The organism is Tsukamurella pseudospumae (assembly GCF_001575195.1).
Classification (GTDB): domain Bacteria; phylum Actinomycetota; class Actinomycetes; order Mycobacteriales; family Mycobacteriaceae; genus Tsukamurella; species Tsukamurella pseudospumae.
In genome coordinates this window covers 785,061-1,008,156 of record NZ_LSRF01000058.1, presented here as the reverse complement: position 1 = coordinate 1,008,156, position 223,096 = coordinate 785,061, and the positions used below count along the sequence as shown (strand labels likewise).

Annotated in this window: 222 protein-coding genes, 3 tRNA genes, 4 pseudogenes and 1 riboswitch (1 of these 230 running past the window's edge); of the genes and pseudogenes, 103 read left to right on the top strand and 126 right to left on the bottom strand. The window is 70.5% G+C overall.

The window, feature by feature from the left end; translation table 11 throughout:
- Positions 1 to 354, top strand: the 3' portion of a protein-coding gene (locus AXK60_RS23440) for a TetR/AcrR family transcriptional regulator (protein ID WP_068575320.1). 261 nt of this gene lie to the left of the window's left edge; 354 of the gene's 615 nt are visible here — the last part of the coding sequence; its start codon lies beyond the left edge, outside the window; its stop codon occupies positions 352 to 354.
- Positions 355 to 417: 63 nt separating this feature from the next.
- Here AXK60_RS23440 and AXK60_RS23435 read toward each other — a convergent pair whose 3' ends face one another.
- Entirely contained in the window at positions 418 to 1,821 is a 1,404-nt protein-coding gene (locus AXK60_RS23435) for a lipase family protein (protein WP_068574935.1), read from the bottom strand.
- A 179-nt stretch (positions 1,822 to 2,000) separates the two neighbouring features.
- Here AXK60_RS23435 and mfd point away from each other — a divergent pair, with 179 nt between their 5' ends.
- From mfd to AXK60_RS23420, 3 genes are read left to right on the top strand one after another with little or no spacing between them, the layout of a single operon-like run.
- Positions 2,001 to 5,585: a transcription-repair coupling factor gene (gene mfd, locus AXK60_RS23430; RefSeq protein ID WP_231855654.1), complete on the top strand. Its 3,585-nt coding sequence runs from the start codon at positions 2,001 to 2,003 to the stop codon at positions 5,583 to 5,585.
- The gene (locus AXK60_RS23425) at positions 5,582 to 6,556 is read left to right on the top strand and encodes a nucleoside triphosphate pyrophosphohydrolase (RefSeq protein ID WP_068747029.1); all 975 of its coding nucleotides are present in this window, start codon (positions 5,582 to 5,584) and stop codon (positions 6,554 to 6,556) included. Before mfd ends, AXK60_RS23425 begins: the two co-directional genes overlap by 4 nt.
- Positions 6,557 to 6,602: 46 nt before the next feature.
- Positions 6,603 to 7,331 (top strand): lytic transglycosylase domain-containing protein, encoded by a 729-nt coding sequence (locus AXK60_RS23420; RefSeq protein WP_068574933.1) that lies wholly within the window; start codon positions 6,603 to 6,605, stop codon positions 7,329 to 7,331.
- A 4-nt stretch (positions 7,332 to 7,335) separates the two neighbouring features.
- On the opposite strand, the gene AXK60_RS23415 is transcribed toward AXK60_RS23420, so the two are convergent.
- The 5 genes from AXK60_RS23415 to AXK60_RS27250 all read right to left on the bottom strand — a co-directional run bounded on the left by AXK60_RS23415 (position 7,336) and on the right by AXK60_RS27250 (position 9,439).
- Complete coding sequence (locus AXK60_RS23415) at positions 7,336 to 7,638, bottom strand: MerR family transcriptional regulator (protein ID WP_068574932.1); 303 nt, start codon at positions 7,636 to 7,638, stop codon at positions 7,336 to 7,338.
- Positions 7,639 to 7,781: 143 nt separating this feature from the next.
- Positions 7,782 to 8,123, bottom strand: coding sequence for a hypothetical protein (locus AXK60_RS23410; RefSeq protein WP_068574931.1), 342 nt, complete (start codon positions 8,121 to 8,123; stop codon positions 7,782 to 7,784).
- A gap of 55 nt (positions 8,124 to 8,178) precedes the next feature.
- Positions 8,179 to 8,976, bottom strand: a complete 798-nt coding sequence (locus tag AXK60_RS23405; RefSeq protein ID WP_068574930.1) for a DoxX family membrane protein — start codon at positions 8,974 to 8,976, stop codon at positions 8,179 to 8,181.
- A 37-nt stretch (positions 8,977 to 9,013) separates the two neighbouring features.
- The gene (locus AXK60_RS23400) at positions 9,014 to 9,223 is read right to left on the bottom strand and encodes a CsbD family protein (RefSeq protein ID WP_068574929.1); all 210 of its coding nucleotides are present in this window, start codon (positions 9,221 to 9,223) and stop codon (positions 9,014 to 9,016) included.
- 45 nt (positions 9,224 to 9,268) lie between these two features.
- Complete coding sequence (locus AXK60_RS27250) at positions 9,269 to 9,439, bottom strand: hypothetical protein (RefSeq protein WP_156485786.1); 171 nt, start codon at positions 9,437 to 9,439, stop codon at positions 9,269 to 9,271.
- Between the two features lie 220 nt (positions 9,440 to 9,659).
- On the opposite strand from AXK60_RS27250, the gene AXK60_RS23395 reads away from it, so the two are divergent.
- Complete coding sequence (locus AXK60_RS23395) at positions 9,660 to 9,878, top strand: hypothetical protein (RefSeq protein ID WP_068574928.1); 219 nt, start codon at positions 9,660 to 9,662, stop codon at positions 9,876 to 9,878.
- 59 nt (positions 9,879 to 9,937) lie between these two features.
- Here AXK60_RS23395 and AXK60_RS23390 read toward each other — a convergent pair whose 3' ends face one another.
- Positions 9,938 to 10,315, bottom strand: coding sequence for a hypothetical protein (locus AXK60_RS23390; protein ID WP_068574927.1), 378 nt, complete (start codon positions 10,313 to 10,315; stop codon positions 9,938 to 9,940).
- Between the two features lie 197 nt (positions 10,316 to 10,512).
- On the opposite strand from AXK60_RS23390, the gene AXK60_RS23385 reads away from it, so the two are divergent.
- A complete protein-coding gene (locus AXK60_RS23385) occupies positions 10,513 to 10,959 on the top strand; it encodes a pyrimidine dimer DNA glycosylase/endonuclease V (protein WP_068574926.1) in 447 nt (148 codons plus the stop codon).
- Between the two features lie 6 nt (positions 10,960 to 10,965).
- On the opposite strand, the gene AXK60_RS23380 is transcribed toward AXK60_RS23385, so the two are convergent.
- Positions 10,966 to 11,037: transfer RNA gene (locus tag AXK60_RS23380), tRNA-Gln, on the bottom strand.
- Between the two features lie 131 nt (positions 11,038 to 11,168).
- On the opposite strand from AXK60_RS23380, the gene glmU reads away from it, so the two are divergent.
- From glmU to AXK60_RS23350, 6 genes and pseudogenes are all read left to right on the top strand, one after another.
- The gene (gene glmU / locus AXK60_RS23375) at positions 11,169 to 12,620 is read left to right on the top strand and encodes a bifunctional UDP-N-acetylglucosamine diphosphorylase/glucosamine-1-phosphate N-acetyltransferase GlmU (protein WP_068574925.1); all 1,452 of its coding nucleotides are present in this window, start codon (positions 11,169 to 11,171) and stop codon (positions 12,618 to 12,620) included.
- A complete protein-coding gene (locus AXK60_RS23370) occupies positions 12,617 to 13,594 on the top strand; it encodes a ribose-phosphate diphosphokinase (protein ID WP_068574924.1) in 978 nt (325 codons plus the stop codon). The genes glmU and AXK60_RS23370 overlap by 4 nt, the downstream gene beginning before the upstream one ends.
- Before the next feature lie 6 nt (positions 13,595 to 13,600).
- Positions 13,601 to 13,903 (top strand): DUF1905 domain-containing protein, encoded by a 303-nt coding sequence (locus AXK60_RS23365; protein ID WP_082778213.1) that lies wholly within the window; start codon positions 13,601 to 13,603, stop codon positions 13,901 to 13,903.
- 10 nt (positions 13,904 to 13,913) lie between these two features.
- Positions 13,914 to 14,255, top strand: a complete 342-nt coding sequence (gene arsC, locus AXK60_RS23360) for an arsenate reductase (glutaredoxin) (protein ID WP_068575318.1) — start codon at positions 13,914 to 13,916, stop codon at positions 14,253 to 14,255.
- 9 nt (positions 14,256 to 14,264) lie between these two features.
- Positions 14,265 to 15,152 (top strand): LysR family transcriptional regulator, encoded by an 888-nt coding sequence (locus tag AXK60_RS23355; protein WP_068574923.1) that lies wholly within the window; start codon positions 14,265 to 14,267, stop codon positions 15,150 to 15,152.
- A 134-nt stretch (positions 15,153 to 15,286) separates the two neighbouring features.
- Positions 15,287 to 16,466, top strand: a pseudogene (locus AXK60_RS23350) (NAD-dependent formate dehydrogenase).
- Positions 16,467 to 16,523: 57 nt separating this feature from the next.
- Here AXK60_RS23350 and AXK60_RS23345 read toward each other — a convergent pair.
- Positions 16,524 to 17,546, bottom strand: a pseudogene (locus AXK60_RS23345) (FUSC family protein).
- 28 nt (positions 17,547 to 17,574) lie between these two features.
- The gene (locus tag AXK60_RS23340; protein ID WP_068574922.1) at positions 17,575 to 17,766 is read right to left on the bottom strand and encodes a hypothetical protein; all 192 of its coding nucleotides are present in this window, start codon (positions 17,764 to 17,766) and stop codon (positions 17,575 to 17,577) included.
- Between the two features lie 176 nt (positions 17,767 to 17,942).
- Here AXK60_RS23340 and AXK60_RS23335 point away from each other — a divergent pair, with 176 nt between their 5' ends.
- The 5 genes and pseudogenes from AXK60_RS23335 to AXK60_RS23310 all read left to right on the top strand — a co-directional run bounded on the left by AXK60_RS23335 (position 17,943) and on the right by AXK60_RS23310 (position 24,758).
- Positions 17,943 to 18,950: a Dyp-type peroxidase gene (locus AXK60_RS23335; protein WP_425315231.1), complete on the top strand. Its 1,008-nt coding sequence runs from the start codon at positions 17,943 to 17,945 to the stop codon at positions 18,948 to 18,950.
- Complete coding sequence (locus AXK60_RS23330) at positions 18,947 to 19,744, top strand: family 1 encapsulin nanocompartment shell protein (RefSeq protein ID WP_068574921.1); 798 nt, start codon at positions 18,947 to 18,949, stop codon at positions 19,742 to 19,744. Before AXK60_RS23335 ends, AXK60_RS23330 begins: the two co-directional genes overlap by 4 nt.
- A gap of 62 nt (positions 19,745 to 19,806) precedes the next feature.
- Positions 19,807 to 22,392 carry an ATP-dependent Clp protease ATP-binding subunit gene (locus AXK60_RS23325; protein ID WP_082778212.1) on the top strand — a complete coding sequence of 862 codons (2,586 nt, stop codon included), beginning with the start codon at positions 19,807 to 19,809 and terminating at the stop codon, positions 22,390 to 22,392.
- A 2-nt stretch (positions 22,393 to 22,394) separates the two neighbouring features.
- Positions 22,395 to 23,138, top strand: coding sequence for a hypothetical protein (locus AXK60_RS23320; protein WP_068574920.1), 744 nt, complete (start codon positions 22,395 to 22,397; stop codon positions 23,136 to 23,138).
- 315 nt (positions 23,139 to 23,453) lie between these two features.
- A pseudogene (locus AXK60_RS23310) lies at positions 23,454 to 24,758 on the top strand (serine/threonine-protein kinase).
- Between the two features lie 49 nt (positions 24,759 to 24,807).
- Here the strand turns inward: AXK60_RS23310 and AXK60_RS23305 are convergent.
- Genes AXK60_RS23305 through AXK60_RS23295 form a run of 3 tightly spaced genes read right to left on the bottom strand, consistent with a single transcriptional unit; the run spans position 24,808 to position 26,986 of the window.
- Positions 24,808 to 25,647 carry a dienelactone hydrolase family protein gene (locus tag AXK60_RS23305; protein WP_068575315.1) on the bottom strand — a complete coding sequence of 280 codons (840 nt, stop codon included), beginning with the start codon at positions 25,645 to 25,647 and terminating at the stop codon, positions 24,808 to 24,810.
- A gap of 38 nt (positions 25,648 to 25,685) precedes the next feature.
- Positions 25,686 to 26,504 carry an LLM class F420-dependent oxidoreductase gene (locus AXK60_RS23300; RefSeq protein ID WP_068574917.1) on the bottom strand — a complete coding sequence of 273 codons (819 nt, stop codon included), beginning with the start codon at positions 26,502 to 26,504 and terminating at the stop codon, positions 25,686 to 25,688.
- A gap of 38 nt (positions 26,505 to 26,542) precedes the next feature.
- On the bottom strand, positions 26,543 to 26,986 hold the full coding sequence (locus AXK60_RS23295; RefSeq protein ID WP_175400098.1) for a limonene-1,2-epoxide hydrolase family protein: 444 nt from the start codon (positions 26,984 to 26,986) through the stop codon (positions 26,543 to 26,545).
- Between the two features lie 237 nt (positions 26,987 to 27,223).
- Between AXK60_RS23295 and AXK60_RS23290 the strand changes: the two genes are divergently transcribed.
- Genes AXK60_RS23290 through AXK60_RS23280 form a run of 3 tightly spaced genes read left to right on the top strand, consistent with a single transcriptional unit; the run spans position 27,224 to position 29,017 of the window.
- On the top strand, positions 27,224 to 27,814 hold the full coding sequence (locus AXK60_RS23290; protein WP_068574915.1) for a 50S ribosomal protein L25/general stress protein Ctc: 591 nt from the start codon (positions 27,224 to 27,226) through the stop codon (positions 27,812 to 27,814).
- Positions 27,815 to 27,818: 4 nt separating this feature from the next.
- Positions 27,819 to 28,397 (top strand): aminoacyl-tRNA hydrolase, encoded by a 579-nt coding sequence (pth, locus tag AXK60_RS23285; RefSeq protein ID WP_068574914.1) that lies wholly within the window; start codon positions 27,819 to 27,821, stop codon positions 28,395 to 28,397.
- A complete protein-coding gene (locus tag AXK60_RS23280; protein ID WP_068747037.1) occupies positions 28,394 to 29,017 on the top strand; it encodes a GNAT family N-acetyltransferase in 624 nt (207 codons plus the stop codon). Before pth ends, AXK60_RS23280 begins: the two co-directional genes overlap by 4 nt.
- Here the strand turns inward: AXK60_RS23280 and AXK60_RS23275 are convergent.
- A complete protein-coding gene (locus AXK60_RS23275; RefSeq protein ID WP_139058107.1) occupies positions 28,972 to 29,370 on the bottom strand; it encodes a type II toxin-antitoxin system HicB family antitoxin in 399 nt (132 codons plus the stop codon). The genes AXK60_RS23280 and AXK60_RS23275 overlap by 46 nt on opposite strands.
- Before the next feature lie 425 nt (positions 29,371 to 29,795).
- Between AXK60_RS23275 and AXK60_RS23265 the strand changes: the two genes are divergently transcribed.
- Entirely contained in the window at positions 29,796 to 31,400 is a 1,605-nt protein-coding gene (locus AXK60_RS23265) for a peptide chain release factor 3 (protein WP_068574910.1), read from the top strand.
- Between the two features lie 22 nt (positions 31,401 to 31,422).
- On the opposite strand, the gene AXK60_RS26670 is transcribed toward AXK60_RS23265, so the two are convergent.
- On the bottom strand, positions 31,423 to 32,037 hold the full coding sequence (locus AXK60_RS26670; protein ID WP_139058105.1) for a hypothetical protein: 615 nt from the start codon (positions 32,035 to 32,037) through the stop codon (positions 31,423 to 31,425).
- 124 nt (positions 32,038 to 32,161) lie between these two features.
- Complete coding sequence (locus AXK60_RS23255) at positions 32,162 to 32,836, bottom strand: TetR/AcrR family transcriptional regulator (RefSeq protein ID WP_068747039.1); 675 nt, start codon at positions 32,834 to 32,836, stop codon at positions 32,162 to 32,164.
- A 50-nt stretch (positions 32,837 to 32,886) separates the two neighbouring features.
- Here AXK60_RS23255 and AXK60_RS23250 point away from each other — a divergent pair, with 50 nt between their 5' ends.
- Positions 32,887 to 33,330, top strand: a complete 444-nt coding sequence (locus AXK60_RS23250) for a PaaI family thioesterase (protein ID WP_068574908.1) — start codon at positions 32,887 to 32,889, stop codon at positions 33,328 to 33,330.
- A gap of 64 nt (positions 33,331 to 33,394) precedes the next feature.
- Here the strand turns inward: AXK60_RS23250 and AXK60_RS23245 are convergent, their stop codons facing one another.
- Together AXK60_RS23245 and AXK60_RS23240 are read right to left on the bottom strand one after the other, a co-directional pair.
- Positions 33,395 to 34,039, bottom strand: a complete 645-nt coding sequence (locus AXK60_RS23245; protein ID WP_197466906.1) for a LysE family translocator — start codon at positions 34,037 to 34,039, stop codon at positions 33,395 to 33,397.
- 175 nt (positions 34,040 to 34,214) lie between these two features.
- Positions 34,215 to 34,757 carry a DUF6790 family protein gene (locus tag AXK60_RS23240; protein WP_068747040.1) on the bottom strand — a complete coding sequence of 181 codons (543 nt, stop codon included), beginning with the start codon at positions 34,755 to 34,757 and terminating at the stop codon, positions 34,215 to 34,217.
- A gap of 57 nt (positions 34,758 to 34,814) precedes the next feature.
- Between AXK60_RS23240 and AXK60_RS23235 the strand changes: the two genes are divergently transcribed.
- Positions 34,815 to 35,252 carry a MarR family winged helix-turn-helix transcriptional regulator gene (locus AXK60_RS23235; RefSeq protein ID WP_068574906.1) on the top strand — a complete coding sequence of 146 codons (438 nt, stop codon included), beginning with the start codon at positions 34,815 to 34,817 and terminating at the stop codon, positions 35,250 to 35,252.
- Here AXK60_RS23235 and AXK60_RS23230 read toward each other — a convergent pair whose 3' ends face one another.
- Positions 35,253 to 36,254, bottom strand: a complete 1,002-nt coding sequence (locus AXK60_RS23230) for an enoyl-CoA hydratase/isomerase family protein (protein WP_068574905.1) — start codon at positions 36,252 to 36,254, stop codon at positions 35,253 to 35,255.
- A 73-nt stretch (positions 36,255 to 36,327) separates the two neighbouring features.
- On the opposite strand from AXK60_RS23230, the gene AXK60_RS23225 reads away from it, so the two are divergent.
- Complete coding sequence (locus AXK60_RS23225) at positions 36,328 to 38,136, top strand: ABC-F family ATP-binding cassette domain-containing protein (protein ID WP_068574904.1); 1,809 nt, start codon at positions 36,328 to 36,330, stop codon at positions 38,134 to 38,136.
- A gap of 140 nt (positions 38,137 to 38,276) precedes the next feature.
- Here AXK60_RS23225 and AXK60_RS23220 read toward each other — a convergent pair whose 3' ends face one another.
- Together AXK60_RS23220 and AXK60_RS23215 are read right to left on the bottom strand one after the other, a co-directional pair.
- On the bottom strand, positions 38,277 to 40,844 hold the full coding sequence (locus AXK60_RS23220) for a heavy metal translocating P-type ATPase (RefSeq protein ID WP_082778209.1): 2,568 nt from the start codon (positions 40,842 to 40,844) through the stop codon (positions 38,277 to 38,279).
- Between the two features lie 29 nt (positions 40,845 to 40,873).
- Positions 40,874 to 41,824, bottom strand: a complete 951-nt coding sequence (locus AXK60_RS23215) for a heavy metal-binding domain-containing protein (RefSeq protein ID WP_068575314.1) — start codon at positions 41,822 to 41,824, stop codon at positions 40,874 to 40,876.
- Between the two features lie 431 nt (positions 41,825 to 42,255).
- Between AXK60_RS23215 and AXK60_RS27245 the strand changes: the two genes are divergently transcribed.
- A complete protein-coding gene (locus tag AXK60_RS27245; RefSeq protein ID WP_068574903.1) occupies positions 42,256 to 42,702 on the top strand; it encodes a hypothetical protein in 447 nt (148 codons plus the stop codon).
- A 31-nt stretch (positions 42,703 to 42,733) separates the two neighbouring features.
- Here AXK60_RS27245 and AXK60_RS23205 read toward each other — a convergent pair whose 3' ends face one another.
- From AXK60_RS23205 to AXK60_RS23190, 4 genes are all read right to left on the bottom strand, one after another.
- Positions 42,734 to 43,648: a 4-(cytidine 5'-diphospho)-2-C-methyl-D-erythritol kinase gene (locus tag AXK60_RS23205; protein WP_068574902.1), complete on the bottom strand. Its 915-nt coding sequence runs from the start codon at positions 43,646 to 43,648 to the stop codon at positions 42,734 to 42,736.
- Between the two features lie 10 nt (positions 43,649 to 43,658).
- A complete protein-coding gene (gene rsmA / locus AXK60_RS23200; protein ID WP_068574901.1) occupies positions 43,659 to 44,564 on the bottom strand; it encodes a 16S rRNA (adenine(1518)-N(6)/adenine(1519)-N(6))-dimethyltransferase RsmA in 906 nt (301 codons plus the stop codon).
- A gap of 18 nt (positions 44,565 to 44,582) precedes the next feature.
- On the bottom strand, positions 44,583 to 46,088 hold the full coding sequence (locus tag AXK60_RS27865; RefSeq protein WP_139058102.1) for a resuscitation-promoting factor: 1,506 nt from the start codon (positions 46,086 to 46,088) through the stop codon (positions 44,583 to 44,585).
- A 117-nt stretch (positions 46,089 to 46,205) separates the two neighbouring features.
- Entirely contained in the window at positions 46,206 to 47,054 is an 849-nt protein-coding gene (locus AXK60_RS23190; protein WP_068575312.1) for a TatD family hydrolase, read from the bottom strand.
- 121 nt (positions 47,055 to 47,175) lie between these two features.
- Between AXK60_RS23190 and AXK60_RS23185 the strand changes: the two genes are divergently transcribed.
- Entirely contained in the window at positions 47,176 to 48,339 is a 1,164-nt protein-coding gene (locus tag AXK60_RS23185; RefSeq protein WP_068574900.1) for a DUF7373 family lipoprotein, read from the top strand.
- 12 nt (positions 48,340 to 48,351) lie between these two features.
- Entirely contained in the window at positions 48,352 to 49,509 is a 1,158-nt protein-coding gene (locus AXK60_RS23180; RefSeq protein ID WP_068574899.1) for a DUF7373 family lipoprotein, read from the top strand.
- Between the two features lie 7 nt (positions 49,510 to 49,516).
- Here AXK60_RS23180 and metG read toward each other — a convergent pair whose 3' ends face one another.
- Positions 49,517 to 51,061 (bottom strand): methionine--tRNA ligase, encoded by a 1,545-nt coding sequence (gene metG / locus AXK60_RS23175; protein WP_068574898.1) that lies wholly within the window; start codon positions 51,059 to 51,061, stop codon positions 49,517 to 49,519.
- A gap of 183 nt (positions 51,062 to 51,244) precedes the next feature.
- Between metG and AXK60_RS27240 the strand changes: the two genes are divergently transcribed.
- Positions 51,245 to 51,718 (top strand): endonuclease domain-containing protein, encoded by a 474-nt coding sequence (locus AXK60_RS27240; RefSeq protein WP_068574897.1) that lies wholly within the window; start codon positions 51,245 to 51,247, stop codon positions 51,716 to 51,718.
- A 73-nt stretch (positions 51,719 to 51,791) separates the two neighbouring features.
- Here the strand turns inward: AXK60_RS27240 and AXK60_RS23165 are convergent, their stop codons facing one another.
- A complete protein-coding gene (locus tag AXK60_RS23165; RefSeq protein WP_068574896.1) occupies positions 51,792 to 52,097 on the bottom strand; it encodes a hypothetical protein in 306 nt (101 codons plus the stop codon).
- Between the two features lie 185 nt (positions 52,098 to 52,282).
- Here AXK60_RS23165 and AXK60_RS23160 point away from each other — a divergent pair, with 185 nt between their 5' ends.
- Together AXK60_RS23160 and AXK60_RS26020 are read left to right on the top strand one after the other, a co-directional pair.
- Complete coding sequence (locus AXK60_RS23160) at positions 52,283 to 53,386, top strand: aminodeoxychorismate synthase component I (protein WP_244881157.1); 1,104 nt, start codon at positions 52,283 to 52,285, stop codon at positions 53,384 to 53,386.
- Positions 53,387 to 53,444: 58 nt separating this feature from the next.
- Entirely contained in the window at positions 53,445 to 53,939 is a 495-nt protein-coding gene (locus AXK60_RS26020) for a hypothetical protein (protein ID WP_139058100.1), read from the top strand.
- A 16-nt stretch (positions 53,940 to 53,955) separates the two neighbouring features.
- Here the strand turns inward: AXK60_RS26020 and rsmI are convergent, their stop codons facing one another.
- Positions 53,956 to 54,816, bottom strand: coding sequence for a 16S rRNA (cytidine(1402)-2'-O)-methyltransferase (gene rsmI / locus AXK60_RS23150; RefSeq protein ID WP_082778207.1), 861 nt, complete (start codon positions 54,814 to 54,816; stop codon positions 53,956 to 53,958).
- 15 nt (positions 54,817 to 54,831) lie between these two features.
- Between rsmI and AXK60_RS23145 the strand changes: the two genes are divergently transcribed.
- A complete protein-coding gene (locus tag AXK60_RS23145; protein ID WP_068574894.1) occupies positions 54,832 to 56,430 on the top strand; it encodes a dolichyl-phosphate-mannose--protein mannosyltransferase in 1,599 nt (532 codons plus the stop codon).
- Between the two features lie 204 nt (positions 56,431 to 56,634).
- Here AXK60_RS23145 and AXK60_RS23140 read toward each other — a convergent pair whose 3' ends face one another.
- Entirely contained in the window at positions 56,635 to 57,846 is a 1,212-nt protein-coding gene (locus AXK60_RS23140; RefSeq protein ID WP_068574893.1) for an MFS transporter, read from the bottom strand.
- A 92-nt stretch (positions 57,847 to 57,938) separates the two neighbouring features.
- On the opposite strand from AXK60_RS23140, the gene AXK60_RS26015 reads away from it, so the two are divergent.
- From AXK60_RS26015 to AXK60_RS23115, 6 genes are read left to right on the top strand one after another with little or no spacing between them, the layout of a single operon-like run.
- The gene (locus AXK60_RS26015; RefSeq protein ID WP_074850389.1) at positions 57,939 to 58,028 is read left to right on the top strand and encodes a potassium-transporting ATPase subunit F; all 90 of its coding nucleotides are present in this window, start codon (positions 57,939 to 57,941) and stop codon (positions 58,026 to 58,028) included.
- Positions 58,028 to 59,686: a potassium-transporting ATPase subunit KdpA gene (gene kdpA / locus AXK60_RS23135; protein WP_068574892.1), complete on the top strand. Its 1,659-nt coding sequence runs from the start codon at positions 58,028 to 58,030 to the stop codon at positions 59,684 to 59,686. The genes AXK60_RS26015 and kdpA overlap by 1 nt, the downstream gene beginning before the upstream one ends.
- Positions 59,683 to 61,725 carry a potassium-transporting ATPase subunit KdpB gene (gene kdpB, locus AXK60_RS23130; RefSeq protein WP_068574891.1) on the top strand — a complete coding sequence of 681 codons (2,043 nt, stop codon included), beginning with the start codon at positions 59,683 to 59,685 and terminating at the stop codon, positions 61,723 to 61,725. The genes kdpA and kdpB overlap by 4 nt, the downstream gene beginning before the upstream one ends.
- Positions 61,726 to 61,736: 11 nt before the next feature.
- Positions 61,737 to 62,351: a potassium-transporting ATPase subunit KdpC gene (kdpC, locus tag AXK60_RS23125; protein ID WP_068574890.1), complete on the top strand. Its 615-nt coding sequence runs from the start codon at positions 61,737 to 61,739 to the stop codon at positions 62,349 to 62,351.
- A gap of 24 nt (positions 62,352 to 62,375) precedes the next feature.
- Positions 62,376 to 64,934, top strand: a complete 2,559-nt coding sequence (locus AXK60_RS23120) for an ATP-binding protein (RefSeq protein ID WP_068574889.1) — start codon at positions 62,376 to 62,378, stop codon at positions 64,932 to 64,934.
- Positions 64,931 to 65,605 carry a response regulator gene (locus AXK60_RS23115; RefSeq protein ID WP_068574888.1) on the top strand — a complete coding sequence of 225 codons (675 nt, stop codon included), beginning with the start codon at positions 64,931 to 64,933 and terminating at the stop codon, positions 65,603 to 65,605. The genes AXK60_RS23120 and AXK60_RS23115 overlap by 4 nt, the downstream gene beginning before the upstream one ends.
- Here the strand turns inward: AXK60_RS23115 and AXK60_RS23110 are convergent.
- The 7 genes from AXK60_RS23110 to AXK60_RS23080 form a co-directional block, all read right to left on the bottom strand.
- Positions 65,587 to 66,003: a hypothetical protein gene (locus tag AXK60_RS23110; protein WP_068574887.1), complete on the bottom strand. Its 417-nt coding sequence runs from the start codon at positions 66,001 to 66,003 to the stop codon at positions 65,587 to 65,589. The two genes, AXK60_RS23115 and AXK60_RS23110, sit on opposite strands and share 19 nt — an antisense overlap.
- Positions 65,963 to 66,604, bottom strand: a complete 642-nt coding sequence (locus tag AXK60_RS23105) for a hypothetical protein (RefSeq protein WP_139058099.1) — start codon at positions 66,602 to 66,604, stop codon at positions 65,963 to 65,965. The genes AXK60_RS23110 and AXK60_RS23105 overlap by 41 nt, the downstream gene beginning before the upstream one ends.
- 296 nt (positions 66,605 to 66,900) lie before the next feature.
- The gene (locus AXK60_RS23100) at positions 66,901 to 67,899 is read right to left on the bottom strand and encodes an RNA polymerase subunit sigma-70 (protein WP_068574885.1); all 999 of its coding nucleotides are present in this window, start codon (positions 67,897 to 67,899) and stop codon (positions 66,901 to 66,903) included.
- Between the two features lies 1 nt (position 67,900).
- Positions 67,901 to 68,326, bottom strand: coding sequence for a VOC family protein (locus AXK60_RS23095; RefSeq protein ID WP_068575309.1), 426 nt, complete (start codon positions 68,324 to 68,326; stop codon positions 67,901 to 67,903).
- 103 nt (positions 68,327 to 68,429) lie between these two features.
- Positions 68,430 to 69,725, bottom strand: coding sequence for an aspartate aminotransferase family protein (locus AXK60_RS23090; RefSeq protein ID WP_068574884.1), 1,296 nt, complete (start codon positions 69,723 to 69,725; stop codon positions 68,430 to 68,432).
- Positions 69,722 to 70,654, bottom strand: a complete 933-nt coding sequence (locus AXK60_RS23085; RefSeq protein ID WP_068574883.1) for a phosphotransferase enzyme family protein — start codon at positions 70,652 to 70,654, stop codon at positions 69,722 to 69,724. Before AXK60_RS23085 ends, AXK60_RS23090 begins: the two co-directional genes overlap by 4 nt.
- Positions 70,651 to 71,082, bottom strand: coding sequence for an Lrp/AsnC family transcriptional regulator (locus tag AXK60_RS23080; protein ID WP_068574881.1), 432 nt, complete (start codon positions 71,080 to 71,082; stop codon positions 70,651 to 70,653). Before AXK60_RS23080 ends, AXK60_RS23085 begins: the two co-directional genes overlap by 4 nt.
- 82 nt (positions 71,083 to 71,164) lie before the next feature.
- Here AXK60_RS23080 and AXK60_RS23075 point away from each other — a divergent pair, with 82 nt between their 5' ends.
- Entirely contained in the window at positions 71,165 to 71,824 is a 660-nt protein-coding gene (locus tag AXK60_RS23075) for an AzlC family ABC transporter permease (RefSeq protein WP_068574879.1), read from the top strand.
- A complete protein-coding gene (locus AXK60_RS23070; protein ID WP_068574877.1) occupies positions 71,817 to 72,143 on the top strand; it encodes a branched-chain amino acid transporter permease in 327 nt (108 codons plus the stop codon). The genes AXK60_RS23075 and AXK60_RS23070 overlap by 8 nt, the downstream gene beginning before the upstream one ends.
- On the opposite strand, the gene AXK60_RS23065 is transcribed toward AXK60_RS23070, so the two are convergent.
- The 6 genes from AXK60_RS23065 to AXK60_RS23040 form a co-directional block, all read right to left on the bottom strand.
- Entirely contained in the window at positions 72,128 to 73,714 is a 1,587-nt protein-coding gene (locus tag AXK60_RS23065) for an MFS transporter (protein ID WP_068982571.1), read from the bottom strand. The genes AXK60_RS23070 and AXK60_RS23065 overlap by 16 nt on opposite strands.
- Positions 73,674 to 74,981: a nucleotide disphospho-sugar-binding domain-containing protein gene (locus AXK60_RS23060; protein ID WP_175400096.1), complete on the bottom strand. Its 1,308-nt coding sequence runs from the start codon at positions 74,979 to 74,981 to the stop codon at positions 73,674 to 73,676. Before AXK60_RS23060 ends, AXK60_RS23065 begins: the two co-directional genes overlap by 41 nt.
- A 219-nt stretch (positions 74,982 to 75,200) precedes the next feature.
- On the bottom strand, positions 75,201 to 76,244 hold the full coding sequence (locus AXK60_RS23055; RefSeq protein ID WP_068982570.1) for a DUF7544 domain-containing protein: 1,044 nt from the start codon (positions 76,242 to 76,244) through the stop codon (positions 75,201 to 75,203).
- Between the two features lie 73 nt (positions 76,245 to 76,317).
- Positions 76,318 to 77,079, bottom strand: coding sequence for a lysophospholipid acyltransferase family protein (locus AXK60_RS23050; RefSeq protein ID WP_068574873.1), 762 nt, complete (start codon positions 77,077 to 77,079; stop codon positions 76,318 to 76,320).
- A gap of 58 nt (positions 77,080 to 77,137) precedes the next feature.
- Complete coding sequence (locus AXK60_RS23045) at positions 77,138 to 77,779, bottom strand: NAD(P)-dependent oxidoreductase (RefSeq protein WP_068574872.1); 642 nt, start codon at positions 77,777 to 77,779, stop codon at positions 77,138 to 77,140.
- The gene (locus AXK60_RS23040; RefSeq protein ID WP_068574869.1) at positions 77,776 to 78,216 is read right to left on the bottom strand and encodes a DoxX family protein; all 441 of its coding nucleotides are present in this window, start codon (positions 78,214 to 78,216) and stop codon (positions 77,776 to 77,778) included. The genes AXK60_RS23045 and AXK60_RS23040 overlap by 4 nt, the downstream gene beginning before the upstream one ends.
- Positions 78,217 to 78,319: 103 nt before the next feature.
- On the opposite strand from AXK60_RS23040, the gene AXK60_RS23035 reads away from it, so the two are divergent.
- Entirely contained in the window at positions 78,320 to 78,658 is a 339-nt protein-coding gene (locus AXK60_RS23035; RefSeq protein WP_082778204.1) for a winged helix-turn-helix transcriptional regulator, read from the top strand.
- Between the two features lie 19 nt (positions 78,659 to 78,677).
- On the opposite strand, the gene AXK60_RS27235 is transcribed toward AXK60_RS23035, so the two are convergent.
- A complete protein-coding gene (locus AXK60_RS27235) occupies positions 78,678 to 78,854 on the bottom strand; it encodes a hypothetical protein (protein ID WP_175400095.1) in 177 nt (58 codons plus the stop codon).
- Positions 78,855 to 79,105: 251 nt separating this feature from the next.
- Between AXK60_RS27235 and AXK60_RS23025 the strand changes: the two genes are divergently transcribed.
- Complete coding sequence (locus tag AXK60_RS23025) at positions 79,106 to 79,852, top strand: hypothetical protein (protein WP_068574863.1); 747 nt, start codon at positions 79,106 to 79,108, stop codon at positions 79,850 to 79,852.
- On the top strand, positions 79,846 to 80,436 hold the full coding sequence (locus tag AXK60_RS23020; RefSeq protein ID WP_139058095.1) for a hypothetical protein: 591 nt from the start codon (positions 79,846 to 79,848) through the stop codon (positions 80,434 to 80,436). Before AXK60_RS23025 ends, AXK60_RS23020 begins: the two co-directional genes overlap by 7 nt.
- Positions 80,437 to 80,539: 103 nt before the next feature.
- On the opposite strand, the gene AXK60_RS23015 is transcribed toward AXK60_RS23020, so the two are convergent.
- From AXK60_RS23015 to AXK60_RS22990, 6 genes are all read right to left on the bottom strand, one after another.
- Positions 80,540 to 80,878 carry a DUF1801 domain-containing protein gene (locus AXK60_RS23015; RefSeq protein WP_068574859.1) on the bottom strand — a complete coding sequence of 113 codons (339 nt, stop codon included), beginning with the start codon at positions 80,876 to 80,878 and terminating at the stop codon, positions 80,540 to 80,542.
- Between the two features lie 156 nt (positions 80,879 to 81,034).
- Positions 81,035 to 81,107, bottom strand: a tRNA-Ala gene (locus AXK60_RS23010).
- 42 nt (positions 81,108 to 81,149) lie between these two features.
- Complete coding sequence (gene sepX, locus AXK60_RS23005) at positions 81,150 to 82,400, bottom strand: divisome protein SepX/GlpR (protein WP_068574857.1); 1,251 nt, start codon at positions 82,398 to 82,400, stop codon at positions 81,150 to 81,152.
- 152 nt (positions 82,401 to 82,552) lie between these two features.
- A complete protein-coding gene (locus AXK60_RS23000; protein ID WP_175400094.1) occupies positions 82,553 to 83,182 on the bottom strand; it encodes a GNAT family N-acetyltransferase in 630 nt (209 codons plus the stop codon).
- Between the two features lie 5 nt (positions 83,183 to 83,187).
- Positions 83,188 to 84,429 carry a molybdotransferase-like divisome protein Glp gene (gene glp, locus AXK60_RS22995; protein ID WP_068574854.1) on the bottom strand — a complete coding sequence of 414 codons (1,242 nt, stop codon included), beginning with the start codon at positions 84,427 to 84,429 and terminating at the stop codon, positions 83,188 to 83,190.
- Between the two features lie 12 nt (positions 84,430 to 84,441).
- Positions 84,442 to 85,341: a UTP--glucose-1-phosphate uridylyltransferase gene (locus AXK60_RS22990; protein ID WP_068574853.1), complete on the bottom strand. Its 900-nt coding sequence runs from the start codon at positions 85,339 to 85,341 to the stop codon at positions 84,442 to 84,444.
- Positions 85,342 to 85,406: 65 nt separating this feature from the next.
- Here AXK60_RS22990 and AXK60_RS22985 point away from each other — a divergent pair, with 65 nt between their 5' ends.
- A complete protein-coding gene (locus tag AXK60_RS22985; RefSeq protein WP_244881156.1) occupies positions 85,407 to 85,964 on the top strand; it encodes a 5-formyltetrahydrofolate cyclo-ligase in 558 nt (185 codons plus the stop codon).
- Between the two features lie 543 nt (positions 85,965 to 86,507).
- On the opposite strand, the gene AXK60_RS22980 is transcribed toward AXK60_RS22985, so the two are convergent.
- Complete coding sequence (locus AXK60_RS22980; RefSeq protein ID WP_082778203.1) at positions 86,508 to 87,068, bottom strand: TetR/AcrR family transcriptional regulator; 561 nt, start codon at positions 87,066 to 87,068, stop codon at positions 86,508 to 86,510.
- Between the two features lie 72 nt (positions 87,069 to 87,140).
- On the opposite strand from AXK60_RS22980, the gene AXK60_RS22975 reads away from it, so the two are divergent.
- The 5 genes from AXK60_RS22975 to AXK60_RS22955 all read left to right on the top strand — a co-directional run bounded on the left by AXK60_RS22975 (position 87,141) and on the right by AXK60_RS22955 (position 89,943).
- Positions 87,141 to 87,401, top strand: a complete 261-nt coding sequence (locus AXK60_RS22975; protein WP_068574848.1) for an FmdB family zinc ribbon protein — start codon at positions 87,141 to 87,143, stop codon at positions 87,399 to 87,401.
- Positions 87,402 to 87,419: 18 nt separating this feature from the next.
- On the top strand, positions 87,420 to 88,223 hold the full coding sequence (locus AXK60_RS22970; RefSeq protein WP_068574846.1) for an acyl-CoA thioesterase: 804 nt from the start codon (positions 87,420 to 87,422) through the stop codon (positions 88,221 to 88,223).
- A gap of 99 nt (positions 88,224 to 88,322) precedes the next feature.
- The gene (gene cpaB, locus AXK60_RS22965) at positions 88,323 to 88,976 is read left to right on the top strand and encodes a Flp pilus assembly protein CpaB (protein WP_068574844.1); all 654 of its coding nucleotides are present in this window, start codon (positions 88,323 to 88,325) and stop codon (positions 88,974 to 88,976) included.
- A gap of 140 nt (positions 88,977 to 89,116) precedes the next feature.
- Complete coding sequence (locus tag AXK60_RS22960) at positions 89,117 to 89,590, top strand: hypothetical protein (RefSeq protein WP_139058094.1); 474 nt, start codon at positions 89,117 to 89,119, stop codon at positions 89,588 to 89,590.
- Complete coding sequence (locus AXK60_RS22955; RefSeq protein ID WP_139058093.1) at positions 89,590 to 89,943, top strand: hypothetical protein; 354 nt, start codon at positions 89,590 to 89,592, stop codon at positions 89,941 to 89,943. Before AXK60_RS22960 ends, AXK60_RS22955 begins: the two co-directional genes overlap by 1 nt.
- A gap of 53 nt (positions 89,944 to 89,996) precedes the next feature.
- Here AXK60_RS22955 and AXK60_RS22950 read toward each other — a convergent pair whose 3' ends face one another.
- Both AXK60_RS22950 and AXK60_RS22945 read right to left on the bottom strand, forming a co-directional pair.
- The gene (locus tag AXK60_RS22950; RefSeq protein WP_068574838.1) at positions 89,997 to 90,995 is read right to left on the bottom strand and encodes a PrsW family intramembrane metalloprotease; all 999 of its coding nucleotides are present in this window, start codon (positions 90,993 to 90,995) and stop codon (positions 89,997 to 89,999) included.
- The gene (locus AXK60_RS22945) at positions 90,995 to 91,519 is read right to left on the bottom strand and encodes a hypothetical protein (RefSeq protein ID WP_139058092.1); all 525 of its coding nucleotides are present in this window, start codon (positions 91,517 to 91,519) and stop codon (positions 90,995 to 90,997) included. Before AXK60_RS22945 ends, AXK60_RS22950 begins: the two co-directional genes overlap by 1 nt.
- A 68-nt stretch (positions 91,520 to 91,587) precedes the next feature.
- Here AXK60_RS22945 and mscL point away from each other — a divergent pair, with 68 nt between their 5' ends.
- Positions 91,588 to 92,031, top strand: coding sequence for a large-conductance mechanosensitive channel protein MscL (mscL, locus tag AXK60_RS22940; RefSeq protein WP_068574834.1), 444 nt, complete (start codon positions 91,588 to 91,590; stop codon positions 92,029 to 92,031).
- A gap of 74 nt (positions 92,032 to 92,105) precedes the next feature.
- Here the strand turns inward: mscL and AXK60_RS22935 are convergent, their stop codons facing one another.
- Positions 92,106 to 92,456, bottom strand: coding sequence for a hypothetical protein (locus tag AXK60_RS22935; protein WP_068574832.1), 351 nt, complete (start codon positions 92,454 to 92,456; stop codon positions 92,106 to 92,108).
- On the bottom strand, positions 92,437 to 93,021 hold the full coding sequence (locus AXK60_RS26655; protein WP_139058091.1) for a hypothetical protein: 585 nt from the start codon (positions 93,019 to 93,021) through the stop codon (positions 92,437 to 92,439). The genes AXK60_RS22935 and AXK60_RS26655 overlap by 20 nt, the downstream gene beginning before the upstream one ends.
- Positions 93,022 to 93,315: 294 nt before the next feature.
- Between AXK60_RS26655 and AXK60_RS22925 the strand changes: the two genes are divergently transcribed.
- Positions 93,316 to 94,932: an HNH endonuclease signature motif containing protein gene (locus AXK60_RS22925; RefSeq protein WP_068574828.1), complete on the top strand. Its 1,617-nt coding sequence runs from the start codon at positions 93,316 to 93,318 to the stop codon at positions 94,930 to 94,932.
- Between the two features lie 4 nt (positions 94,933 to 94,936).
- Here AXK60_RS22925 and AXK60_RS22920 read toward each other — a convergent pair whose 3' ends face one another.
- The 10 genes from AXK60_RS22920 to AXK60_RS22875 form a co-directional block, all read right to left on the bottom strand.
- On the bottom strand, positions 94,937 to 95,635 hold the full coding sequence (locus AXK60_RS22920; protein WP_068574826.1) for an MspA family porin: 699 nt from the start codon (positions 95,633 to 95,635) through the stop codon (positions 94,937 to 94,939).
- Between the two features lie 224 nt (positions 95,636 to 95,859).
- Positions 95,860 to 97,194: a hypothetical protein gene (locus tag AXK60_RS22915; RefSeq protein WP_068574824.1), complete on the bottom strand. Its 1,335-nt coding sequence runs from the start codon at positions 97,192 to 97,194 to the stop codon at positions 95,860 to 95,862.
- A 380-nt stretch (positions 97,195 to 97,574) separates the two neighbouring features.
- Positions 97,575 to 98,987, bottom strand: coding sequence for a hypothetical protein (locus AXK60_RS22910; RefSeq protein WP_068574821.1), 1,413 nt, complete (start codon positions 98,985 to 98,987; stop codon positions 97,575 to 97,577).
- Between the two features lie 151 nt (positions 98,988 to 99,138).
- Positions 99,139 to 99,837 (bottom strand): MspA family porin, encoded by a 699-nt coding sequence (locus AXK60_RS22905; RefSeq protein ID WP_068574819.1) that lies wholly within the window; start codon positions 99,835 to 99,837, stop codon positions 99,139 to 99,141.
- Between the two features lie 67 nt (positions 99,838 to 99,904).
- A complete protein-coding gene (locus AXK60_RS22900; RefSeq protein ID WP_082778202.1) occupies positions 99,905 to 100,564 on the bottom strand; it encodes an MspA family porin in 660 nt (219 codons plus the stop codon).
- A gap of 453 nt (positions 100,565 to 101,017) precedes the next feature.
- Positions 101,018 to 101,242 carry a hypothetical protein gene (locus AXK60_RS22895; protein WP_068574815.1) on the bottom strand — a complete coding sequence of 75 codons (225 nt, stop codon included), beginning with the start codon at positions 101,240 to 101,242 and terminating at the stop codon, positions 101,018 to 101,020.
- The gene (locus AXK60_RS22890; RefSeq protein ID WP_139058090.1) at positions 101,239 to 101,811 is read right to left on the bottom strand and encodes a MogA/MoaB family molybdenum cofactor biosynthesis protein; all 573 of its coding nucleotides are present in this window, start codon (positions 101,809 to 101,811) and stop codon (positions 101,239 to 101,241) included. Before AXK60_RS22890 ends, AXK60_RS22895 begins: the two co-directional genes overlap by 4 nt.
- 14 nt (positions 101,812 to 101,825) lie before the next feature.
- Complete coding sequence (locus tag AXK60_RS22885; protein ID WP_068574811.1) at positions 101,826 to 103,127, bottom strand: S1C family serine protease; 1,302 nt, start codon at positions 103,125 to 103,127, stop codon at positions 101,826 to 101,828.
- Positions 103,128 to 103,196: 69 nt separating this feature from the next.
- Complete coding sequence (locus AXK60_RS22880; RefSeq protein WP_068575307.1) at positions 103,197 to 104,642, bottom strand: HAMP domain-containing sensor histidine kinase; 1,446 nt, start codon at positions 104,640 to 104,642, stop codon at positions 103,197 to 103,199.
- Positions 104,643 to 104,733: 91 nt separating this feature from the next.
- Positions 104,734 to 105,420: a response regulator transcription factor gene (locus AXK60_RS22875; RefSeq protein WP_068574809.1), complete on the bottom strand. Its 687-nt coding sequence runs from the start codon at positions 105,418 to 105,420 to the stop codon at positions 104,734 to 104,736.
- Positions 105,421 to 105,549: 129 nt separating this feature from the next.
- Between AXK60_RS22875 and AXK60_RS22870 the strand changes: the two genes are divergently transcribed.
- Positions 105,550 to 106,611, top strand: coding sequence for a GGDEF domain-containing protein (locus tag AXK60_RS22870; RefSeq protein ID WP_139058089.1), 1,062 nt, complete (start codon positions 105,550 to 105,552; stop codon positions 106,609 to 106,611).
- Positions 106,612 to 106,653: 42 nt separating this feature from the next.
- Positions 106,654 to 107,673: a GGDEF domain-containing protein gene (locus AXK60_RS22865; protein WP_139058088.1), complete on the top strand. Its 1,020-nt coding sequence runs from the start codon at positions 106,654 to 106,656 to the stop codon at positions 107,671 to 107,673.
- Positions 107,674 to 107,714: 41 nt separating this feature from the next.
- On the opposite strand, the gene AXK60_RS22860 is transcribed toward AXK60_RS22865, so the two are convergent.
- The 4 genes from AXK60_RS22860 to mrf all read right to left on the bottom strand — a co-directional run bounded on the left by AXK60_RS22860 (position 107,715) and on the right by mrf (position 110,171).
- The gene (locus AXK60_RS22860) at positions 107,715 to 108,368 is read right to left on the bottom strand and encodes a trimeric intracellular cation channel family protein (protein ID WP_068574803.1); all 654 of its coding nucleotides are present in this window, start codon (positions 108,366 to 108,368) and stop codon (positions 107,715 to 107,717) included.
- Positions 108,369 to 108,448: 80 nt separating this feature from the next.
- On the bottom strand, positions 108,449 to 108,622 hold the full coding sequence (gene rpmF / locus AXK60_RS22855) for a 50S ribosomal protein L32 (protein ID WP_013127873.1): 174 nt from the start codon (positions 108,620 to 108,622) through the stop codon (positions 108,449 to 108,451).
- A 77-nt stretch (positions 108,623 to 108,699) separates the two neighbouring features.
- Positions 108,700 to 108,963 (bottom strand): type B 50S ribosomal protein L31, encoded by a 264-nt coding sequence (locus AXK60_RS22850; RefSeq protein ID WP_068574801.1) that lies wholly within the window; start codon positions 108,961 to 108,963, stop codon positions 108,700 to 108,702.
- Positions 108,960 to 110,171 (bottom strand): ribosome hibernation factor-recruiting GTPase MRF, encoded by a 1,212-nt coding sequence (gene mrf, locus AXK60_RS22845; RefSeq protein WP_139058140.1) that lies wholly within the window; start codon positions 110,169 to 110,171, stop codon positions 108,960 to 108,962. Before mrf ends, AXK60_RS22850 begins: the two co-directional genes overlap by 4 nt.
- 55 nt (positions 110,172 to 110,226) lie before the next feature.
- Here mrf and rpmB point away from each other — a divergent pair, with 55 nt between their 5' ends.
- The 7 genes from rpmB to AXK60_RS22810 all read left to right on the top strand — a co-directional run bounded on the left by rpmB (position 110,227) and on the right by AXK60_RS22810 (position 114,076).
- Positions 110,227 to 110,463 (top strand): 50S ribosomal protein L28, encoded by a 237-nt coding sequence (gene rpmB / locus AXK60_RS22840; protein ID WP_068574798.1) that lies wholly within the window; start codon positions 110,227 to 110,229, stop codon positions 110,461 to 110,463.
- The gene (gene rpmG / locus AXK60_RS22835) at positions 110,464 to 110,628 is read left to right on the top strand and encodes a 50S ribosomal protein L33 (protein WP_068574796.1); all 165 of its coding nucleotides are present in this window, start codon (positions 110,464 to 110,466) and stop codon (positions 110,626 to 110,628) included.
- Entirely contained in the window at positions 110,628 to 110,933 is a 306-nt protein-coding gene (rpsN, locus tag AXK60_RS22830; protein ID WP_068574794.1) for a 30S ribosomal protein S14, read from the top strand. Before rpmG ends, rpsN begins: the two co-directional genes overlap by 1 nt.
- Positions 110,933 to 111,160: a 30S ribosomal protein S18 gene (gene rpsR, locus AXK60_RS22825; RefSeq protein ID WP_068574792.1), complete on the top strand. Its 228-nt coding sequence runs from the start codon at positions 110,933 to 110,935 to the stop codon at positions 111,158 to 111,160. The genes rpsN and rpsR overlap by 1 nt, the downstream gene beginning before the upstream one ends.
- Positions 111,161 to 111,299: 139 nt before the next feature.
- Positions 111,300 to 112,238: an AEC family transporter gene (locus AXK60_RS22820; protein ID WP_068574790.1), complete on the top strand. Its 939-nt coding sequence runs from the start codon at positions 111,300 to 111,302 to the stop codon at positions 112,236 to 112,238.
- A gap of 138 nt (positions 112,239 to 112,376) precedes the next feature.
- The gene (locus tag AXK60_RS27230; RefSeq protein WP_068574788.1) at positions 112,377 to 113,369 is read left to right on the top strand and encodes a hypothetical protein; all 993 of its coding nucleotides are present in this window, start codon (positions 112,377 to 112,379) and stop codon (positions 113,367 to 113,369) included.
- 104 nt (positions 113,370 to 113,473) lie between these two features.
- A complete protein-coding gene (locus AXK60_RS22810) occupies positions 113,474 to 114,076 on the top strand; it encodes a DUF1707 SHOCT-like domain-containing protein (RefSeq protein ID WP_068574786.1) in 603 nt (200 codons plus the stop codon).
- On the opposite strand, the gene AXK60_RS22805 is transcribed toward AXK60_RS22810, so the two are convergent.
- From AXK60_RS22805 to AXK60_RS22790, 4 genes are all read right to left on the bottom strand, one after another.
- Positions 114,077 to 116,131 carry a VWA domain-containing protein gene (locus tag AXK60_RS22805; protein ID WP_068574784.1) on the bottom strand — a complete coding sequence of 685 codons (2,055 nt, stop codon included), beginning with the start codon at positions 116,129 to 116,131 and terminating at the stop codon, positions 114,077 to 114,079. It lies immediately after the preceding gene.
- Positions 116,121 to 117,548, bottom strand: a complete 1,428-nt coding sequence (locus tag AXK60_RS22800) for a sigma 54-interacting transcriptional regulator (RefSeq protein WP_068575306.1) — start codon at positions 117,546 to 117,548, stop codon at positions 116,121 to 116,123. Before AXK60_RS22800 ends, AXK60_RS22805 begins: the two co-directional genes overlap by 11 nt.
- A 75-nt stretch (positions 117,549 to 117,623) precedes the next feature.
- Positions 117,624 to 118,487: an SCO6745 family protein gene (locus AXK60_RS22795; protein WP_068574783.1), complete on the bottom strand. Its 864-nt coding sequence runs from the start codon at positions 118,485 to 118,487 to the stop codon at positions 117,624 to 117,626.
- A 42-nt stretch (positions 118,488 to 118,529) separates the two neighbouring features.
- Positions 118,530 to 118,994 (bottom strand): SRPBCC domain-containing protein, encoded by a 465-nt coding sequence (locus tag AXK60_RS22790; protein ID WP_068574780.1) that lies wholly within the window; start codon positions 118,992 to 118,994, stop codon positions 118,530 to 118,532.
- A gap of 16 nt (positions 118,995 to 119,010) precedes the next feature.
- On the opposite strand from AXK60_RS22790, the gene AXK60_RS22785 reads away from it, so the two are divergent.
- Positions 119,011 to 119,463 carry an ArsR/SmtB family transcription factor gene (locus tag AXK60_RS22785; protein ID WP_231855644.1) on the top strand — a complete coding sequence of 151 codons (453 nt, stop codon included), beginning with the start codon at positions 119,011 to 119,013 and terminating at the stop codon, positions 119,461 to 119,463.
- A 209-nt stretch (positions 119,464 to 119,672) separates the two neighbouring features.
- Here AXK60_RS22785 and AXK60_RS22780 read toward each other — a convergent pair whose 3' ends face one another.
- Entirely contained in the window at positions 119,673 to 120,437 is a 765-nt protein-coding gene (locus AXK60_RS22780; RefSeq protein ID WP_231855657.1) for a class II aldolase/adducin family protein, read from the bottom strand.
- A 143-nt stretch (positions 120,438 to 120,580) separates the two neighbouring features.
- On the opposite strand from AXK60_RS22780, the gene AXK60_RS22775 reads away from it, so the two are divergent.
- Complete coding sequence (locus AXK60_RS22775; RefSeq protein ID WP_068574777.1) at positions 120,581 to 121,201, top strand: hypothetical protein; 621 nt, start codon at positions 120,581 to 120,583, stop codon at positions 121,199 to 121,201.
- Positions 121,202 to 121,241: 40 nt separating this feature from the next.
- Here the strand turns inward: AXK60_RS22775 and purH are convergent, their stop codons facing one another.
- The 5 genes from purH to AXK60_RS22750 all read right to left on the bottom strand — a co-directional run bounded on the left by purH (position 121,242) and on the right by AXK60_RS22750 (position 127,195).
- The gene (purH, locus tag AXK60_RS22770) at positions 121,242 to 122,801 is read right to left on the bottom strand and encodes a bifunctional phosphoribosylaminoimidazolecarboxamide formyltransferase/IMP cyclohydrolase (RefSeq protein WP_068574775.1); all 1,560 of its coding nucleotides are present in this window, start codon (positions 122,799 to 122,801) and stop codon (positions 121,242 to 121,244) included.
- Positions 122,798 to 123,448 (bottom strand): phosphoribosylglycinamide formyltransferase, encoded by a 651-nt coding sequence (purN, locus tag AXK60_RS22765; protein ID WP_068574773.1) that lies wholly within the window; start codon positions 123,446 to 123,448, stop codon positions 122,798 to 122,800. The genes purH and purN overlap by 4 nt, the downstream gene beginning before the upstream one ends.
- A 78-nt stretch (positions 123,449 to 123,526) precedes the next feature.
- Positions 123,527 to 125,011: a cell division protein PerM gene (locus AXK60_RS22760; protein ID WP_139058087.1), complete on the bottom strand. Its 1,485-nt coding sequence runs from the start codon at positions 125,009 to 125,011 to the stop codon at positions 123,527 to 123,529.
- A 58-nt stretch (positions 125,012 to 125,069) separates the two neighbouring features.
- Positions 125,070 to 126,242, bottom strand: coding sequence for a DUF5336 domain-containing protein (locus AXK60_RS22755; protein ID WP_139058086.1), 1,173 nt, complete (start codon positions 126,240 to 126,242; stop codon positions 125,070 to 125,072).
- Positions 126,243 to 126,328: 86 nt separating this feature from the next.
- Entirely contained in the window at positions 126,329 to 127,195 is an 867-nt protein-coding gene (locus AXK60_RS22750; RefSeq protein ID WP_068574767.1) for a LysR family transcriptional regulator, read from the bottom strand.
- 77 nt (positions 127,196 to 127,272) lie between these two features.
- Here AXK60_RS22750 and AXK60_RS22745 point away from each other — a divergent pair, with 77 nt between their 5' ends.
- Positions 127,273 to 128,499 carry an MFS transporter gene (locus AXK60_RS22745; RefSeq protein ID WP_068982594.1) on the top strand — a complete coding sequence of 409 codons (1,227 nt, stop codon included), beginning with the start codon at positions 127,273 to 127,275 and terminating at the stop codon, positions 128,497 to 128,499.
- A gap of 140 nt (positions 128,500 to 128,639) precedes the next feature.
- Here the strand turns inward: AXK60_RS22745 and sucD are convergent, their stop codons facing one another.
- Together sucD and sucC are read right to left on the bottom strand one after the other, a co-directional pair.
- On the bottom strand, positions 128,640 to 129,542 hold the full coding sequence (gene sucD, locus AXK60_RS22740; RefSeq protein ID WP_068574764.1) for a succinate--CoA ligase subunit alpha: 903 nt from the start codon (positions 129,540 to 129,542) through the stop codon (positions 128,640 to 128,642).
- A gap of 16 nt (positions 129,543 to 129,558) precedes the next feature.
- Positions 129,559 to 130,722 carry an ADP-forming succinate--CoA ligase subunit beta gene (sucC, locus tag AXK60_RS22735; protein ID WP_068574762.1) on the bottom strand — a complete coding sequence of 388 codons (1,164 nt, stop codon included), beginning with the start codon at positions 130,720 to 130,722 and terminating at the stop codon, positions 129,559 to 129,561.
- 275 nt (positions 130,723 to 130,997) lie between these two features.
- On the opposite strand from sucC, the gene AXK60_RS22730 reads away from it, so the two are divergent.
- From AXK60_RS22730 to AXK60_RS22720, 3 genes are all read left to right on the top strand, one after another.
- On the top strand, positions 130,998 to 131,786 hold the full coding sequence (locus AXK60_RS22730) for an LppX_LprAFG lipoprotein (protein WP_068574760.1): 789 nt from the start codon (positions 130,998 to 131,000) through the stop codon (positions 131,784 to 131,786).
- 61 nt (positions 131,787 to 131,847) lie between these two features.
- Positions 131,848 to 132,228, top strand: coding sequence for a DUF4189 domain-containing protein (locus AXK60_RS22725; protein ID WP_068574758.1), 381 nt, complete (start codon positions 131,848 to 131,850; stop codon positions 132,226 to 132,228).
- 114 nt (positions 132,229 to 132,342) lie between these two features.
- Complete coding sequence (locus AXK60_RS22720) at positions 132,343 to 133,482, top strand: endo-1,4-beta-xylanase (protein WP_068574756.1); 1,140 nt, start codon at positions 132,343 to 132,345, stop codon at positions 133,480 to 133,482.
- Between the two features lie 6 nt (positions 133,483 to 133,488).
- On the opposite strand, the gene AXK60_RS22715 is transcribed toward AXK60_RS22720, so the two are convergent.
- The 8 genes from AXK60_RS22715 to AXK60_RS22680 form a co-directional block, all read right to left on the bottom strand.
- The gene (locus AXK60_RS22715; protein ID WP_068574754.1) at positions 133,489 to 135,351 is read right to left on the bottom strand and encodes an acetoacetate--CoA ligase; all 1,863 of its coding nucleotides are present in this window, start codon (positions 135,349 to 135,351) and stop codon (positions 133,489 to 133,491) included.
- A gap of 4 nt (positions 135,352 to 135,355) precedes the next feature.
- On the bottom strand, positions 135,356 to 136,981 hold the full coding sequence (locus tag AXK60_RS22710; protein ID WP_068574753.1) for an AMP-binding protein: 1,626 nt from the start codon (positions 136,979 to 136,981) through the stop codon (positions 135,356 to 135,358).
- Positions 136,982 to 136,997: 16 nt separating this feature from the next.
- Positions 136,998 to 137,840, bottom strand: coding sequence for an HpcH/HpaI aldolase/citrate lyase family protein (locus AXK60_RS22705; protein ID WP_068575304.1), 843 nt, complete (start codon positions 137,838 to 137,840; stop codon positions 136,998 to 137,000).
- A 2-nt stretch (positions 137,841 to 137,842) separates the two neighbouring features.
- Complete coding sequence (locus AXK60_RS22700) at positions 137,843 to 138,367, bottom strand: MaoC family dehydratase (protein WP_068574751.1); 525 nt, start codon at positions 138,365 to 138,367, stop codon at positions 137,843 to 137,845.
- The gene (locus AXK60_RS22695; protein ID WP_068574749.1) at positions 138,364 to 139,512 is read right to left on the bottom strand and encodes an acyl-CoA dehydrogenase family protein; all 1,149 of its coding nucleotides are present in this window, start codon (positions 139,510 to 139,512) and stop codon (positions 138,364 to 138,366) included. Before AXK60_RS22695 ends, AXK60_RS22700 begins: the two co-directional genes overlap by 4 nt.
- Position 139,513: 1 nt before the next feature.
- Complete coding sequence (locus tag AXK60_RS22690; RefSeq protein WP_082778201.1) at positions 139,514 to 141,562, bottom strand: acetyl/propionyl/methylcrotonyl-CoA carboxylase subunit alpha; 2,049 nt, start codon at positions 141,560 to 141,562, stop codon at positions 139,514 to 139,516.
- A gap of 6 nt (positions 141,563 to 141,568) precedes the next feature.
- The gene (locus AXK60_RS22685) at positions 141,569 to 143,128 is read right to left on the bottom strand and encodes a carboxyl transferase domain-containing protein (protein WP_068574748.1); all 1,560 of its coding nucleotides are present in this window, start codon (positions 143,126 to 143,128) and stop codon (positions 141,569 to 141,571) included.
- A gap of 293 nt (positions 143,129 to 143,421) precedes the next feature.
- Entirely contained in the window at positions 143,422 to 144,036 is a 615-nt protein-coding gene (locus AXK60_RS22680; protein ID WP_068574746.1) for a TetR/AcrR family transcriptional regulator, read from the bottom strand.
- A gap of 59 nt (positions 144,037 to 144,095) precedes the next feature.
- A riboswitch (M-box (ykoK) riboswitch) is annotated at positions 144,096 to 144,264 on the top strand.
- A 257-nt stretch (positions 144,265 to 144,521) separates the two neighbouring features.
- Between AXK60_RS22680 and AXK60_RS22675 the strand changes: the two genes are divergently transcribed.
- From AXK60_RS22675 to AXK60_RS22660, 4 genes are all read left to right on the top strand, one after another.
- The gene (locus tag AXK60_RS22675) at positions 144,522 to 145,226 is read left to right on the top strand and encodes an MgtC/SapB family protein (RefSeq protein WP_068575302.1); all 705 of its coding nucleotides are present in this window, start codon (positions 144,522 to 144,524) and stop codon (positions 145,224 to 145,226) included.
- Positions 145,223 to 146,986, top strand: a complete 1,764-nt coding sequence (locus AXK60_RS22670; RefSeq protein WP_175400093.1) for an ABC transporter permease — start codon at positions 145,223 to 145,225, stop codon at positions 146,984 to 146,986. Before AXK60_RS22675 ends, AXK60_RS22670 begins: the two co-directional genes overlap by 4 nt.
- A 27-nt stretch (positions 146,987 to 147,013) precedes the next feature.
- Complete coding sequence (locus AXK60_RS22665; protein WP_068574745.1) at positions 147,014 to 148,324, top strand: ABC transporter ATP-binding protein; 1,311 nt, start codon at positions 147,014 to 147,016, stop codon at positions 148,322 to 148,324.
- A 185-nt stretch (positions 148,325 to 148,509) separates the two neighbouring features.
- On the top strand, positions 148,510 to 149,517 hold the full coding sequence (locus tag AXK60_RS22660; protein ID WP_068574743.1) for a M23 family metallopeptidase: 1,008 nt from the start codon (positions 148,510 to 148,512) through the stop codon (positions 149,515 to 149,517).
- A gap of 95 nt (positions 149,518 to 149,612) precedes the next feature.
- On the opposite strand, the gene pcrA is transcribed toward AXK60_RS22660, so the two are convergent.
- The 4 genes from pcrA to AXK60_RS22640 all read right to left on the bottom strand — a co-directional run bounded on the left by pcrA (position 149,613) and on the right by AXK60_RS22640 (position 158,051).
- The gene (gene pcrA, locus AXK60_RS22655; RefSeq protein WP_082778200.1) at positions 149,613 to 152,039 is read right to left on the bottom strand and encodes a DNA helicase PcrA; all 2,427 of its coding nucleotides are present in this window, start codon (positions 152,037 to 152,039) and stop codon (positions 149,613 to 149,615) included.
- A gap of 159 nt (positions 152,040 to 152,198) precedes the next feature.
- The gene (locus tag AXK60_RS26645; protein ID WP_139058085.1) at positions 152,199 to 153,977 is read right to left on the bottom strand and encodes a hypothetical protein; all 1,779 of its coding nucleotides are present in this window, start codon (positions 153,975 to 153,977) and stop codon (positions 152,199 to 152,201) included.
- A gap of 261 nt (positions 153,978 to 154,238) precedes the next feature.
- Positions 154,239 to 156,038: a hypothetical protein gene (locus tag AXK60_RS22645; protein ID WP_068574739.1), complete on the bottom strand. Its 1,800-nt coding sequence runs from the start codon at positions 156,036 to 156,038 to the stop codon at positions 154,239 to 154,241.
- Between the two features lie 177 nt (positions 156,039 to 156,215).
- A complete protein-coding gene (locus AXK60_RS22640) occupies positions 156,216 to 158,051 on the bottom strand; it encodes a hypothetical protein (RefSeq protein WP_068574737.1) in 1,836 nt (611 codons plus the stop codon).
- A 43-nt stretch (positions 158,052 to 158,094) separates the two neighbouring features.
- Here AXK60_RS22640 and AXK60_RS22635 point away from each other — a divergent pair, with 43 nt between their 5' ends.
- A complete protein-coding gene (locus tag AXK60_RS22635) occupies positions 158,095 to 158,379 on the top strand; it encodes a chorismate mutase (RefSeq protein ID WP_068574736.1) in 285 nt (94 codons plus the stop codon).
- A 15-nt stretch (positions 158,380 to 158,394) separates the two neighbouring features.
- Here AXK60_RS22635 and AXK60_RS22630 read toward each other — a convergent pair whose 3' ends face one another.
- Positions 158,395 to 159,522, bottom strand: a complete 1,128-nt coding sequence (locus AXK60_RS22630) for an FAD-dependent oxidoreductase (RefSeq protein WP_068574734.1) — start codon at positions 159,520 to 159,522, stop codon at positions 158,395 to 158,397.
- A gap of 73 nt (positions 159,523 to 159,595) precedes the next feature.
- Here AXK60_RS22630 and AXK60_RS22625 point away from each other — a divergent pair, with 73 nt between their 5' ends.
- The 7 genes from AXK60_RS22625 to AXK60_RS22595 all read left to right on the top strand — a co-directional run bounded on the left by AXK60_RS22625 (position 159,596) and on the right by AXK60_RS22595 (position 165,654).
- On the top strand, positions 159,596 to 160,258 hold the full coding sequence (locus AXK60_RS22625) for a TetR/AcrR family transcriptional regulator (protein WP_068574732.1): 663 nt from the start codon (positions 159,596 to 159,598) through the stop codon (positions 160,256 to 160,258).
- 95 nt (positions 160,259 to 160,353) lie between these two features.
- Positions 160,354 to 161,151, top strand: coding sequence for a trehalose 2-sulfotransferase (gene stf0 / locus AXK60_RS22620; RefSeq protein WP_068574730.1), 798 nt, complete (start codon positions 160,354 to 160,356; stop codon positions 161,149 to 161,151).
- On the top strand, positions 161,148 to 162,089 hold the full coding sequence (cysD, locus tag AXK60_RS22615; RefSeq protein WP_068574728.1) for a sulfate adenylyltransferase subunit CysD: 942 nt from the start codon (positions 161,148 to 161,150) through the stop codon (positions 162,087 to 162,089). Before stf0 ends, cysD begins: the two co-directional genes overlap by 4 nt.
- A 61-nt stretch (positions 162,090 to 162,150) precedes the next feature.
- Entirely contained in the window at positions 162,151 to 164,040 is a 1,890-nt protein-coding gene (gene cysC, locus AXK60_RS22610) for an adenylyl-sulfate kinase (RefSeq protein WP_068574726.1), read from the top strand.
- Positions 164,037 to 164,945, top strand: a complete 909-nt coding sequence (locus AXK60_RS22605) for a formylglycine-generating enzyme family protein (protein WP_082778198.1) — start codon at positions 164,037 to 164,039, stop codon at positions 164,943 to 164,945. The genes cysC and AXK60_RS22605 overlap by 4 nt, the downstream gene beginning before the upstream one ends.
- Positions 164,946 to 164,974: 29 nt before the next feature.
- On the top strand, positions 164,975 to 165,226 hold the full coding sequence (locus AXK60_RS22600; protein ID WP_068574724.1) for a hypothetical protein: 252 nt from the start codon (positions 164,975 to 164,977) through the stop codon (positions 165,224 to 165,226).
- On the top strand, positions 165,223 to 165,654 hold the full coding sequence (locus AXK60_RS22595; RefSeq protein WP_068574722.1) for a PIN domain-containing protein: 432 nt from the start codon (positions 165,223 to 165,225) through the stop codon (positions 165,652 to 165,654). The genes AXK60_RS22600 and AXK60_RS22595 overlap by 4 nt, the downstream gene beginning before the upstream one ends.
- Position 165,655: 1 nt before the next feature.
- On the opposite strand, the gene AXK60_RS22590 is transcribed toward AXK60_RS22595, so the two are convergent.
- Both AXK60_RS22590 and AXK60_RS22585 read right to left on the bottom strand, forming a co-directional pair.
- Positions 165,656 to 167,101 carry a sulfatase family protein gene (locus AXK60_RS22590; RefSeq protein WP_068574720.1) on the bottom strand — a complete coding sequence of 482 codons (1,446 nt, stop codon included), beginning with the start codon at positions 167,099 to 167,101 and terminating at the stop codon, positions 165,656 to 165,658.
- 130 nt (positions 167,102 to 167,231) lie between these two features.
- Positions 167,232 to 168,695 carry an NAD-dependent succinate-semialdehyde dehydrogenase gene (locus tag AXK60_RS22585; RefSeq protein WP_068574718.1) on the bottom strand — a complete coding sequence of 488 codons (1,464 nt, stop codon included), beginning with the start codon at positions 168,693 to 168,695 and terminating at the stop codon, positions 167,232 to 167,234.
- 113 nt (positions 168,696 to 168,808) lie between these two features.
- Here AXK60_RS22585 and pgi point away from each other — a divergent pair, with 113 nt between their 5' ends.
- Positions 168,809 to 170,467, top strand: a complete 1,659-nt coding sequence (pgi, locus tag AXK60_RS22580) for a glucose-6-phosphate isomerase (RefSeq protein ID WP_068574716.1) — start codon at positions 168,809 to 168,811, stop codon at positions 170,465 to 170,467.
- A gap of 18 nt (positions 170,468 to 170,485) precedes the next feature.
- On the opposite strand, the gene AXK60_RS22575 is transcribed toward pgi, so the two are convergent.
- From AXK60_RS22575 to yczE, 3 genes are all read right to left on the bottom strand, one after another.
- Entirely contained in the window at positions 170,486 to 170,716 is a 231-nt protein-coding gene (locus tag AXK60_RS22575) for a hypothetical protein (protein WP_068574714.1), read from the bottom strand.
- Positions 170,717 to 170,852: 136 nt separating this feature from the next.
- The gene (locus AXK60_RS22570) at positions 170,853 to 171,590 is read right to left on the bottom strand and encodes an SDR family oxidoreductase (RefSeq protein WP_068574712.1); all 738 of its coding nucleotides are present in this window, start codon (positions 171,588 to 171,590) and stop codon (positions 170,853 to 170,855) included.
- Complete coding sequence (gene yczE / locus AXK60_RS22565; protein WP_175400092.1) at positions 171,509 to 172,225, bottom strand: membrane protein YczE; 717 nt, start codon at positions 172,223 to 172,225, stop codon at positions 171,509 to 171,511. Before yczE ends, AXK60_RS22570 begins: the two co-directional genes overlap by 82 nt.
- A gap of 61 nt (positions 172,226 to 172,286) precedes the next feature.
- Between yczE and yczR the strand changes: the two genes are divergently transcribed.
- Positions 172,287 to 173,732, top strand: coding sequence for a MocR-like transcription factor YczR (gene yczR, locus AXK60_RS22560; protein ID WP_068574708.1), 1,446 nt, complete (start codon positions 172,287 to 172,289; stop codon positions 173,730 to 173,732).
- A 1-nt stretch (position 173,733) separates the two neighbouring features.
- Here yczR and AXK60_RS22555 read toward each other — a convergent pair whose 3' ends face one another.
- The gene (locus AXK60_RS22555) at positions 173,734 to 174,534 is read right to left on the bottom strand and encodes a hypothetical protein (RefSeq protein ID WP_139058084.1); all 801 of its coding nucleotides are present in this window, start codon (positions 174,532 to 174,534) and stop codon (positions 173,734 to 173,736) included.
- A gap of 107 nt (positions 174,535 to 174,641) precedes the next feature.
- Between AXK60_RS22555 and AXK60_RS22550 the strand changes: the two genes are divergently transcribed.
- Positions 174,642 to 175,133 (top strand): hypothetical protein, encoded by a 492-nt coding sequence (locus AXK60_RS22550; protein WP_139058083.1) that lies wholly within the window; start codon positions 174,642 to 174,644, stop codon positions 175,131 to 175,133.
- A 60-nt stretch (positions 175,134 to 175,193) separates the two neighbouring features.
- Positions 175,194 to 175,814, top strand: a complete 621-nt coding sequence (locus tag AXK60_RS22545; RefSeq protein WP_068574702.1) for a DoxX family protein — start codon at positions 175,194 to 175,196, stop codon at positions 175,812 to 175,814.
- A 404-nt stretch (positions 175,815 to 176,218) separates the two neighbouring features.
- Here the strand turns inward: AXK60_RS22545 and efeB are convergent, their stop codons facing one another.
- From efeB to AXK60_RS22530, 3 genes are all read right to left on the bottom strand, one after another.
- Positions 176,219 to 177,487, bottom strand: a complete 1,269-nt coding sequence (efeB, locus tag AXK60_RS22540) for an iron uptake transporter deferrochelatase/peroxidase subunit (protein WP_068574700.1) — start codon at positions 177,485 to 177,487, stop codon at positions 176,219 to 176,221.
- Positions 177,477 to 179,516 carry an iron uptake transporter permease EfeU gene (efeU, locus tag AXK60_RS22535; RefSeq protein ID WP_068574698.1) on the bottom strand — a complete coding sequence of 680 codons (2,040 nt, stop codon included), beginning with the start codon at positions 179,514 to 179,516 and terminating at the stop codon, positions 177,477 to 177,479. Before efeU ends, efeB begins: the two co-directional genes overlap by 11 nt.
- 65 nt (positions 179,517 to 179,581) lie before the next feature.
- Positions 179,582 to 180,457: a DNA-formamidopyrimidine glycosylase family protein gene (locus tag AXK60_RS22530; RefSeq protein ID WP_068574695.1), complete on the bottom strand. Its 876-nt coding sequence runs from the start codon at positions 180,455 to 180,457 to the stop codon at positions 179,582 to 179,584.
- Positions 180,458 to 180,479: 22 nt separating this feature from the next.
- Between AXK60_RS22530 and AXK60_RS22525 the strand changes: the two genes are divergently transcribed.
- Positions 180,480 to 181,232 (top strand): 3'(2'),5'-bisphosphate nucleotidase CysQ, encoded by a 753-nt coding sequence (locus AXK60_RS22525; protein WP_068574693.1) that lies wholly within the window; start codon positions 180,480 to 180,482, stop codon positions 181,230 to 181,232.
- A 78-nt stretch (positions 181,233 to 181,310) separates the two neighbouring features.
- Here the strand turns inward: AXK60_RS22525 and AXK60_RS22520 are convergent, their stop codons facing one another.
- Positions 181,311 to 181,742, bottom strand: coding sequence for a DUF6463 family protein (locus tag AXK60_RS22520; protein ID WP_068747106.1), 432 nt, complete (start codon positions 181,740 to 181,742; stop codon positions 181,311 to 181,313).
- A gap of 93 nt (positions 181,743 to 181,835) precedes the next feature.
- Here AXK60_RS22520 and AXK60_RS22515 point away from each other — a divergent pair, with 93 nt between their 5' ends.
- Entirely contained in the window at positions 181,836 to 182,387 is a 552-nt protein-coding gene (locus AXK60_RS22515; protein WP_068574691.1) for a TetR/AcrR family transcriptional regulator, read from the top strand.
- Here the strand turns inward: AXK60_RS22515 and cobF are convergent, their stop codons facing one another.
- The gene (gene cobF, locus AXK60_RS22510) at positions 182,388 to 183,146 is read right to left on the bottom strand and encodes a precorrin-6A synthase (deacetylating) (RefSeq protein WP_068574689.1); all 759 of its coding nucleotides are present in this window, start codon (positions 183,144 to 183,146) and stop codon (positions 182,388 to 182,390) included.
- The gene (locus tag AXK60_RS22505) at positions 183,143 to 183,766 is read right to left on the bottom strand and encodes a TetR/AcrR family transcriptional regulator (protein ID WP_068574687.1); all 624 of its coding nucleotides are present in this window, start codon (positions 183,764 to 183,766) and stop codon (positions 183,143 to 183,145) included. Before AXK60_RS22505 ends, cobF begins: the two co-directional genes overlap by 4 nt.
- A gap of 144 nt (positions 183,767 to 183,910) precedes the next feature.
- Between AXK60_RS22505 and AXK60_RS22500 the strand changes: the two genes are divergently transcribed.
- Positions 183,911 to 184,909 carry a hypothetical protein gene (locus AXK60_RS22500; RefSeq protein WP_068574685.1) on the top strand — a complete coding sequence of 333 codons (999 nt, stop codon included), beginning with the start codon at positions 183,911 to 183,913 and terminating at the stop codon, positions 184,907 to 184,909.
- 31 nt (positions 184,910 to 184,940) lie between these two features.
- Here the strand turns inward: AXK60_RS22500 and AXK60_RS22495 are convergent, their stop codons facing one another.
- Positions 184,941 to 185,540, bottom strand: coding sequence for a pyridoxamine 5'-phosphate oxidase family protein (locus tag AXK60_RS22495; RefSeq protein ID WP_068574682.1), 600 nt, complete (start codon positions 185,538 to 185,540; stop codon positions 184,941 to 184,943).
- Between the two features lie 37 nt (positions 185,541 to 185,577).
- Here AXK60_RS22495 and rnhA point away from each other — a divergent pair, with 37 nt between their 5' ends.
- A complete protein-coding gene (gene rnhA / locus AXK60_RS22490) occupies positions 185,578 to 186,021 on the top strand; it encodes a ribonuclease HI (protein ID WP_068574680.1) in 444 nt (147 codons plus the stop codon).
- Between the two features lie 6 nt (positions 186,022 to 186,027).
- On the opposite strand, the gene AXK60_RS22485 is transcribed toward rnhA, so the two are convergent.
- A complete protein-coding gene (locus AXK60_RS22485; RefSeq protein WP_068574678.1) occupies positions 186,028 to 186,522 on the bottom strand; it encodes a DUF2510 domain-containing protein in 495 nt (164 codons plus the stop codon).
- Positions 186,523 to 186,540: 18 nt separating this feature from the next.
- Positions 186,541 to 187,683 carry a metallophosphoesterase gene (locus tag AXK60_RS22480; protein ID WP_068574676.1) on the bottom strand — a complete coding sequence of 381 codons (1,143 nt, stop codon included), beginning with the start codon at positions 187,681 to 187,683 and terminating at the stop codon, positions 186,541 to 186,543.
- Positions 187,684 to 187,765: 82 nt separating this feature from the next.
- On the opposite strand from AXK60_RS22480, the gene AXK60_RS22475 reads away from it, so the two are divergent.
- Positions 187,766 to 187,842: transfer RNA gene (locus AXK60_RS22475), tRNA-Arg, on the top strand.
- Positions 187,843 to 187,851: 9 nt separating this feature from the next.
- On the opposite strand, the gene AXK60_RS22470 is transcribed toward AXK60_RS22475, so the two are convergent.
- Genes AXK60_RS22470 through AXK60_RS22460 form a run of 4 tightly spaced genes read right to left on the bottom strand, consistent with a single transcriptional unit; the run spans position 187,852 to position 191,513 of the window.
- On the bottom strand, positions 187,852 to 189,438 hold the full coding sequence (locus AXK60_RS22470; protein ID WP_082778197.1) for a VWA domain-containing protein: 1,587 nt from the start codon (positions 189,436 to 189,438) through the stop codon (positions 187,852 to 187,854).
- A 27-nt stretch (positions 189,439 to 189,465) separates the two neighbouring features.
- Entirely contained in the window at positions 189,466 to 189,639 is a 174-nt protein-coding gene (locus tag AXK60_RS26005; RefSeq protein WP_082778196.1) for an antitoxin, read from the bottom strand.
- 10 nt (positions 189,640 to 189,649) lie between these two features.
- On the bottom strand, positions 189,650 to 190,777 hold the full coding sequence (locus AXK60_RS22465) for an MBL fold metallo-hydrolase (protein ID WP_068574673.1): 1,128 nt from the start codon (positions 190,775 to 190,777) through the stop codon (positions 189,650 to 189,652).
- A 1-nt stretch (position 190,778) separates the two neighbouring features.
- Positions 190,779 to 191,513: an enoyl-CoA hydratase gene (locus AXK60_RS22460; protein WP_068574671.1), complete on the bottom strand. Its 735-nt coding sequence runs from the start codon at positions 191,511 to 191,513 to the stop codon at positions 190,779 to 190,781.
- Between the two features lie 23 nt (positions 191,514 to 191,536).
- Between AXK60_RS22460 and AXK60_RS22455 the strand changes: the two genes are divergently transcribed.
- Entirely contained in the window at positions 191,537 to 192,655 is a 1,119-nt protein-coding gene (locus AXK60_RS22455; RefSeq protein ID WP_068574670.1) for an NAD(P)-binding domain-containing protein, read from the top strand.
- Between the two features lie 631 nt (positions 192,656 to 193,286).
- On the opposite strand, the gene AXK60_RS22450 is transcribed toward AXK60_RS22455, so the two are convergent.
- Positions 193,287 to 194,096 (bottom strand): aldo/keto reductase, encoded by an 810-nt coding sequence (locus AXK60_RS22450; RefSeq protein WP_139058139.1) that lies wholly within the window; start codon positions 194,094 to 194,096, stop codon positions 193,287 to 193,289.
- 65 nt (positions 194,097 to 194,161) lie between these two features.
- On the opposite strand from AXK60_RS22450, the gene AXK60_RS22445 reads away from it, so the two are divergent.
- The gene (locus AXK60_RS22445; protein ID WP_068574665.1) at positions 194,162 to 195,673 is read left to right on the top strand and encodes a carboxyl transferase domain-containing protein; all 1,512 of its coding nucleotides are present in this window, start codon (positions 194,162 to 194,164) and stop codon (positions 195,671 to 195,673) included.
- Positions 195,674 to 195,676: 3 nt separating this feature from the next.
- Here the strand turns inward: AXK60_RS22445 and AXK60_RS22440 are convergent, their stop codons facing one another.
- Positions 195,677 to 195,973: a LuxR C-terminal-related transcriptional regulator gene (locus AXK60_RS22440; protein WP_244881155.1), complete on the bottom strand. Its 297-nt coding sequence runs from the start codon at positions 195,971 to 195,973 to the stop codon at positions 195,677 to 195,679.
- 162 nt (positions 195,974 to 196,135) lie between these two features.
- Here AXK60_RS22440 and AXK60_RS22435 point away from each other — a divergent pair, with 162 nt between their 5' ends.
- The 3 genes and pseudogenes from AXK60_RS22435 to AXK60_RS26000 all read left to right on the top strand — a co-directional run.
- The gene (locus AXK60_RS22435; RefSeq protein ID WP_068574661.1) at positions 196,136 to 199,933 is read left to right on the top strand and encodes an nSTAND1 domain-containing NTPase; all 3,798 of its coding nucleotides are present in this window, start codon (positions 196,136 to 196,138) and stop codon (positions 199,931 to 199,933) included.
- Between the two features lie 370 nt (positions 199,934 to 200,303).
- A complete protein-coding gene (locus AXK60_RS26640) occupies positions 200,304 to 201,587 on the top strand; it encodes a hypothetical protein (protein WP_139058082.1) in 1,284 nt (427 codons plus the stop codon).
- Between the two features lie 69 nt (positions 201,588 to 201,656).
- A pseudogene (locus AXK60_RS26000) lies at positions 201,657 to 202,118 on the top strand (transposase); the annotation flags it as partial.
- 184 nt (positions 202,119 to 202,302) lie between these two features.
- On the opposite strand, the gene AXK60_RS22420 reads toward AXK60_RS26000, so the two are convergent.
- Together AXK60_RS22420 and AXK60_RS22415 are read right to left on the bottom strand one after the other, a co-directional pair.
- Positions 202,303 to 203,610 carry an MFS transporter gene (locus AXK60_RS22420; protein ID WP_068574657.1) on the bottom strand — a complete coding sequence of 436 codons (1,308 nt, stop codon included), beginning with the start codon at positions 203,608 to 203,610 and terminating at the stop codon, positions 202,303 to 202,305.
- Positions 203,611 to 203,786: 176 nt separating this feature from the next.
- Positions 203,787 to 204,095, bottom strand: coding sequence for a response regulator transcription factor (locus AXK60_RS22415; RefSeq protein ID WP_082778194.1), 309 nt, complete (start codon positions 204,093 to 204,095; stop codon positions 203,787 to 203,789).
- 186 nt (positions 204,096 to 204,281) lie between these two features.
- On the opposite strand from AXK60_RS22415, the gene AXK60_RS22410 reads away from it, so the two are divergent.
- The gene (locus tag AXK60_RS22410) at positions 204,282 to 205,601 is read left to right on the top strand and encodes a TetR/AcrR family transcriptional regulator (RefSeq protein WP_139058080.1); all 1,320 of its coding nucleotides are present in this window, start codon (positions 204,282 to 204,284) and stop codon (positions 205,599 to 205,601) included.
- Positions 205,602 to 205,636: 35 nt separating this feature from the next.
- Positions 205,637 to 205,906 carry a hypothetical protein gene (locus AXK60_RS22405; protein WP_068574655.1) on the top strand — a complete coding sequence of 90 codons (270 nt, stop codon included), beginning with the start codon at positions 205,637 to 205,639 and terminating at the stop codon, positions 205,904 to 205,906.
- A gap of 21 nt (positions 205,907 to 205,927) precedes the next feature.
- Here AXK60_RS22405 and AXK60_RS22400 read toward each other — a convergent pair whose 3' ends face one another.
- From AXK60_RS22400 to AXK60_RS27225, 3 genes are all read right to left on the bottom strand, one after another.
- Positions 205,928 to 206,452, bottom strand: coding sequence for a DUF4333 domain-containing protein (locus tag AXK60_RS22400; protein ID WP_068574654.1), 525 nt, complete (start codon positions 206,450 to 206,452; stop codon positions 205,928 to 205,930).
- Between the two features lie 109 nt (positions 206,453 to 206,561).
- Complete coding sequence (locus tag AXK60_RS22395; RefSeq protein WP_068574652.1) at positions 206,562 to 207,806, bottom strand: Nramp family divalent metal transporter; 1,245 nt, start codon at positions 207,804 to 207,806, stop codon at positions 206,562 to 206,564.
- Positions 207,807 to 207,884: 78 nt separating this feature from the next.
- Positions 207,885 to 209,543, bottom strand: a complete 1,659-nt coding sequence (locus AXK60_RS27225) for a hypothetical protein (protein WP_068574650.1) — start codon at positions 209,541 to 209,543, stop codon at positions 207,885 to 207,887.
- A 150-nt stretch (positions 209,544 to 209,693) separates the two neighbouring features.
- Between AXK60_RS27225 and AXK60_RS22385 the strand changes: the two genes are divergently transcribed.
- The 5 genes from AXK60_RS22385 to AXK60_RS22365 are packed head-to-tail and all read left to right on the top strand — an operon-like array spanning position 209,694 to position 211,881.
- Complete coding sequence (locus AXK60_RS22385) at positions 209,694 to 209,942, top strand: FitA-like ribbon-helix-helix domain-containing protein (RefSeq protein WP_068574648.1); 249 nt, start codon at positions 209,694 to 209,696, stop codon at positions 209,940 to 209,942.
- Positions 209,921 to 210,349 (top strand): type II toxin-antitoxin system VapC family toxin, encoded by a 429-nt coding sequence (locus AXK60_RS22380; RefSeq protein WP_244881154.1) that lies wholly within the window; start codon positions 209,921 to 209,923, stop codon positions 210,347 to 210,349. Before AXK60_RS22385 ends, AXK60_RS22380 begins: the two co-directional genes overlap by 22 nt.
- Positions 210,350 to 210,381: 32 nt before the next feature.
- Positions 210,382 to 210,639 (top strand): type II toxin-antitoxin system Phd/YefM family antitoxin, encoded by a 258-nt coding sequence (locus AXK60_RS22375; protein ID WP_068574643.1) that lies wholly within the window; start codon positions 210,382 to 210,384, stop codon positions 210,637 to 210,639.
- Positions 210,633 to 211,028, top strand: coding sequence for a type II toxin-antitoxin system VapC family toxin (locus tag AXK60_RS22370; protein WP_068574641.1), 396 nt, complete (start codon positions 210,633 to 210,635; stop codon positions 211,026 to 211,028). Before AXK60_RS22375 ends, AXK60_RS22370 begins: the two co-directional genes overlap by 7 nt.
- A gap of 49 nt (positions 211,029 to 211,077) precedes the next feature.
- Positions 211,078 to 211,881, top strand: a complete 804-nt coding sequence (locus tag AXK60_RS22365; protein ID WP_068574639.1) for a HugZ family pyridoxamine 5'-phosphate oxidase — start codon at positions 211,078 to 211,080, stop codon at positions 211,879 to 211,881.
- 56 nt (positions 211,882 to 211,937) lie between these two features.
- On the opposite strand, the gene AXK60_RS22360 is transcribed toward AXK60_RS22365, so the two are convergent.
- From AXK60_RS22360 to AXK60_RS22345, 4 genes are all read right to left on the bottom strand, one after another.
- Positions 211,938 to 212,297 carry an FKBP-type peptidyl-prolyl cis-trans isomerase gene (locus tag AXK60_RS22360; protein ID WP_068574637.1) on the bottom strand — a complete coding sequence of 120 codons (360 nt, stop codon included), beginning with the start codon at positions 212,295 to 212,297 and terminating at the stop codon, positions 211,938 to 211,940.
- 51 nt (positions 212,298 to 212,348) lie between these two features.
- On the bottom strand, positions 212,349 to 213,641 hold the full coding sequence (locus tag AXK60_RS22355) for a citrate synthase (protein WP_068574635.1): 1,293 nt from the start codon (positions 213,639 to 213,641) through the stop codon (positions 212,349 to 212,351).
- Positions 213,642 to 213,728: 87 nt separating this feature from the next.
- Positions 213,729 to 214,634, bottom strand: a complete 906-nt coding sequence (locus tag AXK60_RS22350) for an aldose 1-epimerase family protein (protein WP_068574633.1) — start codon at positions 214,632 to 214,634, stop codon at positions 213,729 to 213,731.
- Positions 214,635 to 214,705: 71 nt separating this feature from the next.
- Positions 214,706 to 215,374: a TetR/AcrR family transcriptional regulator gene (locus AXK60_RS22345; RefSeq protein ID WP_068574631.1), complete on the bottom strand. Its 669-nt coding sequence runs from the start codon at positions 215,372 to 215,374 to the stop codon at positions 214,706 to 214,708.
- A gap of 111 nt (positions 215,375 to 215,485) precedes the next feature.
- Here AXK60_RS22345 and AXK60_RS22340 point away from each other — a divergent pair, with 111 nt between their 5' ends.
- Entirely contained in the window at positions 215,486 to 216,403 is a 918-nt protein-coding gene (locus tag AXK60_RS22340) for an SDR family NAD(P)-dependent oxidoreductase (protein ID WP_068574629.1), read from the top strand.
- 9 nt (positions 216,404 to 216,412) lie between these two features.
- Here the strand turns inward: AXK60_RS22340 and AXK60_RS22335 are convergent, their stop codons facing one another.
- The 3 genes from AXK60_RS22335 to pdxH form a co-directional block, all read right to left on the bottom strand.
- The gene (locus AXK60_RS22335; RefSeq protein WP_082778192.1) at positions 216,413 to 217,087 is read right to left on the bottom strand and encodes a DsbA family protein; all 675 of its coding nucleotides are present in this window, start codon (positions 217,085 to 217,087) and stop codon (positions 216,413 to 216,415) included.
- A 21-nt stretch (positions 217,088 to 217,108) separates the two neighbouring features.
- Positions 217,109 to 218,335: an MFS transporter gene (locus AXK60_RS22330; RefSeq protein ID WP_068574625.1), complete on the bottom strand. Its 1,227-nt coding sequence runs from the start codon at positions 218,333 to 218,335 to the stop codon at positions 217,109 to 217,111.
- A 103-nt stretch (positions 218,336 to 218,438) separates the two neighbouring features.
- Positions 218,439 to 219,059: a pyridoxamine 5'-phosphate oxidase gene (pdxH, locus tag AXK60_RS22325; RefSeq protein WP_068575298.1), complete on the bottom strand. Its 621-nt coding sequence runs from the start codon at positions 219,057 to 219,059 to the stop codon at positions 218,439 to 218,441.
- A gap of 33 nt (positions 219,060 to 219,092) precedes the next feature.
- On the opposite strand from pdxH, the gene AXK60_RS22320 reads away from it, so the two are divergent.
- From AXK60_RS22320 to AXK60_RS22305, 4 genes are read left to right on the top strand one after another with little or no spacing between them, the layout of a single operon-like run.
- Positions 219,093 to 220,196, top strand: coding sequence for a citrate synthase 2 (locus AXK60_RS22320; protein ID WP_068574623.1), 1,104 nt, complete (start codon positions 219,093 to 219,095; stop codon positions 220,194 to 220,196).
- A 3-nt stretch (positions 220,197 to 220,199) separates the two neighbouring features.
- The gene (serC, locus tag AXK60_RS22315) at positions 220,200 to 221,324 is read left to right on the top strand and encodes a phosphoserine transaminase (protein WP_068574621.1); all 1,125 of its coding nucleotides are present in this window, start codon (positions 220,200 to 220,202) and stop codon (positions 221,322 to 221,324) included.
- Between the two features lie 25 nt (positions 221,325 to 221,349).
- Positions 221,350 to 222,132 carry a septation protein SepH gene (gene sepH / locus AXK60_RS22310; RefSeq protein ID WP_068574619.1) on the top strand — a complete coding sequence of 261 codons (783 nt, stop codon included), beginning with the start codon at positions 221,350 to 221,352 and terminating at the stop codon, positions 222,130 to 222,132.
- Positions 222,133 to 222,135: 3 nt separating this feature from the next.
- Positions 222,136 to 222,891 (top strand): DUF6928 family protein, encoded by a 756-nt coding sequence (locus tag AXK60_RS22305; protein WP_068982565.1) that lies wholly within the window; start codon positions 222,136 to 222,138, stop codon positions 222,889 to 222,891.
- The last annotated feature ends 205 nt before the right edge of the window (positions 222,892 to 223,096 follow it).

Below are 223,096 nucleotides of genomic sequence, written 5' to 3'. Positions count from 1 at the left end.
CTGCTCACCTACGTCGAGGAGCGCTCCGACGGTTTCCGCATCCTCACCCGCAACAGCTCCGTCGAGCACACCGGCGGCTATTCGACGCTGCTCAACGACCTGGTCGGCCAGGTGGAGATCCACCTCGAGAGCGAGTTCGAGAACAAGAACCTCGACCCCGAGCTCGCGCCGCTGTACGCGCAGGCCCTGGTCGGGATGGTCGCGATGACGGCTCAGTGGTGGCTGGAGGTGCGCAATCCGCCCAAGGAGGCGGTGGCGGCCCACATCGTGAACCTGTCCTGGTACGGGCTCATCGGCCTCAAGGAGAACCCCGTCGCCATCGAGCCCAGCCAGCGGAGCGAGCCCGAGGCCTAGAAGAACCGGACCTGCCGGACGGGGCGGGGCGACGGTGACGTCACCCCGCCTCCGCCTGGCCGACTACCGGGGTCCCGTCCCGATCGGCGCACCGACCAGCGAGGCGAGGATCGTGCCGATCGCCTGCCCGAAGGTGCCGATCGCCGCGGGCTCGAGGCCACTGCTGAAGACATTGCGGATGTCGCAGCCCGACGGTGCCGGCCCGGTCGAGTTCATCCGGTCCTTGAGCCAATTGAAGGCGCCGCCCGCGCCGGTCACCACGACGGTGCCATGGGTCGTCATGAGCTGCTTGACCGGGTTCGGCGGGAACTCCTCCCGGCGGTAGGTCACCGAGGCACCGCCCTTGCAGTAGGAGTTCACCAGCTTGTCGGTCCCGGTGATCGGCGCGACCTCCTCGGTGATGCCGTTGTAGACGTAGGCCGGCACCGTCGGGACGCGGCCGCTGACACCACGCTCACGAATGGTCTTGGCGATGATGGGGATCCGCAACACCTCGTCCACCGGCTTGGTCAGCATCCGGTTGTAGTCGAACCACAGGTTCGCGACCACGTTCTGCGGCATGCAGTGGCTGCGGGTCGCATTGACCCGCGCCCGGCCCTCCGGCGTGAGCACCTTGTCCAGCGCCGCCCGGAACTCCTCGGAGTCCTTACCGAGCGAGGAGAGGGCGAGCGGGATCAGGCCCGCGAGCAACGACGTGTTCACCGACCGCAGCGAGGCCTCCAGGTCGCGCTCCGGCGCACCGAAGGCCGCACCGCGGATGTTGAGCTCCGGCGCGTAGGTCGGCTGCTCCTCGATGGTCCAGCTGCTGGCGATCGCGCCGCCCGAGTAGCCCCACAGTGTGACGGGCGTCTTGGCGTTCATGCCGAGGCGAGTGAAGTTCTCGACGGCGCGGATGCCGTCGAGGACCGCCCACCCGGGCTGACGGGGCGTGAGGAACCTGTTGTCACCGCCGCCGTGATCGGGCATCGACACCGCCCAGCCCTCCTGCAGGCCGAGATTCGCGAACAGCAGCTCGGCGGCGGGCATGCCGAAGGTGAGCGGCCCCTCCTTCGCCGCGAGGTCGACCGGACCGCCCTTGGTCGCGGCGTACGACGACTGGCAGATCCGCAGGGTCGAGTCGGCGGCCGCCTGGTAGGACAGCAGCTTGGTCGGCTTCTTCCCTCGCGGCACCATCACCGTGGTCACCGTCATGTCCGGCGCACCGTCCATGCCCGTGGTCCGGTAGGCGAGCTGCCAGGCGTCCACGTTGACCGGCATGACCTGCAGCGACCGGATCGACGTGGTGCGAGTCCGCACGATCTCGCCCGGCTTCATCGATGCCAGGTCGGCCGGTCGGTCGTAGAAGGAGTCCGCGGGCGGGGCGGGCTCGACGATGGCCGGGACCGCCTGGGCGGCGGGGGTCGCGACGAAGCCGGTCGCGACCACGACGATCGCGCTGATCAGCGCCGCGATACTTCGCACACCCATCCGGAACGCTGATGTTTCATTCTCCATACTCAGGGAACTTAAAGGTGACCCACATCACCTGTCAAGGCCCGGGTCGAGATGTCGGACCCCGCCCATAGACTGGTCGGGTGTCCAACGCCGCCCCCACGCACGTTCCAGCCCTCTCCGGACTGACCAGGGCGGTCGCCGCCGATCCCGACATCGCCGCCTTCGCCGCCGCCGCGGGCCGGCGGAACCTCACCGTCACCGCGGTCGACGGTGCGCGGCCCTTCCTCGTCTCCGCCCTCGCCGACCGCTCACCCGTCCTCGTCGTCACCGCCACCGGGCGCGAGGCGGACGACCTGACGTCCGAGCTCCGCGAGATGCTGGGCGACGGTGCCGTGGCCCAGTTCCCCAGCTGGGAGACGCTCCCGCACGAGCGGCTCTCCCCCGGCGCAGACACCGTCGGGCGGCGGCTGCAGGTGCTGCGCCGCCTGGCGCATCCCGACGACGCGCAGTACGGCGAGCCGCTGCGCGCCGTCGTGGCGACGGTCCGCTCGCTGGTGCAGCCGATGGCGCCGGGGCTGGGCGACGCACCTTCGATCACGTTGCGGGAGGGCGTCGAGCACGACTTCGACGAGCTCATCGAGACATTGGTCGAGCTGGCGTACACGCGGGTCGACATGGTGGGCAAGCGCGGCGAGTTCGCCGTGCGCGGCGGCATCCTGGACGTCTTTCCCACGACCACCGATCTGCCCGTGCGCGTGGAGTTCTGGGGCGACGAGATCACCGACCTGCGCGCCTTCTCCGTGGCGGATCAGCGTTCGCAGCCCGAGGTCGAGGTCGGCACCGTGCACGTCTACCCGTGCCGCGAGCTGCTGCTCACCGCCGCGGTCCGCGACCGGGCGGCGGAGCTCAAGGCGGAGCACGCCGCCGACGCGGCGCTCGTGGAGATGCTCGAGAAACTCTCCCAGGGCATCCCCGTCGAGGGCATGGAGGCACTGATCCCCGCACTCGTCCCCGGGGAGTTGCAACTGCTCACCGACGTGCTGCCCGCGGCCGCGCACGCCCTGCTGCTCGATCCGGAGAAGATCCGCACCCGCGCAGCGGATCTCGGCCGCACCGGGCAGGAGTTCCTGGAGGCGTCCTGGACCGCGGCCGCGCTCGGCTCGGCCGCGCCGCTCGACCCGAGCGGAATGAACCTGGGCGCCAGCGCCTACCGCGACCTCGACGAGGTGCGGAAGTCGGCCGCCGCACGGGGTGTGCCCTGGTGGACGGTTTCCCCGCTGGCCTCCGGCCCCGAGGCCGACGACGACCACCTGATCATCCGCGCCGAACACGCGCCCGCGCCACGGGGATCCGAGGCGGAGGCGGAGAAGCTGTTCGCCACGCTGCGTGCGCACGCCGCGTCCGGCGGCACCGGCGTCATCGTCGTGGCGGGCCAGGGCACCCGCGCCCGCATCCTGGAGCGGCTGCGCGACGCCGAGGTCCCCGCCGCCGAGCTCGACGCGGGCGCCGCCCCGAAGGCGGGCACCGTCGGCGTCCTGCGCGGCAGCCTGCAGACGGGCCTGACCGTCCCGTCGGAGAAGCTCGTCCTGCTCGCCGAGCCCGACCTCACGGGTAACCGGGTGGCGGGCGTCGGCGACGGCCGGCGGCTGCCTGCCAAGCGCCGCAACCAGGTCGACCCGCTGGCCCTCACGGCGGGCGACCTCGTGGTGCACGACGAGCACGGCATCGGCAAGTTCGTCGAGATGATCGAGCGCACCGTCGCGGGCGCGCGGCGCGAGTACCTCGTCATCGAGTACGCGCCCGGCAAGCGCGGCCAGCCGGGCGACAAGCTCTTCGTGCCGATGGAGTCGCTCGACCAGCTCTCGCGGTATGTCGGCGGCGAGATGCCCGCCCTGTCGAAGATGGGCGGCAGCGACTGGCAGAACACCAAGCGCAAGGCGCGCAAGGCCGTCCGTGAAATCGCCGGCGAGCTGGTGCAGCTGTACGCCGCCCGCAACGCCGCGCCCGGCCACGCCTTCGCCCCGGACACGCCGTGGCAGCGCGAGATGGAGGACGCCTTCCCGTTCACCGAGACCGTCGACCAGATGACCGTGATCGGCGACGTCAAGGGCGACATGGAGAAGGCGGTCCCGATGGACCGCGTGGTCATCGGCGACGTCGGCTACGGCAAGACCGAGATCGCCGTGCGCGCCGCCTTCAAGGCCGTCCAGGACGGCAAGCAGGTCGCGGTTCTGGTGCCGACCACCCTTCTCGCACAACAGCACCTGAAGACCTTCGAGGAGCGGATGCAGGGCTTCCCCGTCACCGTGAAGGGTCTGTCCCGGTTCACCGACAAGCTCGAGACCCGGCAGGTCCTCGAGGGCCTGGCCGACGGCAGCGTCGACGTGGTGGTCGGCACGCACCGACTGTTGCAGACGGGCGTGCGGTGGAAGGACCTGGGGCTCGTGGTGGTCGACGAGGAACAGCGCTTCGGCGTCGAGCACAAGGAGCACATCAAGGCGCTGCGTACCAACGTCGACGTGCTCACCATGAGCGCCACGCCGATCCCCCGCACACTGGAGATGAGCATGGCCGGCATCCGCGAGATGTCGACGATCCTCACCCCGCCGGAGGAGCGCCATCCGGTGCTGACCTACGTGGGCGCGTACGACGACAAGCAGGTGGCCGCGGCGATCCGGCGCGAGTTGCTGCGCGACGGCCAGGTGTTCTACGTGCACAACCGGGTCAGCTCGATCGACCGCGCCGCCAAACACATCCGCGACATGGTCCCCGAGGCGCGCGTCGTGGTCGCGCACGGCCAGATGGGCGAGGAGGCCCTCGAGAGCACCGTGCAGGGCTTCTGGAACCGCGAGTTCGACGTACTCGTGTGCACCACGATCGTCGAGACGGGCCTGGACATCTCGAACGCGAACACGCTCATCGTCGAGCGGGCGGAGAACCTGGGCCTGTCCCAGCTGCATCAGCTCCGTGGGCGCGTGGGCCGCTCCCGCGAGCGCGGCTACGCCTACTTCCTCTACCCCTCGGAGAAGCCGCTCACCGAGACCGCGTACGACCGCCTTGCGACCATCGCCCAGAACAACGACCTCGGTGCGGGCATGGCCGTGGCGATGAAGGACCTCGAGATCCGCGGCGCCGGCAACGTGTTGGGTGCGGAGCAGTCGGGCCACGTGGCCGGGGTCGGGTTCGACCTGTACGTGCGGCTCGTCGGCGAGGCGGTGGAGGCCTACCGCGCCGCGGCGGACGGCAAGCCCATCGTCATCGAGGAGGAGCAGAAGGAGGTGCGCATCGACCTCCCGGTGGACGCGCACATCCCGCCCGACTACGTCACCAGCGACCGATTGCGCTTGGAGGCGTATCGCAAACTGGCTGCGGCGCACGACGATGCGGCCGTCGCCGAGGTGCTCACCGAGCTCACTGACCGCTACGGTCCGCCGCCCGTCGAAGTGGAACGACTGGCCGCGATCGCACGCCTGCGATCGCTGGCGCGTGCCGCCGGCGTCACCGAGATCATCGTGACCGGCACCAACCTGCGCGTCTCCCCGATGGAGCTGCTCGATTCGCAGCAGATGCGTCTCAAGCGGCTCTACCCCGGCGGGTCCTACCGCGCCGCGACGCGCACCGTCACCTTCCCGCTGCCGCGCGTCGGCGGTGGCGGCGTGGGCAGCGATCGGGTGCGCGACATCGAGGTCCTCCAGGCCGTCGCCGACTTCCTCGCCGCGATGGCGGGCAAGGGAGCCGGCTATTGGCGGCTCGACCAGCCGCCGCGCGTCGAGGCGACGTCCGGGGCGCCGGCGTGACCGGCGGGGGCGGCACCGTCGTCCTGGTGAACCCCGCGGTGCCCACCCTGCTGCCCGTGGCGGCCCTGAGGCACCTGGGCGGACCCGTGCACTACACGGAGGAATTGCCCGTGGGGCTCGTGTGGCATTTGCCCGCGGGGCGCCCGGTCCTCGGCGCGGACGTTCCGCCGGGGGCCACGATGCTCACCTCCGACGCCGGGCACCCGGCCGCGATCGCGCTCCGCGAGGCGGGCGCCGACGTGATCGCGGCGCCCGCGCCCGCCGGGCTCGCCGTGCTCGACACCGTCGCGCTGATCGATCGGCTGCGGCGCGAGGGGCCCTGGGAGTCCGAGCAGACCCATTCCAGTCTGTTGCGCTACCTCGTGGAGGAGACCTACGAGGTCGCCGATGCCGTCGCCGCGCTCGACGATCCCGAGACCGACGAGGAGGCCGGGTCGCGGGCGGCGGCGGAGCTGCGCAGCGAGCTCGGCGACCTGCTGTTGCAGGTCGTCTTCCACGCCCGGATCGCCGAAGAAGGTGCGCATCCGTTCGGCATCGACGACGTTGCCCGCACCCTGGCCGCCAAGGTGCGCAGGCGCACGCCGCACCTCGCCGACGGTGCCGCGGTCGACGTCGCGACGCAGGCCGAGAACTGGGAGCGCCAGAAGCGTCTGGAGCGCGGCGAGCGGGACTCCGTTCTGGACTCGATCTCGCTGAGCCAGCCCGCGTTGGCCCTGGTCGCGAAGGTCTTCGAGCGGCTGCGCACCGTCGAATTCCCCGCCGAGCTGGTCCCCGAGGATGTGCGCACGGTCACCGTCGACCCCGAGCAGCAGGACGCGGCTTTCGAACTGGACTACCGTCGGCGCGTGCTCGCGTTCATGGACCGGGTGCGCGCAGCCGAGACTGTGATGGCCGCGGGCGGGGTAGAATCATGGGTCGCCGCCTGGGACGACGATCACGTCGGGAACCCCGAGGCGCGAACCGGACGTTGACCTCGCGTTCGGTTTTCCGCAGTCGAAGAGAGTTCACGGCCTTCCCATGATCAGTTCCCGCATGCGTGCGGCGCTCGTCGTCGGCGTCGCGTCGACGGCGCTCGCCGCCTGCGGCGTGATCTCCCCGCGCCCCGAGATCCCGCAGGGCATCCCGCCCGGGGCCGGCGCGCCGGTGCCGCTGATCAACGTGAACGGGCCCGGCCGCACCGCCGAGCTCCTGCGCGACTGGGCCACCCCGATCAGCGTGGCCACCGGGATCCCCGTGATCTCCCTCGAGGCCTACGGCAACGCCGCCGAGGCATTGCGTCAGCGCACGCCCGAGTGCGGCATCACCTGGACCACGCTCGCCGGGATCGCGTTCATCGAGAGCAAGCACGGCACCTACCACGGGGCCACCGTCGCGGCGAACGGTCAGGTCTCCCCGCCCATCCGCGGCGTTCCGCTGGACGGGACGAACGGCAACCAGGAGATCCTGGCCACGGGCACCGATCCGCACCGCCCGAACGCGAAGTACGACGCGGCGATGGGACCGTTCCAATTCATCCCCGAGACGTGGAAGCGCTTCGGCGTGGACGCCAACGGCGACGGGAAGGCCGACCCCGACAACATCGACGACGCCGCGATGACCGCCGCGCGGTACCTGTGCGTGTCCGGGAAGGACCTCACCACCGCGGCGGGGTGGGAGAAGGCCGTGATGGTCTACAACCAGTCCCGCAAGTACGTGCTGGACGTGCGCGATGCCGCGGCGGCGTACTCGGTGAACGTCCAGCCCTAGAGGGCTATTCGGCTCCCGCGCGGCAGGTGTCGAGCTGCGCCCGCAGGTCCGCGCACTCGTCCTCGAGACTGAGGATCCGGTCGACGCCGGGCAGATTGACGCCCGTCGCGACGAGCTCGGTGATCCGCCGGATCCGTGCGATGTCGTTCTCGCTGTAGCGGCGCGTGCCGCCCGCGGTGCGGTGCGGCCGGATGAGGTTGCGCCGTTCGTAGAGCCGGAGCGTCTGCAGGCCGACCTCCGACAACTCCGACGCCACCGAGATGCTGTACACACCGAGATCGGAGCGCACGCGATGCGAGTCCGTCATCGCACTCCTCCTTCGGGTCCCTCCGCGCCGCATCGTCGATGCGATACGCCGCGAGGAAGCGAAAACCTGCTCCCGACACTGTAGATCTTCAGGACCGACCCGTGGTGGACCACCCGCCGATCCGGCCCGACGCGCGGGCCGGATCAGCTGTGCGGCGGGAGCTCCACCAGGGGCGGCAGGTCCGCGACCGCGGCGTCGTAGGCGTCGATCAGCCACGCGGCGGACCTGTCCGCCACCAGGGTCGACGGCCCGTCGGCCAACGCACCGTCGAAGAACCGGACCCGCCAGGGCCTGCCCGCGTCCTCGTCCGCGAGCCCGACCAGCTCGTCGTTGTTGGTGGCGAGCAGGTAGCGGCCGAGCTCGAAATCGACGCGCAGGGCGTACTGACCGTCGATGTTCTCCACCCGGGCGTCGCGCTCGGTCGAGACCTCGAGGGCGTGCAGGGCGTCCGTGTAGCGCCCGGTGAACTCTGGCCTGCGGGGCACGGGCACCTCGATTCGTGTAGCCCTACCCCGACCGAATCAGGCCGGGCGCCCCACATTACGCGATCGCACGCCGTCGATCCGCCACCACCTCGAACGCCTCGTCTCGCAACGTATGGAGCCGCTCGCTCGCCGCGCTGAGCAGATCCGACGCCGTGTCGGCGGCGTCTGCGAGCACGGGCCGTGCCCGCTCCGCGGCGTCGGTCAGCACCGGCTTGGCCTTGTCGACCGCGTCGGTGACCACGGGCTTGGCCCTGCCCACCGCGTCCGTGATCGCCGGCTTGGCACGCTCGATCGCGTGCGCACCGTATTCCTGTGCGGCATGTGCCCGTTCGCGCCAGACACTCTCGTCTCCGTGGTGCTCGCCGTGCGGCGCGATCGCGGAGACGGTGTCCGAGACCCGTTCCGACGCACGCTGCGCCGCGCGGCGGGCTCGCCAGGTGGCACCGGGCCTGCCCTCCGTGTCGAACCCCGCGATGAGCAGTCCGCCCAACAGCGACAGGTTCTTCACGAAGTGCAGCTGCTGTTCACGCCGGATCTCGGGGTCGGACTCCCGCCAGAACGGGTGGTCGACGGCCGTCGCGGGGACCAGGGTCCCCGCGAGGGTCAACGACGAGGCCCGAGGCAGCCGGCCGGTGGCGAGCAGCAGCCCGCCGCCGAGCTGAACACCCGAGTTGATCCGCAGCCAGGTCCGGGCACTTGTCGGGATCACCGTCGAGTCCGGCAGGGACTCAGTGGCCTTCTCGACGAGCGGCGCGACGGTATCCGCCTTGTGCCCCGGATCGCTCGTCAGACCGGTGTACCCGGTGTAGACGAAGAACGATCCGAGCAGGGGTCGTGCGATCCGTCGAATCATGTCCAGCTCCCATCGTCGTGGGGTCGGCGGGTGGCGCTCACTTGCCGGAGAGCTTGTCCTTCACCTCGTCGACTCCCTCCTTGACCTTGTCCGCGACGCCTGCGATCTTGTCCTTCACCGAGGCCTCCGCCTGGTCGCCGCGGCCCTCGTTCTTGAGGTCCTGATCGTCGAGTGCGGAGCCCGCCGCCTCCTTGGCGCGGCCCTTGATGTCCTGTGCCTTGTTCTTGGCGTCGTCGCTGAAGCTCATGGTTGTCTCCTTCGAGAAGAGGGTCCGTTGGGTACTGCTCGACGGTCAGCCGACCGGCGCGCCCAGCATGCTCACGATCAGGGGCACGATCATCAGCCCCAGAGTGAGCACGAGCAGGACGACGATCACGACTCCGCTGCGCGGATGAAGAACGAGGGGTGGAGCCGCCGGAGCCGGCTCGGCCGAGCCCGCTGCCGTGGTGCGATGCTTGTTCATCTCTCGCTCCCATCCGAAAATCTATGTCGTATCGAGCAGATTTCACGTTATGGCTGAAGCTCATTGTTGTCAACCTCTGCGACAGGAAATGGCGCGATCGCGATCGCCGAGCACCGGACCGACCTGCGCGGAAACGGTTCCTGAGAATTCGGGGAACACTGCCAGCGCAGACCCATGCCCCTGACAACCGACTGACAGGTTCGCGGCGCATCGTCGAATCATGAACATCAGCCGAAAGACCCTCGCCACGGCCGGATTCCTCGCGGCCACCGCCACCTTCGCCTTCACCCCGGCCATCGCGGCCGCCGACACCCCCTCGATGTACGACTCCTGCAGCTCGACCCAGGAGGGCCAGCGCATCACCACCGCGAACGGCGACGTGCTCGAGTGCGTCGAGGTGGACACGGGCACGGGATACGACTGGGAAGCGCCCAACTGACGACTCGACGGTGACGCGGTTCCCCCTTCCGCGTCGTCGTCCCGCCGAGGCGCGGGCCGCTAGACCTCGAGTCCGGCGGCCCGCGCCTGCTGCTTGATCCGGCCCATCTCGGACGTGTTGCCGATGAGCGCGATCCAGTTGTAGACCAGCAACGAGATCAGACCCCACCAGCCCGCGAGCAGATTGTGCGTTTGCGCGGCCCGGTACGCGGCGCGCACGTCCGCGTACGAACCGGTGACATAGGAGTCCTGCCACTGCGCCAGGATGATCAGCCCGGTGTGCTTGCGGAACTTCGCCTGGAACACGGGGCCCTGCGCGGGATGCGGGTACTGCTGCGGCGGGTACGGCTGCTGCGCGTACTGCTGATTCGGGTACGGCTGCTGAGGATGGCCGTTCTGGGGGTACGGCTGCTGCTGGTACGACTGCTCCGGATTCATGACGCCATTGCGCCACCGCGCTCTTACGCGGGGCTTGCAGCGGGGTTGGGCCCGTGGACATTCCGGACGATTCACCCGCGCCGCCGCGCGGGACGACCGGAGCGGGCGCTGAAATGTCACCCCAGGCGGCGCCGATCCGGCGTGTCGCGGTGCCGGCGCCGCCGGGCGCGACATCTCAGCGGGCATAGGTTGTAGCGATGAGGATCTGGTCGGTGCACCCGCGCTACCTCGACCGGCAGGCGCTCGTCGCCTGCTGGCGCGAGACGCTGCTCGCGCAGGCCGTGCTGGCCGGCCGGACGAAGGGCTACACGCAGCACCCGCAGCTGCAGCGATTCCGGGCGACGCCGGAGCCGCTCGGCACGGTCGGCTCCTACCTGGCCGCGATCGCCGACGAGGCCGATGCCCGCGGCTACAACTTCGACCGCTCCCGGATCGACGAACCCGCCGCGACCGTGTCGCCGATCGATGTCACCATCGGACAGCTCGACCTGGAGTGGGCCCACCTGATGGCGAAGCTCGACGTCCGCAACCCGGACGTCGCGGCGCAGTGGCGCGGCGTCGAACGGCCGGACCCGCACCCGAGCTTCCGGGCCGTGCCCGGCGAGGTCGAGAGCTGGGAACGGGCGCGACCTGCTGGAACGTGAAAACTGCTCTCCCGCCAGGACTCGAACCTGAAATGTCTGAACCAAAATCAGAAGTGTTGCCGATTACACCACGGGAGACCGGGACCGAATGCGATTCGGAACCGTCGCCAAGCATTGTGCCACGGACCGTGACCGGCGCGGACTCTCGTAGGATCGCACCCGACGCTCGACGCGAACGCACGACACGGCACGAGACCTCAGGAGCAGCGATGGCGAACGGTACAGCGGTGGTGATCCTCGCCGCGGGCGCGGGAACGCGGATGCGGTCGAAGACCCCGAAGGTGCTGCACACGATCGCCGGGCGCACCCTGTTGGGACACGCCCTGCACGCGGCCGCCGGGACGCGGCCGGACCACCTCGTCGTGGTCGTGGGCCACGATCGCGACCGCGTGTCGGCGGCCGCGCTCGGCACCGCGGACGAACTCGATCACGCGATCCTCGTCGCGGTCCAGGCGGAACAGCGCGGCACCGGCGACGCCGTGCAGGCCGGCCTCGGCGCGCTGCCGGACGATTTCGCAGGCACCGTCGTCGTGACGGCCGCGGACGTACCGCTTCTCGACACCACGACACTGCAGGAGCTCTTGGACACCCACACCGACGGTGCCGGCGCCGCGGTCACCGTGCTGACCACCGCCGTCGCGGATCCCACCGGTTACGGCCGGGTCCTGCGCACGCAGGACGGGCAGGTCACGCAGATCGTCGAGCAGAAGGACGCGACCCCGGAGCAGCTCGCGATCACGGAGATCAACTCCGGCGTGTACGCCTTCGACCACGTCCACCTCGTCTCCGCGCTCGCGCAGCTACGGCCGGACAACTCGCAGGGCGAGCTGTACCTCACGGACGTGATCGGCATCGCGCGCGCCGCGGGCCAGCTCGTCCGCGGCGACCACGTCGACGACGAGATGCTGGTGGCCGGCTGCAACGACCGGATCCAGCTCTCCCAGCTCGGCCGCGAGATGAACCGGAGGATCGTCGAGGGGCATCAGCTGGCCGGCGTCACCGTCATCGACCCGGAGAGCACCTACATCGACGTCGACGTCGAGATCGCCCAGGACGTCACCATCGAACCCGGCTCGCACCTGCGCGGGGCGACCGTCATCGCGGAGGACGCCGTGATCGGGCCCGACACCACCCTGGTCGACACCGAGGTCGGCGCCGGCGCGACCGTGCTCCGCAGCGAGGTGCACCTGTCGGCGATCCGCGAGAACGCGACGGTCGGCCCGTTCAGCTACCTGCGACCGAACACCGACCTGGGGCCGAGGGGCAAGATCGGCGCGTTCGCCGAGACCAAGAACGCGCAGATCGGCGCCGGGAGCAAGATCCCGCACCTGAGCTACATCGGCGACGCCACCGTCGGCGAGGGCAGCAACATCGGCTGCGCCACGGTGACGGTGAATTACGACGGGGTGAACAAACACCGAACGGTGATCGGCGACCACGCGCGCATCGGATCCGACACGATGCTCATCGCCCCGGTGGAGGTCGGCGACGGCGCGTACACGGGAGCGGGTACCGTGATCAAGCGCGACGTGCCACCGGGAGCCCTTGCGGTGTCCGCCGCGGATCAGCGCAACATCGAGGATTGGGTACTGCACAAACGCCCGGGCACGAGCTCGGCGGACGCGGCCCAGCAGGCTATCGCGAGGATTGACGAGCAGTGAGCAACTGGATCGATAACCAGAAGAACCTGATGCTGTTCGCGGGTCGTGCCCACCCCGAGCTGGCGCAGCAGGTCGCCGACGAGCTCGGTATCGAGGTCACACCGCAGACGGCACGCGATTTCGCCAACGGCGAGATCTTCGTGCGTTTCGAGGAGTCCGTGCGCGGCAGCGACGCGTTCGTCCTGCAGAGCGCTCCGTACCCGGTCAATCAGTGGATCATGGAGACGCTGATCATGATCGACGCGCTCAAGCGCGGCTCGGCGAAGCGGATCACCGCGGTGCTCCCCTTCTACCCCTACGCCCGCCAGGACAAGAAGCACCGCGGCCGCGAGCCGATCTCGGCCCGCCTGGTCGCGGACCTCTTCAAGACGGCGGGCGCCGACCGGATCATCACGGTCGACCTGCACACCGACCAGATCCAGGGCTTCTTCGACGGCCCCGTCGACCACATGCACGCGCAGACGATGCTCGCCGATTACGTGCGTGAGCACTACGGTACCGAGAACATGGTCGTCGTCTCCCCCGACGCCGGCCGCGTCAAGGTGGGCGAGAAGTGGGCCGACGCCCTCGACGGTGCGCCCCTGGCCTTCGTGCACAAGACCCGCGACCCGAACGTCGCGAACCAGGTCAAGAGCAACCGCGTCGTCGGTGACGTGGCCGGCCGCACCTGCGTCCTCATCGACGACATGATCGACACCGGCGGCACCATCGCCGGCGCCGTGGGCGTGCTCAAGGAGGCCGGCGCGAAGGACGTGATCATCGCGACTACGCACGGCGTCTTCTCCGAGCCCGCCACCGAGCGGCTCGCCAACTGCGGTGCGCGCGAGGTGATCGCCACCAACACGCTGCCGATCCCGCCGGAGAAGCACTTCGAGAACCTCACCGTGCTCCCGATCGCACCGCTGCTGGCCCGCACCATCCGCGAGGTCTTCGAGAACGGCTCGGTGACGAGCCTCTTCAACGGCAACGCGTAGCCCGCCGTGACGGGCGTGCGGGGCGACTTCCGGGCCGAGATCTGGCTCGCGGAATCGACCGGCGCCTGGCACTTCGTCTCGCTCCCGAACCACCTGGCCGACGAGATCGCCGACACCGTCGACGGATCCAGGCCGGGGTTCGGGAGCGTTCGCGTCTCCGTCACCATCGGCGCGACCACGTGGGCCACGTCGATCTTCCCGGACGCCAAGCGCGGCACCTACGTGCTGCCCGTGAAGAAGGCGGTGCGCGCCGCCGAGCGCGTGGAGGCCGGCGACACCGTCTCCGTCGAACTCACGGTGGCAGACTAGATTGGGCGACATGGACGCGACGATCTACCACAATCCCCAGTGCAGCAAGTCCCGCCAGGCACTCACCCGCCTCCAGGAGGCGGGGGCGACGGTGACGGTGGTCAAGTACCTCGATCAGGTCCCGACGAAGGCGGAGCTGACGAAACTGATCGACGATGCCGGGCTCACCGTCCGGCAGGCGGTCCGCACGCGCGAGGCGGAGTACAAGGAGCTCGGACTCGCGGACGCCACCGACGACGCCCTGCTCGACGCGATGGTCGCGCATCCGCGCCTCATCGAGCGGCCCTTCGTCGTGACGGCCAAGGGCACGCGCATGGCCCGTCCCACCGAGGCCGTCGACGAGATCCTGTAGCGCGGAGAGATGCTCTTCCGGCAGCTCGAGTACTTCGTCGCCCTCGCCCGCGAGCAGCACTTCGCCCGCGCCGCGAGCGCCTGCTACGTCTCGCAGCCGGCACTGTCCGAGGCCATCCGCAAGCTCGAACGCGAGCTGAAGGTGCCGCTCGTGCTGCGCGGTTCCTCCTTCGAGGGCCTGACCCCGGAGGGCGAGCGGCTCGTGCCCTGGGCGCGTCGGATCCTCGCCGACCGCGACGCCCTCGAGCACGAGGTCACCGCACTGCGCACGGGACTCACCGGCGAGCTCGCGCTCGGCGTGATCCCCGCCGCCGCGACCTCGGCCGCCCTACTCACCGACCCGTTCTGCACCGCCCACCCGCTCGTGCGGATCCGGGTGCGGGCGGGGCTGCGCTCCGCCGACATCGTCGAGCGGATCCGCCGATTCGAGCTCGACGCCGGCATCGTCTACCGGGACGGAGTCGACACCGACGGGCTGTCCGTGACCCCGCTCTACACCGACCGGCTCGCGCTCATCGCCCGCGAGGACCTCCTCCCCGACGGTGACGGTCCCCTCGCCTGGACGGATGCCGCGCAGTTGCCGATGTGCCTGCTGCACGAGGGCATGCACGGCCGGGACCTCGTCGACGGGGCCGCCCGTGCGCACGGGGTGCGACTGTCGCCGCGCCTCGAGGCCGACTCCGTCGCCACGCTCCTCGCGATGGTCGGGGCCGGGCGGTGGGCCTCGATCGTGCCCCGTGCCTGGATCGCGACGTACCGCGCACCGTCGGGCACGCGGACCGTCGAGCTCGAGGATGCGGACGGGCTCGCGACCCCGGTGGCCCTCGTCCGCGGCGCGGGTGAGCCCGAGTCGGTGCTCGCGCGGGCGCTTGCGGAGAGCGCGCGCCGCGACGCGTGAGCCCCGATCAGGGGTGATCGGCGCCGCCTATCGACCGAACGGATTCCGGTATTGGACGCGCCCCCGAAACTCGCGGGAGAGTGGTTGCAGAGGGACGAAATCAATTCTCCCCCTCAACTATTCGAGGAGCGATCATGGCGAAGATTCTGTGTGTACTGTACCCCGACCCGGTCACCGGCTACCCGCCCGAGTACGCCCGCGACTCCATCCCGCTGATCGAGGCGTACCCCGGCGGCCAGACGATCCCCCTCCCCCGCCGCGATCGACTTCACGCCCGGTGAGCTGCTCGGCTGCGTGTCCGGCGAGCTCGGCCTGCGGAAGTACCTGGAGGCCGCCGGCCACGAGTTGATCGTGACCTCCGAGAAAGACGGGCCCGAGTTCGAGCGACACCTGGCCGAGGCCGAGGTCGTCATCTCGCAGCCCTTCTGGCCCGCCTATCTGTCCGCGGAGCGGATCGCGAAGGCGCCGAACCTCAAGCTCGCGCTCACCGCCGGCATCGGCTCCGACCACGTCGATCTGGACGCCGCGATCAGGGCCGGGATCACCGTCGCCGAGGTCACCTACAGCAACTCGATCAGTGTCGCCGAGCACGCCGTCATGCAGATCCTCACGCTGGTCCGCAACTTCGTGCCCTCGTACAAGTGGGTGATCGAGGGCGGCTGGAACATCGCCGACTGCGTCGAGCGCGCCTACGACCTCGAGGGCATGGACGTCGGCATCATCGCCGCCGGCCGCATCGGCCAGGCCGTGATGCGCCGGCTCGCGCCGTTCGGCGTGCGGCTGCACTACTTCGACACCCGCCGCCTGCCCCGTGAGCTCGAGCAGGAGCTGAACCTGACCTACCACGACTCCGTCGAATCGCTGGTCCGCTCGGTCGACGTGGTCGACATCCACGCCCCGCTGCACCCGAAGACCTACCACATGTTCGACGCCGACCTGCTGGCGACGATGCGTCGCGGCAGCTACATCGTCAACACCGCGCGCGCCGAGATCGTGGTCCGCGACGACATCGTCGCCGCCCTCGAGTCCGGACAGCTCGCCGGGTACGCGGGCGACGTCTGGTTCCCGCAGCCGCCGGCCGTCGACCACCCGTGGCGCACCATGCCGCACCACGCGATGACCCCGCACGTCTCCGGCACCACCCTCTCCGCTCAGGCCCGGTACGCCGCGGGCACGCGCGAGATCCTCGAGGACTTCTTCGCCGGGTCCGCGATCCGCGACGAGTACCTCATCGTGGACGGCGGCGCGCTCGCCGGCGTGGGCGCGAGCTCGTACACGTCGGACGGTTCCGCCAGCCCCGGCGCGAAGGTCTGACCGGTTCGACGGTGCGCGGCCGAGCCCGGCGTCCTCCGACGGGGCGTCGGGCGCGGCTCAGGCCCGGCGTTCGGACGGGCTGCGCACCAGCAGTGCCACCGCGACGCCGACGACCACGCCGATCAGGGTGTCGATGCCGCGGTAGAGCAACATCCGCAACGGATCCGACGGGTCCGCCAGCTCGGTCATCAGCATGATCAGCGGGGTGAAGAAGCCGATCGCGACGGCGTAGTGCCGCGCCATGTACAGCTCGGTCGGAAACAGGAGCGCGATCGCGATCAGAGCCAGCGCGGTGGGCTCCAGGTCCAGCGCGAGCAGACCCGCTGCCACGGCGAGCCCCACGAAGGTGCCGATGGTGCGGTGGGTGGCGCGGGTCAGCACCAGCCCGGCCTCCGCGTCGGACGGTCGGCCGGCGTCGATGACGGCGAGCGGCACGGCGGCGGCCGCCATCGCCCAGTTCGCGTGGTCGACGCCGAGTAGGACACCGGCCGCACCCGAGAGGCCGACTGCCAGGGCGTAGCGCAGGGCGTGGATACCCACGCCGGGCGCGGGCCGGCGCAGCACCATGGCGATGCCGTCCAGCCAGGGCCGCCCGCGCAACGGGCCGGGTCGGCCGAACGCGCCGATGACGATCGCGAACACCGCGGTCGCGGCGCAGATCGCGAGGGCCTGCCAGGGCGGCGCGAGACCGGCGGGCAGCGTGGCGGTGGCACCCATCGCGAACAGGAAGAAGAACGGGCCTGCGGGGCGCAGCCGCACCGCATCGGACAGGACGGAGCAGACGGTGGCGAACACGACACCGACGACCACGAGCACCCAGGGCGGTGCGTGATGGTGCGCGAGCGTGATCCCCAGGGCCTCGCCCGCGACCAGCAGTCCACCGGCCTGCACCTGATGCACGATCCGGGGCCGCCCCTTCTCGCCGCGGCCGTACATGCCCGCGAAGGCGCCGAACTCGGCGTACACGAGAAGCTCGGGACGGCCTCAGGCGATCAGCAGCAGACCGGGGATCAGGAGCGCGACGGCGACGCGAAGGGCGTGTCCACTGTCGCGCAGGTCGGGTCGGAAGCGCTCGGGCAGCCGGATCGGGGCCGGCCGCGCGCCACCGCTATCCGGTCGCGACAAGGATCGCGGCGATCACCGCGAACAGGGCCGACCCCACGACCGCTCCGGCGGCCACGAGCGCGCTCGTCGTGTACGTCGCGTCGGACGCCGGGCGACGGGGCGTGGACACCGCACACGCGAATCCGAGCCCGGCGAGCGAAGCGATCCCCAGTACCACCACTGCGATCCACGTCATGTCCGGCTCCCTCCGGTCGTACGGATTCCACCCGCATCCGCCGGTGCAGAGCCGGCATCGGGTTCGCCGACCATCATCGCACGCGCGGCTTTTCGCAGCGCGGCGTACCGATCTGCTTCGACCTCCGCACCGTCCGGGGAAGGGCTAGGGTGATTTTCGTGGTTCCGAATCAAGTTGTGACATCACCGTTGACCGAGGCCGCGATGTTCGTCGTGCTCACCGTTTCGGACGGGCAGGAGGAGCGGGTTCACGACGCGTTGGACAACCTGTCCGGCCTCACCCGCTCCGTCGGATTCCGGTATCCGGACAAGCACCTCTCGCTCACCACCTCGTTCGGCTCGGACGTCTGGGATCGACTCTTCGCCGGCCCCAGGCCCACGGGGCTGCATCCGTTCATCGAGCTCGACGGTCCGCGGCACCGCGCCCCGTCGACACCGGGCGACGTGCTGCTGCACGTCAAGGCGAGCACCCTCGACATGTGCTTCGAGTTGACCTGGCGCATCCTCGACTCGTTCGGGGACGCGGTCACCGTGGTCGACGAGGTGCACGGCTTCCGCTTCTTCGACGCCCGCGACCTGCTGGGCTTCGTCGACGGGACGGAGAACCCCGAGGGCGCTGCCGCCGTGAACGCGACCGCGGTCGGATCCGAGGATCCCGACTTCGCGGGCGGCAGCTACGTGCACATCCAGAAGTACCTGCACGACATGACGGCGTGGCGGGCACTGTCGGTCGAGGACCAGGAGAAGGTCATCGGGCGCAGCAAGCTCGAGGACATCGAGATGGCCGACGACGTGAAGCCGAAGAACGCACACATCGCCCTGAACGTGATCAACGACGAGGACGGCAACCAGCTGCAGATCGTCCGGCAGAACATGCCCTTCGGCGAGCTCGGCAGTGCGGAGTTCGGCACCTACTTCATCGGATACTCCCGTGACCCGGAGGTCACGGAACGCATGCTGCGCAACATGTTCCTGGGCGACCCGCCCGGCAACACCGACCGCATCCTCGACTTCTCGACCGCACACACCGGATGCCTCTTCTTCACCCCCACCGGAGACTGGCTCGACGCCCCACCGGACCTCCCCGCCGGCGGCGCACCGTCGTCGGAGGAGACCGCGACCACCACGCCCGCCGCAACCGGCGGCTCGCTCGAGATCGGCAGTTTGAAAGGAAGTCAAGCATGAACAACCTGTACCGGGAACTGGCGCCCGTCACCCCCGAGGCTTGGGAGCAGATCGAGGACGAGGCGGCACGGACTTTCAAGCGCAACATCGCCGGCCGCCGCGTCGTCGACGTGACGGGGCCGGACGGCCCGACCGCCGCCGCCGTCGGCACCGGCCACGTGCGTTCGGTCGACGGTCCCGCGGACGGCGTTCAGGCGGACCTGCGCGAGAGCGTGCCACTCGTCCGCCTCCGCGTGCCCTTCACGTTGAGCCGCTCCGCGATCGACTCGGTCGAGCGGGGCGCGCAGGACGCCGACTGGGATCCGGTCAAGGCGGCGGCGAAGCAGCTCGCCTACGCCGAGGACCGCGCCGTCTTCGAGGGCTACCCCGCGGCGTCGATCGGCGGGATGCGCGCGTCGTCGTCGAACGCCGCCATCGCACTCCCCTCGGATCCGCTCGAGACACCGGACGCTGTGGCGAAGGCGCTGGAGGATCTGCGTCTCGCGGGCGTCAACGGCCCGTACTCCGTGGTGTTGTCCGCCGACGTGTACACCAGCATCAGCGAGACCTCCGATCACGGCTACCCCGTCCGCGAGCAGCTCAACCGGCTCGTGGACGGTGAGATCATCTGGGCGCCCGCGATCGACGGAGCGTTCGCGCTGACCACCCGCGGCGGCGATTACGAGCTGCGGTTGGGCACGGACGTCGAGATCGGCTACCTCAGCCACGACGCCGAGTCGGTGCAGCTGTACCTGCAGGAGACCTTCACCTTCCTCGCGTACACCGCCGAAGCCTCCGTGCCGCTCACCAACTGACTTCTGCGACAGAACCTCCCGTTCGAACCCGAGCCCCCGAGTACCGGAGAAAGGCAATTCCCATGAGTGAACTCGACGGCGTCTTCGACGACATCTTCCAGCGCTTCTTCGGCAACTCGGTCGGCCGCCCGGCGACGGCGCGGGTGGACCTCAACCGACTCCTCAACGACCAGGCGAAGAGCCTGCTCGCGGAGGCCCAGGTGGCCGCGGCGGACTGGGACAATTCGGAGATCACTCCGGAGCACCTGCTCTATGCGGCGGCGATGAACGAGCCGACGCGCGACGTGATCGCTCGGCTCAAGCTCGACCCGGACAAGGTCGCCGCCGCGATGCAGGCGGCGGCGCAGGCGAGCGCGAACCCGGCCGCGATGGACGGCGCACCGTCGCTCAGCCCGGCCTCGCGGCGCGCGCTGCGAGTGGCTCAGCAGCACGCGGCGCAGAACGGGCAGTCCTACGTGGGACCCGAGCACATCCTGCTCGGCATCGCCGACAACCCGGATACGGTTGCTGCGCAAGCACTCTCGGGTGGCGGTATGTCCGCGACGTCGGCGCCGGGCAAGCCGGGCAAGCCCGTCGGCGCCGGCCAGGCCACGCAGCAGGAGAGCACGACCCCGACGCTCGACGAGTACGGCCGCGACCTCACGGCCGAGGCCCGCGCGGGCAAGGTCGACCCGGTCGTGGGCCGCGCGGAGGAGATCGAGCAGACCATCGAGATCCTGTCTCGGCGACGTAAGAACAATCCGGTGTTGATCGGCGATCCGGGCGTCGGCAAGACGGCCATCGTCGAGGGGCTCGCACAACGGATCGTCAACGACGACGTGCCGAAAACCCTTGCGGGGCATCGGGTCGTCGCGCTCGACGTGAGCTCGATGGTGGCGGGCAGCAAGTACCGCGGCGAGTTCGAGGAACGGCTGACCAAGGTTCTCGACGAGGTGCGCGAGCACTCCGACGAACTGGTCGTGTTCATCGACGAACTGCACACGATCATCGGCGCCGGCGGTGGCGGTGAGGGTTCCATGGACGCCGGCAACATGCTCAAGCCCGCGTTGGCGCGCGGGGAGCTGCACGCGATCGGCGCCACCACCATCGACGAGTACCGCAAGTACATCGAGAAGGACGCGGCGCTCGAGCGACGGTTCCAGCCCGTGATGGTCAGCGAGCCCTCCGTCGACGACACGATCGAGATCCTGCGCGGCCTCATCGACGTCTACGAGGAGCACCACCAGGTGCGGTACGAGGACGCCGCACTGGTGGCGGCCGCGGAACTGTCGGACCGGTACATCACCGACCGGTTCATGCCCGACAAGGCGATCGACCTCGTCGACCAGGCCGGCGCGCGGGTCCGCTTGCGCACCAAGACCCCCGACGCCGACACCCGGTCGATCGAGGACGAGTTGGCCGCACTGCGGCGCGAGAAGGACAGCGCCGTCGAGGGCGAGGACTACAAGACCGCCGACGACCTCAAGGAGAAGATCAGTGCGGCCGAGGAGCGGCTCGCGGCCGCGGGCGGAGGCGAGCCCGAGCCCGAGGTCACCGTCGTCGACATCGCCGAGGTCGTCTCCCGGCGCACCGGCATCCCCGTCGCGGACCTCACGTCCGAGGAGCGGGAGAAGCTGCTGCGCCTCGAGGACGACCTCCATGACCGGGTGATCGGCCAGGACGAGGCCGTGCTCGCCGTCGCCGAGGCGGTCCGTCGCGCTCGCGCCGGGCTCAAGGATCCGAGCCGGCCGATCGGCTCGTTCCTGTTCCTCGGCCCCACCGGTGTCGGCAAGACCGAGCTGGCGAAGTCCTTGGCCGCCACGGTGTTCGGCGATGAGGATCGGTTGATCCGGTTCGACATGAGCGAGTTCCAGGAGAAGCACACCGTCTCTCGGCTCGTCGGCGCGCCTCCCGGCTACGTGGGCTACGAGGAGGCCGGTCAGCTCACCGACAAGGTGCGCCGCCAGCCCTACTCGGTGATCCTGTTCGACGAGGTCGAGAAGGCGCACCCCGATGTCTTCAACGTGCTGTTGCAGCTGCTCGACGACGGCCGCGTGACCGACGCGCAGGGCCGCACCGTCGACTTCAAGAACACCATCGTGATCCTGACGTCGAACATCGGGGCCGACCTGATCCTGGACGCGCCGGACGACGACTTCGAATCGGTGATCCCGAAGGTCAAGGACCGGCTGCGGGTGCACTTCCGGCCCGAGTTCCTCAACCGGATCGACGACACGGTGATCTTCCACCGGCTGGACAAGGCGCAGCTGCGCAACATCGTCGAGCTGATCCTGGACGGCACGCGTCGGCTGCTGCGCGCACAGGATGTGGAGCTGGACGTCAGCTCCACCGCGGAGGACTGGCTGGCGGACGAGGGCTTCCAGCCCCAGTTCGGAGCCCGACCCCTGCGCCGGACGGTGCAGAAGGAGCTCGACAACCGGCTGTCATCGATGCTGCTGCGCGGCGATGTCGTCGGCGGCGACACCGTGCGGGTGGACGCCGGCGACGACGGGCTGGTGCTCTCGGTCGTGGAGAAGCACGCCGACGGAACGGTCTCGGAGGGTTCGCTGCCTGCGAACGAGAAGCAGGCCGAGGCGCGCGAGGCGATCGGCGAGGAAGTCGGCGGTGACGGCGAGGGCGTCATCGCCGAGGAGGAGGGCACCTCCTAGTCGTGGACGGGCTCACCCAGTGGTGGCACGACGAGGTCATCGGCGCCCAGAAGGGCCCGTTGCTGTTGAGTTTCGTCGCGTTCGTGATCACGTTCACGGCCACCCGGACCATCACCCGGATGATCCGGGCGGGCCGCGGCCCTTTCCACAACGTCAGCGCCGGCGGGGTGCATCTGCACCACTCGACACCGGGGTTGATCCTGCTGGTGGCCGGCGCGTTCACTGCCGTCGGCGCGGTGGGCCGCCCGCCGTGGGCCTACCTGGCTGCGCTGCTCGTCGGCGTCGGCGCATCGCTGGTGCTCGACGAGTTCGCGATGATCTTCCACCTCAAGGACGTGTACTGGTCGCAGGAGGGCCAGCTGTCCGTGAACATGGTGACGCTGGCGGCGGCGTGCGTCGGGCTCGCGGTGGTCGGGGTGTCGCCCGCGAACGTTGCGGGGCTCGGCGACACCGAGCGGTGGGTACGCGGCGGCGTCGCCACGCTGCTCGTGGTGCACCTGCTGCTTGTGGCCGTCACCGCGCTCAAGGGCAAGTACCCGACGGCGCTCGTCGGGCTGTTCGCGTGGCCCGTCACCTGGGTCGCGGCCGTGCGCCTCGCCCGCCCCACTTCCCCTTGGGCCCGCTGGTTCTACTCCCCTGCGAAGATGGCCTGCGCGGCGACGCGGGCCAAGGATTTCGACAGGCGGTGGGGACCGGTCCGGAAGCGCTGGGACGACGTCATCGGAGGGCGGCCGACGAACGGCTAGGGCGCCGACGGTGCCGCGGGGCGACCGCACCGCAGGCCCGGGGCGCGGGCGGGACGTGGGATGGGGACGCGGACTGACGCGCGAACGATCGGGGGTGTGTCAGTCCTGTCGGCGATGCGCGCGGCGCATATCCTCTGACCTGCACGAACACCCGGAGGTCATACGCCGGGTGCATAACCTTGCGGCGCAAGCTGCGAACAACCGCACCGCAAGGTCGAGTCGATACCGTCTCCGACGGCGACGATCGCCGGGCGATCGGGCGGACCGTCGCGCAGGGCGAGTAGCGTGCTCGCCGAGGGACGGGGGAACGGCGCGATGGATCTGCGTGAGGGTGGCGAGTTCGCCGGGTATCGGGTCGTGCGCAAGCTCGGCGCGGGCGGCATGGGCCAGGTCTGGCTCGTGGAGAACCCGAACCTGCGCCGGCTGGAAGCGATGAAGGTCGTATCCACATCCGGCGCGGGCGACGACTTCGCCCGCCGGTTCACCACCGAAGCCCAGACCGCCGCCGGGCTCGACCACCCGAACATCGTGACCGTCTACGCGTACGGCATCGAGAGCGATGCCGCGTGGTTCACCATGAGCCACCTCGAGGGCGAGGATCTCGTCCGCGCCGGTGCGCTCCCACCCGCCGAAGTGGCCACCATCGTCGAACGCGTCGCCGACGCCGTCGACTAAGCCAACTCCCGCGGCGTCATCCACCGAGACATCAAGCCCGCCAACATCATCGTCCGGCGGGACCTCACCGGCCTGATCGTCAGAGTGACTGTTCTCGACTTCGGCATCGCCAAACTCATGGACGGCACCCATCTCACGGCCACCAATGCGTTCATCGGCACCCTCACCTACGCCCCACCCGAGTCGCTGACCGGCGGCGGCGTCGTCCCCCAATCCGACCAGTACTCCCTCGCCGCCACCGCGTATCAATTACTCACCGGCAGGCCACCTTTCGCCGGCCAAAATCCAGGCGCGTTGATGATGGCCCACATCACCGGCCCCACCCCCCACGTCGGAGATGCCGACCCCGCACTCACGCCACTCAACGACGTCATAGCCCGTGCGCTGGCCAAGGAGCCGCTGCAGCGGTTCCGCACCTCTCGCAAGTTCTCGGAAGAATTGACCGCAGCGGTCGCGCGCATGTCACATGCCACACTGTCACCGTCCGAGCAGCCAGACCCACGCGACGTCCCCACAATGATGCGGGCGCCAGCTTCCTCAACGCCCCCAATCCCTCTGGGCGCAACGAGGGTGGATCCCGCTCCTACTGACGACCGCACGGTGGATGACGCAACGATCCGGCAGATCGTGGAGCTACTCGTCGCACAGGGATCGCAGTACTGGCAATCGCTCCACGGAGAGTTTCAATCTGTGGGCGAACGCCACCAATCGGCATCGGTCACAATGGCAACCTCCTCCGGAACCTTCCGAGTTCCGGTCACGGCCCGAGTTCAGCAACTGCTGACAAGGCACCGGTATCGCGGCGGCAGCGATACCGGTGCGAGATGGAACACGCTGACGATCGACGCGAGCCCCGCCCACGGCGTAACCGTGCGGCTCGACGACAGTGACATCTCCCAGTTGCCTCCAGCAGAGGTCGCCCCCACGTGGTGGACATCGGGTTAGGTATCTCCCGCTATCCAGCCCAGGCGACCCGCTTCGGCGAGTTGCGCCCTCACACCAGCGTGTCGTGGAACAGCTGGATCACATCGTCCAGGGCCCGACGCGTGGGCTGCCCGGGCTCGTCGATGAGGTGCTCCGTCAACACCGAGTGCGGCGGGGTCAGGGCGTCGGGGTTGGCGTCGGCGTCGTCGAGTTCGACGGCGATGAAGCCGTCGCCGAGCTGTTCGCGGAGGAAGTCGAAACGCTCGCCGGGCACCATGAAGTCGCTCTTGAACCGCAGGCCCATGACCTTAAGCCCCTGCTTGGCGCACCGCACCTTCACCGTGTCGAGGTCCTGGGGCGAGATGTCGATGGTGCGGCCGGTGCCGGGGATGGGCCGGAAGGGCAGCGAGGGCTGGCTGAGCACGGGCGCGAGCATCACGTCGTCGACGGCCATGCCGAGCGCGAAGCCGCCGGTGAAACACATGCCCACGGCGCCGACGCCCTTCCCTCCGCAGCGCTCGTGCTCCTTCCGGGCGAGCGCGCGCAGCCACGTCACCACGGGCGAGGACTTGCCGGTCGCGAGGATGGTGAACTCGCGGCTCACGCACAGCGAGCCGGCGAGCTTGGCCATGCTCTTCGCCGTCCCGGCATAGCCGATCGCCTTGGGGTTCGCGGCGTCCAGGCCGGGCGTGCCGAACAGGTGCGGCAGCACCGCAGTGAACCCCGCGTCCACGACCTTGCGCGCGAAGTCCAGCACCTTCGGGGTGATGCCGGGGATCTCGGCGATCACGATCACCGCAGGTCCCGTTCCCTTTCGGTACAGGTCGTGCGTCACGCCGTCCGACGTGAAGGACTCCTTCGTGAAGTCGATGAGATGAGCGGCAGCTTCGGCTTTGAGATCCACGAGCATCATCGTGCCCCATCCACGCGGAGTCCGGGCGGCGGAACTCAGGCCAGACGGTGCGCCACGGCCTCGAGCGCCGGCCACGGATCGTCGCCCAGCGCCTGCACCGCCACGTGGTCGGCACCGGCGTCGAGATGGGCTCGAACGCCCGCCGCAACGGCGTCGCCGTCGCCGTGCACGGCCAGCACGTCCACGAGGCGGTCGCTGCCCGGTTTCGCGAGGTCGGCATCGTCGAAGCCGAGACGGCGCAGGTTGGCGACGTAGTTACGCAGGCCCAGGTAGAACTCGACGGTGCGCCGTCCGGTCGCCCGACCGCGAGCGTCGTCCTCGTCGAGGACGATCTTCTGCTCCGGCGCGAGCAGCACCCCGACGCCGAGGATCTCGCGGGCCTGCCGCGTGTGATCGGGCGTGGACAGGTACGGATGCGCCCCGGCGGTGCGGTCGGCGGCGAGCCGCAGCACCTTGGGTCCGAGGGCCGCGAGCACCGTCTGCTCCTTCGGCACGCCCTCCGCGGCGAGCACGTCCAGGTAATCGACGAGCGCCTGGTAGGGGGTGCGGTAATCGGCGGTGGCCTCGCGGTGGCCCGCGCCGATACCGAGCACGAACCGGCCCGGGTGCAGCTTGTCGATGCGGTGGAAGGCGGCGGCCGCCGAGCGGGCGTCGTCCTGCCAGATGTTGAGGATGCCCGTCGCGACCACCAGGTTCTCGGTGGCCTCCAGCAGGGCATCCACCACCGCCAGGTCGCCGCCCGGCGACCCGCCCAGCCACACCGTGCCGTAGCCCAATCGTTCCGCCCGATCGGCGAAGGCACCGTCGACCTGCGTGGCGCCGCGCCAGATTCCCAACCTGCCCAGAGTCGTCATGCTGGGTGCAACGCCGGGCCGGGGTCGGATGCTTCCCGTCACACCGCGGCGCGCGGAAGGGTCGGCCGCGCCGGGGCGTAGACGGCGCCGGCGACGGCTCGGGCGACCGCTTTGGCCACGTCGCGCACGTCGGCCTCGTCGCGCCACGCGACGATGCGGCCCCCGTCGACCTCGAACGTGCCGTGCACCCGGAACTGGAAGCACAACGGTCCGTAGACGAGGGCGGTCACGCGCTCGGTGAGCGCGGCACCGTCGGACTGCTCGGAGGCGAGCAGGACCGCCTGCATGGCGACCCGCGTGCGCGCGTGCCAGCGGAAGTGCCGCGCGATCGCCGCGCGGCCCCGCAGCGGCCTGCCGCCGGTACGCCGGTAGACCACGTTCTTCGCCAGGAGCTGCTCGGCGATCTCGTAGTCGCCGCTGCCCAGGGCATCGACGAAACGCTCGGCGACGTCCTGCGGCGACCACAGCGGGAAGTTGTTCACGGGGTCGATGGTGCCGATGTGGCGTGGACGCCGCACGAACTGGACATGACGGAACGGCGAAACTTCGATTTCACTCCTGAGCGGGGCGTTCGGTAGACTCTCCTGCGACCTTCTCGGCGAGGGCGGCCCCGGCCGCCGTGATCGACGCGAACGGCACTTCTCCCCGCGGATTCCGCGAGCGATGCAGTGCGGGCCGCCTCGACATCGTCGAGGCCGATACACCGCAGCAGGAGCATCATGTCTGACACCAACAAGCTCGTCGCCACCGTCCGTACCGAGTTCGGCAAGGGCGCCGCGCGCCGCGCCCGCCGCGACGGCCTCGTGCCCGTCGTGCTCTACGGTCACGGCACCGACCCGCAGCACTTCACCGTCGTCGCCCGTGAGTTCTCGGCGATCCTGCGCAAGGACGGCGTCAACGCCGTGCTGAACCTGGACATCGACGGCAAGGAGCAGCTCGCGCTGACCAAGCAGGTCGTCGTGCACCCGCTGCGCAACTACATCGAGCACACCGACCTCCTGGTGATCAAGAAGGGCGAGAAGGTCACCGTGTCCGTCGGCGTCGTCGTCGAGGGCGAGCCCGCCGGCGGCACCCAGGTCGCGCAGGAGCTCAACGAGGTCGAGATCGAGGCCGACGCGCTGAGCATCCCCGAGAACATCGTGGTCAACGTGCACAAGCTCGAGGCCGGCACGCAGATCACCGCCGGTCAGCTCGAGGTGCCCGCGGGCGTCTCCGTGCTCACCGACGCCGACGCCCTGGTCGTCAACGTCACCGAGATCGCGGCCGCCGCCGACGAGGCCGACGAGGCCGCCGCCGAGGCTGCCGAGTAGTTCGATGACCGACCGGCCACTCATCGTCGTGGGGCTGGGCAACCCCGGCGAGAAGTACGCCGGGACCCGGCACAACATCGGCTTCGACGTGGTCGACGAGCTCGCATCGCGCGCCCGCACCTCCTTCTCCCGGCACAAGAAGTCGGGGGCGGAGGTCGCGGGCGCGCGGCTCGTCGGCCGCCAGGTGTACCTGGCGAAGCCGCAGTCCTACATGAACCTCTCCGGCGAGCCGGTGGGCGCGCTGGCCCGGTTCTACTCGGTCGAGCCGACCGACGTCATCGCCGTGCACGACGAGCTGGACATCGACTTCGGTCTGGTCCGGCTCAAGCGCGGCGGCGGCGAGGGCGGGCACAACGGCCTGCGCTCGCTGACCCAGCACCTGGGCACGAAGGACTACCTGCGCGTGCGGGCCGGGATCGGCCGGCCGCCGGGCCGGCAGGATCCCGCGGACTACGTGCTCAAGCCCTTCGCCAAGACCGAGAAGCCCGAGGTGCCGCTCCTGGTCACCAACGCCGCCGACGCGGTCGAGCTGCTCATCCGCGACGGCCTCGAGGCCGCGCAGAACACGGTGCACGCCTGGTGATCACCTTCCGCCGGGTCACCCGCGAGGACTTCGGTCTCCTCGCGGCGTGGCTCGGCGAGTCGCACAATCGGCGGTGGTGGAACCACGAGACCTCCCTCGAGGCCGTCGAGCGCGACTTCGGGCCGTCCGTCGACGGTGCCGAGCCCTCGCTGGACTTCCTGGCATTGGGCGCCGGGAGCGGAGCGAGCGGGCCCGATCGGGTCGACGGCGGCGCGGGAACCGAGGCCGACGGTGCCGGGGCCCCGTTCGGGCTGATCCAGCGGCAACGCTGGATCGACTACCCGGACGAGCCCGAGACCGTCGCGGTCGGCACCATCGTCGACCTCGGCCCCCGCGACTGGGGCATCGACTACCTCATCGGCTCCCCCGCTGCCACGGGACGCGGCCTGGGCACGGCGATGATCGCGGCGATGTGCTCGACCATCTTCGGTGAGCTGGGCGGCGACAGGGTGGTCGTGGCCGTCGCGGCCGGCAACCGCCGTTCCTGGCGGGCCCTCGAACGGGCCGGCTTCACCCTCGTGGGACACGTCGACATCCCGCCCGACAACCCCGTCGACCCGCCGGACCACGTGGTCTACCTGCTCGATGCCCCGCCGATCTCGGACGTGAGCAACTGCTGAACCCGCTGGTGCGACAGTCCGATGGCCGCGCCGATGTCACGAACGGTGAGGCCCGCTGCCCGCAGATCGGCGACCGCGGCGCGGCTCTCCCGCGCGGCCACGCGATTCGCCTGCTCGGCGACGCGGCGTTGCTCCTCAGCGTTGTCCAGGTGAACGCGAACCGGTGCCGGTAGCTCGATCGTCGTCCCCACCAGGTCGACCTGATCAAGAGGAATGTCGAGCCAGGTCGCCGTGAGGTCGCGCGCCATCTCGGCGGCCTCCTTGAGGTTCCGCCCCTGCGTGTACTGGTCGATCTCGGGAACGTGGACCAGCCAGAAACGGCCGTCGCGACTCATCGTGGCCGTGATCTTCACCGCCACCACCCCTTTCCGAGCTTGGGCTCACACTGCCGATAGACCATCTCCGCGTAGCGGTTTCCGACCTCGCCGGGGTGCCGACCGATCGGGATCCGCAGCCCATCGAGCGAGTAGATCGAATGCCGGCCGCCCTCGCGTTCGAGATCCCACGTCAACCCCGCTTCTCGCGTCGCCTTTCGGATCTTTCTCACCATGTCGTCTCGCGTTGTCACGGTACGCGTCCAGCCCACACTAGACAACTACGTCTAGTGGCACTTGACAACTGCCTGATCGGCGCGTCTTCGGCTCTCGACATGAGATTTCCCCCTCCGGCGACTCGTCCCCCGACTCGTCATGACACCGAGAGTAGAGCGACCCACTGACAGAATTCGGGCGACGGGCGTGGCGGGGTCTACCTGCGCGGACGGGTAGACTGGCTGCTCGTGAGTTCCATTGCCGACGAGGTCTCCCGCCGCCGCACCTTCGCCATCATCAGCCACCCCGACGCGGGTAAGTCCACGATGACAGAGGCCCTGGCGCTGCACGCCCGGGTGATCAACGAGGCGGGCGCGATCCATGGCAAGTCCGGCCGCAAGTCGACGGTCTCCGACTGGATGGAGATGGAGAAGGCCCGCGGCATCTCGGTGAGCTCGACGGCGCTGCAGTTCAACTACACCTCCTCCAGCGCGGCCGCGGATTCCGAGCCGTCGGTGATCAACCTCGTCGACACCCCCGGCCACGCCGACTTCTCCGAGGACACCTACCGCGTACTCACGGCTGTCGACGCGGCGGTGATGCTCATCGACGCCGCGAAGGGCCTGGAGCCGCAGACGCTCAAGCTGTTCCAGGTGTGCCGGCACCGCGGCATCCCGGTCATCACCGTGATCAACAAGTGGGACCGCCCGGGTCGCACCCCACTGGAGCTGCTCGACGAGATCTCCGAGCGCATCGGCCTGACGCCAACTCCCCTGTTCTGGCCCGTCGGCATCGCAGGCGACTTCCGTGGCCTCCGCGACGTGCGCAAGGACGAGTACGTCCACTTCACCCGCACCGCCGGCGGCGCGAAGATCGCACCGGAGGAACACCTTTCGACCGATGCCGCCCTGGACCGCGAGGGCGATGTGTGGGCCGAGGCGGTCGAGGAGACCGAGCTCATGACCGAGATGGGGCAGAGCCACGACCAGGAGATGTTCCTGGCCGGCCAGACCTCGCCGGTGATCTTCACCTCGGCGATCCTGAACTTCGGTGTGCGCCAGCTTCTCGAGTCGCTCGTCGAGCTCGCGCCGCCGCCCGCAGCGCGCGAGAGCATCGCCGGCGAGGAGCGCGAGGTCACCGATCCGTTCAGCGCCGTCGTCTTCAAGGTGCAGGCCGGCATGGACTCGGCGCACCGGGATCGCTTGGCGTTCATGCGGATCGTCTCCGGAGAGTTCGAGCGGGGCATGGTCGTGCAGCACGCGCAGACCGGCAAGCCCTTCGCCACCAAGTACGCGATGACGGTCGTCGGCCGTGACCGTGAGACCGTCGAGACCGCGTACCCCGGCGATGTCGTGGGCCTGGTCAACGCGAACGCCCTCGCCCCCGGCGACACCCTGTACGACGGTGCCAAGGTCCAGTTCCCGCCGATCCCCTCGTTCGCGCCCGAGCACTTCGCCGTGGTCCGCGCCGACTCGGCCGGCAAGTACAAGCAGTTCCGCAAGGGCATCGAGCAGCTCGGCACGGAGGGCGTGGTCCAGTTGCTGCGCAACGACGTCCGCGGCGACGCCTCCCCTGTGATGGCCGCGGTCGGCCCCATGCAGTTCGAGGTCGTGGTCGCCCGGATGAAGACGGAGTTCAATGTCGACGTGCAGGTCGAGAACCTCGGCTACTCCGTTGCGCGGCGGACGGATTCGCCGAGCGCGGACGAGCTGAACCTGCAGCGCGGCGTGGAGGTCTTCGAGCGCAACGACGGTGCCCTCCTCGCCCTGTTCTCCGACAAGTGGCGGCTGCAGTACATCGAGAAGGAGCACCCCACTCTTACGCTCCAGCCGCTGGTCGCCGCGGCGGATTAGCCTGCAACAGCCTGTGGCGGGGTCAGCCGCAGTGCGTGCGACGTTCCTCGTCGGTCATGGAAACGGGAACCAGAGGCGACACGGTGGCCTGCCACACGCGGACCTGGATCTTCGCAGCGGGACCAGCCACACTCCGCGCGACGGAGTATTCGATCAGCCGATACGCGCGCCCCATGCCATGGCGTCGGAACTGAGTGCCCGTGAAGCCCGAGTCCGTGGACTTGACCGTCCAGCGCGTCGTCGGATCCTCGCGGGCCATCACGGCTTTCCACTCCTTGACGGCTTGCTGCACGAAGAAGAGTTCTTTCGGCAGTGGCGTATTGGCGACCGGAATCGTATCCGCCGCCCATGGCGTCAGGCCTGAAGCGCTCGTAGTTCGTCCGTCGACGATCTCGGCGCTGTCGACCGACCGCGACAGCGAGATCGTCCATTCAGAGAACGGCTTTCCCGGGCACTCGAATCGGATCAGGTCGGGCGCGCTGCGGCCCGTTTTGTCGTAGCCCGTGGATTCGCGAATGTCTGCGACACAGTGCGCCCCGGCAACCTGCGATCCGACCGCACACGTGATGGGCTCGACATCACGGCTTCCACACCCTGACAGCACCAGAAGTGAAGTTATCACTATGGATGCCCGCATGCGGTTAACGTACACCCGATGGGGCGATTTCGTCACTGACCAGCCGGGCGCTCGCTGCGTTACTCAAGGAGAATTACATCGACACGGACTGCACCGGGGTCGCTGCAGGCAAGGGCTTCTACGACTACTCGTAGCTCGCGACACTGCGGTCACGAACTCGTGCTGTACGCGGGTTCGCGACCGAAGCCTTGAGCGCCGTCCCCAGATTCGCGGCGCACCGCCGCCGCACCTCATCGATGAGATCGTCGGCCTCGGCGGAGTCGATCAGGCCGCGAACGGCAAGGGCGAGCAGCCCGTTGATGCCGGCCCAGCACTGGACCACCTCCGCCCGCGCGGTGTCTGCGGGCTCGCCGACCGCGTTAATCACGACGTCGAGAGCGCGGGCCAGGTAGCCGCGGACCTCGGCGCGTGCGGCGCGCACAGTCTCCGAGTCCTCACCGTGCACGTCGGTGAGGCCGAGCAGTCGGAAGGCGATCGGTTCGCGACGATGGAAGTCGAGGTACTCGTCGAAGGCCAGGCGCGCGGCCTCCTCGCCTCTTGCGCCGGCGACCGCAGCGGCCATCGCATCGACGTGCTCACTACCCACCCGACACGCGAGCACCGCGTAAAGGTCGGCCTTTCCGCCGGGGAAGTTCGAGTAGATGCTGGTCAGGGCGATATCCGCCTGCGCGGCGAGCTCGTCGACCGACGTTCCGCGGTAGCCACCGGGACGCGCGAACAGCACGCGCGCCGCATCGAGCAGCGCCGAGCGGGTGCGCCGGCGACGCTTGTCAACGGGTTCCGCCAGGAGCGATTCCATGACACTATCCTAGTCATATTTCGTTTTCATAGTCAGCCTAGGAGATCAAGATGACCGTGTCCCCCGACCAGCTCGACGCCGGCGCCGCCGACGGCTCCGAGATCATGAAGCAGTTCGTGCCGGCCTCACCCTTCGTCGCGCTGCTCGGCGTGCAGTTGGAGGACATCTCCGACGGTGCCGCCACCCTCCTTGTGCCGTACCGACCGGACCTGACGACGGTCGGCACGATGATGCACGGCGGGCTCATCGCCGCGGCCGCGGACATCGGCGTGATGGTGGCCGCCTGGGCCGGACGCCCGGTGCCGGACAAGCTGCGCGGGGTGACCGCGTCGCTGTCGCTGAACTTCATCGCGCCGCTCATCGAGGACGGGCTGCGGGTACGCGCCCACCGTCTGTCGACGGGACGGAAGACGAGCCACGTGCGGTGCGACATGTACTCCGAGTCGGGCGACGTGCTGGTCGCGAGCGCCACGGGCACGTACCAGATGGGCTGACGCGAAATGTGCGGTCGTTCGTCTCGACGATCATGAGTACGAACGACCGCACATTTCGCGGCGGTCAGACTCGAGCCCGCTGCGGGACCTCGCGCGCCAACAGCAGGGCGACGGCGCCGAGCAGCGTGCCCGTGATCCGGCGCTGCCAGACGGCCCACTCGGGACGGCGGGCGATCAGAGCGGCCACCGCGCCGGCCGCGATTACGATGGCAGCGTTGACCAGCATCGACACGGTGATCTGCACGCCGCCGAGGAGGAAGCCCTGCGCGGTGGTGTGTCCACGGCTCGGGTCGATGAACTGCGGGATCAGCGCGAGGTACATGATCGCCGCCTTGGGGTTGAGCAGGTTCGTGACCAGCCCCATGCGGAACAGCTTGGCGTTCGAGTCCCGCGGTAGGTCGGTGGTCTCGAACAGCCCGCGCCCGCCGGGCCGCAGCGCCTGCCAGGCGAGGTAGCCGAGGTACAGCGCTCCCGCGGCCTTGAACCCCATGAACAGCCAGGGCACGGCCACGAACACCACGGCCAGCCCGACATTGGCCAGCGTGAGGTAGACGACGAAGCCGACGGCGGTGCCGGACAGCGAGATCAGGCCCGCCGTGCGCCCCTGGCTGATACTGCGGGAGACGAGGTAGATCATGTTCGGCCCGGGCGTGAGCACCATGGCCAACGCCGTCACCACCATTCCCGCCATCGCGGTCCACGAAACGATCATGGGATCCATCCTCACGAGAACTGGCCTCGCCGTACATAGCCAGTTGACTGTGACTGGCCTGACGTCCGGGCGGCCACAGCCGACTGTGCAATCGTGACCGCCAGTGCCATATCGGTCATGTGTCCGATATGGCGCTGGCGGTCACGTTTTCATAGTCGCCGAACCGACGTCCTCATGCGATCGAGGTCGCGCCCGTCGGCGGATGCGCCGCCACCGTCTTCGACGGTGCGCCGCGTCGTCGGTCCAGCAGCGCCAGGACGATGATCACCGCCGGGACCATGATGTCGACGACGAGGATCCCGCCGGTGTTGCCCGGCTGATGATCTCCGTGCGCGAACCACTGGAAGAGATGCCCGAAGGCCGCGCCCCACAGGAAGATCGCGTACCCGACGCCGTACATCAGCCGGAACTCCGGGTACCGGAACGCCAGGACGAGAGCCATGGCCGCGAAGCCGAGATTGGTGAAGGCGATCTCGAACTGGAAGGGGTTGCCAATGGGGAAGCCGATCTCGTGCGCCATCATGTCCGGCGCGACGAGGAAGCTGATGCCGACCCAGGCGGCGCCGACACCGGCCCAGGTGAGCCACCAGCGCTGCCAGGTCTCCAGCCGGCGGCCGGGGCGGCGCGCCGAACGGATCGACGCCCCGATCACGGCGATGACCGGGAACAGCACGGGCGTTGCGGAGTGGATGAGGTATTGCGTCGATGTGTTCATGACATCAGTCTTAACAAGTTAATATTAAGTCGTCAAGACTCAGGTAGGATTCCAATCATGAGCGAACCCACCGAGGGCCTGGGCGACGTCTTGAGCCACATCACGATGCTGCTGGGCATCGTGACCCGCGAGCACGGCGAGCGCGGGGCGCCGAGCTACAGCCGGATGCGACTGCTCGGCACCCTGGAGGAGATCCAGCCGGCCACGCAGCACGAACTCGCACAGGCCATGCTCGTCTCGGATGCGGCCGTGAGCCGCATGTTGACCGCGCTGGTGCCGGAGGGACTGGTCACCGTCGAACCCGATCCCGCACACGCCCGGCGGCGCCTCGTGCGCCTCACGGACGACGGCGCCGAGCTGTTCCACGCGTCGAGCAACGACTATGCGGCACAACTGAAGAAGGCCCTCACCGAGAGGGACTTCCCCTACGATCGCTACCTCCGCGACAGCATCGCGCTGCGCGACTTCCTCGCGGCCGCAGCGGGCCGCGGCTGATCAACTGCCGAGGATCGTCTCGATCTCGGACTCGTCGACATCGTTCACGGACGCGGGCGAGAACTTCGGGTCGCGGGTCTTGTCGATGAGGACGGCGCGGATGCCCTCAACGAAGTCGGGGCGACGCACGAGGCGCGCGCCGACCACGGCCTCCTCCGCCAGGCACTGCGCCAGCGTGCGGTTCGGGGACTCCTGGATCAGGCCGAAGGTGACGAACACCGAGGTCGGGCACGCTGTGGACAGCTGCTCGCGCGCGGTGTCCGCCCACGCCCCCTCGGTGGTCGCCAGCGCGGAGAGGATCTCCGGCACCGCGCCCAGGCCGAAGACCTCGGCGATGGCGTCGAGCGGCAGCGTCGGCGCGGGGGCCGGGCCGGCGAACTCGGCGAGGACCACGTCGAGGTCGCGGCCGGCGAGCAGGGCCGTCTTCACGTCGGCCATCGCGGCCGAGGGCACGAAGTGCGTCGCGAGCCCGACGGCGAGCGCGTCTCCGGCTCCGATCCGCGCGGCGGTCATGCCCATGAGCTCGCCGACACCCTTCGGCAGCCGGCCCAGGATGTGGGTGGCACCCACGTCGGGCAGGAAGCCGATGGCCACCTCGGGCATCGCGATGAGCGCCTTCTCGGAGACCACCCGGTGCGAACCGTGGATCGAGACACCCACGCCGCCACCCATGTTCACGCCGTCGATCAGCGCGACCACCGGCTTGGGGAACTCGGCGAGGCGCAGGTTCATGTCGTACTCGTCGCGGAAGAAGGGCGTGAAGTCCTCCCCCGCCACGACCTGATCGCGGATGGCACGGATGTCGCCGCCGGCGCAGAAGGCCTTGGGCGAGGCGGAGGTGATGAGGACGCGCGCGACGGCATCGTCGGACTCCCAGGCCTGCAGGGCCTCGTCGATCGCATGCACCATGTCGCTCGTGAGCGCGTTGAGCGCCTTCGGACGGTTCAGCTCGATGTGGCCGGTGCCCCCGACCACGGTGGTGACGATCTCGGCGTCGCTCACAGCTCACTCCTCGCGATTGGTCGCATATCCAACTAAATCAGTATGCCAGGTGCCCGCGTAATCTGGACCGGCGATGGCGAATCTTCTCGGCGCGGATGCGCTGCACCTCGAGTACCCGACCAAGACGGTCTTCGATTCGGTGTCCCTCGGCGTCAACGAGGGCGACCGGGTCGGCATCGTCGGCCGCAACGGCGACGGCAAGTCGAGCCTGCTCGGCATGCTGGCCGGTACGCGCGAGCCCGACTCCGGACGCGTGACCCGACGGGGCGGCGTCCGCGTGGGCGTGTTGACCCAGACGGACCTCTTCGACGACGGCGACACCGTCGGGCACACGGTCGTCGGCGACACCCCCGAGCACGTGTGGGCGGGCGACCCGAAGGTGCGCGACATCCTCTCCGGCCTGCTCCTGGACCTACCGTGGGACGCGCGGCTCGGGGAGCTGTCCGGCGGGCAGCGCCGCCGCGTGCAGCTCGCGCAGCTCCTCGCGGGCGAGCACGACGTGCTGATCCTGGACGAGCCGACGAACCATCTCGACGTCGAGGCCATCGAATGGCTCGCCGGCCACCTCAAGACCCGCTGGCCCGCGAACCAGGGCGGCCTGCTCATGGTGACGCACGACCGGTGGATCCTCGACGAGGTGTGCACCGCCACCTGGGAGGTGCACGACCGCATCGTCGAACCCTTCGAGGGCGGGTACGCCGCGTACATCCTGCAGCGCGTCGAGCGGGACCGGCAGGCCGCGTCGATCGAGCAGAAGCGGCAGAACCTCGCGCGCAAGGAGCTGGCCTGGCTGCGTCGCGGCGCTCCGGCCCGCACCTCCAAGCCGAAGTTCCGGATCGACGCGGCGAACGCCCTCATCTCCGACGTCCCCGAGATCCGCGACAAGACGGAGCTGCAGTCGCTCGCCGTCTCGCGGCTCGGCAAGGACGTGGTCGACATCCTCGATGTCTCGGTCTCGTACGGCGAGAAGCAGGTGCTCAGCGACGTCGAATGGCGCATCGCCCCCGGCGAGCGCACCGGCGTCCTCGGCGTCAACGGGGCCGGCAAGTCGACCCTGCTCGGGCTGATCGACGGTGCCACCGAGCCCACGTCCGGCACCGTCAAGCGCGGCAAGACCGTCAAGGTCCAGACACTCACGCAGCGCCTCGACGAGCTCGAAGAGCACTGGAACGACCCCGTCCGCGTGGTCCTGGCGAACCTCGCCACCAGCTTCACCGTGGGCAGCGGCTCCAAGGCGCAGGACCTCACCCCGTCGCAGCTGCTCGAGCGGCTGGGCTTCGCGTCGGCCCAGCTCTCGACGCCGGTCAAGGACCTCTCCGGCGGGCAGAAACGGCGCCTGCAACTGCTCCTCATCCTCCTGGACTCGCCGAACGTGCTGATCCTCGACGAGCCCACCAACGACCTCGACACCGACATGCTCGCCGCGATGGAGGACCTCCTCGACTCGTGGCCGGGCACACTGATCGTGGTCAGCCACGACCGCTACTTCCTCGAGCGCGTCACCGACCAGCAGTACGCCATCCTCGAGCGGCGCCTGCGGCACCTGCCCGGCGGCGTCGACGAGTACCTGGCGCTGCGGCGTGCCGAGCGCGGCGCCGGCTCGGCCTCCGTGTCCGGTTCCTCCGGTTCGACGGTGACCGCGCCCGAGTCGGGGCTGAGCGGCGCGGAGCTGCGGGCGGCGCAGAAGGAGGTCACCGCCGTCGAGCGGCGGATGGCCAAGCTCAGCGAGCAGATCCAGAAGGCGAAGAACGCCCTGGCCGATCACGACCAGGGCGACTACGCCGGCCTCGCCGACGAGATGAAGAAGATCTCCGCCCTCGAGGACGAGCTGGCCGAGCAGGAACTGCGCTGGCTGGAGCTGTCGGAGTCGCTGGAGGGCTGAGAGTCGCGGCGGTCATCCGGCCGCCGCCGATTTCTCCCCTTCCCGCAGAAATCGCCGCTCCCCGCAGGTATCTTCGCTCGCCCCGCGGATACACGCGGGGCGGGGCGATTTCTGAGGGGAGCGGCGACTTCTGCCGCGCGTCAGGCGACGTTCGCCGCGTACTTCGCGGGATCGGCGTCGAACTTCGGGGCGCACGAGGGGCAGCAGAAGAAGTACCGCTCGCCGTCGTAGTCGCGGAACAGGCCGCGCGCCTCGGCGGTGGACTTGACCACGGGGTTCCCCACCATCACGGGGCAGGTGGTGGAGTCGTCCGCGGACGCGGTGGTGGGTGCGGCGCCCAGCCGGATGTCCTCGGGCCCGCTGGAGTTCGTGCTGCAGCAGCTCATGTCGGCGGTGTCCTCTCGATCAGTGGAAGTGGTGGAAGGATTCGGGTTCTCGGTTGCGCCGCTCTCCGCCGTACTGCGGAACCCGCGCAGCCGCAGGCTGTTCCCCACCACGAAGACGCTGGAGAAGGCCATCGCCGCACCGGCGAGCATCGGGTTGAGCATGCCCAGGGCGGCCACCGGGATCGCGGCGACGTTGTAGGCGAAGGCCCAGAACAGATTGGTCTTGATGGTGCGGAGGGTGCTGCGCGACAGGCGGATCGCGTCCACCGCTGCCCGCAGGTCGCCGCGGACGAGGGTGATGTCCGAGGCCTCGATCGCCACGTCGGTGCCGGTGCCCATCGCCAGGCCGAGGTCGGCGGCGGCGAGCGCGGGGGCGTCGTTGACGCCGTCGCCCACCATCGCGACCACGCGGCCCTGCGCCTGCAGTCGGGTCACCACATCGACCTTGTCCTGCGGCATGACCTCCGCGATCACCTCGTCGATGCCCACCTGCGCGGCGATGTGCCGGGCGGCGGCCACGTTGTCGCCGGTGAGCAGCACCGGAGTCAGGCCGAGAGCTCGCAATTCCCGGATCGCCTGCGCACTGGTCGGTTTCACGGTGTCGGAGACCACGAGGATCCCCCGCGCCGCGCCGTCCCAGCCGACTGCTACGACGGTCGCGCCGCGGGCCTCGGCCGCGGCCTTGGTCGCCGCGAGACCGTCGCTCAGCGTCAGCGCCCAGTCGGCGAGCAGCGATTCGCGGCCCACGATCACGCCGTGGCCGTCGACGACGCCCTGCACGCCCTGTCCCTCGACGTTCGCGAATCCCTCAACGGGCGAGAGCGTTCCGACCTTCTCCCGAGCGCCCGCCGCGATGGCCTGCGCGATCGGATGCTCGGAAGCGTCCTCGAGCGCGCCGGCGAACCGCAGCACGTCCTGCGCCTCGACGCCCGGCTCGGCCACGACGTCGACGAGGGTCATCCGCCCGGTGGTCACGGTGCCGGTCTTGTCGAGTACGACGGTGTCCACGCGCCGGGTCGATTCGAGGACCTCCGGCCCTTTGATGAGGACGCCCAGCTGGGCGCCGCGGCCGGTGCCGACGAGCAGCGCCGTCGGGGTGGCGAGGCCGAGCGCGCACGGGCAGGCGATCACCAGGACCGCGACCGCGGCGGTGAAGGCCGCCGCGACGGGGAAACCCGCGCCCAGCCAGCCGCCCAACGTGATCGCGGCGATCGCGATGACGATCGGTACGAAGAACCCGGAGATCCGGTCGGCGAGGCGCTGCACCTCGGCCTTCCCGGTCTGCGCGTCCTCGACGAGTCGCGCCATCTGCGCGAGCTGCGTGTCCGATCCGACGCGCACGGCCCGGACCACCAGGCGCCCACCGGCGTTCACGGTGGCGCCGGTGACGGCGTCTCCCGCACCGACCTCGACCGGCACGGACTCCCCCGTCAGCATCGACGCGTCGACGGCCGAGCTACCGGCGACGACCACGCCGTCGGTGGCGATCTTCTCGCCGGGGCGCACGACGAACTCGTCGCCCACCGCGAGCAGGTCGACGGGGACCTTCACCTCGGCCCCGTCACGCAGGACCGAGACCTCCTTCGCGCCGAGCTCCAGCAGCGCGCGCAGCGCCGCGCCCGCCCGGCGCTTGGAGCGCTTCTCGAAGTACCGCCCGGCGAGGATGAACATCGTCACACCCGCGGCCACCTCGAGGTAGATGTTGGCGGCACCGGCGGACGGCGCGAGCGTGAAGCTGAAGGGGTGCACCATCCCCGGCTCCCCCGCGGTCCCCAGGAACAGCGCGTACAGCGACCACAGGAACGCGGACAGCGTGCCCATCGAGATGAGCGTGTCCATCGTGGCCGTGCCGTGCTTGAGGTTGGTCCAGGCCGCCTTGTGGAAGGGCCATGCGCCCCAGAGGATCACGGGCGCGGCGAGCGCCAGCGATGCCCACTGCCAGTAGGTGAACTGCAGGGCGGGGACCATCGCCGTGGCGATCACGGGCACGGCGAGCACGACGGCGCCGATCAGCCGGGTGCGCAGGGACTCCAGTTCTCGGTCGGCCGGGGAGAGCTTCTCGCCGCCCGAGGCCGACGGCGCCGCGGGCCCGGACGGCGTTGCGCTGTAGCCGGTCTCGGCGACCTCGTCGATGATCCGCTGCACGTCCACGCCGTCGGGCGCGGTGACCTTCGCCTTCTCCGTGGCGTAGTTGACCGTGGCGCTCACACCCTCGATCTTGTTGAGCCGGCGCTCGATCCGGTTCGCGCACGATGCGCAGGTCATGCCGCCGATGTCCAGTTCGACGTGTGATCCGCCGGTAGCGGCCTCGGTGCTGCTCATGGTCGATTCCTCCTCGTCGCGTTCTCGGGTCAGTGGCCGCTGTGATCGGCGGCCGGCGGGGTGGCGATCGGCGCCGATCCCGCTCCCGCGGCATCGACCACGAAGCTCGCGGTGCGGACGGCACCGTCGACCTGGAAGTCCAGGTACAGCAGGTAGCGACCCGCCGTGGGCGCCTGCACTTGGAAGGAGATCGACGGTCCGCCGGTCTCGCCCGGCTTCGGCGCGTTCCCCTCGGGGTGTACGTGAAGGAAGGCCAGATCGCCCTGGCGCAGCGCCACGAGGTGCCCGAAGGCGCCGAGGTAGGGCTGCAGCGTCGTGACCGGCGCACCGTCGCGGGTCACGCGCAGCTCGACCGGGCTCGACGCACCGGCGACGAGGTCGCCGTCGAGGGTGACGGTGAACCCGTCGACCTGCGCGGTCCGCGTAGGCGCGGGATCCGCGGGCTCGACGGTGCCCGCGGCGTCCACCGTGCGCGAGAGAGTGACCGCGTTGCCGACGGCCGGGGCGAAATCGGCGTAGACGCGGTACGAGCCGGCCTCGGCCCAGCTCCACGGCACGGACCACGTGCCCGTTTCCCGGTCGAGCGTCGGGTGGACGTGCCGGAAGTCCCGCCCGTCGGACCGCACGACGATCAGGTGCAGGTCCTTCTCGTGGGTGGTGGTGTACGCGGCGACAGGGGCGCCCGCAGCGTCCTCGATCCGGAAGCTCAGCACGCCCGCCTCCCCGACGCCCCGCGGCGCGGCGACCGGCGACAGCGTCAGTCCCTCGGCGCTCAGCGCGACGCCCTTGAGGCTCGGCACCGCCGTCCCGGTCTCGCTGGTCGCCCCGCCGTGTCCCGCATGCTCGTTCATCTGTCCGCTCTCCTGATTCCACTGCGCCACCACGCTGTCCGGCACCACCGCGCCGGCCAGGCCGTAGGCACCGCCGAAGGCCACGACCAGCCCGGCGCCGTAGACCGCCAGCCGTGCCGCCGGGTTCATCGAGCGCCGCTTCCGCCGGCCGCCGTCCATCGGATCCTCCTCGGTAGCTGATACCCCTACTGGGTATCTGACACACCGAACGTTATACCCCTAGGGGGTATATGACAAGGGCCGGTTCCGCACGAATCCCGGCGTCCTCGTCCGCCACCGCCAACACCGCCGGCGAATTCTGTTCGCGCCGCACAATCCGATCGCGGAACCGGACAGACATTCGGGCGGATTCCGTCTGAATCCGCAGCTCCATACCGGTTTGCGGTCTTGCGTGAAAGCGATTGCGATACAGCATTTTCCGAGGGAACCTGGCCGAACGGCCGGTGTTTTCGAGCACCCCGACCACAAATGTCGACGGCGACCGAAACATCGAGCACAGTCGGATACCTTCACCCCGAGTGCCATTCGCACCGCCACCACAAGATGGGAACCGAGATTCGATGATCCGCCTCCGTGTCGCCTCCGCCGCCGCTGCGCTCGCAGCGGGCACCGCCCTCCTGCTCCCCGGAACCGCGTTCGCCGCCCCGCACGGCACCGCCCCCGCGCCGCATCCCGCGCCCGCGCCCGCAGCGAAGGCGGCGCCGAAGCCCACGGCGAAGCCCGCCGCCGCAGCGAAGCCGGCCGCCCCGAAACCGGCGGCGAAGCCCGCAGCAGCCGCGCCCGCGGACCCGCTGACCGGATTCGTGTGCACCGTGATCCAGTTCATCCCGGGCGGCCTGCAGACCGTGCAGTCCACACTCCAGACCGTGGGTACCGCCGAGAAGGAGCTCGTCGCCGGCGCCCGGCAGATCGCACCCGGCGCCGCCGACGCCTACACCGCCTTCCGCGCCCCGATCGACCAGCAGATCACCGCGGTGCTGACCGCCTGCGCGGGCGCCGCGAAGTAGCCCGGCGCCGTCGGGCCCGGGTCCGCACGGACTACGGGACGACGGTGGCGCCGGGCACCGGACCGGAGGCGACGCGCACCGTCCGGCACACCCCCGCGCCGGCGAGCTCGGTGCCCACGTCGACGGCATCGTCCGCGCTCGCGCAGAGGAAGGCGCAGGTGGGGCCGCTGCCGGAGACGATGCCGGCCAGCGCGCCCGCCTCCACGCCCGCGCGCAGCGTGCGGCGCAGGCCCGGCTGCAGGGACAGCGCGGCCGCCTGCAGATCATTGGCGAGCAGCGGCGCCAGCCGGTGCGGGTCGCCCGACGCGACGGCGGCGAGCAGCTCGTCGGGACTGCCGGCGCGCGGCGGGGCCCCCGCCTCCCGCAGCCGGTCGAGCTCGCGGTACACCGCCGGCGTGCTCAGGCCCTCGCGGGCCAGCGCCAGGGTCCAGTGGAACTCGCCGCGCGCGAGCGCGGGGATCAGCCGCTCCCCGCGGCCCGTGCCCAGCGCGGTGTGCCCGTGCAGCGAGAAGGGGACGTCGGAGCCCAGCGTCGCGGCGACCTCGTCGAGGTCGTCCCGGGTGACCTCGAGCCCCCACAGCGTCGCGGCGCCGAGCAGCGCCGCCGCGGCATCCGCGGACCCGCCCGCCATACCGCCGGCGACGGGGATGCCCTTGACGATGTCGATGCGCATCGCGGGGTCGCGGTCGTACCGCTCGGCGAGGGCTACCACGGCCCTGGCGGCCAGGTTCGTCGGGTCGGTCGGCACGTCGCGCACGCCCTCGCCGGTGACGTGCAACGAGAGCTCGTCCGCCGGGGTCAGGGTCACGTCGTCGTGCAGCGACAGCGCCTGGAACACCGTCACGAGCTCGTGAAAACCATCGGGCCGCACGTCACCCACCCCGAGGTGGAGGTTCACCTTGGCGGGCGCACGCACGGTCAGGGGCGTCGGGACCACGGAGAGCACGCGTTCCAGACTACGGTGCCGGCGACCGTGGTCCGGCCGCGGACTTCGCGGCGGCGAGCGCGGCGAACTGCTCCACACCCAGCTTCTCGCCGCGTTCCCGCGGATCGATGCCCGCGGCGACCAGGATCTCCTCCGCCGCGGCGGGAGATCCGGCCCAGCCCGCGAGGGCGGCGCGCAGCGTCTTCCGACGCTGCGCGAAGGCGGCGTCCACGGCGGCCCAGAGCTGCGCGCGGTCCACATCGGCGCGACCGTCCGGCCCGTGCAGGTCGATCCGTACCAGCCCCGACTCGACATTGGGCTCGGGCCAGAACACCGCCCGCCCGACGGTGCCGGCCTTGCGTACGCGCCCGTAGTACGCCGCTTTGACCGACGGGACGCCGTACACCCGCGAGCCCGGCGCGGCGGCGAGGCGGTCCGCCACCTCCAGCTGCACCATGACCAGCACGGTGCGCAGCGTCGGGACCTCGGCCAGCAGGTGCAGCAGCACCGGGACGGAGACGTTGTACGGGAGGTTCGCGACGAGCACCGTCGGGGATCCCGCGACGGAGACCTGCGAACCCGAGACCTTGAGCGCGTCCTCGCCGATCACGGTGAGGTTCCCCGCCAGCTCGGGCGCGCGGTCGGCCACCGTCTTCGGGAGTTGTTCCGCGAGAACCGGATCGATCTCGATCGCGGTCACGGCGGCGGCGGCGTCGAGCAGCGCCAGCGTCAGCGATCCCAGACCCGGGCCCACCTCGAGGGCGATGTCGTCGGGCCGGACGTCCGCCGCGGCGACGATCTTGCGGACCGTGTTCGGGTCGTGCACGAAGTTCTGCCCCAAGGTCTTGGTGGGGCGAACGGACAACTGCCCGGCCAGCGCGCGGATCTCCGCGGGGCCGAGCAGTCGTGCCTTGTTCTTGAAGTCGGCGCCGGTCACCGGTGTGACTCTACCGAGCTACTCCGAGTTGCCGGACAGGCCGAGGCGCGACGAGCAGGCGGGCCAGGCGCCCCAGCCCTGCGCGGAGAGGGTCTTGCGGGCGATGTCGATCTGCTCCTCGCGGGTGGCGAGGTCGGCGCGGGGCGCGTACTTGCCGCCGCCGTGGCGCAGCCAGGTGCCGTAATCGAACTGGACGCCGCCGTAGAAACCGTTGCCCGTGTTGATGGCCCAGTTGCCGGTGGACTCGCACTGCACGAGGCGGTCCCACACGGAGCCCGGCGCCACGTACGGCGCGCCCGGCGCGGTGCCGACGGCGGTGACGCCGGCGACGCCCGCGTCGAGGATCTTCGAGGCGATCTTCTCGCGGGAGACGACCTTGCCGTCCACGATCTTCTCGCGGTACTGCACGCTCTGCGTGCCCGGCTTGCCCGGGTTCGTGATCTGGGTCTTGCCGTTGGTCAGCTTAGGATCGTCGACCTTCTTCGGCGGCGCGGTGTACGGCTCGGTGACCGTGACGTCCGAGACCCGGTTGCGGCTGACCTTGATGGTCATGTCCGGCGTGACCCGCGAGTTCGCGCTCGGGGTGACGGTGTCCTGCTGGATCAGCGGGACGCCCATCTTCGCCAGGTACTCGCCGACGGTGCGCCCGGCCGCGTCCGCGCGGACCGTCTTCCCGGCGTCGATGACGGTGGCCGCGACCGGGGTGGTCACGGACACCGCGGCGCCCGCGAGCGGGACCTGCGCGTCGAGCGGCAGCGAGACGAAGTTCTTGGCGTCGCCGAGGCCGGCGTCGGCGAGGGCTGCGCCCATCGTGAGGTCGGTCGTCTTGACCGTGCGGACAGCGCCGTTGACGTTGACCGCGATGTCACGGGCGTGCTGCACGGAGATCGGCTGGCCCGAGGCCACCGACTCGTTCAGGCCCGGCGTCACCTTGTCGGCGGCGCCGGCGTCGATGCCCGCGGACTCCAGGATGGACTTCACCGAACGGCTCATCGTCGAGACCTCGCGGGCCTGCCCGTCGACGGTGACGGTGACGTCCTGGTACAGCGCCGCGGCGGTGCCGCCGGCGGCCATCAGGGCCACGAGCATGGCGCCGGTGACGGCGCGGACCGGCGTGTTCTCCAGGCGGGTGCTGATCCCGCCGAGCACGCCGCCCTTGGCGTCGTCGGCTGCGACCTCAGGAGCCTCGACCTCGTCGTCCTCGTCGAGGATCTCGAGGGACGGAGCCGGCTCGACCTCGTCGTCCTCGTCGTAGACCTCGAGGGACGGAAGGGGCTCGACCTCGTCGGCCAGGTGGGTGAGGTTCTCGGCCTCCTCCACCGCCTCATCGCCGTAGACCTCGGCCTCGAGGTCGATGATCGCGCGGTCGACCGTCTTCTCGTGCAGGTCGCTGAACCGGGCGAAGACCCGGGTGACGTCGAACTCCGCGGTGCGCTCCCCGGTGGGGGCGAAGGCACCTCGGCGGGAGTGGGCGGTCGGCTGATCCACCATGGTGGAGTTGTCGTCTGCGTCGAACTCAGGCACTGGTGACTTCCCTACGGGTACTGCGGATGGGCTGCCGGGTACGGCGGTCGGCGACGTTTCGGTCGCCGTTACATCACAGTACGGTAACGGAGAAGTGGGTGGCGTGCCAGCTTCTGTTCATTTCGACGCCGCGAATGTGGCGCCGAACACACGCTCCGCAGTCGCCGTGGTGGCCGCCGCGACCTCCTCGGGAGCGACTCCGCGCAGGTCAGCGAGGAATCGGGCGGTGTAGGGGATGCAGTACGACTCATTGGGGGCACCCCGGTACGGGTGGGGTGTGAGATACGGCGCATCGGTCTCGACGAGTAGTTGATCGTCGGGAACCAGGCGCGCCGCCTCCTGCAGCGCCGTCGCGTTGGTGAAGGTGACGGTGCCGGAGAAGCTGAGCACGTAGCCGCGGTCCACGCACTCACGGGCCATGGCAGCGTCGCCGGAGAAGCAGTGGAAGATCACGGTCTCCGGGGCGCCGAAGCGCTCCAGGTCCGTCAGGATGTCGGCGTCGGCCTCGCGGTTGTGGATCATCAGCGGCTTGCCCAGGCGCTTGGCCAGGTCGATGTGCCACTCGAACGCCGCGTGCTGCTGCGCCGGCGTGGCCACGTCCTCGCGCTTGCCCAGCCAGTACCAGTCCAGCCCGGTCTCCCCGATCGCCACGCACCGCGGATCGGCCGCGAGCCGCTCGAGCTCCTCCGGTGCACCGTCGACCTCGAGCTGGTGCGCATCCGTGGGATGCAGGGCCACCGCGGCGAAGACCCGATCGTCCCAGCGGGTCGCGTCGATGACGTACCGGGCCTGCTCGAGATCGCAGGCGACGGTGACGACCCGGCCCACGCCGACGGACGCCGACCGATCGACCAGCTCCCGCACGGCCTCGGGCGTGCGGGCGCGGCAGCCGTCGAGGTGCGTGTGCGCGTCGACGAGGCCCGGGAGCGGATCGGGCAGCGGAGGTGGCGGCTTCTTCTTCCCCATGCCGCCCATTGTTCCGGTAGTCCCCGCACCGCGTCTCTTCAGACCATGTTTAATCCGGTGTTAAGCGGAGACGAAGCGGCGGCTGATCTGATCGCATCAGCCCCTTCGAAGAGGAGAACAGATGAGCTCGAAGTTCGTGACCGGTCTCGTCGTCGGCTGCGCCGCCCTGGTCGCGGCCTGCAGCACGACCACCGGCGGCACCCCGACCGTGTCCGACAGCAGCGCCGCACCCAGCACGGTCGCGGTTCCCGCCGGACTCGACGTCGGACGGTTCCCCACCACGATCCGGGAGGTCCCGTCACCGTCGAACGAGAACGCCTGGATCATCGAGGGCAACCGGATGGCCGACGCGCTCATCCAGGTCAACGAGGTCGACCCGCGGATGAAGATCGGCGGTGCCGGGCTGCGGTCCTACCCGGTACTCACCGGCATCCAGCTCAAGCAGCGGGTTCCCGACGCGACCTACAACGCCTTCTACGACAACAAGATGCGCGTCGGTATGACGACCACGCGCGGCGACTCCTTCGACAACCCGACCGTGGCCACCCGCATCGGGTTGTACCGCTTCGACACCCCCGACGCCGCGGCCAAGGCGCTCGCGGCGATCAAGGCCGCGACGGCCGGGCAGCGGCAGATCCCGATCACGGGCACCGACGGCGTCAGCGCCACGGAGTTCAAGCCCGGCACCGTGGACAGCTACCGCGTCGAGGGCCCGTTCGTCATCAACGTCAGTGGGACCGCCCCCGCCACGGACGACGCGGCGAAGTTCGTCGCCAAGGCGTACACACTCGAGATCCCCAAGGTCAAGAGCTTCAGCCCTACGCCCGTGGCCTCGATCCAGTCGCTGCCGGGCGACAAGGACGGGATCCTCTCGCGCACCCTCATGCAGCAATCCAGCGCGCTGAGCAGCCTTTCCAACGCCTACTACGGCCTCGACGCGATGCTGCACCGCATCCGCGACATCTCGGACGCGGACATCTACCGCAAGGCCGGCGTGGACCTGGTCGGTGAGGGCGCTGCGATCGTCTACCGCACGCGGGACGCCGCGGCCGCGACCGACATGGCCGCAGCGCTGGTGTCCACGACCCGCGCGGACAAGAACCACGTGGCCGCCGCCTCCCCCACGGCTCTGCCGCAGGCGCAGTGCACCGAGCGCCGGGAGACGCAGACCTTCAACTGCGCCGTCGCGGTCGGCCGGTGGGCGGCGACCGCCGGCGGCGAGAGCCTCGCGGAGTCGCAACAAGCGATCTCGGCCCAGTTCACGATCCTCGCGAAGAACCCGTAGGGATCGAAGGCCGTGAAGCGCAGCGTCGTTCCAGCACTCGCCCTCGCACTCGCCGCTGCGACCCTCACGGCCTGCAGCACGACGGTGCCCGGCATCGCCAGTGACAGCGCCGGGAACTCGCCCGGCCCCGTCATCCCGACGGGACTGGACGTCGGGCAGAACCCGACCACGCTGCGAGACATCCCACCGTCGTCGACGGACGGCGGCTGGATCGTCGAGGGAAACCGCATGGGTGACGCGCTGATCCAGGTCAGCGACGTCGACCCGCGCCTGAAGATCGGCGGGGTCGCGCTGCGCTCCTACCCCGTCCTCGACGGGCTGAACCTCTCCGACCGGGTGCCCGACGCGACCGCATCGGCATTCAGCCGCAACAAGATGCACGTCGGCATGACCACGACCCGCGGCGACAAGCTCGAGAAGCCGACGGTCGCGCTGCGCGTCGGGCTGTACCGGTTCGACGACGCCGCGACCGCCGCGAAGGCGCTCGACGCGGTCGAGGCGGGCGCCGGATCGCAGCGGCGGATCGTCGGGATCGACGGGGTGTTCGCGACGGAGTTCAAGCCCGGCACCGTCGACTCGTACCGTGCCGAGGGCCCGTTCGTGATCAACGTCAGCGGCACCGCCCCGACCACAGGCGAGGCGACCGGATTCGTCTCCAAGGCCTACGCGCTGCAGGTGCCGAAGGTCCAGCGGTTCCAGCCGACCCCGGTCTCGTCGGTGCAGACGCTGCCCAGCGACGACGGCGGCATCCTCGCCCGCACGGTCTACGAGGCGAACCCGCCGATCTATGCGAAGGAGATCGCGAACAACTACTACGACCTCGCCGGGCTCGTGCTGCGGGTCGAGGACGTCTCCGATGCGGAGATGTACCGCGCGGCGGGCGTGGACGCCGTGGGACAGGGGAAGACCGTCGTCTTCCGGGCCCGGGACACGGCCGCGGCGGCGAAGCTGCTCGCCGACCGCCGGAGCCACGCCGATCCCACCAAGACCACGCCGGTCGCGGTGCCCGCCGGCCTGCTCACCGTCAACTGCGGTCAGTACACCGACGACGGGACCGTCGGATGCAGCGGCCAGGTGGGACGCTACGTCTTCTCCCTCTCCACCGACACCGCGCTCGACGCCGTCCAGACCGCCGCCGCGCAGTACACGATCCTGGCGAAGAACCCGTAGGCGCCCGCTACTCCGGTTCGACGTAGCGGGGGAAGACGCCCTGCGGCTTGGGCAGTGCGGTGCCGGGCCGCAGCCGGGTGGCGATGGCCTCGAAGGTCCGCTCGTCCTTCGGCTGCTCGAGCAGCGTGAGCAGTTCCTCCGACGACTCCGGCATCACCGGCTGCAGCAGCAGCGCGACCTGTCGCACGACCTCGGCGGTCACGTACAGCACCGTCGCCATGCGGTCCGGGTCGCTCGCCTTGAGCTTCCACGGCTCCTGCGCGGAGAAGTAGCGGTTGGTGTCGGCGAGGACCTCCCAGATCGCCTCCAGGTACAGGTGCAGCGCCTGGTCGTCGACGCGGCGGCGCACGACCGCCAGGAGGCCGTCGGCCTTGGCGAGCAGGGCATCGTCGGCCTCGGTGAGCGGGCCGGGCGACGGGACCATGCCCGCGCAGTTCTTGTTGATCATCGACAGCGAGCGCTGCGCGAGGTTGCCGAGCTCGTTGGCGAGGTCGGCGTTGATCCGGCCCACGATCGCCTCGTGGCTGTAGCTGCCGTCCTGGCCGAAGGACACCTCGCGGAGCAGGAAGAAGCGCAGCGCGTCGAGGCCGTACTCGGCGATGAGGGCGTGCGGGTCGACGACATTGCCGACCGACTTGCTCATCTTCTCGCCCTTGTTGAACAGGAAGCCGTGGGCGAAGACCCGCTCGGGCAGCTCGATCCCGGCGCTCATCAGGAACGCCGGCCAGTAGACGGCGTGGAAGCGGATGATGTCCTTGCCGATGATCTGCAGCTTCGGGGGCCAGAAGCGTTGGTACTGCTCCGATTCCGTGTCGGGGTAGCCGGCGCCGGTGAGGTAGTTGGTGAGCGCGTCGACCCAGACGTACATGACATGGTCCGGGTCGCCGGGGACGGGGACGCCCCAGTCGAAGGTGTCGCGGCTGATCGAGAGGTCCTTGAGGCCGCCCTTGATGAAGCTGACGATCTCGTTGCGGCGGGTGGCCGGCTCGAGGTAGCCGCCCTCGCGCTCCAGCAGCGCGAGCAGCCTGTCCTGGTAGGCGGAGAGCTTGAAGAAGTAGGACGCCTCCTCGGTCCACTCCACCTCGGTGCCGGTGCCCGTGGACACGCGGACACCGTTCTCGGTGACGGTGGTCTCGTCCTCGGCGTAGTACGCCTCGTCGCGCACCGAGTACCACCCCGAGTACTTGCCCAGGTAGATGTCGCCGTTGGCCGCCATCCGCTCCCAGATGGCCTTCGACGCCTCGTAGTGGTCGGCGTCGGTGGTGCGGATGAACCGGTCGAAGGTGGACCCCACGGCGCGCTGCAGCGCCTCGAAGGCGGCGGCGTTGCGGTCGGCGAGGGCCTTCGTCTCGATGCCCTCCTTGGCCGCGGTCTGCTGCATCTTCAGACCGTGCTCGTCGGTGCCGGTCAGGTAGAACACGTCGAAGCCGTCGAGGCGCTTGAACCGCGCGATCACATCCGTGGCGATGTACTCGTACGCGTGCCCGATGTGCGGAACACCGTTCGGGTACGCGATCGCGGTGGTGAGGAAGAAAGCCTTGTCTGCAGCCATGGTGGGGTCAGCTTATCGGTGCGTTCCCGGGGTCCGGCAAGCACGTTTCGGCACGCCGGTCAACGGCCCGACGGTCCCCTGTGGAAAGTCAGGATCCCTCCACAGGCGGCGCTCGCGGGCGGGGTTCGTGGGCCGGGCGCACCGATCGGCGCCATCGATGATCCGACGACCGCACTCCTCGCGGTGATCGACTGCGTGCACGGCGACGAACTCACCGCCGTGCTCGACTCGCTCCTGCATCGACGAGTCTTCCAGCCGGGCGAACTCGCCGGGCTGCTCCGCGGGCAGCCACGTCGTGTCGCGCGAGCACTCGCCGGCGTCGACGGCGCGGCCGAGTCGGGCACCGAGACGCACGTGCGACTGCACCTGCGCCGCTCACAGCTCCCGTGCCGCACGCAGGTGTTCATCCCCGGCGTCGGCCACGTCGACCTGTTGGTCGGCCGGAGCCTGGTCATCGAGTGCGACAGCGAGGAGCATCACGCGGGCGACGCGATCGAGACCGATCGAGAACGCGATCTCGTGCTGCAGACGCTCGGCTTCGAGGTGCTCCGCGTCTCCTACCAGCAGGTCTTCCACCAGTTCCCCAAGGTCGTCGCGGCGATCGATCGCAAGATCGCCGACCGAGACCATCGGCGGGCCACGGACTACGCAGCGTGACGGACTACACGGATGCGCGCTGAAACGTCCGCCGGAGCGGCGGCGACCCGGCGTGTCGCGGAGGCGGCGCCGCTCAGGCCGACATCTCAGCGGCCACCCCGAGTACCCGCGGCCCGACGCCGGAGTCGGGAACCGCGTCGAGAGCGACGACCGCGCCGGACTCGTCCAGCCGGAATCGGGCGATGTCGCGCCCGTAGCGCACGTAGACCACGTCGTAGTCGACGCCGATGACCTCGGTCTCCGCGGTCGGCGCGTCCGCGGCGGTGCCGGCGAACTCACCCCCGGCGTAGAAGCGGACCTGGCTCAGATCGCCGTGCGCCACGTGCACCCAGGTCAGCCGACCGCCCAGGTCGGTACCGCCGTCGATCACCGGGTTCATCGCTCCTCCTCGTCGTGCGGGTGCGGTTCATAGGTGTGGGTGGCGGGCGGATCGGGTGGGAGAGGATCCGCCTGCCACGAAGCACTCTTCCGTCTCGCGCCGCTGCGCACATCAGGCGAATTCCCTATTTCTCCCCGACATCCGTCCCCCATTCGGCCGATGCGGGCGCATGACAGGATGGCGCGGTGCATCCGGTCGACATGCTGCGGGCGCTGCGGGATCGCGGCCATCGTCCCGCCGCGCTGCTCGGTGGCTGGGGTGGCCTTCGCGCTGTGATCGCCCCGGTGCCCGCGCTCCGCCCCGGTATCGGACCCGACGGTGCGCCGTGGCTCGGCATCGTCGGCTATCCCGACGTCACCGGGGAGTCGCGGCTCGTGCCGGAGGTCGTCGGCGGCGACCCCGGTCCGCTGCTGCTGTTGGACACAGGCGGGCGCTGGACCTGCACCGATCCGACCTTCCCGGTGCCGGATTCGCCGCCGCGGGCAGGACCATGGGCCGCCCGCTGGTCACCCCCGGATCGGGGCGAGCACCGGGCGGCGGTACTCGCCTGCCAGGAGGCGATCCGGGCGGGCGACGTGTACCAGGTGAACGTGTGCACGCGCTTCGACGGCGTCCTCACCGGCGACCCGCTGGAGATGTTCGCCGACATCGCCGCCGCGACCCGACCTGGGAAAGCCGCCTACCTCGAGGGTGACTGGGGCGCGATCGCCTCCTTCTCCCCCGAGACCTTCCTCACCGACCGCGACGGCCTGCTCACCGAGAGACCGATCAAGGGCACGCTGCCGGCGGACCGGCGGCCCGAGGAACTGCGGGCCAGCGTCAAGGACGTCGCGGAGAACGTCATGATCGTGGACCTGGTGCGCAACGACCTCAGCCGGGTCGCCGCGACCGGCACCGTCCGGACGCCGGAGCTGCTGCGGGTGGAACCGGCGCCCGGCGTCTGGCACCTCGTCTCGACGGTGACGGCGCAGCCGCGGCCCGGAACCACCCGACGGGAGCTCCTCGACGCGACCTTCCCGCCCGCCTCCGTGACCGGCACGCCCAAGCTCGCCGCCCGCGATCGGATCATTCACTGGGAGAAGCACACCCGCGGCAGCTACTGCGGCGCGATCGGTATCGACCATCCGCTGACGGGTCTGGATCTCAATGTCGCGATCCGCACCGTCGAGGCACGGGAAGGGACCCTCCGGCTCGGAGTGGGCGGCGGCATCACGATCGACTCCGAGCCCGACGCGGAGTGGCGCGAGTGCCTCGACAAGGCCGCGTCGATCGTGGGTTTCCGGCCCTGACGGGATCTCCCCCGCACGGGTGATGCCGACGCGCGACCCGGCGCGGCACGGTGGGACCATGATCGACGTACGCAGCCCCGTGGTCCGGCAATTCTCGGCCCTCCTGGCGGTGGCCTTCGCCGCCGGACTGGCCTTCGGCGGCTATCTCTTCCTGCACCGCGATCCGCACGTCGCGGGGTTCGTCCCCTGGACCGCGGCGTGGCCGCAGCACGCGGTGGTGGCAGTGGTCGGTGCGCTGCTCGTCCTCGGTGTCCGGGCCCGACGGTGGCCGCCCCGCACGCCCGCACCCACGCCGGCGCGGCTCGTGCTCGCGGCGCCACTGCTTGCGTTGCTGGTCTTCGCCGCGTTCCGGGCGGGCGTCCAGGTGCTGGCGGGTCTGGACCCGAACTTCACCGTGAACGCGTGGGGCGGGCCGACCTACCTCGGCGCGATGGCGTGCCACTACCTCGACCTCGCGGTCGGTGGGATCGTCGTGGTCGGGGCGCTCCGGCTGATCCTGACACGGCCGGTGGTTCAGTCGGGTCCGGCGCGCCGCTCCGCGAGTGCCGCCTGAGCCTCCGCGACCTCGCTCAGTGGTCGGGACCCGAGCGCCGCTCCGCAAGCGCCGCCTCGTAGAGCTCACGCTTGGACGCCCCGGTCTCCGCGGCGACGGCGGCGCACGCGTCCTTGAGGCGCTCCCCCGCGTCGACGCGGCGCAGGACCGCGGCCACGTGGTCGGCGGGGTCGGCGGAGACGGGGTCGGCGCCGGCGAGCACGACGGTGATCTCGCCCCGCACCCCGTCGGCCGACCAGGCCGCGAGCTCGCCGAGCGTGCCGCGCCGCACCTCCTCGTAGGTCTTCGTGAGCTCGCGACACACCGCGGCGCGTCGACCGGATCCGAGGACCTCGGCGGCGTCGGCGAGGGTGTCGGCGAGGCGGTGCGGCGACTCGAAGAAGACCGCGGCGCGGCGCTCCGTCACGAGCTCCTGCAGCCACGCCCTGCGGGCGCCGGACTTGCGCGGGGCGAAGCCGTCGAACAGGAACCGCTCGACGGGCAGCCCGGACAGGGCCAGCGCGGTGGTGACCGCCGACGGCCCGGGCAGGCAGGTGACCCGGTGGCCGGCCTCGACGACCGCAGCGACCAGGCGATATCCAGGGTCGGACACCGAGGGCATGCCGGCGTCGGTGATGAGCAGGACGGTTTCGCCGGCGGCGAGCGCAGCGAGCAACTGCGGGATGCGACCGGCCTCGTTGTGGTCGTAGAAACTGAGGATCCGGCCGCGCGGCTCGACGTCCAGGGAGGCGGCCAGCGACCGCGCCCGGCGGGTGTCCTCGGCGGCGATCACGTCGGCCGTTCGGAGCGCCGAGACGAGCCGGGCCGTGGCATCACCCGGGTTGCCCATCGGCACCCCGGCGACGATCAGCACACCGCGCGCTTCCTCAGCTCCCACGACTGACACCCTACGATGGGTCGCGTGACAGCCGTGGCCACCCCTGCAGCCGACGCCGACCGCGACGTCGTCAGTCCCGGCCCGACACTGCCGCCCGCGGTGTTCGGCGCGACCGACCGCGGTTTCGGCTGGACCGTGACGCTGCTCCTGACTGCCGTCGCGGCCGCCACCCGGTTCTTCTACCTGGGCACACCGAGCAACAACGGGTTCATCGGCAGCGCTCCCGTGCAGACCCCGGTGTTCGACGAGAAGCACTACGCGCCGCAGGGCTGGCAGGTGCTCACGGGCGGACACTGGATCGAGGACAACCCCGGATTCGGGCTGATCGTGCACCCGCCGGTGGGCAAGTGGATGATCGCCATCGGCGAGTGGATGTTCGGGTACACGCCGCTGGGCTGGCGGTTCATGTCGGCCGTGTGCGGGACGCTGCTGGTGTTCCTCGTGATCCGGGCGGCCCGTCGGCTGTCCCGGTCCACGCTGATCGGCGGCCTGGCCGGCCTGTTCCTCATCTGCGACGGGCTCACCATGGTGTCCTCGCGGGTGGCCCTGCTCGACATCTTCCTCGTGTTCTTCGGCTTCGCCGCGTTCTCGATGATCCTCGTCGACCGCGACCAGATGCGCGCCCGCCTGCACCGCGCCGCCGTCGAGGGCCGGATCACGGATTCGCTGTACGGCCCGCGCCTGGGCTTCCGCTGGTGGCGGTTCTCCGCCGCGGTCATGCTCGGCCTGGCGTGCGGGGTGAAGTGGTCGGGCATCTACTTCCTCATCGGGATCCTCGCGCTCTCGCTCGCCTTCGACATCGCGGCCCGGCGGCAGTACGGCGTGCTGCGGCCCTGGCGCGGGGTGATCCTGCGCGACCTGATCCCGTCCGGCATGTCACTCGGGGTGCTGCCCGTGCTGATCTACCTCGGCACCTTCTGGGCCTGGTTCACCTCGGAGACCGCCGTCTACCGGTACGCGGTGGGCAATCAGATCGGCGACGGCGGCACCTTCGGCTGGGTGCCCGCGGCGCTGCGCTCGCTGTTCTACTACGAGGACAGCGTCCTGAAGTTCCACGACAGCCTCACCAACTCCGCCGGCAACCACCATCCGTGGGAGTCGAAGCCATGGACCTGGCCGATGGGCCTGCGCCCGATGCTCTACCACTACACCGCCGATCAGTCGGGTGGGATGTGCGGCGACGGCCCCTGCGTCCGGGCCGTGATGGCCGTGGGTACGCCCGCGCTCACCTGGATCGCCGTCCCGGTGGTGCTGTGGGCGCTGTGGAAGATGTTCGTCAAACGCGACTGGGCCTACGCCGCGCCCGTGACCATGTACTTCGCGACCTACCTGCCGTGGTTCCTCAACCTCGACCGGCAGATGTACTACTTCTACGCGCTGACGCTGATGCCCTTCCTCTGCATCATGATCGCCCTGATCTGCCGCGAGGTGCTCGGGCTGGACGGCCGCGCGCGGTTCTTCGGGTTCGAGCGGCTGCAACTGGGCCGCTGGCTCGTGGTCATCTACGCCACGATCGTGGTGCTCGACTTCGCGTGGCTCTGGCCCATCCTCACCGCGGCGCCCATCCCCATGTGGTGGTGGCGCCTCGAGCTCTGGTTGCCGAGCTGGCAGTAGTCTCCCGTTCCCGGTCCGACGGTGCCTCCGCGCCCGGTCCTCGAGTCCGACGGTGCCGCTTCCGCCCGGCACTCGGATTCTGACCGGTTCGGACACGCTGTCCGAAGTGGACAGAATCCGAGTGTCACACAACACGTGCACGTGATGTCTCAGGACAGGGGTGACAGTTCGCTATCAGGACATCGGTGACGGTTCCGAACGATGTCAGACCTTCGCGACGGTGCGGGTCTCGCGGGCCAGGAGCCACGCCCCCGCGGCGGCGACGCACAGCGCCGCGGTGATGGCGAAGGCCCAGGTGAAACCGAGGTACTGGGCGATCGCGCCGGCCAGCAGCGGGCCGGAGATCGTGCCCGCGTCCTGCGCCATCTGATACGCCGACAGCGCACCGCCGCTGCGCCCCTTCCCCTGGAGGACGTCGGCGAGGGTGGCCTGCATGGTCGGCGCGACGAGGCCCGTGCCGATGCCGGCGACCACCGTCACCAGGAACGCGACGAGCACCGAATCGGTGAAGCCCAGGGCCAGCGTGCCCGCGGCGATGACGAGCATGCCCGTGATGATGAAGGGCTTGCGCCCGTACCGGTCGGAGGCGCGGCCCGCCGGGAACATGGCGAGCACGTCGCCCGCGGCGTACGCGGCCAGCGCGTACCCGGCGATCGCGGCGGGCTGGTCGAGCACCGCGGCGAAGAACAGCGGCAGCAGTGACACCCGCATCGAGTACACCCAGCCGAACACCACCGACGAGAACAGCGCCGCCCGGTAGGCGGAATCCGCGAGGGCCTCGCGAACCGTCGTACCGGGTTCGGAGGAGGCCTCCTCCCGGCCCGCCAGCGTGCTGCCGCGCAACGCGACCCCGACGACGAGCGTGGCCACCACGAGGGCGATCGCGTAGACGACGAAGGGCACGCGCAGGCCGAACCCGACGAGGGCGCCGCCCAGTAGCGGACCGCAGATGCCGCCGAGAACGAAACTCGACGAGTACACGCCGCTCACCCGGCCGCGGATCTCGGCGGGCGCGATGCGGATCATCAGCCCCATCGCCGAGACGGTGAACATCACCGAGCCGACGCCGCCGAGGCCGCGGAAGAGCATCAGCTGCCAGTAGCTCTGCGCGAAGGCCACCGCGAGCGTCGACGCCGCCACGATCAGCAGTCCCGCCATGTAGATCCAGCGTTCGCCGAAGGCCTTCACCAGGGGCCCGGTCGCGGGCGCGAAGGCGAGCCGCATGATCGCGAAGGCGCTGACGACGGCGGACGCGGCGCCGATCCCCACGTCGAAGGTGCGGGCGAAGGCGGGCAGGGCCGGCGCGACGACGCCGTAGCCGAGGGCGATCACGAAGCTGGCGGCCACGAGCACCCAGACCTCGGCGGGCACCCGCTGCGGGGTCGTGTCCGCGGTGGCGGCTGGGTCGTGAGTCACCGAAACATCATCCGCTAAGAACGCGTCAAGACCCGCATGGGGGCCGTTAACGCCGCGCGAGAACCGTCGTTCCCGGTGGTCTGGTGGACCCCATGGACATCTCCAACGCGCTGGCCCTCGCCGCGACGATCCTCACTCTGGCGTACCTCCTGTACGCCCTGCTGCGCCCGGAGCGCTTCTGATGAGCGGTACTCTCGCCGGGCTGCTGACGATCGGCACGCTCGTCGCGGCGCTCGCGATCGCGTACCGCCCGCTGGGCGACTACCTCGCGCACGTCGTCACCACGCCCCGGCACTGGCGGGTCGAGAAGGTGGTCTACCGCCTCGTCGGCGCCGACCCGGAGGCCGAGCAGGGCTACCGCGTCTACGCGGTCGCGGCGCTGGCGTTCAGCGCGGTGAGCATCATCGCCCTCACGGGCCTGCTGCTCGCGCAGGGCCTGCTGCCCGGTTTCCATCCGAAGCAGTGGCGCTTCGACGAGGCGCTCAACACCGCGATCTCCTTCGTCACCAACACCAACTGGCAGTGGTACTCCGGCGAGACGGCGATGAACCTGGTCGCACAGGCCATCGGCCTCGCGGTGCAGAACTTCGTGTCCGCGGCCGTCGGCATCGCCGTCGCCGTAGCGCTGATCCGCGGCTTCGTCCGCTCCCGCACCGACCGGCTCGGCAACTTCTGGGTGGACCTCACCCGCATCACGCTGCGCGTGCTCCTGCCGATCGCCGTGATCGGCGCGGTGATCCTCATGGCGCAGGGCGTGGTCCAGACGCTGTGGCAGCGACACGAGATCGTGGGACTCGACGGCCAGAAGCAGGTGCTCACCGGCGGCCTCGTCGCGAGCCAGGAGGTGATCAAGCTCCTCGGCACCAACGGCGGCGGCTTCTTCAACGGCAACTCGGCGCACCCGTTCGAGAACCCGACGGCCGCGACCAACCTCTTCCAGATCTTCCTCATCCTGCTGATCCCGGTCGCGCTGCCGCGCATGCTGGGCAACCTGGTCGGCAACCACCGGCAGGGCTACGCGATCCTCGGCTCGATGACGATCATCTTCGCCGTCTCCACCGCGATCTCGATCGGCTCCCAGCTGGGCGGCCAGGGCACGGCGTCGCGCGCCGCGGGCGCCGCCCTCGAGGGCCAGGAACTGCGGTTCGGCCAGTGGGGCACCGGCCTGTTCGCGACCGCCACCACCAGTACGTCGACGGGGGCCGTCAACGCCGCGCACGACAGCCTCACGCCCGGCGCCGGCGGCGCCGCGCTGGTGAACATGCTGCTCGGCGAGATCAGCCCCGGCGGTGTGGGTTCCGGCCTGTACGGGATGCTCGTCATCGCCGTCCTGACGGTGTTCCTGTGCGGCCTCATGGTCGGCCGCACCCCCGAGTACCTGGGCAAGAAGATCGGCCGCAAGGAGATCACCCTCGCCGCCCTCTACATCCTCGTGATGCCCGCGCTGGTGCTGGTCGAGACCGCGGCCACCGTCGTGCAGGAGCAGGGCGTCGCCGCGATGACCAATTCCGGCGCGCACGGCCTGTCGGAGGTGTTGTACGCCTACGCATCCGCGGCCAACAACAACGGCAGCGCGTTCGCCGGCCTCGCCGTCGACACCCCGTGGTTCAACTACACGCTGGGCGCGGCGATGCTGCTCGGCCGGTTCGCGCCGATGGTCGCGATCCTCGCCCTCGCAGGCACTCTCGCGCGACAGCACCCCGTGCCCGCCACCGCGGGCACCATTCCCACCCACCGCCCACTGTTCGTGGGCCTCACCGTGGGCGTCGTGGTCCTGGTGGCCGGACTGACCTTCGTTCCCGCCCTCGCGCTCGCACCGATCTCGGAGGTCACCCAGTGAATTGGGAAGAAATCCGCTCGGCCCTGCCCCGCGCCGTCCGCAAGCTCGACCCGCGCACCCAGATCCGACAGCCCGTCGTGTTCGTGGTGTGGATCGCGTCGGTGTACACGACCGCGCTCGCCATCACGAAGCCCTCGGTGTTCGCGTGGGCCGTCGCGTTCTTCCTCTGGGCGACGGTGCTGTTCGCGAACCTCGCGGAGGCCGTCGCCGAAGGGCGCGGCCGCGCGCAGGCGGAGTCGCTGCGCAAGGCGAAGACCGAGACCGTCGCCCGCAGGCGCACCTCCACCGGCGAAGAGGAGGTCCCCGGTTCGCAACTCAAGATCGGCGACCTCGTGATCGTCGACGCCGGCGAGGTCATCCCCGGCGACGGCGACGTCGTGGAGGGCATGGCCACCGTCGACGAGTCCGCGATCACCGGCGAATCCGCGCCCGTGGTCAGGGAATCCGGCGGCGACCGCTGCGCCGTCACGGGCGGCACCCGCGTACTCAGCGACCGCATCGTGGTCGAGATCAAGACGGAGCCGGGCAAGAGCTTCATCGACCGGATGATCGGGCTCGTCGAGGGCGCGAACCGGCAGAAGACGCCCAACGAGATCGCGCTGAACATCCTGCTGACGGTGCTCACGATCATCTTCCTGCTGGCCGTCGCGACGCTGCAGCCGATGGCGATCTACTCGGGCGGAGCCGTCGACGTGGTGGTGCTCGTGGCGCTGCTCGTGTGCCTGATCCCCACGACGATCGGCGCGCTGCTCTCCGCGATCGGCATCGCCGGCATGGACCGGCTGGTGCAGCGCAACGTGATCGCCAAGTCGGGCCGCGCCGTGGAGGCGGCGGGCGACGTGTCGACGCTGCTGCTCGACAAGACCGGCACCATCACCTACGGCAACCGCCGGGCCACGTCGTTCCACCCCGTGACGGGCCTCGGAGACGAGGATGAAGCGGAGCACGCGTTGGCCGGCCACGCGCTGCTCGCCTCGCTCGCCGACGAGACGCCCGAGGGACGGTCCATCGTCGACCTGGCGACGACGCTCGGCCACGAGGTCCCGACGGTCCGCCTCGGCTCCTTCGTGCCCTTCACCGCGCAGACGCGCATGTCCGGCGTGGACCTGCCCGACGGCACCCGCATCCGCAAGGGCGCGTCAGCGGCCGTGCTGGCCTGGGTCGCCGCCGAGCGGCAGGGCGAGGGGACCGACGACGAGTCGCTGAGCACCGTCGACGTGCGGCTGGCCGTGGACGAGATCTCCGCGTCCGGCGGCACCCCGCTGGTCGTGGCGCACGCCGAGCCCGGCGCCGCCCCGACTCTGCAGGGCGTCGTGCACCTCAAGGACGTCGTGAAGGCGGGCATGCGGGAGCGCTTCGCGCAGCTGCGCGAGATGGGCATCCGCACCGTCATGATCACCGGCGACAACCCGCTGACGGCGAAGGCCATCGCCGAAGAGGCCGGCGTCGACGACTACCTCGCGGAGGCCACCCCCGAGGACAAGCTGGCCCTGATCAGGCAGCAGCAGGAGGGCGGCCGCCTCGTCGCGATGACGGGCGACGGCACCAACGATGCGCCCGCGCTCGCGCAGGCCGACGTGGGCGTCGCGATGAACACGGGCACCTCCGCCGCGAAGGAGGCCGGGAACATGATCGACCTGGACTCCGACCCGACGAAGCTCATCGACATCGTGGAGATCGGCAAGCAACTGCTCATCACCCGCGGCGCGCTGACGACCTTCTCCATCGCCAACGACATCGCGAAGTACTTCGCGATCATCCCCGCGATGTTCGTGCCGCTCGCCCCAGGACTGGACGTGCTCAACGTGATGCGGCTGCACAGCCCGCAGTCGGCCATCCTCTCGGCGGTGATCTTCAACGCGTTCATCATCGTCGCGCTGATCCCGCTGGCCATGCGGGGCGTGAAGTACACCGCGAGGTCGGCGGACAAGCTGCTGGCACGGAACCTCACGATCTACGGCCTCGGCGGCATCATCGCGCCGTTCATCGGGATCAAGCTCATCGACCTCGTCGTGAGTTTGCTGCCGGGACTCTCCTGAAAGGCACCGACATGTTCTCCGGATCCCTCTCCGCCGCGCCCCGCCAGCTCCTGGCCGGGCTGCGCATGCTGATCGTCATGACCGTCGTGCTCGGCGCCCTGTTCCCGCTCGTGGTGTGGGGCGTGGGGCAGGCCGCCTTCAGCGACAAGGCGAACGGCTCCCAGATCGAGCGGGGCGGCACCGTCGTCGGATCGTCGCTGCTGGCCAGCACGTTCGACGGTCCGCAGTGGTTCCATCCGCGCCCGTCCGCGGGCGAGTACGACACGCTCGCCTCCGGCGGCACCAACCTCGGGCCCAACAGCGAGAAGCTCGTTGCGCTCATCGCCGAGCGGCGCGCGAAGGTCGCCGCGGAGGACTCCGTGCCGGGCGCGAGCGTGGCACCGTCGGACGTGCCGACCGATGCGGTGACGGCGAGCTTCTCCGGCCTCGATCCGGACATCTCCCCCGCGTACGCCCGGCAGCAGACGGCCCGCGTCGCCCGGGCCCGCGGCGTGTCGCCCGAGCGGGTGACGGCGCTGATCGCGCAGCACACCGAGGGGCGTCAGCTCGGCTACCTGGGCGTCGAGCGGGTTAACGTGGTGACTCTGAACGCCGCACTCGCCGATCTCGCCGCCACAGCGAAGTAGTCCGGGCCCGACACAGGAGGACACATGCCGAAGGGGCAGCTGCGCGTCTACCTGGGCGCCGCGCCGGGCGTGGGCAAGACCTACGCGATGCTCACCGAGGGCGCGCGCCGCGCGTCCCGCGGGACTTCCGTGGTGGTGGGATACGTGGAGACCCACGGCCGGCCGCAGACGGAGGCGCAGCTGCAGGGGCTGGACGTGATCGCCCGGCGGCGCGTCGAGTACCGCGGTGCGGTGCTGGAGGAGATGGACGTCGACGCGGTGATCGCCGCGCACCCGACGGTGGTCCTGGTGGACGAGCTCGCGCACACCAATGCGCCGGGTTCGCGGAACGAGAAGCGCTGGCAGGACATCGCCGAGCTGCTCGACGCCGGGATCGCCGTGGTCACCACCGTCAACATCCAGCACCTCGAGTCCCTCGGCGATGTCGTGGAGTCGATCACCGGTGTGCGGCAGCGCGAGACGATCCCCGACACCGTCGTGCGCCGCGCCGAGCAGGTCCAGCTGGTGGACATGACGCCGGAGGCGCTGCGGCGCCGCATGGCGCACGGGAACATCTACCACCCGTCCAAGGTCGACGCCGCGCTCTCGCACTTCTTCCGCATCGGGAACCTCACGGCGCTCCGGGAACTCGCGCTGCTGTGGCTCGCGGACCGGGTGGACGAGCGCCTCGAGCAGTACCGTTCCGAGCAGGGCATCTCGGCGGCGTGGCCCACGCGCGACCGCACCGTCGTCGCGCTGACCGGCGGACCGGAGGGCGGCACGCTGCTGCGCCGCGCCGCGCGGATCGCGGCGAAGGGTGCGGGCGGCGAGCTGCGGGCCGTGTACGTCGCGCGCAGCGACGGCCTGTCGGGCGCCTCGCCCGCGGCGCTGACGAAGCTGCGGCAGCTCACCGAATCCCTCGGCGGCACCTTCCAGATCGTCACCGGCGACGACGTGGCCGCCGCGATCCTGCAGTACGCCACGTCGGTGAACGCGTCGCGGATCGTGCTCGGCAAGTCGCGGCACCGGGCATTGACCTCGGTGGTGCGCTGGCCCGTGTCGGACGCGGTGATCGAGGGGTCGGGCGAGATCGACGTGCAGGTGGTGACGCACGAGCGGGCCGCGGGTGCGCGCCGTCGCCGGCTGCTCCCCCGCGTCGACGGGCCCGAGCCCGCGCTCCTCGGCCGGCGGCGCACGATCGCCGGCTGGGTGCTCGCGATCGCGGGCCCGGTGCTCCTCACGGCATTGCTCGCGCAGACCCGGCACTGGCACTCGCTGCCGACCGAGCTGATGCTGTTCCTCATGCTGACGGTGGCGGTGGCCCTCGTCGGTGGGCTGCGGCCGGCGGTGCCTGCGGCGATCCTCGGGTCCGTGCTGCTCAACTACTATTTCGCGCCGCCGTTGTACACGTTCACCGTGGCATCGGGCGAGAACGTCTTCGCCGTGGCGATGTTCGTGCTGACGGCGATCGCGGTGGCGTCCGTGGTGTCGATCGCCGCCCGGCAGACGGCCCGCGCGGCCCGGGCCCGGGCCGAGGCCGACGTGCTCAGCGGCCTCGCGGACACGCTGCTCGCGGCGGACGACGAGCTCCCCGCCCTGCTGGACGAGGCCATCGCGACCTTCGGCCTGCGCGGCGCGTCTCTTCTGCGCCGCGACGACGCCGAGTCGCCGTGGCAGCTGGTCGCCGGGCGGAAGGAGTCGCCACTGACCCCCGACGCCGGCACCGACGCGGCGCTGGTCGGCGACACCGTCGCGCTCGTGGTGGCCGGCGACCCGCTCAGCGCGTCCGAGCACGGCCTGCTCGTCGCCTTCGCGGCGCACGCGGCCGCACGCCTGGACCGCGAGGCGCTCACCGCGGAGGCCCGTCAGGCGCGCTCGCTCGCCGAGGGCAACCGGGCCCGGACGGCGCTGCTCAGCGCCGTCTCGCACGACCTGCGGACGCCGCTGGCCGGCATCAAGGCGGCGGTGAGCTCGCTGCGCAGCGACGACGTGGAGTGGTCCGACGAGGACGAGGCGGAACTGCTCGCCACCATCGAGGAGAGCGCGGACCGGCTGGACTCCCTGGTGGGGAATCTGCTGGACATGTCTCGGCTGCAATCGGATTCGCTGACGCTGCTGACCCGCGAGGTGGGGATCGAGGAGGTGCTGCCCGCGATCTGGACGGCGCTCCCCGACGCGGACCTCGCCTTCGAGTTCGCCGGCGACGACACGGCGCCGCCACCCACCGCACTCGCCGACCCGGGCCTCCTGGAGCGGGTGCTGGCGAACCTTGTCGAGAACGCCGTGCGCCACTCCGGAGGTTCGACGGTGACCGTGGGCGTCTCGGGCGTCCACACCCCGGACGGCGACCGCCTGCAGGTGCACGTGCGCGACCACGGTCCGGGCATGCCGCAGGAGCAGCGCGACGCGATGTTCGCGCCCTTCCAGCGGATGGGCGACGCGCCTGCGGGCAACGGCGTGGGCCTGGGTCTCGCGGTGGCCCGCGGGCTCACCGAGGCGATGGGCGGCACGCTCACCGCGGAGGACACCCCGGGCGGCGGCCTGACCATGATCGTGGACCTGCCGGCGGCGCAGCCGGTGTCGAGTGATGAGGTGGTCTCGTGACATTCGTTCTGGTCGTCGACGACGAGCCCGCGATCCTGCGGACCCTGCGGATCAACCTCAAGGCCCGCGGGTACGAGGTGGAGACCGCCGCCGACGGGCGCTCCGCCCTGCAGATCGCGCGCGAGCGCACCCCCGACGTGGTGATCCTCGACCTGGGGCTGCCGGACCTGGACGGGACGGCGGTGCTGGCGAAGCTGCGGGAGTTCTGCACGTCGCCGGTGATCGTGCTCTCCGCGCGGCACGGCAGCGACGACAAGGTCGAGTCGCTGGACATCGGCGCCGACGACTACGTGACCAAGCCCTTCGCGATGGACGAGTTCCTCGCCCGGGTGCGGGCCCAGGTGCGGCGGACGGGCCTCGTCGACGCGCCCGCGCCGGTGCGCACCGACGCCTTCGAGGTGAACTTCGAGGCGCGGACGGTGACCCGCGACGGCGCGACCGTGCGCCTCACCCCCACCGAGTGGAAGATCGTCGACGTGCTCGTCCGCAACGCCGACCGGCTGGTCTCCCAGCAGACCCTGCTGCACGAGGTGTGGGGCCCGTCGTACTCCCGCGAGACCAACTACCTGCGCGTGTACATGGCGCAGCTGCGGCGCAAGCTGGAGCCGGACCCGGCCACCCCGCGCTACTTCGTCACCGAGCCCGGGATGGGCTACCGGTTCATCCCATAGGTCGCGGCCGTCGCCGACGGCACAGGCGCCGACAGTGCCGGGGCCCGGTTGGGGAGCTCGGCGTACCGCCCGCCGGGAACGACGGTGCTCCTTCCGCGCGACACTCGGATTCTGTCCGGTTCGGACACGACGCGGGTGAACGACTCGACGGCCCGCTGCCGCGCGGCGCGCAGCGCGGCGTCCGCGGTCTCGGCGGCGGCGACGGTTCCCGCGCGGTGCGCGGCCCGGTTGTCGGCGTCGCCCAGATCGCTCACCAGGGGTTCGAGCTCGCGGACGACGGCGCCGAAGGCATGCGCGGCAACCGTTCCCGCCGCGGTGTCGAGGCTGAAGGTGCGGGCGAGCGGCGCGGCGAGCCGCTCAGCCCAGCTGCGCTCCGCCAGCGCGAGCCACGCGGCCACCTCGGGCCGCTCCTGTCGCAGCGGGAGGATCCACGGGAGGTTCGAGGCCCACCCCGTCGCGACGACGTGGCCGGTGAGCACCGCGTGCAGGTCGTGCACGAAGCCCCCGCAGGGTGATCGACGACGGCACCGTACGGGCCAGAGGGCCGAGCGGGTCGTCGCCGCCGGCGGCGCCGAAGAACTCCGCGTCCGGCCACGCATCGTCGGTGCGGCCGTCCTCGCAGCGGCACCAGGACGGGCGGTCCCGCACGTCGCGTGCGGGCACCCCGCCCTCGCACCGGCAGTCGTCGAGGACCGCCGCAGCGGCCTCCGCGGCCGGCCCTGACGGCCAGACGTCCGGCTCCGCGCGATCGGGCCGGGGTTCGAGCACCGCGCGCACGGCATCGTCGGGCTCGGGAAGCCACCACGGCGTGCCGAACAGCAGGCGGGCGGTCGAGCCGTACTTGCGGCGCAGCGTGCGCTCGGACACCGACTCCTCGCCGGGCAGCCGCAACCGGTCGGCGACCGCCGTGAGCGACACGCGGTCGAACCCCTCGCGCGCGACCATCGGCAGCGCGACGCGGATCGCCGCCTCGTGCAGCGCCCGATCGCGGATCGGCATCGTGCGTTCCTGGAAATTGTGCATGGCTCCCCCCGAAGTCCACGTGTTCCCCCGATGCCGAGGCTACGGCCGTGACCGCGCCTGTGGGTGCGGACGGCGAAACACTGTCACCGATGTCCTGAGACATCACACGACTTCTGCGCGACACTCGGATTCTGTCCGTTGCGGACAGCGTGTCCGAGATGGACGGAATCCGAGTGCCAGCGGGAAGTCCCTCGACTCCGATGCCGTGGAGCCGCTGGAGCGGGCGTGGAGCCTCGCCGTCGCGGCCTACGCCGACGGTGCCGCGCGCTGAGTCAGCGCGGCTCGACCGGCCCCAGCGATGCGGGCAGGCCCGCGAGGGCGAAGAGCGGTGCCGGGTCCAAGAAGGCCGAGACGTGCGTCAGCGCACCGTCGGTGAAGGTGAGCACGTCCAGTTGGAAGGGCAGCCAGACATCGCCGCCCGCCCCGGCGGCCCCGTCGGCAGCCGGCGAGCGCAGGTACATCGCGGCGGCGGGCAGGCCGTTGCACACCGTCGGGATCATCCGCAGGTCCCCGGCGACCTGAGCGGGGCACTGCGTCCGCGACAGCTCACCGATGGCCTCCGCCCCGCGGTACCAGCCCGGGATGGGCGGCATCTCCCACGTGGCGTCGGCGGCGAGGATGCGGACCACCCCGTCGATGTCGTGCCGTTCGAAGGCCGCGCAGAACTCGTCCCACACCTCCCGCTCGTGCGCGGACAACTCCGTCGCCCTCCGGCCGTCACGGGCGGCACCGCCGCCGATGGAGGCCCGCGCCCGCTGCAGCGCGCTGTTGGCCGACGCCACGGAGGTCTCGAGCGCGGCGGCGGTCTCGGCGGCGGAGAACGCGAGGACGTCGCGCAGGATCAGGGCGGCGCGCTGCTTCGCCGGAAGCACCTGCAGCGCCGCCACCATCGCCAGCCCGATCCCCTCCCGCGCGACGGCCGCCTCCCCCGGATCGCCCAGCGCGGCGTCCGGGAGCGGCTGCAGCCACAGCACCTCGGTCGACGGTGCCACCGGCTCCAGCGGATTCGACGGCTCGCCGCCGAGGCCGACGGGCAGCACCCGCCGGGCCTTCGACGCCGACAGGCAGACGTTCGTCGCGATGGAGTACATCCACGTGCGCACCGACGACCGGCCCTCGAAGCGGTGGAAGGCCTTCCACGCGCGCAGGTAGGTCTCCTGCACCAGATCCTCCGCGTCCGACGCGGAGCCCGACATGCGGTAGCAGTGCGCGAGCAGCTCCGCACGCAGCGGGGCCGTGACCTCCTCGAAGCCGGTGTCGGCGGCGGTCATGTCAGCCCTGCTCGCCGACGTGCTCGGGGCCGGCCTCCGCGGCCGCGGGATCCATCCACATGATCTCCCAGCCGTGGCCGTCGGGATCGTCGAAGGCGCGGCCGTACATGAAGCCGTGGTCCTCGGAGCGACCCTCCTTGCCGCCGGCGGCCACGGCCCGGTTCACCACCTCGTCGACCTCCTCGCGACTCTCGGCGCTCAGCGCGATGAGGCACTCCTTGACGCCGGGCTCCGCGGTGGTGGACTCGTGGAAGGTGCCGAAGAAGTCGGTCTTGAGCAGCATCGCGGCGATGTTCTCGCCGAGTTCCACGGCGAGGGCGTTCTCGTCGCTGAAATTCTCGTTGATGGTGTAGCCCACGGCGGTGAAGAACTCGCGCGAGCGCTGGACGTCGGCGATGGGCAGGTTCACGAAGATCATCTTGTGCATGGTGTTCTCCTGGTGTCGGTGGCGCCCGCTCTCGGATGCCGTCACATGGTTGGACACTCCTGCTCACCGGAACTCATCGGTCCGACGGAAAAAAACTTCCCCGCTATCCGGTGAGGGCACCGTCGAGGATGGCGAGGCCCTCGTCGATCTCGGCGTCGGACGCGGTCAAGGGCGGCGCTATCCGGAAGATCGAGCCCATGCCCGGCAACTGCACCACGTTCATGTGCAGGCCGCGCTCGTAGCAGCGCTCGGTCACCAGCCTGCCGAGCTCGTTCGCGGGCTCCTTGGTCTCGCGGTCGACGACCAGCTCGATGCCCTGCATCAGGCCGCGGCCGCGGACGTCTCCGATCGCCTCGTGGCGCCCGGCCAGCTCGTCCAGGCCCGCGCGCAGCCGGGCACCGCGGGAGGCGACCCACCCGGCGACGCCGTCGGGGCCACCGTCGCCCAGCACGTCCAGCACCGTCGTGGCCACGGCCGCCACCATCGGATCGCTGACGTGCGTGGTGAAGAACAGGAAGCCGCGCTCGTGGCAGACCCGCTCGATCTCGGCGGAGGTGACCACCGCGGCGATCGGCAGGCCCGCGCCGAGCGTCTTGCTCAGCGTGAGGATGTCCGGCACGATGCCGTCGCGCTCGAAGGCGTACGCGGCGCCGGTGCGCCACAGCCCCGTCTGCGCCTCGTCGACGATGAGCAGCATGCCGCGCTCCTCGCACTTGCGCTTGAGCGCGGCGAGGTAGCCGACGGGCACGTCGATGATGCCGCCGGAGCTGAGGATCGGCTCCACCAGGCACGCCGCGAGCGAGCCCGTGGACTGCGCGTCGACGAGCTCGAAACCGAGGTCCAGCTCCGACTGCCAGTCGTACTTTCCGGCGGCGTCCACGAACCGGGAGCGGTAGGCGTTCGGTGTGGGCAGCGCGAAATTGCCCGGCGCCGTGGGCCCGTAGCCCTTGTGCCCCGACGAGTAGGTGGCCGCCGCGGCGCCCGCCGTCATGCCGTGCCAGGACTTGGAGAAGCTGACGATCTCGTGTTTCCCGGTGTACAGCTTGGCCATCCGCAGCGCGGCCTCGTTGGACTCCGCACCCGTGGTCAGCTGCAGGACGTGACTCAGGGGCTCCGGCAGGGTGGCGGCCAACCGCTCCGCCAGCGTCAGCACCTGCGGTGAGAGCATGCCCGAGAACAGGTGGTCGAGCGTCGCGATCTCGCGCTGCACCGTCTCCACGATCGCCGGATGACTGTGTCCCAGAATGGCACTCATCTGGCCGGAGGTGAAGTCCAGCCAGCGCCGCTCGCCGCTGTAGACGTACGTGCCCGCGGCGCGGTCGACGGGCAGGGGCGCGAAGGTGCCGCCGTAGCGCACGACGTGCGCGGGCGGCGAATCCGAGAGGCTCACCTCACTCACAGTAGTCGTCCGGCCAGGTACCGTGAGGCCACTTCGACGGTGCCGTCCGCGAACCCCGGGTCCGCCTCCAGGGCGTGTCCGTGGGTGCCCAGCCAGCCGAGCAGTTGCAGCCGGCGCAGCAGCACGAAGTCCGGCAGGAGCGCCGCGTGCGCGTCCGGCAGGTCCCGACGGTGCCGGTACGCCGCGGTCCACGCCGCCGCCCATTCCGGCAGCCGCGGGTCCGTCTCGACGAACGAGGCCGCCGCCGCGAATTCGAAGAGGTGCCAGCCGAATCCGGAGTCGTCGAAGTCGATCACGGTGAACCCGTCGCCGCCGGGCCCCGCGATGAGGTTGGCCGCCCGCAGGTCGCCGTGGATCAGCCCGAACTTCTCGGCCGTGCGGCCGAAGGCGTCGATCCGGTGCGCGGCCCGCTCGGCCGCCGGCGCCAATGCCCGACGGTGCGCCTCCCCTACCCCGAGACCCGCACGCCAGGAACCCCAGCGCGGGCGCGCGCCGATCGTGTCGTCGAGATCCCAGCGGAAGCGCGCGAAACCGGCCGGGCGGGACCAGGTCTCGGCATGGTCGTGGAACGCCCCGGCGATCTCGCCGAGGGCGGCGAAGTGCGCCGCGTCGAGGGTCTCATCGGGGACGGGGCCGCCCGGCAGTTCCGCGAACAGCACCGCGCGGCGTCCCGTCGGGCCGTCCGTCAGAACCCCACTGAGCGGCTCGACCACCGGGACCGCGGTGTCGCGGCGCAGCGCGGCGATCCATGCGAGCTCGGACTCGATCGCCGCGTCGTCCTGGTAGCCCGGACGATGCACCCGCAGTACCGCCGGTAGCGGCCCGCCGCGCACCCGGAACGTGGCGTTCTCGCTGACCAGCAGCGGCTCGACGCGGGCGCCGGGGACGGCACCGTCGGCGATGCGCTGCGCGACGGCAAGATCGCTCACTTGACCACCTTCATCGTCATCCGGGAGTCGACGCGCACGATCGCCGGATCGCCCATCAGGTGCGTGGTGACCCACCGCTCGTAGGCGTCGAGATCGGCGACGCGGACGCGGATCACGTAGTCGGGCAGGCCGAACATGCGGCGCACCTCGATCACCTCGTCGAACGAGGCGATGCGCGCCTCGAAAGCCTCGACGGAGGCGCGGTCGTTCGCGGAGAGGTCCGCGTGAATGAGCACCTCGAAGCCGCGGCCGAGTGCGGCCGGGTCGAGCACAGCGGTGTAGCCGGTGATCACGCCGTCGGCCTCGAGCCTCCGCACGCGGCGCAGGCACGGCGCGGGAGTGAGACCCACACGCTGGGCGAGTTCCTGGTTGGTGAGCCGGCCGTCCCGCACCAACTCGTCGATGATTGCTCGATCGAGTGCATCCACCTCGCAAGTATTGCTGCACATGGGCGGTATCTCAACATTGTCGCAAGCACATTGCGCGTGATGAGAAATAGAATTGTCTCCCATGGGAGTTCCGTCGAAAGTCGCTGTGGTGCAGCTGGGCCTGTTCGTCCTCGGGCTCGGCCTCGGCGTCGTGGTCACCGGGAACGGGCTGCCGTGGTGGATCGCCCCGGTGCTGTCGATGGCGGTGTACGCGGGCTCGGTCGAGTTCCTGCTCGCCGGCCTGCTCGCGGCATCGACGCCGCTCGCCGCGATCGCGGCCACGACCTTCCTGGTCAACTCGCGACACCTGTTCTACGGCCTGACCTTCCCACTGGCGCGGATCCGCAGCCGGCTCGGCCGGGCGTACGGCGTCTACGCCCTCACGGACGAGGCCTACGCGCTGGTGAGCACGGCACCGTCGGCCACGATGACCGGGCCGATGATCCTGCGCACCCAGGTGGGCCTGCACGTCGCGTGGGTGAGCGGCTCGCTGGTGGGCGGGATCGCGGGCGGCGCTTTCCTGCGCGACGTGCCCGGGGTCGACTTCGTCCTCACCGCCCTGTTCATCGTGCTGGCGCTGGACGCCCACCCCGACCGCACCACTGCGGCCCTCGCGCTGGGGGCCTGCGCCGTCGCGCTCGTCGCGGCGCCCGGCGCGATGCTGCTGGTGGCGATGGGCGGGTTCGCCGGTGTGCTCGTGGTGCGGCACACACTGGCCCGACGGGAGGCGGCGCATGCCTAGCACCGGATACCTGCTGGCGGGCATCGCCATCGCCGCGGCGATCACCGTCGCGCTGCGTCTCGCCCCCTTCGGGCTGGCGACGGTGCTGCGCGACTCGCCGCTGCTCGCCGACTTCGGGAAGTGGATGCCCGCGGGGGCGGTGGTGGTGCTGGCCGTGTACTGCATGGCGCAGGTGGACTATTCGGCGCCGGCGCACGGCCTGCCGCAGCTCGCGGGTGTCGCGGCGACGGTGCTCACCCACCTCTGGCGCCGCAACGCGGTACTCAGCATCGTGGCGGGAACCGCGGTGTGCGTGGCGCTGAGCTACGCACTGGGCTGACGATGCCGCCCCGTGTACGGGGTTCGCATCCGTATCAGGACGACGACGCAGGCGAACAGCGCCGCGCCGACGGCCGCGCCGTTCGCGGCATGCATCGCGGTGACGAATCCCTGCTGCACCACGTGCTGCAGCTCGGGCCGAAGTTCCGGTGGGGCCGCTGCGATCACGCGCACACCGCCGATCACGGAGGACTGCAGCTCCGCCCGGGCAGCCGCGCCGAGCGGCAGCGATGCTGCGTCGGCGAGCACCTGAGTGGAGTAGACGTGCGCGACCACCGAGCCGAGCACCGCGACGCCGAGCGCGCCCCCGATCTCGCGGGTGGTGTCGTTGACGGCCGAGCCCGAGCCCGCCTCGCCCGAAGGAACGGCGGACATGATCGCCGCGGTCGCCGGCCCCTGGACCAACGCGAGACCCGCGGCGATCACCGCCATCGCGGGCAGAATCCGCGTCACGTAGTCGGCCGACTCGGTGAGCCGCCAGGTGAGCGCGAAGCCGATCGCCATGAGCGCCAGCCCGCCCGCGATCGTGTACCGGACCCGCCGCTCGGTGGTCGCCAGCGCCGTCAGCGGGGCGACCGCGACGGCGGTGATCGCGAACGGGATCACCCGGACCGCGGTCTCCAGCGGGCTGTAGCCCTGCACGGCCTGGAAGAACAGCATGGTGATGAATACGAACCCCAGCAGACAGAAGAACGCGGAGCAGATCGCGATCGCGCCCGAGGAGAACTGGCGCGAGCGGAACAGCGACATGTCGAGTACCGGGTTGGCGTGCCGGCGCTCGTGCACGATGAACAGCGTCAACAGGATCGTCGCGCCTACCAGACCACCGATGCTCTGCACGCTGAGCCAGCCGAAGTTCGGCGTCTCGATGAGCACCCACACGAGCAGTGAGATTCCCGAGATCGACAGCAGCACACCTGCCACGTCGAACCGCGGCCGCTCGGAGCCGTAGGACTCGGGTACCAGCGCGAGGCAACCGGCGATCGCCACCACGGAGATCGGCAGGTTGATCCAGAACACCGACGACCACGCGAAGTGCTCGACGAGGTATCCGCCCACGACGGGGCCGATCGCGATCGACGCGCCCGCCGACGCCGCCCACACCGCGATCGCGGTGCTGCGGGCCTGCTTCTCCCGGAACAGGTCCGCGATGATCGCCAGCGTTGCGGGAAAGATCAGCGCCGCCGCCGCGCCGAGCGCGGCGCGGGCGGTGATGAGTTGCGCGAGTGAGGTCGAGCGGGTCGCGAGCACGGAGACCACCGCGAAACAGACCAGTCCGATCACGAGCGCACGACGCCGCCCGACCCGGTCCCCGAGATAGCCGGTCGCCAGTAGCAGACCCGCGAACACCAGCGTGTAGGAGTCCACGATCCACTGCAGGGCGCTCATGCCGCCGCCGAACTCGCGGCTGAGGGTGGGCAGCGCGATGGTCACGATGCTGTTGTCCATCCCGGTCATGAGCACCGCGACGCACAGGGTGCCCAGCGAGATCCAGCGGGTGCGCCCGGGCGCACCCGGCGCCGTGAGCGAGCTATCGCCGGTCAGGGCCGGCCCCCGCCCTCGCGGTCGCACCCGTCCGCGCCAGGAAGTCGTCGAACACCTCGATGAACTCGCCGCACCCGGCCAGATCGGCGGCGGCCGCATCGCCGAGCACGCGGGCCCGCTCCGCGACGGCCTCGTCACGGACGAGATCGAGCACGGCGTCGGCGATGCTGCGCGCCGTCATCCTGCTGCGCGACAGGACCGCGCCGGCTCCGGTGGCCTCGATGCGGCGCCCCCAGAAGTGCTGGTCGAACGCTTGGCTGCACACCAGTGTCGGAACGCCGGAGGCTGCGGCCACGGCGGTGGTACCGGCGCCGCCGTGGTGCACGACCACTGCACATCGCGGCAGCACGGCGGCGTGGTCGATGTCCTGCACGACCAGCAGGTCGTCGGTGTCGACGGGCGCGTCGTCAGTCCGGGCCGACCAGCCGGGGACCGCGATCAACCGCACTCCCGCACCGGCGAGTTCGCGAGACAGATCACCGACGACACCGTCGAAATCGGGGACCGGCATACTGCCGAATCCGACGTACACGACGGGACGCTCGTCCTGCGCGATCCAGCGATCGATCCGGGAGTCCCGTTCCGCGCAGTCCGCGGCGCGGTCCGCGATCCGGACGAACCCGATCCGCGGATGGTCGACGTCCTCGCGGGTACGAGGCGGTACCAGCGTGCGGCCGAACGCCTCGACGCGCAGCACGTCCCGTCCTCGGAGCACTGAACGGGGGTCGATGATCCGGTGCGGGTAGCCCACGCGCTTCGCCAGCTGGACCGTCTTCGTGAAGATGCTCAGCGCCCAGCCGACATCGAAGAGACGGTACGTCAGCGGGATCACCAGCGGGAACCTGGCCGCGAGGTCCTGGACTCGGGGCTCGAGCAGGGGGTTCGGGACACGGCTGTGCGCATCGCCGGGGAAGTATTCGACGGTGACCAGAGGCACTGCCGTGGCGTGGGTGACGAGTGCGGCGCGCTCCTCGATGATCCGCGTGGTGATGACGCAGTCCGCGTCGACGACGAGCTCCGTGAGCCGGTCGTCGAACTCGTCGGCGTGCGAGTCCGCGAGCTTGCCCACCGCGCGCAATTGCGTCGTGGTACCGGTCCCGAAGAAGCGCTGCTGCCCCACGGGCGACTGCAGGAACGCCTTGAGATCGAGCGTCGTCAGCACGTGCGGTTCGAAGCCGTGAGACCGGACGAACTCCCGCGATTCGACCGTGCAGCCGATCACCACGTCGTCACCGCGACCGACGAGGACCTGCGCCACCGCAAGCAGTGGGCTGATGTCACCTCTCGACCCCATGCATGCGATTGCAACACGCATTCCGATGTGCGCCTTCCCTTTTGGGCGATTCAACCCTTTCGGGCCGCTAACGCGCAGAAGGGTAACAGCGAGCACCGATGACATTTCGATTCCTGTAATCCGCATCACAGCCGGTGCGCAGGTGTCGGTGTACGGAAAAGACGAGATCCCGCCCCACCGAACGGTGGAGCGGGACCTCGCAGTACGGAACGCGCGGTGCTACGGGGTGAGCGGAGCCACCTGTCCGCCGGAGAGGCGACGGTACGCGAAGGTGATCAGCAGGCTCGCGATCGGGCCGGCGACGAGCAGGCCGATACCGCACAGGCACGCGCCCACGAACGCGATCAGAATCGCGATGACGTAGGTGAGAATCGAGTTGCCGATGTCGCGCTGGATGATCGCGAACCCCTCCTTGAGTCCGTCGACGGCGGGCAGGCCACGATCGACGATGACGGGCACGACGAACATCGTGAGGAAGCCGATGACGAGCGCAGCGATGTAGCCGAGGAACGGGATGAGCATCAGCACGTTCGTCACCACCGCGATGATCACGCCGGCGAGTACGACTTGCCCCAGGTTGCGGGGCTTGAAGAACGAACCGATCGAGACCGACCGACCGTCAGCGATGTCGAGGAGACCTGTGAACAGCGAGGCCTGCACGACGGACGCCAGGATCTGAGTGATCAGACCCGCGAGCGCGAAGCCGAGCATCGCGCCGAATCCGTTCGCCTGGTAGACGAAACCGCCGTCGACGGACGTGGTGTTGCCGGTCAACGAGCCCACCAGGAAGGTCGCTGCGCCACCGATGATGCCGATCGCGAGCACGTACACCAGCATCGAGACGATCAGCGCGACGGCGTTCTTGCTGAACTTGTTCCACGCCCAGGAGAACGCGTCACCGATGTTGAAGGGCTGCTGGCCGCCGGGCTGCGGCGCACCGAAACCGCCGGGGGGCGGCGGGAATCCGCCCTGCGGCGGGGGCGGGAAACCGCCCTGGCCGTAGCCGGCCTGCGGCGGCGGGAAGCCCTGGCCGCCCTGGCCCTGCCCGGGATCCTGCGGCGGCGGGAAGCCCTGGCCGCCCTGGCCGTACCCCGGGTCCTGCGGCGGCGGGTAGCCGCCGGCGGGCGGGAATCCGCCTGCCGGCGGGGGCGGGTAGCCACCCTGGCCGTAGCCGGGCTGAGGCTGCTGCGGGTATCCACCCTGATTCGGGTCCTGCGGGTAGCCGCCCTGGTTGTCGCCAGGGTTGTTCGGCGGCTGCGTCATGGTTTCCTCCGGTCGCTGACGGACGATCCCGGCAAACCTACCAACCCGGCACTGCCGGCACCACCGAAGAGGCTCAGTCGCCGCGGGCTTCGCGCTTGGCCCTCCGCAGCGCGAACTCCTCCTGCTCGAGGCGCAATGCCTCGTCGGGCGCCGGCGCCCCACCGCCGAGTCGGGCCGGAACCCAGTCTTCGCCTGCGGGAGCGGGGAATCCGCGCTGCGCGCGCTCGAGCGCCTCGCCCATGGCGGACCGCAGGCGGGCGGTGAGAACATCGGGGGCGGCACCGTCGGGCAGGATGGGCGCGCCGACCTCCACGACGACCGGGAAGCGGTGCCGGCCGATGCGGCGCTGCGTGCCCTTCGACCAGATGCGCTGGGTGCCCCACACGATGACGGGGACGATGGGCACGTCCGCCTCGAGGGACATGCGCGCGGCGCCGGACTTGAACTCCTTGAGCTCGAAGCTGCGGCTGATCGTGGCCTCGGGATACATGAGGACGATCTCGCCGGCCTCGAGGGCGGTGACGGCCTCGTGGTAGCTCTCGGCGCCGTGCTCGCGGTCGACGCCGATCGCACCGCAGTGCTTCATGATGAACGCCATGATCTTGACCTTGCGGAGCTCGGCCTTGACCATGTAGCGCGGCCAGCGGCCGGTCCGCTTGACGGTCAGCCCCGCCTCGAGGAAGTCGACGTAGGACGTGTGGTTGACCGCGATGAGCGCCCCGCCCGCCGCCGGGATGTTCTCCAGGCCCCGGTACTGAACGCGCAGCCCCTGCACGCCCACAATGCTTTTGGCCAGCATCAGGACCACCTGATAGACGGGTTCGCGCCGCGCCATCACACCCCCTCGTTTCTCTTACCCGAGGATACGACGGCGCGGCGCGAGCCGCGGGGAATCAGTACGCCACGGAGAACCGCTCGCGGCGGTGCGCGGGCGCGACGATCTCGTCGACGAAGGCCTTCGCGTAGTCGACGCCCGAGATCTCGGAGTTCCCCTCGGCATCGGTGAGCAGCAGGTCGCCGCTCGTGCGGTAGGTGCCGCGCTGCTCCCCCGGGTTGAAGGAGCCGTAGCTCGCGGCGGGGCTCAGGTAGAACCAGTCCACGTCCTCGACGGTGCGCAGGTAGTCCAGTGCGCGGTCGTGCTCCTGCGCGATGGGCTTGACGGCATCGGGGAACGACGGGGTGTCCACCAGCTTCGGGCCGCCGTCGGCGACCAGCAGGCTGCCCGCGCCACCGACGACGCCCAGGCGCGCGCCCGCCTCGCGGGCACCCGCGACGAGGTGCTCCAGGGAGGCCGGCAGGTCCACGCCCTCGCCCGACGGTGCCGCGGTCGGCAGGGCCGAGACGATGACGTCCGCACCCTCGACGGTGCGCGCGACGAACGCCGCGTCCGTCACGTCGCCGGCGGCGGCGGTCGCGCCCGCGGGGACCTTCGCGGTGTCGCGGGCGACGCCGACGACGTCGATGCCGCGGGTCAGGAGGTCGGAGACGATGTTGGAGCCGGAGTAGCCGGATGCTCCGAAGACGACGACCTTCATGCGTTCACCTTCGATCGGCTCTTGAGGAGGTGGGTGTCGGCGGCCAGCGGGCCGTGCGAGGCGATGCCCACGGCGATCAGGCCGGCGATGAGGGCCAACGGCAGCTCGTAGCCGCCGCCACCCGGGTTCGACGCGAAGAATCCGTTGTCCCAGTGCACGAAGACGATCGCGCCGAGCATGTCGATGATGCCGAGCACCGCGACGATCGGCACGGCGAGACCGATGATGAGCGCGGCGCCGCCGACCAGCTCGACGATGCCGGCGAACCACGCGGACAGGGTGGGCACGGGAACACCCATGCCGTCGAAGGCCTTGGCGGTGGCGTCCATGCCGTTCGTGACGAACTTCTGCCAGCCGTGGGCGAAGAAGATGCCGCCGAGGATCACCCGGGCGATCGTGGAGGCGAGGCCCTGGCCCCGCTCGAGCTGTGCGGTCATGTGGACCACTCCGTTCTAATTGTTGAAGCTTCAAGCTTGCGCTACCATGGAAGCACATACGATTCGTAAGCGCAATACTTCCGTGAGTGTTAGGTTCCACGACATGCCCGACTTCGACGTCTTCGCGAAGGACTGCCCCTCGCGCGACGTGTTCGCCCACGTCACCGGCCGGTGGGGCGCGCTCGTACTGGGGCGCCTGCGCCCGGAGCCGCAGCGTTTCGGCGAGATCCGCCGTCAGGTCGAGGGCATCAGCGATCGCATGCTCACGCAGACGCTGCGAACCCTCGTCGACGACGGCCTGGTCAGCCGGTACTCCGCGGGCACCAATCCCCCGCACACCGAGTACCGGCTCACCGAGGTCGGCGCGTCGATCGCCGACGCCGTGCTGAGGCTCGCCGACGCCGTCCAGACCGCGATGCCGCGGGTCGCGCCGGGCGCGTGAGACCCGGACCCGGCTGAGTTCAGCCGGCGGCGTCGAGGTGGGCCAGGAGCGCCGGATCCCCGGACTCGAGACGGTCGACGATCTCGCCACCGTCGCACCGCATCAGCGCGACGACGGCACCGTCGCCCGACCGGTGCAGCACCGTCCAGGTGCCACCGGAGTCCTCCCAGCGCTGCAGCTGTTCGAGCGGAGTCATGGCCCGATGATAGGCGGCTCCCGCATGCCGGAGCCGAACGTCATCCGAACGGATGAGGTCTGCCGGTTTCAGCCCCGCGAACATCCGATTCCGGCGTAGTGTGCTGTTCTCACAGTGGAGTTCACGGTGGAGTCATGTCGCCGTGTCAGGAGGGGAACACGAGCATGCAACCACACGGACCGGCACAGAACTACCCCGGAGCGCCGGGCGGGCCACCACTCGGGGGCCAACCGCCGGGAATGCCCGGCGGCATGCCGTTCGGACCGCCGTCCGGATTCGGCCCGCGCCCCGCGTTCCCGATCGCCCGTATCGGCGCGGCGGTGACGCTGGCGGCGGGCCTGATCGTGCTGTTCTGCTCGCTGCTGAACCTGTACACCGTCACCGTCACGCCCAGCGCGGCCGACACGTCGAACTACAACGACATCCCCAGCGGCACCGTCGACGTGGGGATCGGCTTCTACAACGTGGCCCCGCTCCCCGCGCCCGTGACCGCGCTGGCGATCCCGCTCCTGATGCTCGTCGCGGCGCTCACCGCGCTACCCGGCGTGCTCGGCCGGGGCGCCCAGGGCGCGCTCGTGTCCGCGGTCGCGGCGATCGCCGCGACGCTGCTCTCGCTCGTGCTGATGATCGCGAACCCGCTGCCCAGCGTGGAGCTGTCCGGCAAGCTCGCCACCGACTTCTCGAAGGAGACGAACTTCTCCTCGATCGACGACCTGGTCTCGCGCGTCGTCGACGTCGGCCCCGGCGCGGGCCTCATCATCGCGCTGATCGTCGGGCTCCTCGGGTCCGCGGGCGCGGTCCTGTCGTACCTCCAGATCGGGGCCCGCAAGCCCGACGGCGCACCCGGCCCCGTCGGACCCGTCCCGCCGGCGCCCGGGGCTCCGTACGGCCAGCCCGGCATGGGATTCACGGGGCAGATGCCGCGCATCGTCGACGGTCCGCTGCAGCCCGGTCAGCCCGGCCCGGGCGGGCCCGGCAACCAGCCGGGGGCGTGGTGAATCCCGCGCGGATCCTGGCTGCGATCACCGGTGTGCTCGGCATCGCCGGGCTCGGGCTGACGATGCTGCCGCTGCTCACCATCAAGGCGACCGACGTACAGCTGCAGTTCGTCAACCCCGGGATCGGGCCGTGGAGCTTCTACGGCGGGTACGGCAGTACCGATATGACGAAGTACTGCACCAAGTACCCGGACGAGTGCATCGTGCAGGGCTCCGCCACCGCCCACATCGGCTTCCTCGACATCGGGCCGATGAGCATCGCGATGGTCGCGATCATCCCCATCGTGCTGGGTCTGGTCGGGGCGCTGGGCGCACTGCAGGCCGTGCGCGGCATGCATCCCGGCGGCGCGGCGGGGACGGCGCTGCTCGCCCTGGGCGCGCTCGTCGTCGCGGTGTTCACATGGATCTCGCCCGGCATCGCCGTGAGCGGCACCGGCGAGTTCGCGACCGCCAAGTCGTCCGGCTACGACACCGGGATGTCCATCTCCCCCGGCGCGGGCCTGATCTGCGCCGCGATCGCGCTGATCGCGATCCTGGCCGTCGGCGGCTACCAGGCGATCACGGAGATGCTCGCGCGCCGCTGACCCGTTCACCGGAAAGACGTGGGCACCGTTGATCAACTGTCCGTTGATCAACGGTGCCCACGTTTTCGGTGTGCGTCGGCTCCGCGTCGATCGGGGCCGGGGATCAGGCGACGGCCCGGGAGACCAGCTCCGCGATCCGGGCCTCGGTCGCCTCGTCGAGGGCCGTGACGGTCCAGACGAGCGGGTGCATGGTCGAGCCCTCCTCGAAGGCGGGGTTCACCGTCTCACCGAAACCGAAGGCCACGTAGTCCTTTCCCGGCTTGATGTAGCAGATGTCCTCGCCGCCGCCCACGTAGAAGGGCAGGCCCCAGCGCACGACCGGCTCGAGACCCGGAGCGCTCTCGCGGATGATGGCGTGCAGCCGCTCCCCGATCTCGGCGTACGGCGCGGGCATCGCCCGGAGCTTCGCGAGGACGGCCGCGTCCCCCTTCTTCGAGAACATGATCCGTGAGCCTCCCTCGGTTCGATCGACTCCTGCGGTCGATGCGCTCACGCTACCGCGAGCGACGGTCGCGAGCAGGGCACGGGATCGGTCCGGAAACGAGTTCGGGCGGGGCTCTGATTTCTCAGAACCCCGCCCGAACTGCGGTTTCCTCTGTGGAGCTAAGGGGAATCGAACCCCTGACCTCCTCGATGCGAACGAGGCGCGCTACCAACTGCGCTATAGCCCCTTGCGGAACTCGACTACCTTAGCAAGCCCGCTCGGCAAACTGTTAACCGACCTTGCGCTCGTACGGTTCCCGCACGTCAGCAGGCCGATCGAGGAAGTCGAACTCCTCGGCGCGGTAGCGCGGGAGGTGGTCGAACGCGGGGTCCTCGTCGTCGATCTCCATGACGACGCAGCCGCCGCGGCGCAGGTGGGCGGGCACACCGTCGAGCACCTCGGCCTCGCGCTCGCGCTCCCTCCGGGCCCGCTCCAGCCGCGCGGTCCGGCGGCGGCGGATCTCCGCCTCGATGCGCACCGTCCGGCGGAGGTAGGTGAGGTAGACGGCCAGCGCGAGCACGACGGCACCGAGGCCGTACCAGGCGAAGGGCACGTTCATCAGGCCGGCGCCGAGGGCGACCACCGCGAGCACGCCCAGCACGAGCGTGACGCGCTGCCGGAAGCGGAAGCGGGCCTCCGTGATCCGCGCGTCGTTCTCGGGGTCGTAGCCGCCGCGGCGGCGACGCGGAGAGTCGTCGAGGGCGTCGATCTCGGCAGGCTCGGCCTTGGGGCGGGTCGCCGGGGTGATCTCCTCGGTGAGCTGGTCGTCCGCCAGGTCCGCGTCCGCGAGCTCCGGGCCGGCCGGGTCCTCGACGACCGACCCGTCGACGAGCTCGTCCGCCGACTCGTCCATGTCGAGGTCATCGGCAGGGTCGAGGTCATCGGCCGAGTCGAGATCATCGGCGACGAAGGAGTCCTCAGCGATCGGCGCCACGGGCGCGGTCACGCGGCGGACGATCGGCTCGGACTCCGGCGCGGCGGCGTCGGTGTCGGCGACCGCCTTCGGGGCGGGCGCGTCCAGGTCGACGATCGACGCCCTCGCGCGCATCGCTGCCCGCTCGACGGTGGGGATCGGGGTGGTGTCGCCGTCCATCGGGCTGGACCCGTGCAGGTCGTCCACGTCGGAGTCGACATAGGCGTGCGCCTCGGCGTCATCGTCCGCCGGATCATCGTCCGCCGGATCATCGTCGGCCGGGTCGTCGACGGCCTTCCCGAGAACGATGCGGCCGTCCTCGACAGGCTCGGCGTCGTCGTCCTCCGGGAGCTCGGCCTCGTCGGCGCGATCCTCGGCGACGGTGGCCGCCGGGCGGATGCGGCGGCGGACGGCGCGGGTGGCCGAGCCGCCGCGGTGCAGCAGTCGGGTCTTGAGCGTCGCGTCGGACACCTGGTTCACCCTGGGGTGACGCGCGGCGAGCATCGGAACGAGCACCACCAGCCACGCGACGATCAGCCCCACCCAGAGCAGTGTCTGCGGGATCATGTCGGCTCCCTCCGGCAATCAGCGAGCACGGATCACATCCGTGTAAGTCGCCTCGAAGGCTATTTCACCAGGGTGGATCAGCGCGCCCGACGCGCCGTAGCGAAACCCCAAAAATCTCAAACAGTCACTTCAGTCACACGCGAGTCGGCGTCTCAGAACCACGCCCGGCCGGACCGGACGACCCTCGCGACCATGGAATCCGCGATCTCCTCGGCCGTGATCGCGACGAGCAGATGGTCGCGCCAGGCACCGTCGACGTGCAGGTACCGGCGCAGCAGCCCCTCCTCGCGGAACCCCGCATTGCGCAGCACCGCGCGCGATCCGCCGTTCTCCGGGCGCACCGTCGCGTCCACCCGATGCAGGCCGAGCGTCCCGAAGCAATGGTCGACGGCCAGCGCGACCGCCACCGTCGCCACGCCGTGGCCGGTCACCCGACGGTCCACCCAGTAGCCCACCCACGCGCTCTGCAACTGCCCGCGGCTGATGTTGCCGATGGTGATCTGGCCGGCGTAGGCACCGTCGACCTCGATGACCATCGGGACGATGGTCCCGGACCGGGCCTGCGAGCGGAGCGAGGCGCACAGGGGCGTCCACTGCGAGGCGGCGTGCCGGCGCTGCCAGTTCGTCTCGCCCGACGGTTCCCACGGCTCCAGCTCCGCGCGGTTGACCAGGCGCAGGCGCGACCACTGCCGCCCGTCGCGGGCACGGATCGGTCGCAGTCGCACGACGCCGGCGGCCGTGGTGAGCGGCCCGAGTTCGACCTGCCAGTTCGCCCCGAACACCCGCGTCAGCCGCGCTGGGCGAGGAACGCGACGATCACGTCGTCGCCCGCACGGACCTCGGTGACCTCCGGATCCACCACGATGAGGCAGTTCGCCTCGGCCAGGCTCACCAGCAGGTGGGAGCCGTTGTCCGGGATCGGCGCGACCATGAACTCGCCGGTGTCCTCGTCGCGCATGAGCTGGCCGCGCACGTACTCGCGCCGCCCCTCGGGCGACTCGAAGGCCGCCGCGCTCTTCGCGGTGACCAGGCGGCGCATCGGCTGCCGCTTGCCCAGCGCGATGCGGATGAGCGGGCGCACCATCACCTCGAAGGCCACCAGCGCGCTCATCGGGTTCGACGGCAGCAGGAAGGTGGGCACCTCGTCGGGACCGAGGGCACCGAAGCCCTGGACCGACGCGGGGTGCATCGCGATCCGCTCGACGACGAGGTCGCCGAGCTCGGCCAGCGCCGACGAGATGTCCTCCGACGCGGAGCCGCCCAGCGCGGACGTGATGACCACGACCTCGGACCGCTGCAGCTGCGCTTCGACGGCCTCGCGGACGCCGTCGGTGCCCACGATGCCCACGCGGTGCACCTCGGCCCCGCAGTCCCGGGCGGACGCGGCGAGCGCGTAGGAGGCCACGTCGTAGACCTGGCCGGCGCCGGTGTCGCGATCGATGTCGACGAGCTCCCGGCCCACCGAGATCACCGCGACGCGTGGGCGGGGATGCACCGAGACCTTGTCCCGCCCGACCGCGGCGAGGAGGCCCACCTGGGCCGGTCCGACGACGGTGCCGCGACGCACCGCCACGTCGCCGGGCTGCACGTCGTCACCGGTGCGGCGGACGTACTGCCCGGACCGGACCGAGTGTCCGACACGGACTTTCGACAGCCCACCGTCGGTCCACTTGTCGGGGAGGACGGCATCGGCGAGCGTGGGCAGCGGCGCCCCGGTCTCGACCTTGACGGCCTGGCCGGGCTGCAGCCGGATGGGCTGCCGGTTGCCCGCGCGCACCTCGCCGACGACTGGGAGGCTGACGATGATCTGCTCGCCGGTCTCCTCGTCGGTCTCGCCGGCACGCGCCACGTCGACGGAGCGCACGGCGTAGCCGTCGATAGCGGCCTGGTCGAAGGCGGGAAGGGCGTTCTCGACGACCACTTCCTCCGCGCACATGAGGCCCTGCGCCTCGGAGATCCCCACGCGCACCGGCCGCGGCGCCACCGCCGCCGCCGTGACCCGAGCCAGATGGTCCTCCACGGAGCGCATGTACTCGGCCTCCTACTTGTTCAGGCGATCCTGCAGCCAGGAGCGCAGGTCGGGACCGTAGTCGTCACGGTCCAACGCCAAGTCAACCGCAGCCTTGAGGTAGCCTCCGGGATTTCCGAGGTCGTGTCGGGTTCCGTGATGGACCACGACGTGCACCGGATGCCCCTCTTCGATGAGCAGCGCGATGGCGTCGGTCAGCTGGATCTCGCCGCCCGCGCCCTTGTCGATGCGCCGCAGCGCGTCGAAGATGGCACGGTCCAGCAGGTAGCGCCCCGCGGCCGCGAAGTTCGACGGTGCGTCCTCCGCCTTGGGCTTCTCGACCATGCCGTTGACCTTGAGCACGTCGGGGTTGACCGCGTCCGGCACGGTTTCGACGTCGAAGACGCCGTAGCTGCTGATCTGGTTCTCGGGCACCGCGATGGCGCAGAGCACGGAGCCCCCGCGCTTCTCGCGGACCCGCGCCATCGTGGTGAGCACGCCGATGGGGAGCACCAGGTCGTCGGGGAGGAGGACGCAGATCGCGTCCTCGTCGTCGTCGAGCACCGGCTCGACGCAGGCCACGGCATGCCCGAGGCCCAGCGGCTTCTCCTGGATCACGGCCTCCGCGTGGATCAGGTTGGGAGCGCGGCGCACCTTGTCGAGCATCGCGGTCTTGCCGCGCTTCTCCAGCGTGCCCTCGAGCACGAGGTCCTCGACGAAGTGCGCGACCACGCCGTCCTTGCCCGGGCTGGTGACGATGCAGAGGCGCTCCGCGCCCGCAGCCGCCGCCTCCTCGGCGACGAGCTCGATGCCGGGAGTGTCGACAACGGGGAGCAGCTCCTTGGGAACCGTCTTCGTCGCGGGGAGGAATCGGGTGCCGAGGCCTGCGGCGGGGACGACCGCGGTTCTCGGGATGGAGGGTGTGGTGCTCATCCCCCCACCATAGGGGAGGTCACGCTCGGGTAACGAAGCGGCGCGACGGGTGGGAGGATGGCGCGGTGATCGATTCCGGGCCCGGCCCCACCCCCGAGACGAAGGCGGAGTGGCGCACGCGGCTGCGGCGCGGCCGGGCCGCGATGTCCGACGGTGCGCGTGCAGCGGCGGCCGCGTCGCTGGTCCGCGCGGTGTCCGGGCTCGACCTGGGTGTGGTCGCGGCGTACGTGCCGGTGGGTTCGGAGCCGGGTTCGATCGAGCTGCTGGACGCCCTGGGCCCGCAAGTGTTGCTGCCGGTGACCCCGCCGGAGCCGGGGCCGCTGAACTGGGCCTGGAGCGGATCGCTGGCGCCGGGGCCGTTCGGGCTGCTGGAGCCGGCGGGGCCGCGGCTGGGTACGAATGCCCTGGCCTCGGTGGACACGGTGCTGTTGCCCGCACTGGGCGTCTCGCGCGCCGGGGTGCGGCTGGGACGGGGCGCGGGGTACTACGACAGGTCGCTGGTCCCGGGACCGCGGTTGATCGCGGTCGTCTACGACCACGAGCTGGTGGACTTCCTGCCGTCCGAGACCACGGATGTGCCGGTGGGCGCAGCGCTGACCCCGTCGGGGCTGGTGGAGTTCTGAGTCCTGAGTTCCGAATCCTGCGGGGCCCGGGAGCGGCGCGGTCGCCTGTTCGTACTGCGAGGTGACATGTCGTTCCGCGCAGCCATGCGTGGCACGCATGGATGCATCATTGCAGGTCAGCATGCATTTTCAGCAGTCAAGCCATGCGTGGCGCGCATGGCTTCTCACCGGCCCGACGGGGTGACCGTTCCCGGGCCGCGTGGCGTGCCCGACGGTGGGTGACGCCGGCTGCGGTCGTCGTCCGAGATCGCCTGCGGTTTCGGTGATCGCGGCCTGCGATCTCCGCACCGAAACCACTGGCAACCGCCGTCCCCACCACAGGGCGGAAGCGCCGCCGCTGCCGGTAGCCGCGCGCGGCGCACGATGTCACCAACCCGCCGAGGCCATGCGCGCCACGCATGGAGGGCACCGTCGAACAATGCTCTTGAACTGCGAATATGCGACCCATGCGTGGCGCGCATGACTTCTCGGCAACGACACGCCCCACTTCTGCCGTCGCAGTCACCACCACCCGAGGCGAGGGACCGCGGACCGTCGGACGGTCTAGATCAGTAGCCGGGAGATGTACTTCTCGCCGTACGCCCGCAGGGCATCGGAGTCACCGATGTCCAGCCCGGTGGGCGAGTTGGACAGCAGCGACCCGGTGATCCGCAGCATGAGGTCCACCACGGAGCACAGCTCGGCGTAGTCCTGCTCGGCGCCGGAGTTGCGCAGCCGGATGACGATGCCCTGGATCAGCAGGTCCCACACGCCGCGCGGGATGCGCAGGAAGTACTCGGGCTCGGCGGCCAGCACCTTGGACACGGCCATGTTCGACTCGGCCTGCCCGATGCTCAGCGCGAACACCTCGACCAGCGTCTGCTGCGGCGTGTACCCGACGATCGTCTTGTCCAACTTGCGGCGCAGCGTGCGGATCTCGATGGCCACGACGCGGGCGATCAGCTGGTCGCGGTTGGGGAAGATCCGGTACAGCGTGCTGCGGGAGACGTGCGCCTGCTTGGCGACCTGGTCCATGCTGACGCCGGGAATCCCGTTCGCGGCGATCACCTCGCGGGCGGCGTCCACGATCCGTCGCGCGGGCGACGGCGTACGTGGGGCACTCATGGCCGTATCGTATCCGCTCACACCCCTGGCACTCGAATCGCCGGAGTGCTAATTGAGCGGTAGAATCGATCGGTGCCTACCTATTCGTACCAATGCAAGGAGTGCGGCGAGGCCTTCGACGCCGTGCAGTCCTTCTCCGACGATCCGCTCACGGTGTGCCCCAACTGCGGCGGCCCGCTGCGGAAGCTGTTCAACTCCGTCGGCGTCGTGTTCAAGGGCAGCGGCTTCTACCGCACCGATTCCCGCAGCTCGAAGGCCGATACCACCGCGAAGTCGGAGACCAAGAGCAGCTCCGACACCGCGGCCAAGGTCGACAAGGCCACCAGCTCCTAGCCTTGCTACGTTGCTGGCATGACCCACGTCTTCGATGAAGCGACCGCCGTCGAGCCGATCGACGGCGGCTTCCGCGCCCACACGCACCCGGCCTACAACAACATGGTCGGGCCGTTCGGCGGGATCACCGCCGGCACCGTCGTCGCGGCGCTGCAGGCGCACCCCGAGGCGCAGGGCCATCCGCTGAGCCTCACACTGAACTTCGCCGCCCCGATCAAGGACGGTGCTTGGGACCTCGCGGTCACCGTCCTGCGCACGAACCGCACCAATCAGCACTTCGTCTTCGTCCTGAGCCAGGGCGACGGCCCCGTCGCCTCCGGGACCGCGGTGTTCGGCACGCGCCGCGACACCTGGGGCGCCACTGAGACGCCGTTCCCGCAGGTCCAGGCACCGGAGGACTACCCGGAGCAGTCGATGCCGGACTTCGTCGAGTGGGCCAAGAACTACGAGACCCGCTTCGTCGAGGGCAGCCTGGTCATGGACGGCCCGCAGGACGACTCGACCACCACGATGTGGCTGCGCGACAAGCCCGCTCGCCCGCTGGACTACCCGGCGCTGGCGTCGATCGCGGACTCCTTCTACCCGCGGATCTTCCGCCGTCGCGGCACCTACGCCCCCGCCGGCACCATCTCGCTCACCACCTACTTCCACGCGAGCCCCGCGGAACTCGAGCAGCAGGGCGCCGAGCACCTCCTCGCGACCGCCCGGGCGGCGCGCTTCGGCCATGGCCATTTCGACCAGTACGGCCAGGTCTGGGGGCGGAACGGCACCCTGCTGGCGACCACGCACCAGATCGTCTACTACAAGGATCCGCAGGCCTGATCGGGGCCGTTCCTCCACAGGAACGGGGTTATCCACAAGGGCGGCTTCCGGGCCCCTTTCCGACGGTCCGCCGTCGGCGCACCGTCGTAGATTCCGGGCATGGAGTCCTTGCAGCCGACCGGTGTCGAACGGATGCGGGCCGCGCTGCGGCCCGGGTGGGCGCGCACGCTGACGGCTCGGCGGGCGGCGGCCGCGGCGCTGGCGGTGGTGGCGCTGATCGTCGCGGTCACGAGCCGGCCGAGCGGGCCGCAGGCGCAGGTGCTCGTCGCGGCGCGCGAGCTGGGGCCGGGAGGGAAGCTCGTCGGCGAGGATCTCGTGGTGCGCACCGTTCCGGCGGACCTCGCGCCCCAGGACGCGCTGACGCGTCCGGACGAGGCGGTCGGACGGTCGGTGACGGGGCCCGTCGGCGCGGGCGAGATCCTCACGGGCCGAAGGGTGCTCAGCGACCGCACCGCGGGCTTCATCCGCCCCGGCTCGCGGCTGGTGCCGATCGCGCTGCAGGACGCCGCCACGATGGACCTGCTCCGCCCCGGCGACGTGGTGGACGTGGTGGCGCAGCGCAAGCCCCGCGCCGGCGAGCGGGACGACGCTGCGCCCTCCGTCCTGGCCCGCTCGGCCACGGTCGCCGTCGCCGCAGCGGCGCAGGCCTCACGGCAGCAGGCCCGCACCGTGATGCTCGCGATGTCCGAGACGGAGGCGCACGCCGTCGCCGCCGCGGCGCTCAGTTCACCACTGTCCGTGGTGTTCCGGTGAGGCCGGGCGACGACCGGCGCCGAGGCTCGCCCGGCGGCCCCGACGGCAACGTCCCGACAACCGCACCTCCACGACTCGGCGGCCGCGGGTACTCCGACGTCGACGTGGAACGCCGACTCGAATGGCAGATGGACGTCGCTATGCTCCGTCGAATCAAGGTCCCACAGGTACCTCTTGCCGAGGTCATGTTCCACGTCCACGCACTCCAGGAGCTTCGCCGGCGACTCCTCATCTCCGGCCGAGTGGACGAACGCGTCGGCAAGCCCTTGGACCGGAGGGAACGCACTGTCGTGGACACGCTGGTCGCCGAGGGCCGGAACGTCACGGTTCTCGCTCGGGCGCGGACCGGCGACTCGACGCCCGATATCGCAGTCGATGGCCGGGCCGCGGAGATCAAGTCGTCCACCCGAGGGAATGCTCGAGCGTTCGCATTCCGGGTGGGCGAGGTGTGGGACCGGCAAGGTACCGGCCTCGTGTTCGTGAACGCGGACGAGTCGGCGATCGATCACGCCGACCTCGTCGGAGCGATGCAGGCGCTGGTCGCGCATGGCGACGCCGCGTATATTCGGGTCATCGGACGTCGTGCCGACATCGAGCTCGGGAGGTGGCCGTGATGCGCAACGATCTCATTCTCACGGCTCAGGTCGACGATCCGACGGGCCGGTTCTCACAGTTCGTCGCAGACCTCGCCGCGTCGCTCGGAGCGAAGGACAGCGCCGTGCGAACGAGGCCGAACGGCCGTCGGGCCGTCATCCGTACCGCTACGGGGGTCGTCACCCCGGGCGTGTCCGAAGGAGGGTTCGGCGTCGGCATCGAGAGCGTCACCGACGACGATCATGCGCACAATTCGTACGCCGATCGAGTGCACATCGCCGTGGCGTCCGCGCTCCCCGACGTGCGAGTCGACCTGCTCGACGAGACCGACCAGGTGATCCGGAGCGTCACCCAACACACGCCGGCGGCCTAGGAATCGCTGAGTCTCTTCGTCGATCCCGGGCAACGGGTTCCGGATGGCGGCGCTCAGCCGACCCGGTAGGTGAGCTCGCGGATCAGCCACTTCTGGCGCTTGCGCGCCACCTCGGCGACGGCGGGGCCGTAATAGAAGCGCAGGTAGTCCTCGCCGTTGCGGCGCAGCGCGCGGGTGGGCAGCGTGGCCAGTTCGGCGGGCGGCGCGAGCTTCGCGGCCTCCGGCATGCGGATGGCGCGCTGCAGCCACCGGCGCTGCTCGTAGATCATCCAGGTCCACGCGCCGCCGAGGAGCGAGAGGGTCACGGCGCACTTGAGCACGATCAGCAGGAGCACGACCATCGGGTTCTCGCCGCTGGGCGCGTTCCACCAGAAGTGCAGGAGGTACGCGAGCCCCAGCGGGATCGCCGCGAGGGCCGGCCGGATGCGCAGCAGCGCCAGGCCGAGCGCGAAGAAGCCCGTGTACACCCAGTGCGACTGGAAGCCGAAGAGCGCGCGCATGAGCGTGACCGTGAGCGCGCCGGCGGTGTCGGACTGGGCATCACGGACCGCGAAGGTCACTGCGTACGAGAGGTTCTCGACCACCTGGAAGCCCAGGCCCGCGAACGCACCCACTGCGAAGACCTGGAGCGGCCGGCGCAGGCGGTCGCGGAACATCACCAGCAGCAGCGCGACGCCGGCGCCCTTGATGGTCTCCTCGTCCAGCGGGCCGATGAGGGCCGCGCCCCAGGTCGTGGAGCCGGGGTCGTCGAGCACGTCGTCGACGGCGTCGGAGGCGAACCCGTTGATCTGCAGGGCGAGTCCGCACGCGCCGATCGCGCCCCACGCGAAGGCGAGCGCCCACACCGCGCGCAGCTGAGCGTGCGAGCGGTCCAGCGCCCAGATGATCACGGCGATCAGGACGGCGGCCAGCAGGATGATCGGCAACGCGACCGCGACCGCGCCGCTCGCCTCCGTGATGCGGGGCACCATGTCGCGCACGAGCACGAATCCGCCGAACACCAAGCCCGCCAGAAACACCCAGAAGCTGACGGTCTTGAGCTGCGCGCGCATCAGTCCTCCCGCAGGGTCTGGACGAGCGCGGTCAGGTCGGGGGCGGCACCGTCGGGCCCGCGGAGCGTGAGCACCGTGACCAGCAGGTCCGAGTGGCCCACGACGGCGCACTCCCCCGACCTGCCGCCGCCCGACGCGGCGCAGCTGCGACCCGCGAACTGCGGGCCGCGGATGTCGCCGGTGAAGTGCGCGTCGACGCCGCCGGCCGCGAACTCGCGCAGGCGGCGCGGCGCGGCGGTGTCGAAGTCGGTCATGCCCGTCGTGAGGCGAACGGAGAGCGAGCTGCCGCTGGGATGCACGAAACGCACCACGTCGGCCCGGCCGGACGGCACCTTGTCCCAGCCCGACGGTGCGCGGAAGTCCACTCCCGCAGAAGAGTTCCCGACGCGATAGGTGTGGTCGGCGACGGGCGTGCGCGGTGTGGGCACGGCGCGGTCCACGCCGTACCACCCGGCGGCGAGCCCGCCGACCGCGACAATCACCCCCGCCGAAACGCCCGCGTCGACTGCGCGGATTCGGTTCATGCGGCTAGCATAATTGCGACACTGCACCACGCGTCGCATCCGTTACAACTTTCCGAAGGACGACAAACATGCTCAAGGGCTTCAAGGACTTCCTCCTCAAGGGCAACGTGCTCGACCTCGCAGTCGCCGTGGTCATCGGCGCGGCCTTCACCGCGATCGTCACGGCGTTCACCGACCATGTCGTGAAGCCGCTCATCGCCTCCATCGGCGGCGGCAAGGACGTGCAGGGGATGGCGTGGGAGATCAAGACGGGCGTGGCCGCCACCACGATCGACCTCGGCGCGGTCATCACCCAGGTGATCAACTTCGTGCTGGTCGCGGCGGTCGTCTACTTCCTCCTGATCATGCCGTACGAGCGGATGAAGGCCCGGTTCGCACCCGAGAAGGCCGCGGAGGACGAGGTGGACGTGCTCGTCGAGATCCGCGACCTGCTGGCCGCGCAGGCCGCGCCGTCGCAGGGCGGCGCGCACTCGGCCCTGCCGCCCACGGGTCAGTTCCCCACGCAGCGCTGACCGACGCACCACGAGAGCCGGCCTCCCCACGCGCGGGGAGGCCGGCTCTCGTTTCCGGGTTCGACGGTGCGCCGCTACCGCACGCCGCGGCGCGAGAGCCCGGTGTTGTCCATCTCGAGGATCGCGACGAGCTTGTCGCGGGTCGCCGCGGACATAGGTCGCTCTCCGGGTTCGGTAACCGCGGACGTAGCCGGGATGCGGAGCGAGGTCTTCGCGAAGGACTTGAGTGCCGGCTTCTTGACGAGCACGTACCGGCCGCCCGAAGACCGCGTGGCAACCACGTCCTTCCCGTTCGACAGATGAAGCCGATACCGGTGCCCGGCGAGCGGCGTCGACCGGACGACCTTCGCGTTCACCGCACGGTACCGCCCCTTGCCCGCCGGCGCGACGACCCGGATGTCCTTCTCAGCTCTCGTGTGGTCCACGCCTCAGCGCCTCCTCGATCAGTACGTTGATGATAGCGCTCTCATCAGGGCTGGTCGCGGTCCCTTTCAGGAACGCGAGCCATTCGGCCGCGATCTCGGAGTCCGTTCCCTGCTTGTTCACGCGGTTCTTCATCACCCACTCGAAGGTCGCCCACCATCGATCCTTGCTGGCGGACCGCGCCTGACTCCGCAACGCCCCCATGAACGCCACCAGAGCCGCGATCACGGCGCCGACTGCTCCGAATCCCGGCGATGTGACCAGGGTCCAGGCACTGTGCAGCACTTCGGAGGTCCCCTGGGGCCAGCGATCACGGCACTGACGCAGTCCTGGACCAGCCGCAGCCGCCACAATCGCCGCAACGACAGCGCTCCACAACAACCGCTGCGCCCGTTTGCGCGAGCGCACCTTTCGCGTCGCCGCGGCGAGTTGATCTTGAATCGAGAACGATCGCAGACGGTCACGATGACCTCTCAGAACCCACCACACGAGAGCAAGCAGTCGCGCACCTCGCGCCAGCAGCCCGTTCGGCGCAGTGAACCGCAGCACACGCAGTGCGACACCCATCCGAAACCACACCCCAGACGCCTCCTCACGCCGCGCCCCCACAGCTCGCGGGCACCACGACTGGTGTGGTTCTCCGAGAGGCTCTCATCAATTGGACGCACCAGCACGCGGATCAGTTCCCACCACACAGGCACCGGGCGGCGGCACATCGCACACAGCGATTCGGGTGACACGAAGGAGAGGCCGATAGCACCACTGTCGAGCCCGCAGATCACTAGTCTTTTTGTTCGATTTCATCGAAACTCACCGAATATCGGAGTAGACTCGTGGTAGCAGTACGAGGAGGTGGTAGGCATGACTACCAGCACAGCAGCGGAGTATCTGGCCGCGCTCGCCTCGTTCGAAAATGCAGCCGAGCAGCTCGCTGCGGCGAGCCCCGTGATGCTCTCCTCGGAAGAGATCCTGGATGCGCTCCCCCGGCTCGAGAAGGCGGCACGGAAGGTGCCGCACGGCCAGCATCTCCTCGCGCAGGTGTGCGTCGAGCAGGGAATCCCCGGGCAGTTGGGCTACACGGGGATCAAGGAGATGCTGGCCGATCAGCTGCGGCTCGCGGGCACGGAGGCACGAGACCGGATGAAGGGCGCCAGGTCTCGCGCGCCGCGCAATGTGCGAGGCCAGGCGCCGGAGCCCCGGCTGCCCGAGCTCTCCGCGGCGCAGCGGGAAGGCCTCGTCTCCGAGCGGCATGCCGCCGCGGTGGAGCAGTGGATCGACAAGGTCGCCAAGGCGCCCGAGGCCACTCCGGAGAAGCTCGCCCTCCTCGAGGACGTGCTCGTCACCGCGGCGCTCAGTGTCCGGCCGGAGGAGCTCGCCAAGATCGGGCAGCGCGCCTACGAGCTCATCGATCCCGACGGTGCAGAGCCCAGCCCGGAGAACATCGCGCGCAAGCGGGAGGTGAACCTGGGCAAGCAGGGTGACGATCTGATGTCCGACCTCGACGGTGCGCTCTCCCCCGAGTGCCGCGCGCTGATGGACGTGGTCTTCGAGAAGCTCGCCCGGCCCGGCGTGAACAACCCGGCGGACGAGGAGAACCCCGTCGACCCCGCGGACCAGGACGCAGTCGCCGAGGCGGCCCAGCGCGACACCCGCTCGCAGGGGCAGCGCAATCACGACGCGCTGCACACGGTGCTCCGAGACTTCGTCTCGTCCGGGGCACTGGGGCAGCACCGCGGCGTGCCGTGCGTCCCGGTCATCACGCTGGGGATCGATCAGCTCGAGTCCGAGGCCGGGTTCGCCACCACCGCGACCGGTGGGCGTATGCCCGTCGAGGACGCGTTGCGCATGATGGGCACCAACCCGAAGTACGTGCTGGTGCTGGACCTCGCGAACCGGCCGCTGTTCCTCGGCCGGGAGAAGCGGCTGGCCACCCCGGATCAGCGGATCGCGCTGTACGGCAGCGAGAAGGGTTGCACCGCACCCGGTTGCGATGTCCCGGCGACTCGGTGCCAGGTCCACCACATCACGGAGTGGGCCGACGGTGGCGCCACGGACATCACGATGCTGACCCTCGCGTGCGACAAGCACCACGGGAAGGTCACGCCCAGCACCAGCGACTACCCCGGCGGGTGGGAGACGATCACCGTTCCGCACGGCGAGCACGCCGGCCGCACCGGCTGGCAGCGCAAGGCCGACCCCACCGGCGCGGTCCGGGTGAACCACGCGCACCACGTGGACGAGCTCTACCGCCAGGCCATCGAACGCTGGCAGCGGCGGCGCGCGCAACTCCGATCACTGTGGCGCAGTGAGGAACTGCGCGTGCAGTACGAGGACTTCATCGGCACCGTCTACGACGACATCGCAGCCGTCCTCGACGGGCCGCACGGTCCGCCGCTCCTCGAGGAGATGTTGGCGGAACACGACGCGGAGGTCGACTGGCAGAGCCAGTCGCCGGAGCCTCCCGCGGCCGCGGCGTAGCCGATCACCCGAGGGTGAAGCGATCACCCCAGAGAATGACGCGCCCCTTGCTGTTGCCCACCTGCGCCCGCACGATCACGTACATGCGCGCCTGGGCGTATCCGGCGCAGCCGTCGACGCCGATGGTCTGGTCGGCGTAGGTGAAGCTGCCGCTGGACCCGGTGAAGTCGAAACTGGTCGACGGCGCCGACCAATCGGGATCGATCTCGTCGCCGGGCTTGGGCCAGGTGGCGCGGTCATAGGTCAGCGACTGCGTCCCGACGGATCCGGCCGCCAGCTTGATGGAAGCGCCTGTCGTTGCGGAGACCGAGGGCTTGATTCCCCCGCCCGCCCCGAACGTCGCACCCGATTCGGCGCCGGCTCCCAGGTCGAGGCTCGCCTCACCGACGTCGATCTGGCAGCCGACGAGGTAGCCCGCCTCGATCGAGCCGCCATCGGCGTCACCCGACACCTTGACGCTCACTGCTCCCGACACCCACGCGTTGCGCGTCGTCGGCAACGCGACCATGCCCGGCGACAGGCGTGCGCGCTGCCCCTTGACCGAGACGGTGATCGTCCCCCCGCCTGCCTTCACGGACTGCGTGGCGTCACGGAGAGGGATGACGGTGTCGGCACTGGCGGGCGCCAGAGGCGCGAGCAGTCCGATGGTGATCGTTCCTGCGGTGGCCAGCGCCGCTGCAGCGAATGAGTTCTTGAGGGGCATGTACTCGGTCCTTTCACAACGCCGGCCGAACTTCGCCAGCGATTGAAATGGGAAGGTACCAGCCGTGAATCACCCAAATCACCCGTGGTAACACTGAGTTAACACTGAGCGGAGGCTGTAACAGGATAGGCACGTTTCGAGCACGATTGCAGGGTTTCGTGGCGCAATACAAGGCACCGCCCGCCCCATCGTTCAGGGGCGGACGGTGCCGCTGTCGATATGTCCTACTTCGCGCCGTCGCCGGACGCCTCGGCGCCGGCCCCCTCGTCGCTCGGTACGTTCGACTCGGTCTCCGGAGCCTCCGGCTCCGGCGACGCCTCCTTGTCCTTCGCCGGACCCGACTTGTCGGGGCGATCGAACAGGTCGCGAACCTTCTCGATCAGGTCGGGGCCTTCCTTCGGCTCGGACGAGCCCGCCGGCGCACCGCCAGTACCCGCGCCGGGCGCTCCGGCCTGACCGACCGAATCACCGACTCCTGCACCGGCCTCGTTCGCGCTGTCGCCGACCTGAGCGGAGCTCGTACGGACCAGCGTGGTCCGCGGGGAGAGATCCTTGGAAGTCGTCTTGGCAGAGCCGGTGTCGGGCTTGTCCTCGGAGAGAGTCGGCACGCCCGGGACCACCGCGCTGATCGCCTGAAGGTCGTAGGTCAGAATTTCGCCTGGCAGCTTCACTACATTGCCGGCCAGCTCGGTGAAGTAGCCCTGGATCGCCGTCGCCGCACCAGCGAAATCCCCCTTGAGAGCCTTCTTGTTCACCGCATCGCTGACCGCCTGGAAGATGTTCGCGGTGATGGGGACACCGTCCTTTTCCTTGGTCTGCCCCTCCTTCAAAGGCTTGCCATCCTTGCCTACAAACTCCCCCGCCTTATTCGTCTCGTAGCCCGTGGTGACGAAGGTGGCCAGGCGAGCCTGATCGAAGTTCTTCAGCGGGACGCCAGCGAGGGTGAGAAGCGCTCCGGCGTCGGGCAGCGCGAACGGGTTCGCGGCGGCGACCGGTGCCGCAGCGCGCTGCGCGGTGGCCGTCGGAGAGGGCACAGGCTTCGGGAAGAACGCGTCGACGTTGTGATTGATCAGCGCCGTCGGGAGGGCGATGACCTGCGCAGCGAGCTGAGAGAGGTAGTTCTGGATCTGTGCCGCCGCCGTCGCGAAATCACCCTTCAGTGCGACCTTGTTCACGGAATCACTGATCGCCTGGAAGATATTGACCTCAACAGGTTTGGCGTTCAACCTCAGCCATGCGGCGTATTGCGAGTCGGTCTCATTAGCATTGCCCTCGCCCTCCCCCTTGGCGCGCACCGGCTTGCCGTCGGACTTGTTCACATACCCGGTGATCACGAAAGCCGAGGTGCGAATCAGTTCGAAGTTGCTGAAGGGAAGCGCAAGAACCTTCAGCGGGTCCGGCGCGAACGACTCCACGGGCGGCAGCGTCGGTGCCTGCGCAGCGTTGACCACTGCGGCGGCGGGCGCCGGAGCAGTCACAGCGGCGGACGTGCCCGCGACGGGCGTCGCGATGATCGCGGCTGCGGCGACAGCCGCCGCCAGCGAGGTGGTGCGCTTCATTCTTATTAGTTCCCCTCAGATTATTCTTACGCCGTTCAGCGTTTTCTTAAGATAGCACCAAGGCTCGGCAATTCACCACAAATGGTGCGCCAACGAAACATCCAAGAATGTAGCTAGGAACGCGAATAATCGATGGGTGACTGAAGTGTCGATGTCAGATCAGCACGAAGCGCTTTCGCATTTCGAGACTGCGGCAACCCGCCGCAGACCCCGTCGGACGTCGGGCGCGGACCTGGGCGAACGGTGACCAGTTCGTCGGCCAGGAGCGATGACACGGGAGGGGGCGGCGCACGCCCCGGAGTACCTCGAAGAACTGCAGAACGCGCAACGCGCGCCCTGACTCCAGGGCGCGCGTTGCGGTGTGAGGGGATGCGGAAGGACTACTCCGCGCTGGAACTGGCAGTCGGCTTCTCGTCCGCCCCAGTGGAACGCTCTGCCGTCGGCTTCGCTTCGGTCACCGAGCTCCGGTCCGCGGTGGGCGTCGAGTCCGTCGCGGTGGCAACAGTGGGCTTGGAGTCCGACGTCTTCGACTCGACGGTGGGCTTCGCGTCGGACGCGGGCTTCGACTCGGCGGCCGGACTCGAGCCGTTCTCCGTGGATCCGCCCGACGCGGGCTTGGACTCCGTCGGAGCGGACGGGACGACAGCGCCGTCCGCGGGCTTCGTCGGCTCGACGACCGGCTTGCTCGCCGTCGTCTCCGCGGGTGCGATCGCCACGGGCTTCGTCTCGGCCGGCTTCGGCGCCTCGACGGTCGGCTTCGCGTCCAGACCGAGGGTGCGCTCGACGGGCTTCTGCGTGTCGGACGCCTTCTGGTCGCCGCTGCCGGTGGTCACCGGCAGCAGGGCGGTGCTGGCAGGCACCTCTCCGGCGGACGTCAGCGACAGAGCACGGACATCGGTCGCCGCGGTCGGCGCGGTGGGCGCCGGAGTGAGTGCCGTGACGAGCTTCGTGATCTTGTCCGAGGCCGCCTTGAGCTGGGCGCCGGGGAAGTCGACGATGGTGGTGATCGACTTCGCGACCGCGTCGACGACCAGCCCCGCGGCATCGCCGAACTTCCCCTGGAAGATCGCTTGCGGTACCGAGGTGAGCAGACCGTAGAAGCTCTGGTAGATCGACAGCCCGGCCTGGCCCGCCGCATAAGCAGTGGCGACAGGAATACCGAGGACGTCGAGCGCCGCAGAGACCGGGGAGACCGCCGCGGCGGTCTCGGTCGCGGCGGTCGTGGCGGTCTTGGGCGTCTCAGGCACCTTGGGCCCCGCGCCGGTCGCGATCCACGTGAGCGAGTCCGAGATCGCCTTCTGGAACAGCGTCGGCACGGAGCCGAACTCGCCCTTGAAGATCGCCTGCGGCACCGAGGTCAGCATCTTGTACCAGATGGTGTAGACGCCCTGGCTGGTCTGCAGAACCCGGTAGACGGCCTGCACCGGAAGGCCGGCGGTGTTGAGGATGTCGGTGACGGCCTTCGGAACGCCGGCCAGCTCTACTGCGCCCTTGTCTGCGGCAGCGACCGGTGCCGCTGCGGCGGACAGTGCACCCGTTGCAGTGGGCGCGGCGGCGACCGCCTCGTCGGTAACGACGACGAAGGTGCCGAGGGCTGTCGGCGCGACGGACGCGGCCGAGTTCGCGACGGCAGGAGCGGCCGCGATGTTCTTGAGGACCGCCGCGGGCGTCGTCGGACCAGATGCCGCGGGAGTCGTCGGCAACGACGTCGCCGCGACGGCGTTGGATACGGGGGCGATCGCGACGGCGGCAGCCATGGCGAGCGCGGTGATGGAGGTTGCCTTGTGCTTCATGTGCCAGCTTCCTTGAGGACGGATGCAGCGCCCGTGGGTCGTACCGCACAGATCGGTCGGCGCCATGCCCGATTTGTACGTTCGTACCAATCTGACGAGACACAGAAGGCGGTGCCCGGTTCGGACACCGCCTTCTGGCGTTCTTAGGGGATCAGCCCAGGGTGAAGGGCTTGCTCCACAGGATCACAGTGCCCTGCGTGTTCCCGACCTTCGCCTTGACCTTGGCGAAGAAGCGGGCCTGCGCGTAGCCGGCGCAGCCGTCGACGCCGATGGTCTGCTCGGCGTAGCCCAGCGAGCCCGACGCACCCTTGAACTTGAAGCTGGTGCTGGGGTCGGCCCAGTCGGGCGCGATCTCGTCGCCGGGCGACGGCCAGGTGGAGCGATCGTAGGTGAGCATCTGGGTACCGACGCTGCCTGCACCCAGAGAGATGGTCGCGCCGGTCTTGGCGGTGACCTTCGGCTGGATGGTGGGACCGTTGAGGCCTACCGACGCGCCCGACTCACCCGTCACACCAGCGGTGACCTCGGTCTTGCCCACGTCGATCTGGCAGCCGACCGCGTAGCCCGCCTGGATCGATCCGCCGTCGGCCTTGCCGCCGGTGATCTTCGCGGACACGACACCGGAGACCCACGCGTTGCGGGTGGTGGGCAGGGCCACCATGCCGGGCGAGAGCTTGGCGCTCTGGTTGGTGATGCTCACGGTGACCGTGGCGTCGCCGATCTTGCTGCTCGTGCTGCCGTTGGGCAGCGGGATGAAAGTGTCGGCGTTCGCTGTACCCGTAGCGAGGGTACCGAGCGCCACGCCGGCCACTGCGGCCACGGCGGCGCCGCGGATCGCGATGTTCTTCATGAAACTTCCTTCGGGGAATCGCCGCCCCGCGGGGCGGACAAGAGAGTCAGGTCGGTCGGAGTTCAGATCAGCCCAGCGAGAAAGGCGCGCCGTACAGGAAGCCCTGAATGCGGTTGCTGCCCTTGATCTCGACCCAGGTCACGACACGCGCCTGCGCGTAGCCCGAGCAGAACTTGATGTCGACGTTCTGGTCCTTGATCGACACGTTGTACGTACCAGCCTTGGTGAACTTGATCGAGTCCGTCGAACCCGGCTGATCCGCGCGGCCGTAGCCGGTCACGCCGGTAGTCGCGCCGGGCGTCAGGGGCACGCTCACGCCTGCGCCAACGCCGCCGAGCGAGAGGCTCGGGCCGGACGAATCCACAGCCGCGCCGGGTCCCGTCAGAGTGCCCGAAGCACCGATCTGGCCCGGGAACTGGCAACCGACGATGACGCCGACGCCGAGCTTGCCCTGGATGTCCTTCGCGTCAGCCGGAGCCTTGACCTCGACCGAGCCGTTCGACGTGTACCAAGCGCTCCGCGACTGCGCCGTGGCCAGCGACCCCTGAATCGCGAAGGAGTTACCCGTCGACTTCAGAACGACGCTCCAACCCGCAGGCGCGGCGACCGTCTTCTGACCGCTCGGCAGCGGGCCGGCGTTGGCGGAGCCGGCAGCGACCGAGGCGGCAGCTGCCACCGCGACCGCGACGACGCCTGCGCGCGTAGCGACCTTGCTCATCTTGCTCATTCGTTCCCCTCACCAGGAATCTGTGGAGTGACGCTCCGATCAGGACCGCCGGCGTAGCAGCTCACCCAGCCACCTACCGAATCCCGCACTTCGTCTCAGCGCGTGACCACTGTCGTTTCCCCGGAGATCTTCGTCGACCTTCGGTTCCCACGGAGCATATCCTCAGGTTTCGACGCTCCGCAACGGTTTCGATCTTCGTCAATCATATGTTTCGAAACTTGTAATTCTTGGATTTCGAACCAGATGCGGCGCCGCAACCAGGACTTCTTAGGACATACTCACCGGTAACTACGCCCTGACCAGCACTCTAGTAAGGGTAGGCTTCCCCTTAGAGTTCACTCAGGTAACCCAGGCCTGTAACCTGAACGTAAATCTAGGGGACTGTGTCTTTAGTCACACTACCAGCATGAATGCAAAATCTTACGCCGTTCGCCGCGCTGCCGGTCGGGCCGGTCAGCCCCCGTGGTGCGGCGGACGGTTCTCGCGGTACCAGCGCTCGGTCGGGTCACCGTCGGGCCGGGAAACGGGAGATGCCGCACCCGAGCGGGGTGCGGCATCGTCGGACATGTCGTCCTTGGTCTGTGCGGGCAGAACGTCCCCGAAGATCCGCGCGATGTCGCGCGCGGAGTACTTCCGGGGCCCGGGCTCGCCGGACCGGCTGTCAGAGCCCTCGGTCACCGGGCCTGGTCGTCCCCACCGGCGATGTGCCGGATCACGTGGGTGGCCAGCGGGCTGAGCGTGGCCATGCCGTCACGGATCGCGGCGCGCGAGCTGGCCAGGTTCACCACCACCGTGCTGCCGGACACGCCGGCCAGGCCGCGCGAGAGCCCCGCGTCGGTGGCGCCGGCCGCCAGGCCCGACGAGCGCAGCGCCTCGCAGATGCCGGGCAGCTTCTTGTCGAGGATGTCCTCGGTGGCCTCCGGCGTCACGTCGCGGGCGCCCACGCCCACACCGCCGATCGTCACGGCCAGGTCCACGCCGCCGATCACCGCGGTGTTGAGCGCGTTGCGCACGTCCACCTCCTCGGCGGGGACCACGACCACGGCGTCCACCTCGAAACCGGCTTCCTCGAGCAACTCGGTCACCAGCGACCCCACCGACTTGCCGGCGTTCGGGACGCCCGGCTGCACGTGGTCGTCGACGACCACCACGAGCGCGCGACCGATCACCCCGGCCCCGTCGAGCGCCGCTTCATCCAGAACGGGCACCTCGAGCACCTCGTCCTCCGGCCAATCCGCTGCGGTCATGTCCACTCCTCGCATCATTTGTCCAACTTATCGAGCGTCACCTGCTTGGACACCGGACTCGTACTGCTCGGGCTCTCGAGGTACGTGATCGTCACGGTAGCCCCCGGCGGGTACGAGCGCACGGCCCCTATCAATCCGTAGCCGTCGGTGATCTGCACGTCGTCGACCTTCGTCACCAACGCGCCCTTGGGGATGCCCGCGCGGCCGAAGGTCCCCGTCTGCGACACCTCCGCGACCAGGGCGCCGGGCCGGGTGACCGAGGTCTGCCGCGGATCCACCGTCACGCCCACCGCGGCGTGCGACGCCTTCCCCGAGTCCATCAGCTCCTTGCTGATCCGCTGCACCAGGTTCGCCGGGATCGCGAAGCCCAGACCGATGCTGCCGCTCTGCTGCCCCGTGGTCCGGGATGATCCGAGCGTCGCGATCGACGAGTTGATGCCGACGAGCTGCCCCGCCATGTCCACGAGCGCACCGCCGGAGTTGCCGGGGTTGATCGCCGCGTCCGTCTGCACCGAATTGACGACGGTGGCCTGATCCGAGTCGCGGCCGCTGGTCGCCACCGGGCGGTTGAGGGCCGAGACGATACCGCTGGTCACCGTGCCCGCGAGCCCCAGCGGCGCGCCCACGGCCACGACCTCCTGGCCCACGGTCAGCTTGCCGCTGTCCGCGAACGCCAGGGGCTTGAGGTCGCGCTTGTCCGTCTGGATCACCGCGAGGTCGGTCACCGGATCCGCGCCGACCACGGCCGCGTTGCTCACGCTGCCGTCCGAGAAGGACACGGTGAGCTTGCCGTTACCCGCGATCACGTGGTTGTTCGTGACGATCTTGCCGTCCGCGGTGATCACCACACCCGAGCCCGAGGACTCCGAGGACCCGGCCTGGTTGTCGATCGACACGACGGCGGGCAGCACGTTCTGCGCCACCTCCTGCACCGACCCCTTCACGACCGGCGGCGCCGCTCCCCCGGACACCGTCGTCGTCGTGCTCGAGGAGTCCTTGCCCCACACGAGGTACGCCCCGGTCACCGACAGCAGTGACGCGACCAGCGCGATCGCCACGCCCAACGCCACGAGCGCCCCCAGCTTCGGCCCGCCCTTGGGCGAGCCCGACGGGGCCGGGGGCACCGTCTGCACTCCGCCCGGCGCCGGGTAGCCCGACGGTGCGCCGACCTGTCCGGCCGCGTACGGGTTCGAGTACTGCTGGGTGGGCCGGTACTGCCCGGCCTGGCCCGGCTGCTGCGCAGGCTGCCCAGGCTGCTGCGCGGGCTGCCCCGGCTGCTGTCCCTGCGGGTAGGGATGGTTTGGACCCTCGGTCATGGAGCCCCCTCCTTCGTGTCTCACGCCAAGACTGCAGTCGCCGCCTGTGAGGTCGCTGTGAGCAGATTGTCACTTCCCCCGGAGCAGCCGCATGCGGGGTTCCCGATGCACGATCTGCGGGGCCCGTCCGCCCGCCACCGGGCTGCCGGGGATCTCGAACCGGACCAGGGCACCGCCACCGTCGGCCGAGCCGACCGCCACGCTGCCGCCGTGCCGCTCGATCACCTGCTTGACGATCGCGAGGCCCAGACCCGAGCCGGGCATCGAACGACTCGCCATCGACCGGTAGAACCGCTCGAAGACCAGCTCGCGGTCCTCCTCCGGGATGCCGGGGCCGCTGTCGGCGACGGTGAGCGCCGCCCGGTCCACGCCGACCTCGGACAGCTCGACGCGCACCACGGCACCGTCGGGCGAGAACTTCGCGGCGTTGTCGAGCACGTTGACCACGGCACGGCCCAGCCCGCCGTTGTCGCCGTACACGTACCAGGGCGCGCTGGAGACCTCGAACCGCACCGTCGGGCGGCGGCGCTCCACCCGCTCGACCGCCTTGGCGAGGACCTCCTCGAGGTCGATCTCCTCGTTGACGGCCTCGGGGGCGTCCTCCCGCGCCAGGTCGACGAGGTCTCCGACCAGCGTGGTCAGCTCCTCGACCTGCGCGAGCACATCGGCGGAGAGCTCCTGCAGATCCTCCTCCGGGATCGGCGGGGCGCCGGGGCGGCGCGTGGCGATGAGCAGCTCGACGTTGGTGCGCAGGCTGGTCAGCGGGGTGCGCAGCTCGTGCCCCGCGTCGGCGACGAGGCGGGCCTGCCGGTCGCGCGACTCGGCGAGGGCCTGCAGCATCGTGTTGAAGCTGATGCTCAGCCGCGCCAGCTCGTCGCGGCCCGTCACGGGGATCGGCGTCAGATCGTCGGTGCGGGCGACGCGCTCCGCGGCCTCGGTGAGCCGCTGGACCGGCCTGAGCCCGCCGCGGGCGACCGCGGTGCCGGCGATCGCCGCGAGGATCACGCCGCACGCGCCGACCACGATGAGCACCGTCCCCAGCTCGCTGAGCAGGTTCTTCGTGGGTGTCAGGTCCTCGGCGACGATGATCGTCACGCCGTTGTCCAGCCGCCGGGCCATGACGCGGGTGTCGCCCACCGAGCGCAGCGACTGCTCGAGCTTGCCCGAGATCACGGCGCGCTCGTCGTCGCCGATCGGGACCTGCCCGGACGGCCCGGAGTGGTACGGCGTCCCGTCGGGATAGACGACCATCGTGCGGTTGACGGACATGTCCGGACGGAACATGAGCATCATCATCACGGTGGTGAACTGCGTGACCGGCGAGCTCATCGCCGGCGCCACCGAGTCCACCTGCTGGTGCAGCCGGTTGTCGACGTCCGCGTACATGGCCCGTTTGACCACGAAGAACGCCGACGCCGCCATGAGTGCGACGGTGATACCCACGACCACCGCGGCCAGCAGCGTCACCCGCCAGCGGAAGCTGACGTTGCGGGTGACCGGGTTCGGGTCGCGCATGGGGCGCTTGTCCCGGACCTCCGGCCGGGCGTGCCGGGGCAGGGGTCCGGACACCGTCGGGATGCGCCCCGTCACGGCGCGCCCCCAGGCGTCACGGCGGGGTCTCGCGCAGGACGTACCCGACGCCCCGCACGGTGTGGATCAGCCGGCTCTCGCCATCGGCCTCGGTCTTGCGGCGCAGGTACCCGACGTACACCTCCAGCGCGTTGCCCGAGGTCGGGAAGTCGTAACCCCACACCTCCTCGAGGATCCGGCTGCGGGTCAGCACCCGGCGCGGGTTGCCCATGAGCATCTCGAGCAGGCTGAACTCCGTCCGCGTGAGGCTGATGGAGCGCTCGCCGCGGGAGACCTCGCGGGTCGCCGGGTCGAGGCTCAGGTCCTCGAACGCGAACACCTCGTTGTCCGCGCCCGCGTCCGGCGTGGCGCGGCGCAGCAGCGCCCGCATGCGGGCGAGGAGTTCCTCGAGCGCGAAGGGCTTGGGCAGGTAGTCGTCGGCGCCCGCGTCCAGCCCGCTGACCCGGTCGCTCACCGCGTCACGCGCGGTGAGCACGAGGATCGGCAGGTCGTCGCCGGCGCTGCGCAGGCGACGGCACACCTCGAGGCCGTCGAGCCGGGGCATGTTCAAGTCGAGCACCACCGCATCGGGGCGGTTGCCCGCGATGTGATCGAGGGCGTCCTGGCCGTCCACGGCCGTGTCCACCTGGTACCCGTTGAAGGTCAGTGAGCGCCGCAGGGACTCCCGCACCGCGCGGTCGTCGTCGACCACCAGAATTCGCATGGTTACCAGTCTTACCCAACGCGGCTAGGAATTCGCTGAAGAGGCGGCAGTGATGTGCGGCTCCGGTAATTCTGGACAACGGCTTCGACAATTTGGTGCACGGCCGATGCACCGACATACACTCGAATCGTGTCCGTAGCCCCTGGATTCGCCCGTCGCCGCGCCGGCGTGCCCGTCGGTGCGCTGCTGCGCATCCATCGCGACGGCGCGCGGGTCCACGCCGAGAACCTGGCGCTGATCCGCACCCTCGGCATGGAACGCCCAGCGGCATTGCTCTCCGCCCTGTGTTCCTTCGCCGGATGGGGCGGCGTGGCGCTGCTCGCGATCGACGACTGGTCCCCCGCCGCGATCCCGAGCCTGTTCGCCTCCGCGCTGGGGTTCCTCTGGGGCGCGCGGTTCGCGACCGGTCGCCCGCTGACCTATCACGGATCGCTCGCTTACATCGCGTTCAGCAACGCCGGCCTTCTCATCGCGCTGCACGCAGCGCCGTCGACCCTCGTCGCGCTGCTGGAGACCATCTGGATGCTCGCGACGGTGTGCTTCGCCTACACCTGGCACGGCCGCGTCGCCGTCGCGATCCAGTACGTCGTGATCGTCCTGTGCATGATCATCACCGCGACCGCCGCCGCCCGGTTCGACGACGTCCGCCCCGTGGTCCTCGCGATCAGCCTCGGCACCGTCGCCTGCGCCGCGCAACTGTCCTTCCTGACCTTCGCGGGCAAGGAGCGGCTCGGCCGGTTCGCCCTGACCTCGGAGCGCCTGTCGCGGCTCGACGAACTGACCGGACTCCTCAATCGGCGCGGGCTCACCGCCGTGGCGGGCAACCGACCCGGCACCGTCGCCGTCGCGATGATCGACCTCGACCACTTCAAGCGGATCAACGACGCGCACGGCCACGCCACCGGCGACGAAGTACTGCTCCTGGCCGCGCGTCGGCTCCAGACGATCTGCGGTGCCAATGCCCTCGTCGCCCGCCTCGGCGGCGACGAATTCGCGGTCGTCACCGACCACGTGCCCACCGACCTCGGCGAGCGGCTGTTCGACCCCGCCGACGGCACCCCGGTCCACGCAAGTGTCGGCGTGGCACACGGCGTCGCCGACAGCGCCGCCGCCCTCGAGCGGCTCCTCGCCGCCGCCGACGCCGCGATGTACGCCGCGAAACACGCAGGTGGACGCTGGATCGCCTCGTGAACAGATTCTTCAATCCTGAAGCTTTGCGCTAGCGTGGCCACCATGTCCAGCGCCGGGATCCGAGCCGTGTTCGACAGCGGCGCGAGCGTCCACGCCGACAAGTACGACGTCCTGAGACGGGTGGGGCTGCATCGCGTAGCGGTGAACCTCGCGGCGCTCTGCGTCGCCGGAATCGCCGTCACCGCGATCCTGCTAGCACTCAGCGGCCGGTCGACGATCCCGGCGCTGTGTGTCGCGCTGGCCGTGCCCGCCGTCGGCTGGGCCTGGTTCCTGCATCGGACGCCGCGGATGCGATACGCCCAGTCGCTCGGTTTCCTCGCGTACTGCGACGTCGTGATCATCGTCGGCCTCTTCGTCGTGACCGACTCGGAGGTCGGGTTCCTCAAACTCACCTGGCTCGTCGCGGTGAGCGGCTACGCCTACGGGTTCCACGGGCGGGTCGCGATGGCGCTGCAGAGTGCGATCGGTGTCGTCGGCCTCGGCGTGGTTATCGCGATGGCCCTGATCCACCACGACTCGTCGATCCCGCTGCTCGCGGCGGGCTCGGTCACCGTTGTCGTCATCAACGCCGCCACCGCACTCGTCATCGACGGCGGCATCCGCCGGTTCGGGCTCACCGCCGAACGTGCAGAGCATCTCGCGCGGCTCGACGATCTCACGGGACTGCTCAACCGCCGGGGCCTCGGTCACGCGTGCCGCGGCTGGTCGGGGGCCATGACGGTGGCCGTCCTCGACCTGGACGGGTTCAAGCGGCTCAACGACACCCACGGCCACCCCGCGGGCGACGAGGTCCTGCGCCACGTCGCTCGTGGACTGCGTGCCGCGGCCGGGCCCAGTGCCCTGGTCGCCCGCCTCGGCGGCGACGAGTTCGCCGTGGTCGCCGGCCGTCTCCCCGACCTCGAGGCCGGTATCCGCGGCACGTTCGACGGGGTGCCCGTCCGCGCGAGTCTGGGCCTCGCCCACGGGATCGCCGACGGCGCCGCCGGCCTCGACGCGCTCCTCGCCTCCGCCGACGCCGCCATGTACCGGGCCAAGCGGGCGGCGGACCGTCGGACCGCCTGAGCGGGAGCCGCGCCACCCGGCGGCCCGGAGACACCGGACCGTCAGCGCCGGAGCATCCGGCGGCACCCGCGGTAGAAGCGGTGCGCGACGTTCTCCGGCGCGAGGGGCACGCTCCACCCCTGCCACAGGGCGAGGAGCCGGAAACCCGTGGCCAGCACGGCGCCGACCACGAGCGACCGCGCGTCGGTGGCGCCCCAGTACGAGGCGAGCACCGTCGCGCCGGCGCCGGTGAGCGCGGGGATGGCGTAGAGATCGCGCTCCTGGATGAGCAGCGGCACCTCGTTGACGAGGATGTCGCGCAGCACGCCGCCACCGAGCGCGGCGGTGATGCCGATGAGCGCGGCGGCGAAGGGCGACGCGTCGTGGTGCAGGGCCGTCAGCGCGCCGGCGGCGGAGAACACGCCCATGCCGATCGCGTCGAGCACGACCACCGACAGCTTGAGCCGCCCGAACTGCGGGTGGAAGACGAAGACGAAGGCGGCCGCGATCGTGGCCGTGGTGAGGTTCTCCCAGCCCTGGAAGGACGCGGGCGGGTGGATGCCGAGCAGGACGTCGCGCGCCACGCCGCCGCCCACGCCGGTGAGCGCGGCCAGCGTCCAGACGCCGAACAGGTCGAGCCGCTTGCGGACGCCGATCAGCGCGCCGGACGCCGCGAACACCGCGATGCCCGCGTAGTTCAGCACCGCCAGCAGCACGGAACCCCCCTAACGAGCTTGCATACACCTCAAGAGCGGGCCGGCACCAGGCCGACCCGCTCTTGGGGAAAGATCAGTTCTTAGCGGCGGTCGAGATCGACCAGGCCCAGCTTCGCGGCGCGCACGAGGCGACGCGGAACCAGGTGGGTGCGGCCGCCGACCTGCACGGCCTGCAGCTCGGGGTTGTTCGCCTTCCACTGCGAGCGGCGAGCATGCGTGTTCGCCCGCGACATACGGCGCTTCGGTACAGCCATGATTCTTCCTATCGGTCTTGACGAAAAAAGCTCTCGACGCGAGCCCGGAAGGCTTCCAACGTCACAAGCACAGAAGTCTACCGCCGAACAGCCCGCCCGCCAAAACGCGCGTACTTCTCCTCGAACTTCTGCACGCGTCCGGCCGTGTCGACCAGCCGCTGCTTGCCCGTCCACAGCGGGTGCGAGTCGCTGGTGACGTCCACGACGATCAGCGGATAGGTCTCCCCCTCGACCTCGACGGTCCGCGCCGACGTCGCCGTACTCCGGGTGACGAAGACCTTCCCCGTCGACGCGTCCTGGAACGCGACGGGGCGGTACTCCGGGTGGATTCCTTGCTTCATGACATCTCCTCGTCTTCTCGTGTCCCGGCCGCCGGGTCGGGGGCCAGGTCCTCGCACGGGTCGGCGTGCATCGCGCCGAACGGGTCGTGCCAGAGCGCCCACTCGCCGGGCCCGGCGGCGAATTCGGCGGGGGTCAGCTCGGCCCAGCGCAGCGTCTCGGCGACGCGCACGGGGTCGGCCCCGGCGACCAGCACCACCAGGTCGGTCCGACGGTCCCCGTAGGCCTCATCCCAGCCGGCGGACGCCATCGCCCAGCGGTCGGGACTCCCCTGGCCGCCCGCGGCGAGCCACGGGCCCGCCGCGCCGACGCGCAGCCCCGCCCCGGCGGACTCGAGCCAGAAGGCATCGTCGGGACTGGTGGCGATCCAGATCCGCCCCCGCGCGTGGACCACCCCGTCGAGCAGCGCGTCGATGGCCTCGTGGAGTCTGCCGGGGTGCATCGGCCGGCGCGCGCTGAACTCGACCAGGCAGACGTCGCCGTCGGGCTCGAGGGGCGGGCAGCCGGGGAGCAGCGGCCCGAAGGGCTCGATCGGCGCGCGCGGGGCCCCCAGCCGTGAGAGCAGGCCGGCCAGCGGCGCCCGCTCGCGGGCGATCGGCGCACCGGGCGCCAGGCGGCGCAGCACCGCGCGCAGGCGGGCGGGGTCGGGACTGTCGCCGGTCACCACCAGCAGGTCCGCGTTCTGCGCGTGCCCCACGGCCAGCTGGGCGACGGTGCGCTCGTCGTCGTCCAGCACCGCGAACCGCTCACCGAGCTCCTGCTCGCCGAGGGCGTCGTCGAGCCAGGTCGCGCCGTCGACGAAACCGATCGTCCCGACCACCTCGACGTCGCGGGCCGCGGGCGCGGAGACGCCGCCGACCATCTCGACGACGACGTGCTCGATCGCGTGCCGCAGCGCGTCGGCCTCGAGGGTGGGGTCGAGCCGCACCACGATCCGCCGGACGCTCGCCCGGCGGTGCAGGGTGCGCAGCAGCGGCAGTATGTCCTCGCGCAGCGTGCACGAGACGCAGCCGTGGGCGAGCTCGAGCAGAGCGACGCGCTCCTCGGCGGTGCCGTCGGGCCGGACGGTGGACTCCGACCGGACGACCATCCCCTCGCGGAGGCCGGACAGATCGTGGTGCACGACGACGGTGCCGGGTTCGGCCAGATCGAGGGCGCGCTCCTGCCCTCCGAAGCCGGTGAGGAGCAGGACCGGAGTTCTGTTGGAAATGATTCCCATTTCTAGTACGTTACCTTATCGACAACTGTTCGCAAGAAGGAGGACCATGTCCGCACACTGCCAGGTCACGGGCCGAGCGCCCGGCTTCGGCAAGCGGGTCTCGCACAGTCACGTGCGCACGAACCGCCGCTGGGACCCGAACATCCAGCGCCGCCGCTACTACGTGCCCTCGCTCGGACGCACCGTCACGCTCCGGGTGTCCACGAAGGGCATCAAGACCATCGATCGCCGCGGCATCGACGCCGTGGTCGCCGACATCCTGTCCCGAGGGGAGAAGCTGTAAATGGCCCGCAACGAGATCCGACCGATCATCAAACTCAGGTCCACCGCCGGCACGGGGTACACGTACGTGACCCGGAAGAACCGTCGCAACGACCCCGACCGCATGGTGCTGCGCAAGTTCGACCCGGTGGTCCGGCAGCACGTCGACTTCCGCGAGGAGCGCTGATGGCGAGCGTCGCGAAGATCGCCGCGAACGAGCGGCGGAAGGTTCTGGTCGCGCGCTGGGCCGCGCGCCGCGCCGAGCTCAAGCGGGTCATCGCGCACCCGTCGACCTCGGCTCACGACCGCGCGGCGGCCGTGAGCGCGCTCGCGAAGCTGCCCCGCGACGGGTCGGCCACGCGCGTGCGCAACCGCGACGCCGCCGACGGCCGGCCCCGCGGGCATCTGCGCAAGTTCGGCCTGTCCCGCGTCCGGGTCCGGCAGATGGCGCACGACGGTCAGCTGCCCGGCGTCCGGAAGTCGAGCTGGTGATGGCACGCAGGCCCGTGCGCACCCCGGCCACGCGCCGCGGCCTCGTCCGCGTGCCCGACGGTGCCCTCGACTACAAGAACGTCACGTACCTGCGGACCTTCCTCAACGACCGCGGCAAGTTGCGCTCCCGCGCCGTGACCCGGCTGTCGCCGCAGGACCAGAAGCAGCTCGCGCTGGCGGTGAAGAACGCGCGCGAGATGGCGTTGCTCCCGTACTCGACGAAGTAGCCTCCCGAAGCCGGGCTCAAGCGGGGTCACGATGCGAATACATCGCCGCGCCCGCGCACGAGCCCGGTTCGGACCACCCGTCCCGTGCATCCGGGCGCAGCCTCGGGCACGATACTTCGGTCGCGTAACCTTCTGGCTCGTGACCTCCGTGCTGGCCGGCTTCGCCGTGATCGCGATCATCATCGCGGCGGGCTGGCTGGTCGGCCGGGTCGGCGTCCTGGGCGAGGAGCCCGAGAAGCAGCTCTCGCTCCTGGTGTTCTACCTGCTCACCCCGGCCCTGTTGCTGCACGCGCTGGCGACCACGGACGTGACGGTGCTGTTCAGTTCGCGACTGTGGGTCAGTGCGGGGTCGGCGCTGGCGATCGGTGCGATCTACTACGTGATCGTCCGGGGGTTCCGGCGCCGGCCGATGGGCGACGCCACGATCGGCGCGCTCGCGGCCAGCTACGTCAACTCGTCGAACCTGGGCATCCCGATCGCGGTGTTCGTGCTGCACGACACCTCGTACGTGGCTCCGCTGCTGTTGTTCCAGATCCTCATCTACTCGACGATCGCGCTGACCATGCTCGACGTCGCCGAGTTCCGGGACAGTCCCGAGAAGACCCAGCCGATCTGGCGCACCGTCGCCACTCCCCTGCTCAACCCGATCGTCGTGGGCGCGCTGCTCGGCCTCGCGATCTCCGTCGCGGGGTGGCACCCGCCGGACTGGTTGATGAGCCCGGTGAAACTGCTCGGCGACGCGTCGGTGCCGATGGCGCTGGTGGTGTTCGGGCTGTCCCTGGGCGGGGTGCGGGTGCTGCAGAAGGGCGAGGCGCCCCGTCGGGACATCGCGCTGGCGACCGTGCTCAAGATGATCGCAATGCCTGTGCTCGCGTGGGCGATGTCCCGGTTCCTGTTCGGCCAGTCCGGCCACGCCCTGTTCGCGCAGACGGTGACCGCCGCCCTCCCCACGGCACAGAACGTGCTGGTCTACGGCCTGCGATACAACCGCGGCGTGATCCTGGCGCGGGACACCGGCCTTATCACGACGATGCTGTCGATACCGGCGATCATGCTGATCGCGGCTCTCCTCACCTGACGGATGTGACGAACGACCGGGTCACATTACGCCTGTGACGCCCGTTTCGGCTTGGGTTCGGCATCTTACTCGTGGGTTAATAAGACTACGAGCGGTGCGCTGTACGGCGCGCCGCGACCACACACTCAGGAGAGACCCATGGCTCAGACCGCCGCTCAGCGCGCCGTCGAGGTGTTCGTCTCTGCCGTTCAGGCCCGCGGGGGCAAGGCAGAGGTCGCCACGAAGGGGAGCACCGTGCTCGTCACCGTGACCGCAGCCGGCCGCACCGAGACGCTTCGCGTCAAGGCCACCACCGGCGACACCTGGCAGGCCCGCAAGGGTGAGGCCGTCGCCAAGGCGCCCGTCACCGCGTGGGCGCTCGTCGACCTGTCCGACGGTGCGCCGATCGCCATCGTCTCGGCCGCCGACTACGCCGCGCACGTCGGCAAGCTCGCCGCCGGCTACGAGGGCAAGAACCCGGGCAAGACCCTGACCGCGAACACCAACCTCGTCGTCACCGCCGACGCCGTGGCCGCCTGGGAGGACGCCTGGTCCGTGCTGGGGCTCGACGGTGCCGCCGCCGCGCCCGCCAAGGCCGCTGCCCCCGCGAAGCCCGCCGCGGCTGCGAAGCCGGCCGCTGCCAAGACCGCCACCAAGCCGGCCGCGGCGAAGAGCACCGCCGCCAAGAAGGCCCCGGCCAAGACCACTGCCGCCACGAAGGCCGCCGCGGCCACGAAGGCGCCGGCCAAGACCGCGGCTGCGAAGAGCACCGCCGCCAAGCCCGCGGCTGCGAAGTCCACCCCCGCGAAGACCGCTGCGGCGAAGCCTGCGGCGAGCAAGCCTGCCGCCAAGAAGGCACCGGTCAAGGCCTCGGAGGCCAAGATCACCCCGATCGCCGCGCAGAAGGACGCCGCGTCGAAGGGCAAGGCTCCCGCCTCCATCGACGCGAAGTCGGCGAAGCCCGCGGCCGCCCCCAAGGCCGACGCGAAGGCCGCCCCGAAGGCCAAGGCCACCAAGGCCGAGACCAAGCCGGAGACGAAGGCACCGTCGAAGGACGTGGCCAAGGCCGACAAGCCCGCGCCGAAGAAGAATCAGCCCACCGGCATCGCGCTGCTCCTCAAGCGCCTCCCGGTGGTCGGCCGCCTGCTCTGACGCGGCGCCCCCACCCTCGACGATCCGGCCTCCCCGCTCTGCAGCGGGGAGGCCGGCTCGCTGTCGGCAGCGGGGACCCACCCGCTTCGCCTAGAGTCGAGGCTATGTCCGACGAGCTCGAACCCCTGCGCCGCGACGTCCTGCGGGCATCGGATCACGACCGCAACCGTGTGGTGGAGATGCTCTCCGAGGCCCTCGGCCTCGGCCAGATCACGCTGCCCGAGTACGAGGAGCGGTCGCACAACGCCGTGCAGGCCCGCACGTTCGCGGACCTCGACCGGTTGGTCGTCGACCTTCCGGCCGTGCAGGCACCGTCGTCGATGGCGGCTCCCGCGTACCGCGCACCGTCGGTCGCGCCCGCGGGAGTGCCGCGCATGAGCGAGAACAAGTGGGCCGTCATGTCCGGAACACGGGTGCGCGGGCCGATCGCCGTGGGACCCGAGCACACCGCCACCGCGTTCTGGGGTGGTGTGAACCTGGACCTGCGCGAGGCCACCTTCCTCGTGGGCGATGTGACCCTGAACGTCTACGCCGTCATGGGCGGCGTCGAGATCATCCTGCCCAAGGGCGCCAACGTGCACGTCGAGGGCGTCGGGATCATGGGCGCTTTCGAGCACAAGAACCCGCAGACCGGTGACCCCACCGGTCCCCGGATCACCGTGAAGGGCTTCGCCTTCTGGGGCGGGGTCGAGGTGAAGATCAAGTAGCTATCCCCGCTTGCGGCTGCCCAGGTAGTCACTGACCACGGCGGCGCCCAGGCCGTCGAGGTCCGGCGAGACGAGCCGCCCACCCACGCGCCGCACCACCGCGGTGAGGAAGCGGGTGAGCCCGGGGTCGTCGCCGAGCTGGAAGACGGTGATCTGCGCGCCTTGCGCGGCAACGGCGTCCAGGCCGCGCACCGTCATCGCGACGGTCCGCGGGTGCGGCGGGTAGTCGAAGAAGGCCTCCCCTCGGGGGGCTCCGCCCCCCGAGTCCCCCCCGACTCCTCTCCTGCCGTTCCGCTCCAGGTGCGCGGTCGGCTCACCGTCGGTGACCACGAGCAGCACCGGCTGCGCGTTCGGATGGGCACGGAAGTGCTGCTGCGCCAACTGGAGTGCGTGGTGCAGGTTCGTGCCCTGTTCGTAGGCGCCGTCGAGCCCGGTCAACTCCCCCACGCTGAGCGTGCGCGCGTAGCGGCCGAATCCGATGAGCGCCAGGTCGTCTCCGCGGAAGCGCGTCGAGATCAGCTGGTGCAGCGCCAGAGCCGTGCGCTTCATCGGCAGCCAGCGGCCCTCCATCACCATGGAGAAACTGGTGTCCACGAGCAGCGCGACCGCCGCGTGGCTGCGGGCCTCGGTCTCGGTGACCTCGATGTCGCGGGCGTCCAACTGCACTGCGCCGGAACGTCCCTCACCGGCCTGCCGCAGCACCCCGTTGAGCACGGTGCGGGTCGCGTCCCACGGCTCGGTGTCGCCGAACCGCCACTCCCGGCTCGCGCCGGTGGCCTCGCCCGTCGCCCCGGTGCGGGCTGTGTTCCGCTCCCCTCCCCGCGAGGTCAGACGGTGCGCCACGTCCCGCAGGATCGACTGGCCGAGTTGCCGGATCGCCTTGGGCGAGAGGCGGAGCGAGCCGTCGGCGTCGCGGGAGAAGTAACCCTGGTCGCGGAGCGCCTTCTCCAGGTCGGCGAGAGTGCGCGCGTCGGCCACCGCCTCGTCGCCGAGCTGCCGCTGCAGCGCCTCGAGGTCGATGTCGTCGAGCGATGCACCGTTGTACTGCTGGTTCAGCTGATCCGCCAGGGATTCCAAGTCGGCGATGTCCTGCATCGCCTGCGTCGCGTCCCCCAGACCCATGCCCTCGGATCCCTCGAACTCCTGGCTACCGAACCAGTCCTCGCCGGGGCGCGCGTCCATGAGCTTGCCCGTGAGATCGTTCAACGCCTGCGAGAGCTGCGGCGAGCCGAAGGCGGCCTGCGACAGCTCGTCCAGCTCGGCCCGCTGCTCCGGGGTGAGGCTGTTGTACAGCCGCTGCGCCGCCGCCGACCGCTGCGCCAGCGCGTCGATGAGCTCGTCGATGTTGCGCGGGTTCTCGGGGAAGTACTGGCCGTGCTCGGCCATGAAGTCGTCGAAGTCGTCCTGCGTGGCCTCGCCGGCATTGTGCTTGTCCAGCAGCGTGTTCAGGTCGTCGAGCATCTTCTGGATCGCGGCGCGGTCCTCGTCGGTCGCGCCCTCGAGGGCCTGCTTGATCCCCGCGAACCGCTGATCGAGCAGCTCCCGCCCCAACAGATCGCGGATCTGCTCGAACTTCTGCGCCGCCTCGGGCGAGCGCCACCGGTAGTCCCCCAGTTCGCGCACGGCCTGCGCCGCCGACGGCGGCAGGTCGCCCAACCGCATCTCCTGGAACCGGGCATCGTCGTCCAGCGCCCGCGCGAGCTCCTTGCGCTCGGCGAGCACGGCCTCGTCGAGCAGCTTCTGGACGTCCTCGAAGGTCTTGCCGAGATTGTTGCGCTGCAACAGATCCTGCTTGCGGCGGTTCGCGAGCTCGGCCAGCTTGTCCAGCCCGCGCCGGTTCTCGCCGCCGCGCCGCAGGTACTCCTGCAGCGCGCGCCGCGGCGAGACGCCGTTCATCACGTCGCGACCGATCTCGTCGAGTGCGTCTCGCAGATCGACCGGCGGCGCCAGCGGATCCGGCCCGCCGGTGTACCGGCGGTAGCGGGCCAGATGCCCGCGCCGCGTGCCCTTGTCCCGACGTGGGCTCCGCCCTCCCCGAGACGAACTATCCGCCATAGACGGTCTGCCCCTCGTCGTCGGACTCCTTGCCGATGCGCCGCGCGAGGTACAGCCCCTCGAGCGCGAATTCCGCTGCCGCGGCACGCTCCCCGGGCGACTCGGCCTCGAGCCGTCGGTAGACCTCCGCGAGCACCGGCACCTCCGGCAGGTTCGCGAGCAGCGCCGCGGCGGTCACGTCGTCGCCGGTGACGATCGGCCCGCCGGCCTCGATGGCCTCCACGAGCGGGCCCAGATCGACGCCCAGCAGGTACTCGCCGATGGTCGCGGCGGTGGCGCGGCGCAGCAGGTGCACCAGGGTCGCGATCTCGCGCCCCTCCTCCCCCGCCTCGAACTCCACCTTGCCGCGCAGTACGTCCGGCACCGTCAGCAGGTCGACGGGGCGCGCCACCGACAGCTCCTCGCCGCCGACGGCCGCGCGGTGCAGCGCCGCGGCGGCGATGGTCTCCTGCGCCGCGATGGCGAACCGGGCGGACACGCCGGACCGCTGGTCGACGGCGGGCGACTCGCGCAGCTCGCGGGTGAACCGCGCCAGCACCTCGGTGAGGTACTGCGGCACGGAGGCGACCACGTCGGCCTCCTGCTCGATGACCGCGACCTCATCCTCGAGGTCGAGCGGGTAGTGCGTGCGGATCTCGGCGCCGAAGCGGTCCTTGAGCGGCGTGATGATGCGGCCGCGGTTGGTGTAGTCCTCGGGGTTCGCCGACGCCAGGAGCAGTACGTCGAGCGGCAGGCGCAGCGTGTAGCCGCGCACCTGGATGTCGCGCTCCTCCATGACATTGAGCATCGCCACCTGGATGCGCTCGGCCAGGTCGGGCAGCTCGTTGACGGCGACGATGCCGCGATGCGCCCGCGGGATGAGGCCGAAGTGGATGGTCTCGGGATCGCCCAGGCTGCGGCCCTGCGCCACCTTGACGGGGTCCACGTCGCCAACCAGATCGCCGACGGAGGTGTCCGGCGTGGCCAGCTTCTCCGAGTAGCGCTCCTCGCGGTGCTTCCACGCGACGGGCAGATCGTCGCCCAGTTCCTGTGCGCGGCGGATCGAGGCCGGGGTGATCGGGTGGTACGGGTGCTCGCCGAGCTCGGCTCCGTCGATCACGGGGGTCCACTCGTCGAGTAGGCCGACGATGGTGCGGATCAGGCGCGTCTTGCCCTGGCCGCGTTCGCCGAGCAGCACCACGTCGTGGCCGGCCAGCAGGGCCCGCTCGAGCTGCGGGACGACGGTGTCATCGAAGCCCTGGATGCCGTCCCAGGGGTTCGTGTCGGCCCGGAGGGCGGTGAGCAGATTGTTGCGGAGCTCGTCCTTGATCCCGCGGTAGACGTGGCCGGAGGCCCTGAGTTCGCCGACCGTGCCGGGAAGCTCGGTGGGGACGTCGGAGCGGCGATCGGTGCGTGCATCGGAGCGTGCGGAAGTCACGCCGTCCACGCTACGCCGGTCGACCCGCGCCGCCCCAGGGTCTACGCCCGCAGCGAAATCGGGAATACGGCGGGGCTACTTCTTCTTGGTGCCGGGGATGACGCCCGCGTCGATCACGGCCTTCGTCAGCGGCCGGATCCGGGTGATGAGCTCCTCCGACCCGGGTCCGAACGCGGCGGCGGTGATGGCGTCGGTGCCCGCCTCGATGTCGAGGTAGACGCCCATGCCCTCGCCCGTCAGGCGGTGCTCCTCCAGCTCGCCCTCGACGAGGCCGCGCTCCGCGAGGCGGGCGACCGCGTCGCCCCACTGCTGCTCGCTGTACCCGCGCGTGATGCGGAAGAACCTGCGCCCCATGACCCGACGGCGCACCGTCGGATCCGGGACGTCCGCCTCGTGCAGGACGCCCGCCTCGAGGCCGGTGAGCCCGTGCCGGATCAGCTCGGCGAGGTGGTTGTCGCCACGCCATTCGCGCAGCACCGAGAGGTGGCGCCAGAGGGCGAGGGCCGGATCGTCCGGCACCGTCGACGATGCCCAGGCGGAGGCGAGGGTGCGACCGGCGAGCGGCAGGTCGGCGACGAGGTCACCGAAGCCCTCGGCGAGCGCGCGGACCTCGGCCGGATCGATGCCGGCCAGGATCCCGCGGTACTGCTCGGCGAGCATGACGTAGCGGCGGTCATCGATCTCGGCCAGTCCCGCGTCGACGGCCACGGACCAGGCGCTCTCGATGAGCGTGGGCGCGAAGTTGTAGAACGCGGCGGCCACCACGGAGGCGTGCGCCTCGCCGATCGGGGCGGCCCGGGCGCCCACGTAGAAGGCGTGCTGGTCGATGCCCAGGTCGGCGACGGCGTCCCGGATGCCCGGGTTGAAGTACGCGACGACGTGGAAGGGCTCGACGGTCTCGTAGGCGGTACGGGCGAGGGCGACGGCGTTGTCCGACATGTCCCCACACTGTCAGGGCGGGCGAGGATTGTCGACGCCGGGCTACCTGTAGAAGCCCTCGCGCAGGTTGATGCCGTGCTCGACCCACACCTTGAGCGCGGCGAGCATCCCCGTCCAGCCCATGCAGTTGCCGAAGGCGCTCTTGGCACCGTCGCCGCTCGCCGCGAAGGCCGACTCGGTGATCGTGACCAGCGTGCGGGAATCGTCGTCGACGGGCTCGAACTCGAACGTCACCGTGGTGTCGGCGCCGGTGACGGCGTGCTCCGCGGCCCACCGGATCACGATCTTCGAGTGCGGATCCGCCTCGACCACCTGCACCGGGAAGGCGCCGGGGAAATCGGCGAAGTCCCAGGTGACCTCGGTGTTCGACTCCAGCCGTCCCCGGGCGCCGCCCGTGGTGAAGTACTCGGACAGCTGTTGCGGGTCGGCGACGGCCTCGTAGACCTGGGCCGTGGGGCGCGCCACGTAGCCGGAAACGGTGAAGGAGAGTTCTGCGAGTTCGGACATGTGATAAAACTACAACATGTCTGACGTCGACCGCAAGAGCGATCCCGAGACTCCCGCCGCGGAGTCGGGAGGCCGTATCGGCGCAGAGTCGGTCACGCCGGCGGACACGAAGGCGGGAGCAAACACGAGCACCACCGCGGCGGGTCAGGCGATGGCACCGGACGACGACGCCGATGACCAGGTCTTCAAAGCGCTGGCGAACGGCACCCGCCGCCGCATGCTCGACGTGCTCAAGGAGTCGCCGCGCACCACGGGCGACCTGTGCGCGCACTTCCCCGACCTCGACCGCACGACGGTGCTCCAACACCTGCGGGTCCTCGAGCGGGCGGAGCTGGTGATCGGGCGGAAGGTCGGCCGCGAGCGACACCTCACCCTCGCGCCGGTGCCCATCAAGCGGATCCACGACCGCTGGATCGGCGAGTACGCCCGCGCCGCCGTCTCCCTGCTCGACGACCTCACCCGCGGATAGCCGGCGCTGGAGGAACATCGCGAGGTCGGGGTATGCAGGGAACGCATAACCGATCAGCGAACCCGCTGGTCAGAGGCCATGCGTCCCACGCATCGCCATACGGTCGACACATGCCTCCGCGCAGGCCCCGCCGACCCCGACCGCGCCGCCCAGCCCGCCGACCCGAGCCCGCCGACTCCGACCGCCCGATGACCCCGGCGACGGCCCGTTCAGTCGAACACGTCGGGCGAGCTCGCGACGGTCTGCTCCCACAACGGACGGAACTGGAACCACCCGGCGATGTCGCTGCCCACCTGCGATCGCGTCAGCAGCGCGGTCTCGTGGTCGATCTCCTGCGGCTCCCCCGCGGCCATCGCCGCCAGCTGCGCCTGGCACGAGCGCTCCATCGTCACGAACCACCACGCCGCCGCCGACACCGAGCCGCCCACCGTGATCAGGCCGTGGTTCTTGAGGATCGCGGCCTTGTGATCGCCGATCGCCGCCGCCACGCGCTTGCCCTCGACCGTCTCGTTCACCACGCCCGCGTAGTCGTCGTAGATGCCGTGGTCGTCGTAGAAGGCGCACGCGTCCTGCGTGAGCGGCGCCAGTGGGATCCCCAGCGACGAGAAGGCCTTGCCGTACACCGAGTGCGCGTGCGCCGCGGCCACCGCGTCGGGCCGGGCGTCATGCACCTGCGCGTGGATCACGAACGCCGCCCGGTTCACCGGACGCCGGCCGTGCACCACGACCCCGTTGTGATCGACGCAGATCAGGTCCGAGACGCGGATCTGGTTGAAGCTCATGCCGAACGGGTTCACCCAGAACAGTCCGGAATCCTCGGGATCGCGCGCGGTGATGTGCCCCGCGACACCCTCGGAGAACCCGAGCCGGCCGAACACGCGGAACGCCACCGCGAGGTCGCGCTTGCGCTGTTCGCGCTCCTCGTCGACGGACAGTCCCATCGGCGGTAGCGGCAGCTCCGCCTTCTCCGGCATCGGCCCGACCGCCGCCTCGAGCAACGGGAGGTATTCGGCTGGCACGGTCATCGGCACTCTCCTGAAGGACGCGGCGCACCGCTCGGCGCGCACTCCATTCCTTGATAACACCCCGCTCCCGCCGGACGTGGGAGTATCTCCGCATGGGCAGGTGGGGGCGCGTCGCCACGGTACTGGTGATCGCAGCCGTCGGAGTCGCGCTCGGGATCTGGTACCACGGTCGCGCGACGGGCACGTTCTTCGACGATGCCACGGACGGTGAGTGCCTCGCCTCCGTCCCGTACGGCCCCGTCGCCCAGCTCGGCGGTCACGGCGCCACTCGGGCGACGACGGTGCCGTGCGACGGCGCGCAGGCGAACTACGTCGTCGTCGCGCACAGCACGACCACCCCGGTCACCGCGATGACGTGCCCCGATGGGAAGAAGGACGCGGCCGCCGCGGCCCGGGTCCGCATCCGCGACGGTGCACGCACCATCCGCACCACGTACGGCTGGGGCTCGATGTGCCTCGCCCCGGTCCTGCACGCAGGGTCCTGCTACACGGCCGGGACCGACCGCGGCGGTCTGGTGCGCACGATCGCGTGCGACCTCCTGGCGTGGCAGGTCACCCGCCGGATCGACGGGGTGTCCGACATCGCCCGGTGCGCGCCCGCCACCGGCCTCGTGCTCGCCGCGCCCGCGGTGACCTACTGCGAGGTCCTGTACGAGGACCCCGGCAACCCGCTCGCGGGTCGGATCACCCGCACACCACCGCCGGCCGGATAGCATCCGGCCGGCCGGAATCCCTCGACCGGTCCGCCCGGGATCAGTGGAAGAAGTGGCGCGTTCCGGTGAAGTACATCGTGACGCCGGCCTCGGCCGCCGCCGCGATGACCTCCTTGTCGCGGATCGACCCGCCCGGGGAGACGATCGCCTTCACGCCCGCGTCGATGAGGATCTGCGGACCGTCGGGGAAGGGGAAGAAGGCGTCGGACGCGGCCACCGAGCCGAGCACCCGATCACCCGCGCGGGTCACGGCCAGCTGCGCCGAATCGACGCGGTTGACCTGCCCCATACCCACGCCCACGGATGCGCCGCGCGACGCCAGCAGGATCGCGTTCGACTTCACGGCTCGGCAGGCGCGCCAGGCGAACTCGAGATCGGCGAGGGTGGCCTCGTCGGCGGGCTCCCCCGACGCCAGAGACCAGTTGGCGGGATCGTCGCCGGGGGCGTCGATCGCATCGGACTGCTGCAACAGCAGGCCGCCGGTGATCTGCTTGATCTCGGTGGTCAGCACCGGCGGCTCGGCGAGCAGTACGCGGATGTTCTTCTTGCGCTGCAGCACGGCCAGGGCACCGTCGGCGTAGGAGGGCGCGATGATGACCTCGGTGAAGATCTCCGACACCTGCTCGGCCATCTCCAGGCTGACCTCGCGGTTCGCGGCGATGACGCCGCCGTACGCCGAGACCGGGTCGCACGCGTGGGCCTTGCGGTGCGCCTGCGCGACGTCCTTGCCGATCGCGATGCCGCACGGGTTGGCGTGCTTGATGATCGCGACGGCCGGCTCGTTGAAGTCGTACGCGGCGCGCCAGGCGGCGTCGCCGTCGGTGTAGTTGTTGTAGCTCATCTCCTTGCCGTGCAGCTGCTGCGCCTGCGCCAGCCCGGCCTTCGAGCCGCCGACGTACAGCGCCGCGCCCTGGTGCGGGTTCTCGCCGTAGCGGAGCACGGCCTCACGGGTCCAGGTGCCACCCATCCAGGACGGGAAGGTCACGGCGCCCCCGTCGACGGTCTCGGGCGCGACGACATTGGTCATGTACGAGGCCACGGCCACGTCGTAGTCGGCGGTGTGCCGGAAGGCCTTCGCCGCGAACGCCTTCCGCTGCTCCAGCGAGAACCCGACGCGCGCGTTGTCGACCACGTCGCCGTAGTCGGAGGGCGAGACGACGACCGCCACCGACGGGTGGTTCTTCGCGGCGGCCCGCACCATCGACGGTCCGCCGATGTCGATCTGCTCGATGCACTCGTCCTCGGAGGCGCCGGACGCGACGGTGTCGGTGAACGGGTAGAGGTTCACGACGACCAGCTCGAACTTCTTGACGTCCAGCTCGCGCAGCTGCTCGAGGTGCTCGGGCAGCCGGGTGTCGGCGAGGATGCCGGCATGGATCTTCGGGTGCAGGGTCTTCACCCGGCCGTCGAGGCACTCGGGGAAGCCGGTGACGTCCTCGACGCGGGTCACGGCGACGCCGGCGTCGGCGATGGTGCGCGCGGTCGAGCCGGTCGAGACGATCTCGACGCCCGACTGGGCGAGCCCGGTGGCGAGTTCCACCAGACCCGACTTGTCGTACACGCTGATCAGCGCGCGCTTGAGCGGGATGTTGCTGCTCATGAAATGGTGACCTTTCGTCCATCCACGCGGTAGCCCTGGCGGGCGACTTCCGCGACGACCTCTGTCAGAAGCCGGCGCTCCACGACCTTGATCCGTTCGTGCAGGGTGTCCTCGGTGTCCCCCGCCTCCACCGCGACCGCCTCCTGAGCGAGGATCGGTCCGGTGTCGAGCCCCGCGTCCACGAGGTGCACGGTGGAGCCGGTGAGCTTGACTCCGTGCTCGAGGGCTGCGGGAACGGCGTGGGCGCCCGGGAACGCGGGCAGTAGCGCGGGGTGCGCGTTGATCACGCGCCCGCCGAACGCGGCGAGGAACGCGGGGCCGAGGATCTTCATGAAGCCGGCCGCCACCACGAGGTGCGGCTCCAGCTCGGTGACGGCGGCCGTCAGCGCGGCGTCCCACTCGGCGCGATCGGCGTAGGCCTGCAGCGGCACCTCGGCGCTCTCGACCCCGGCCCGCCCGGCGACCTCCAGCGCCCGACAGCTCCGATCGGCGACGACACCGACGACGGACCCCGGATAGTCGGGGCCGGACGACGCCGCGAGCAGTGCCTCGAGCAGCGAACCGGTGCCGGAGGCCAGCACGACGATCCGGGCGGGCGCACACGGCGACACCACGGAGGGGCTGGGGGTGGTCAGGATGCTCTCCATCGCAGGGGGACGATTCGCGTCCAGCCTAATCGGCCGGTCCGGACGATTCGATCCGGCCTACCGATCGCCGGGTCCGGCCTACTGACCGAAGGTGTAACTGTCGAGTTCCTCGATGTCCGCGATGTTCCGCTCCCGCTTCGACGCGGCCGGCGCCGAGGTCGCCCGCCGGGCCGGCCGGGACACGGGCCGGACCTCCTCGGTCGGCTGTTCGGCGAGGGCGTCGAAGTCCCCGGTATCGGCCGCGGATTCGTCGTATTCGCGCAGGTCGTCGTCCGGGTCGCCGGCCCGGTCGCCGTCGTGATCGCCCCGCTGCGCGGGCTCGATCTCCACCGTGGCGCCGTCGTCGATCACATCGGGCTCGTCGGCGTACGTGGTGTAGCCCGACGGTGCCTCCTCCTCCGCCCGGCGCGCGGCGCGGACGGCGCGCGACTCCCCCGCCTGCTGCAGCACGAGGGCGGCGAGGACGCCGACGAGGCCGACCCAGCCCAGGGTGAACAGGAACACCTGCAGCAGGTCCGCGCCCGCGTAGCCGAACCCGCCGAGCTCCCCACCTGCGACGAAGGCGGCCGCGGTGAAGCCCGCTGCCGTGAGCAGCGCGGTGACGGCGACCGTGGTCACCGTCGGCCCGAGGTCGAGGGAGCGGGCGGCGCACCGTCGGCCCACCCGGACCGCCACGAAGGCGGGGACGACGAGCAGGGGCAGCAGGTACCAGGGCGACGGTCCCTGGGGCAGGACCGCGAGGATCGGCACGCCGGGCGCGCGGCCGGGGGCCGCGGAGAACAGGCTCATCGAGATCGGGCCCAGCTGGACACCGGCGCCCAGGGGCAGCGCCGCGGCGCCGATCACCACGTTGGGCAGGTACAGCAGCGACAGCAGGACCAGGGAGATCATGCCGACGGCGTCGTTGCCGGAGCGGACCAGCTCGAAGACCGTCTCCCAGCGGATCACCAGGCGGACCACGACGATCGCGAGGCCCACGGCCCCGAAGGTGAGCAGCGCCCGTCCCGCGAGCCGGGCGCAGTCGTCGATCCAGGTGGGCAGGTGCAGGAAGTGGGCGGCGTCGCGCCAGTACGCGGGTGCCAGGCCGAGCAGGGCGGCGCCGAGGTGCACGCCGATGGTGCACAGGAACGCGGTGAGCGGCGGCGGCGTGCCGATCGTGAACCGCCCGGCGGCGTCGTTGACGACGGCCAGCGCGATGGCGGTGAAGAGGGCGGGTCCGGCGATGGCGCACAGCAGCACCGAGCGCAGCTCGGCGAGCGGGCGTCCCTCGCCGCCGGCGCGACGCGCGGCGCGCGCGACGCCCGCGACCAGCGCGATCGTGGGGACCAACGGAAGCACGCCGAGCGTGATGTCGCTGATGGTGACCGGCACCTGGTGCACGGCCAGCCAGAGCCCGGCGACGGCGGGGGCGATGGCCCCGAGGCCGGTCGACGAGGTGATTAGAACGACCGCTCCCACCACGAACGTGATCAGGAGGGTCACGAGCGACGGCCCGAAGGCCATCACGAACAGCGGCCGGGTCTCGCTCGGGCCCGGCCCGGCGGCGCGCGCTGAATCCATCATCTTCACCACTGTGACATCGCAGCGTCGGATAGTGGCTCAGGCGCGCCGCAGGCAGGGACTACTGGCCCTGCTTGTTCTCGCCCTCGGTGGAGTGCGAGCCGTGCTGCGGGGTGGCGGGGCTGCCGAAGGCCTGGGTGGCCGACGACGACGCGGACTGGCCGAACGCGGTGGTCACCTCGTCGGGCGACGCCGAGGCGCCGGGGTTCGACGGTGCCGCCGACGCACCCGGGGCCTGGAAGCCCGTGGTGGCCGGGGCCGCGGGAGCGGCCGGAGCGGACGGCGTCGACGGTGCGCCCGGGGCCTGGTAGCCCGACGGGGCCGGCGCCTGGTAGCCGCCGTAGCTCGGCCACTGCGACTGCGCGGACGGCGCCTGCGCCGACGGCGCGGCGGGGAGCGACGGCGACGAGACGGCGGGCTGCTCCGCGGCGGGCGCCTGCGCGGCGTCGGCGGACGGGGCGGCGGTCGCGGACGCGTCCGCCGAGGCGCTCGCCGCAGCGGCGGCTGCAACTGCGGCGGGGTTCTTGACGATGCCCGCGTCGATCAGCACGAGGACCACGGCAGCGGCCGCGGTGAGCAGCGCGAAGACCAGCGCGATCCAGAATCCGTAGGACAGATCGCCGTACAGCTCATCGTTCCAGGCGAAAGCGCCGAAGAGCAGGATCAGGAACGCAGCGGACGCGAGCGCAGCGGCGGGGGTGCGGCCGGTGTTGCCCTTCGAGATCAGGCTGAGCCCACCCGCGACGCCCGCGGCGAGGGCCAACCCGAGACCCGTGGCGCCCGGCGTGCTGAAGCCGTTGAACTCGATGGTCTTGGAGCTGTACTGACCACCGAGGGACGTGAACTCGAGGAAGCCCAGCAGGAAGGTGATGACACCCAGCGCGGCAGTGGCGATGGACGCGATCAGCGCGAGGTCCAGGGGCTTGGAGGGCGCGGCCTGCTGCTGCGGGTAGCCGCCGTACTGCTGGCCGTAACCCTGCTGGCCGTAGCCCTGCTGCGAGTAGTCCGGCTGCTGGCCGTACCCCTGCTGGCCGTAACCCTGAGGCTGCTGCCCGTAGCCCTGCTGCTGGGGCTGCTGCGCCGGCTGGCCGTAGCCCTGCTGGCCGTAACCCTGCTGGGGCTGCTGCGCGGGCTGGCCGTAGCCCTGCTGGCCGTAGCCCTGCTGCGAGTAGTCCGGCTGCCCGTAGCCCCCCTGGCCCGGCTGCTGCCCGTACCCTCCACCTGAGTAGGTCATGTTCTTCTCCCCGAAGGTCGACGTCGGCCCCACGGGCCAGTACGCCACCACCCTATACACGAACTCCGACGTCAATCCGGTTCACCTCATGCAGAGTGCTGATCCACGACGGTCAACAGCGCTCTCGCCGCCGGACTGAGCAGCTTCGAGTGCACCAGCAGTTGCGACCGCGTCGGGCCGTCGACGAGTGGCACGACGGCGAGCCCGGCACCGTCGGGCACGGTCTCGCGCGCGGCCGTCCCGACGCACAGCCCGGCGGCGATCAGCTCGAGCATGGTCTCGGACCGGTCAACCTCGAAGGCGACGGTGCGCCGTACCCCGGCCCGGTCGAAGGCCTGGTCGGTCTCGGCGCGCCCGGCGCCGCCGGCCGGGTAGTCGGCGAACGGGCGCTCGGCCGCCTGCGCGAGGGTGAGGGGACCGTCGACCTCCTCGGACTCGGGCACCACGAGCACGAGCCGGTCGACGGAGAGTCGCCGCGCGACGACGCCCGCGGTGGAGAATCCGTCGGGCACGCCGAGGAGCGCGAGGTCGACGGTGCCCGTGCGCACGTCCTCGAGGAGGTGCTCGCTGGGGCCGCTGCGCAGCCGGACGCCCGCGTCGGGGTGGGCGGCGCGGTAGGCGCGCAGGACCTCGACCACGTCGAACGCGGTGAAGGTGGGGATCATCCCGACGGTGACGGTGCCGCGCACCGCGCCCGTCGTGGCGGCCACCTCGTCAGCAGCGCGGTCGACGGCGGCGAGCGCGGCCCGCGCCTGCGGGAGGAACGCCTCCCCGGCGCGCGTGAGCCGGACCGACCGGTTGGTGCGGTCGAAGAGGCGCGCGCCGAGTTCCTTCTCGAGCGCGGCGACCCGGTGGCTGAGCGCGGACTGGACCACGTGACAGCGCTCGGCGGCGCGGGTGAAGTTCAGGGTCTCCGACACCGCGATGACGTAGCGCAGCTGCTGCAACTCCATCGATCATCTTCCTGGTAGATCATTTCATCGAAACAATACGTTGTACTGATGGTCGCGGCTCGGCGAGAGTGGAGGACATGACCACGACCCGCGTCGCGACCGCCGGCCCCGGCCTGCTCCGCCTGATGGCCGTCGCCACCGGCCTCTCGGCGGCGAGCCTGTACGTCGCCTACCCGATCCTCGACCTGCTGCGCGACCGGTTCGGCATGTCGGACACGACGGCCGGGCTGCTCGTGACGGTGGCGCAGGCCGGCTACGCGGCCGGGCTGATCCTGCTGGTGCCGATGTCGGACGTGGTGCGGCGCCGCCCGCTGGCGCTGGCGCTGCTGACACTCACGGCCGCGGCGCTCGTCGTCGCCGGCGCGGCGCAGACCGGAGCGGTACTGCTCGTGGCGTCAGCGCTCGCGGCCGTCACGGCGGTCGGCGCACAGGTGATCGTGCCCTACGCCGCCGAGCTCGCGGGGCCGCGTGAACAGGCGCACGCGGTCGGCGTGGTGATGAGCGGTGTGATCCTCGGTGGCCTCCTGAGCCGCTTCCTGTCCGGGGTGCTCACGGACGCGTTCGGTTGGCGCACCCCTTATTTCGTCCTCGCGGCAACGCTCCTCGCAGCTGCCGCCGGGCTGGCACGGACGATGCCGCGGCGCGACCCGGACCGGCCGGGGCTCACCGCCGCGCGCTACCGCGGCCTGCTGGCGTCGATGATCGCGCTGGTCCGCGAGTTCCCCGCGGTCCGGCTGCGGTCCGTACTGGCCGCCCTCTCCCTCGCCTCGTTCGTGGTACAGGGCGCGGCGGTGACCTTCCTGCTCGCGGGCCCCCGGTTCGGGTGGACGCCGACGGCGATCGGCACGATCGGGCTGCTCGGCGCGGTGGGCGCACTGTCGGGGCCGGTGATCGGCCGGATCGTCGATCGCGGGCACGGCACGGTGCTCACGGCGGCCGGCCTCATCGCGCAGCCGATCGCGTGGTGCGCGATGCTCCTCGCCGACGGCGCCGGCGGTCTGCCCGCGCTGATCGTGGGGCTGGTGGTGCTCGGCACCGGGCAGCAGGCGGTGCTGAACACGTCCCAGGCGGTGATCTACGCGCTCCGGCCCGAGGCGCGCGGCCGCATCAACGCGGTGTTCATGGGCACCTTCTTCGTCGGCGGCACACTGGGTTCCGCAGCGACGGCTGCGCTGTGGCCGGTCGCCGGCTGGACCGGGTGCTGCCTGCTCGGCGCGGGGCTGGCCGCGGCGGCCCTGGTGCTGTACCTGGCGTTCCGCCGCGTGGAGACCGTATCCGTGGGACCCGCTGAGGTGTCCGCCTGACCGGCGCCGACCCCTCGACACGCCGGACCGGCGCCGCTGGGGCCGACATCCCAGCGCTCGGTCGGGCACCGTCGACCCCGGAAACGGGACGACCCCGCCTCCCTGACGGGAGGCGGGGTCGTGGACCGAATACGCTACTGTTACAGCGACTTCAGGATCTCGCGGGCGAGAGCGGCGGTCTCGGAAGGGGTCTTGCCCACCTTGACGCCGGCGGCCTCGAGGGCCTCCTTCTTCGCGGCGGCCGTGCCCGACGAGCCGGAGACGATGGCGCCGGCGTGGCCCATGGTCTTGCCCTCGGGAGCGGTGAAGCCGGCCACGTAGCCCACGACGGGCTTGGTGACGTTGGCCTGGATGTACGCCGCGGCGCGCTCCTCGGCGTCGCCGCCGATCTCGCCGATCATGACGATGACCTTGGTCTCGGGGTCCTTCTCGAACGCCTCGATGGCGTCGATGTGGGTGGTGCCGATCACCGGGTCGCCGCCGATGCCGATGGCGGTGGAGAAGCCGAAATCGCGCAGCTCGTACATCATCTGGTAGGTCAGCGTGCCCGACTTCGACACGAGGCCGACGGGGCCGGTGCCGGTGATGTTGGCCGGCGTGATGCCGACGAGGGCCTCGCCCGGCGTGATGATGCCGGGGCAGTTCGGGCCGATGATGCGGGTCTTCTGGCCCTTCTCCACGTTGTAGGCCCAGGCGTACGCCGAGTCCTGCACGGGGATGCCCTCGGTGATGACCACCAGGAGCGGGATCTCGGCGTCGATGGCCTCGACGATGGCGTCCTTGGAGAACGCCGGCGGCACGAACGCGATCGACGTGTCGGCGCCGGTCTTCTCCATGGCCTCGGCGACGGAGCCGAAGACGGGGAGCTCGATGGCGTTGCCGTCCTTGTCGGTGTGCGAGACGGTGGTTCCCGCCTTGCGCGCGTTCACGCCGCCCACGACGTTGGTGCCGGCCTTGAGCATCAGTGCGGTGTGCTTGGTGCCCTCGCCGCCGGTGATGCCCTGGACGATGACCTTGTTGTCCTTGGTCAGGAAGATAGCCATTTTTCTGTTGTCTCCCTTACTTGTTCGCCAGCTCGGCGGCCTTGTCGGCGCCTTCGTCCATGGTCTGCGCGAGCGTCACCAGCGGGTGGTTCGCGGCGGCCAGGATCGCCCGCCCCTCCTCCACCTTGTTGCCGTCGAGGCGCACGACGAGCGGCTTGGAGGCCGACGCGCCGAGGGTCTCGAGGGCGCCGACGATGCCGTTGGCGACCGCGTCGCACGCGGTGATGCCACCGAAGACGTTGACGAACACGCTCTTGACCTGCTCGTCACCGAGGATGACGTCGAGGCCGGCGGCCATCACGGCCGCGGAGGCGCCGCCGCCGATGTCGAGGAAGTTGGCCGGCTTGACGCCGCCGTGGTTCTCACCGGCGTAGGCGACCACGTCGAGGGTCGACATGACCAGGCCCGCACCGTTGCCGATGACGCCGACCTGACCGTCGAGCTTGACGTAGTTGAGGTCGTTCTCCTTGGCCTTGAGCTCGAGCGGGTCGGTGGACCCGGCATCGGCGAAGGCCTCGTGATCGGGGTGGCGGAAGTCGGCGTTCTCGTCCAGCGAGACCTTGCCGTCCAGCGCGAGGATCTGATCGTCCGGGGTGCGGACGAGCGGGTTGACCTCGACCAGGGTGGCGTCCTCGCCGACGAAGACCTCCCACAGCTTCTGGATGGTCACGGCCGCGGCGTCGAGCACCTCGGCGGGCAGCTTGCCGGCCTCGGCGATCGCGCGCGCGGTGGCCAGGTCGACGCCCTTGGTCGCGTCGACGGCGATCTTCGCCAGCGCGTCCGGGTTCTCCTCGGCGGTGACCTCGATCTCGACGCCGCCCTCGACCGAGCACATGGCCAGGTAGGTGCGGTTCGCGCGGTCGAGCAGGAAGGAGATGTAGTACTCCTCGGCGATGTCGCTCGCCTCGGCCACCAGCAGCTTCTTGACGACGTGACCCTTGATGTCCAGGCCCAGGATCGCCTCGGCGTTGGCCTGCGCCGCATCGGCGTCGGCGGAGTACTTCACGCCGCCGGCCTTGCCGCGGCCACCCACCTTGACCTGCGCCTTGACCATCACCGGCTTGCCGATTTCCTCGGCGATCGCGCGGGCGTCGGCGACATTGTCCGTGACACGGCCGGCCGATGTGGGCACGCCGTGCTTGACGAACAGTTCCTTCGCTTGGTATTCGAAGAGATCCATCAGCTCACCATCTGTCTGGTTACTCGGTCCACCCGCATTCTTCACGGGTCCGGAGTCGACTCTATGCCTCCGCGAATCCGCTCGGGCGCCGACCCTTGTTCCATGACCTATCTCACTTGACCTGCGGTTATCAGGCTCCGCAACCTACCCGCCGGTAAGTTTTGCGATCCGCGCTGCGCACCTGGCGATTATGACTGAATTCAGAGGACCGCAAGCGCGGGTTAAGTGCCGCCGACGATGGTTACCGCAGTCGAAGTGAATGGAGAACACATCTCATGAAGTCTTCCCGCCCCGCTCTCATCGCCGCCTCCGCGGCGCTCGCGCTGACGGTCGCGCTCACCGGCTGCGCCGACAAGGGCAGCTCGTCGAACGGCTCGGAGACCAGCGCCGCCGCGTCGGCGGGAGCCTCGGACATCGACGCGCCCGCCGTGCTCAAGGACGCCTCCGAGGCGGCCAAGAACCTCACCAGCACCCACTTCACCGTCGCGGTGGCCGGGAAGGTGCAGGGCCTCCCGATCTCCAAGGTCGACGGTGACCTCCAGATCAAGCCCGCCACCCAGGCGCAGGGCACCGCGATCGTGCAGCCCGGCAACGCGGAGGGCAAGTTCACCTTCATCGACGGCACCATGTACGCCGCTCTGTTCGGGGACAAGTACGTCGACTACGGCGACGGCAAGTCGATCTACGACGTCTCGGCCCTCTTCGACCAGAGCAAGGGCATCCCGAACATCCTGACCAAGATCACGGGCGCCAAGGCCGTCGGCACCGAGACCATCGACGGTCAGGAGACCACGAAGATCACCGGTACCGTGCCCGCGACGGAGATCGCCACGATCTCCGGCTCGCGCGTCGATCCGCAGAAGAGCGTCCCGGTCCCCACCACGGTGTGGGTCCACAAGTCCGGCGACAAGCAGCTCGTCCGCATCGAGATCAAGCCCTCCACCGAGGGGTCGATCACGCTCACCTTCTCCAAGTTCGGCGAGAAGGTCACCGTGACCAAGCCGAACGTGACGCCCATCGAGACCACCGACAAGCCCGAAGCCGGCGAGGCCCTGCCCCGCTGACCCCCGTCGCGGTCTCCCCCGGATCGCACCATCCCCCAGTTCTTCCGAGAAAGGCACCACCATGAAGAACCTCACCAAGAAGGCGTTCGTCGCCGCCGTCGCCACCGCGAGCGTCGCGGGCGGCATCCAGATCGCGGCCGCCCCCGCCGCGAACGCCGCCATCAACTTCGGCGCCATCGCGGTCGCGTCCAACGGCGCGACCGGCCGCTCGTGGGACTACCCGTCCCGCGCCGCCGCCGAGCGCGCCGCGCTCAACTCATGCGGCTGGGGAAGCTGCAAGGTGCTCGCCTCCTTCAGCGACGGCTGCGGCGCCGTCGCCCAGACCCGCACCCGGTACCAGGGCGGCACGGGCCGTTCCCTCTACGCGGCGCAGCGGAGCGCGATCTCGCTGTCCGGCGGTGGGTCGATCTTCGTCTGGACCTGCACCTCGGGTCACCTCTGATCCACCCCGCTCTGCTCCTGGGGGCGGCACCGTTCTCGAACGGTGCCGCTCCTCCGGCGTATTCGGGCCGAGCAGCCTGTTCTCGGTCGACGACGACATCCGTACGCTCGGGTCATGAAACGGGGACGGCCCTGCGCGATCCTGGTGGGTGCAGCGATCGCGGCCGCGTGCGGAACGGTCGAGCCGGGCGCGTCTCCGTCGAACCGCGCGGGCCCGTGCGACCTTGCCGGCCCGCCCCCGCGGGACCTCGCCGAGGGACGGACGATCGGGACCGCCTACCGGTCCGTCTTCGCCGACGGCGACCGCTGTTACGCGGAGATCGCCGGCCGCGATTTCGGCTCACTGACCACGGAGATCGGGACCATGACGAACACCGTCGCCCCGACTCCGGGACGGTTCGACTTCCGCGAGGCGGATGCGGTCGCCGATGCCGCGCGCCGAAACCACCAGGACTTCCAGATCCATTCGCTGATCTGGGATCCATTGGACCAGCAGGTCTGGGGCATCGTGCCCGAGTACGTGCGGGCGCTCCCGGACGCGCAGCGGCACCGGTTCATGACCGATCTCGTGACGAAGGTCGTCTCCCGCTACGCGGGCAGGGCCTCGACGGTGACCGTGGTCAATGAGCCCTTCGACCAGCGTGGAGGGCTGCAGCACAACGCCTGGTGGAGAAGCACATCCAGCGACGAGTACATCGTGGAAGCCTTCCGGGCAGCGCGTCTGGCCGCACCGACGATGAAGCTCCTTCTCAACGAGCACAGTTCCGAGACCATCAGCGACAAGTCGAATGCCCTTCTGGCACTATCGAAGAAGCTGCGGGACACCACCGTCGAGGTCAACGTCGACGGCAAGACCGAGCGACGGCCACTGCTCGACGGTGTCGGCTTCCAGGCGCACATGCTCGGCGGCCCGGATCAGCAGCCGCGCACCGAGGACATGCGTGCGAACCTGAAGCGATTCACCGATCTCGGGCTCGACGTCCGGTTCACCGAGCTCGATGTCCGGATCCCGACGAAGGACGGCCGGGCCGGTGCCGAGGATCTGCAGCGCCAGGCTCGGGTCTACGCGACGATGGCGGGGCTGTGCCGCGAGACCGCCCGCTGCACCGGGATCACCTTCTGGGGCTTCACCGACAGGCACTCCTGGATCACCGACTACCCCGCCACCTTCTCCGGCTACGGCAGCGCGAACCTCCTCGACGCGGACTACCGGGCGAAGCCGGCGTGGGACTCCCTTCGTTCTGCTCTCCGGTAGCGCCGATCACCAGGCGTGCTTGCGGCCCTGGTCCTCGTACCAGCCGAGCAGATCCGGATCGTCCACGGACCTGGGGTCGACGCTGACCTCGCGGCCGGCGAGCATGCCGGTCACCGGAATCTCCAGTTTCTTACCGGTCTTGGTGTGCGGGATACCGGGGGCGAGGATCACCTCATCGGGCACGTGCCGCGGCGAGAGCCGCGTCTTGACGTCCGTGCGGATGCGCCCGACCAGTTCGTCCGTCAGCTCGGCGCCCGGCACAAGAGTGAGGAACAGCGGCATCCAGTACCGCGCATCCGGGCCGTCCACGCCGACCACCATGGCCTCCGCGACCTCCGGAACGGCCTCGACCACCTCGTAGATGTCGGCCGAGCCCATGCGGATCCCGTTGCGGTTCAGGGTCGCATCGCTCCGGCCGTGGATCGTGACCGAGCCGCGGTCCGTCAGCTCCACCCAGTCGCCGTGGCGCCAGACGTTCGGCGCGACCCCGTCGGTCCACTCGTGCTCGAAGTAGGCGGCGCGGTACTTCGTGTCGCCCGGGTCGTTCCAGAAGCGCGTCGGCATGGAGGGCATGGGCATGGTGATCACCATCTCGCCCACCTCGCCGACGAGCGGCGTGCGGTCGGGCGCCCACGAATCCATCGCGCACCCGAGGTAGCGCACAGTCAGCTCCCCGGGGACGTGCGGTACCGATGCGGTACCGCCGCAGAAGGCGCTGCACACGTCGGTGCCGCCCGAGACGGAGCTCACCGGAAGCCCCTGCGCCACATGCTCGTCGACCCAGGTGAAGAGGTCCGGCGCGAGCGGCGAGCCGGTGCTGCCGATGGTGCGCAGCACCAGCGAGTGCTCGGCGCCGGGGTTCAGGCCGGCCTTGCGGGAGGCCTGCAGCTGTCCGGGGCTGGTACCGAAGAAGGTGACCCGCTCGTCCTCGCAGATCTGCCAGAGGCGATCGGCGGTGGGCGCCAACGGATGCCCGGAGAAGGTCACGATGGTGGCCCCCATGAGCAGGCCGGCCACCTGGTAGTTCCACATCATCCAGGACAGCGCGGTGTGCCAGAAGAAGACATCGCCCGGACCGATCTCGTTGTGCAGACCCAGCACCTTCACGTGCTCGACGAGGATGCCGCCGTGCCCCTGCACGATCCCCTTCGGCTTGCCGGTGGTACCGGAACTGAACAGCACCCACAGCGGGTGGTCGAAGGGCACCTGCACGGGCTTCAAGTCCGGGGTGTCCGCGCCCGGCTCGGGCAACTCGGTGATCACATGCGTCGCCGGAACGCCCAGCAGCTCAGCGAGTTCGACGGTATCGGCGCGCTTGTCGACCTGCTTCTCGCCGAACGCGTAGCCGTCGCGCGCGAACAGCACCTTCGGCTCCAGCTGCGCCATGCGGCCCGCCGCGCCCTCCGGCGCGTAGTCCTGGCCGCAGCCCGACCAGATCGCCCCGATCGACGCCGTGGCCAGGAAGGCGAGGACCGCGAAGGGCTCGTCGGGAAGATAGGCCGCGACGGTGTCGCCGACCCCGACTCCGAGGGAGCGCAGCAACTCGGCGATCGCGGACACCCGGGCGGGCAGCTCCGACCACGGGACCTCCACCCGCGCACCGTCGTCGGACAGCCCGACGATCGCGTTGCCGGGGAGGTCCGCGAACCGCAGCACGCGGTCGACGTAGTTCAGCTCCACCTCGGGGAACCAGCGCGCGCCCGGCATCTCCCGCGAGGCGAGCACCGGTCCGGTGCGCTCGCCGAGTTCGAAGAAGTCCCACACCGCGCCCCAGAACTTCTCGGGCTCCTCCACGGAGTACCGGAAGACCGTGTCGTAGTCACTCGTGGGGACGTCCGCGAATTCTGCGAACCGATCGATCGAATGCATCTGCCTATTCTCCCAGACCGAGGAGGCCGATGGACTCCTCTCGCATCTGCACCTTGCGAATCTTTCCCGATACCGTCATGGGGAAAGCCGATACCACGTGCACGTAGCGCGGGATCTTGTGCCGCGCGATCTTGCCGTCGGCGAAGGCTTTCAGGTCCTCCACGGTGAAGGAGTCCACGCCCTCGCGGAGCTGGATCCACGCCATGAGCTCCTCCCCGTACTTCTCGTCCGGCACGCCTATCACCTGCGCGTCGAGGACGTCCGGATGGGTGTAGAGGAACTCCTCGATCTCGCGCGGGTAGATGTTCTCGCCGCCGCGGATCACCATGTCCTTGATGCGGCCGGTCACGCGTACGTAGCCGGCGTCGTCCATGGTCGCGAGGTCGCCGGTGTGCATCCACCCGTCGGCATCGATCGCCTCGGCGGTCTTCTCCTCGTTGTTCCAGTAGCCCTTCATCACGGAATAGCCACGGGTACAAAGCTCCCCGACCTCGCCGCGCGGCATGACCGTGCCGTCGATCGGGTCGATCACCTGGATCTCCAGGTGCGGTCCCACCCGCCCGACGGTGCCGACACGCAGCTCGAGCGCATCGTCGACCCGTGTCTGGGTGGACACCGGGGAGGTCTCGGTCATGCCGTAGCAGATCGACACCTCGGTCATGCCCATCCTGTCGACCACCTTGCGCATGACCTCCTCCGGACACGGCGAGCCCGCCATGATGCCGGTGCGCAGGCTCTTCAGGTCGTAGTCGTCGAAGTTCCCCAGTGCCAGTTCGGCGATGAACATGGTGGGCACGCCGTAGAGGCTGGTGCACTTCTCCGCGGCGACGGCGGCCAGCGCATCGTCGGGAACGAACGCCGGCCCCGGGATGACCATGGCCGCACCGTGCGTGATCGCCGCGAGATTGCCCATCACCATGCCGAAGCAGTGGTAGAAGGGCACCGGGATGCAGATGGAGTCCTGCTCCGTGTAGTTCAACAGCTCGCCCACGAGGTAGCCGTTGTTGAGGATGTTGGCGTGGGTCAGCGTGGCGCCCTTGGGGAACCCCGTGGTGCCGGAGGTGTACTGGATGTTGATCGCGTCGTCGGCGGCCAACTCGTCGCCGAGGTCGGCGAGGGCGCCGAGCTCGTCGGCGGTCGCCGGAACCAGGTACGCGTCCCACTCCGCCGACCCGAAGGTCACCACGTCGCGCAGCTCCGGCGCCTCGGGCCGCGCGGCCTCCAGCATGGCCGCATACTCCGAGGTCTTGAAGCTCGTCATGGTGTACACCGCGACGATGCCGGACTGGTTCAGCGCGTACTCCAGCTCGCGCTGCCGATAGGACGGGTTGAGGTTGACCAGGATCACGCCGGCGAGCGCGGTGCCGAACTGGACGATCACCCACTCCGGTGTGTTCGGCGCCCAGACGCCGACCCGGTCGCCGCGCCGGATCCCGTTCCGCAACAGCCCCGCCGCGAACGCACGCGAGTCCGCGAGGAGCTCGGCGTAGGTCCAGCGCCGGCCGGAGGGCACGTCGACGAGCGCGGTGCGCTCACCGAACCGGTCGGCGGTCACCTCGAGCTGCGCGCCGATGGTGTACGTGAGCAGGGCGGGTTCGGCCTGGCCGCGGTCGTAGGACGTGGTGGTCATCTTCGCTCCTGGTGACTCAGTCTGCTCTGCTCATGATCGCTCGCGCCTGGGCGAGCAGCGGCGCGTCGATCATCTGACCGCGCACCTGGTAGACGCCGTTGTTGCCCGCCTCGGCCTCGAGCACCTCGCGGGCCCAGGCGATCTCCTCGTCCGTCGGCCGGTAGGCGGCGCGGATCACGGCCGACTGGGAGGGGTGGATGCAGACGGTCGCCGCGAAGCCCAGGGCCACCGCGTCCTCGGCCTCGGCAGCGAGACCGTCGACATCCGCGATGTCGATGTGCACCGCGTCGAGGGCGAACTTGCCGTGCGCCGCCGCGGCGAGCGCGGTCGCCGAGCGGACGTGCCGCGGGACGTCCCGGTAGGTGGCGTCGGCGAACCGCGACGACCGCCCGCCCATCGCCGCGACCAGATCCTCCGCGCCCCACATCAGCCCGATGCAGCGCGGGTGCGCGGCGATCTCGTTGACGTTCACCGCGCCCAGCGGCGTCTCGATCAGGGCGATCACCTGCAGCCCGTCGACCTGCGCCAGCTTGTCCAGCTGGTGCGCGGACTCGGTCTTGGCGAGCATGACCACACGATAGGCGGTCCGCCGCAGCGCCTCGATGTCTTCGGCGAAGTCGTAGGTGCCGAAGGCGTTCACCCGCACGATCGTCCGTTCCGGATCGAGATCGTTGTCGATGAGGGCCTCACGCGCAGCCGGGCGTGCCTCCGCCGTCACCGCGTCCTCGAGGTCGAGGATCACCGCGTCCGCGCGCTCGGCCGCCTTCGCGTACCGCTCCGGCCGGTCGGCGGGACAGAACAGGATCGCGGGGCCCGGCGGCCGCCAGGCGGGGGCGTCACGTCCGTCGTGATGGAACACGCTCACTCCCCCGCCTCATCGGAGGCGGACGGTGCCCTGCGCACCAGGGTCGACCGCTCGGCCACCGCGACGACGGTGCCGTCCTGGTTCCGCGCGACGTGCCGCAGGTTGACGATGCCCTCGCCCGGCCGCGACTTCGACTCCCGCTTGCCGGTGCACAGCGTCTCCGCGTACAGCGTGTCACCCGCGAACACCGGGGCAGGGAAGGCGATCTCGCTGAACCCGAGGTTCGCGACCAGCGTGCCCTGGGTCAGCTGCGCCACGGACAGGCCCACCAGCGTGGAGAGCGTGTACATCGAGTTCACCAGCCGCTGCCCGCCGAAGCCGGGCTGCTGCGCCGACCAGTGCGCGTCCAGGTGCAGCGCCTGGGTGTTCATGGTCAGCTTCGTGAACAGCATGTTGTCGGCCTCGGTCACGGTGACGCCGGGGCGGTGCTCGTAGAGCACACCGTCCTCGAACTCGTCGAACCACAGGCCGCGCTGGGTGACCCGCTTGACGGGCTCGGCGCCCGAGTCCGCCGCGCTCACGCCTGCAGCCCCAGCGATCGGGCGATCAGCATGAGCTGCACCTCGGTGGTGCCCTCGCCGATCTCGAGGATCTTCGAGTCGCGGTAGTGCCGCGCCACGGGGTACTCGTTCATGAAGCCGTAGCCGCCGTGGATCTGGGTGGCCATGCGGGCGTTGTCCATCGCGGCCTCGGAGGAGATCATCTTGGCGATGGCGGCCTCCTTCTTGAAGGGCTTGCCCGCCAGCATGAGCCGCGCGGCCTCGTAGTAGGCGACGCGGGAGGTGTGCGCGCGGGCCTCCATCCGGGCGATGGCGAAGGCGATCGACTGGAACTCGCCGATCGGCTTACCGAAAGCGTTGCGCTCCTTGGCGTACTTCACCGACTCGTCCACGCAGCCCTGCGCCGCACCGGTGGCGACGGCCGCGATGGCGATGCGGCCCTCGTCGAGGATCGAGAGGAAGTTCGCGTAGCCGCGCCCCTCCTCGCCCAGCAGGTTCTCCTTCGGCACGCGCACGTCGGAGAAGCTGAGCGGATGCGTGTCGGAGGCGTTCCAGCCGACCTTGTTGTAGGCGGGCTCCACGGTGAATCCGGGTGTGCCGCTGGGCACGATGATGGTCGAGATCTGCTTGCGCCCGTCCGGCTTGGTGCCGGTCACCGCGGTCACCGTCACCAGGCTGGTGATGTCGGTGCCGGAGTTGGTGATGAACTGCTTGGAGCCGTTGATCACCCACTCGTCGCCATCGAGCTTGGCCGTGGTCTGCGTACCCGAGGCGTCCGAGCCGCAGCCGGGCTCGGTGAGGCCGAAGCCCGCCAGGTTCTCGCCGGCGGCCAACGACGGCAGATACTTCTGCTTCTGCTCCTCGGTGCCGAACTTGTAGATCGGCATGGCGCCCAGGCCGACGCCGGCCTCGACCGTCATCGCGACCGACTGGTCGACGCGGCCGAGCTCCTCCAGCGCGAGAGCGAGTGCGAAGTAGTCGCCGCCCATGCCGCCGTACTCCTCGGGGAAGGGAAGGCCGAACAGGCCCATCTGCCCCATCTGCTTGACGACCTCGTACGGGAACGAATGCTCCTCGTCGTGCTTGGCCGAGACCGGCGCGACGACCTGGTTCGCGAAGTCGCGCACCGTGTCCCGCAGGTCCGCGTAATCCTGGCTGAGTTCCATGTCATTCACCTTCGTTCGTGTTCGCCGTGACCGTCGCGAGCACCTGTGCCGCCGTCACCTTGTCGCCCGTGCGCACCGCGATCGACACCACACCGTCGTGCGGCGCGGCCAGCGGCTGCTCCATCTTCATCGCCTCGATGATCACCAGGGTCTCGCCCTTGCTGACCGCCTGGCCGTCCTCGACCGGCACCGCCACCACGGCGCCCGGCATGGGACTCACGACGTCGCCGCCGTGGGCGCCGTCGCGGTCCTTCGACGTCGACCGCGCGAGCGGCAGCTCGTGCGTACCGTCCTCGCCACTGACCCAGTAGGTCCCGCCCAGCAGGTCGACGGTGACCGGCGTCGAGTAGCCGTCCACCACGAGACGCTCACCGGCGATCCGGGCGGTGCCGGCACCGTCGAGCGTCGAGCCCTCGGCCGTGCCGCGCACCGTCACCGCGTCGCCGAGCAGGGAGACGTGGACCTCGCCCGTCCCCTCCGTGCCGGCGAAACGGACGACGGTGGGCTGCGCGCCCCCGATGCGCCAGCCGGTCTCGGTGCCCCAGGCACCGTCGCCCGTCGCGGCCGCGACGGCCGTGATCGCGGCGGCGGCGTAGGCGCGGACCGTCGGCGCGGGGCGGGTGTAGGTGGGCGCCAGGCGATCCAGCAGTTCGGTGTCCAGCTCGCCGGAGATCACATCGGCGTCCGCGAGGACGAACCGGCAGAAGTCGACGTTGGTCCGCAGGCCCGTCAGCTGGGTGCCGGCGAGGGCCTCGTCGAGGCGGCGCAGCGCCTGCTCGCGGTCGTCGGCGTGCACGATCACCTTGGCGAGCATGGGGTCGTAGTCGCTGCCGACCACACTGCCGGCCTCGATGCCGGTGTCCACGCGGACCGGGCCGCGGCGGTCGCTGCGCGGGTAGCGCAGGGCCGTCACGGTGCCGCCGGTCGGCAGGAAGCCGGCCGCCGGGTCCTCGGCGTAGACGCGGGCCTCGACGGCGTGCCCGGTGAGCGTCACATCCTCCTGCGCGATCGCCAGCACCTCGCCGTTGGCGACGCGGATCTGCTGCTCCACCAGGTCGACTCCGGTCACCAGCTCGGTGACGGGGTGCTCGACCTGCAGGCGGGTGTTCATCTCCATGAAGAAGAACTTGTCGGGTCGCTTGGCCGAGACGATGAACTCGACGGTGCCCACGCCGGTGTAGCCGACCGACCGTGCGGCATCGCAGGCGGCGCGGCCGATCTCGGCGCGGGTGGCCTCGTCGAGCAGCGCCGACGGGGCCTCCTCGATCACCTTCTGGTGGCGGCGCTGCAGCGAGCACTCGCGCTCGCCGAGGTGGATCACGTTGCCGTGCTTGTCCGCCAGCACCTGCACCTCGATGTGGCGCGGGGTGTCCACGAAGTGCTCCATGAAGAGCGCGTCGTCGCCGAAGGCCGCGGCGGCCTCGCGGCGCGCGGCGGCGACCGCGGCGGGCAGGTCCGCCGGGTTCTCGACCCGGTGCATGCCCTTGCCGCCGCCGCCCGCGCTGGGCTTGATCAGCACGGGGAAACCGATGCCCTCGGCCGCGCCGATGAGGTCGGCGTCGGTGAGGCCCGGGCGGCTGATGCCGGGGACCACGGGAACGTCGCGCTCCACGACCGCGGCGCGCGCGGTGATCTTGTCGCCCATCGTCTCGATGGATTCGACGGGCGGGCCGAGGAATTCGATCCCGGCCTCGGACAGCGCCCGCGCGAACGCGGCGTTCTCCGAGAGGAAGCCGTAGCCGGGGTGCACAGCGTCGGCGCCCGTGGCGCGCGCGGCGTCCACGACCCTGTCGATGCGCAGGTAGCTCTCGGTCGCGGCCGCCGGTCCGAGGCGCACGGCCTCGTCGGCGAGCCTCACGTGCCGGGCGTCGGCATCCGCGTCGGAGTACACCGCGACGCTGGCGATACCCAGCGTACGCAGCGTATCGATGACGCGGCAGGCGATCTCGCCGCGGTTGGCGATGAGGACCTTCTCTATCGCCCGGCCACGTGCCGGGCCGGTCGTGCCGGCGTCCGCCGCAGAGTAGTTCACGTCGATCTTCGTGCTCATGTCAGCTCACATCCGGAAGACGCCGTAGGAGACCTCGGCCAGCGGCGTGCGGGACGCCGCCTCGAGCGCGAGGCCGAGGACCGTGCGGGTATCGGCGGGGTCGATGACCCCGTCGTCCCACAGCCGGGCCGTGGAGTAGTAGGCCTGCGACTGCCGATCGAACTGGTCGCGCACGCCCTGCTTGAACTCCTCCATGCCCTCCTGCTCGCGGCGGACCGACCCGAGCGTGTCGGCGGCCTGCGGGCCGCCCATCACGGAGATCCGCGCGTTGGGCCACATCCACAGGAAGCGCGGCGAGTACGCCCGCCCGCACATGGAATAGTTTCCGGCGCCGAAGGATCCGCCCACGATCACGGTGAACTTGGGGACCCGGGCGCATGCCACGGCGGTGACCATCTTGGCGCCGTGCTTGGCGATGCCGCCCTCCTCGTACTGGCGGCCGACCATGAACCCGGTGATGTTCTGCAGGAACAGCAGCGGGATGCGGCGCTTGTCGCACAGCTCGATGAAGTGCGCGCCCTTCTGGGCAGCCTCGGCGAAGAGCACGCCGTTGTTGCCGATGATCCCCACCGGGTGGCCGTGGATCCGCGCGAACGCGGTCACCAGGGTGGTGCCGAAGAGCTCCTTGAACTCGTCGAATTCGCCACCGTCGGCGATGATCCCGATCAGCTTACGAACGTCGTAGCCGATCTTCGGATCGGTCGGCACCACGTCGTAGAGGTCCGTCTGCGGCCGGGCCGCCGGCACCGCCGGGCGCACGTCCCACTGCACCTCGCCGACGGGGCCGAGCCGTCGCACGATCTGCCGGACCTTCTCCAGCGCCTCGTCGTCCGAGTCCACGAGGTGGTCGGTCACACCCGACTTGGTGGAGTGCATGAGGCCGCCGCCGAGATCCTCGGCGGTGACGTCCTCGCCGGTCGCCGCCTTCACCAGAGGCGGGCCGGCGAGGAAGATGGTGCCCTGGTCGCGGACGATGACCGTCTCGTCGCTCATCGCCGGGACGTAGGCACCACCCGCGGTGGAGCTGCCCAGCACCGCCGCGATCTGCGGGATACCGGCAGCGCTCATGTTCGCCTGGTTGTAGAAGATCCGGCCGAAGTGCTCCCGGTCGGGGAAGACCTCGTCCTGGTTGAGCAGCATGGCGCCGCCCGAGTCGACGAGGTAGATGCAGGGCAGCCGGTTCTGCATCGCGATCTCCTGCGCGCGCAGATGCTTCTTGACGGTGACCGGGTAGTACGTGCCGCCCGAGACCGTCGCGTCATTGGCGACGATCATGACCTGCCGTCCGGACACGGTGCCGATGCCCGCGACCGCACCCGCCGACGGTGCCTTGCCGTCGTACATGTCCTCGGCCGCCAACGGCGCCACCTCGAGGAACGGACTGCCCGTGTCCAGCAGCCGACGGATCCGCTCGCGGACCATCAGCTTGCCGCGGCCCTCGTGACGGGCACGGGCCCGCTCGCCGCCGCCCTGAGCCACTCTGCCGAGCCGTTCGCGCAGCTCGGCGACGTTCGCCTCGTGTTCCTCGCGGAATGTCACACGCGCTCCTCGTGAGTTAGTCACCATTAACTGAAATCGAGAATATGTGAGCCCGACCACCTCTGTCCAGTCTTACCGGCGAGTAGTTTCCGCGCGGCCGATTCCCGAGGTTCGCTCACCGACCGATGGCGCCGACGCGGCATCGTCGTCCCCCGCGCCGCACCGAACCGCGACCTCGGCGTTCGCTCCCCCACCAGACGCCCGGCGTCACAGAGGGGGTGAACCGACCCCCACGCCACGCCGTCGTCCCCCACGCCACGCCGTCGTCCCCTGCGCCGCGTCGCCGGCCCCGCGCCACGGCTCACCCTGCGGGCGGCGCGCTACACCCCGAGGGCGGCGAGGGCCTTATCGCGGAGGAGGGCGCGCAGGCGCGGTTGGGGCAGGGCGGGCAGGCTCGGGGCGGCGTTGAGCAGGCCGAAGACGGCGTGCACCGTCGCGCGGTTCTCCACCGGGTCGCCGCCGAGGCGGGTCAGCTCGTCGGCCCAGAGCTCGACGTACTGACGCTGCAGCCGCCGGACCCGGCGCGCGGACTCCGGGGCCAGCGACCACAGGTCGCGGTACTGCACCCGGATCAGGTCCGGCTCGGAGGCCGCGAAGTCGACGTGGAAGTCGACGAGGTCGTGCAGCGCCCGCCGCGGATCGTCGGCGCGCTCCTCGGCGACCCGGCGGCCACCGTCGTAGAGGTACTCGGAGATCTCCTCGAGGAGCGCGGCGAGCACGTCCTGTTTACCCGAGAAGTGCCGGTACATCGCGGGTCCCGAGACTCCCGCGGCGGCCCCGATGTCCTCCAGCCGCACGCCCGCGAAGCCCCGTTCCGCCATGAGCGCGGCGGCCGCGGCGAGCAATTCGCGGCGGCGCGCGGCCTTGGCCCGCTCGCGCGCCGTGCCCGCCTCCGGCGCCGAGCCGACACCGCGCCTCGTCGTGGGTACCTCCATGGCGCGCCACACTACTCGGCTTGCCCCGCCCCGGACCCCGTGTCATGCTTGTTGCGCAAGGCGCCAATCGTTCGCTGAGGCTCCTTCGCGGAAACAGGCCAGCGACCCCGAACGTCGAGAGACGCCCCGGGTCAGGACAGGCGCATCCGGATTAAGGGTGCACCCCGATTGGCTCCCGTTCACGGGTTCACGCCGCGAAGTGCTGAAGGTCTGACGTGGAGGGGCGATCTACTTCACCTTCCTCCTGTGGCGCGCGGTTCGACCGATGGAGGTGATGCGCATGCCCGACGACAGTCGTAGTCGATCGCTCGGCACTCCCCGCATCACCGCGGGAACCCGCTGAGCGCACCGTGATCCGGGCCGGAGGCATGCCTCCTCCGCCCCACTGACATCTCCCACACCCTGCTCCGCCGCGGCCCTCGGGCCCGCGGCGCGGTAGCGCGTGCCCGGACGAGGGGAACACCATGCACGCCTCCACCACGAACATCGCCCTGCTCGACATGCTGCTGCGCATCGCCGCCGGCGTCGGGTTCGGCACCCTGATCGGACTCGAACGCCAGTACCGCGCCCGGATGGCCGGCCTGCGCACCAATGCGCTCGTCTCGGTCGGCTCGGCGCTGTTCGTCGTGTTGTCCGCCTACGGATTCGGCGGCGGCGACCCCACCCGCGTCGCGGCGCAGATCGTGTCCGGCATCGGCTTCCTCGGTGGCGGCGTGATCCTGCGCGACGGCCTCACCGTGCGCGGACTGAACACCGCCGCCACGCTGTGGTGCTCGGCCGCGGTCGGCGCGCTCGCCGGTTCGGGGATGTACGTGCCAGCCGCGATCGGCACCGCCGTCGTGATCGGCGTGAACACCGCGCTGCGATCGGTCGGGCACGCCGTCGACAAGGCGCCGGACACCGGCAAGGAGGCTCCCAGCCGGTACGAGTTCGTCGCCGTGACGCGCGACGAGAACGAGGCGCACGTCCGGGTCATGCTCGTACAGGCCTTGAGCCGCACCGTCTTCCATCTGCAGTCCATCAGCAGCACCAACGCGGAGAAGGGGCGGGTCGAGGTCCGCGCCACGCTCGCCGCCGACGGTCGCGACGACCGCGCGCTCGAATCCGCCATCAGCCAGCTCAGCATGGAGCCGTCGGTCACGGCGGTCCGCTGGGACGTTCTCTCCGACCACGAGGAGGTCGACCTGTGACCACCACGCCCCTCGGCAGCGCACTGCTGCCCGCCCGCCGCCGCAACGTCGGCCGACGCCGATTCGGGTTCGCCGCCGACCTCCTCGTGATCATCGGTGCTGCCGCGCTGATCTGGCTCATCATCCGCGTGGGCCAGGGCATGGGTGCGCCCTTCGACGCCGCCCACGCGGGCGCCCGGATCGACACCGATCCCGCCGAACTGCCCTACTACGCAGCACGATCACTGCTGCGCATGTTCCTCGCACTCGGCGCCTCGCTCGTGTTCACCTTCGTCTACGCCACGCTGGCGGCGCGCTCGCGGCGCGCCCGAGCGGTCCTCCTGCCGATCCTCGACGTGCTGCAGTCGGTGCCGATCCTCGGCTTCCTGTCGATCACGGTCACGCTCTTCATCGCCCTGTTCCCCGGCTCCACGCTCGGCCTCGAATGCGCCGCGATCTTCGCGATCTTCACCTCGCAGGCGTGGAACATGACCTTCGCCTTCTACCAGAGCCTCATCAGCCAACCCCGCGACCTCGGTGAGGCGGCGCAGAACCTGGGACTATCTCGCTGGCAACGGTTCTGGCGTCTCGATGTGCCCAGCGGCATGATCCCGCTGGTCTGGAACGCGATGATGAGCTTCGGCGGTGGCTGGTTCTTCCTGACCGCCTCCGAGGCCGTCTCCGTCGCGGGCAACGAGTACGCCCTCCCCGGCATCGGGGCCTACGTCGCAACCGCCTCGTCCGACGGTGACCTCGGCCGCGTCGGGTGGGCGATCGCCGCGATGATCGTGGTGATCGTCGGCGTGAACCTCCTGTTCTGGAGCCCGCTCACCGCATGGGCCGAACGGTTCCGGCTCGAGGACTCGGCCACCGGTCGCGAGCCGAAGTCGCTGGTCCTCGGTGTCCTGCGCCGCTCGCACGTCGGCTCCGCGTTCCGTCGCCTGACGAACCCCGTCGTCACCGCCCTCGACGCGACCTTCGGCCTGCTCGGCCGGAGCGCGCCGGCCACCGTCGGGCATCCGGCTCGCAGGCGCCTGGGCAACTGGGTGTTCGCGCTCGTCGTCGCCGCGGTCGTGGCCTACGGGCTGTGGCGCGCCGTCGAACTGATCCTGCGCGACGCGGGCATCGGGGAGGTCGGCCACGTCCTGCCCCTCGGGCTCGCGACGATGGGGCGCGTCGCCGTGGTGATGGTCGTCGCCACCGTGATCTGGGTCCCGATCGGCGTGATCATCGGCCTGAACCCGGCGCTGAGCCGTGCCCTGCAGCCGATCATCCAGGTCTGCGCGAGCTTCCCGGCGAACTTCCTGTTCCCCGTGGTCACGGCGGTTTTCGTAGCCTGGCACATCCCGCTGAACATCGGCGGGATCGTGCTCATGGCGCTCGGCACGCAGTGGTACATCCTGTTCAACGTGATCGCGGCGGCCAGCGCGATCCCCGGCGACCTGCTCGAAGCCGCCGACGACATGCGGCTCCCCCGAACGATGAGGTGGCGCTACGTGCTCCTGCCCGGCGTCTTCGCCGGCTACGTGACGGGCGGCATCACCGCCGCGGGCGGCGCGTGGAACGCCTCGATCGTGGCCGAGATCGTGTCGTACAACGGCGACACGCAGCACGCGTTCGGTCTCGGCGACTACATCGCCCGCGCCACGGCGGCCACCGGCGCGGAGCACGTCTCGCACCTGCTGCTCGGCATCGTCGTGATGTGCCTGTTCGTCGTCGGCACCAACGCGGCGCTCTGGCGCCGCCTCTACCGCGTCGCCGAACGCCGCTACTCCCTCTAGCCACCCTGTATTACTAGGAGCTCTCCCATGACCGTCACCACCGCCACCCCGCTGATCCGTCTCGCAGGCCTCACCAAGAGCTTCGAGGGCGCCCGCGGCGACACCCTGACCGTCCTCGACGACATCGACCTCACCATCGAGCCGGGCGAGATCGTCGCCCTCCTCGGCCGGTCGGGTTCCGGCAAGTCGACCCTCCTCCGGATCATCGCCGGGCTCATTCCCGCCACGTCCGGCACCGTCGAGGCCGACGGTGCCGCACTCGCCGGCCCCAACCCCGGCACGTCCATGGTCTTCCAGTCCTTCGCCCTGATGCCCTGGCTGACGGTCCAGGACAACGTCGAGCTCGGGCTCGCCGCCCGCAACGTGCCCCGCGAGGAGCGCCGCGCCCGCGCGCTCGCCGCCATCGACACCATCGGCCTCGACGGGTTCGAGTCGGCGTACCCGCGGGAGCTGTCCGGCGGCATGCGCCAGCGCGTCGGCTTCGCCCGCGCCCTGGTCCTCGAGCCCGACCTGCTGCTGATGGACGAGCCCTTCTCCGCCCTCGACGTGCTGACCGCCGAGAACCTGCGCGGCGAGCTCGTCGAACTGTGGGCGCAGGACGACTTCCCCACTCGGAGCGTGTGCATCGTCACCCACAACATCGAGGAGGCGGTGCTGCTCGCCGACCGCGTCGTCGTGCTCGGGTCCAAGCCCGGCCGGATCGTCCACGAGTCCCGGATCGACCTGCCGCGCCCTCGCACGCGCACCGCACCCGAGTTCGAGGCGATCGTCGACGAGCTGTACGGCGCCCTCACCGGACGCAGCGTCGAGATCGAGCACGCACCCGACCCCGGCGAGGCGACCCCCGCCAGCCGGCCCCTGCCCGACGCCACCGTCGGTGGGCTCGCGGGCCTCGTCGAGCTCGTGCACGCGCACGAGGACCACGCCGACCTGCCCGACCTCGCCGCGGACCTCAATTTCGAGCTCGACGACATCATGCCGCTCGTCGACGCCGCGGCGATGCTGGGCTTCGTCGAGGTCACCGGCAACGACATCAGCATCACCGAGGAGGGACGCGTCTTCGTCACGGTGCCGCTGACCGAGGCCAAGGAGGTGTTCGCGCGCCAGGCCGCCGGGCGGGCGCCGCTGGTCCGGACGATCCTGCGCACCCTGCGCTCCTCGAACGACGGTGCCGTCCGGCTCGGCCTGTTCGTCGACCTCCTGCGGCGCGGATTCGGCCCCGAGGACGCCGACCGGCAGATGCGGCTGGCGATCGACTGGGGGCGGTACGCGGAGCTCTACGACTACGACGCGGACGCCGATCGGATCCGGCTCGATCCGGCTGCAGCACTGTCGTGATCCGGCGCTTTGTTATCGCATTGTGACCAAGCACACATTCGCCACGAGGGCACCCCTAGAGGTTGTCTCGCCGCAATCATTTCGTTATCGTCGACGGGACGCGGGTCACAGAGCGGTCACGACGAGGACATCGTCGGATCACCGAGTGGCCCGAAGTGCGGTTTTACGGTTGGAGTAGGCGAGATATGACACGGAGTCGCGAGGACCACGTGAGCTTCAAGGGCTCCACGCAGGTACTGGACGATGAGTCGATCACCGCGATCATTCCGTTGGACGAGCTCGAGGCCCGCCTCGAAGCCGCCTACGCCGAGACCTGGACCGACGCGTCCGACGGTGAATCGGCGCTGCTCTACCGCCCGTCCCGCTCGGAGGTCACGCAGGACCTCATGATCCCCGAGGTGCTGTTCACCGGCACCCCGCGGTTCGACGGCCCGGCCCTGGACGAGGACGAGGACACCGCACTCCTCGCCGAGCCCGAGCTCGCGCCCGAGCCCCTCGCCGACCCCGTCCGCCGGGGTGGCAAGCACCGCGTTCCCGCTCCCCCGCACGCCCTCAAGGGCCGCGCCGCACTGCTGGCCCTGGCCGCCGGCGCGACCGTCGCCGGTGCCGCCGTCTCGACCGCGCCCGACGAGGGCCCGTCGACCTCGCAGCAGCCCATCGCACCGGCGCCCGGCCCCGAGGCCAACGCCGGCCGCCAGGCGCCGCTGCCGCCCGCGCAGGACATGGACCAGTTCACCGCCGGTCTCGCGGGTGGCAAGGCCCGCAAGGACGCCGACGACAAGCGCATCATCGACTCGATGCGCCCGAAGGTGATCGCACCGATCAACGGCGCGACCCTGACCTCGAACTTCGGCACCCGATGGGGCGCCATGCACGGCGGGCTCGACCTGGCCGCGCCGCTCGGCACCCCGCTGTTCGCGGCCGCCGACGGCGTCGTCACCGACGCCGGCCCCGCGTCCGGCTTCGGCATCTGGATCAAGATCCGGCTCTCGGACGGCACCGTCCTGGTCTACGGCCACATGTACAACGTGAACGTGCACGCCGGCCAGACCGTCAAGGCCGGCGACCTGATCAGCTGGGTCGGCAGCAACGGCTACTCCACCGGCCCGCACCTGCATTTCGAGGTGCACAGCCCCGCCGGCGCGAAGATGGACCCGCAGGCCTGGCTGGCCGAGCGCGGCGTCAACGTCTAGAACTCCAGCACACGCAGAAGGCGCCCCGGATCACTCCGAGGCGCCTTTCGCGTTGCGTGGCGCCGTAGGGGCGGCGGCGGCCCACTACCGCGCCGTCAGAGCTTCTCCATCGGCAGGCCGAAGTGCGACATCAGCGTCATCGTGCCCGCCGAGCCGAAGTCGAAGGTCGTCTGCTCCATCGTGCTGCCCTGAGCCGTGATCCGGGTGACGGTGCCCATGCCGAACGAGTCGTGCAGCACCCTGTCGCCCACCGTGAGCTTGAGCTTGTTCGAACGCCGCGCCGGCTTGGGCTCCCGCTTGGACTTCCAGGCACCGTCGGCGCCCTGGGCCCCGCCTCGACCGCCGTACGTGCCCCCGCCCCAGGATTGACGGTCCTGCCCGAACACGCCCCGCGCACCGCCGAAGCGGTTGCCGCCCTTGGGTTCCGTGCGGCGCCAGTCGATGAGGTGCTGCGGGATCTCGGCGAGGAACCGCGACTCGGGGTTCTGCATGGGATCACCCCAGGTGGAACGGATCATGGCGCGGCTGACGTAGAGACGTTCGCGGGCGCGGGTGATACCCACGTACGCGAGACGACGCTCCTCGGCGAGCTCCGCCTCGTCGCCCAGGGCGCGCATGTGCGGGAACTGGCCGTCCTCCCAGCCGGTCACGAAGACGACGGGGAACTCGAGTCCCTTGGCGGTGTGCAACGTCATCATCGTGACCACGCCCGCCTCGTTGTCCGGAACCTGGTCGGCGTCGGCGACCAGCGAGACCCGCTCGAGGAACGCGGCCAGCGAGCCGGGCTCGGGTGCACCCTCGTCGACCACCACATCGGTGAAGTCCTGCGCGGAGAACTCCCGCGCGACGCTGATCAGCTCCTCGATGTTCTCCAGGCGCGCACCGTCCTGCGGGTCGGACGAGCCCTCGAGCTCGGCCCGGTATCCGGTCTTCTCGACGACGGCGTCGAGCAGGTCACCCAGGTCCTGATCGTCGTCGGCGGCGGTGCGGCGCAGATCGGCCATGAGGCCCGAGAACGCCGCGATCGCGTTGCGGGAGCGGGGGTTCAGCATGGCGACGGTGCCCTCGACCGCGTCGTCGATGGCTCCGCTGAAGGTGCCCCCACGGTTCTCGGCGTGCACCGTGAGGCAGGCCACGGCACGGTCGCCGATGCCCCGGCGAGGAGTGTTGACGATGCGCTGCAGACTCACGGTGTCGTTCGGGTTGTCGATCGCACGCAGGTAGGCGACGAGGTCGCGGACCTCCTTGCGCTCGTAGAACCGGACACCGCCGACCACCTTGTAGGGCACGCCGTGGCGGATGAACACCTCTTCCAGCACGCGAGCGGCGGTGTTGGTGCGGTAGAAGACCGCCACATCGCTGTACTTGACGCCCTGATCCGCCAGCGCGTCGACCTCCGAGACCACGAAGCTCGCCTCGTCGTGCTCATTGTCGGCGACGTAGCCCGTGATGAGCTGCCCGTCGCCCTGGTCCGTCCACAGCTTCTTGTCGCGGCGGCCCGCGTTGCGGGAGATCACGGCGTTCGCCGCGGACAGGATGGTCTGCGTGGAGCGATAGTTCTGTTCCAGCAGAATGGTTTCGGCGTTCGGGAAGTCCCGCTCGAACTCCTCGATGTTGCGGATCGTTGCGCCGCGGAAGGCGTAGATCGACTGGTCCGCATCGCCCACGACGCAGAGCTCGCTGGGCTCCACGCCATCCGCGTCGGTCTCCAGCCCCACGAGTTCGCGGACCAGCACGTACTGCGCGTGGTTGGTGTCCTGGTACTCGTCGACCATCACGTGCCGGAACCGGCGGCGGTAGTACTGCGCGACGTTCGGGTGCGACTGGAGCAGCGCCACCGTCTCCCCGATGAGATCGTCGAAGTCGAAGGCGTTCGCGCCGCGCAGGCGGGACTGGTACGTGCCGTACACCTCGGCGACGGTGACCGCGAAGGGCTCCCCCGTCTTCGCGGCGTCCGCCGACGCCTGTTCCGGGTCGATCAGCTCGTTCTTGAGGTTGCTGATGTGCGTGGCGAGCGCCCTCGGCGCGAACTTCTTCGCGTCCAGCCCCATGTCCTTGACGATCATGGTGAGCAGCCGGCGGGAGTCGTCCGCGTCGTAGATGGAGAAGTTGGAGTTCATCCCCGCCAGCAAGCCGGCCTGGGCGCGCAGGATCCGCACGCAGGTGGAGTGGAACGTGGAGACCCACATGATCTTCGCGCGGGGGCCGATGAGCCCGGCGACGCGCTCGCGCATCTCCGCCGCGGCCTTGTTGGTGAAGGTGATCGCCAGGACCTGCCCCGGCTGCGTGTTGCGGGCCGCCAGCAGGTAGGCGATGCGACGGGTGAGCACGGCCGTCTTCCCCGAGCCCGCGCCCGCGACGATGAGCAGCGGCGAACCCTCGTGGAGGACGGCCGCCCGCTGCTGCGGGTTCAGCCCCTCCAGCAGTTCCTGCCCGCGCTCCTGCCGCTTCACCTGCGCTTTCTCGCGGGAGAAGGGCTGACGCTGGCGGAGTCCGGACTGCTGCGGTGCTGGGTTACTCATCTCCCGTCCAGCCTAGCCGGGGTGGGTGACAAGTTTTCGCACGCCGTTCGTGGCGATTCATGCGGCGCCGTGGCGTGCACCGAGTGGGGCCGTCCGCGCACCCGGAACGCCCGAGCGCACCCGGCGTGCCGGGTGCGCTCGGGTGGAACAGGTGCGGGATCAGGCCGCCGCGGCGGCGGTGTCTGCGGCGCTGGTATCGGCCGTTTCCGCATCGGCGTCGTCGGAGGCGTCGGTCGCGGGATCAGCCGCGGCTTCGTTCCCGGCGGAGTCGGTGGCGGGCTCGGCGGGCGCCTCCTCCGCGGGGTCGGTCACAGCGGGTGCGTCTCCGGCGGGCGCTTCGTCGGCAGGCGCTTCACCGGACGGAGTCTCCGAGGCGGGCACCTCGGTCGACGGTGCCACGTCGGTAGGCACCTCGGCCGCCGGAGCCTCAGCGGCCGGCGACTCGACCGTGGACGAATCACTCGACTCCGGTGCGGACTCGTCGGACGCCTCCGTGACCACATCGAGTGCGGGGCGCGACTTCGTATCCGCCAGCGTTGCACCGCCCTGCGGCTCCGAGGTCTTGCCGGTCAGGCCATCGATCAGCCCCGTCCCGACGCCCAGCAATCCGGGGAGCAGCCCGATGGTGAACGGATTCTCGGAGAACAGCGCGTCGTTACCGGCGGTGAGCGTGTTCCCCAGGCCCGCCACCGCGGCGTTGATCGCCGCGACGGGATCACCCGTCGCGAGCGCCTTCACCACGTTCTCGAGGCCGGCGAACGCAGTCGACGGCAGCATGCGAGTGGAGTTGTACAGGCCGAGCGTCAGGTACAGCAACGGCTCCGACGCACCGTCGAGCGCCTTGCCGAGCGGACCGAGGAACGGATTGATCAGATCGCCGGTCTGCAGGACCGCACCTCCGAGTTCGAGGAGCGGCGCGGCCAGGATGCCGTGGATGACCTCGTACGACTTCGACCAGTCCCCGCTCGGCACCCCGGTGAGCAGTGTGCTGAGAACCCGCTGCAGGCCGTCCGGTCCGGCGAGGCCTGTGGCGATCCGGGTCAGTGTGTCCGTCCAGATCCCGCCGATCGCACCGAAATCGGGAAGCGCGGTCGGCGACGCCGCGAGGGTGGACGCGGATGCCGCGGTGAACGTGACCTTGTTGCCGGTCGGCAGGGTGAACGGACCCGCGTTGGCCCAGTCGGAACCGGCGATGCCGCCGAGGATCGTCGGAATCATGTTGACCAGGCTCGGGATCGCACCGAAGTCGCCGAACAACGCCTCGATCGCCTTCCCGTTCACCGTGGAGGCCGTGGCGAAGAGGGAGGTCAACGCCGCTGCGGGACCGCCGGTGCTCAGCGCCTTGAGCGCGGCGGTGACGCCGTCGGCGAGGAGCGCCGGCACCTCGACACCGGCTTGGAGAGGGCCGAATGCGAGGCCGATGAGCGGCGTCAGTGCCGCCTTCAGGCCGTTGCCGATCGGTCCGAGCTGTTCACCGAAGTGGTCCATGACCGGAAGGAATCCGATGGCGGGAGTAAGGATCGCGCCGGTGACGGTCGTGGCGAGAGTCGTCCAGGCGTTCCCGAGATTCCCTGCGGCCAGGTCCTTCTGGATGCTCTGAAGGTTTTCCAGCAGGTAGTCGTCGAGGTAGCCGAAGAAGGCCTTGCCCGCGTCGCCGGCCGCGCCGGCGATCACACCCGCGTTGCCGAGCTGATCCTGCACCAGCTTCGTCAGGCCGGTGACCGGGTCGGTGACGAACGTCAGACCCATCGACGTGGCCCAGTTCGCGACGGCGCTGGCTGCGCCGCCGAGGTCGGCGACGATCGGCGGGAGCGATGGCGCCGTCACCGCCCCGGCCGACGTGGCGATCGGAGCCACCGCGACGGCAGCCGCCGCGGCGATCGCGACGGCGGGAGCGGCATAACGCCGGTGGGGAGCCCGAGTATCTGCAGAAAGCATGGAGAAACACCCTTCGACTGGAGTGAGCCGGATCACACAAGAACCGGACGAACGGAACATACGCCCACGCCGTGGATTTTCGGACTCGATTCGAAGAAGCTTTGCGACACCATACGTCCATCTGTCTCAATGCTGTCTGCATGTTTCTGAACCCACCAGTTCAGAGGGTATTTTCTCTCGGTCAGAAACGAAACCGCCCCCAGGTGGCTCCGCGGCCGGTAGTTCCGCGGGCGTGCACTGGGGAGCGGTTCGCGCAGCGAATCACGCGCCGGCGGAGACCTCCGACGCTGCCCCGGCGGCACCCGCATCCGCCGGATCTCCCGCGGAGGCTTCCGCCGCCGGCGTCTCGACCGGCTCCGACGGTGCCGCGTCCGGAACGGCGGGCGTATCGCCACCCGACTCCGCGGGCGCCTCGGGCGCCGTCTCAGCCGGGACCCCGGGCGCCGTCTCGACGGGCGCCGCGGACTCGACGGGCGCGGCGGGCTCGACCACCGGCGCCGGCGCAGCGGCGACCTCATCAACCCCGTCGACGACGGTGACCGGCGCCTCCTGCGTCGGCGTGGGCGCGATCTCGTCCGCGACGGTCGCCGCGATCGCGGTCACCGGCACGTCGCCGGCCGCGGGCTTCGCCGCGTCCGCCGCAGGCTTCGCGGGCCCGAAGGCGTCGAAGATGTTCTTCCCGATGTTCGCGAGCCCCGGGAAGAGCGCGTTGTCGAACGGGTTGTCCTTAGCGACGAACAGACGATCGTTGAGGAAGGTCGTCAGCGCGCCGATGTCCGTCGTCAGTCCGGTGAGCGCCTTCGAAGGATCGCCGGACAGCAGCGCGGTCACCAGGTTCTGGCCGCCCCCCACCACCTTGCCCGGAGTGTCGAAGAGCACTGCCAGAGCCGAGTTTCCGAGGCCGATGAAATCGGCCTGGGAGTTCGTGAGACCGGTGCCGATCGGACCGAGGTAGGGGTTGATCAGGTCCGTGACCGGCAGGACACCGCCCAGCATGACGATGATCGACAGCGCCTTCGCCTTGTCGGCGACGTCTCCGATCGCGCCGGCGGCGTCCCCCTTGCCGATCTTGGCGAGCGCGTCGGTGATCGTCTTCACGACGCCGGGCGTCCACTGATCACCCTTGATGCTCGAGACGAGCATCTCGTAGCCGTCCTTCCACGCGGCGAACAGCGTCTGGAAGTCCGGCATCCCGAGCGCCGGCGCAGCCGCCACCGCCGCCTGGGCGGCGAGCGCGTCGACCTTGGCCGGGGAGGCGGCGGGCACCGACGGGATCACCGCGCCGAGCAGTGTGCTGCCCACCTTGACCAGGTTCGGAAGCAGGCCCGTCGAACCGTTGGTCACATAGGTCTCGAGGAACTTGCCCACGTTGTTAATACCGGCACCGACCGCCGCGCCGACCTTGGAGACGTCACCGGTCATCACGGCCTTGGCGATGGCTTCGCCGGCCTTGAGCAGTTCGGTGGGCAGTCGCAGCGGGAGCCCGAGCGCGGCCTGGCCGAGGGCGATCATGCTGCCGTCGTTGAGTGCCGCGTCGAGCGCCGCGCCGATCTTCCCCAGCTTGGGGTTGAACTGATCGGCGATCGGGAACATCGCGCTCATCAGAGCGATGAACAGGGTCGACTCGAGCTGGCCGCCGATCGGGCTGTACGCCCCCGACAGGCTGCCCTTCGAGATCGCGTCGAGCGCCGTCTGCAGCGCCTTCGGGAAGCCCGCACCTGCGTAATCGCCGGTGCCCGACGCGGATTCGAAGGTCGCCTTCAGCGCGTCCTGCAGCGTCTTCGAGAGGAACTCGACGTCGCCCCAACCCCACGACGGGGCCGCGGCGGCAGCGGTGACGCCCGGCACGGAGACACGCGGCAGGAACGCGGCGGCGGAGCCGGCGACCTGCGTCTGCAGGTTCACGAGCGTGGCGGGGTTGACGAAGATCGTCGACGCGGGAGCGGTGACCGCGCCCACCGAGGCGGTCATGGGCGCGACCGCGACCGCGGCGGCGGTGACGATGGCCAGGGAGGCGCCGACGTAACGGCGTGGAACGGAACGGCGGACGGCAGCGTGCATGGAAGCAACACCCTTCGACTGGAGTGATGCCGATCACTGGCGATCGGACGTGGGCACCATATCGTCCACATCGTGGGTTTTAAGCCCGATTTCAGAATCTTTGCGACATCTAACGTCGATGTGTCGCATGCATGAAACCCACAGTGTTGAATATTCGCAGGTCAGAGTGTTCGCAGGTCAGCGAGGCGCCGCGTCCGGCATGGACGCCGGGACGAGCAGACCGATCGGCCCGCTGCCGACGCAGACGACCAGACCGGGCGTCTCCGCGCGGGCGGCGAGCCCGTCCCCCGTCCCCGTGACCCGGGCGTAGACGGTGTGCGCTCCCTTGCGCAGCGGTACGCGGACGGGCCTGGCTCCGCGCTGCTGCTGCAGCACGACGACACCGTCGGACGACGCGAGGTAGTTGAGCTCCACGACCCAGTCCCAGAACGCCAGCGGCCCCTCGAAGGCGAGGGTCGCGGAGGCACCGTCGTCGACGCGGGTGCCGCACGGGAACGGCCCGAGCGGCAGACTGCGGACCCGCGTGACGCGGCCGGGCTGGAACCGTCCCGACCGGTCGACGACGGTGGCCTCGTCCGCGTGGTCGGCGAACCGAGGGTGCGCGGGCTGGGTGGCGAGGATCCGCGAGAGCCGGTTGTTCGGGCCCGACAGCGGGCTCAGGACATCGCCGTAGACCTCCTGGTCGAGCACCTCTCGTCCCGCGTACTCCGCGGAGCCCGCGCGCAGTTCCCGCAGGTAGGGGCCGGTCGGATTGTCGCGCCAGACCGGGGCGAAGCGGACGGCGGAGACGGTGGAGCTGAGCGCGAACACCACCACGACGGCGATCCACAGTCGGCGGTCCCTCGTGAACCCGGCGGTTTTCGACATCACGAGGCCGAATCCGGCGTCCCGACCCCGGAATCGGCCGGATTCACGACGCAGCACCAGCGCGCCCGCGAGCGTGAGCACCCAGGCGAAGTCCGCGAAGTACCGCAGGGACAGAGGCAGCAGCGGCGACGTGTACTCGGAGCTGCGCAGGAAGAACACCGTCGAGGACACGCCCAGGAAGTACAGCACCGCAGCGCCCCAGGCGACGAGCCCCCGCGGCGCGCGCAACCGCGTGACCAGCACGATCCCTGCGATCGCGAGCAGCCCGAACACGGTGAGCACCACACCCGTCACCACGATGGGCGGCCCGGGGTTGGTGCGCGTCCACGTCCACGGCCCGCCGACCGCGGCGGGCGCGATCACGGCGTTCACCGACCGCCACAAGGTCCGGGCCGTGAACCCGACGGTGTGGGTGCCGGGCCGCGAGGCCGTGACGGTCAGCCACAGCACGATCCACGCGGTGACGACGACCGCGAACGCGCCCCACAACCACCGACCGCGCCGCAGCACCGTCCGCACGGGCCGACGGTGCCCCCGCAGGTAGGGCAACAGGCAGGCGGTCGCGAGCGCGACGAACGGGATGACCAGCGCCTTCTCGAAGAACAGCAGCGAGAGCACCAACGCGAGCACCGCGTAGACCCCGGACCGCCGGCGGCCGCGCAGGTAGCGCACCGTCTCGGCGACCACCACCGCCAGCCCGATCTGCAGCGGCAGTGCGTTGAGGCCCGACGCCCACCACGCCATCGCCGTCAGCGTGAGCGGACTGAACAGGAAGAACACGAACGGGACCAGCACCACCGGCCGACGCCCGGCGACCACGACCAGCGCCCGCAGGGTCGCCAGCGATGCCAGCAACTGCAGGACCAGGAGTGATGTCGCCGCTGCCGGCCAGCTCAGCGGCGCGACCTTGGTCAGGACGGCGGCGGCGAACAGGGTGCCCGGCATGAAATGGCCGTCGTAGTCGACGAACCAGGCGCTCAGGTCGGTCAGCGGTCGCGACGCCCGGCCGATGAAGGCGACATCGTCCCAGTAGAAGTTCCCCCGCGCGAGCACGTACGCGCGGACCGCGAGCGACACCGCGATGAGCACCGCCGCGCCGACCCACAGCAGGCGCTGCGGAGCGGGGAGCCGGGTGGGACGGTGCACGGTGTGTGATCGTAGGTCCCGCGCCTGTGGAAAACTTGAACCCATGAGCACACCGGACGACACCGGCGCCGAGACGCCGCTCGCCGAAGAGGAGATCCAGGCCCTCCGCGAGGAGATCGACCGCCTCGACGCGGAGATCCTGGCCGCGGTGAAGCGCCGCAGCGAGGTCTCGCAGATCATCGGCCGCACACGTATGGCGTCGGGCGGCACGCGCCTGGTGCACTCGCGGGAGATGAAGGTGCTCGAGCGGTTCTCCGAGCTCGGCCGCGAGGGGCACACCCTCGCCATGCTCCTCCTCCGTCTGGGCCGGGGCCCGCTGGGCCGCTAGTCCGACGGTCCGCGGTCAGCCCCGGCCGACCCCTGCGAAGAAGTCCAGCAGGCTGTTCGGTGCGTCGTCGCCGAGCATCATGGTGGCCATCTCGTCCGCGGACGCCGCGGAGGCCGCGGCGCGCTCGAACATCTCCCGCTCGTACGCGGTGAGCGCGATGTCGCGGTCTCCGGGATTCTCGACGATGTGCCGGGCGAGTTCGGCACCGTCGAACAGCGCGATGTTGGCGCCCTCGCCGGCCGGCGGGCTGACGTGGGCGGCGTCGCCGACCAGCGTGACGCCCGGGACGCGGTCCCAGCGGATCCCGACCGGCAGGGTGTACAGCTTCCGCGGCACGGGCGGCGTGTCCGATTCACTGACCAGGCGGGTCAGCGCGTCGGACCAGCCCGGATACTCCGCGAGCACGGCGCCGACGGCCGACGTGCCCGTCCACTCGATCCCGTCGGCCCAATCCTCGGGGACGTGCAGCTGCGCGTAGGTGTGGACGATGCCGCCCGCCTCCGCGTGGGTACTGATCCCGCGACCCGGCGCGAGGGCGAACATCGCGCCCTCCCCCACCAGTTCGGCGATGCCCGGGTGGCGGCGCCCGACGTCGTGCAGGTAGGTCTCGACGTAGGTGGTGCCGTAGTAGGTGGGCTTCGCGTCGGTGAGCAGCGGCCGGACCTTGGACCAGGCCCCGTCGGCGCCCACCAGCAGCTCGGTCGCGACGGTGGCCCCGTCGGCGAAGGTGAGCTCGTGCCGACCGCCGCCGAGCGCGCGCACCGCGACGACCTTGGCGCCCCAGCGGATGGCGTCGGCCGGTAGGGAATCGATGAGCAGCTGTCGCAGCTCTCCGCGGAGGACCTCGGGCCGGCCGCCGTCGCCGTCGTCGGGGAGGTCGAGGAGGACGGTGCCGTCGCGGCCGAGGGCCCGGGTCGCCTCGCCGCCCTCGTGGATCAGCGCGCGGAACTGCGCGGTCAGCCCGGCCGCCTCGATCGCGGCCTGGCCGTCGGCCTCGTGGATGTCGAGCTGGCCGCCCTGCGTGCGCGACATGGGCGTCGGCTCGGCCTCGTAGATCACGGCGTCGATGCCGTGGACGTGCAGGACGCGGGCCAGGGCGAGGCCGCCGAGTCCGGCACCGATGATCGTGATGGGTGTCTGCATGGTGCTCCCCTTTCATTGGAACAACGTTCCATACGAGCTTGGAACATCGTTCCACTCATGTCAAGATGGAGGCGTGCCACCCCGCAGCCGCCGCACCGACGCCCTCTCCCGCGACCGCATCGTCGACGCCGCGATCGACCTGCTCGACGACAGCGGCGCCGACGCGCTGACCTTCCGCGCCCTCGGCGGCGCCCTGAACACGGGCAGCGGGGCGATCTACCACCACATCGCCGGCAAGGACGAGCTCCTCGCCGCCGCGACCGACGCCGTCCTGCGGCCGATCCTCGCCGCGCCCGCGGGCGGCCGTGACCCCCGCGAGACGATCCGCGGCCTCGCACTCACCCTGTTCGACACGATCGACGCGCACCCGTGGCTGGCCACCCAGGTGATGGCCGATCCGGGTCGGCCGGCGAACCTGCTGCTGAGCGAGCGGATCGGCGGCGCCGTTCTGGCGATGGGCCCGCCGGAGGACGCGCTGTTCGACGCCGCCACCGCGATCGTCGGCTACGTGCTCGGCTCGGCGGCCCAGAACGCCGCCAACGCGCGCTCGGACCTCGCCCGCAGCGGGCCCAGCCGCGAGGAGCTGCTCGGCGGCGTCGCGGCCCGCATCGGGCAGCTGGATCCCGACGAGTTCCCGTACCTGCGCCGCATCGCCGCGACCATGGCCGACCACGACGACCGCGCCCAGTTCCTCGCCGGGCTCGACCTGCTCCTGGCCGGCATCGACGCCCTGTAGCGAACGCACCACACCGGCTGCGATCCGTCAAGGATCACGTTCACGGTGCCATCGAACCCCAGGTCGGAAGGCCTTTCTGCGCCAGACTGGCGGGCATGCCCAGCCCTGACGACTATCTCGTGTGCGCCAGCCAGCGCAGCGGGAGCACCCTCCTCGTGGAGTCGCTCGCGGCCACCGGCGTCGCCGGGCGGCCGCAGGAGTTCTTCCAGTACTACCCGTCTTCGTCGCTGTCGCCGCAGCCGCGCGAGTGGTTCGCCGGCGTCGACGATGCGTCGCTGCTCGACCTCCTCGACCCGATCGATCCCGGCACCGTCGACCCGCGCGGCCCCGCACAGTGGCGCGCCGACGTGCTGCGCGAGGGCCGGACGCCCAACGGCGTGTGGGGCGGCAAGCTCATGTGGAACCAGACGCCCGTCCTCGTGACCCGCACCCGCACCGCGTCGGGCTCGGTGCGGACGGCCATCCGCTCGCTGTTCGACGGTGCCGACCCCCTCTACGTGCACGTCCACCGGCCCGACGTGGTCGCCCAGGCCGTCTCGATGTGGCGCGCCGTCCAGACCCGGGTGTGGCGCGACGACCCCGATCACGACCGCGAGCGCGACGAGCGCGCCGTGTACCGCGCCGACGGGATCGCCCACCTCGCCGGGATCCTGCGCGAGCAGGAGCGGTCGTGGCGGGCGTGGTTCGCGTTCGAGGGCATCACCCCGCTCGAGATCGACTTCCACGAGCTCACCGCCGACCCGCAGAAGACGACGGCGCGCATGCTGGACGCGCTCGGGCAGGACCCGCAGCTCGCTCCCCCGCCGCCGCTCAAACCCCAGTCCAACGACCGCTCCAAGGAGTGGGCGGAGCGCTACCGCGCCGACGCCGCCGAGAACGGATACCCCCTATGAGCACCGCGACACCCGAACCGATCGCCGCCGTCGACGAGCTGCGCGTCCTCGAGGCCGAGGCGGTGCACATCATCCGCGAGGTGGCCGCCGAGCTGGAGCGACCGGTGCTTCTGTTCTCGGGCGGCAAGGACTCCATCGTGCTGCTCCGTCTGGCGGAGAAGGCCTTCCGGCCCTCGCCGCTGCCCTTCCCGATCCTGCACGTGGACACGGGCCACAACTTCCCCGAGGTGATCGACTTCCGCGGGCGCCGCGTCGCTCCGACCGCGGAGAACCCCGACGGGATCGAGCTCATCGTCGCCTCGGTGCAGGAGTCGATCGACGCGGGTCGGGTCGCCGAGTCGACGGAGTCCTCCGGCTCTCGGAACCGGCTGCAGACCCGCACCCTGCTGGACGCGCTGGAGGCCGGGAACTTCGACGCCGCGTTCGGCGGCGCCCGGCGCGACGAGGAGCGGGCCCGCGCGAAGGAGCGGGTGTTCAGCTTCCGCAACGAGTTCGGCCAGTGGGACCCGCGGGCGCAGCGCCCCGAGCCCTGGTCGCTCTACAACGGCCGCATCCGCCGCGGCGAGTCCGTCCGGGTGTTCCCCCTGTCCAACTGGACCGAGCTCGACATCTGGCGCTACATCGAGCTCGAGGGCCTCGAGTTGCCGCCGATCTACTACGCGAGCGAGCGCGAGGTCTTCGAGCGCGACGGGATCCTGCTGGCCGTCTCGGAGTTCACGCAGCCGCGCGCCGGCGAGACAGTGAACCGGGAGTGGGTGCGCTACCGCACCGTGGGCGACCTGACCATCACCGGCGCGGTCCGCAGCCGCGCCACCGAGATCCACGACGTGATCGCGGAGATCTCCGCCGCCACGGTCTCGGAGCGGGGCGAGACCCGCGCCGACGACCGAACGTCGGCCGCGGCCATGGAGGACCGGAAGAAAGAGGGCTATTTCTGATGAATCGCGTTCCGAACCCCGCCACCGGATCGGTCGCGGACACCGCTGCGGGGTACTTCTGATGACGGACGTACTGGCACCACCGACCACGCGCCAGCTGTTGCGCCTCGCCACCGCAGGGTCCGTCGACGACGGCAAGTCGACGCTCATCGGCCGCCTGCTGCACGACACCGGCAGCCTGCCCACCGACCACCTGGACGCCGTGACCGACGGCGACGAGGTGGACCTCGCGGCGCTGTCCGACGGCCTGCGCGCCGAGCGCGAGCAGGGCATCACCATCGACGTCGCGTACCGGTTCTTCTCCACCGAGTCGCGCAGCTACGTGCTCGCCGACACCCCCGGCCACGAGCGCTACACCCGCAACATGTTCACCGGCGCCTCCAACGCGCACGTCGCGATCCTGCTGGTGAACGCCCGCAAGGGGGTGCTGCGCCAGACCCGCCGGCACGCGCGCATCGCGACGCTCCTCGGCGTGCCGCACGTCATCGCCGCGGTGAACAAGATCGACCTCGTCGACTTCTCCGCGGAGCGGTTCGCGGAGGTCGAGGCGGAGCTCGCCGAGCTCGCGGTCCGGCTCGGCCTGGACGCGATCCCCGCGATCCCGCTGGCCGCCAAGCTCGGCGACAACGTGGTGCATCGCTCCGAGCACACCCCCTGGTACGACGGGCCCACGCTCCTCGAACACCTCGAGACCGTGCCCCTGCGGGCACCGTCGGCGGTCGCGACGGAACTGCGCCTCCCGGTGCAGTGGGTCTCCCGCCCCACGGCCGAGCGGCGCCGACGGTACGCCGGGCGCGTCGCCGCCGGCACGCTGACCGTGGGCGACGAGGTGCTGGTCCTGCCGTCCGGGAGCAGGTCGACGGTGACCGCGCTCGACACGCTCGATGACGACCGCGCGACGGCCGTCGCTCCACTGTCGGTGTCCGTCGAGCTGGCCGACGACATCGACGTGGGCCGCGGCGACGTCCTGGTCTCCGGTGCCGAGGGCGCGCACCTGCCGGTGAACGCGCGCGAGCTGGAGGTCACCGTCTGCTGGCTGGCCGAGAAGCCCTTGCGCGCCGGGGACCGCGTCGCGCTCAAGCACGCCACCGCGACGGTCCGCGCGACGGTCCAGTCCCTGGAACGGCGCCTCGACCCCGAGACGCTCATCGAGCAGGTGGGGCCGAGCGAGCTGGCGCTGAACGACATCGGGACCGTCACCCTGCGGACCTCGTCGGTCGTGGTGGCCGACCCGTACGCGCAGAACCGGGACACGGGCGCGCTGATCCTCATCGACGAGGCGAGCAACGACACCGTCGGCGCGGGCACGATCGCGGTCGCCCGCGAGGTGATCCCCGGGCAGGCGATCCGCAACGACATCCGCTGGCACCCCAGCTCGCTGGGCCGCACCGAACGCTGGGCCCGCACCGGCCAGCGCGGCGCGACGGTGTGGTTCACGGGCCTCCCCGCGTCCGGCAAGTCGACGGTGGCGGTCGCCCTGGAGCGGGCGCTGGTCTCGCGGGGCCGGGTCGCCTACCTCATCGACGGCGACAACATCCGCCACGGCATCTCCGACGACCTGGGCTTCTCCCCCGGCGACCGGGCCGAGAACATCCGCCGCGTGGGGCACCTGACGCGCCTGTTCGCCGACGCGGGCGTGATCTCGATCGCGTCCCTCGTCTCGCCGCTGCGCTCCGATCGCGACATCGCCCGGGAGCTGAACCTGGCGGCCGACATCGACTTCCTCGAGGTGCACGTCTCGACGCCGGTCAGCGAGTGCCGCAAGCGCGACCCGAAGGGCCTGTACGCCCGCGCGGACCGCGGCGAGCTGCGCGGTCTCACCGGCGTCGACGGACCGTACGAGAAGCCCGAGGACCCCGACCTGCGCTTCGACACCACCGGCGCCGACACCGACGAGCTCGCCCAGCGGGTGATCGCGCTGCTCACCGAACGCGGGATACTCGACGAGTGACCTGCTGCGCGCCTGAAGGCCCGGACCTGCCGCCGCACGCCGGCGCGGTGCCGGGCGGCGGCACGCACCCGATCCCCCAGGCCGGCGTCCCCGCCGGCGCGTTCGGCATGGGCGACGCGCACGGCGACGGCTACCGCGCCGACGGCGAGGTCCCCGTGCACCGGGTCGTGCTGCCGGGCTTCGCGATCGACGCGACGACGGTGACCGTCGCCGCGTTCGCGGCCTTCGCCGACGCGACCGGGTACGTGACCGATGCCGAGCGGTTCGGCGCGTCGGCCGTCTTCCGCGCGAGCGCAGCGGACCCGTCGGCCGGGGCGCCGGTCCCGGGCACGCCGTGGTGGCTGACGGTGCCGGGCGCGACGTTCCGCGCGCCGGGCGGGCCCGGCACCGTCGCCCTGGACGACCATCCGGTCGTGCACGTCTCGTACGCGGACGCCCTCGCGTACTGCGCATGGACCGGTCGCGCCCTGCCGACCGAGGCGCAGTGGGAGTACGCGGCCCGCGGCGGGCTCGACGGCGCGCGCTACCCGTGGGGCGACGAGCACCCGGTGACCGGCCGGGACTGCAACGTCTTCGTCGGGGCATTCCCCGAGTCCGACGGGGCCGTCGGCACCGTCGCGGCGCGCTCGTACTCGCCGAACGGCTACGGCCTGTACCAGGCGGTGGGGAACGTGTGGGAGTGGTGCGCCGACCGCTTCTCGGCGCGCTACTACCGTGCGGCACCGGAGGTCTCGCCGACGGGGCCCGACCGCGGCACCGCCCGGGTGCTGCGCGGCGGCAGCCACCTGTGCCACGACTCCTACTGCTACCGCTACCGCACGGCGGCCCGCAGCCACAACACCCCGAGCTCGACGGCGGGCAACATCGGATTCCGCACCGTGTCCGATTCCGATATACTGATCTGACAAATCCGATATAGACGGAGGTGAGGGCGATGGAGATTCACCTGCCCGAGTTCCAGGAGGCTCCGCTCAAGATGACGTCACTCCGCGCCCCTGAGGGGCTGTTCGACAGGGCCCGCGAGGAGCTGGGCTACGCATCCAATCAGGACATGGTCGTGAGCCTCGTCGAGCTCGCGCTGATGCAGACGCTGCAGCGCAAGATGCTCTACGGCCTCGCCAACGACGACGACTCGCCGTACGTCGCCCTCCTGGATCCGGAATTCCGCAAGGAGGCACGCCGATGACGGCGACACTCGAAGGCGCATTGCTGACGCCGTGCCTGCTCGACAACTCCGTTATCGCACGGATCCCTACCGGCGAAGTTCCGGTCGAGTCGGTCGTGCGCTTCACGCAGCGCGGCCACTTCCTCGCCGCGTGCACACCACAGGTGCTCGAGGCCCTGTTCTCCGCGCGGTCACCGCGGGAGTGGGACAAGGAGTACCACGCACGATGGTCGTTGCTGGAGGTTCTTCACCCGAATGATCGGACTCACCCCCTCGCACTGGATCTGCAGCGCAGGCTGTGGATTTCAGGCAAGGTTCGGGCTGCTGGACCCGTTGACACGATGATCGCCGCGATCGCCATCCAGCACGGCGCGATCGTGGTGCATCGCGACAGCGACTACGAGCGGATCGCGGAGGTCGCGCCGGAGTTCCGGCAGGTGCGGGTGTAGGTCAGGCGTTCGCGGCGCCGGCACGGACCCGCTCGGCCGACTCGCGAGCGGCCGACTCGCGCGGGACCAGTTCGCGGCGCTCGCCCTGCGGGCGACGCGAGGGCAGCGGCGTCTCGTCGGCGTCGGGCTCGGCCCGGCCGGCGAAGAAGGCGGCCATGAAGGCCTCGGCGATCGCGGTGCCCTCGGCCTCGGAGGGCAGCACGTCGCCGGTCTCCTCGCGCCAATTCGCGAGGACGCCGGCGAGACGGCGCGCCACCCACTGGTACGCGGGCTCGTCGACCACGTTGCGCCGCTCGTACGGGTCCACGACCAGGTCGTACAGCTCCCGACGGGGCCGCGGCGCGGCGGTCTCGTACGGGTCCAGCGAGGCGGCGGAGGAACTGTCCGCGATGTCGAGCGGCAGCAGCAGCGCGGGCCGCTCGGCGTAGTTCTCGATGTAGCTGAATTGCTTGGTGCGCACGGCGCGGATCGGGTCGTAGGCGTCGTGATAGGTCTTCTGCGTGAACAGCCCGGCGCGCACCTGCTCGCCCGTCGGCTCCAGGAGCTCGGCCGCGTGGGTCTCACCGTCGACGTCCTCCGGTAGGGGCAGGCCCAGCAGGTCGAGCACCGTCGGGGTCAGGTCGACGCCCGAGAACAGGTCGTCGTAGACGCGCGGCGCGAGACCGAGGGCGCGGGGCGGGCGCGCGATGAACGCGACGCCGGTGCCCTCGCCGTACAGCGTGGACTTCGCGCGCGGGAAGGCGAGGCCGTGGTCCGTGATGAAGAGGATCCAGGTGCTCTCGGCCAGCCCCAACTCGTCGACGGTGCCGAGCAGTCGCCCGACCGCGGCGTCGGCCTGCGTGATGCTGCCGTGCAGCCCGGCGAGGTCCTCGCGCACCTGCGCGGTGTCGGGCAGGAAGCCGGGCACGCCGATCGCGTTCGGGTCGGCCGGCGCGTACTGGTCGGCGGGGTACGGGCGGTGCGTCTCGAAGAAGCCCGCGGTGAGGAAGAAGGGCTCGTCGCGCGTGGCGGCGTCGGCCAGCCACTCCTGCGACTGCGTGACCACGTAGTCGCACAGGGAGTCCGAGACGTCGGCGGTGTCGAAGCCGAGCCGGGTCGGGTCCGCACTCTCGTGCTGCATGCCGAACAGGGCACTGCGGTAGCCCGCCTCGCCGAGCAGCGCCGGCAGGGTGCGCACGTGGTCGCGGTACTCGAAGCCGTGGTGCGCCAGCCCGACGAGGCCGTTGCGGTGCGGGTGCAGGCCCGTGAACAGCGAGCCGCGCGCGGGCGAGCAGAGCGGTGCCGTCGCGTGCGCGTCGGTGAACCGGATGCCCTCGGCCGCGAGCCGGTCCAGGTTCGGGCTGACCACGCCCTCGGCGCCGTAGCAGGTGAGGTGGCGACCCAGGTCGTGCCAGTGCACCAGGATCACGTTCTCCCGGGTGCCGGTGCCCGCCCGCTTCTCCGCCATCCCTCGACGTTGCCACAACTCACCGTGCCGCGGCGAGGTTTGCGATCACCCCGAACTCAATTGAACAACGTTCTGGAGAGGGCAACCGCAGGTCAGATCCTCCAGAACGTCGTTCAATTGCGATGGGCGGTCACTGCAGCGCGATGTACCGCGTCTCCAGGTACTCCTCGATGCCCTCGCTGCCGCCCTCGCGGCCGAAGCCCGAGGCCTTCACGCCGCCGAACGGGCCGGCCGGGTCGGAGATGACGCCGCGGTTCACGCCGACCATCCCGCTCTCGAGACGGTCCGAGACCCGGAGCGCGCGGTCCAGGTCGCGGGTGAAGACGTAGGAGACCAGGCCGTACTCGGTGGCGTTCGCGGCGGTCACGGCCTCGTCCTCGTCGGAGAACGGGACGATCGGCGCGACCGGTCCGAACACCTCCTCGGAGAGGATCCGCGCGTCGGCCGGGACGTCGGCCAGCACCGTCGGCGGGAAGAAGTGACCCGGCCCCTCGGGCGCGACGCCGCCGAGCCGCAGCGTCGCCCCCTTCGCGACCGCGTCCTGCACCAGCTCGGAGACGATGTCCTGCTGGTCCGCGGAGATGAGCGGGCCGATGGTGACGCCGTCCTGCACACCGGGGCCGAGGACGTACTTCTCCATCGCGGCGACCAGCTTGTCGGTGAACTCCCCGATCACCGACTCGTGCACGTGGAACCGGTTGGCCGCGGTGCACGCCTCTCCGCCGTTGCGCAGCTTCGCGAGCAATGCCTGCGCGACCGCGTGGTCGATGTCGGCATCGTCGAAGACCACGAAGGGCGCGTTGCCACCGAGCTCCATGGACGTGCGCAGCACGCCCGGCGCGGACTGCTCGATGAGCTTGCGGCCCACCTCGGTGGACCCGGTGAAGGTGAGCTTGCGCAGGCGCGGGTCGGCGAACAGCGGCCCCGTCAGCGCCGAGGACTTCGACGTGGGCAGCACGGAGACCACACCGTCGGGCACGCCCGCCTCCTTCAGTACCTCCGCGAGCAGCAACATCGTGAGCGGGGTGAGGCCGGCCGGCTTGACCAGCATCGTGGCGCCCGCGGCGAGCGCGGGGCCGAGCTTGCGCGTGCCCATCGCGAGGGGGAAGTTCCACGGGGTGATCGCCAGGCACGGCCCGACGGGGGCCTTGCTCACCAGGATCCGCCCGGTGCCGGCGGGCGCGGGGGTGTAGCGGCCGGCGATCCGCACGGCCTCCTCGGAGAACCAGCGGAAGAACTCCGCGCCGTAGCGGACCTCGTTGGCCGACTCCGGCAGGGCCTTGCCCATCTCGAGGGTCATCAGCAGCGCGAAGTCGTCCGTGCGGGCGACGAGGCCCTCGTACGCGGCGCGCAGGATCTCGGCACGCTCGCGCGCGGGTGTGGCGGCCCACGCCGGCCCGGCGGCGACGGCGGCGTCCAGCGCGGCCGCACCGTCCTCCGCGGTGGCGTCGGCGACCTCGATCAGCACCTCCTCCGTGGCGGGATCGTGCACGGGAAAGGTTGCACCCGAACTCGAATCGCGGAACGCACCGTTCACGAAGATCCCCGTGGGGACGCGGTCGAGGAGGTCACGGATGCGCTGCTCGGTTGCCATGCCAGCCACACTAGTCCCGGCGGGCGGGTCGTGCGCCCGGGTCCGCGCCGCCTCCCACGGGGTCCGCCCGGAACCGCGCGCGGAACCCCTCACCGGACATTAGGCTGGCGCCCATGAGCGACAGCGACATCACCGCGTCCCCCGCTTGGAGCAGCCTCGCCGAGCACTATTCCGAGCTGTCCGGCGTCCACCTGCGCGAGCTGTTCGCCGACGATCCGGAGCGCGGCTCCGAGTTCGTCTTCCGGGTGGGAGATCTGTACATCGACTACTCCAAGCACCGCGTCACCCGCGAGACGCTGGACCTACTGGCCGCGCTCGCGGAGGCCGCGGGGGTCACCGCCCGGCGCGACGCGATGTTCGCCGGCGAGCACATCAACTCGACCGAGGACCGCGCCGTGCTGCACACGGCCCTGCGCGCACCGTCGAGCCTGGACCTGCAGGTCGACGGGCAGGACGTGACCCGCGACGTGCACGACGTGCTCGACCGGATGGGCGATTTCAGCGACGCCGTCCGCTCCCGCACGTGGCGCGGCGCCACGGGCGAGCCGATCACCGACGTGGTCAACATCGGCATCGGCGGCAGCGATCTCGGGCCGGCGATGGTCTACGGCGCGCTGCGGGCGTACGTGCAGCGCGGCATCACCTGCCACTTCGTCTCGAACGTCGACCCCGCGGACGTCTCCGGCGCACTGGCCGCGCTGAACCCGGCGACCACGCTGTTCGTCATCGCGTCGAAGACCTTCTCCACGCAGGAGACGCTGACCAACGCGCACGCCGCCAAGCGCTGGCTGCTCGACGGGCTGGGCACGGGCGAGGAGGCGGTGGCCAAGCACTTCGTCGCCGTGTCGACGAACGCCGAGCGCGTCGCGGCCTTCGGCATCGACACCGCGAACATGTTCGGATTCTGGGACTGGGTGGGCGGCCGCTACTCCGTGGACTCCGCGATCGGGCTGTCGGTGATGATCGCCGTCGGCCGGGAGCGGTTCGCCGAGTTCCTCGCGGGCTTCCACGCCGTGGACGAGCATTTCCGCACGGCGCCGATCGCGCAGAACGCGCCGATCATGCTGGGGCTCATCGGACTCTGGTACTCCGACTTCTTCGGCGCGCAGTCGCGGGCGGTGCTCCCCTACGCGCAGGACCTCGCGCGGTTCCCCGCCTACCTGCAGCAGCTGACAATGGAGTCGAACGGCAAGTCGGTGCGCGTCGACGGCACGCCCGTGACCGTGGACACCGGCGAGATCTTCTGGGGCGAGCCGGGAACCAACGGTCAGCACGCCTTCTTCCAGCTGCTGCATCAGGGCACGCGGCTGGTTCCGGCGGACTTCGTCGGCTTCGCCGAGTCCACCGACGACCTGCCCACCATCGACGGCGTCGGAACCATGCAGGACCTGCTCATGAGCAACCTGTTCGCGCAGACCAAGGTGTTGGCGTTCGGCAAGACCGCCGAGGAGATCGCGGCCGAGGGGACCGACCCGAAGGTGGTGCCGCACAAGGTGATGCCCGGCAACCGGCCCACCACCACGATCCTCGCGCCCAAGCTCACCCCGTCCGTCGTGGGCCAACTCATCGCCCTGTACGAGCATCAGGTGTTCACGGAGGCCGCCGTCTGGGGCATCAACGCCTTCGACCAGTGGGGCGTCGAGCTCGGGAAGGTCCAGGCCAACGCCCTGCTCCCCGTCATCGCGTCCGACGGTGCCCCCACCGCCGAGCTCGACTCGTCGACGGACGCCGAGGTGCGCTGGTACCGGGAGGCGCGGGGCCGCGCCGTCTAGACCGCTGGCCGGAAAGACCTACGAGGCCTTCGGGATCTGCCAGGTGCCGGCGTCGGTGCAGGTGAGAACGATGCCGCTGTACCGGTCGAGGGCGAGTTTGCCCAGCGACTGGGCGGCACAGGACTCGCCGACCGCGCCGGTCGCGTAGTCGTAGTCGTCGGAGGGGCCCGCGTTCGCCGGTGCCGCCGCGAGGATCAGTGCGGCTCCGGCCACCGTGGAGATCATGGCGGTCTTGATGAATGTGCGCATTTCGCACCACCTTTCGTCACTCCTCACGCTAGGAGCGACGATGGTGCCGCACATCCGGGCCGGCCCCTGGGTTCTGCGGCCACCGGCTCAGGGCTGAGCCCCTACCTCGAACGGGTGAGACGGCGGAGAAGTCGAATCAGATGAGGCGGCGGGTCAGCTCGTCCGGGGCGTGGCGCAGCACCGCGCCGAGCGGCGTCCAGGGCCACGACGGCACGGCGGCCTCCTTGGGCTCCCGGTCGATGGCCTTGACCAGCGCCTTGACGCCGTCGTCGAGTGAGGACTTCATCGAGGTCTTCACGCCCTTGTTGATGTCCGTCTCGATGAAGCCCGGCTTGATCACGGTGACCGTGATGTCACTGCCCGCGAACTCCGCCTGCAGCCCCTCACCGATCGCGGTGAGACCGGCCTTGCTCGCCGAGTACGCGGTCTGGGCCTTGGGCATGCCGCGCTGGCCGGCGATGGAGCTGATGAGCACGAGGTGGCCGCGGCCCTGCGCGCGGAAGACCTCCAGCACGGCTTCGATCTGCGCGAGCGCGCCGGTCAGATTGGTCTGGATCGTCTCCAGGTTGGCGTGCGCCTTGCCCGTGCCGAGCGGCGCACCCTTGCCGACACCGGCGTTGACGATCGCGCGATCCAGGCCGCCGAGGCGCTCGACGGCGGCGCCGATGGCGACGGGGACGGCGTCGAAATCCGTGACGTCGAGCCGCCCGATCTCGACGGTGCCCGCCTTCGGGCACGCGGTGAGCTCGGCGCGCAGCGCCTCGAGCCGGTCGAGGCGCCGCGCGAGGAGCGCTACGTCCTCGCCGCGCTCCGCATACGTCCGAGCCATGCCTTCGCCGAGGCCGGAGCTGGCTCCGGTGATGAGGATCCGCATTCCCCCATAGTAGCGACCGCATCGTGGCCCCCGCCGTGCCCGTCACCGCCCTGCGCCAACGCCGGCCCGCCGAGGCCGGTGCGCGCGAACAGCTGGATCAGCGGGCCGACACCCACCGCGTAGAGCAGCGTCCCGACACCGAGGGTCCCGCCGAGCAGGAAGCCCACGATCACGACGAGCACCTCCATCGACGTGCGCACCACCCGCACCGAGCCGCCGGTCCGGGCCACGAGCCCCGTCATCAGGCCGTCCCGCGGGCCGGGCCCCATCCCGGCCCCGATGTAGAGCACGGTCGCGAAGGCGTTGAGCACGATGCCGCCGAGCATCATCGGGATCGCCACGACCAGCGCGGGGTCCTCCGGGAACAGCGGCGCCATGGTGTCGAAGGCGACGCCGATCACGATCACGTTCGCGACGGTGCCGAAGCCCGGCTTCTGCCGGATCGGGATCCACAGGAGCAGCACCAGCGCGCCCACGATGATCGAGACGACACCCACCGAGAGGTGCATCTTCTCCGCGAGCCCCTGGTGCAGCACGTCCCACGGCATGTTGCCGAGCCCGGCGCGCAGGATCGCGACCATGGCCGTGCCGTACAGCCACAGGCCCACGAACAGCTTGATCAGTCGAATCATCATGACACTCACAATGCCGCGAAGTGGCATGGCAATCCATAGCCAGTTCTGAGATACTGGCCTCATGTTCCCCTCAACTGGCACCGTCGGCGCGGCCGCTCTCGCCCGCCAGCTCGGCTCCTGGAGGCCCGACGGTCCGCGTCCGGCCTACCTCGCCCTCGCCGAGGCCCTGCGCCTGCTCGTGCTGGACGGTCGGGTCCCCGTCGGGACCGCGCTCCCGAGCGAGCGCGCCCTGGCGGCCCACCTCGAGGTCAGCCGGACGACGGTGACCGCGGCCTACGCCGAGCTCCGTGACAGCGGGCACCTGCAGTCCCGGCAGGGCGCGCGGAGCGTGCTCACGCTGCCCCACTCCGTACCCGCCGAGCCCGCCGACACCGGGCCGGAGGCCGACCTGATCCGGCTGAACATCGCGGCACCGTCGGCACCCGACCAGATCGTGCACGACGGCTACCGGCACGCCCTCGAATGCGCCCCGCCCTACCTCGCGGGCATCGGACTGTACCCGGGAGGCGTTCGGGCGCTGAAGGAATCGATCGCGCGACGCTACTGCGACCGCGGCCTGCCGACGACCGAGGACCAGGTGCTCGTCACCTCCGGCGCGCAGCACGCGCTGCGGGTGGTGTTGGACACGCTGGTGCACCCCGGCGACCGCGTACTCATCGAGCAGCCCACCCACCACGGCTCCATCCTCGCGATCCGACGGCACAACGCGCGTCCCGTCGCCGTGGGGCTGCACCCGGACCACGGCTGGGATCTCGATCAGGTGGAAGCCGTGGTGAAGCAACAGAATCCGCGGATCATCTTCACCATTCCCGACTTCCACAATCCGACGGGGCTGCTCCTCGACGAGACCGGACGGCGGCGGCTCGGGGAGATCTCCGCGCGCTACCGCGTGCCCGTCGTCGTCGACGAGACGATGGCCGAGCTCGCGCTCGACGCGCCCGCTCCCCCGCCCGTGGCGGCGTTCGCACCGCGCGGCGCCCGCATCATCACGATCGGCTCCGCGAGCAAGACCATCTGGGCGGGCCTGCGCGTGGGCTGGATCCGCACGGAGAACTCGCCCGACGCACTGACCGCCGCCCGGCACGACATGGACCTCGCCGGCGCCGTCTTCGAGCAGCTCGCCGCCGGCTACGCCCTCGACCACCTCGCCGACTTCCTCCCCGGGCGGCTCGACGCCCTGCGCGCCGGCCGCGCGGTCGCCCTCGAGGTCGTCGCCGAGCACCTTCCGGGGGCGACCGCCTCGCCCGGCGTCGGCGGCCTGTGCCTGTGGGTGACGCTGCCGCGACCGGTCGGCACCGCGACGGCGGCCGCCGCTGCGGGACTCGGGGTGCGTATCGCCGCCGGCTCCGCCTTCGGGGTCGACGGTGCCCTCGAGCGCAACATCCGGATCCCCTACTCGCTGCCGCCCGATCAGCTCCGGCGGGCGATCGAACTGGTGGGGGCGGCGTACCGTCGGGCCACCGGCGGCGCGTCCGTGCCGGACCTGGAGGGACAGCTCGTGGTGTGAGCTACGCGCCGCAGGCGGAGACGCGAGCGCGGGAGCCGCAGAAGGTGATGCCGCCACTGAAGATGACGTCGGTGTTCGCATCCAGCCGCACCCGCTCGGTGGCGCGCAGGAGGTCACCGGCTGCGGAGGGCCGGACGCGGGTGATGCGCCGGACCGCGTTCGAGAAACCCGAGTCGGTCTCGACGTCCTCGAGCACGAAGTCATAGTAGACGCCGTTCTCGCACTGGGCGCCCGTGCTGTCGCAGACCACCTTGTAGTACCCGGTGCCCGTGCCGTCCGCGCGAATCGTCAGGCCGCGCCAATGCCCGCCGTAGAAGCCCGCCAAGGGCGAGAGGCCCACGCGCGTGTAGTGGTACGTCGTGCCGCGCAGCGGTATCGACCACACCATCGAGTTCCAGTCGATCGCCGCGACGACCATCCGTGTCCGCGGATCGCCGCGTTGCTGAATCGCCGTGGGCGAATAGTCGCCCGCCCGATCCATAGCGACCACCTCCCACGTCCCCGCGCCCGCGACGGCGCCCGACGCGCTGACCACCTCGGTCCTTCCGTCGACGAGGTACCTCTCGAGCACCTCATTCGGCGCCTCCACTCGCCGCCACGTGCCGACCAGGAGGTCACGGACACGCTCGACCTCGGCGGCACGGGCTCGCGGGTCCGCGGAGCTCGAGGCCGATGACGACGCAGGCGACGACGCGGACGTCGACGTTCCCGGCGAGGTCGCCGGCGAGCACGCGATGACGAGCAGTCCCGTCCCTGCGGCGGCGGCCACCGCGCGACACCCCCTCCGCATGTTCGCGATCATGTATCTAGTATATGTCCATACCGCATCGCTTGCCCATCCTTGCAGGCAAGAAGAAGGAGCGGCCCGCGCCACAAGTATCGTCAAATCTTAATAGGTACATTGCTTTCATGGATACTGGACTTCCTGCGCCGCCTCACCGTCGACGCTCGGCCACCTGGATCATCTACATGGGCGTGATCACGCATTTCACGTTCGCGTGCGCGATCACCTGGATGTGGTGCGGCAGCACCTCCAACCGCGCCATCACCACCGTGGTCCTCATCGGCACGTTCGCGACCGCGTCTGCAGGATGTGTCTCTCTGGCGATCGGCACGGGGTGCCGCCGTGGCGGTAGGCCGATCTTCTACGCGAAGAATCAGGACCGCACCTGGGTCCCCTACGTCTCACTCCTCACGCCAGGTCGCGTCGCCGCAGGGCCTCTGTTCGGCGCGGTCCTGCTGACACCACTGATCGCGTTGTTGTTCTCGCGGCACGGTGGGCCGACACAGCTCGAGATCGTCGCGTTCGTCGTGTACTCAATCGTGGCGAATGGGGCGATGTGGCTGAGCTACCGGTCTGTTCGCGACTACCACCGGGGAGTCGCGCTCGAAACGCGGTGACGTGTGACACATTTCGCGCCTCCCGGAATCCCTGGGACCGCGGTCCGGTTGAACCATGGCATGGGACAGAACAACACCGCACGTGACCTGGGACTCCTCGCCCTCCGCACCGCCGTCGGCGGGGCGCTCGCCTACCACGGCGCGCAGAAGCTGTTCGGCGTGTTCGGCGGCCACGGGCTGGACGCCACCGGCCAGGGCTTCGAGTCGATGGGCTTCGCGCCCGGCAAGCCGAACGCGGCCATCGCCGGTGCAGGCGAGCTGGCCGGCGCTGCGCTGGCCCTCGGAGCCGCCACGCCGCTGGCCGCCGCCGGTGGCGTCGGCGCGATGATCGTCGCCGCCGAGGTGCACCGTCCGCAGGGCTTCGCTGCGCAGGGCGGCGGCAACGAGTACCCGATCACCCTCGGTGTCGCAGCCGCCGCGCTGGCCCTCACCGGCCCGGGCAAGTACTCCGTCGACCACCTGCTGGGCGACCGCCTGAACAAGCCGTGGCTGGCCGCGCTCGCGCTCGGCGGCGCCGCCGCCGGTGCCGGCGTCACGATCGCGCGCCGCAACGCCGCGCTGGCGCAGGCCGCGGCCGTGTCCCAGGAGATCGAGGACGAGGCCGCCGAGGGCGACTTCCTGCTCGGCGATTACGACCCGGAGACGGGCGAGAACGACGGTGCGGACAAGCTGATCAAGTAGTCCCCACCGCCGCGGCACTCACCGGCCGCGAAGAAGCGGATGCCGCCGGACCCCTCACCCAGGGGCCGGCGGCATCGTCGTCTGCGGAGTGACTGCGCTTCAGGATGTCGAGTTCTGCGGCAGTGAGCCGCGCGCTGAAGCACTGATACTGCCGCAGTACTCGAAATCGTGAGAGCCCCTGGCGGGGTGTGGAGCGCCGGGCGCGGGGTGCGGAGCGCGGGGTGCGGGACGCCCTCCGCACCCCGAACTCCCAGCAACGCATGACTTCCGGCCTGCCGGACGAGGGACGAGTGGTGGCGACGCCGTCGAGCGCATCGGAGGGCCCGAGGCGCTAGCCGAGCGGACCGAGGTCTAAGCGAGCGGCGTCGCCACCACTCGGCCCGGCCTGCCAGGCACCGTCGGAACTACCGGAAGAGCCCGGCCCCCAGGAAGTCGTCGCCACCGCGCACACCGGGCACGGCGAAGAAGTAGCCGCCGCCGAAGGGGGTCACGTAGTCGGTGAGCGGCTCGTCGATGAGGCGCTTCTGGACCGTCTCGAACTGCGCGTCGATGTCCTGTTGGAAGCAGATGAAGACGTGGCCGCACGCCATGTTGCCGTTCATGTCCAGGCCCAGGTCGTAGTTGTACGACCGGCGCACCAGGCGCTGCTTCTCCGTCTCCTCACCCTCGCGCGGGTTCGCCAGGCGGATGTGGGAATCGGTCGGAATGACGTTCCCGTCCGGGTCCTTCGAGTAGTCGGGGTCGTCGGTCTCCTGAGCACCGTCGAGCGGCGCTCCGGTGTCGCGACGACGTCCGAACATCCCCTCCTGCTCGGCGATCGAGACGCGGTCCCAGAACTCGACCATCATCCGGATCAGCCGCACCACCATGTAGGTGCCGCCCACGGTCCATGACGGCTCGCCGGCCTCGTTCTTCGGGGCGACCCAGATCAGCTCTTCCGCCTGGTTCCCCACCGGATTGGCCGTTCCGTCCTTGAAGCCCAGCAGGTTCCGCGACGATCCCTCCGGCCGCGGCGGGGCGCCGTAGCCCTGCATCTTCCACCGCAGCTGCATCGCGCCGCGGGTGTGCTTGGCGATGTCGCGCAGCGCGTGGTGCACGGTGTCGGGGTTGTTGGCGCACAACTGCAGCACCAGGTCGCCGTGCATCTGCGCGGCGTCCGGCTGGTCGTTCGGGAACACCGTCATCGGCTTGAGCTTGCGCGGCTTACGCACGCTCAGCCCGAACCGGTCGTCGAACAGCGAGTCGCCCACGCCGAGCGTGATCGTCAGCCCGTCGGCCGGGACCACGGGGCCCAGAACCGCGCTGTCCGACGGCGGCTTCCCCACACCGAGATCGGCGGGCGCGCCGCCCGCGGTGAGGAACCGCGCGCGATCGGTGATCGTGCGCAGCAACTGCTCGAGACCCGCTCGGTCCGCGGCGATCACGTCGAACGCCGCGACCATGAGCGATGCCTGCTTCGCCGACGGCGGCGGCGTCAGCACACCGGACTGGTGTCCCCCCTCGAAGGGGAAGGACTCGGAGGGCGTCGGCGCTCCGTTCTCCCGGGACCGGGCGGCGTCGCTCCGAGCACCCCCGGCGAGGACGCCGCCGATCGCCGCCACACCGACAGCGCCGACCGCCGTGCCCTGCAGGAACTTCCGGCGACCCGTGCCGGTGGTGTTCTCATCCGTCATGCTTGGGGACCTCCAGGAGGTTGGGCACGGCGGACAGGGTTTCGAGGGCCGCGCCGACGGTGCCGTTGATCTTCTGCCGCTGCGCGAGCGTGGGCGCATCGAGCGGCGGGTAGGTGCCGTCGGGCCGCTTCACGGCGTCGAGGGCCTTGACGATGTCGTCGAGCTGGCGGCGCGCTGTCGGCAGCAGGTCCGGGTCGCGGGGCGTGAGCAGCGGCTCCACGATCTGCAGAACCTTGCGGGTGGCGTCCACGTCCGCGGCGGTCGCGGCGTAGCCCGCATGCGCCCCCTGATCGCTGACGCCCGTCAGATGGTCGCGCAGCGCGTCCTCGAGGATCTCGTGGCCGCGGAGCGACAGCGTCGTGGAGTCCCCGGCGATGTCGTCGGTGCGCAGGTCCTTGCGGACCTTCGCGATCCCGTCGAGGGTCTTGTCGACCTGCGTCACCAGGGCGGCCGACGGTTCGCCGGTGTACAGCCCGTACTCGATCCGCCGGATGCCGGAGAACTCCGGATCACGGACACCGTCGGCGAACCCGTCCGGCAGGCCTGCGACGGCCTTGCCCGCGTCGCCGAAGCTGTTGTACGAGGCGCCGACGCGCTCCCACGCCGTCATGGCGTCGAGCCAGGCGCGCTTCGCGCCCGCGGTGTCACCGCCGGTCAGCGCGCTCTTCACCCGGCCCAGGGCCTCCTCGACCGAGGGCAGCACCGCCAGCACGTAGTCCTGGTACTTCACGTTCACGCCGTCGAGATCGTCCTTGGTCACCCGGGAGACGGCCTTCGGGGTGTCCCCCGAGCCGCCGGTCACGGTGAACTGCGCGGAGCGCGTGGCCTTCTGGCCCGCGAGGTAGCAGACGAACTGGTAGCCGCCGTTGCCGAGCGTCGCCGACAGGTCGGCGGTGGTAGCGGGGCCGAGCGTCTCGATCTCGCCGACCACGGCGTCCCCACTGTCGACGAGGGTGATCTCGCCGGACTTGCCGGACTTGTTCGTGACGGTGATCCGCTGCAGGCCCGGGCCCGCGCCGGAGAAGCCCTTGGCGCAGTCCGCAGCAGTGACGGTGACCGAACCCGCCGCCGGGGGCTTGGCCGGCAGGAGGGCGATGATCAGGCCCGCGACGAGCAGCGGCACCAGCACCACCACGGCCGCGACGGGCAGCGTGCGACGACCCGCGAGCCGAGCGGCCCACGCCTCGAAGCGGCCCTTGTCGTGCGCACCGGCGACGGGCGCCGGCGGCTTGGTACCGAGGAACAGCCCCAGCACGATCACCACGTACGCGATCCACGCGACGACCTGCAGCACCGTCATCTTGGGCGCCAGGTTGGTGACGCCGCTGATCAGCGCCACCCACCACGAGTCCGGGCTGATGGTGCCGCTGAGGTCGAAGGCGAGCCAGGTGCGGCCCGGGAGCACGCCGCCGTTCTGCAGGTCGCCGAGGCCGTACGCGAGCACGCCCGCCGCCACCACGATGAGCAGCACCGCGGTGTAGCGGAAGAACTTGCCCAGGTCGAGCCGGACGGCCTGCCGGTAGAGCAGAACGCAGATCCCGAAGGCGACCAGCAGACCGATCGCCGCGCCGATCGCGGGCGCGACCGCATCGCCCGAGGCCCGCGCCGCGGTCCACAGGAACAGCGTGGTCTCGAGGCCCTCGCGCGCGACCGCGAAGAACGCCGTGAGCACCAACGCGCCCGCGCCGAGCGCCAGCGCCGTCTCGACATCGCCGCGCAGGCTCTTCGACAGCGACGCGGCCGTGCGGCGCATCCAGAAGATCATGATCGTCACGAGGATCACCGCGAGCACGCTCAGCGTGCCCGCGACCACCTCGCGCGCCGTGGCCGACAGCTCCGACGTCGTGAACGTCAGCACAGCGCCGAAGCTCACCGACAACGAAGCCGCGCCCAGCGCGCCCAACCACACCGGTACCCGCGAACCGCCCGATTTCTTCACAGCGGCCAGCAGGATGCTCACTATCAGTCCCGCCTCGAGGCCTTCACGCAGGCCGATGAGGAAGTTCGGGACGGCATCACCCCAGATCATCCCTAGAAGGTAAGGCACGCCTACCGCTCGTCACACAGCGATGCCTACCCTTCGGGCGATTTCGGCTATTTCAGGAGCTTCGACATCCGACGATCCGCCAGGATCTTCCCGCCCGTCTGGCAGGTCGCGCAGTACTGGAAGGAGCGGTCCGCGAACGAGACCTCACGCACCGTATCGCCGCAGACGGGGCAGGGGCCGCCGGTGCGGGCGTGCACGCTCATCCCCGAGCGCTTCTCCGCCTTGAGGGTGGCGACGTGCTGCCCGACGGATCGGGCCACGGCATCGTCGAGCTCCGAACGCATCGCGGCGTACAGGGCGTCCGCCTGCTGCGTGTCCAGCGATTTCGCCGCGGCGAAGGGCGACAGCTTCGCAGTGTGGAGGATCTCATCCGAGTACGCGTTGCCGATCCCCGCGATCGTCCGCTGGTCCCGCAGCAACGTCTTGAGCTGCGCGCGCGAACCCGCGAGGATCGCGCCGAACTCGTCGCGGGTGACGGCCAACGCGTCCGGGCCCAGGGTCGCGACCATCTCGATCTCCTGCGGATCGTGCACGATCCACACCGCGAGCCGCTTCTGCGTGCCCGCCTCCGTGAGGTCGAAGCCCTCCCCCTCGGGCCCGACGTGCACCCGCAGCGCGATCGGCGACTTGCCTCCGGGTTTGAGCGGGGTCGGCGAGAGCTTGTCGGACCAGCGCAACCACCCCGCCCGCGAGAGGTGCACCACGAGGGAGAGCCGCTCACCGTCGGGCTTCTCGCCATCGAGGATGAAGTACTTGCCGATCCGGCGAGTGCCGGTGACGGTGGCGCCGACCAGGTCGTGCGGGCCCGGCGCGTAGGTCTTGAGCACGGACAGTGCGGCCACATCGACCCGCCGGACCTGCGTGCCGACGGCCTTGGCGCCCACGTAGTCCGCGATCGCGGTGATCTCGGGAAGCTCCGGCATACTGCCACTCTAGGGTGGGGGTATGACCTTCTTCGGGCGTTCCGACCGCGGCGACCTGTCCGACATCGACCTCGCGGCCGAGATCGCCGACGGTGCCGGGCGCATCCTGCAGGCCATCCGGCACGGGTCGTTGCTGGACGACGGGGTGCTCGGGGACACGGGCGACCGGCTCGCGCAGGCCTGGATCGCGCGGGTGCTGCAGCGGTACCGGCCGCACGACGCCGTGCTCTCGGAGGAGGCGCCCGATTCGACCGAGCGGCTCTCCGCCGAGCGGGTGTGGGTGATCGACCCGCTCGACGGGACCCGCGACTACGCCGCGCACCGCCCGGACTACGCCGTGCACGTCGCGCTGACGCAGGGCGGGCAGCCGGTGCAGAGCGCCGTCTCGCTGCCCGCGATGGGACAGGTCTTCCGCTCCGACACCGTGGTCCCGCCCACCGGGTCACTGACCGGCAACCTCGCGCTGTCGCGCAGTCGTGCGACGCCCGGCATGTTCCGGGTGGCCGAATCGCTGGACCTGCATCCGGTCTCGCTCGGCTCCGCCGGGGTGAAGACGATGGCCGTCGTCACCGGACAGGTCGACGTGTATCTGCACGCCGGCGGCCAGTACGAGTGGGACTCGTGCGCGCCCGTCGGGGTCGCGCGGGCCGCGGGCCTGCACTGCTCGCGCCTCGACGGTTCCGAGCTCACCTACAACAATCCCGACCCCTACCTCCCCGACCTGGTGATCTGCCGGCCGGAGCTGGCGGAGAAGGTGCTCGCTGCGTTGAACTGAACGCCCGGCCGCCGGTCGGCGACTGGGCCGCGCGCCCCGCGCCGCGCGCCGGCAGGGAACGTCCAGACTCGATCGCGGCTATGAAATCGTGACCGCCAGTGACACATCGGACGCCGCATGTGTCCCCGCGCGCCGGTCATCCCGACGTGCGCGGCGGGTGCCCTCGAACAACAACCCCGATGCGGCCGCCATGATCGGCCACGGCGTGCGGGTCAGGACGACTGCGCACTGCGCCGTCCACGCCGCGAGCACCCCGGCGAGTAGGTACGACGGTGCCTCGCCGCGGCGGTCGAGCCGGAGGACGAGCGCGCCGAGCAGCGCCATCGGCACCCCGAAGCTGTTGAGCGAGAACCAGTACGCGCTGCTCGCAGGTTCCGGCGCGCCCAGTTCCACGTTCCGGATTCCGCCGCCGACCCACGTGCGGGCGTGAGCGCGCCCCTTGAAGCCGAGAGCGAGCACCGTGTGCGCCACCCCGAACACCACGATCAACCGACCGGCCCACCTGATCATCGAATCCTCCCGAGGTTATACGAATACGTATAACCCCAGGATGACACGTTGTACGCCACCGCACAATAGGATCGAGGGGACGAGAGGAGCGCAATGGGCGCCTTGCGCACGCCACGCGAGAAATGGGTCGAGGCCGGGCTTGCGGCGCTGGCCGCGGGCGGGGTCGACGCCGTGCGCGTCGAGACGCTCGCCACGTCGCTCGGCGTCACCAAGGGCGGCTTCTACGGATACTTCGCCGACCGCGACGCCCTCCTGTCCGCGATGCTCGACACGTGGGAGGAGGAGACCGTCGACGCGGTGATCCGGCAGTCGGCGGACGCCACCGAGAACGCGCTCGATCAGGTGCGCGTCGCCGGGCGCCTCACCTTCTCGGAACGCCTCCTGCCCATCGACCTGGCGGTCCGCGACTGGGCGAGACGCGACGACACCGTGGCCGCCCGGCTGCGCCGCGTCGACAATGCCCGGATGCAGCTGCTGCGGGAGGCGATCGGCCTGGTCTGCGACGACCCTGAGGAGATCGAGGCGCGCGCCTTCCTCGCCTTCTCCGCGGCGATCAGTAGCAGTCTGCTCGCGGCGGATCACCCGGGAATGACACGCGCGCAGGTCGCGCGGCGCGCGGGCGACCTGCTCTTCACCGAACGCTGATCAGGGGCGGCGGAGGAGGTAGACGTCCATGATCCAGCCGTGCTTCTCCCGGGCCTCGGCGCGGGTGCGGGCGATGAGCTCCCCCACTTCGCCCACGGCACCGTCGAGGAGGATCTCGTCGGGCGTGCCGAGGTAGGCGCCCCAGTACACGTGGTCGTCGGGCCGGGCGGTCTCGCGGAAGGTGCAGTCCGCGTCGAGCATGACCACGGTGTTGCGGCCGTCGTCCTCGTGCAGGCGTCGGCCGGTGGTGATGTGGATCGGCTCGCCCACCCTGTTGAGCAGGATCGCGTGCGCCGCGGTGAGCGCCTGCACGCTGGTGATGCCGGGAATCACCTTCGGCGCCAACGGGATCACCGCAGAAACCCGGTCGAGAACCCGCAGCGTCGAGTCGTACAGCGACGGGTCGCCCCACACCAGGAAGCCCGCCGAACCTCCCTCCGGGACGTGCTCGACGATCGCGGCCGCCAGCGCCGCGGCGCGCGCGTCGTGCCAGGAAGAGACGTTCGCGGCGTAGGCACCGTCGGGCTGGGACGCGCCGTGCTCGGCGGACCGATCCCGGGGCGGATCGGGCACCAGGACCACCCGGACGCCCGGAGCGTGCCGATCGACCAGCGCCTGGCGCATCGCGGTCAGTGAGGATGCGGTCGCCTTCTCGAGCACGAACAGCGCGTCGGCGGCGCGCATCGCGTCGACGGCGCCCAGCGTCACATGCGACGGATCGCCGGCGCCGATGCCGATGACCAGTGCGGTGCGGCTCAAGCGATCGGCTCGCTGTACATGTTCAGGGTCGCGGTGAGCAGGTCGATCCGGTTCTGCTTGAGCGTCTCGCTGGTCGGGTCGATGACGCAGTACGACGCGGTGCCCTCGTGCACGGCGAGCAGCGCGTAGCCCAGCGCCTCCGGCGCGGTCACCCGACGGCCGGCGGCCTCGAGGACGTGCATCACCGTCGGAATCATGTTGGCCAGCAGCATCTGCTGCGCGTCGCGGACCGTCTGATTGAGCTCGGGGGTGCGGGTGCACAGCGCCACGAAGTCGGCGTTGACCCGCTGCCAGCGCTCGTTGACGGGGATCGCGCGCACGGCCATCTCGATGAGCTTGCCGTAGTCGGCGCCCTGCACCGTGTAGGTGTCGACGACCTTCGCCATGATGTCCATGATCCACTGCACGTGGAACCGCCAGACCTCGATGAACAGCTCCTCGAGGCTGGTGAAGTTCGAGTAGAACGCGCCCCGCGTGAAGCCGGCCGCCTCGCACACCATCTTCACGGTCGTCGAGCCGTAGCCGTGCTGCGCGAACACCATGTACGCCGCCCGGATCAGCCGCCGACGGGTCTTCGCGCGCCCCTTCGGGTCGTCCGTCTGCTGCAGCGCCGCGGTCATCCGATCGCCCAGATGGGACAGATTGCGCGTGGCTGTGTCATCGGCTCAGTGTACCCGTCGGTAGCCATCGATTCAGCCGGACTTTAAGCGGTCGCCAACCGCTGCCGCCTAGCGTCGTTGACGACCCGCCCGAGGAGGCCCGCAATGCCCGATTCCACGCCCGCTCCGCAGCGAACCGGCACCCTGCCGCGCATCGCCGGGCTCGTGCTCACCGCTGCCGGCGCCGCCGGCCTCGTCGCGTCGGCGTTCCTGACCTGGTTCACCGTGACCGCGAAGCTCCCCACGATCACGCAGCTGCCCGACCTCCCGGCGGAGGTCCGCGCCGAGGTGACGGGCGTCGGCGCGGTGACGATGCCGTCGGTCGGGGGGCGGGACGTCTCCTCGGTCGTGCCGGTTCACGCCGCATGGGCGGGCTGGTCCGTGATCGGTCTCGCGGTCGCGGCGCTGCTCCTCGCCGCCGTCGCGGCGTTCGGGCCGGTTCGGCTGCGGCGCCCGCTGGCCGCCGCCGCGGGCGCGTGCGGGCTCGCCGGACTCGGCGTCGGCGCCTACGCGCTCCTCGCGCCGATCGGCTCGCAGAAGGTCACCGTCGAGGGTTTGAGCCTGACCGTCGACACCTCCGCCGCCGTCGGGCCGTACATCGTGATCGCGGCAGCCGCGGTGGTCCTGCTCGGTGCCCTCGCGCTGCTCCTCGCCCGACGGTCCGCCCCTGCCGCGGCCCCGCTGCCGCCCGTCCCGGCGCCGCCCTTCGCGCCGACCGCGGCACTGCCGCCGCAGGCGGCCCCGGCACCGTCGCACCGCCCGGTCCCGGACCCGAGCTGGGCCCGTCCCGTCGCCCCGCCGCCCCTCCCGGCACCCGCGCCGGTCCAGGCACCCGCACCCGCACCCGCACCGGCACCAGCTCCGGCCGAGCAGCACAACACCGCGGTGGCGCCCGTGGCGCGGCGTCGGCCGCAGCCGGACTGGGACCGGAACTGGCCCGCCGGCGCCCCGCAACCTCAGAAGACCGGCCCGGCGGGGCCGTCGGAGCAGCACACCGTCGTGGTCAAGCGGCCGCCGCGCCCCGTGAAGGTCTCGCCGAAGCCCGAGACCGAGGCCATTCCCCGCCGCGATCCGCGGTTCGACGGCCCGACCCAGCCGCTCTGACCCCAGGGCACTGGGACGCGGAACGCCCCGGTCAGCCCTCGAGCTCGGCGACGCGGGCGCGCAACCGATCGATCTCGGCCTGGAGCTCGGCCTCCCGCTCAGCGGCGACCTTCTGGTACGCGGCGCCGAGCTGCTTGAGGTAGTCCCGGTCGAAGCGGGGGATGATGCTGCGCTGACAGTTCCAGTCGTAGGCCTCGACGGCGATCTCGATGGCGCGGGCCTCGTCGGTCTCGATGATCGTGCCGCGGCCGAAGACCTTGAGCCGGATCCTGCGCGGGTAGTCGACGAAGAACATGGCGAGGCGGTCGTCGGCGTCGAGGTTGCCGAGGGTGACGAACTGCCGGTTGCCCGTGAGGTCGGTGAACCGCAGCCGCCCGGTGGCCGGGTCGTGCCGCACGAACCCCGCCGGCCCGCTGCGGTACTGCAGGTAGGGCCAGCCCGTGGGGGTGACGGTGGCGAGGCAGAACTGATCGGCGCGGGAGATCACCAGCAGCTCGCGGTCGGTGAGCTCCTGCGGACCGTCGTCCGGCCGCTCCAGCGCCCCGGCGTACCCGGGCGGGCCGCCGCCCCGCCGCTGGCGGTCCACCGCGCCCGGACCGAAGGCGATGTGGTGGTAGTGGTTGTTCGGCACGGCTTCACGGTAGCGCGCCCCGCTAGGATGGCTCCCCGTGGCGGAAGAGATCGTTATCTACACGGACGGCGCGTGCCTGGGCAATCCCGGACCGGGCGGCTGGGGCGCGGTGCTGCGGTTCGGCGACCATCAGAAGGAGCTGTACGGCGCCGAGAAGGACACGACGAACAACCGCATGGAGCTCATGGGCGCGATCTCGGCGCTCGAGGCGATCACCAAGCCCTTCCCGGTGATCCTCTACACCGACAGCTCGTACGTGAAGAACGGCATCACGAAGTGGGTCGCCGGCTGGAAGCGCAACGGCTGGAAGACGGCCAACAAGCAGCCGGTGAAGAACGTCGAGCTGTGGCAGCGCCTGGAGGAGGCCGCCGCGCGCTACGAGATCGACTGGCGCTGGGTGAAGGGGCACGCGGGCAACGAGGGCAACGAGCTCGCCGACCAGCTGGCGTCGCGGGGCGCGCAGGAGGCGCGCGACTCCTAGGCGGGACTACTCGCTGCGCTCCGACCCTCGGGTTCTGCGGGCCGACGATGCCCTCCGCGCACCTCTGGTGCCGGAGAACCCGACGTTCTGAAGCAGCCCCTGCGTGCGGACGGTCCTGGGCCGTGCCGCCAGCCGGGGCGGGGCGTCCGACCTGCGCGCGACGACCGGGACCGCGCCGGGCTCCGCGAACCGGCGGGTCCACTTCTCACCGTTCCACCAGCGCATCCTGGCGCGGTCCTCGGGATCCGGGTACCAACCGGCGGGCGCGACGGGCGGCGGGAGATCCGCCTTCTTCGGCAACCGCAGCCCGGTGGCGACGGCGCGCCCCGCGGTGGCGGCCCGCTGCGCGGTGGAGAACCGCTGGGGTGTCGAGGCCCGCTGCGGCACCGGATCGGCGGTACGGCCCGCCTTCGCACGCCCCTTCGCGCCGCGCGCCGGGGCCACGCTCACCCGCACCGGACCGACCTCGGTACTCGCGCGCACCTGCATCCGACCGGCCATGTGCCGATCATGCGCTGCTCACGCCGCGCGCAGTTCCAGAATCGCGATCTCGGGCGGCGACGCGACGCGCACCGGCGGCCCCCACGCACCGGCGCCGCGGCTGGTGTAGACGGGCATCCCGTCGACCTTCTCGAGCCCGGCCACCGCGGGCTGCTGCAGCTTCACGATGTACCGGAAGGGCCACAACTGGCCGCCATGGGTGTGTCCCGCGACCTGCAGGTCCGCCCCGCGCTTCGCGAACTCGCGCCCCTGCAGCGGCTCGTGGGCGACGGCCAGCGCGAAACCCGCGGGGTCGACGCCGGCGAAGGCCGCGTCGTAGTCCACCGCCAGCGGCGGAGTGCCCTTGCGGTCGTTGACGCCGACGACGGTGATCGCGGCCCCGCCGCGCTCGAGCCGCACCGACTCGTTGACCAATGGCCGCACGCCCACGTCGCGCCAGCGCTGCACCCAGTTGACGGCGTCGCCGGCGTAGTACTCGTGGTTGCCGGTCACCGCGAACACCCCGAGCGGGGCGCGCAGCCCGCGCAGCGGGGCCAGATCCTCACCGATCTGCGCGACCGTGCCGTCGATCATGTCGCCGCCGAGGATCACCAGGTCCGGCGCCTCGGCGTTGGTCCGGTCGACGACGCCCTGCACGAACGTCCGATTCCGGACCGGGCCGGCGTGGATGTCGGTGATCAGCGCGACCTTGAGCGGTCCGAACGCCGCGGGCATCGACGCCAGCGACACCGCGGTGTGCGTGACCCGCGGGGTCGCCGCCTCGACCAGACCGTAGAGCGTGGCAACGACGGCGCCCACCACCCCGACGAGGGCCACGACGCGACGCAGCGGCGCACCGTCGAACCCGGGACGGAAGCGGCGGACCAGGCGGGCGAGCACCCACAGCACACCCAGCACGAGGAGGGTGAGCAGCAGGTAGAAGACCGTGGCGAGCCAGGTCAGGCCGGCAGCGCTGATCCAGCGCACGCCGTCGGGGGCGATGCGGCCCGCGCCCGCGAGCAAGCCGACCGCGGCGGCCACGGTGAGCAGCGCCGCGGCGACGGCGGCGACGGTGCCCGCGGTGCGGGCGGGACGGCTGGACCAGCGTCGCACGACGCGCCACTGGACCAGTGCCAGCGACGCCAGAGTGACGATCAGAACCACGATGACGCCGGTGGGCACGCGCGTCTCCCCCTCGTGCTGGTGCAAACTCGGACATCCGAATGTACCCGGCAGGCCGCGCGTGGCTAGAATCGTGCCGCACGCCCTCGTAGCTCAGTCGGATAGAGCGGATCTCTCCTAAAGATCAGGCCGCAGGTTCGATTCCTGTCGGGGGCACCAGCATCGCGCCTACTTGGCGCGCTTGGCGATCGCGGTCACGAAATCGGTGAGCATCTGATCCTCGCTGTCCGCGGACTGGGCCGTGCCGCCCGTGGCGTCGGCGATCTTCTTCAACGCGGACAGATCGGCGTCCTTGCTGATGCCGACGGTGTGGATGTTCACCGGGCGCGCCGGGTCCACCAGCTTGCGCAGCTCCGCGACGAGCTGGTCCAGCGTGGTGCCGCCGTTCTTCTCATTGCCGCCGTCGGTGAGCAGGATCAGCGAGTTGGAGTAGGCGGGGTCGAAGTCCTTCACGGCCTGCCGGTAGGCGGCGAGCGTGGTGTCGTAGAGGCCGGTACCGCCACCGACCTTGCCGGGCAGCGCCTTCACCCCGTCGAGCAGGGCCTGCCGCTGCGTGACGGCGCCGCGCTTGTCCGCCAGCGGCGCGGTCGGCACGACCTCGTTCCAGTCCTTGCCGCCGTTCGCCGCAAGGGAGAAGGACCACAGGCCGACGGCGTTCGCGTCGGGGATCTGCGTGACCACCTTGGTGAAGCCGGAGACCAGCATGCCGATGCGCGTGGTCGCGCCGGACTTCTCGTCCATCGAACCGGACGTGTCCACCACGACCAGAGTCTTGAGGGGCACCTCGAGGGTGCTGAAGGCCTGCAGGGCGTGCGCCAGCAGCTGGGGGTTCGGGTCCGCGAGCTTCGTCACCGGGCCCACGCCGCCCGACGGTGCCGCCGCCAGGTCCGTGCCGCGCAGGCCCTCCCGCGCGAGGTCGGCGCGACCGTCCGCCGAGGTGAAGGCCGCCGCGAGGCGCTGCCCGGCGTCCTTCGCCACGTTCGACCGATCCCCGGTCGCGGTGACGGCGAGCAGGATCTCGTCGCGCGGCGCGCCGGTCTTCGGCACCACCGCGGCGACATCACCCTTGGTCTTCTTCGCCGCCAGGTACGCGTACTCGGGGACGACCACGACGCCGCCCTCGGCGGCCGCGGCCTGCACGGGCTCGCCGCTGACCCGCTTCGCGGCCTGGGCGTACTGCGCGAGCGCCACGTCCAGCCCCTTGGAGTCGCCGCCCGGCGAGCCGGCCTCGGACACACCGGCCACCACCGGCGCGTCCGCGTACGGCGAGTTCGCCGGGACCGCGCGAATGGTGGCCTGCGACATCGCCGCGAGCCAGCTCGCGGGCTGCGGGATCGACGCCCCGGCGAGCACGAGGGGCGAGCCCGCGACCGCGGTGGTCGGCAGTTCACGGCCGAGCTGCGCCGCCACCGCGTCGGACCGCGCACGCGACGGGGCCACCCACAGGTCGGGCGTCTGACCGCCGCCCGTGAGGCGGCCGGCGGCGTCACCGTCCGGCGCCTCGGACACGGCGAAGGTCGTGCACCGGTCCGAGACGCGGGCGGCTTGGGCGCGCACCGCGGGGGCGAGCGCGGGGTCGGCCAGCACCGTGTAGGTGTTCGTGCCACTGCACCGCTCGAACCGGCCGCCCACGATGGCGACGAGTCCGGCGATCAGGATCGCGACGAGGCCCACGCCGAGCAGGACCCGACCGAGGTTTCGCCGCGTACGCGGGGGCTCCGCGGCCGGGTCACCCGGCGCGTAATGACGACCCATGAGTGCAGTGACGCTCTTTCTTGAGAGTTACTTCTGCTCGTCGCCGCCGACGAACTTCTTCGCGGCGTCCTGCGCCTTATCGACCTGCGAGGCGAACTTGCCGTCGGTCTTGCCGTCGACCAGGTCGCCCGCCTTGTCGATCAGTCCCGGGTTCTTCCCGAGAGCGTCCTTGGCCTTGTTCGCGAGATCCTTGAAATCCATGCCGCTCAGGCTAGCGGACCCGCTCCCACCAGTCGCGAGTACCGGGCGCGATCGCGGGATCGACGGTGCCCGACGGCCCCTGGGACGGCGCACCGTCGACCCTGCCGCCCGGCATGGGGATCACGGTGGTGACCCCCGCCTCCTCCGCGGCGGCGAGCAGCCGCTCGACGGGCTCGGACCAGTCGTGGAAGGCGAGGTTGAACGTGGCCCAGTGCACAGGAACGAGCGGAGCACCCGGCTTGGCGATCAGCTGGTGGATCGCGACGGCCTCCTCGGGATTCGTGTGCACGTCGGGCCACAGCGGGTCGTACGCCCCGATCGGCAACAGCGTCAGGTCGAACGGGCCGAAATGGTCGCCGACCAGCTTGAACCGCTCGGTGAAGCCGGTGTCGCCGCCGAAGAAGACGGCGTGGTCCGGGCCGACCAACGACCACGACGCCCACTGCGTGGAGTTGCGGGTGAGGCCGCGGCCCGAGAAGTGCCGGGCCTCGGTGCAGACCACCTTGAGGCTGCGCCCGCCGCGGGTCAGGGTGTGCGCCTGGTCCCAGTCGAGCTCGACGATCCGGTCCTCGGGGACGCCCCACGCGCGCAGGTGCCCGCCCACGCCGATCGGCACGCAGAAGGGCACGTCCCGGTCGCGGGTGAGCTCGTCGATCGTGGGCAGGTCGAGATGGTCGTAGTGGTCGTGGCTGATGATCACCGCGTCGATCTCCGGCAGGGAGCTCAGCGCCACGGGCACCGGGTGCAGTCGCGCCGGCCCGATCGTGGGCGACGGCGAGACCCGCTCGCCCCACACCGGATCGGCCAGGATGCGGAAGCCGTCGACCTCGATCAGCACGGACGAGTGCCCGTACCAGGTGACGGCCAGGTCGGAGGCCTGTTCCGGGCTCGGGTCGGCGGCCAGCGGGATGGAGCCCGACGGTGCGCCCAGCCCGTGCCGCGCACGCCCCACGACCCCGCGCGCGATCTTCGCCGCATCGAACCGCTGGTGCGGGCTGTCGGGGTCGGTGTTGGTGTAGACGGTGTCGACCTGCGCGCCCATCGACCGCTTGAGGCCGCTCGCGGCGCGCAGGCCCGCGGCACCCGCGATCCCGGCGGCCGCGCCGGCGGCGAAGGTGACGACATTGCCCAGCCGCATGTCAGCGACCCGTAAAGCGCGGCTCGCGCTTCTCGATCCGGGCCATGATGGCCTCCTTGAGGTCCTCCGAGTCCCACACGGCGTGCAGCCGCGCCTCCTCCGCCTCGGTGAGCGGCTCCAGCGCGACGTCCGTCTTGAACAGGGCCTTGTAGTTCTGCAGCGACAGCGGGGCGAGCTTCGCGATGCCGCGGGCGAACTCGAGCGCCGCCTCGCGGTCGCCGATGGCGTTGGCGAAGCCCAGCTCGGCGAGCTTCTCGGCGCCGATCTTCTGTGCGGCCATCAGCACGCCGCGGGCGTGACCGCCGCCGACGAGGTCCTCCAGCCGGCGCAGCGTCCACTTGTCGATCGTGACGCCCAGCTTGGCGGCGGGGATCGCGATGGTGGCGCTCGGATCGAGCACGCGCAGGTCGGCGAGCATCGCCATCTGCACGCCCGCTCCCACGGCCGGGCCGTTGACCGCGGCGACCAGGATCTGCTTCATCGCCTCGACCCGGCGGTAGAACCGGATCACCCGCTCCATGAAGCCCTTGTCCAGCACCGCGCCCGACCGCAGATCCGCCCCCGCGGAGAACACCGTTCCCTGCCCGGTGAGCACGATGACGAACACCCCGTCGGCCTCGGCGCGGTCGAACGCCGCCTCCAGGCCGTCCATGATCTCCGGGTTCAGGGCGTTCCGCGCTTCGGGGCGCTGGAACTCGATGACGGCGACCTTCTCCTCCAGCGTGTAACCAATCATGGCCCGCAATCTACCCTGGGGAGATGACACGCGTCGTGGTGGTCGGTGCTGGCCAGGCCGGACTTTCGGCCGCGTACTACCTTCCCAGGTTCGGCATCGACGACGCGGTGATCCTCGACCACAACTCGGGTCCCGGCGGCGCATGGCGACAGCGCTGGCCGTCGCTGACACTGCGTGCGGCCAATCGGGTGCACGACCTGCCGGGCTGGGGATTGCAGGACGCACTGGGGACGCACTGCGACGACGTCCCCGCCTCCACCGGTGTCGCGGAGTACTTCGGCGAGTACGAGGAGCGCTTCGACATCGACGTCCACCGCCCGGCGCACGTGGCGTCGGTCTCACGGACGGATTCCGGGTACCTCGTCGCCGGACACGGGATCGCCGGCCCCTTCGAGTACCGCACCGAGGCCGTCATCAACTGCACCGGCACCTGGGACAGTCCGTTCTGGCCGACGGTGCGCGGGGCATCGTCGTTCCGCGGGGTCCAGTTGCACGCGCACGACTACCGCACCGCCGAGCCCTTCGCCGGGAAGACGGTGGCCGTGGTCGGCGCCGGCATCACCTCGGTGCAGTTGCTGCTGGAGATCTCCGCGGTCGCCGACACCATGTGGTTCACCCGCCGCGAGGTCCAGTGGGACGCCACGCCCTTCGACCCGGACAAGGGCCGCCGCGCCGTGGCCCGCGTCGAGGAGCGGGTGCGGGCCGGCCTGCCGCCCGGCTCCGTGGTCTCGGTGACGGGGCTGCCGCTCACGCCCGCGCTGCGCGCCGGCATCGATTCGGGGGTGCTGGTCCGGCAGCCCATGTTCCGCGAGCTCACGCCCGACGGTCCGCTGCTCGCCGACGGTTCCGTCGCCGCGGCCGACGTGATCCTGTGGTGTACCGGCTTCCGCTACTCGATGGACCACCTGGCGCCGCTCGGACTGCGGTCGCCCGGCGGCGGCATCGTCATGACGGGGCGGCTGGCCACCGAGGTCGCCGGCGAGCCGCGGCTGCACCTTCTCGGCTACGGGCCGTCGGCGTCGACGATCGGGGCGAATCGTGCGGGCCGCGAGGCCGCTCGCGCCGTCGCGGAGGCGATCGGTGCGTCTGGGCCGGGTTCGGGCTCAGGTTCGGGCCGGGTGGGTGCGACCCAGCTTGCTTAGAACTCGGACCGCTCGCCTTGCGGCTCGGGTCCTCCTATGCGCTCGTCGGCGTCGCACCCACCCATCCCTCGTTCGTCCGTGGTCGCGTCCGGCACCCCCTCGTCTCACCGGGGCTGCGGGACCGGGCGCTTCGTCCGCGGGCAGCTCTCGCGTGCGCTTGCGCCTGTGAGACCAGGCGCATCGCGTGTGGGCGGCTCTCCGATTGTGTCCGAATCGGACATCGCGGCGGGTGCGGTCTCGGCGGTGTGAGGGCCGGCGGATCGGGGTCGTCCCCCACGCCGCGCCGATCCGCGGCTCCGGCGTTTCCACCCCCATCGGAAGCCGGTCGTGTCGTAGGGGGTCGACCGTCCCCCGCGCGACGCCGAATCCCCCACCAGACGCCGGGCCTCCCCCACGGGAAGCCGAATCCCCGTGGCGTGCGAACCGGGATCGACCGTCCCCCGCGCGACACCGGTCTCCCACGAGAACCGAGTCCCTCACGCCGGCAACCGAAGCCGATGCCGGTCCGATCCGGTCACGATCCGAGAGACCACCCACAGAGAACACCGTCCACCCCGAGGACGTGCCGCGCTCCGTCCCGGAGCACCGTCGAACCCCGGAACCGCAGGAGCGGCCCCGGGGCGAGCGGGGATCAGCGGAGGTTGAACTCCGCCGGGTCGGGGCCGATGCGGGAGCCGGTGATCGCGCTGATCCGCGCGACCTCGTCGTCCGACAGCGCGAACCCGAAGACGTCGAAGTTCTCGGCGATGCGCGAGGGCGTCACGGACTTGGGGATCACGACGTTGCCGAGCTGCAGGTGCCAGCGCAGGATCGCCTGCGCCGGAGTCACGCCGTGCGCCTCAGCGACCGCGGTCACCGTCGGATCCGCGAGCGACTCGCCCTGACCCAGCGGCGACCAGGCCTCGGTGGCGATGCCGTGCTCGGCGTGGAAGGCGCGCAGCTCGTCCTGCGGCAGGCCCGGGTGCAGCTCGATCTGGTTCACCGCCGGGGTCTCGCCGGTCTCGTCGATGACGCGGCGCAGCGCCTCGACGGTGAAGTTGCTGACGCCGATCGCCTTCGCTCGCCCGGAGTCGCGGATCTGTTGGAAGGCCTTGAAGGTGTCGACGTAGCGGTCGTACTCGAGGACGGGCCAGTGGATGAGGTAGAGGTCCACGTAGTCGGTACCGAGCCGGCCGAGGGAGGCGTCGAAGGCGCGCAGCGTCTCGTCGAATCCCTGGTCCGAGTTCCACAGCTTGGTGGTGAGGAAGACCTCGTCGCGCGCGAGCCCGCTCTCCGCGATCGCCCGGCCGGTGCCGGCCTCGTTCTCGTAGACGCGAGCCGTGTCGATCGACCGGTATCCGACCCGGAGGGCCTCCGCGACCGCGTCGCGGGCACCGTCGTCCGACACCTGCCAGACGCCGAAGCCCAGCTGGGGGATGGAGGTTCCGTTGTTGAGCAACACATCAGGCACAGTCATGCCTGTGCCAACACGGCGGACACCGACACTGTTCCCAGTAACCTGAATCCATGGCGATCACCGCGCAGGACCTCATCGATGCGATCCTCGACCGCGGCACCTTCACCAGCTGGGACCGCCCGCTGCTCGACGTCCGCCCGGACCCGCAGTACGCCGCCGACCTGCAGCGCGCCCGGGAGACCTCGCACCACGACGAGGCCGTCATCACCGGCGAGGGCCGCATCCGGGGCCAGCGGGTGGCGCTCATCGCGTGCGACTTCGCCTTCCTCGGCGGATCCATCGGCGTCGCGGCCGCGGAGCGGATCGTCTCCGCCGTCGAGCGCGCGACCGCCCTGCGCCTGCCCCTCCTCGCGACCCCGACCTCCGGCGGCACCCGCATGCAGGAGGGCACCGTCGCCTTCCTGCAGATGGTGAAGATCTCGGCCGCGATCACGCTGCACAAGCAGTCCGGCCTGCCCTACCTGGTCTACCTGCGCGACCCCACGATGGGCGGCGTCTTCGCCTCCTGGGGCTCGCTGGGGCACGTCACCATCGCCGAGCCCGGCGCGCGGATCGGTTTCCTCGGCCCGCGGGTCTACGAGGCGCTGCACGGCGAGCCCTATCCCGACGGCGTCCAGACCGCGGAGCATCTCTTCGAACGCGGGCTGATCGACGGGGTCGTACCGCTGCGGTTCGTCCGGCTCCTCGCGCACCGCACGCTGCGGGTGCTCGCGGGCGCGCAGGACGCCGACCCGTTGGCCCCGCATCTGGGCGTGCGCGAGGAGCTCGCGGCCGGCGACGACGGGACGTCCGCCTGGGACTCGGTGCGGATCAGCCGCGAGGTCGGGCGGCCCGGGGTGCGTTCCTTCCTGCGGCACTCCGCCACGGACCGACTGCCACTGTCCGGCACCGGCGAGGGCGAGACCGACCATTCGCTGCTGTTGTCGCTGGCGCGGGTGCAGGGCTATCCGTGCGTGGTGGTCGGGCAGGACACGACGCGCGCCGAGGGCCAGGCCCCGCCGCTCCTCGGCCCGGCCGCCCTGCGCGCCGCGCGGCGCGGCATGCGGTTGGCCGCGGAGTTGAACCTCCCCCTCGTGCTGGTCATCGACACCTGGGGCGCGGCCCTGTCCCCCGAGGCCGAGGAGGGCGGCCTCGCGGGGGAGGTGGCGCGCAGCCTGTCCGATCTGGTCACTCTCAGGGTCCCGACGGTGTCCGTCCTGCTCGGCCAGGGGACGGGCGGCGGGGCGCTGGCGATGCTGCCCGCCGACCGGGTGCTGTGCGCGCAGCACGCGTGGCTCGCGCCGCTGCCGCCGGAGGGCGCGAGCGCGGTGATGTTCCGGGACGTCGAGCACGCTCCCGAGATGGCGGAGAAGCAACGGATCCGCGGCGCGGATCTGCTCGCCGACGGCATCGTCGACCGGGTGATCCCCGAGCGCCCGAACGCGGCCGATGAACCCACGGAGTTCTCCCGCCGTGTCGGACTTGCAGTCAGTGAATCGCTCGCGGAGCTCTCACTCATCCCGGATTCGATCCGGATCAGCCGGCGACTGGACCGCTACCGGTTCCTGGGCCGGCGGGACTGACGGTCACCAGTCCCGCAGGCTGGTGTGGCCGTCCTCGAGCAGACGGGCGAACAGAGCCGTCTTCGACCGCGCAGGGCGGCCCGCGCCGGCGTACTTCACGCGCACCCTGGCGATGTGGGTGGCGACGGTCGCCGCGCTGATGAACAGCTCAGAGGCGGCGCCGTCCTTCGAGTCGCTCCCGAACCAGGCGAGCAGCACCTCCACTTCGCGTGCCGACAGTTGCGGCGTTCCGCCCGGCGCCTCACCGCCGGCGGTCTCCACCATTTCCGACGTACGGCCGAAGTCCTCGACAACAGTCATGTTCGCCCCTTTTTCTCGTGTTCCCCGCGCACTCGCTACGCGTGCGCCCGTCGACGGGTAATCTCCCATTCCGCGCCGGGAATCACCTCGTCATCGGGCTTGTTCGCACGAACTCCGTACGACGACCTGGCCTGATGAACGCTGTACGGGGGGGTGGGCGCTATGACATCGCACGACGGCGGGCCGCCGCGCCCGGACCCGGGGGGCGTGCACTCGCGGGCGGAACTGGGCGCGGCGCTGCGCGATCTGCGCGACTCCGCTGGTCTGACGGTGCGCGAACTGGCGGAACAGGCCGACGTGTACCTCGGCACCCTGTCCGGCTGGTTGTCCGGGGCGCACGCTCCGACCGCCGCAAGCCGCGACGTGTTCGAGCGCACGCTCGCCGCATGCGGAGTCCCGGAATCCGAGTTCGACGCGTGGTGGGGGAGCGTTACCCGGGCACGCGTTCGTTCGCGCAGCAAAACTACGACGCAACCCGGAAAGTCGCCTTACCGCGGATTCTCCGCATTCGAGATCGGCGATTCCGCGGACTTCTTCGGCCGCGACGACGACGCCGAAATCCTCTTCCGGAGAATCACTGCAATCGCAGCGGAAAGGAATCCCCGATCTCCGATCATGGTGGTCGGCGGTAGCGGAATCGGGAAGTCCTCGGTCGTCCGGGCGGGGCTCGCCGGGCGGTTCGCCGCCGACGCCGACGCCGGCTGGGACCAGGTGGTCATCTCCCCCGGCACCGCGCCGATGGAGGCCATCGACGAAGCCCTCGCCGCGCTGGCGGACCGCTCCGCGCTCCGACCCGTACTCGTGATCGACCAGTTCGAGGAGATCTGGACCCAGGGCGAACACTCCGACCCCGGCGAGGTGCTCCGCCGAGTGCTGAATCTCGCCGCGGGGGACGGTCCCGCCGCTGAGCAGGCGCCGCCCGTCGTCGTGCTGGCCCTGCGGTCGGACTTCCTCGACCGGCTGGTCGCCGAGCCCGGCTACGCTGCGGCAGCGGCGGCCGGCACCGTCATCGTCGGCCCCCTGGACCGGGACGGCCTGCGCGATGCGATCACCGGTCCCGCCCGACGGGCGCAGCTCGCCGTGGAGCCCGGGCTGGTGGAGCTCCTGCTCGACGACGCCGACGCGACCGGGGACTCGTCCGGTGTGCTGCCGCTACTCTCGCACTCATTGCGGACCACGTGGGAGAGGTCCGGTCGCGAGGGCATGACCGTCGCGCACTACCTGGAGACGGGGCGCCTCGCGGGCGCCGTCGAGAAGAGCGCGGAGACGGTGTACTCGGGGCTCGACGACACCGGCCGGGCGGCGATGCACGACCTGCTGCTCAGCCTGATCAACGTCGACGAGCACCGAGCGACCCGCCGCATCGTCGCGACTGCGGAACTGCGTCTGGATCCGAACGCGGAAAGGGTGCTGGACCGGTTGGTCGACGCACGGCTGGCGACCGTCGGTGACGACGGTGTGCAACTCGCGCACGAGGCCCTCGTGCACGCGTGGCCGCGGCTCAGGGAATGGGTCGAGGAAAACCTCGAGCGACTACGTCTCGAACACCGGATCCGCGTGTCCGCCGAGCACTGGGCCATGGCCGGCGAGCCGGAGACACTGCTGCTGTCGTCGGGCATGCTCGACCTCATCGAGGCGCTCTCGGCCGAGCGTCCACTCCGGTGGGGCGAGACGGAGCGGCGGATGATCCGCCGCAGCGTCGAGCGGCGGGATCAGCGCTTCGAGGACGACCGCAAGCAGGTGCGCAAGCTGCGCGCCGTCGCGCTCGCGGCGGGGGCGTTCGCACTGGTCGCGGTACTCGCCGCGGTCCTGGCATGGGTGGGCCTGGCGAACACCGCACACGCGCGCGACGCCGCGGCCCACGCCCATGCCGAGTCGGCGAGCCGCCAGCTGGCGCTGGAATCGCGGCGCCTTCGTCCGCGTGACTCCGCGCTCGCCGCCCAGCTCGCGGTCGCCGCGTATCGGATCTCGGAGACCGTGGAGGCCCGATCGAACCTCCTGGACACATTGTCCGACCCGCTGGCCTCGCGACGCCTGATCGGCGACTCCTTCGAGGTCGCGGCGTCACCGTCGGGCGCGGTCGTCGCGGTCCGCACGCCGAACCGTGTCGATCTGTACCGGGCCGGCGGCGCCGGCCTCGGCGACGTGATCGGCCGGGTGGCCATCACCCCCGGCGCACTGCCCGGTTCCGGGCTCGTCTTCACCTCCGACGGGGCGGTGCTGCTCATCGGGACGGGCCTGGGGATGACCGAGGTCGACGTCCGCGTCCCCGCGGCGCCGCGGGTGAGCGGCACCACCGCGACCGCGCAGCCCGTGGTGCGGCTGTCCCCGTCCGGCGACGGCCGGACCGTGCTCGCGTCACTGGAGGACGCCCCGCCCGTCCTGCTGCGCCGGTCCGGCGACGGGTGGCGGCCCACCGCCTTCCCGGGCACCGGCTTCGCCGAGTCGCAGGCGGGGGTCGCCCTGAGCGCCGATGCGCGCATCGCGGCCGTGTCCGCGCCCGGCAAGGGCATCGAGCTGTGGGACGTGTCAGGAGCGGTGCCGGTGCAGCGCGGCACGCACCCTCTCGACGGTGCGTCGAACCAGGCGATCCGGATGGCCTTCCGCGGACGCGACCTGGCCGCCGGACTGCGTAGTCGTGAGGCGCTCGTGCTCGACACGACCGACCCCGCAGCGCTGGCGCTGCGCCGCACCGTCGGAGGGTTCACCAGCTACGTCAACGACGTCGAGTTCTCCGCCGACGGTACCCGACTCGTCGCCGGGAGTTCGGACGGGCAGGTGCGGGTCGTGACCGTCGCCGGCGACGAGCCCGACCTCGTGTTCACCGGACCCGAGCCGGTCGGCCTCGCCACGGTGGCCGGCGACACCGTGATCGCCGCTGCCGACGGCGGCGTCCTGCGGACGTGGCCGCTGCGCACCGCGGCGGTCACCCTCGGCTCACGCTCGGTGTTCCAGATCCCCACCGTGGGTGAGCAGATCCTGGTCGCGAACGGCGGCCCCGAGTCCGCGGTCGGGCAATGGCACACCGCGCCCGGCCCGGCACTCGTGCGGTCCGGACCGGACATCCCGGCACCGTCGGGCGACCTGTTCTCCGGTGCGCTGGCCGTCACCGCAGACGGGACGACCGGCGCGCTCGGCACGGCGAACGGCTCGGTATACGTCGCCGACCTGCGCGATCGTTCCCGGCCGCGACTCTCCCCCACCGGCGCGCCGGCACTGGGATCGATCGTGGAGACCGTGGCCGTCACACCCGACGGCCGCACCGCGCTCATCGCGGGCCTGTCGACGCCGCGGGTCGTCTTCGTCGACATCGCCGACCGCGCGACTCCGCGCATCCTGGGGTCGATCGAGGTGTCGGGCGGCGTACCGTCGGTCGGATTCCTGAGCGACGACCGGGCGGTGCTCGGTTCGGCGCGTGGCGACCTCGTGCTGGTCGACATCACCGACCGTTCCGCGCCGCGGGCGGTGCGCACCACCCGGGTCTTCAACGCATCGGTGGCCGCGCTGGCGGTGGCACCGGACGGGCGTTCGCTGCTGCTCGCGGAGTCCGGGGGCGGTCACCTCGCGCAGGTCTCGGGCATTTCCGCCGACCGCGACCCGCTGATCGTCCGATTCAGTGGACCCAGCGGATCGATCACGGGCGCGTCGTACTCCCCCGACGGTACGCGGCTCGTCGTCGCCTCGAGCAGCGGTGAGGTCCGGCTGTACCGCAGCGCGGAGGGCCGGGTACCCGAGCGTGAGGCGTCGCTCACCGTGGAGGGGGCGATCCTGTTCGACGCGCGGTTCACTGGCGACGGGACGATGGTGGTCGCGTCCGGCAACAGCGGGCGGCTGCGCGCGTGGGACCTGGATCCGGCGCGCGTGATCGACGCGGTGTGCTCGTCGAAGTCCGCGCCGATCAGCACCGAGGAGTGGGACCGGCTCGCGCCCGGCGAGCCCTACCGGGATCCCTGCGCCTGACTGCATGGCCGCGTCTTCACAGGCTCGATCCGCTCCTTCCGGTATCGCGTCTCGGGCCAGCGAACCCTACCGCGGCGTGCGCTCGACGGACGGCTTCGGAAAGGTCGACCACCATGTCCCGCGCAATCTTTGCCACCCGCCCACCCTGCAGTCCACTGGGTATGACCAGCCAGAACCGACCCGACCGAGTCCAGGACTCAAGCACCTCACGGTCACCATCTCGCAACATCAACGCAGCAGCAGTCCCGTACGTGCAACCCGCGCACGTCCTAAAAACGGATGAATCGTCGCGCATTCGAACCTCGCAAGGAGGCAACCACAATACGATCCCGGAATGCGACTACCTGGCAAGTTTCATACCGCGTTCCTCGTGCTCACTGTCACCGCTTTGGCAGCCTGCGGAACGACCTCGGGTCAGCCTACTTCCGCGGAAACGACGCGGACCGATCCCCCGACGACCGCGGAGGCGACCAGCAGCAGCGCCGCCCCGGCCGCACCTGTGCAGGTTCCGATTCCCGACGATTTCACGATCGCCGAGGGCGCATCCGGCTATCTCACCCGCAGTGGCTTCGCCGCCGGCACCATATACGGCGGATGCAGGCCCGAGGTATCGTTCACCAATCCCGCCTACCGGCCAAGTTCGTGGAAGCCACAGGTATTCGACACCAAGCGGGGCAGCTTCTGGTCGCCGCCGACAAGCCAGCCGATACCGACCGGGGAGCAGTTGATCGACCAGGGCTGTATCCTCGCTGGCGCCGCCGACACAGCGACGCTCGTCGTGGCCGCATCAACCAAGGTACCCGCGAGCGGATTAAGCGGCGAAGTCCGACGGGTCCACCTCTTCGCCTACCCTGTGGGGAACTCCGATCCCGCAGCCCACGTCCAGTTCGACGTTATACCTAAGAACGATTCAGTACAGCTATACGGCACTGCCTCAGGGGTCATTACCCAGCCCACTTACGGAGACTCCGTCATACGCGCAGTGACCGACCTCAAGCCCCTTTGGCCGATTGCCGGAAACGTTAGATGCACTACGTCGGATGCCGTTTTCACCGATTCCGGAATCCGAGACGCTCACTCCGGCACCGTTCTCTTCGTGCCGACCATCCACGTCCTCGGCGGCTGCTCGGGTACCACAGAGAGTCCCACAGGGCAATTGATGTTCTTCACCAGCCGGGAACCGAAGGTCGGAAACCCAACAGCCGCAGCGTTCGACGTACTCGCGAAGCGAGAGTTCAACCTGGGAGTATTCGGGATCGGATCGGACGATAACATCACAGGAATACCCATCATCGATGGCAAGGTCAAGTTTGGCGGCCGAGACGACGGCGTGTCCATCTACGATTTGCGCAGCCAGAAGCCGTCGTTCACCATCTCCCAACAGGAAGTCAACTCAGCGCGCATTAAGGGTGTCGCGTTCTTCGGCGATTACCTGTACATCGTAAACGACAGCGACAAGGGTACTACCTACTCTGTCACAACCATGTCCGACAGGAAGCAGGTTGCGACGTCGTGGTCGTCACGACCGGTCCTGCAAGTGTCTGGCTGGACGATGATCGGCGACGCCGCATCCTGCGGCAGATCAGGACAACCGGAGTGCACCAGAACCATGGTCAGGAACGTGAATGGCGCCTTTCCCGGGCCGTGGTACTGAACCTGCAAATCTCGGCAGCCGATCGGGGATGACTGATCCGCGAGTTCATCGCGGTACGAGGAGCTTTCGGACGACCAGTGGGCTCGGATCGAGCCGTTGTCGCCTTCGAGTGTCGGTCGGCGTGGGCGTCGGTTCCAGGACAACCGGTGGGTGGTCGAGGCGATCATCTACCGGTACCGAACCGGGATCGCGTGGCGGGACCTGCCGGTCGAGGTGTTCGGTTCGTGGAAGACGGTCTGGAAGCGTCACCGGCGCTACGCCCAGGACGGGACTTGGGATAAGGTCCTCGCCGCCCTCCTCGCCGATGCCGATGCCGATGTGGCGGGCGAGATCGATTGGACGACGGTGTGGGTGGACGCCACGATCAACCGGGCGCATCAGCACACGACGAACACCGTTCGTCCTGATCACGACACAGGGCCCGGTCGGATTACACGAATCCGCCGGCCGGGTTCGTCGCGAGCCCGCTCGGCGGTGACCGTGAACCTGCGGACGCTCTCGGACCGGGGTATCAAGGCCGTCATCCCGTAGAAGGTCACCGAGATCGACGCCCGCCGCCGCAAGGGCTCATTGGGTGGCCGGCCACCCAGCATTCGACAGCGATATCCACAAGGGCCGCAACGTCATTGAACGATCCTTCAATGACATCAAGCATGCGCGGGCCAGCCCACCACGGTGCTCCGCTTCAGCGATGAAGGGGAGCACCGATTCACGTTCACCTCTGAGTCGGAATCGGTTCCGGGCTCCGCGCTAGCACCGCCCGGAGCCGGCCCGACCGCACTGCCGAACCCAATCCGATGAGTCCGCATACGGCTGCCGAGGCGACGTACACGGGAAGCCATCCGTACCAGCCTCTCGTCGATAGCCACTCAGCGACCATCGGCAGAGTTCCGCCCAAGGCCGCGATGGCGATCGCCATGCCGAGCCCGCTACCCACCGCACGGAGCATCGTGGGAAAGAGCAACCCGTACAGGACGTTTCCTATCGCCAGTGTGGGAGCGAGGGCGATACCGAGGAGAAGTGCCACCGCGACGAAGGGCACGAGGCCCTGACGAAACGCCCACAGTAGCGGCACCGTTCCGAGAGCCTGGACCAGGTACGCGATCCGCAGAACCCGGATCGGATCGAACCGGTCCATCAGCCGGCCGAAGGCGACGATCGCGCCGACCACAACGGCGAGGACCACCGCCATGGTGCCCGATACGGCGGCCTTGTCGACCCTGCCCACGGTGTCGGCGTACACCGGTAGATAGACGAGCGCGAAGTAGACGGGCACCGTCCCAGCGGCTGTCATGAGGGCAACGGTCACCACCGCAGTCCGTTGTTCGCTCAGGAGCGGACCCAGCGGGCTTCGTCCGCTGCGGCTCGTCGACCCCTCCGCGGTGAACGCAGCGCTCTCGGGGGCCCGGAACCGCACCCAGATCGCGCACAGACCGGCGACTGCCGCGGCGGCGAATCCCCAACGCCACGCGCCGTCCGAGAGTCCGTCGCGCCCGTACACCGCAGTCAACGCCGCGACGACTCCGAAGGCGATCAGCGATCCGCCGGCCGTGCCGCTGTACGACAGCGCGCCATAGCTGAAACGTCTACCGGGAGGGGCGACTTCACTGACGTACGCCGCCACGGTCGAGGTCTCCCCGCCGAACGCGAAACCCTGCACCAGGCGCAGGATGACGATGAGCACCGCAGCCCAGGCTCCGATCATGGCGGAGGTCGGCAGAATCGCCATTCCAAGGCTCGCAGCCGAGATCGCGACCATGCAGAAGGCGAGCGTGGGACGCCGACCGTATCTATCGCTCGCCCAGCCGACCACTACGCCGCCGAGGGGGCGGGCCAAGAATCCGACAGCGAACCCCGCATAGGCGGCCAGCAGCGCGGACGCTCCGTGAGCGGGGAACATGCTCACGGCGAAGAACGGCGCGAGTACCGCATAGACGTTCCAGTCGAACGACTCGACGGCCGACCCGACCGTCGCGGCGAGCAACGCCCGACGGCGGCCGTCCGAACCCGTTCCGTCCTTCATCCAGGCTCCCGCCGACGCGCTTGCGCTCCACTCCGACCGTACAGAGCATAAGCGGCCGGCACGCCTCGAGATTGTGGTGTGGGCGAATGGGATCGAATCCGGTTGAACTGACATCCGTCCGGCCTCTCGTCCAGTGGGTGACTGCACGAGGACCGTTCCCCCAAAGTGAGGCGGCTCTAGAAATCGTGAATCGTGACGTACCCGTCCTGCAGTGCGCGGACCATGAGCGAGATCTTCGACCGTGCCGGCCGTCCCACCGCACCGTATTTCGCACGGATCCGCGCGATGTGCGTGCTCACCGTCGACGGTGAGATGAACAGGACCTCAGCCGCATCCTCCTTCGACAGTGCCTGAAGCCACGCACGGAGGACTTCGATCTCACGCCTACTGAGCTCCGGCAACCGAAGAACAGGATCCACCGGCTCAGCGATGAAACCATCGACGTGATCGCTCAACTTCTGCAACTCGGGCACAGCGCCGGCCATGACGACTCCTCTCGCACGGGCGTCCCGTGGACGACGCGAACTCGTCAGAACGGTACCGGTGAAGGGTGCGTCGGAATCAATGGCTGCGGTTTGACAGAACCGGCCTCACTGCGCCACTATCTACACGCTCCACCGGGTTAGTGTTTACACCCATTACGCAGGTCAACAGTGCTTCGAGGAGAACGAGTGGGCGAGCGGAAAGCCGCTGAGAGGCTGATCGACGCCGCGATCGAGATCCTTCGAGAGGACCCTGCCGAAGTACTCAGGCACGGGATTCGCAGCGAACGCGCGATTGCACTGGCGCGAACATCTCAAACGACATTCTTTCGAAACTATACAAAAGAATCATTCGTCGACGCGGTGCTGCGCCGACTCGCCGCCGCGCCCGCCGCCGAACCAGCTCGGATCGACGGCACGGGCTCGGGCGAGATCCACGCGAAAGATGTTCGTGACACCATCCGGAGTTCGTCCGCGGCCGACTTCGCAGCCGACGACCCCGAGGTCGCGCTACGCGTATTGGGGTTGATGCTGGGACGCTTCGACGCAACGAACGCACAGGCGCTCCGCCGGGCGTACCAGGCATCAGACGCTTTGCGCATCGGCATCTTCCGGTCGGTGCTCGAAGGCCACGGCGCCACCGTTCGCCGACCGTTCACCGTGGACCAGCTCTCCGTAGCTCTCACCGCGTTGCGGGAAGGGCTGCACATCAGGCGCCTGATCGACCCTGCCGTAGTTCCGGATTCCCTCTACGGTGAGACGGCCCTCGCGATCGCGATCGCAACCCTCGATACGCAACACCGACACGAGCACATCGACGAACTCGGATCAGCCCTCGACTCCGGCGACCCCCGAAGCAGGGCCCCACAACCGATGCTTCCCGACGATCCCAGGCAGGCGGTCCTCGACACCGCTGCGCGAGAGTTCGCCGAGCACAGCTTCTACCTCGCAACCCTGGAGGGGATCGCTGAATCGTCCGGGGTACCCATATTCATGCTGAAACGGCTCTTCCCCACCAAGGCACACATCGTGATCGCCGCACTGCGCCCGAAGTTCGCGGCCGTGGCCCAGGGAGTCACGGACGACGTGTCGCTCGGGACCGACCACGTCACGGTGATCCGCCGACACCTGCTGCGCTGCGCTCGACTGACGGTCGAGGAACGCCCCTTCATGGATTCCATGATCGCGAGCGTGTCGCACGACACGTCGGGGTTCGCAGAGGGTGTCGTCGAGATCAAGCAGGAACTGCACTTCCCATCGCTCATCGAACCGGTCATCGCGGACGGCCAACAGCAGGGACTGTTCTCCGACGGCCAGCCCTCGACCGAGTTCGCCGCCATCCTCACCAACGCCCTCTTCATCCGATGCTTCACCAGACGTACCGAGTCCCCAGAGAACAATGCGAGCTTCGTCGCCGAGCTGTTGCTCAACGGGTTGAGGTCCAGACCCGCCCCGGAGGAGACATCAACGGCGATGCACACTTCGTCGCCACGTCATCTGGACGGATGATTGCCTTACCGCTCAGCGATCAGGACAATCGACCCATGACGCAGACCGGCCGGGGCACCGACCGCGCACGGCTCGCCGCCGCGTACCGGCGGATCCACGAACGCGGGAAGGAACCGTTCGACTGCGTGCGCTACCGCGGACTGTATCGGCATTTCTTCGCGGCCGAGCTCACCGAGAACGACCTCGACCATCAGCTGCTCGGCTACGCGTGCGCGGACGCGACGACGCTGATCGACTACGTCCGCCACCTGGAGTACCACCGCCTGCGCCACGAACGACGACACCGCCCGCGGACGTCGTTCTGACCGGCACCGATCACCGGTCGATCACCCCGCGACGGTGACGCCCCACTGCACGCGAGTGGGGTCCACCGTCGCCACGCGGACCGTCACCGGATGCCGGGCCCCGTCGGAGACGAGTGCGCAGTTCTGCGTGGCCCCGACGACCCCGGACAGCTCCCCGTCGCAGGTCAGGGCCTCGACGGGGCGCTCCCGCGCGAGGACCTCGCGGGTGCGCCGCTCCAGCTCGGACACGGCGACCCGCCGACCGGACCGCGGCACGCCGTCGACCGTGGAGTCCCAGTCGACCCGCTCGCCGTCGACCCGGGTCACGGTGAGCCCCACGGCGAAGGCCTCACCACCGCGAGTCAACGTGCAGGTCTGCGCGGCGCCCACCTCGGCTCTGAGCCCGCCGTCACAGCGAAGACTGTCCGACGGTGCCGCCGCCACCTGCGCGAGCGTGCCCGATTCGACCTGCTCGCGGGCGACCTCGGCCGGCGCGAACAGCGACCAGCAGGCCAGCACGGCGACACCGGCGCCACCGACCAGCACCGCCAGTGCACGCAACGCCATATCGACACTTACCTCCGCAAACGATCTGCGCTTACTTCATGAATCAATTTGTATTATTGAATCATGAGCGGCCAGCGATCACAAGGCCGCCGAGCGGAGACGCCGCGGGTCAGCCCGTGACGGTCAGGTAGATCAGCGCGGCGTTGAGCACGACGATGAGCACGCCCGCGCCCGCAGAAGCCCAGCGCAGCGGCACACCGTCGACGAACTCCCCCATCAGCGACCGGTCGGAGGTGTAGCGCCGCAAAGGGAGCAGCGCGAACGGGATGCCGAAGCTCAGGACCACCTGCGAGATGATCAGCGCCTCGGTGGGCGGGACCCCCAGCGCCAGGACGCCGATCGCGGGGATCATCGTGACCAGTCGCCGGATCACCACCGGGATCCGCTTGCGCAGCAGGCCCGACATGATCGTGCCGCCGGCGTAGCTGCCGACCGACGTGGACGCGAGCCCGGAGGCCAGCAGGCCCACTGCGAACAGGCCGGCGACGACCGGGCCGAGCGCATCGCGCACCGCCGCGTGGGCGCCCTCGATGGAATCGGTGCCCTCTCGTCCGTAGAGACTCGACGCCGCGAGCACGAGCAGCGCGATGTTCACCGCGCCCGCGATCACGAGGGCGAGCACGACATCGATCCGCGTCGCCTTGAGCAGCCGCCGCGCGCGCTCGACGCGCCCCTCCGCGGGCGGCGTGCCGTGCCGGTCCACCACGAGCGCCGAGTGCAGGTAGATCGCGTGCGGCATGACCGTCGCGCCCAGCATCGACGCGGCGAGCAGCACCGTCTCCGTGCCCTGCAGCCGCGGGACGAGCCCGCCGAGGACGGCGGCACCGTCGGGCGGCGCGACCACCAGACCGGCGAGGAAGCCCACCACGATGATGGCGAGCAAGCCCATGATCACCAGCTCGAAACGGTACTGCCGGCGGCCGTCCGCGAGCACGAGGAGCGCCGTCGAGATCAGCCCGACGATCACTCCGCCCCACACCAGTGGCACCCCGAACAGCAGGTTCAGGGCCAGCGCGCCGCCGATCACCTCGGCGATGTCGGTGGCGGCGGCGACCAGCTCGGCCTGGCCCCAGAACGCGAGGCGCGCCCGCCGCGGCAGTCGGTCGCCGAGGACCTGCGGCAGCGAGCGGCCGGTCACGACGCCGAGCTTCGCCGACTGGTACTGGATCATCACGGCCATCACGTTGGCCAGCACCAGCACCCAGACCAGCAGGTAGCCGTACTTCGCGCCCGCCGTGACGTTCGCGGCCACGTTGCCCGGGTCCACGTACGCGATCGCGGCCACGAACGCCGGGCCGAGCAGCATCACGCCGCGCAGCGTCGTCGGCCTCCGGGATTCGGTCTTCGTCAGCACACGCCAAGGTTAGGCGAAAGCAAGGTTTCGGACAACCGAAACCTTGCTTCCGGCTGGTGAGCGCGGTGTCCGCGCCCGCTACGTCGCGGGGGCCGTGGTCGTCGTGGTCGGGATCAGCGGCAGCGTGAACGCCGGACGCGTCCGGGTGGGCCGCGTGGTCTCGACGGGCGCCTCGGTGGTCTGCACCGGCGGGGTGTAGGGCTTCGTCGTCGTCGTGACGATCGCCGGCGGGGTGTACGGCTTCGTCGTGGTCGTGATCACCGGCGGGGTGTACGGCTTGGTCGTCGTGGTGACCACGGCCGGCGGCGTGGTCACGACCGCCGGCGGCGTGGTGGTGATCACCGTGGTCGGCGGCGGCGCGACGGTGGTGGGCGGCGTCGTGGTCTCAGTGAGGGCCGGCGGCGTGGTGGTACCCGTGACCGCGGGCGTCGTGGTGCCGCCAGTCGACGGTGCCGGGCTCGTCGGGTCACCGGCGCGGGCGCCCGACGGTGCCGGGGCCGGGGTGGTTGCTGACGTGCTCGCCGTGGTGCCGTCGGTGGGGCGGTTCGCGGTGCCGCCCGTGGCGGTGGTCGCGGTGCCCGTGGCGGTGGTCGCGGTGCCCGTGCCGGCACTACCGGTCCCGGTGGAGCCGGACCCGGCGGTGGCCGTGGTCGTCCGCATGGCTGTGGCCGTATCCGCTACCGACACCTTCACGCTGGTGCCGACGGCCTCCTGGACCTCGGCGCGGCTGCCGGCCTGGATCACCGCACCGTCGAGCGCGGCGGGGACCGGGGCGAGGATCGTCGGATTGACGTTGACGTTGCCGGGGATCGGGGCGCCGGGCAGCGCGAGGACCGGCTCGACCTTCGCCGAAGTGGGCAGCGGCATGAGCACCACCCCGGGGGCGACGGGCGCGCTGACCACGGTGGTCGTCGTGGTCGTGGTCGTGGTGTACACCGGCGCGGCGATCGCGCCCTGCCCCCGGACGTCGACGACGCGACCGGGCGTGACGGCCCAGACCGGGTAGAACGGATCGCTGTACCGCGGGTTCACTCTGCGATAGGGGTTGGTGCCGAGGTTGATCGTGATCGACACGGAGATGATCGGCTGCGGCCTCGGCTGCGCCCAGCCGCGCGGGTAGATCCACATCACGGGAACGTCCGCGCGGAAGCCCGGGTCGAACCACGGCTTCGGGTACCCCGGCCGGTCCCAGGGCCGCGGTTGCCCGGGCATCCACGGGCGGACGCCGAGCTGGCGGCCGTAGACGCTCCAGCAGATCTGCGTCTGGTGCTCGGGACCCGCGACCCACGAGCCCCAGCGACCCGTGTCGCAGATGGCGCGGTACGCGTCGATCTGGTGCGGCGTGTACTGCCAGGGCCGGGTGTTCGCGGGCCGGGCCAGCGGCTCCGGCACCGGGGCCTGCGCCGCGGGACGCAGGTCGGGCGGGAGGACGTCCGACGGGACGGGCGGGTAGTAGACCGTGGTGTTACTGCTGGTCGACGTGATGGTGCCCTGCGGCAGACCCGAGTTCACGACCGCCTGCGCGGCCACCGGATCACCCACCATCATCACGCTCTTGGGCGGCACCGCCACGCCGTCCGTCTGGAAGGCGCCCGGGTTGGCCGTGTACTGATCCCCCGTGACCGGACTGAAGGCGACCGGCGAATCCTGCGTGGCGGAGTCCTTCCCGCACGCCGCGAGTAGCCCCGCCACCGACAGCACCGCGGCCGCCGCGGCCCCTACCTTGACCGTCTTCATCAGTCCTCCACCACTCCGGCCGCGCGGGTACCGCAACGACTCCGTTCCCATCCTTCTACGCCCGCAGGCCCCGCACCATCCCCCGAACGGTGGAATTCGCACCCACCGAGTAGTGGCGCAGCCAATGACTGCGTTGATAGCATTGCAGTCATGGCGACCCTGACGATCCGCAACCTCCCTGACCACGTGAAGGAGAAGCTGCGGATCAGGGCCGCCCACAACGGCAGGTCGATGGAGGCGGAGGCGCGCATGATCCTGGAGGAATCCCTGGTCGAACCCGGGAAGGTGGACCTGAGCTGGGTGGAGGCGTTCATCGAACTCGGGCGCGAGTTCGGTGGTATCGAGCTGGAGATCCCACCCCGCGAGGTCGAGCCCGCGTGGACGTTCAACGAATCGTGATCATCCTCGACACCAACGTGATCTCCGCGATGATGGCGGGCGATTGCGCCGTCGTCACCTGGGTCATGGCGCTGGGCGAGCAGCCGGTGACGACGGCGATCACGGCGGCCGAGCTGCTGTACGGGATCGAGCAACTCCCGGACGGCGCCCGCCGGCGCACTCTCCGTAGCCGATCCGCCGAGGCACTTTCCCTCATGCGCGAGATTCTGCCGTTCACAACCGACTCCGCCGATGTCTACGCCGCGATCCGAGCCGAGCGACGACGAGGTGGCAGGCCCATCGCCACTATGGATGCAATGATCGCGGCGATCACGCGGCAGACCGGCGCGGGCCTCGCCACCCGCAACGTCGCCGACTTCGAGGGCCTGGGCCTGCGCCTCGTCGACCCGTGGTCGGCGGAAGGGTAGACAAAGGTAGATGAATGGGTAGCGTGGAGAGCATGAAGGTGATCACCGTGGCCGAACTCCGCCAGAACCCCACCGTCGCGCTGGACGAGGTCGAGCGGGGCGAGACCTACGAGGTCACGCGGCACCGTCGGGTCATCGCGCGGCTCGTCCCACCCGAGCCGACCATCGAGCTCATTCCGCCGCGGAAGAAGGGCGGCGCGAAGCTGTCCGACTTCCCCGCACCGAGGCATCCCCGAACGACCGCGGAGGTCGACGCGTTGCTCGAGGAGATGCGCGGAGATCGATGGTGACGACGTACTACCTGGACACCTCGGTTGCAGTCCACGTCCTATGGCGCGACTCCGGGGCATTGTCGTGGTTCACGGCCGCCACTGGTGACGAAGAGAAGGTCGTGTCCTCGTCACGCATCCTCCAGACGGAGCTCACTCGAGTGCTTCGCCGTGAAGACGAAACCATCGCACGCCGGAACACGATCCTCGACCACGTGTCGATCGCACCGATGACGGAAGCGATCCTCACATCAGCCGAATCCATCGCCCAGCATCTCCGCACGCTCGACGCGATCCACCTCGCCACGGCCTTGGCCTTGGGCTCGAGGACCGTCTTGGTGACGCACGACGCCCGGCTGGCCGAGATCGCGGAGGAGCACGGGCTCACCGTCGAGGACCCGGTGACGTGACACTGCGCCGCCGGACCGCCCGGCGCGCCTCTCACCTACGCTCGGACGCATGACCGCACGAGACCACGGCGACCCCGGCGACGCTCCCACGATCGCCCCGCCGCTGACCGACATCGCCCGCCCCGCGCGCCCCTCCGCGGCGGAGGAGGCGCGCACCGTCGCGGCGGGCACGTTCACCGCGACGCTCGCGTCCCTCTCCTCCGACGGTGCGCCCTGGGCCTCGCTGGTGACCTACGGCCTGCTCGGCGGCGACCCGGTGCTGTGCGTGTCCCACATGGCCGAACACGGCCGCAACCTGCGGCGCGATCCCCGCGCGAGCCTGTCGATCGTGGCCCCCGCGGCGCCCGACGACCCGCTCGCGAACACCCGGATCACCCTGGCCGGGCGGGTCCGCGAGCCCGCGGGCGACGAGGCCGCGGCGGCGCGGCAGGCGCACCTCGACGCGGTCCCGACGGCCCGGCACTACATCGACTACAGCGACTTCACGCTGTGGGTGCTCGGGGTCGAGCGAGTGCGGTGGGTCGGCGGCTACGGCCGCATGGACTCGGCGAGCGGCGCCGACTACGCCACGGCCGCGCCCGACCCGGTGAGCCCGGTGTCCGACGGGGCGGTTCGGCACCTCAACGACGACCATGCGGATTCGCTGCTGGCGATGGCGCGGCGCTTCGGCGGCCACCCGGACGCCACGTCCGCCCGCTGCGAGCGCGCCGATCGCTACGGCCTCGACCTGCGAGTCGACACGCCCCGCGGGTGGGCCGTCACGCGCGTCGGCTACCTCGAGCCGCTCGACGATGCCGCCGGCCTCCGCGGCGCGACGGTGCAGCTCGCCCGCCTCGCGGCGGAGGTGGACTGACGCGCAGGGCCCCGCACCGTCGAACGACGGTACGGGGCCCTGCGCACTCACTGCTGTTACTTGACGCCCAGCAGATCGATGACGAACACGAGCGTCTTGCCCGACAGGCGGTGCCCGCCGCCGGCGGGACCGTAGGCGAGGGCGGGCGGGCAGATCAGCTGGCGACGGCCGCCGACCTTCATGCCCGGGATGCCCTCCTGCCAGCCGGCGATGAGGCTGCGCAGCGGGAAGTTGATCGACTCGCCGCGGCTCCACGAGGAGTCGAACTCCTCGCCGCTCTCGAACTCGACGCCGAGGTAGTGCACGTCGACGACGCTGCCGGGCTGGGCCTCGGCGCCGTCGCCCACGACGATGTCCTTGATGACGAGCTCGGTAGGCGCGGGGCCCTCGATGAACTCGATCTCCGGCTTGGTCATTGACGCTCCTTTGATCAGGCGGTGCAGGTTGTCGCGACGGATCGGCGGCATTTACGCACCGGGGTAGTCACGGGCGGTGTGGCCCGTGTAGATCTGCTGAGGACGGCCGATCTTGGTGGTCGGGTCCTCGTGCATCTCGCGCCAGTGGGCGATCCAGCCCGGAAGCCGGCCGAGCGCGAACAGCACCGTGAACATGCGCGTCGGGAAGCCCATCGCGCGGTAGATCAGACCGGTGTAGAAGTCCACGTTCGGGTACAGCTTGCGCTCGATGAAGTAGTCGTCGTGCAGCGCGACGTCCTCCAGGCCCTTGGCGATGTCGAGCAGCTCGTCGGACACGCCTAGCAGCTCGAAGATGCGGTCCGCGGTCTGCTTCACGATCGCCGCACGCGGGTCGTAGTTCTTGTAGACGCGATGCCCGAAGCCCATGAGCTTCACGCCGTCTTCCTTGTTCTTGACCTTGTTCATGAAGGCCGTGGTGTCGCCACCGGAGGCCTTGATGTCGTCGAGCATCTCGAGGACGGCCTGGTTGGCGCCGCCGTGGAGCGGGCCCCAGAGCGCGTTGATGCCGCCCGAGATGGACGTGAACAGGTTGGCGTTCGACGAGCCGACCAGGCGCACCGTCGACGTCGAGCAGTTCTGCTCGTGGTCGGCGTGCAGGATGAGCAGCATGTCGAGGGCCTTGACCAGCTCCGGGTCGACCTCGTAGGGCTCGGCCGGGAACCCGAAGGTCATCCGCATGAAGTTCTCGACCAGGCTCAGCGAGTTGTCCGGGTAGAGGAAGGGCTGGCCGACCGACTTCTTGTACGCGTAGGCGCAGATGGTCGGGAACTTCGCGAGCAGGCGGACCGTCGCGAGCTCGACCTGCGCCGGATCGTTGTGGTTCAGCGAGTCAGGGTAGTACGCGCTCAGCGCGTTCACGGCCGACGAGACGACCGGCATCGGGTGGGCGTTGCGCGGGAAGCCGTTGAAGAAGAGCTTCAGGTCCTCGTGCAGCAGCGTGTGCCGCTGGATCTTGGCCGTGAACTCCGCCAGCTGCTCCGGGCTCGGCAGCTCACCGTGGATCAGCAGGTAGCTGACCTCGATGAAGGTCGACTTCTCCGCGAGCTGCTCGATCGGGTACCCGCGGTAGCGCAGGATCCCCGCGTTGCCGTCGATGTAGGTGATGGCCGACTTGCAGGACGACGTGTTGACGAAGCCGTTGTCGAAGGTGCTCAGGCCGGTCTGCCCGAGGAACTTCCCGAGCGCGATGCCGTCCGCACCCTCGGTCGCCTTGATGATCGGCAGCTCGATCTGGCCGCCAGGGTAGGCGACCGTAGCGTTCGCGGTGTTGTCATCGGTGGACAATGTTCGTATCCCCTCGCTGTAGTCGGCGGATAAAAGCTACCTGGCTAGAACCTAGCGGTATCGCGGTTCTCTGCGAAAACGAGGGTGTCACCTGATCCCCCATTCGGTGCTCCACGATCGCCCGGGGGCGATGCGGATCACGTCGGTCCCGGTATGCAGCGCGTTGCCCGGGGCGGACATCGGCTCGACCGCCACGGCCCGGCCCGGTCCACCGTCGGCGCCCCGTCCGGGGAAGCCCTTGCCGTCGTCCGGGTCCGCGATGAACACCTGGGCCCACGGCAACGACGGTGCCGTCCACAGCTCGGTCTCCCCGTCCGGTCCGCGCAGGACGTACCGGCCGGCCGCGCCGGTGAACGGGGTGTCGATGTGGACGCCGGCCAGGGACCGCGGCGCGCGGTAGTCGTACGCGGAGCCCTCGACGGTGCGCGGCGGACCGTCGGGCAACAGGCGCGGCCCGAGGGGCTGCCACTGCTCCGCCCCGAGCTCGAGCGTGCAGTCGTCGACGGGGCTCGCGCCCACCCGGAGGTAGGTGTGGAATCCGACGGCGAAGGGCAGGTCGACAGTGCCGGTGTTGCGCGCCTCGAAGGCGCAGGTCAGGCCGTCGGCGGCGACGCTGTAGCGGATCCGCAGGTGCAGGTCGAAGGGCCAGCCGGTGTGCCGACCCACGTCGAGGACGAGGGTGACGGCGTCGACGGCGGTCTCGATGTCGTCCCAGTCGACGCGGCGGACGAGCCCGTGGTCGGCGGTGCCGGTGACGTCGCTGGTGACCTCGAGCCGATACAACTCGTCGTCCCAGGAGTAGATGCCGTCCTCGGTGCGGCCGGGCCACGGCGCGAGCACCAGACCCGCGGACAGCGGCGGCTTCTCACCCAGCGGCCACTCCTCGGTGAGAGGGACCCCGTCGCGGCGCAGGCCGCGCAGGCCCGCTCCCGTGCGCGCGATCTCGGCGACGTAACCGCCGGCCGCGATGGTGAACCCCGGTTGCACCGTCATGGCCGTCATCCTACGGGCGCCATCGCCGGGGCGAGCGGCGTCGGCCCCACCGGCGGCGGTGCAACCCCCTGCTACCCGCGGGCCAGGGTCCCGGCGATCACCGTCGCGACGGCGGCGTGCAGTGCGGGGACCAGCTCGACCCGGAAGACGGCGAGTTCCGGGTCCACGAGATACGCGCTCTGGCAGACGTGCGACTGCTCGGCCTGCGTGTAGACGGTGCCCGAGAGGGTGACGAGGAAGACGCACACGGCGGGCGCCGCGTCGCCCAGCTCCGGAACCGCCCGCCGCAGAACCCGCCCCAGCAGTTCCATCCCGGCCAGCGCGGTGCGCTTGAACCGCACGATCGCGTCGGTGGAGACATTGCGTTCGAGGACGGAGGCCTGCGCGGCCAGGAGGTCGAGCAGTTCCGGCCGCGCGGCGGCGACGCGGGCGTAGACGGCCGCGAACCGCTCGATGCGCTCGGCGGCCGGCGCAGTGGCGTCCGGCTCCTCCGCCGTCCAGGCCTCATCGAGTTGTGCGATCCATCCCGTCGCCGAGCGGGTGAGCACCTCGAGCAGGACCTCCTCGCGGGATTCGAAGTAGCGCAGCACGTTCGACTTCGCGAGGCCGACGCGGCGGCTGAGCTCGTTGAGCGTGAGCGCCACCACGGGCATCTCGCCGAGCATCGCGGCGGCCGCGGCCAGGATCGCCTCCCGCCGCTCCTGCCGCTGCTGCTCGGTGCGCGCCCGCTGGAATCCCACGGATCGATTTTACAGACCGTCGGTCTATTGACAGCGGAACGGTGGCCTTCTACCGTGGTGGCACAACAGACCGACGGTCTATTAACCATCGCCGACGCAGCAGGAGTACACATGAGCTGGACCGAGAACGACGTTCCCACCCAGGCCGGACGGGTCGCCGTCGTCACCGGCGCCAACACCGGCCTGGGTTTCGAGACGGCTCGCGTGCTCGCGCAGAAGGGCGCCGAGGTGGTGCTCGCGGTCCGCAACCCGGACAAGGGCGCGGAGGCCGTCCGGCGCATCGCCGCGGCCGCCCCGTGTGCGACGGTGCGCCTGCAGCGCCTGGACCTCGGCTCGCTGGAATCGGTGCGCGAGGCCGCCGCGGAACTGCGGGAGAGCACGCCCCGGATCGACCTGCTGGTCAACAACGCGGGCGTCATGTACCCGCCGAAGCAGACCACCGCCGACGGCTTCGAGCTGCAGTTCGGCACCAACCATCTGGGCCACTTCGCCTGGACCGCACAGGTTCTCGATCTACTGCTCGACGTTCCCGGCTCGCGCGTGGTGACGGTGGCCTCCCTCGCCCACCGCATCCGCGCAGCGATCCACTTCGACGATCTGCAGTGGGAGCGCTCCTACGAGCGGGTCGCGGCCTACGGGCAGAGCAAGCTCGCGAACCTGCTCTTCCACTACGAGCTGCAGCGCCGCCTCGAGGCGCGCGCATCGGGCGAGCGGGGCACAGTCGCCGTCGCGGCCCACCCGGGCATCGCCGACACCGAGCTGGTCCGCAACCTACCGAAGGCCCTGCAGTTCGCCCAGGTCGCCGCTCCCCTGTTCTCGCACGACGCGGCGCACGGCGCGCTCGCGCAGCTGCGGGCGGCGACGGACCCGTCCGTCCTCGGCGGGCAGTACTACGGGCCCGACGCCACCGGCGAGCGTCGCGGCGCCCCGCGGCTGGTCACCTCCAGCGCCCAGTCGCTCGACCTGGACCTGCAGCGTCGACTGTGGGCCGTGTCCGAGGAGCTCACCGGGGTGTCCTTCCCGGTGTAGCGGATTCGCTCAGCCGGTGATCTTCGTCAGCCACGCCGGATCGCTGAGCGAGACCTGCTCACCGTCGTGCAGCACCGTCGGGGTGCCGGTACCGCCGGCGGCGGTGAGCAGCTTCAGGTTCGCGGCGCCCACGGCCTTCCCGTCGACCCCGGTCGCCCCGTCACGGATCTTCGCCACCGCGGCGTCGCCGGTGCCGGACGCGCCCGCGAGGGTCGCGATCTCCGCGTTGGTGAGATCGCTCGCCCCGCTCTCCTGGGGCTGCGAGAGGAACATCGACCTGACGAAGCCCAGCGTCGCGTCGGTCCCGCTGCCGCGGCCCACCTCGAGGAAGGCCTGCAGCGCCCGCGAGGAGTAGTCACCGCTCGCGGAGAGCCGATCGAGGAAGCTCACCGGCCGGTACTCGACGGTCAGCCGCCCCGCCCGGACCGCGGTCGTGATGTCCGCACCATAGGTCGTCTCGAAGTTCTTGCAGGCGGGGCACAGGAAGTCCAGGTAGACGGTGATCTTCAGCCCACCCGTCCCGACGCGGACGGCACCGTCGTCCGATCCGGTGGTCGCCGTCGCCCCCGCCTCGCCCGACGGTGCCGGGACCGCCGTCCCCGCGATGGAACGGCTGCACCCGGCGACCGCGACCAGCGCGAGCAGCATCGCAGCGACGACGGTGAGCATCCGTTGCATCCTCATACCGCGCAGGATACTGGGGGCTCAGCGCGTGACGCGGTAGCGGACGAAGGCGGGCACGGCCAGCGCCGCGAGCACCGTGAACACGATCACGAGCACGCCGCCGCCCGCGGCGGCCATCGCGGCACCGGCGGTGGCGGCCGCTGCGCCGTGCGCGGCGTCGCCGATCCGCGGCCCACCGGCCACGACCACGGTGAAGACGCCCTGCAGGCGGCCGCGGACGTCGTCGGTGGCGGCCTCCTGCAGCATCGTGGTGCGGAAGGCGGCGGAGAACATGTCCGCGGCACCGCCCAGCGCGAGCATCACCAGCGCCGCCCACAGCCAGCTGAAGTGGGCCGCCACGCCGAAGCCGGCCATCGCGGCGCCCCACAGCACGATCATCACGATCACGGACAGCCCCTGCCGCGAGACCCGTGAGGTCCAGCCGGAGAGCACGCCGCCGAGCACGGCGCCCACCGACATCGCTGCGAACAGCGCCCCGAACACGAAGCCGCCCTCCATCGGATCCCCGAAGTTCTCGTGCGCGATCTGCGGGAACAGCGCCCGCGGCATGCCGAAGACCATCGCGATGATGTCGACGACGAAGCTCATCAGCAGCACCTTGTGGCCGGCGAGGTAGCGGAAGCCGTCGATCACCGAACTGAGCCCCAGCGACTGTCCCCTGTCCTCCGCCTTGATCGACGGCAGCCGCCACACCGCCCACAGGGTGAGCATGAGCGACGCGGCGTCCAGCGTGTACAGCCAGTGCACGCCGATGATCGGGATCAGCGGCGCGCCCAGCATCGGCCCGGCGATGGCGCCGAACTGCATGACGGTCATGTTCAGCGAGTTCGCCGCCGGCAGCTGCTCGGGCGGGACGAGTCGGGCGTAGATCGCGGAGCGGGTGGGCTGGTTGACACCGAAGAAGGCCTGCTGCAGGGCGAAGGCGCCGAGGATCAGCCACACGTTGTTCGGCAGCACGGCCAGCAGCAGCGCGGTGCCGGCCAGCCCGAGCGTGGTGCCGATGATGACCAGCCGGCGGTCGAGGGCGTCGGCGATCGCGCCGCCCCAGAGCCCGAAGATCACCAGCGGGACCAGGCCGAAGACGCCGGTCAGGCCGACGTACGCCGAGGATCCGGTGATCGCGTAGATCTGGGCGGGGACGGCGACGGCCGTCAGCTGCGCCCCGATGACGGTGACGATCCCCGTCCACCACAGCCGCCGGTAGTCGGGATTGCGGAGCGGACGCGTATCCGCCAGGAGTCTCGGCACCGAAAGATCCTACGACTTCCTCACGACCCACCCGCAATTGAACACCGTTATGGAGAATCCGACCTGCGGTTTCCCTCTCCATAACGGTGTTCAATTGCAGCGGTCAGGGCTGGAGGCGCACCGCCGCGTAGTCGGGGGCGACGAGCCGCACGCGGTTGTGCACGCGGTTCTCCCGGCCCTGCCAGAACTCGACGACCTGCGGCGCGATGCGGTAGCCGCCCCACTCCGGCGGCACCGGCACGTCCACGCCCTCGAACCGGGCCTCGACCTCGGCGAACCGGTCCGCCATCTCGGCCCGCGAGGCCACCGGTCGCGACTGGTCCGACGCCCACGCCCCGAGCTGCGAGCCCCGCGGCCGCTCCGCCCAATAGGCGGCCGTCTCCTCCGGGAGCACCTTCGTCACCGCGCCGCGCACGTGCACCTGCCGGTGGATCGCGATCCACGGGAAGGTCACGGCCGCCACGGGATTCGCCTCCAGCGCGCGGGCCTTGTCCGAGCCGTAGTTGGTGTAGAAGACGACGCCGCGCTCGTCGAGCCCCTTGCACAGGACGGTTCGGGTGGCCGGGAGCCCCGCATCGTCGACGGTGGCCAGCACCATCGCGTTGGGCTCGGGCACGTGCGTGGCCACGGCCTCGTCGAACCAGGAGCGCCACAGCGGCACCCAGCCGGCGGCGAGGTCCTCGGGCTGCAGATCGAACGGGTCGCCGTCGTACTTCTCGCGCATCGCCGTGAGGTCCACGCCACTAAGGTTAGGCGCATGACTGAGATTCCCGGCGGACTGGAAGGCGTGGTCGCGTTCTCCACCGAGATCGCGGAGCCGGACAAGCAGGGCGGGGTGCTGCGGTACCGGGGCGTGGACGTGGCCGATCTGGTGCGCAACCAGGTCACCTACGCCGAGGTGTGGGGCCTGCTGGTGGACGGGGAGTTCGGCAACCCGCTGCCCGCGGCCGAGCCCTTCCCCCTGCCGATCCACAGCGGCGATGTCCGCGTGGACGCGCAGGCGGGTCTGGCCATCCTCGGCCCGCTGTGGGGTTTCGAGCCGCTGCTCGACATCGACGACGCGACGGCCCGCGAGAACCTCGCCCGCGCGTCGGTGACCACGCTGAGCTTCGTGGCCCAGTCGGCTCGCGGCCTGGAGAAGCCGGCGGTGCCGCAGCGGATCATCGACCAGTCGCCCACCGTGACCCACCGGTTCATGACCCGATGGCAGGGCGAGCCGGACCCGGATCACGTGCGCGCCATCGACGCCTACTTCGTCACCGCCGCCGAGCACGGCCTCAACACCTCCACTCTCACCGCCCGCGTCATCGCGTCGACGGGGGCCGATGTCTCGACGGCGCTCTCGGGCGCGGTCGGCGCCCTGTCGGGCCCGCTGCACGGCGGCGCACCGTCGCGCGTGCTCCCGATGCTCGACGAGGTGGAGCGGACCGGGGACCCCCGCCGGTCCGTCACCGACCGGCTGGACCGCGGCGAGCGGATCATGGGCTTCGGGCACCGCGTGTACCGCGCCGAGGACCCGCGGGCCGACGTGCTGCGGACCGTCGCGCGCACCCTGAACGCGCCGCGCTACGAGGCGGCCGCGGCCCTCGAGCGGGAGGCGAACGCGCTGTTCGCCGAGCGCAGGCCCGATCGCGCGATCTCGACCAATGTCGAGTTCTGGGCAGCGGTGGTGCTCGACTACGCGGGCGTGCCGGTGCGGATGATGCCCGCGATGTTCACCTGCGCCCGCACGGCCGGGTGGTGCGCCCACATCCTGGAGCAGAAGCGGGCGGCCAAGCTGATCCGCCCGTCCGCGCAGTACATCGGCCAGGGTCCGCGGCAGCCGGAGGACGTGCCCGGTTGGGACACCATTAGGATTTAGGGCATGACGATCGAGATTCCCGCCGCGCTCAAGCCCGTCGACGGCCGCTTCGGCTGCGGCCCGTCCAAGGTCCGCCCGGAGCAGCTGAGCTCGCTCGTCGACACCGGCGCGTCGGTGTTCGGCACGAGCCACCGTCAGGCTCCCGTGAAGAACGTCGTCGGCCGCGTGCGCGACGGCCTGAAGGACCTCTTCTCCCTCCCCGAGGGCTACGAGGTCGTGCTCGGCAACGGCGGCACCACCGCCTTCTGGGACGCCGCGGCCTTCGGCCTGATCCGCGAGCGCAGCCAGCACTTCACGTACGGCGAGTTCTCCAACAAGTTCGCGAGCGTCGCCAAGGGCAACCCGTTCATCGGCGACCCGGTCGTGGTCTCGAGTGATCCCGGCAGCGCCCCGGAGCTGGTGGCCGACGGCACCGTCGATCTGATCGGCTGGGCGCACAACGAGACCTCGACGGGCGTCGCGGTGCCGGTCAGCCGCCTCGCCGGCAGCGAGAACGCGCTCATCGCGATCGACGCCACCTCGGGCGCCGGCGGCCTGCCGGTGAACGTCGCCGACACCGACGTCTACTACTTCGCGCCGCAGAAGTGCTTCGCCGCCGACGGCGGCCTCTGGGTCGCGCTGATGAGCCCCGCCGCCCTCGCGCGCGTCGAGGAGATCAAGGCCTCGGGCCGCTACACCCCCGAGTTCCTGTCGCTGCCCATCGCGGTGGACAACTCGAGCAAGAATCAGACCTACAACACGCCCGCCCTGGCCACCCTGCTGATGTTCGCGAACCAGATCGAGTGGATGAACGGCAACGGCGGCCTGGACTGGTGCGTCAGCCGCACCAAGGATTCCAGCGACCGCCTGTACCAGTGGGCCGAGGCCAGCGAGTTCGCCACGCCCTTCGTCGCGGACCCCGCGCTGCGCAGCCAGGTCGTGGGCACCATCGACTTCGACGAGAAGATCGACGCCGCCGCGGTCGCCAAGACGCTGCGCGAGAACGGCATCGTCGACACCGAGCCGTACCGCAAGCTGGGCCGCAACCAGCTGCGCATCGGCATGTTCCCGGCGATCGACCCCGACGACGTCACCGCCCTGACGAAGTGCATCGATTTCGTGGTCGAGCGCGTGTCTACGGGCGCGTAACGATTCGATAACCTACCCTGAATTCATGCAGGAGTTGCGGGTCACGGGAGTGGACGACGACGGGACGTCGGTGGTCTGCGAGGGCCCCGCGGGACGTTTCCGCCTGCCGATCGACGACACCCTGAAGGCGGCAGTGAACGGCGAGATGACGGGCGGGCAGACGGAGCTCGAGCTGGGCGCCGACCTGTCGCCGCGGGAGATCCAGGCCCGAATCCGTGCGGGCGCCACCGTCGAGGAGATCGCCGAGCTGACCGGCGCCCCGAACCACCGGATCAAGCGGTTCGCCGGTCCGGTCCTGCTGGAGCGCTCCCGCGCGGCCGAGATGGCGCAGCTGGCCCATCCCGTGCGCGGCGACGGCCCGATGCACGCCACCCTCGCCGACGTGACCCGCACGGCCCTGGCCGAGCGCGGTCACGCCGACACCACCGAGTGGGACGCCTTCAAGGGTGCCGACAACCGGTGGGTCGTCGCGATCAGCTGGAGCGTCGGCAAGTCCCGCAACCAGGCGCACTTCCGGTACGCGCCCGGCGCCCACGGCGGCACCGCGAGCCCCATCGACGACGCCGCCCGCGGCCTGCTCGATCCCGATGCGCGGCAAGGACTCCGGAGCATCGATCGATCGGTCGACGAGCCCCTGCGTGCCGTGCCCGTCGCGCGCGGTCCGGTAGTGGAGGGCGTGGTCGAGGAGCGCGCCGAGCGTCCGGCCCAGGCCCCCGCGGCCGCGGTGGGCCAGCACGGGCGTCGTCATCCCGAAATGCCGTCCTGGGAGGACGTGCTGCTCGGGGTCCGCGGCGGGAAGAACGGCTAGGGCGTGGGCGCTACAGCTGCGACGCTCTGGTTCATCGACGTGGCGGAGCCGAAGGGCATTCTGGCGATCGCCGGACGGCCCGACGAGGCCGCGTCCCGCGTGATCGCCGAACAGGTGCTGGGCGGCCCCGTCGCCGGGCGACCCGAGTCACTGGCCCGCGCGGCCGACCCGCTGCCCGGCCACGTGTACGTGGCCGCGTGGGGCGGGCTGACCGTCGTCACGCACCAGGGCCTGCGGGTGGACCGACCGTCTGACCTCGACGAGTCCTGGTGGAACCTGCTGCCCGCGCATCGCGCGTTCCTGCTGGTCGCGGACCCGGAACGGGCCGTCGGCGGGTTCGCCCTGCGCGCCGACGGTGCGCCGAAGCGCGCCTTCTCCGCCCATCCCGTGGACATTCTCGAGGACGAGGGCCTGCCCGAGCTCTTCGAGGGGCCGTTCTGGGCCGGCGCGCATCCGCTCACCTACGCCGAGGGCGTCGTCCCCGACCCGCGCGCGCTGCCCTTCCACCCGATGGAGTTCGCGGAGCAGGCCAACCGCGAGATCCTCGGCTTCCGCTACACGCATCCCCTCGACGCCACCGACCTCGACCCCGCGCGGGTCCAGGTCGTCGACTTCGTCCTGGCTTCCGAGATCCCCGCTCCCGCACCGCAACAGGCCCAGGTCTCCGGGCCCGACGGTGCGCCGCACCTCCCGGTCGAGCAGCCCCAGGAAGCGGGCCAGGACGACCGCGGCAAGGTCCGCAGCTTCTTCGGCTTTTGATCCCACCTGCCCGGGTGCGACCGCGCGAAACGGGTGCGGCAGCGCATCCGCACCCGAAATGCCCGCTGCTCCGGGAAAGAGTGGCGACGCCGGCACTCGCGGCGCTTCGAAACGTCAAGGGTATGCAGTTCACGCATACCACTAAGACCGATACGGCGCTTTGACCTGCGGAAACGTGAGGTATGCGCGCGACGCATGGCTGTTC

Bases quoted from the DNA above. Each gene is read 5' to 3' on its own strand.
- AXK60_RS22745 (WP_068982594.1), top strand. From the start codon at position 127,273: ATGACCACGACCCGCGTCGCGACCGCCGGCCCCGGCCTGCTCCGCCTG.
- rpmF (WP_013127873.1), bottom strand. From the start codon at position 108,622: ATGGCTGTACCGAAGCGCCGTATGTCGCGGGCGAACACGCATGCTCGC.
- AXK60_RS22590 (WP_068574720.1), bottom strand. From the start codon at position 167,101: ATGGCGGAGAAGCGGGCGGGCACCGGCACCCGGGAGAACGTGATCCTG.
- kdpC (WP_068574890.1), top strand. From the start codon at position 61,737: ATGTTCTCCGGATCCCTCTCCGCCGCGCCCCGCCAGCTCCTGGCCGGG.
- AXK60_RS23075 (WP_068574879.1), top strand. From the start codon at position 71,165: ATGGGAGTTCCGTCGAAAGTCGCTGTGGTGCAGCTGGGCCTGTTCGTC.
- AXK60_RS23035 (WP_082778204.1), top strand. From the start codon at position 78,320: ATGCCCGACTTCGACGTCTTCGCGAAGGACTGCCCCTCGCGCGACGTG.
- AXK60_RS23045 (WP_068574872.1), bottom strand. From the start codon at position 77,779: ATGAAGGTCGTCGTCTTCGGAGCATCCGGCTACTCCGGCTCCAACATC.
- AXK60_RS23060 (WP_175400096.1), bottom strand. From the start codon at position 74,981: ATGGGGTCGAGAGGTGACATCAGCCCACTGCTTGCGGTGGCGCAGGTC.
- AXK60_RS22760 (WP_139058087.1), bottom strand. From the start codon at position 125,011: ATGATGGATTCAGCGCGCGCCGCCGGGCCGGGCCCGAGCGAGACCCGG.
- AXK60_RS23165 (WP_068574896.1), bottom strand. From the start codon at position 52,097: ATGAACCCGGTGATCGACGGCGGTACCGACCTGGGCGGTCGGCTGACC.
- AXK60_RS22585 (WP_068574718.1), bottom strand. From the start codon at position 168,695: ATGGCAACCGAGCAGCGCATCCGTGACCTCCTCGACCGCGTCCCCACG.
- AXK60_RS22445 (WP_068574665.1), top strand. From the start codon at position 194,162: ATGGCGATCACCGCGCAGGACCTCATCGATGCGATCCTCGACCGCGGC.
- AXK60_RS23100 (WP_068574885.1), bottom strand. From the start codon at position 67,899: ATGACCGCCGCCGACACCGGCTTCGAGGAGGTCACGGCCCCGCTGCGT.
- AXK60_RS22960 (WP_139058094.1), top strand. From the start codon at position 89,117: ATGCTCCGTCGAATCAAGGTCCCACAGGTACCTCTTGCCGAGGTCATG.
- AXK60_RS23235 (WP_068574906.1), top strand. From the start codon at position 34,815: ATGAGCGAACCCACCGAGGGCCTGGGCGACGTCTTGAGCCACATCACG.
- AXK60_RS22630 (WP_068574734.1), bottom strand. From the start codon at position 159,522: ATGCAGACACCCATCACGATCATCGGTGCCGGACTCGGCGGCCTCGCC.
- AXK60_RS22990 (WP_068574853.1), bottom strand. From the start codon at position 85,341: ATGAGCACCACACCCTCCATCCCGAGAACCGCGGTCGTCCCCGCCGCA.
- AXK60_RS23290 (WP_068574915.1), top strand. From the start codon at position 27,224: ATGTCTGACACCAACAAGCTCGTCGCCACCGTCCGTACCGAGTTCGGC.
- rpsR (WP_068574792.1), top strand. From the start codon at position 110,933: ATGGCACGCAGGCCCGTGCGCACCCCGGCCACGCGCCGCGGCCTCGTC.
- AXK60_RS22915 (WP_068574824.1), bottom strand. From the start codon at position 97,194: ATGAAGCGCACCACCTCGCTGGCGGCGGCTGTCGCCGCAGCCGCGATC.
- AXK60_RS22600 (WP_068574724.1), top strand. From the start codon at position 164,975: ATGGAGATTCACCTGCCCGAGTTCCAGGAGGCTCCGCTCAAGATGACG.
- AXK60_RS26020 (WP_139058100.1), top strand. From the start codon at position 53,445: ATGATCGACGTACGCAGCCCCGTGGTCCGGCAATTCTCGGCCCTCCTG.
- AXK60_RS26670 (WP_139058105.1), bottom strand. From the start codon at position 32,037: ATGCGGGCATCCATAGTGATAACTTCACTTCTGGTGCTGTCAGGGTGT.
- AXK60_RS22415 (WP_082778194.1), bottom strand. From the start codon at position 204,095: ATGGCCGGCGCTGTGCCCGAGTTGCAGAAGTTGAGCGATCACGTCGAT.
- AXK60_RS22405 (WP_068574655.1), top strand. From the start codon at position 205,637: ATGACGCAGACCGGCCGGGGCACCGACCGCGCACGGCTCGCCGCCGCG.
- AXK60_RS22785 (WP_231855644.1), top strand. From the start codon at position 119,011: ATGTCTGACGTCGACCGCAAGAGCGATCCCGAGACTCCCGCCGCGGAG.
- AXK60_RS23050 (WP_068574873.1), bottom strand. From the start codon at position 77,079: ATGGCGCGGCGCGAACCCGTCTATCAGGTGGTCCTGATGCTGGCCAAA.
- AXK60_RS23055 (WP_068982570.1), bottom strand. From the start codon at position 76,244: ATGACGCAGCCGCCGAACAACCCTGGCGACAACCAGGGCGGCTACCCG.
- pgi (WP_068574716.1), top strand. From the start codon at position 168,809: ATGAGCGACAGCGACATCACCGCGTCCCCCGCTTGGAGCAGCCTCGCC.
- AXK60_RS22455 (WP_068574670.1), top strand. From the start codon at position 191,537: ATGACACGCGTCGTGGTGGTCGGTGCTGGCCAGGCCGGACTTTCGGCC.
- AXK60_RS22555 (WP_139058084.1), bottom strand. From the start codon at position 174,534: ATGATCGCGAACATGCGGAGGGGGTGTCGCGCGGTGGCCGCCGCCGCA.
- AXK60_RS22660 (WP_068574743.1), top strand. From the start codon at position 148,510: ATGACACGGAGTCGCGAGGACCACGTGAGCTTCAAGGGCTCCACGCAG.
- AXK60_RS22515 (WP_068574691.1), top strand. From the start codon at position 181,836: ATGGGCGCCTTGCGCACGCCACGCGAGAAATGGGTCGAGGCCGGGCTT.
- AXK60_RS26655 (WP_139058091.1), bottom strand. From the start codon at position 93,021: ATGGGTGTCGCACTGCGTGTGCTGCGGTTCACTGCGCCGAACGGGCTG.
- purH (WP_068574775.1), bottom strand. From the start codon at position 122,801: ATGAGCAGCAACATCCCGCTCAAGCGCGCGCTGATCAGCGTGTACGAC.
- yczR (WP_068574708.1), top strand. From the start codon at position 172,287: ATGTTCCCCTCAACTGGCACCGTCGGCGCGGCCGCTCTCGCCCGCCAG.
- AXK60_RS22320 (WP_068574623.1), top strand. From the start codon at position 219,093: ATGACTGAGATTCCCGGCGGACTGGAAGGCGTGGTCGCGTTCTCCACC.
- yczE (WP_175400092.1), bottom strand. From the start codon at position 172,225: ATGATGATTCGACTGATCAAGCTGTTCGTGGGCCTGTGGCTGTACGGC.
- AXK60_RS22370 (WP_068574641.1), top strand. From the start codon at position 210,633: ATGGTGACGACGTACTACCTGGACACCTCGGTTGCAGTCCACGTCCTA.
- AXK60_RS23305 (WP_068575315.1), bottom strand. From the start codon at position 25,647: ATGCTCGTGGATCTCAAAGCCGAAGCTGCCGCTCATCTCATCGACTTC.
- AXK60_RS22350 (WP_068574633.1), bottom strand. From the start codon at position 214,634: ATGACGGTGCAACCGGGGTTCACCATCGCGGCCGGCGGTTACGTCGCC.
- AXK60_RS22695 (WP_068574749.1), bottom strand. From the start codon at position 139,512: ATGGAACTCAGCCAGGATTACGCGGACCTGCGGGACACGGTGCGCGAC.
- sepX (WP_068574857.1), bottom strand. From the start codon at position 82,400: ATGATCCCGCAGACACTGCTCTGGGTGGGGCTGATCGTCGCGTGGCTG.
- pth (WP_068574914.1), top strand. From the start codon at position 27,819: ATGACCGACCGGCCACTCATCGTCGTGGGGCTGGGCAACCCCGGCGAG.
- AXK60_RS23105 (WP_139058099.1), bottom strand. From the start codon at position 66,604: ATGCCGATCCGCGATCGGGCGCTGCACGAGGCGGCGATCCGCGTCGCG.
- AXK60_RS22470 (WP_082778197.1), bottom strand. From the start codon at position 189,438: ATGGGTCGTCATTACGCGCCGGGTGACCCGGCCGCGGAGCCCCCGCGT.
- AXK60_RS23400 (WP_068574929.1), bottom strand. From the start codon at position 9,223: ATGAGCTTCAGCGACGACGCCAAGAACAAGGCACAGGACATCAAGGGC.
- metG (WP_068574898.1), bottom strand. From the start codon at position 51,061: ATGGCTGCAGACAAGGCTTTCTTCCTCACCACCGCGATCGCGTACCCG.
- AXK60_RS22905 (WP_068574819.1), bottom strand. From the start codon at position 99,837: ATGAAGAACATCGCGATCCGCGGCGCCGCCGTGGCCGCAGTGGCCGGC.
- AXK60_RS23095 (WP_068575309.1), bottom strand. From the start codon at position 68,326: ATGCACAAGATGATCTTCGTGAACCTGCCCATCGCCGACGTCCAGCGC.
- efeU (WP_068574698.1), bottom strand. From the start codon at position 179,516: ATGATCTGGGGTGATGCCGTCCCGAACTTCCTCATCGGCCTGCGTGAA.
- AXK60_RS22910 (WP_068574821.1), bottom strand. From the start codon at position 98,987: ATGAAGCACAAGGCAACCTCCATCACCGCGCTCGCCATGGCTGCCGCC.
- AXK60_RS22920 (WP_068574826.1), bottom strand. From the start codon at position 95,635: ATGCCCCTCAAGAACTCATTCGCTGCAGCGGCGCTGGCCACCGCAGGA.
- AXK60_RS22790 (WP_068574780.1), bottom strand. From the start codon at position 118,994: ATGTCCGAACTCGCAGAACTCTCCTTCACCGTTTCCGGCTACGTGGCG.
- AXK60_RS23330 (WP_068574921.1), top strand. From the start codon at position 18,947: ATGAACAACCTGTACCGGGAACTGGCGCCCGTCACCCCCGAGGCTTGG.
- AXK60_RS22865 (WP_139058088.1), top strand. From the start codon at position 106,654: ATGTCCAGCGCCGGGATCCGAGCCGTGTTCGACAGCGGCGCGAGCGTC.
- AXK60_RS22645 (WP_068574739.1), bottom strand. From the start codon at position 156,038: ATGCACGCTGCCGTCCGCCGTTCCGTTCCACGCCGTTACGTCGGCGCC.
- pcrA (WP_082778200.1), bottom strand. From the start codon at position 152,039: ATGAGTAACCCAGCACCGCAGCAGTCCGGACTCCGCCAGCGTCAGCCC.
- AXK60_RS22900 (WP_082778202.1), bottom strand. From the start codon at position 100,564: ATGAGCAAGATGAGCAAGGTCGCTACGCGCGCAGGCGTCGTCGCGGTC.
- AXK60_RS22690 (WP_082778201.1), bottom strand. From the start codon at position 141,562: ATGAGCACGAAGATCGACGTGAACTACTCTGCGGCGGACGCCGGCACG.
- AXK60_RS22365 (WP_068574639.1), top strand. From the start codon at position 211,078: ATGACCGCACGAGACCACGGCGACCCCGGCGACGCTCCCACGATCGCC.
- AXK60_RS27235 (WP_175400095.1), bottom strand. From the start codon at position 78,854: ATGACTCCGCTCGAACAGCTGCAGCGCTGGGAGGACTCCGGTGGCACC.
- AXK60_RS23420 (WP_068574933.1), top strand. From the start codon at position 6,603: ATGATCAGTTCCCGCATGCGTGCGGCGCTCGTCGTCGGCGTCGCGTCG.
- AXK60_RS23015 (WP_068574859.1), bottom strand. From the start codon at position 80,878: ATGTTCTCGAAGAAGGGGGACGCGGCCGTCCTCGCGAAGCTCCGGGCG.
- AXK60_RS22890 (WP_139058090.1), bottom strand. From the start codon at position 101,811: ATGACCGCAGCGGATTGGCCGGAGGACGAGGTGCTCGAGGTGCCCGTT.
- AXK60_RS22780 (WP_231855657.1), bottom strand. From the start codon at position 120,437: ATGCCGGAGAAGGCGGAGCTGCCGCTACCGCCGATGGGACTGTCCGTC.
- AXK60_RS22720 (WP_068574756.1), top strand. From the start codon at position 132,343: ATGAAACGGGGACGGCCCTGCGCGATCCTGGTGGGTGCAGCGATCGCG.
- glmU (WP_068574925.1), top strand. From the start codon at position 11,169: ATGGCGAACGGTACAGCGGTGGTGATCCTCGCCGCGGGCGCGGGAACG.
- AXK60_RS22385 (WP_068574648.1), top strand. From the start codon at position 209,694: ATGGCGACCCTGACGATCCGCAACCTCCCTGACCACGTGAAGGAGAAG.
- AXK60_RS22340 (WP_068574629.1), top strand. From the start codon at position 215,486: ATGAGCTGGACCGAGAACGACGTTCCCACCCAGGCCGGACGGGTCGCC.
- AXK60_RS23340 (WP_068574922.1), bottom strand. From the start codon at position 17,766: ATGACGTGGATCGCAGTGGTGGTACTGGGGATCGCTTCGCTCGCCGGG.
- efeB (WP_068574700.1), bottom strand. From the start codon at position 177,487: ATGACGGATGAGAACACCACCGGCACGGGTCGCCGGAAGTTCCTGCAG.
- AXK60_RS23250 (WP_068574908.1), top strand. From the start codon at position 32,887: ATGACCGTGTCCCCCGACCAGCTCGACGCCGGCGCCGCCGACGGCTCC.
- AXK60_RS22730 (WP_068574760.1), top strand. From the start codon at position 130,998: ATGAAGTCTTCCCGCCCCGCTCTCATCGCCGCCTCCGCGGCGCTCGCG.
- AXK60_RS26015 (WP_074850389.1), top strand. From the start codon at position 57,939: ATGGACATCTCCAACGCGCTGGCCCTCGCCGCGACGATCCTCACTCTG.
- AXK60_RS23225 (WP_068574904.1), top strand. From the start codon at position 36,328: ATGGCGAATCTTCTCGGCGCGGATGCGCTGCACCTCGAGTACCCGACC.
- AXK60_RS22575 (WP_068574714.1), bottom strand. From the start codon at position 170,716: ATGCGCACATTCATCAAGACCGCCATGATCTCCACGGTGGCCGGAGCC.
- AXK60_RS22360 (WP_068574637.1), bottom strand. From the start codon at position 212,297: ATGACCAAGCCGGAGATCGAGTTCATCGAGGGCCCCGCGCCTACCGAG.
- AXK60_RS23040 (WP_068574869.1), bottom strand. From the start codon at position 78,216: ATGACCGCACAGCTCGAGCGGGGCCAGGGCCTCGCCTCCACGATCGCC.
- AXK60_RS22850 (WP_068574801.1), bottom strand. From the start codon at position 108,963: ATGAAGCAAGGAATCCACCCGGAGTACCGCCCCGTCGCGTTCCAGGAC.
- AXK60_RS23215 (WP_068575314.1), bottom strand. From the start codon at position 41,824: ATGAACCCGGCGGCACGGCTGGCGGTCTACGGCGCCGGGCTGGTCGTG.
- cysD (WP_068574728.1), top strand. From the start codon at position 161,148: ATGAGCACCGCGACACCCGAACCGATCGCCGCCGTCGACGAGCTGCGC.
- AXK60_RS22945 (WP_139058092.1), bottom strand. From the start codon at position 91,519: ATGAACCGAATCCGCGCAGTCGACGCGGGCGTTTCGGCGGGGGTGATT.
- AXK60_RS27225 (WP_068574650.1), bottom strand. From the start codon at position 209,543: ATGAAGACGGTCAAGGTAGGGGCCGCGGCGGCCGCGGTGCTGTCGGTG.
- AXK60_RS22950 (WP_068574838.1), bottom strand. From the start codon at position 90,995: ATGCGCGCGCAGCTCAAGACCGTCAGCTTCTGGGTGTTTCTGGCGGGC.
- AXK60_RS22485 (WP_068574678.1), bottom strand. From the start codon at position 186,522: ATGGCCGGTCGGATGCAGGTGCGCGCGAGTACCGAGGTCGGTCCGGTG.
- AXK60_RS23395 (WP_068574928.1), top strand. From the start codon at position 9,660: ATGAACATCAGCCGAAAGACCCTCGCCACGGCCGGATTCCTCGCGGCC.
- AXK60_RS22725 (WP_068574758.1), top strand. From the start codon at position 131,848: ATGAAGAACCTCACCAAGAAGGCGTTCGTCGCCGCCGTCGCCACCGCG.
- sucD (WP_068574764.1), bottom strand. From the start codon at position 129,542: ATGGCTATCTTCCTGACCAAGGACAACAAGGTCATCGTCCAGGGCATC.
- purN (WP_068574773.1), bottom strand. From the start codon at position 123,448: ATGGAGAGCATCCTGACCACCCCCAGCCCCTCCGTGGTGTCGCCGTGT.
- AXK60_RS23190 (WP_068575312.1), bottom strand. From the start codon at position 47,054: ATGGGGAAGAAGAAGCCGCCACCTCCGCTGCCCGATCCGCTCCCGGGC.
- AXK60_RS22665 (WP_068574745.1), top strand. From the start codon at position 147,014: ATGACCGTCACCACCGCCACCCCGCTGATCCGTCTCGCAGGCCTCACC.
- arsC (WP_068575318.1), top strand. From the start codon at position 13,914: ATGGACGCGACGATCTACCACAATCCCCAGTGCAGCAAGTCCCGCCAG.
- AXK60_RS22500 (WP_068574685.1), top strand. From the start codon at position 183,911: ATGCCCGATTCCACGCCCGCTCCGCAGCGAACCGGCACCCTGCCGCGC.
- rpsN (WP_068574794.1), top strand. From the start codon at position 110,628: ATGGCGAGCGTCGCGAAGATCGCCGCGAACGAGCGGCGGAAGGTTCTG.
- AXK60_RS23325 (WP_082778212.1), top strand. From the start codon at position 19,807: ATGAGTGAACTCGACGGCGTCTTCGACGACATCTTCCAGCGCTTCTTC.
- AXK60_RS22520 (WP_068747106.1), bottom strand. From the start codon at position 181,742: ATGATCAGGTGGGCCGGTCGGTTGATCGTGGTGTTCGGGGTGGCGCAC.
- AXK60_RS23355 (WP_068574923.1), top strand. From the start codon at position 14,265: ATGCTCTTCCGGCAGCTCGAGTACTTCGTCGCCCTCGCCCGCGAGCAG.
- AXK60_RS22505 (WP_068574687.1), bottom strand. From the start codon at position 183,766: ATGACCGCGGCGCTGCAGCAGACGGACGACCCGAAGGGGCGCGCGAAG.
- AXK60_RS22880 (WP_068575307.1), bottom strand. From the start codon at position 104,642: ATGCGCGACCCGAACCCGGTCACCCGCAACGTCAGCTTCCGCTGGCGG.
- AXK60_RS23220 (WP_082778209.1), bottom strand. From the start codon at position 40,844: ATGAGCAGCACCGAGGCCGCTACCGGCGGATCACACGTCGAACTGGAC.
- AXK60_RS22595 (WP_068574722.1), top strand. From the start codon at position 165,223: ATGACGGCGACACTCGAAGGCGCATTGCTGACGCCGTGCCTGCTCGAC.
- AXK60_RS22970 (WP_068574846.1), top strand. From the start codon at position 87,420: ATGACCCACGTCTTCGATGAAGCGACCGCCGTCGAGCCGATCGACGGC.
- AXK60_RS22525 (WP_068574693.1), top strand. From the start codon at position 180,480: ATGACCTTCTTCGGGCGTTCCGACCGCGGCGACCTGTCCGACATCGAC.
- serC (WP_068574621.1), top strand. From the start codon at position 220,200: ATGACGATCGAGATTCCCGCCGCGCTCAAGCCCGTCGACGGCCGCTTC.
- rpmG (WP_068574796.1), top strand. From the start codon at position 110,464: ATGGCCCGCAACGAGATCCGACCGATCATCAAACTCAGGTCCACCGCC.
- AXK60_RS22420 (WP_068574657.1), bottom strand. From the start codon at position 203,610: ATGAAGGACGGAACGGGTTCGGACGGCCGCCGTCGGGCGTTGCTCGCC.
- AXK60_RS22795 (WP_068574783.1), bottom strand. From the start codon at position 118,487: ATGTCGGACAACGCCGTCGCCCTCGCCCGTACCGCCTACGAGACCGTC.
- AXK60_RS22710 (WP_068574753.1), bottom strand. From the start codon at position 136,981: ATGACCACCACGTCCTACGACCGCGGCCAGGCCGAACCCGCCCTGCTC.
- stf0 (WP_068574730.1), top strand. From the start codon at position 160,354: ATGCCCAGCCCTGACGACTATCTCGTGTGCGCCAGCCAGCGCAGCGGG.
- AXK60_RS23390 (WP_068574927.1), bottom strand. From the start codon at position 10,315: ATGAATCCGGAGCAGTCGTACCAGCAGCAGCCGTACCCCCAGAACGGC.
- AXK60_RS23300 (WP_068574917.1), bottom strand. From the start codon at position 26,504: ATGACGACTCTGGGCAGGTTGGGAATCTGGCGCGGCGCCACGCAGGTC.
- AXK60_RS23120 (WP_068574889.1), top strand. From the start codon at position 62,376: ATGCCGAAGGGGCAGCTGCGCGTCTACCTGGGCGCCGCGCCGGGCGTG.
- AXK60_RS23070 (WP_068574877.1), top strand. From the start codon at position 71,817: ATGCCTAGCACCGGATACCTGCTGGCGGGCATCGCCATCGCCGCGGCG.
- AXK60_RS26005 (WP_082778196.1), bottom strand. From the start codon at position 189,639: ATGGATTTCAAGGATCTCGCGAACAAGGCCAAGGACGCTCTCGGGAAG.
- AXK60_RS23405 (WP_068574930.1), bottom strand. From the start codon at position 8,976: ATGATTCGACGGATCGCACGACCCCTGCTCGGATCGTTCTTCGTCTAC.
- AXK60_RS22435 (WP_068574661.1), top strand. From the start codon at position 196,136: ATGACATCGCACGACGGCGGGCCGCCGCGCCCGGACCCGGGGGGCGTG.
- AXK60_RS27250 (WP_156485786.1), bottom strand. From the start codon at position 9,439: ATGAACAAGCATCGCACCACGGCAGCGGGCTCGGCCGAGCCGGCTCCG.
- AXK60_RS22570 (WP_068574712.1), bottom strand. From the start codon at position 171,590: ATGCGGATCCTCATCACCGGAGCCAGCTCCGGCCTCGGCGAAGGCATG.
- AXK60_RS27230 (WP_068574788.1), top strand. From the start codon at position 112,377: ATGGCTCAGACCGCCGCTCAGCGCGCCGTCGAGGTGTTCGTCTCTGCC.
- AXK60_RS22875 (WP_068574809.1), bottom strand. From the start codon at position 105,420: ATGCGAATTCTGGTGGTCGACGACGACCGCGCGGTGCGGGAGTCCCTG.
- AXK60_RS22375 (WP_068574643.1), top strand. From the start codon at position 210,382: ATGAAGGTGATCACCGTGGCCGAACTCCGCCAGAACCCCACCGTCGCG.
- AXK60_RS23145 (WP_068574894.1), top strand. From the start codon at position 54,832: ATGGGTCGCGTGACAGCCGTGGCCACCCCTGCAGCCGACGCCGACCGC.
- AXK60_RS23415 (WP_068574932.1), bottom strand. From the start codon at position 7,638: ATGACGGACTCGCATCGCGTGCGCTCCGATCTCGGTGTGTACAGCATC.
- AXK60_RS22635 (WP_068574736.1), top strand. From the start codon at position 158,095: ATGAGCACACCGGACGACACCGGCGCCGAGACGCCGCTCGCCGAAGAG.
- AXK60_RS22530 (WP_068574695.1), bottom strand. From the start codon at position 180,457: ATGCCGGAGCTTCCCGAGATCACCGCGATCGCGGACTACGTGGGCGCC.
- AXK60_RS22755 (WP_139058086.1), bottom strand. From the start codon at position 126,242: ATGACCTACTCAGGTGGAGGGTACGGGCAGCAGCCGGGCCAGGGGGGC.
- AXK60_RS22810 (WP_068574786.1), top strand. From the start codon at position 113,474: ATGTCCGACGAGCTCGAACCCCTGCGCCGCGACGTCCTGCGGGCATCG.
- sepH (WP_068574619.1), top strand. From the start codon at position 221,350: ATGCAGGAGTTGCGGGTCACGGGAGTGGACGACGACGGGACGTCGGTG.
- AXK60_RS22400 (WP_068574654.1), bottom strand. From the start codon at position 206,452: ATGGCGTTGCGTGCACTGGCGGTGCTGGTCGGTGGCGCCGGTGTCGCC.
- AXK60_RS22885 (WP_068574811.1), bottom strand. From the start codon at position 103,127: ATGACCGAGGGTCCAAACCATCCCTACCCGCAGGGACAGCAGCCGGGG.
- rpmB (WP_068574798.1), top strand. From the start codon at position 110,227: ATGTCCGCACACTGCCAGGTCACGGGCCGAGCGCCCGGCTTCGGCAAG.
- AXK60_RS27245 (WP_068574903.1), top strand. From the start codon at position 42,256: ATGATCCGCCTCCGTGTCGCCTCCGCCGCCGCTGCGCTCGCAGCGGGC.
- AXK60_RS22680 (WP_068574746.1), bottom strand. From the start codon at position 144,036: ATGGAGGTACCCACGACGAGGCGCGGTGTCGGCTCGGCGCCGGAGGCG.
- AXK60_RS23385 (WP_068574926.1), top strand. From the start codon at position 10,513: ATGAGGATCTGGTCGGTGCACCCGCGCTACCTCGACCGGCAGGCGCTC.
- AXK60_RS22550 (WP_139058083.1), top strand. From the start codon at position 174,642: ATGGATACTGGACTTCCTGCGCCGCCTCACCGTCGACGCTCGGCCACC.
- glp (WP_068574854.1), bottom strand. From the start codon at position 84,429: ATGCGCTCCGTGGAGGACCATCTGGCTCGGGTCACGGCGGCGGCGGTG.
- AXK60_RS22925 (WP_068574828.1), top strand. From the start codon at position 93,316: ATGACTACCAGCACAGCAGCGGAGTATCTGGCCGCGCTCGCCTCGTTC.
- AXK60_RS22440 (WP_244881155.1), bottom strand. From the start codon at position 195,973: ATGACTGTTGTCGAGGACTTCGGCCGTACGTCGGAAATGGTGGAGACC.
- AXK60_RS22460 (WP_068574671.1), bottom strand. From the start codon at position 191,513: ATGATTGGTTACACGCTGGAGGAGAAGGTCGCCGTCATCGAGTTCCAG.
- AXK60_RS22685 (WP_068574748.1), bottom strand. From the start codon at position 143,128: ATGGTGACTAACTCACGAGGAGCGCGTGTGACATTCCGCGAGGAACAC.
- pdxH (WP_068575298.1), bottom strand. From the start codon at position 219,059: ATGCGCGAGAAGTACGACGGCGACCCGTTCGATCTGCAGCCCGAGGAC.
- kdpA (WP_068574892.1), top strand. From the start codon at position 58,028: ATGAGCGGTACTCTCGCCGGGCTGCTGACGATCGGCACGCTCGTCGCG.
- AXK60_RS22715 (WP_068574754.1), bottom strand. From the start codon at position 135,351: ATGCATTCGATCGATCGGTTCGCAGAATTCGCGGACGTCCCCACGAGT.
- AXK60_RS22955 (WP_139058093.1), top strand. From the start codon at position 89,590: ATGCGCAACGATCTCATTCTCACGGCTCAGGTCGACGATCCGACGGGC.
- AXK60_RS23240 (WP_068747040.1), bottom strand. From the start codon at position 34,757: ATGAACACATCGACGCAATACCTCATCCACTCCGCAACGCCCGTGCTG.
- sucC (WP_068574762.1), bottom strand. From the start codon at position 130,722: ATGGATCTCTTCGAATACCAAGCGAAGGAACTGTTCGTCAAGCACGGC.
- AXK60_RS22980 (WP_082778203.1), bottom strand. From the start codon at position 87,068: ATGAGTGCCCCACGTACGCCGTCGCCCGCGCGACGGATCGTGGACGCC.
- AXK60_RS22805 (WP_068574784.1), bottom strand. From the start codon at position 116,131: ATGGCGGATAGTTCGTCTCGGGGAGGGCGGAGCCCACGTCGGGACAAG.
- AXK60_RS23185 (WP_068574900.1), top strand. From the start codon at position 47,176: ATGAGCTCGAAGTTCGTGACCGGTCTCGTCGTCGGCTGCGCCGCCCTG.
- AXK60_RS22775 (WP_068574777.1), top strand. From the start codon at position 120,581: ATGGGCAGGTGGGGGCGCGTCGCCACGGTACTGGTGATCGCAGCCGTC.
- AXK60_RS22545 (WP_068574702.1), top strand. From the start codon at position 175,194: ATGGGACAGAACAACACCGCACGTGACCTGGGACTCCTCGCCCTCCGC.
- cysC (WP_068574726.1), top strand. From the start codon at position 162,151: ATGACGGACGTACTGGCACCACCGACCACGCGCCAGCTGTTGCGCCTC.
- AXK60_RS22750 (WP_068574767.1), bottom strand. From the start codon at position 127,195: ATGGAGTTGCAGCAGCTGCGCTACGTCATCGCGGTGTCGGAGACCCTG.
- AXK60_RS26645 (WP_139058085.1), bottom strand. From the start codon at position 153,977: ATGCTTTCTGCAGATACTCGGGCTCCCCACCGGCGTTATGCCGCTCCC.
- cpaB (WP_068574844.1), top strand. From the start codon at position 88,323: ATGGAGTCCTTGCAGCCGACCGGTGTCGAACGGATGCGGGCCGCGCTG.
- AXK60_RS22465 (WP_068574673.1), bottom strand. From the start codon at position 190,777: ATGCGGCTGGGCAATGTCGTCACCTTCGCCGCCGGCGCGGCCGCCGGG.
- AXK60_RS23435 (WP_068574935.1), bottom strand. From the start codon at position 1,821: ATGGGTGTGCGAAGTATCGCGGCGCTGATCAGCGCGATCGTCGTGGTC.
- AXK60_RS22335 (WP_082778192.1), bottom strand. From the start codon at position 217,087: ATGAGGATGCAACGGATGCTCACCGTCGTCGCTGCGATGCTGCTCGCG.
- mscL (WP_068574834.1), top strand. From the start codon at position 91,588: ATGCTCAAGGGCTTCAAGGACTTCCTCCTCAAGGGCAACGTGCTCGAC.
- AXK60_RS23025 (WP_068574863.1), top strand. From the start codon at position 79,106: ATGCCGTTCGGACCGCCGTCCGGATTCGGCCCGCGCCCCGCGTTCCCG.
- AXK60_RS23255 (WP_068747039.1), bottom strand. From the start codon at position 32,836: ATGGAATCGCTCCTGGCGGAACCCGTTGACAAGCGTCGCCGGCGCACC.